General features: G+C 63.8%; 223 protein-coding genes, 1 tRNA gene and 1 pseudogene (2 of these 225 cut by a window edge). 97 read left to right on the plus strand and 128 right to left on the minus strand.

Annotated elements, in window-relative coordinates:
- The 4 genes from CK230_RS11045 to CK230_RS33070 form a co-directional block, all read right to left on the minus strand.
- Window positions 1-624 carry the 5' portion of an oxidoreductase gene (locus CK230_RS11045; RefSeq protein ID WP_095817202.1) on the minus strand. Its footprint begins 192 nt before the window's first position, so the window shows 624 of its 816 coding nt (coding positions 1-624); the start codon lies at window positions 622-624; its stop codon lies off the left edge, out of view.
- Between the two features lie 68 nt (window positions 625-692).
- Entirely contained in the window at window positions 693-1,973 is a 1,281-nt protein-coding gene (gene fabF, locus CK230_RS11050; RefSeq protein WP_095817203.1) for a beta-ketoacyl-ACP synthase II, read from the minus strand.
- 349 nt (window positions 1,974-2,322) lie between these two features.
- Window positions 2,323-2,925 carry a TetR/AcrR family transcriptional regulator gene (locus tag CK230_RS11055; protein ID WP_095817488.1) on the minus strand — a complete coding sequence of 201 codons (603 nt, stop codon included), beginning with the start codon at window positions 2,923-2,925 and terminating at the stop codon, window positions 2,323-2,325.
- Between the two features lie 348 nt (window positions 2,926-3,273).
- Complete coding sequence (locus CK230_RS33070; protein WP_176480072.1) at window positions 3,274-3,450, minus strand: hypothetical protein; 177 nt, start codon at window positions 3,448-3,450, stop codon at window positions 3,274-3,276.
- A gap of 79 nt (window positions 3,451-3,529) precedes the next feature.
- On the opposite strand from CK230_RS33070, the gene CK230_RS11065 reads away from it, so the two are divergent.
- On the plus strand, window positions 3,530-4,834 hold the full coding sequence (locus CK230_RS11065) for an RsmB/NOP family class I SAM-dependent RNA methyltransferase (protein WP_210201475.1): 1,305 nt from the start codon (window positions 3,530-3,532) through the stop codon (window positions 4,832-4,834).
- Window positions 4,835-4,926: 92 nt separating this feature from the next.
- On the opposite strand, the gene CK230_RS11070 is transcribed toward CK230_RS11065, so the two are convergent.
- From CK230_RS11070 to CK230_RS11085, 4 genes are all read right to left on the minus strand, one after another.
- Entirely contained in the window at window positions 4,927-5,427 is a 501-nt protein-coding gene (locus CK230_RS11070) for a GFA family protein (protein WP_095817204.1), read from the minus strand.
- 389 nt (window positions 5,428-5,816) lie between these two features.
- The gene (locus CK230_RS11075) at window positions 5,817-7,850 is read right to left on the minus strand and encodes a YgiQ family radical SAM protein (protein WP_095817490.1); all 2,034 of its coding nucleotides are present in this window, start codon (window positions 7,848-7,850) and stop codon (window positions 5,817-5,819) included.
- Between the two features lie 297 nt (window positions 7,851-8,147).
- A complete protein-coding gene (locus CK230_RS11080; protein ID WP_176480073.1) occupies window positions 8,148-9,977 on the minus strand; it encodes a patatin-like phospholipase family protein in 1,830 nt (609 codons plus the stop codon).
- A gap of 423 nt (window positions 9,978-10,400) precedes the next feature.
- Window positions 10,401-10,477, minus strand: a tRNA-Met gene (locus tag CK230_RS11085).
- A gap of 252 nt (window positions 10,478-10,729) precedes the next feature.
- On the opposite strand from CK230_RS11085, the gene CK230_RS11090 reads away from it, so the two are divergent.
- On the plus strand, window positions 10,730-11,695 hold the full coding sequence (locus tag CK230_RS11090; RefSeq protein WP_095817206.1) for a Gfo/Idh/MocA family oxidoreductase: 966 nt from the start codon (window positions 10,730-10,732) through the stop codon (window positions 11,693-11,695).
- A gap of 70 nt (window positions 11,696-11,765) precedes the next feature.
- On the opposite strand, the gene mnmA is transcribed toward CK230_RS11090, so the two are convergent.
- Window positions 11,766-12,956 carry a tRNA 2-thiouridine(34) synthase MnmA gene (gene mnmA / locus CK230_RS11095; protein WP_095817207.1) on the minus strand — a complete coding sequence of 397 codons (1,191 nt, stop codon included), beginning with the start codon at window positions 12,954-12,956 and terminating at the stop codon, window positions 11,766-11,768.
- 254 nt (window positions 12,957-13,210) lie between these two features.
- On the opposite strand from mnmA, the gene CK230_RS11100 reads away from it, so the two are divergent.
- Window positions 13,211-13,486 carry a DUF1153 domain-containing protein gene (locus CK230_RS11100; protein WP_006203587.1) on the plus strand — a complete coding sequence of 92 codons (276 nt, stop codon included), beginning with the start codon at window positions 13,211-13,213 and terminating at the stop codon, window positions 13,484-13,486.
- 65 nt (window positions 13,487-13,551) lie between these two features.
- Here CK230_RS11100 and CK230_RS11105 read toward each other — a convergent pair whose 3' ends face one another.
- Window positions 13,552-14,478, minus strand: coding sequence for an NADP-dependent oxidoreductase (locus tag CK230_RS11105; RefSeq protein ID WP_095817208.1), 927 nt, complete (start codon window positions 14,476-14,478; stop codon window positions 13,552-13,554).
- Window positions 14,479-14,568: 90 nt separating this feature from the next.
- Between CK230_RS11105 and CK230_RS11110 the strand changes: the two genes are divergently transcribed.
- On the plus strand, window positions 14,569-14,967 hold the full coding sequence (locus tag CK230_RS11110; RefSeq protein WP_095817209.1) for a helix-turn-helix domain-containing protein: 399 nt from the start codon (window positions 14,569-14,571) through the stop codon (window positions 14,965-14,967).
- Between the two features lie 104 nt (window positions 14,968-15,071).
- Here the strand turns inward: CK230_RS11110 and CK230_RS11115 are convergent, their stop codons facing one another.
- On the minus strand, window positions 15,072-15,449 hold the full coding sequence (locus CK230_RS11115) for a flagellar export protein FliJ (protein WP_095817210.1): 378 nt from the start codon (window positions 15,447-15,449) through the stop codon (window positions 15,072-15,074).
- A 449-nt stretch (window positions 15,450-15,898) separates the two neighbouring features.
- On the opposite strand from CK230_RS11115, the gene ctrA reads away from it, so the two are divergent.
- The gene (ctrA, locus tag CK230_RS11120) at window positions 15,899-16,594 is read left to right on the plus strand and encodes a cell cycle two-component system response regulator CtrA (RefSeq protein WP_006203583.1); all 696 of its coding nucleotides are present in this window, start codon (window positions 15,899-15,901) and stop codon (window positions 16,592-16,594) included.
- Between the two features lie 69 nt (window positions 16,595-16,663).
- Here the strand turns inward: ctrA and CK230_RS11125 are convergent, their stop codons facing one another.
- Both CK230_RS11125 and CK230_RS11130 read right to left on the minus strand, forming a co-directional pair.
- Window positions 16,664-17,032: a response regulator gene (locus CK230_RS11125; protein WP_095817491.1), complete on the minus strand. Its 369-nt coding sequence runs from the start codon at window positions 17,030-17,032 to the stop codon at window positions 16,664-16,666.
- Between the two features lie 230 nt (window positions 17,033-17,262).
- Window positions 17,263-17,892 carry a histidine phosphotransferase family protein gene (locus CK230_RS11130; protein WP_095817211.1) on the minus strand — a complete coding sequence of 210 codons (630 nt, stop codon included), beginning with the start codon at window positions 17,890-17,892 and terminating at the stop codon, window positions 17,263-17,265.
- Between the two features lie 384 nt (window positions 17,893-18,276).
- On the opposite strand from CK230_RS11130, the gene CK230_RS11135 reads away from it, so the two are divergent.
- Together CK230_RS11135 and CK230_RS11140 are read left to right on the plus strand one after the other, a co-directional pair.
- Window positions 18,277-18,813, plus strand: a complete 537-nt coding sequence (locus CK230_RS11135; protein ID WP_245429896.1) for an EipA family protein — start codon at window positions 18,277-18,279, stop codon at window positions 18,811-18,813.
- Between the two features lie 134 nt (window positions 18,814-18,947).
- On the plus strand, window positions 18,948-20,090 hold the full coding sequence (locus tag CK230_RS11140) for a hypothetical protein (protein ID WP_095817213.1): 1,143 nt from the start codon (window positions 18,948-18,950) through the stop codon (window positions 20,088-20,090).
- Window positions 20,091-20,359: 269 nt separating this feature from the next.
- On the opposite strand, the gene CK230_RS11145 is transcribed toward CK230_RS11140, so the two are convergent.
- From CK230_RS11145 to CK230_RS11170, 6 genes are all read right to left on the minus strand, one after another.
- Complete coding sequence (locus CK230_RS11145; RefSeq protein ID WP_095817214.1) at window positions 20,360-21,157, minus strand: RNA methyltransferase; 798 nt, start codon at window positions 21,155-21,157, stop codon at window positions 20,360-20,362.
- A gap of 53 nt (window positions 21,158-21,210) precedes the next feature.
- Complete coding sequence (locus tag CK230_RS11150; RefSeq protein WP_095817215.1) at window positions 21,211-21,549, minus strand: metalloregulator ArsR/SmtB family transcription factor; 339 nt, start codon at window positions 21,547-21,549, stop codon at window positions 21,211-21,213.
- A 158-nt stretch (window positions 21,550-21,707) separates the two neighbouring features.
- On the minus strand, window positions 21,708-22,478 hold the full coding sequence (locus CK230_RS11155; RefSeq protein ID WP_095817216.1) for a HugZ family protein: 771 nt from the start codon (window positions 22,476-22,478) through the stop codon (window positions 21,708-21,710).
- A gap of 36 nt (window positions 22,479-22,514) precedes the next feature.
- Complete coding sequence (locus CK230_RS11160; RefSeq protein ID WP_095817217.1) at window positions 22,515-23,702, minus strand: CaiB/BaiF CoA-transferase family protein; 1,188 nt, start codon at window positions 23,700-23,702, stop codon at window positions 22,515-22,517.
- A 6-nt stretch (window positions 23,703-23,708) separates the two neighbouring features.
- Window positions 23,709-24,470, minus strand: a complete 762-nt coding sequence (locus CK230_RS11165) for a 3-hydroxyacyl-CoA dehydrogenase (protein WP_095817218.1) — start codon at window positions 24,468-24,470, stop codon at window positions 23,709-23,711.
- A gap of 27 nt (window positions 24,471-24,497) precedes the next feature.
- Window positions 24,498-25,103, minus strand: a complete 606-nt coding sequence (locus CK230_RS11170; RefSeq protein ID WP_095817219.1) for an N-acetyltransferase — start codon at window positions 25,101-25,103, stop codon at window positions 24,498-24,500.
- Window positions 25,104-25,393: 290 nt separating this feature from the next.
- On the opposite strand from CK230_RS11170, the gene CK230_RS11175 reads away from it, so the two are divergent.
- The gene (locus CK230_RS11175; protein WP_095817220.1) at window positions 25,394-26,380 is read left to right on the plus strand and encodes a glutathione S-transferase family protein; all 987 of its coding nucleotides are present in this window, start codon (window positions 25,394-25,396) and stop codon (window positions 26,378-26,380) included.
- Here CK230_RS11175 and CK230_RS11180 read toward each other — a convergent pair whose 3' ends face one another.
- Window positions 26,381-26,884, minus strand: coding sequence for an NUDIX domain-containing protein (locus CK230_RS11180; RefSeq protein ID WP_095817221.1), 504 nt, complete (start codon window positions 26,882-26,884; stop codon window positions 26,381-26,383).
- A 116-nt stretch (window positions 26,885-27,000) separates the two neighbouring features.
- On the opposite strand from CK230_RS11180, the gene CK230_RS11185 reads away from it, so the two are divergent.
- Window positions 27,001-27,933, plus strand: coding sequence for a metallophosphoesterase (locus CK230_RS11185; RefSeq protein WP_095817222.1), 933 nt, complete (start codon window positions 27,001-27,003; stop codon window positions 27,931-27,933).
- On the opposite strand, the gene CK230_RS11190 is transcribed toward CK230_RS11185, so the two are convergent.
- The 4 genes from CK230_RS11190 to leuA form a co-directional block, all read right to left on the minus strand.
- A complete protein-coding gene (locus CK230_RS11190; RefSeq protein ID WP_095817223.1) occupies window positions 27,923-28,540 on the minus strand; it encodes a hypothetical protein in 618 nt (205 codons plus the stop codon). The two genes, CK230_RS11185 and CK230_RS11190, sit on opposite strands and share 11 nt — an antisense overlap.
- 151 nt (window positions 28,541-28,691) lie before the next feature.
- Entirely contained in the window at window positions 28,692-29,495 is an 804-nt protein-coding gene (locus tag CK230_RS11195; RefSeq protein ID WP_095817224.1) for an alpha/beta fold hydrolase, read from the minus strand.
- Between the two features lie 292 nt (window positions 29,496-29,787).
- Entirely contained in the window at window positions 29,788-31,578 is a 1,791-nt protein-coding gene (locus tag CK230_RS11200; RefSeq protein ID WP_095817225.1) for a hypothetical protein, read from the minus strand.
- A 196-nt stretch (window positions 31,579-31,774) separates the two neighbouring features.
- Window positions 31,775-33,514, minus strand: coding sequence for a 2-isopropylmalate synthase (leuA, locus tag CK230_RS11205; protein WP_095817226.1), 1,740 nt, complete (start codon window positions 33,512-33,514; stop codon window positions 31,775-31,777).
- 430 nt (window positions 33,515-33,944) lie between these two features.
- On the opposite strand from leuA, the gene CK230_RS11215 reads away from it, so the two are divergent.
- The 3 genes from CK230_RS11215 to CK230_RS11225 are packed head-to-tail and all read left to right on the plus strand — an operon-like array spanning window position 33,945 to window position 36,237.
- Window positions 33,945-35,111 carry an ATP-grasp domain-containing protein gene (locus CK230_RS11215; RefSeq protein ID WP_095817228.1) on the plus strand — a complete coding sequence of 389 codons (1,167 nt, stop codon included), beginning with the start codon at window positions 33,945-33,947 and terminating at the stop codon, window positions 35,109-35,111.
- Between the two features lie 4 nt (window positions 35,112-35,115).
- Window positions 35,116-35,892, plus strand: a complete 777-nt coding sequence (locus CK230_RS11220; RefSeq protein WP_095817229.1) for an alpha/beta hydrolase-fold protein — start codon at window positions 35,116-35,118, stop codon at window positions 35,890-35,892.
- 18 nt (window positions 35,893-35,910) lie between these two features.
- Window positions 35,911-36,237 carry a nuclear transport factor 2 family protein gene (locus tag CK230_RS11225; protein ID WP_245429882.1) on the plus strand — a complete coding sequence of 109 codons (327 nt, stop codon included), beginning with the start codon at window positions 35,911-35,913 and terminating at the stop codon, window positions 36,235-36,237.
- Window positions 36,238-36,403: 166 nt separating this feature from the next.
- Here the strand turns inward: CK230_RS11225 and CK230_RS11230 are convergent, their stop codons facing one another.
- Window positions 36,404-37,939: an MFS transporter gene (locus CK230_RS11230; protein ID WP_095817230.1), complete on the minus strand. Its 1,536-nt coding sequence runs from the start codon at window positions 37,937-37,939 to the stop codon at window positions 36,404-36,406.
- A 147-nt stretch (window positions 37,940-38,086) separates the two neighbouring features.
- Here CK230_RS11230 and CK230_RS11235 point away from each other — a divergent pair, with 147 nt between their 5' ends.
- The gene (locus CK230_RS11235) at window positions 38,087-38,974 is read left to right on the plus strand and encodes a LysR family transcriptional regulator (protein WP_095817231.1); all 888 of its coding nucleotides are present in this window, start codon (window positions 38,087-38,089) and stop codon (window positions 38,972-38,974) included.
- 14 nt (window positions 38,975-38,988) lie between these two features.
- Here the strand turns inward: CK230_RS11235 and CK230_RS11240 are convergent, their stop codons facing one another.
- The 5 genes from CK230_RS11240 to CK230_RS11260 all read right to left on the minus strand — a co-directional run bounded on the left by CK230_RS11240 (window position 38,989) and on the right by CK230_RS11260 (window position 42,608).
- Window positions 38,989-39,741 carry an SDR family NAD(P)-dependent oxidoreductase gene (locus tag CK230_RS11240; RefSeq protein ID WP_095817493.1) on the minus strand — a complete coding sequence of 251 codons (753 nt, stop codon included), beginning with the start codon at window positions 39,739-39,741 and terminating at the stop codon, window positions 38,989-38,991.
- Between the two features lie 43 nt (window positions 39,742-39,784).
- On the minus strand, window positions 39,785-40,888 hold the full coding sequence (locus CK230_RS11245; RefSeq protein WP_095817232.1) for an AbrB family transcriptional regulator: 1,104 nt from the start codon (window positions 40,886-40,888) through the stop codon (window positions 39,785-39,787).
- A gap of 67 nt (window positions 40,889-40,955) precedes the next feature.
- Window positions 40,956-41,267: a putative quinol monooxygenase gene (locus tag CK230_RS11250; protein ID WP_095817233.1), complete on the minus strand. Its 312-nt coding sequence runs from the start codon at window positions 41,265-41,267 to the stop codon at window positions 40,956-40,958.
- A gap of 50 nt (window positions 41,268-41,317) precedes the next feature.
- On the minus strand, window positions 41,318-42,091 hold the full coding sequence (locus CK230_RS11255; RefSeq protein WP_095817234.1) for an SDR family oxidoreductase: 774 nt from the start codon (window positions 42,089-42,091) through the stop codon (window positions 41,318-41,320).
- A gap of 82 nt (window positions 42,092-42,173) precedes the next feature.
- Entirely contained in the window at window positions 42,174-42,608 is a 435-nt protein-coding gene (locus CK230_RS11260) for a DsrE family protein (protein WP_095817235.1), read from the minus strand.
- Window positions 42,609-42,699: 91 nt separating this feature from the next.
- Between CK230_RS11260 and CK230_RS11265 the strand changes: the two genes are divergently transcribed.
- A complete protein-coding gene (locus CK230_RS11265) occupies window positions 42,700-43,782 on the plus strand; it encodes a hypothetical protein (RefSeq protein WP_095817236.1) in 1,083 nt (360 codons plus the stop codon).
- Window positions 43,783-43,985: 203 nt separating this feature from the next.
- Here CK230_RS11265 and CK230_RS11275 read toward each other — a convergent pair whose 3' ends face one another.
- The 5 genes from CK230_RS11275 to CK230_RS11295 form a co-directional block, all read right to left on the minus strand.
- Window positions 43,986-44,915, minus strand: coding sequence for a cation diffusion facilitator family transporter (locus CK230_RS11275; protein ID WP_280952527.1), 930 nt, complete (start codon window positions 44,913-44,915; stop codon window positions 43,986-43,988).
- A gap of 26 nt (window positions 44,916-44,941) precedes the next feature.
- Window positions 44,942-47,131, minus strand: a complete 2,190-nt coding sequence (locus tag CK230_RS11280) for an anthranilate synthase (protein WP_095817494.1) — start codon at window positions 47,129-47,131, stop codon at window positions 44,942-44,944.
- A 256-nt stretch (window positions 47,132-47,387) separates the two neighbouring features.
- On the minus strand, window positions 47,388-48,560 hold the full coding sequence (locus tag CK230_RS11285) for an MFS transporter (protein WP_095817239.1): 1,173 nt from the start codon (window positions 48,558-48,560) through the stop codon (window positions 47,388-47,390).
- A 298-nt stretch (window positions 48,561-48,858) separates the two neighbouring features.
- Complete coding sequence (locus CK230_RS11290; protein WP_095817240.1) at window positions 48,859-50,235, minus strand: FAD-containing oxidoreductase; 1,377 nt, start codon at window positions 50,233-50,235, stop codon at window positions 48,859-48,861.
- Entirely contained in the window at window positions 50,232-50,693 is a 462-nt protein-coding gene (locus CK230_RS11295) for a DUF4126 domain-containing protein (RefSeq protein WP_095817241.1), read from the minus strand. The genes CK230_RS11290 and CK230_RS11295 overlap by 4 nt, the downstream gene beginning before the upstream one ends.
- Before the next feature lie 130 nt (window positions 50,694-50,823).
- On the opposite strand from CK230_RS11295, the gene CK230_RS11300 reads away from it, so the two are divergent.
- Complete coding sequence (locus tag CK230_RS11300; RefSeq protein ID WP_095817242.1) at window positions 50,824-51,381, plus strand: sugar O-acetyltransferase; 558 nt, start codon at window positions 50,824-50,826, stop codon at window positions 51,379-51,381.
- Here CK230_RS11300 and CK230_RS11305 read toward each other — a convergent pair.
- Complete coding sequence (locus CK230_RS11305; protein ID WP_095817243.1) at window positions 51,368-52,345, minus strand: helix-turn-helix domain-containing protein; 978 nt, start codon at window positions 52,343-52,345, stop codon at window positions 51,368-51,370. The two genes, CK230_RS11300 and CK230_RS11305, sit on opposite strands and share 14 nt — an antisense overlap.
- A gap of 128 nt (window positions 52,346-52,473) precedes the next feature.
- On the opposite strand from CK230_RS11305, the gene CK230_RS11310 reads away from it, so the two are divergent.
- Window positions 52,474-53,115: a cysteine hydrolase family protein gene (locus CK230_RS11310; protein WP_095817244.1), complete on the plus strand. Its 642-nt coding sequence runs from the start codon at window positions 52,474-52,476 to the stop codon at window positions 53,113-53,115.
- Between the two features lie 63 nt (window positions 53,116-53,178).
- Here CK230_RS11310 and CK230_RS11315 read toward each other — a convergent pair whose 3' ends face one another.
- From CK230_RS11315 to CK230_RS11355, 9 genes are all read right to left on the minus strand, one after another.
- Complete coding sequence (locus CK230_RS11315; RefSeq protein WP_095817245.1) at window positions 53,179-54,858, minus strand: formate--tetrahydrofolate ligase; 1,680 nt, start codon at window positions 54,856-54,858, stop codon at window positions 53,179-53,181.
- A 318-nt stretch (window positions 54,859-55,176) separates the two neighbouring features.
- Window positions 55,177-56,301 carry a DUF2333 family protein gene (locus CK230_RS11320; RefSeq protein WP_095817246.1) on the minus strand — a complete coding sequence of 375 codons (1,125 nt, stop codon included), beginning with the start codon at window positions 56,299-56,301 and terminating at the stop codon, window positions 55,177-55,179.
- A gap of 105 nt (window positions 56,302-56,406) precedes the next feature.
- The gene (locus CK230_RS11325; RefSeq protein ID WP_095817247.1) at window positions 56,407-57,705 is read right to left on the minus strand and encodes a DUF6638 family protein; all 1,299 of its coding nucleotides are present in this window, start codon (window positions 57,703-57,705) and stop codon (window positions 56,407-56,409) included.
- Window positions 57,706-57,912: 207 nt separating this feature from the next.
- Complete coding sequence (locus CK230_RS11330) at window positions 57,913-59,823, minus strand: ATP-binding protein (protein ID WP_095817248.1); 1,911 nt, start codon at window positions 59,821-59,823, stop codon at window positions 57,913-57,915.
- A 2-nt stretch (window positions 59,824-59,825) separates the two neighbouring features.
- Window positions 59,826-60,671 carry a Fic family protein gene (locus CK230_RS11335; protein WP_245429883.1) on the minus strand — a complete coding sequence of 282 codons (846 nt, stop codon included), beginning with the start codon at window positions 60,669-60,671 and terminating at the stop codon, window positions 59,826-59,828.
- Window positions 60,664-61,812, minus strand: a complete 1,149-nt coding sequence (locus CK230_RS11340; RefSeq protein WP_095817249.1) for a hypothetical protein — start codon at window positions 61,810-61,812, stop codon at window positions 60,664-60,666. The genes CK230_RS11335 and CK230_RS11340 overlap by 8 nt, the downstream gene beginning before the upstream one ends.
- 137 nt (window positions 61,813-61,949) lie before the next feature.
- A complete protein-coding gene (locus CK230_RS11345; protein ID WP_095817496.1) occupies window positions 61,950-63,038 on the minus strand; it encodes a hypothetical protein in 1,089 nt (362 codons plus the stop codon).
- 329 nt (window positions 63,039-63,367) lie between these two features.
- On the minus strand, window positions 63,368-63,757 hold the full coding sequence (locus CK230_RS11350) for a cytochrome c family protein (protein WP_095817250.1): 390 nt from the start codon (window positions 63,755-63,757) through the stop codon (window positions 63,368-63,370).
- 133 nt (window positions 63,758-63,890) lie between these two features.
- Complete coding sequence (locus CK230_RS11355; RefSeq protein WP_095817251.1) at window positions 63,891-64,502, minus strand: thymidine kinase; 612 nt, start codon at window positions 64,500-64,502, stop codon at window positions 63,891-63,893.
- Window positions 64,503-64,751: 249 nt separating this feature from the next.
- Between CK230_RS11355 and CK230_RS11365 the strand changes: the two genes are divergently transcribed.
- The 5 genes from CK230_RS11365 to CK230_RS11385 all read left to right on the plus strand — a co-directional run bounded on the left by CK230_RS11365 (window position 64,752) and on the right by CK230_RS11385 (window position 71,279).
- A complete protein-coding gene (locus CK230_RS11365) occupies window positions 64,752-65,687 on the plus strand; it encodes a choline ABC transporter substrate-binding protein (protein WP_095817253.1) in 936 nt (311 codons plus the stop codon).
- Between the two features lie 200 nt (window positions 65,688-65,887).
- On the plus strand, window positions 65,888-66,742 hold the full coding sequence (gene choW / locus CK230_RS11370) for a choline ABC transporter permease subunit (RefSeq protein WP_095817254.1): 855 nt from the start codon (window positions 65,888-65,890) through the stop codon (window positions 66,740-66,742).
- Window positions 66,739-67,920 carry a choline ABC transporter ATP-binding protein gene (gene choV / locus CK230_RS11375; RefSeq protein ID WP_095817255.1) on the plus strand — a complete coding sequence of 394 codons (1,182 nt, stop codon included), beginning with the start codon at window positions 66,739-66,741 and terminating at the stop codon, window positions 67,918-67,920. Before choW ends, choV begins: the two co-directional genes overlap by 4 nt.
- 111 nt (window positions 67,921-68,031) lie before the next feature.
- Window positions 68,032-70,059, plus strand: coding sequence for an autotransporter outer membrane beta-barrel domain-containing protein (locus tag CK230_RS11380; RefSeq protein ID WP_095817256.1), 2,028 nt, complete (start codon window positions 68,032-68,034; stop codon window positions 70,057-70,059).
- A 182-nt stretch (window positions 70,060-70,241) separates the two neighbouring features.
- The gene (locus CK230_RS11385; RefSeq protein ID WP_095817497.1) at window positions 70,242-71,279 is read left to right on the plus strand and encodes an MBL fold metallo-hydrolase; all 1,038 of its coding nucleotides are present in this window, start codon (window positions 70,242-70,244) and stop codon (window positions 71,277-71,279) included.
- 46 nt (window positions 71,280-71,325) lie between these two features.
- Here CK230_RS11385 and CK230_RS11390 read toward each other — a convergent pair whose 3' ends face one another.
- The gene (locus CK230_RS11390) at window positions 71,326-73,281 is read right to left on the minus strand and encodes a BTAD domain-containing putative transcriptional regulator (protein WP_245429898.1); all 1,956 of its coding nucleotides are present in this window, start codon (window positions 73,279-73,281) and stop codon (window positions 71,326-71,328) included.
- A gap of 288 nt (window positions 73,282-73,569) precedes the next feature.
- Between CK230_RS11390 and CK230_RS11395 the strand changes: the two genes are divergently transcribed.
- The gene (locus CK230_RS11395) at window positions 73,570-74,655 is read left to right on the plus strand and encodes a pyridoxal-phosphate dependent enzyme (RefSeq protein ID WP_095817258.1); all 1,086 of its coding nucleotides are present in this window, start codon (window positions 73,570-73,572) and stop codon (window positions 74,653-74,655) included.
- Between the two features lie 81 nt (window positions 74,656-74,736).
- On the plus strand, window positions 74,737-76,218 hold the full coding sequence (locus tag CK230_RS11400; RefSeq protein ID WP_095817259.1) for a pyridoxal-dependent decarboxylase: 1,482 nt from the start codon (window positions 74,737-74,739) through the stop codon (window positions 76,216-76,218).
- Window positions 76,219-76,239: 21 nt separating this feature from the next.
- Here CK230_RS11400 and CK230_RS11405 read toward each other — a convergent pair whose 3' ends face one another.
- Complete coding sequence (locus CK230_RS11405; protein ID WP_348629153.1) at window positions 76,240-77,958, minus strand: BTAD domain-containing putative transcriptional regulator; 1,719 nt, start codon at window positions 77,956-77,958, stop codon at window positions 76,240-76,242.
- A complete protein-coding gene (locus CK230_RS33575; RefSeq protein ID WP_245429884.1) occupies window positions 77,880-78,230 on the minus strand; it encodes a hypothetical protein in 351 nt (116 codons plus the stop codon). The genes CK230_RS11405 and CK230_RS33575 overlap by 79 nt, the downstream gene beginning before the upstream one ends.
- Before the next feature lie 161 nt (window positions 78,231-78,391).
- On the opposite strand from CK230_RS33575, the gene CK230_RS11410 reads away from it, so the two are divergent.
- Window positions 78,392-78,628, plus strand: a complete 237-nt coding sequence (locus CK230_RS11410) for a hypothetical protein (RefSeq protein WP_095817260.1) — start codon at window positions 78,392-78,394, stop codon at window positions 78,626-78,628.
- A 34-nt stretch (window positions 78,629-78,662) separates the two neighbouring features.
- On the opposite strand, the gene CK230_RS11415 is transcribed toward CK230_RS11410, so the two are convergent.
- The 3 genes from CK230_RS11415 to CK230_RS11425 form a co-directional block, all read right to left on the minus strand.
- Complete coding sequence (locus CK230_RS11415; protein ID WP_095817498.1) at window positions 78,663-79,037, minus strand: YciI family protein; 375 nt, start codon at window positions 79,035-79,037, stop codon at window positions 78,663-78,665.
- A 94-nt stretch (window positions 79,038-79,131) separates the two neighbouring features.
- Entirely contained in the window at window positions 79,132-80,541 is a 1,410-nt protein-coding gene (locus CK230_RS11420) for an ATP-binding protein (protein ID WP_095817261.1), read from the minus strand.
- On the minus strand, window positions 80,538-81,254 hold the full coding sequence (locus tag CK230_RS11425; RefSeq protein WP_095817262.1) for a response regulator transcription factor: 717 nt from the start codon (window positions 81,252-81,254) through the stop codon (window positions 80,538-80,540). The genes CK230_RS11420 and CK230_RS11425 overlap by 4 nt, the downstream gene beginning before the upstream one ends.
- 238 nt (window positions 81,255-81,492) lie before the next feature.
- On the opposite strand from CK230_RS11425, the gene CK230_RS11430 reads away from it, so the two are divergent.
- The 4 genes from CK230_RS11430 to clpS all read left to right on the plus strand — a co-directional run bounded on the left by CK230_RS11430 (window position 81,493) and on the right by clpS (window position 82,990).
- The gene (locus tag CK230_RS11430) at window positions 81,493-81,798 is read left to right on the plus strand and encodes a hypothetical protein (RefSeq protein ID WP_041004486.1); all 306 of its coding nucleotides are present in this window, start codon (window positions 81,493-81,495) and stop codon (window positions 81,796-81,798) included.
- Window positions 81,799-81,835: 37 nt separating this feature from the next.
- Window positions 81,836-82,072: a hypothetical protein gene (locus tag CK230_RS11435; RefSeq protein WP_095817263.1), complete on the plus strand. Its 237-nt coding sequence runs from the start codon at window positions 81,836-81,838 to the stop codon at window positions 82,070-82,072.
- A gap of 141 nt (window positions 82,073-82,213) precedes the next feature.
- Window positions 82,214-82,543 (plus strand): hypothetical protein, encoded by a 330-nt coding sequence (locus tag CK230_RS11440; RefSeq protein ID WP_095817264.1) that lies wholly within the window; start codon window positions 82,214-82,216, stop codon window positions 82,541-82,543.
- 141 nt (window positions 82,544-82,684) lie between these two features.
- Window positions 82,685-82,990: an ATP-dependent Clp protease adapter ClpS gene (clpS, locus tag CK230_RS11445; protein ID WP_095817265.1), complete on the plus strand. Its 306-nt coding sequence runs from the start codon at window positions 82,685-82,687 to the stop codon at window positions 82,988-82,990.
- 179 nt (window positions 82,991-83,169) lie between these two features.
- On the opposite strand, the gene CK230_RS11450 is transcribed toward clpS, so the two are convergent.
- From CK230_RS11450 to CK230_RS11465, 4 genes are read right to left on the minus strand one after another with little or no spacing between them, the layout of a single operon-like run.
- Entirely contained in the window at window positions 83,170-85,257 is a 2,088-nt protein-coding gene (locus tag CK230_RS11450; RefSeq protein ID WP_095817266.1) for a hypothetical protein, read from the minus strand.
- 3 nt (window positions 85,258-85,260) lie between these two features.
- Complete coding sequence (locus CK230_RS11455) at window positions 85,261-88,080, minus strand: DUF4159 domain-containing protein (protein WP_095817267.1); 2,820 nt, start codon at window positions 88,078-88,080, stop codon at window positions 85,261-85,263.
- Entirely contained in the window at window positions 88,077-89,012 is a 936-nt protein-coding gene (locus CK230_RS11460; protein ID WP_095817268.1) for a DUF58 domain-containing protein, read from the minus strand. Before CK230_RS11460 ends, CK230_RS11455 begins: the two co-directional genes overlap by 4 nt.
- Window positions 89,012-90,016 (minus strand): MoxR family ATPase, encoded by a 1,005-nt coding sequence (locus CK230_RS11465; RefSeq protein ID WP_095817269.1) that lies wholly within the window; start codon window positions 90,014-90,016, stop codon window positions 89,012-89,014. Before CK230_RS11465 ends, CK230_RS11460 begins: the two co-directional genes overlap by 1 nt.
- A 154-nt stretch (window positions 90,017-90,170) precedes the next feature.
- Here CK230_RS11465 and CK230_RS11470 point away from each other — a divergent pair, with 154 nt between their 5' ends.
- Genes CK230_RS11470 through CK230_RS11480 form a run of 3 tightly spaced genes read left to right on the plus strand, consistent with a single transcriptional unit; the run spans window position 90,171 to window position 92,727 of the window.
- Window positions 90,171-90,830 carry a DUF1285 domain-containing protein gene (locus tag CK230_RS11470; protein ID WP_095817499.1) on the plus strand — a complete coding sequence of 220 codons (660 nt, stop codon included), beginning with the start codon at window positions 90,171-90,173 and terminating at the stop codon, window positions 90,828-90,830.
- A complete protein-coding gene (locus tag CK230_RS11475) occupies window positions 90,830-91,462 on the plus strand; it encodes a CoA pyrophosphatase (RefSeq protein WP_095817270.1) in 633 nt (210 codons plus the stop codon). The genes CK230_RS11470 and CK230_RS11475 overlap by 1 nt, the downstream gene beginning before the upstream one ends.
- Window positions 91,459-92,727, plus strand: a complete 1,269-nt coding sequence (locus tag CK230_RS11480) for a CCA tRNA nucleotidyltransferase (RefSeq protein WP_095817271.1) — start codon at window positions 91,459-91,461, stop codon at window positions 92,725-92,727. Before CK230_RS11475 ends, CK230_RS11480 begins: the two co-directional genes overlap by 4 nt.
- 143 nt (window positions 92,728-92,870) lie before the next feature.
- Here the strand turns inward: CK230_RS11480 and CK230_RS11485 are convergent, their stop codons facing one another.
- From CK230_RS11485 to hemF, 5 genes are all read right to left on the minus strand, one after another.
- On the minus strand, window positions 92,871-93,851 hold the full coding sequence (locus tag CK230_RS11485) for a S8 family serine peptidase (RefSeq protein ID WP_095817272.1): 981 nt from the start codon (window positions 93,849-93,851) through the stop codon (window positions 92,871-92,873).
- A gap of 84 nt (window positions 93,852-93,935) precedes the next feature.
- Window positions 93,936-94,514 carry a hypothetical protein gene (locus CK230_RS11490; RefSeq protein WP_095817273.1) on the minus strand — a complete coding sequence of 193 codons (579 nt, stop codon included), beginning with the start codon at window positions 94,512-94,514 and terminating at the stop codon, window positions 93,936-93,938.
- Between the two features lie 276 nt (window positions 94,515-94,790).
- Window positions 94,791-94,976, minus strand: coding sequence for a DUF1059 domain-containing protein (locus tag CK230_RS11495; protein ID WP_040989704.1), 186 nt, complete (start codon window positions 94,974-94,976; stop codon window positions 94,791-94,793).
- Between the two features lie 277 nt (window positions 94,977-95,253).
- Window positions 95,254-95,514: a DUF1344 domain-containing protein gene (locus tag CK230_RS11500; protein ID WP_095817274.1), complete on the minus strand. Its 261-nt coding sequence runs from the start codon at window positions 95,512-95,514 to the stop codon at window positions 95,254-95,256.
- Window positions 95,515-95,769: 255 nt separating this feature from the next.
- The gene (gene hemF / locus CK230_RS11505) at window positions 95,770-96,684 is read right to left on the minus strand and encodes an oxygen-dependent coproporphyrinogen oxidase (RefSeq protein WP_095817275.1); all 915 of its coding nucleotides are present in this window, start codon (window positions 96,682-96,684) and stop codon (window positions 95,770-95,772) included.
- 120 nt (window positions 96,685-96,804) lie between these two features.
- Here hemF and CK230_RS11510 point away from each other — a divergent pair, with 120 nt between their 5' ends.
- Complete coding sequence (locus CK230_RS11510; protein WP_042639873.1) at window positions 96,805-97,062, plus strand: hypothetical protein; 258 nt, start codon at window positions 96,805-96,807, stop codon at window positions 97,060-97,062.
- A gap of 3 nt (window positions 97,063-97,065) precedes the next feature.
- On the opposite strand, the gene soxR is transcribed toward CK230_RS11510, so the two are convergent.
- Window positions 97,066-97,509, minus strand: a complete 444-nt coding sequence (gene soxR, locus CK230_RS11515) for a redox-sensitive transcriptional activator SoxR (protein ID WP_095817276.1) — start codon at window positions 97,507-97,509, stop codon at window positions 97,066-97,068.
- A 208-nt stretch (window positions 97,510-97,717) separates the two neighbouring features.
- Window positions 97,718-98,176, minus strand: a complete 459-nt coding sequence (locus CK230_RS11520) for a tRNA (cytidine(34)-2'-O)-methyltransferase (RefSeq protein WP_095817277.1) — start codon at window positions 98,174-98,176, stop codon at window positions 97,718-97,720.
- A 467-nt stretch (window positions 98,177-98,643) separates the two neighbouring features.
- Between CK230_RS11520 and CK230_RS11525 the strand changes: the two genes are divergently transcribed.
- The 5 genes from CK230_RS11525 to CK230_RS11545 all read left to right on the plus strand — a co-directional run bounded on the left by CK230_RS11525 (window position 98,644) and on the right by CK230_RS11545 (window position 105,209).
- A complete protein-coding gene (locus tag CK230_RS11525) occupies window positions 98,644-99,060 on the plus strand; it encodes a hypothetical protein (protein WP_245429885.1) in 417 nt (138 codons plus the stop codon).
- A 27-nt stretch (window positions 99,061-99,087) separates the two neighbouring features.
- The gene (locus CK230_RS11530; RefSeq protein ID WP_095817279.1) at window positions 99,088-100,962 is read left to right on the plus strand and encodes an ABC transporter ATP-binding protein; all 1,875 of its coding nucleotides are present in this window, start codon (window positions 99,088-99,090) and stop codon (window positions 100,960-100,962) included.
- Between the two features lie 153 nt (window positions 100,963-101,115).
- A complete protein-coding gene (locus CK230_RS11535; protein WP_095817280.1) occupies window positions 101,116-103,008 on the plus strand; it encodes an ABC transporter ATP-binding protein in 1,893 nt (630 codons plus the stop codon).
- Window positions 103,005-104,888 (plus strand): ABC transporter ATP-binding protein, encoded by a 1,884-nt coding sequence (locus tag CK230_RS11540; RefSeq protein WP_095817281.1) that lies wholly within the window; start codon window positions 103,005-103,007, stop codon window positions 104,886-104,888. The genes CK230_RS11535 and CK230_RS11540 overlap by 4 nt, the downstream gene beginning before the upstream one ends.
- Before the next feature lie 9 nt (window positions 104,889-104,897).
- Window positions 104,898-105,209 (plus strand): DUF6665 family protein, encoded by a 312-nt coding sequence (locus tag CK230_RS11545; protein ID WP_095817282.1) that lies wholly within the window; start codon window positions 104,898-104,900, stop codon window positions 105,207-105,209.
- A 63-nt stretch (window positions 105,210-105,272) separates the two neighbouring features.
- On the opposite strand, the gene CK230_RS11550 is transcribed toward CK230_RS11545, so the two are convergent.
- On the minus strand, window positions 105,273-105,617 hold the full coding sequence (locus CK230_RS11550) for a cupin domain-containing protein (protein ID WP_095817500.1): 345 nt from the start codon (window positions 105,615-105,617) through the stop codon (window positions 105,273-105,275).
- A gap of 312 nt (window positions 105,618-105,929) precedes the next feature.
- Between CK230_RS11550 and petA the strand changes: the two genes are divergently transcribed.
- The 5 genes from petA to CK230_RS11575 all read left to right on the plus strand — a co-directional run bounded on the left by petA (window position 105,930) and on the right by CK230_RS11575 (window position 110,296).
- Window positions 105,930-106,490, plus strand: a complete 561-nt coding sequence (gene petA, locus CK230_RS11555) for a ubiquinol-cytochrome c reductase iron-sulfur subunit (RefSeq protein WP_042647595.1) — start codon at window positions 105,930-105,932, stop codon at window positions 106,488-106,490.
- A 16-nt stretch (window positions 106,491-106,506) separates the two neighbouring features.
- A complete protein-coding gene (locus CK230_RS11560; RefSeq protein ID WP_095817283.1) occupies window positions 106,507-107,847 on the plus strand; it encodes a cytochrome b N-terminal domain-containing protein in 1,341 nt (446 codons plus the stop codon).
- A 21-nt stretch (window positions 107,848-107,868) separates the two neighbouring features.
- Window positions 107,869-108,726: a cytochrome c1 gene (locus tag CK230_RS11565; protein ID WP_095817284.1), complete on the plus strand. Its 858-nt coding sequence runs from the start codon at window positions 107,869-107,871 to the stop codon at window positions 108,724-108,726.
- Window positions 108,727-108,866: 140 nt separating this feature from the next.
- Complete coding sequence (locus tag CK230_RS11570) at window positions 108,867-109,562, plus strand: phosphatase PAP2 family protein (RefSeq protein ID WP_095817285.1); 696 nt, start codon at window positions 108,867-108,869, stop codon at window positions 109,560-109,562.
- A 188-nt stretch (window positions 109,563-109,750) separates the two neighbouring features.
- Entirely contained in the window at window positions 109,751-110,296 is a 546-nt protein-coding gene (locus tag CK230_RS11575) for an adenine phosphoribosyltransferase (protein WP_095817501.1), read from the plus strand.
- Window positions 110,297-110,425: 129 nt separating this feature from the next.
- On the opposite strand, the gene CK230_RS11580 is transcribed toward CK230_RS11575, so the two are convergent.
- From CK230_RS11580 to CK230_RS11605, 6 genes are all read right to left on the minus strand, one after another.
- Window positions 110,426-110,896 (minus strand): MaoC family dehydratase, encoded by a 471-nt coding sequence (locus CK230_RS11580; protein ID WP_095817286.1) that lies wholly within the window; start codon window positions 110,894-110,896, stop codon window positions 110,426-110,428.
- Window positions 110,893-111,363 (minus strand): MaoC family dehydratase, encoded by a 471-nt coding sequence (locus CK230_RS11585; protein WP_095817287.1) that lies wholly within the window; start codon window positions 111,361-111,363, stop codon window positions 110,893-110,895. Before CK230_RS11585 ends, CK230_RS11580 begins: the two co-directional genes overlap by 4 nt.
- A 114-nt stretch (window positions 111,364-111,477) precedes the next feature.
- A complete protein-coding gene (corA, locus tag CK230_RS11590; protein WP_095817288.1) occupies window positions 111,478-112,452 on the minus strand; it encodes a magnesium/cobalt transporter CorA in 975 nt (324 codons plus the stop codon).
- A 19-nt stretch (window positions 112,453-112,471) separates the two neighbouring features.
- On the minus strand, window positions 112,472-113,575 hold the full coding sequence (gene ychF / locus CK230_RS11595) for a redox-regulated ATPase YchF (protein WP_095817289.1): 1,104 nt from the start codon (window positions 113,573-113,575) through the stop codon (window positions 112,472-112,474).
- Window positions 113,576-113,667: 92 nt separating this feature from the next.
- The gene (pth, locus tag CK230_RS11600; RefSeq protein ID WP_095817290.1) at window positions 113,668-114,390 is read right to left on the minus strand and encodes an aminoacyl-tRNA hydrolase; all 723 of its coding nucleotides are present in this window, start codon (window positions 114,388-114,390) and stop codon (window positions 113,668-113,670) included.
- 24 nt (window positions 114,391-114,414) lie between these two features.
- Window positions 114,415-115,059 (minus strand): 50S ribosomal protein L25/general stress protein Ctc, encoded by a 645-nt coding sequence (locus CK230_RS11605; protein ID WP_095817291.1) that lies wholly within the window; start codon window positions 115,057-115,059, stop codon window positions 114,415-114,417.
- A 352-nt stretch (window positions 115,060-115,411) separates the two neighbouring features.
- On the opposite strand from CK230_RS11605, the gene CK230_RS11610 reads away from it, so the two are divergent.
- On the plus strand, window positions 115,412-116,056 hold the full coding sequence (locus CK230_RS11610) for a glutathione S-transferase family protein (RefSeq protein WP_095817292.1): 645 nt from the start codon (window positions 115,412-115,414) through the stop codon (window positions 116,054-116,056).
- 57 nt (window positions 116,057-116,113) lie between these two features.
- Here the strand turns inward: CK230_RS11610 and CK230_RS11615 are convergent, their stop codons facing one another.
- Entirely contained in the window at window positions 116,114-116,557 is a 444-nt protein-coding gene (locus CK230_RS11615) for a MarR family transcriptional regulator (RefSeq protein ID WP_095817502.1), read from the minus strand.
- Between the two features lie 148 nt (window positions 116,558-116,705).
- Here CK230_RS11615 and CK230_RS11620 point away from each other — a divergent pair, with 148 nt between their 5' ends.
- Window positions 116,706-117,563 carry an alpha/beta hydrolase gene (locus tag CK230_RS11620; protein ID WP_095817503.1) on the plus strand — a complete coding sequence of 286 codons (858 nt, stop codon included), beginning with the start codon at window positions 116,706-116,708 and terminating at the stop codon, window positions 117,561-117,563.
- Between the two features lie 340 nt (window positions 117,564-117,903).
- Window positions 117,904-119,205 carry a glycosyltransferase gene (locus CK230_RS11625; protein ID WP_176480074.1) on the plus strand — a complete coding sequence of 434 codons (1,302 nt, stop codon included), beginning with the start codon at window positions 117,904-117,906 and terminating at the stop codon, window positions 119,203-119,205.
- Window positions 119,206-119,290: 85 nt separating this feature from the next.
- On the opposite strand, the gene CK230_RS11630 is transcribed toward CK230_RS11625, so the two are convergent.
- Window positions 119,291-120,520 (minus strand): MFS transporter, encoded by a 1,230-nt coding sequence (locus CK230_RS11630; protein ID WP_176480075.1) that lies wholly within the window; start codon window positions 120,518-120,520, stop codon window positions 119,291-119,293.
- Between the two features lie 133 nt (window positions 120,521-120,653).
- On the opposite strand from CK230_RS11630, the gene CK230_RS11635 reads away from it, so the two are divergent.
- Both CK230_RS11635 and CK230_RS11640 read left to right on the plus strand, forming a co-directional pair.
- A complete protein-coding gene (locus tag CK230_RS11635) occupies window positions 120,654-121,523 on the plus strand; it encodes a helix-turn-helix transcriptional regulator (RefSeq protein WP_095817294.1) in 870 nt (289 codons plus the stop codon).
- Between the two features lie 117 nt (window positions 121,524-121,640).
- The gene (locus tag CK230_RS11640) at window positions 121,641-122,207 is read left to right on the plus strand and encodes a dihydrofolate reductase family protein (RefSeq protein ID WP_095817295.1); all 567 of its coding nucleotides are present in this window, start codon (window positions 121,641-121,643) and stop codon (window positions 122,205-122,207) included.
- Here the strand turns inward: CK230_RS11640 and CK230_RS11645 are convergent.
- From CK230_RS11645 to CK230_RS11675, 7 genes are all read right to left on the minus strand, one after another.
- Window positions 122,204-123,139 (minus strand): ribose-phosphate pyrophosphokinase, encoded by a 936-nt coding sequence (locus CK230_RS11645; RefSeq protein ID WP_095817296.1) that lies wholly within the window; start codon window positions 123,137-123,139, stop codon window positions 122,204-122,206. The genes CK230_RS11640 and CK230_RS11645 overlap by 4 nt on opposite strands.
- A 189-nt stretch (window positions 123,140-123,328) precedes the next feature.
- Window positions 123,329-123,946, minus strand: a complete 618-nt coding sequence (locus tag CK230_RS11650; RefSeq protein WP_095817297.1) for a hypothetical protein — start codon at window positions 123,944-123,946, stop codon at window positions 123,329-123,331.
- Between the two features lie 55 nt (window positions 123,947-124,001).
- Window positions 124,002-125,153: a Xaa-Pro peptidase family protein gene (locus CK230_RS11655; RefSeq protein ID WP_095817298.1), complete on the minus strand. Its 1,152-nt coding sequence runs from the start codon at window positions 125,151-125,153 to the stop codon at window positions 124,002-124,004.
- Entirely contained in the window at window positions 125,153-125,941 is a 789-nt protein-coding gene (pgeF, locus tag CK230_RS11660) for a peptidoglycan editing factor PgeF (protein ID WP_095817299.1), read from the minus strand. Before pgeF ends, CK230_RS11655 begins: the two co-directional genes overlap by 1 nt.
- An 89-nt stretch (window positions 125,942-126,030) precedes the next feature.
- Window positions 126,031-127,098: a class I SAM-dependent methyltransferase gene (locus CK230_RS11665; protein ID WP_095817505.1), complete on the minus strand. Its 1,068-nt coding sequence runs from the start codon at window positions 127,096-127,098 to the stop codon at window positions 126,031-126,033.
- Window positions 127,095-127,949, minus strand: coding sequence for a prolipoprotein diacylglyceryl transferase (gene lgt, locus CK230_RS11670; protein ID WP_095817300.1), 855 nt, complete (start codon window positions 127,947-127,949; stop codon window positions 127,095-127,097). The genes CK230_RS11665 and lgt overlap by 4 nt, the downstream gene beginning before the upstream one ends.
- A gap of 105 nt (window positions 127,950-128,054) precedes the next feature.
- Window positions 128,055-128,237 (minus strand): hypothetical protein, encoded by a 183-nt coding sequence (locus CK230_RS11675; protein ID WP_095817301.1) that lies wholly within the window; start codon window positions 128,235-128,237, stop codon window positions 128,055-128,057.
- 151 nt (window positions 128,238-128,388) lie between these two features.
- Between CK230_RS11675 and CK230_RS11680 the strand changes: the two genes are divergently transcribed.
- The 4 genes from CK230_RS11680 to CK230_RS11695 all read left to right on the plus strand — a co-directional run bounded on the left by CK230_RS11680 (window position 128,389) and on the right by CK230_RS11695 (window position 130,519).
- Window positions 128,389-128,691: an accessory factor UbiK family protein gene (locus CK230_RS11680; RefSeq protein WP_040990372.1), complete on the plus strand. Its 303-nt coding sequence runs from the start codon at window positions 128,389-128,391 to the stop codon at window positions 128,689-128,691.
- A gap of 317 nt (window positions 128,692-129,008) precedes the next feature.
- Window positions 129,009-129,509, plus strand: coding sequence for a YbjN domain-containing protein (locus tag CK230_RS11685; protein WP_040989643.1), 501 nt, complete (start codon window positions 129,009-129,011; stop codon window positions 129,507-129,509).
- 12 nt (window positions 129,510-129,521) lie between these two features.
- Window positions 129,522-129,881 (plus strand): tRNA-binding protein, encoded by a 360-nt coding sequence (locus CK230_RS11690; protein ID WP_095817302.1) that lies wholly within the window; start codon window positions 129,522-129,524, stop codon window positions 129,879-129,881.
- Window positions 129,882-130,006: 125 nt separating this feature from the next.
- Window positions 130,007-130,519, plus strand: coding sequence for a hypothetical protein (locus CK230_RS11695; protein WP_176480076.1), 513 nt, complete (start codon window positions 130,007-130,009; stop codon window positions 130,517-130,519).
- A 43-nt stretch (window positions 130,520-130,562) separates the two neighbouring features.
- Here the strand turns inward: CK230_RS11695 and CK230_RS11700 are convergent, their stop codons facing one another.
- From CK230_RS11700 to CK230_RS11715, 4 genes are all read right to left on the minus strand, one after another.
- Window positions 130,563-131,585 carry a glycosyltransferase family 1 protein gene (locus tag CK230_RS11700; RefSeq protein WP_095817506.1) on the minus strand — a complete coding sequence of 341 codons (1,023 nt, stop codon included), beginning with the start codon at window positions 131,583-131,585 and terminating at the stop codon, window positions 130,563-130,565.
- 243 nt (window positions 131,586-131,828) lie between these two features.
- On the minus strand, window positions 131,829-133,244 hold the full coding sequence (locus CK230_RS11705) for an ATP-binding protein (protein ID WP_095817304.1): 1,416 nt from the start codon (window positions 133,242-133,244) through the stop codon (window positions 131,829-131,831).
- Window positions 133,245-133,296: 52 nt separating this feature from the next.
- Window positions 133,297-134,016 carry a response regulator transcription factor gene (locus tag CK230_RS11710; protein ID WP_040989639.1) on the minus strand — a complete coding sequence of 240 codons (720 nt, stop codon included), beginning with the start codon at window positions 134,014-134,016 and terminating at the stop codon, window positions 133,297-133,299.
- Window positions 134,003-134,530 carry a MarR family transcriptional regulator gene (locus CK230_RS11715; protein WP_042647466.1) on the minus strand — a complete coding sequence of 176 codons (528 nt, stop codon included), beginning with the start codon at window positions 134,528-134,530 and terminating at the stop codon, window positions 134,003-134,005. The genes CK230_RS11710 and CK230_RS11715 overlap by 14 nt, the downstream gene beginning before the upstream one ends.
- A gap of 260 nt (window positions 134,531-134,790) precedes the next feature.
- On the opposite strand from CK230_RS11715, the gene CK230_RS11720 reads away from it, so the two are divergent.
- The 3 genes from CK230_RS11720 to CK230_RS11730 all read left to right on the plus strand — a co-directional run bounded on the left by CK230_RS11720 (window position 134,791) and on the right by CK230_RS11730 (window position 136,945).
- Window positions 134,791-135,684, plus strand: coding sequence for a branched-chain amino acid aminotransferase (locus CK230_RS11720; protein WP_095817306.1), 894 nt, complete (start codon window positions 134,791-134,793; stop codon window positions 135,682-135,684).
- A 146-nt stretch (window positions 135,685-135,830) separates the two neighbouring features.
- On the plus strand, window positions 135,831-136,139 hold the full coding sequence (locus CK230_RS11725) for a hypothetical protein (protein ID WP_095817307.1): 309 nt from the start codon (window positions 135,831-135,833) through the stop codon (window positions 136,137-136,139).
- A gap of 164 nt (window positions 136,140-136,303) precedes the next feature.
- Window positions 136,304-136,945, plus strand: a complete 642-nt coding sequence (locus CK230_RS11730) for an MBL fold metallo-hydrolase (RefSeq protein ID WP_095817308.1) — start codon at window positions 136,304-136,306, stop codon at window positions 136,943-136,945.
- Between the two features lie 288 nt (window positions 136,946-137,233).
- Here CK230_RS11730 and CK230_RS11735 read toward each other — a convergent pair whose 3' ends face one another.
- The 3 genes from CK230_RS11735 to CK230_RS11745 all read right to left on the minus strand — a co-directional run bounded on the left by CK230_RS11735 (window position 137,234) and on the right by CK230_RS11745 (window position 138,522).
- Window positions 137,234-137,644, minus strand: coding sequence for a BA14K family protein (locus CK230_RS11735; protein ID WP_095817309.1), 411 nt, complete (start codon window positions 137,642-137,644; stop codon window positions 137,234-137,236).
- A gap of 214 nt (window positions 137,645-137,858) precedes the next feature.
- Window positions 137,859-138,071 carry a cold-shock protein gene (locus CK230_RS11740; RefSeq protein WP_006202521.1) on the minus strand — a complete coding sequence of 71 codons (213 nt, stop codon included), beginning with the start codon at window positions 138,069-138,071 and terminating at the stop codon, window positions 137,859-137,861.
- A 238-nt stretch (window positions 138,072-138,309) separates the two neighbouring features.
- A complete protein-coding gene (locus tag CK230_RS11745; protein WP_006202520.1) occupies window positions 138,310-138,522 on the minus strand; it encodes a cold-shock protein in 213 nt (70 codons plus the stop codon).
- Between the two features lie 450 nt (window positions 138,523-138,972).
- Here CK230_RS11745 and CK230_RS11750 point away from each other — a divergent pair, with 450 nt between their 5' ends.
- Together CK230_RS11750 and CK230_RS11755 are read left to right on the plus strand one after the other, a co-directional pair.
- Window positions 138,973-139,359: a Kazal-type serine protease inhibitor domain-containing protein gene (locus CK230_RS11750; protein ID WP_095817310.1), complete on the plus strand. Its 387-nt coding sequence runs from the start codon at window positions 138,973-138,975 to the stop codon at window positions 139,357-139,359.
- Between the two features lie 198 nt (window positions 139,360-139,557).
- On the plus strand, window positions 139,558-141,192 hold the full coding sequence (locus tag CK230_RS11755; protein ID WP_095817311.1) for a tetratricopeptide repeat-containing sulfotransferase family protein: 1,635 nt from the start codon (window positions 139,558-139,560) through the stop codon (window positions 141,190-141,192).
- Window positions 141,193-141,458: 266 nt separating this feature from the next.
- Here the strand turns inward: CK230_RS11755 and CK230_RS11760 are convergent, their stop codons facing one another.
- From CK230_RS11760 to CK230_RS11790, 7 genes are all read right to left on the minus strand, one after another.
- Window positions 141,459-141,812 carry a DUF1428 family protein gene (locus tag CK230_RS11760; RefSeq protein WP_042640215.1) on the minus strand — a complete coding sequence of 118 codons (354 nt, stop codon included), beginning with the start codon at window positions 141,810-141,812 and terminating at the stop codon, window positions 141,459-141,461.
- 192 nt (window positions 141,813-142,004) lie between these two features.
- On the minus strand, window positions 142,005-142,421 hold the full coding sequence (locus tag CK230_RS11765; RefSeq protein WP_095817312.1) for a glyoxalase/bleomycin resistance/extradiol dioxygenase family protein: 417 nt from the start codon (window positions 142,419-142,421) through the stop codon (window positions 142,005-142,007).
- 148 nt (window positions 142,422-142,569) lie between these two features.
- Window positions 142,570-142,752 (minus strand): hypothetical protein, encoded by a 183-nt coding sequence (locus CK230_RS11770; RefSeq protein WP_095817313.1) that lies wholly within the window; start codon window positions 142,750-142,752, stop codon window positions 142,570-142,572.
- Window positions 142,753-142,844: 92 nt separating this feature from the next.
- Window positions 142,845-143,234, minus strand: a complete 390-nt coding sequence (locus tag CK230_RS11775; protein WP_095817314.1) for a nuclear transport factor 2 family protein — start codon at window positions 143,232-143,234, stop codon at window positions 142,845-142,847.
- Between the two features lie 102 nt (window positions 143,235-143,336).
- On the minus strand, window positions 143,337-144,863 hold the full coding sequence (locus CK230_RS11780; RefSeq protein WP_095817315.1) for an ABC-F family ATP-binding cassette domain-containing protein: 1,527 nt from the start codon (window positions 144,861-144,863) through the stop codon (window positions 143,337-143,339).
- A 461-nt stretch (window positions 144,864-145,324) separates the two neighbouring features.
- Window positions 145,325-148,420: an excinuclease ABC subunit UvrB gene (gene uvrB / locus CK230_RS11785; protein ID WP_095817316.1), complete on the minus strand. Its 3,096-nt coding sequence runs from the start codon at window positions 148,418-148,420 to the stop codon at window positions 145,325-145,327.
- Between the two features lie 325 nt (window positions 148,421-148,745).
- The gene (locus CK230_RS11790) at window positions 148,746-149,996 is read right to left on the minus strand and encodes a hypothetical protein (protein WP_245429886.1); all 1,251 of its coding nucleotides are present in this window, start codon (window positions 149,994-149,996) and stop codon (window positions 148,746-148,748) included.
- 156 nt (window positions 149,997-150,152) lie between these two features.
- On the opposite strand from CK230_RS11790, the gene CK230_RS11795 reads away from it, so the two are divergent.
- Window positions 150,153-151,196 carry a CapA family protein gene (locus CK230_RS11795; RefSeq protein ID WP_095817318.1) on the plus strand — a complete coding sequence of 348 codons (1,044 nt, stop codon included), beginning with the start codon at window positions 150,153-150,155 and terminating at the stop codon, window positions 151,194-151,196.
- Between the two features lie 81 nt (window positions 151,197-151,277).
- Window positions 151,278-152,249, plus strand: coding sequence for a DUF3137 domain-containing protein (locus tag CK230_RS11800; protein ID WP_095817319.1), 972 nt, complete (start codon window positions 151,278-151,280; stop codon window positions 152,247-152,249).
- An 8-nt stretch (window positions 152,250-152,257) separates the two neighbouring features.
- On the opposite strand, the gene CK230_RS11805 is transcribed toward CK230_RS11800, so the two are convergent.
- From CK230_RS11805 to CK230_RS33440, 3 genes are all read right to left on the minus strand, one after another.
- The gene (locus CK230_RS11805) at window positions 152,258-152,740 is read right to left on the minus strand and encodes a DUF2314 domain-containing protein (RefSeq protein WP_095817320.1); all 483 of its coding nucleotides are present in this window, start codon (window positions 152,738-152,740) and stop codon (window positions 152,258-152,260) included.
- Between the two features lie 139 nt (window positions 152,741-152,879).
- The gene (locus CK230_RS11810; protein ID WP_095817321.1) at window positions 152,880-153,395 is read right to left on the minus strand and encodes a hypothetical protein; all 516 of its coding nucleotides are present in this window, start codon (window positions 153,393-153,395) and stop codon (window positions 152,880-152,882) included.
- A gap of 205 nt (window positions 153,396-153,600) precedes the next feature.
- Window positions 153,601-153,753 carry a hypothetical protein gene (locus CK230_RS33440; protein ID WP_210201476.1) on the minus strand — a complete coding sequence of 51 codons (153 nt, stop codon included), beginning with the start codon at window positions 153,751-153,753 and terminating at the stop codon, window positions 153,601-153,603.
- Window positions 153,754-154,202: 449 nt separating this feature from the next.
- Here CK230_RS33440 and CK230_RS11815 point away from each other — a divergent pair, with 449 nt between their 5' ends.
- Entirely contained in the window at window positions 154,203-155,141 is a 939-nt protein-coding gene (locus CK230_RS11815; protein WP_095817322.1) for a diacylglycerol kinase family protein, read from the plus strand.
- A 72-nt stretch (window positions 155,142-155,213) separates the two neighbouring features.
- On the opposite strand, the gene CK230_RS11820 is transcribed toward CK230_RS11815, so the two are convergent.
- The 3 genes from CK230_RS11820 to CK230_RS11830 are packed head-to-tail and all read right to left on the minus strand — an operon-like array spanning window position 155,214 to window position 158,952.
- Window positions 155,214-156,131, minus strand: coding sequence for an NAD(P)-dependent oxidoreductase (locus CK230_RS11820; RefSeq protein WP_095817323.1), 918 nt, complete (start codon window positions 156,129-156,131; stop codon window positions 155,214-155,216).
- Window positions 156,128-157,339 carry a mandelate racemase/muconate lactonizing enzyme family protein gene (locus CK230_RS11825; protein WP_095817324.1) on the minus strand — a complete coding sequence of 404 codons (1,212 nt, stop codon included), beginning with the start codon at window positions 157,337-157,339 and terminating at the stop codon, window positions 156,128-156,130. Before CK230_RS11825 ends, CK230_RS11820 begins: the two co-directional genes overlap by 4 nt.
- Window positions 157,336-158,952 (minus strand): GMC family oxidoreductase N-terminal domain-containing protein, encoded by a 1,617-nt coding sequence (locus CK230_RS11830; RefSeq protein WP_095817325.1) that lies wholly within the window; start codon window positions 158,950-158,952, stop codon window positions 157,336-157,338. The genes CK230_RS11825 and CK230_RS11830 overlap by 4 nt, the downstream gene beginning before the upstream one ends.
- Before the next feature lie 191 nt (window positions 158,953-159,143).
- Here CK230_RS11830 and CK230_RS11835 point away from each other — a divergent pair, with 191 nt between their 5' ends.
- The gene (locus tag CK230_RS11835) at window positions 159,144-159,539 is read left to right on the plus strand and encodes an acyl-CoA thioesterase (RefSeq protein WP_042646168.1); all 396 of its coding nucleotides are present in this window, start codon (window positions 159,144-159,146) and stop codon (window positions 159,537-159,539) included.
- A gap of 114 nt (window positions 159,540-159,653) precedes the next feature.
- Window positions 159,654-159,857, plus strand: a complete 204-nt coding sequence (locus CK230_RS32430) for a hypothetical protein (protein ID WP_141246019.1) — start codon at window positions 159,654-159,656, stop codon at window positions 159,855-159,857.
- Between the two features lie 170 nt (window positions 159,858-160,027).
- Here the strand turns inward: CK230_RS32430 and CK230_RS11845 are convergent, their stop codons facing one another.
- On the minus strand, window positions 160,028-160,396 hold the full coding sequence (locus CK230_RS11845) for a helix-turn-helix domain-containing protein (RefSeq protein ID WP_095817326.1): 369 nt from the start codon (window positions 160,394-160,396) through the stop codon (window positions 160,028-160,030).
- Window positions 160,397-160,486: 90 nt separating this feature from the next.
- Here CK230_RS11845 and CK230_RS11850 point away from each other — a divergent pair, with 90 nt between their 5' ends.
- From CK230_RS11850 to CK230_RS11870, 5 genes are all read left to right on the plus strand, one after another.
- Window positions 160,487-161,092 (plus strand): NADPH-dependent FMN reductase, encoded by a 606-nt coding sequence (locus CK230_RS11850; RefSeq protein ID WP_040989612.1) that lies wholly within the window; start codon window positions 160,487-160,489, stop codon window positions 161,090-161,092.
- A gap of 198 nt (window positions 161,093-161,290) precedes the next feature.
- Window positions 161,291-161,656 carry an avidin/streptavidin family protein gene (locus tag CK230_RS11855; protein WP_095817327.1) on the plus strand — a complete coding sequence of 122 codons (366 nt, stop codon included), beginning with the start codon at window positions 161,291-161,293 and terminating at the stop codon, window positions 161,654-161,656.
- Between the two features lie 131 nt (window positions 161,657-161,787).
- Window positions 161,788-162,336: a helix-turn-helix domain-containing protein gene (locus CK230_RS11860; RefSeq protein WP_095817328.1), complete on the plus strand. Its 549-nt coding sequence runs from the start codon at window positions 161,788-161,790 to the stop codon at window positions 162,334-162,336.
- Entirely contained in the window at window positions 162,333-163,427 is a 1,095-nt protein-coding gene (locus tag CK230_RS11865) for an HlyD family secretion protein (RefSeq protein WP_095817329.1), read from the plus strand. Before CK230_RS11860 ends, CK230_RS11865 begins: the two co-directional genes overlap by 4 nt.
- 7 nt (window positions 163,428-163,434) lie before the next feature.
- Window positions 163,435-164,997 carry a DHA2 family efflux MFS transporter permease subunit gene (locus CK230_RS11870; protein ID WP_095817330.1) on the plus strand — a complete coding sequence of 521 codons (1,563 nt, stop codon included), beginning with the start codon at window positions 163,435-163,437 and terminating at the stop codon, window positions 164,995-164,997.
- 37 nt (window positions 164,998-165,034) lie between these two features.
- On the opposite strand, the gene CK230_RS11875 is transcribed toward CK230_RS11870, so the two are convergent.
- From CK230_RS11875 to CK230_RS11885, 4 genes are all read right to left on the minus strand, one after another.
- Complete coding sequence (locus tag CK230_RS11875; protein WP_095817331.1) at window positions 165,035-168,904, minus strand: autotransporter outer membrane beta-barrel domain-containing protein; 3,870 nt, start codon at window positions 168,902-168,904, stop codon at window positions 165,035-165,037.
- Window positions 168,905-169,426: 522 nt separating this feature from the next.
- Complete coding sequence (locus CK230_RS11880; RefSeq protein WP_095817332.1) at window positions 169,427-169,621, minus strand: hypothetical protein; 195 nt, start codon at window positions 169,619-169,621, stop codon at window positions 169,427-169,429.
- 129 nt (window positions 169,622-169,750) lie between these two features.
- A complete protein-coding gene (locus tag CK230_RS33075; protein ID WP_176480068.1) occupies window positions 169,751-169,927 on the minus strand; it encodes a hypothetical protein in 177 nt (58 codons plus the stop codon).
- A gap of 48 nt (window positions 169,928-169,975) precedes the next feature.
- On the minus strand, window positions 169,976-171,286 hold the full coding sequence (locus CK230_RS11885; RefSeq protein ID WP_095817333.1) for a hemolysin family protein: 1,311 nt from the start codon (window positions 171,284-171,286) through the stop codon (window positions 169,976-169,978).
- Between the two features lie 221 nt (window positions 171,287-171,507).
- On the opposite strand from CK230_RS11885, the gene CK230_RS33080 reads away from it, so the two are divergent.
- The gene (locus CK230_RS33080) at window positions 171,508-171,684 is read left to right on the plus strand and encodes a hypothetical protein (RefSeq protein ID WP_176480077.1); all 177 of its coding nucleotides are present in this window, start codon (window positions 171,508-171,510) and stop codon (window positions 171,682-171,684) included.
- Between the two features lie 33 nt (window positions 171,685-171,717).
- On the opposite strand, the gene CK230_RS11890 is transcribed toward CK230_RS33080, so the two are convergent.
- The 4 genes from CK230_RS11890 to CK230_RS11905 all read right to left on the minus strand — a co-directional run bounded on the left by CK230_RS11890 (window position 171,718) and on the right by CK230_RS11905 (window position 175,067).
- The gene (locus CK230_RS11890; RefSeq protein ID WP_095817334.1) at window positions 171,718-172,425 is read right to left on the minus strand and encodes an LssY C-terminal domain-containing protein; all 708 of its coding nucleotides are present in this window, start codon (window positions 172,423-172,425) and stop codon (window positions 171,718-171,720) included.
- A 126-nt stretch (window positions 172,426-172,551) separates the two neighbouring features.
- Window positions 172,552-173,379 (minus strand): extensin family protein, encoded by an 828-nt coding sequence (locus CK230_RS11895; RefSeq protein WP_095817335.1) that lies wholly within the window; start codon window positions 173,377-173,379, stop codon window positions 172,552-172,554.
- A gap of 136 nt (window positions 173,380-173,515) precedes the next feature.
- Entirely contained in the window at window positions 173,516-174,604 is a 1,089-nt protein-coding gene (locus tag CK230_RS11900) for an extensin family protein (protein ID WP_245429887.1), read from the minus strand.
- A 37-nt stretch (window positions 174,605-174,641) separates the two neighbouring features.
- Window positions 174,642-175,067 (minus strand): DUF3775 domain-containing protein, encoded by a 426-nt coding sequence (locus CK230_RS11905; protein WP_095817336.1) that lies wholly within the window; start codon window positions 175,065-175,067, stop codon window positions 174,642-174,644.
- 178 nt (window positions 175,068-175,245) lie between these two features.
- Between CK230_RS11905 and CK230_RS11910 the strand changes: the two genes are divergently transcribed.
- Both CK230_RS11910 and greA read left to right on the plus strand, forming a co-directional pair.
- Window positions 175,246-175,782: a tetratricopeptide repeat protein gene (locus CK230_RS11910; protein WP_095817337.1), complete on the plus strand. Its 537-nt coding sequence runs from the start codon at window positions 175,246-175,248 to the stop codon at window positions 175,780-175,782.
- 263 nt (window positions 175,783-176,045) lie between these two features.
- Window positions 176,046-176,519, plus strand: a complete 474-nt coding sequence (gene greA, locus CK230_RS11915; RefSeq protein WP_027168132.1) for a transcription elongation factor GreA — start codon at window positions 176,046-176,048, stop codon at window positions 176,517-176,519.
- A gap of 140 nt (window positions 176,520-176,659) precedes the next feature.
- Here greA and waaC read toward each other — a convergent pair whose 3' ends face one another.
- Genes waaC through rfaD form a run of 3 tightly spaced genes read right to left on the minus strand, consistent with a single transcriptional unit; the run spans window position 176,660 to window position 179,579 of the window.
- Entirely contained in the window at window positions 176,660-177,634 is a 975-nt protein-coding gene (waaC, locus tag CK230_RS11920; protein ID WP_095817338.1) for a lipopolysaccharide heptosyltransferase I, read from the minus strand.
- Window positions 177,631-178,638: a lipopolysaccharide heptosyltransferase II gene (waaF, locus tag CK230_RS11925; protein ID WP_095817339.1), complete on the minus strand. Its 1,008-nt coding sequence runs from the start codon at window positions 178,636-178,638 to the stop codon at window positions 177,631-177,633. The genes waaC and waaF overlap by 4 nt, the downstream gene beginning before the upstream one ends.
- On the minus strand, window positions 178,611-179,579 hold the full coding sequence (rfaD, locus tag CK230_RS11930) for an ADP-glyceromanno-heptose 6-epimerase (RefSeq protein ID WP_095817340.1): 969 nt from the start codon (window positions 179,577-179,579) through the stop codon (window positions 178,611-178,613). Before rfaD ends, waaF begins: the two co-directional genes overlap by 28 nt.
- Window positions 179,580-179,702: 123 nt before the next feature.
- On the opposite strand from rfaD, the gene CK230_RS11935 reads away from it, so the two are divergent.
- From CK230_RS11935 to CK230_RS11955, 5 genes are all read left to right on the plus strand, one after another.
- A complete protein-coding gene (locus CK230_RS11935) occupies window positions 179,703-180,248 on the plus strand; it encodes a thioesterase family protein (protein ID WP_210201477.1) in 546 nt (181 codons plus the stop codon).
- Between the two features lie 59 nt (window positions 180,249-180,307).
- Complete coding sequence (locus tag CK230_RS11940; protein ID WP_095817342.1) at window positions 180,308-180,940, plus strand: LysE family translocator; 633 nt, start codon at window positions 180,308-180,310, stop codon at window positions 180,938-180,940.
- Between the two features lie 150 nt (window positions 180,941-181,090).
- Window positions 181,091-182,575, plus strand: a complete 1,485-nt coding sequence (gene rfaE1, locus CK230_RS11945; protein ID WP_095817343.1) for a D-glycero-beta-D-manno-heptose-7-phosphate kinase — start codon at window positions 181,091-181,093, stop codon at window positions 182,573-182,575.
- A 7-nt stretch (window positions 182,576-182,582) separates the two neighbouring features.
- Complete coding sequence (locus CK230_RS11950) at window positions 182,583-183,155, plus strand: SIS domain-containing protein (protein WP_095817344.1); 573 nt, start codon at window positions 182,583-182,585, stop codon at window positions 183,153-183,155.
- Window positions 183,148-183,777 (plus strand): HAD family hydrolase, encoded by a 630-nt coding sequence (locus tag CK230_RS11955; protein ID WP_095817345.1) that lies wholly within the window; start codon window positions 183,148-183,150, stop codon window positions 183,775-183,777. The genes CK230_RS11950 and CK230_RS11955 overlap by 8 nt, the downstream gene beginning before the upstream one ends.
- 69 nt (window positions 183,778-183,846) lie before the next feature.
- On the opposite strand, the gene CK230_RS11960 is transcribed toward CK230_RS11955, so the two are convergent.
- A complete protein-coding gene (locus CK230_RS11960) occupies window positions 183,847-184,323 on the minus strand; it encodes an Lrp/AsnC family transcriptional regulator (protein ID WP_095817346.1) in 477 nt (158 codons plus the stop codon).
- Window positions 184,324-184,560: 237 nt separating this feature from the next.
- Between CK230_RS11960 and trxB the strand changes: the two genes are divergently transcribed.
- Window positions 184,561-185,535, plus strand: coding sequence for a thioredoxin-disulfide reductase (trxB, locus tag CK230_RS11965; protein WP_095817347.1), 975 nt, complete (start codon window positions 184,561-184,563; stop codon window positions 185,533-185,535).
- 72 nt (window positions 185,536-185,607) lie between these two features.
- The gene (locus CK230_RS11970) at window positions 185,608-186,504 is read left to right on the plus strand and encodes a LysR family transcriptional regulator (RefSeq protein WP_042646207.1); all 897 of its coding nucleotides are present in this window, start codon (window positions 185,608-185,610) and stop codon (window positions 186,502-186,504) included.
- Between the two features lie 14 nt (window positions 186,505-186,518).
- Here CK230_RS11970 and CK230_RS11975 read toward each other — a convergent pair whose 3' ends face one another.
- The 3 genes from CK230_RS11975 to CK230_RS11985 form a co-directional block, all read right to left on the minus strand.
- Entirely contained in the window at window positions 186,519-187,019 is a 501-nt protein-coding gene (locus CK230_RS11975) for an isoprenylcysteine carboxylmethyltransferase family protein (protein ID WP_095817348.1), read from the minus strand.
- 681 nt (window positions 187,020-187,700) lie between these two features.
- The gene (locus CK230_RS11980) at window positions 187,701-189,749 is read right to left on the minus strand and encodes an elongation factor G (protein ID WP_095817349.1); all 2,049 of its coding nucleotides are present in this window, start codon (window positions 189,747-189,749) and stop codon (window positions 187,701-187,703) included.
- Window positions 189,750-190,098: 349 nt separating this feature from the next.
- Window positions 190,099-190,956 carry an alpha/beta hydrolase gene (locus CK230_RS11985; RefSeq protein ID WP_095817350.1) on the minus strand — a complete coding sequence of 286 codons (858 nt, stop codon included), beginning with the start codon at window positions 190,954-190,956 and terminating at the stop codon, window positions 190,099-190,101.
- Between the two features lie 152 nt (window positions 190,957-191,108).
- Here CK230_RS11985 and CK230_RS11990 point away from each other — a divergent pair, with 152 nt between their 5' ends.
- Both CK230_RS11990 and CK230_RS11995 read left to right on the plus strand, forming a co-directional pair.
- On the plus strand, window positions 191,109-191,660 hold the full coding sequence (locus CK230_RS11990; RefSeq protein WP_095817508.1) for an isoprenylcysteine carboxylmethyltransferase family protein: 552 nt from the start codon (window positions 191,109-191,111) through the stop codon (window positions 191,658-191,660).
- Window positions 191,661-191,700: 40 nt separating this feature from the next.
- Window positions 191,701-192,096, plus strand: coding sequence for a cupin domain-containing protein (locus CK230_RS11995; protein WP_095817351.1), 396 nt, complete (start codon window positions 191,701-191,703; stop codon window positions 192,094-192,096).
- 65 nt (window positions 192,097-192,161) lie between these two features.
- On the opposite strand, the gene CK230_RS12000 is transcribed toward CK230_RS11995, so the two are convergent.
- Window positions 192,162-193,364, minus strand: coding sequence for a pyridoxal phosphate-dependent aminotransferase (locus CK230_RS12000; RefSeq protein ID WP_095817352.1), 1,203 nt, complete (start codon window positions 193,362-193,364; stop codon window positions 192,162-192,164).
- 217 nt (window positions 193,365-193,581) lie between these two features.
- Between CK230_RS12000 and CK230_RS12005 the strand changes: the two genes are divergently transcribed.
- From CK230_RS12005 to CK230_RS12015, 3 genes and pseudogenes are all read left to right on the plus strand, one after another.
- Window positions 193,582-194,472, plus strand: coding sequence for an EAL domain-containing protein (locus tag CK230_RS12005; RefSeq protein ID WP_095817353.1), 891 nt, complete (start codon window positions 193,582-193,584; stop codon window positions 194,470-194,472).
- Window positions 194,469-195,329: an EAL domain-containing protein gene (locus tag CK230_RS12010; RefSeq protein WP_095817354.1), complete on the plus strand. Its 861-nt coding sequence runs from the start codon at window positions 194,469-194,471 to the stop codon at window positions 195,327-195,329. Before CK230_RS12005 ends, CK230_RS12010 begins: the two co-directional genes overlap by 4 nt.
- Before the next feature lie 220 nt (window positions 195,330-195,549).
- Window positions 195,550-196,160, plus strand: a pseudogene (locus CK230_RS12015) (glutathione S-transferase family protein).
- 535 nt (window positions 196,161-196,695) lie between these two features.
- Here the strand turns inward: CK230_RS12015 and CK230_RS12020 are convergent.
- Window positions 196,696-196,908: a cold-shock protein gene (locus CK230_RS12020; protein ID WP_027168154.1), complete on the minus strand. Its 213-nt coding sequence runs from the start codon at window positions 196,906-196,908 to the stop codon at window positions 196,696-196,698.
- A 345-nt stretch (window positions 196,909-197,253) separates the two neighbouring features.
- On the opposite strand from CK230_RS12020, the gene CK230_RS12025 reads away from it, so the two are divergent.
- A complete protein-coding gene (locus CK230_RS12025; RefSeq protein ID WP_095817355.1) occupies window positions 197,254-197,583 on the plus strand; it encodes a hypothetical protein in 330 nt (109 codons plus the stop codon).
- Window positions 197,584-197,598: 15 nt separating this feature from the next.
- Here the strand turns inward: CK230_RS12025 and CK230_RS12030 are convergent, their stop codons facing one another.
- Window positions 197,599-198,168 (minus strand): methylated-DNA--[protein]-cysteine S-methyltransferase, encoded by a 570-nt coding sequence (locus tag CK230_RS12030; protein WP_095817509.1) that lies wholly within the window; start codon window positions 198,166-198,168, stop codon window positions 197,599-197,601.
- A gap of 165 nt (window positions 198,169-198,333) precedes the next feature.
- Here CK230_RS12030 and CK230_RS12035 point away from each other — a divergent pair, with 165 nt between their 5' ends.
- The 5 genes from CK230_RS12035 to CK230_RS12055 all read left to right on the plus strand — a co-directional run bounded on the left by CK230_RS12035 (window position 198,334) and on the right by CK230_RS12055 (window position 203,300).
- Window positions 198,334-199,314: a transglycosylase SLT domain-containing protein gene (locus tag CK230_RS12035; RefSeq protein ID WP_095817356.1), complete on the plus strand. Its 981-nt coding sequence runs from the start codon at window positions 198,334-198,336 to the stop codon at window positions 199,312-199,314.
- Between the two features lie 34 nt (window positions 199,315-199,348).
- Window positions 199,349-199,846 carry an N-acetyltransferase gene (locus tag CK230_RS12040; RefSeq protein WP_095817357.1) on the plus strand — a complete coding sequence of 166 codons (498 nt, stop codon included), beginning with the start codon at window positions 199,349-199,351 and terminating at the stop codon, window positions 199,844-199,846.
- A 427-nt stretch (window positions 199,847-200,273) separates the two neighbouring features.
- A complete protein-coding gene (locus tag CK230_RS12045) occupies window positions 200,274-201,536 on the plus strand; it encodes an ABC transporter substrate-binding protein (protein WP_095817358.1) in 1,263 nt (420 codons plus the stop codon).
- Window positions 201,537-201,601: 65 nt separating this feature from the next.
- Window positions 201,602-202,474 carry a sugar ABC transporter permease gene (locus CK230_RS12050; RefSeq protein WP_095817510.1) on the plus strand — a complete coding sequence of 291 codons (873 nt, stop codon included), beginning with the start codon at window positions 201,602-201,604 and terminating at the stop codon, window positions 202,472-202,474.
- Window position 202,475: 1 nt separating this feature from the next.
- Window positions 202,476-203,300: a carbohydrate ABC transporter permease gene (locus CK230_RS12055; RefSeq protein WP_095817359.1), complete on the plus strand. Its 825-nt coding sequence runs from the start codon at window positions 202,476-202,478 to the stop codon at window positions 203,298-203,300.
- Here the strand turns inward: CK230_RS12055 and CK230_RS12060 are convergent.
- On the minus strand, window positions 203,297-203,635 hold the full coding sequence (locus CK230_RS12060; protein WP_095817360.1) for a hypothetical protein: 339 nt from the start codon (window positions 203,633-203,635) through the stop codon (window positions 203,297-203,299). The genes CK230_RS12055 and CK230_RS12060 overlap by 4 nt on opposite strands.
- Before the next feature lie 161 nt (window positions 203,636-203,796).
- Between CK230_RS12060 and CK230_RS12065 the strand changes: the two genes are divergently transcribed.
- The 4 genes from CK230_RS12065 (at window position 203,797) to CK230_RS12080 (ending at window position 207,090) form a co-directional block, all read left to right on the plus strand.
- Window positions 203,797-204,552, plus strand: a complete 756-nt coding sequence (locus CK230_RS12065; protein WP_095817361.1) for a DUF899 family protein — start codon at window positions 203,797-203,799, stop codon at window positions 204,550-204,552.
- A 100-nt stretch (window positions 204,553-204,652) separates the two neighbouring features.
- Entirely contained in the window at window positions 204,653-205,213 is a 561-nt protein-coding gene (locus CK230_RS12070; protein WP_095817362.1) for a DUF4142 domain-containing protein, read from the plus strand.
- A 223-nt stretch (window positions 205,214-205,436) separates the two neighbouring features.
- Window positions 205,437-205,829, plus strand: coding sequence for a RidA family protein (locus CK230_RS12075; protein ID WP_095817363.1), 393 nt, complete (start codon window positions 205,437-205,439; stop codon window positions 205,827-205,829).
- Between the two features lie 100 nt (window positions 205,830-205,929).
- Window positions 205,930-207,090, plus strand: a complete 1,161-nt coding sequence (locus CK230_RS12080; RefSeq protein WP_095817364.1) for a branched-chain amino acid ABC transporter substrate-binding protein — start codon at window positions 205,930-205,932, stop codon at window positions 207,088-207,090.
- Window position 207,091: 1 nt separating this feature from the next.
- Here the strand turns inward: CK230_RS12080 and carB are convergent, their stop codons facing one another.
- The 4 genes from carB to CK230_RS12100 all read right to left on the minus strand — a co-directional run bounded on the left by carB (window position 207,092) and on the right by CK230_RS12100 (window position 212,752).
- The gene (gene carB / locus CK230_RS12085) at window positions 207,092-210,595 is read right to left on the minus strand and encodes a carbamoyl-phosphate synthase large subunit (RefSeq protein WP_095817365.1); all 3,504 of its coding nucleotides are present in this window, start codon (window positions 210,593-210,595) and stop codon (window positions 207,092-207,094) included.
- Between the two features lie 158 nt (window positions 210,596-210,753).
- The gene (locus CK230_RS12090) at window positions 210,754-211,557 is read right to left on the minus strand and encodes an SH3 domain-containing protein (RefSeq protein WP_095817366.1); all 804 of its coding nucleotides are present in this window, start codon (window positions 211,555-211,557) and stop codon (window positions 210,754-210,756) included.
- Between the two features lie 74 nt (window positions 211,558-211,631).
- Window positions 211,632-212,390 carry a metallophosphoesterase family protein gene (locus tag CK230_RS12095; RefSeq protein WP_095817367.1) on the minus strand — a complete coding sequence of 253 codons (759 nt, stop codon included), beginning with the start codon at window positions 212,388-212,390 and terminating at the stop codon, window positions 211,632-211,634.
- 5 nt (window positions 212,391-212,395) lie between these two features.
- Window positions 212,396-212,752 carry a helix-turn-helix transcriptional regulator gene (locus CK230_RS12100; RefSeq protein ID WP_095817368.1) on the minus strand — a complete coding sequence of 119 codons (357 nt, stop codon included), beginning with the start codon at window positions 212,750-212,752 and terminating at the stop codon, window positions 212,396-212,398.
- A gap of 191 nt (window positions 212,753-212,943) precedes the next feature.
- On the opposite strand from CK230_RS12100, the gene CK230_RS12105 reads away from it, so the two are divergent.
- The gene (locus CK230_RS12105; RefSeq protein ID WP_095817369.1) at window positions 212,944-214,122 is read left to right on the plus strand and encodes an MFS transporter; all 1,179 of its coding nucleotides are present in this window, start codon (window positions 212,944-212,946) and stop codon (window positions 214,120-214,122) included.
- An 84-nt stretch (window positions 214,123-214,206) separates the two neighbouring features.
- Here the strand turns inward: CK230_RS12105 and CK230_RS12110 are convergent, their stop codons facing one another.
- Window positions 214,207-214,671 (minus strand): MarR family winged helix-turn-helix transcriptional regulator, encoded by a 465-nt coding sequence (locus CK230_RS12110; protein WP_095817511.1) that lies wholly within the window; start codon window positions 214,669-214,671, stop codon window positions 214,207-214,209.
- A 189-nt stretch (window positions 214,672-214,860) separates the two neighbouring features.
- Between CK230_RS12110 and CK230_RS12115 the strand changes: the two genes are divergently transcribed.
- Window positions 214,861-215,655 carry an SDR family oxidoreductase gene (locus CK230_RS12115; protein ID WP_095817370.1) on the plus strand — a complete coding sequence of 265 codons (795 nt, stop codon included), beginning with the start codon at window positions 214,861-214,863 and terminating at the stop codon, window positions 215,653-215,655.
- A gap of 472 nt (window positions 215,656-216,127) precedes the next feature.
- Here CK230_RS12115 and CK230_RS12120 read toward each other — a convergent pair whose 3' ends face one another.
- On the minus strand, window positions 216,128-216,727 hold the full coding sequence (locus CK230_RS12120; RefSeq protein WP_095817371.1) for a LysE family translocator: 600 nt from the start codon (window positions 216,725-216,727) through the stop codon (window positions 216,128-216,130).
- Window positions 216,728-216,825: 98 nt separating this feature from the next.
- Between CK230_RS12120 and CK230_RS12125 the strand changes: the two genes are divergently transcribed.
- Complete coding sequence (locus CK230_RS12125; protein ID WP_095817372.1) at window positions 216,826-217,692, plus strand: LysR substrate-binding domain-containing protein; 867 nt, start codon at window positions 216,826-216,828, stop codon at window positions 217,690-217,692.
- 12 nt (window positions 217,693-217,704) lie between these two features.
- Here the strand turns inward: CK230_RS12125 and CK230_RS12130 are convergent, their stop codons facing one another.
- The 4 genes from CK230_RS12130 to CK230_RS12145 form a co-directional block, all read right to left on the minus strand.
- The gene (locus tag CK230_RS12130; RefSeq protein ID WP_095817512.1) at window positions 217,705-218,355 is read right to left on the minus strand and encodes a glutathione S-transferase family protein; all 651 of its coding nucleotides are present in this window, start codon (window positions 218,353-218,355) and stop codon (window positions 217,705-217,707) included.
- Between the two features lie 103 nt (window positions 218,356-218,458).
- Window positions 218,459-219,109: a dihydrofolate reductase family protein gene (locus CK230_RS12135; protein WP_095817373.1), complete on the minus strand. Its 651-nt coding sequence runs from the start codon at window positions 219,107-219,109 to the stop codon at window positions 218,459-218,461.
- Window positions 219,110-219,194: 85 nt separating this feature from the next.
- Complete coding sequence (locus CK230_RS12140; RefSeq protein ID WP_095817374.1) at window positions 219,195-220,043, minus strand: methyltransferase domain-containing protein; 849 nt, start codon at window positions 220,041-220,043, stop codon at window positions 219,195-219,197.
- A 36-nt stretch (window positions 220,044-220,079) separates the two neighbouring features.
- The gene (locus CK230_RS12145) at window positions 220,080-221,438 is read right to left on the minus strand and encodes an Nramp family divalent metal transporter (RefSeq protein WP_095817375.1); all 1,359 of its coding nucleotides are present in this window, start codon (window positions 221,436-221,438) and stop codon (window positions 220,080-220,082) included.
- 294 nt (window positions 221,439-221,732) lie between these two features.
- On the opposite strand from CK230_RS12145, the gene mntR reads away from it, so the two are divergent.
- The 3 genes from mntR to CK230_RS12160 form a co-directional block, all read left to right on the plus strand.
- Window positions 221,733-222,191 (plus strand): manganese-binding transcriptional regulator MntR, encoded by a 459-nt coding sequence (gene mntR, locus CK230_RS12150; protein ID WP_041002353.1) that lies wholly within the window; start codon window positions 221,733-221,735, stop codon window positions 222,189-222,191.
- Window positions 222,192-222,286: 95 nt separating this feature from the next.
- Window positions 222,287-222,475, plus strand: a complete 189-nt coding sequence (locus CK230_RS12155; protein WP_095817376.1) for a hypothetical protein — start codon at window positions 222,287-222,289, stop codon at window positions 222,473-222,475.
- A 167-nt stretch (window positions 222,476-222,642) separates the two neighbouring features.
- On the plus strand, window positions 222,643-223,081 hold the 5' portion of the coding sequence (locus tag CK230_RS12160) for a neutral zinc metallopeptidase (protein ID WP_095817377.1). Its footprint extends 476 nt past the window's final position; only the first 439 of its 915 coding nucleotides appear in the window; its start codon is at window positions 222,643-222,645; its stop codon lies beyond the right edge, outside the window.

Genomic DNA, 223,081 nt, shown 5'->3' on the forward strand with positions numbered 1-223,081 from the left:
CACGACTATAGTCATGCCGGCGCGCGCGGCGTCATAGATATCGAGCAACTGGTCGGGCCTGGCGAGATTGTCTTCGAACGAGGTCCGGGTATAGGCCGGCTCGACCAAAGCGACGCGAATTCCGAACGGCCGCAGTTCGTGGTCCAGCGATTCGGAATAACCTTCAATGGCATGTTTGGTCGACGAGTAAAGCGCGAAATAGGGAGCCGGGATGAACCCCTGCACCGAGCTCAAGTTGACGATTCTGCCCTTTCCTTGCCGCCGCATTGTCGGCAGCACAGCGTTGATCATCCGGATGATGCCGAAGACGTTCACGTCGAACAGAGCCTGGGCCTGCGCGGTCGAGGATTCCTCCGCGCCGCCAAGCAGGCCCATGCCGGCATTGTTGACAAGCAGGTCGATGCGCCCCGCCTGGGCCAGCACTTCGTCGACCAGCTTCGCCACCGACGCGTCGTCGGTCACGTCGCAGGTCAGCATGGTAATGCCATCGGATTTTTTGGAGACCGCGCGACGGCTGGTTCCGAACACGCGAAAGCCCGCGTTCTGCAGGGCCTTGGCCGTCACGCGCCCGATGCCGGAAGATGCCCCTGTGACGACGGCGACACCAGGATTGGTCTTGTTCATGGAGATCACTTTCTCTGGGTGAGCATGGGGTTGGGAGAAACCCGAAAAGGTTGGGAACAAAGCGTTGGTCACGAGCTGCTCGGCCGTTCCAAGCGCCGAAACAGCGCGCTGGCGTTGACCCCTCCGAAGCCAAAACCGTTGGAGATTGCGTACTCCATCTCCATTGGCCGGGCCCGGTTCGCGACGAAGTCGATTCCTTCACCCGCTGGATCGGGGGTATTTAAATTGAGGGTGGGCGGTGCGACCTGATCCCTGAGCGCCAGGATCGTGAAGATCGCGCCAAGCCCGCCGGCTGCGCCGAGCAAATGTCCGGTCGCCGACTTCGTTCCGCTGACGGCTATCCCGAAATCGTGCCCGAACACGCTCTTGATCGCTTCGATTTCTCCCAGGTCGCCCACCGGCGTGGAGGTTGCATGGGCATTGAGATGACGCACCTCGCGCGGCGAAATCCCGGCCTGGGCGATCGCGATCTCCATGGCTCGGCGCGCGCCATCGCCGTCCTCGGGGCCGGAAGTGACGTGGTGCGCATCCGCCGTCGTGCCGTAGCCGACGACCTCGGCGAGCGGTGTGGCGCCGCGCGCAAGCGCATGGCTCAATTCCTCGATGACCAGGACGCCGGCGCCTTCGCCCATGACGAAGCCGTCGCGCGACATGTCAAACGGACGGGAGGCCTGATCGGGGCGGTGGTTGAAGGAGGTCGAAAGCGAGCGTGCCGCCGCGAAGCCGCCTAGGCTAACGGTGTTCATGCATGCTTCGGTGCCGCCGCACACGGCAATGTCGGCTTCATCGGCGCGGATGATACGCGCCGCATCGCCGATCGCCTGGATGCCGGCGGCGCATGCCGTCACCGGTGCGCCGATGTGGCCTTTGAAACCGTAGCGGATGGAGATGTGGCCTGCCGCGAGGTTCACCAGGAAAGACGGCACAGTGAAGGGCGAAAGACGCCGAACGCCGCGCTGGTCGACTGTCCGCACCGCCTCGGTTATGGCGGGGAACCCTCCGACACCCGAAGCGATGATCGTCGCGGTGCGGACCCGCTCGTTTTCCGAGGCCGGCTTCCATCTCGACTGGGCAAGCGCTTCTTCCGCCGCAGCCAGCGCGAAGAGAATGAAGCGGTCAATTCTGCGCTGGTCCTTCGGAGCCACGAAGGCATTGGCATCGAGGCCGGCCTCGGGATCTTCTTCCAGAGAGGGAACCACGCCGCCGATCTTCGAAGGCAAATCTCCAACAACCTCGTCGGCGAGCCTCCGGATGCCCGAGCGGCCGGCCAGGAGGCGGGACCAGGACGTTTCGACATTGGCGGCAAGGGGGGTGACGGCGCCCATGCCCGTAACGACAATCCGCCGCATCTATGCTCCTTTCGATTCCAGCACTCTTCCGATGCCAACCGGCGCGGCTCGGGGCTGGCGCGGCGCCGGCAGCAGGCCGAGCTGTATGACCGTTTCGCCGCCCGGAGTGCAAAGGACCGAAAAGTTCGCAATCGAAGATGTGAGCATCACGGCTGCCTCGCCCTTGCACGCAACTCCGAGACTTGCGCTTCGAGACCTCTGACTCGCCTTTCGAGGAGATCCAACTCGGTAGTGTCGATCGCCTCCTCAAACCGGCGCAATTCTTCCAGCCAGTGGCGCCAAGACGCCCGAGTAAATAGCCGCCGAAAATTCGGTCGGATCCGTCGTCCCTTGGTTGGAGAAGCCATTGTCATTGGGCCGATCTCCGTTGGCGACCAGCGGCCAGCCCCGCCTGTATGCTCTCGGCTGCTGCGTGCAGAAACTGCTTCGACAATTGCTTGTCGTTGACGGCCCGCGAAAGGACGACCGCACCGACCATCGTTGAGAGAACGGCCATCGCCTTGTCGCGGGAGTCCTCGCCATGCGCATCGCCAACCCAACCACCGAGCAGCCCAAGGTATTTCCTGATCCCGGCTTCGAAAGACGCTTTGACGTCGCTGCCCTGTCTGGCGGCATCCGAGCCCAGCGCCACGACCGGGCACCCGTCCATCCTTTCTTCGCGATGTCCGGCACTAAGGTAGAACTCGATTACTGAACCAAGCGGGTCCTTGCGATTTTTCGCGGCCGCGTCCGACCATCGACGAGATGCGTGCTCCAGCGCCCGCCTGGACGCCAGTGCCTCCAATTCCTCCTTTGACGCGAATTGCTTGTAAAAGGCGCCTTGGGTCAGGCCAGCGCCCTTCATCAGATCCTTAAGGCCGATGCCGTCAAAGCCGTGCTCCCGGAAAAGGCGGCTTGCTACGTCGATCACCGTCTCGCGGTTTTGGGCAGCCTGAGTGCGACTCACCCGCATCATCGATCTCCCTTTTTAGATTTCATTCGTAATCTATAATAGACATAGAGTTCGAACGCAATCTATTTTGACGTAGGCGATGGGCATGAAAAAGAGACCCGCAATTGTGCTGGGCAGCATCCTGATCGCAGGGCCAGGGGCGCTGGGATTCGCGGCACTTTCCAATCGGACGCAGGCAGCCGCCGTTACCGATCCGAGGCAGGAACCTCCGATCGTCAGTCTGCTGATGGGAGAGCAAGTCCCGGGCTCGGCGTTCAGCTTTACCGGTATCGTAGGGGCGAGAGGGCAGAGCAGCCTCGGTTTTCGCGTGCCCGGCAAGATAGTCGAGCGCCTCGTGGATGCCGGTGATCAGGTCAAGCGGGCCAGCCGCTCATACAAATCGACGAGACCGATCTGCAACTTGCGTTCACGGCAAAGCGCAATGCTATCGTCAACGGCGCCGTGCTTGTCGTGGATGGCGGCAACATCCTGCAGGAACGCAAGGGACAAGCACTTGGATGCGCGAACGATGGTCAGCGGCAGCATTATCGCCTATATCGCCGTTTTCGAGCCTGATCATCGTTCCGTGACCCCTGCCGCCCGCCTGCAAGCCACAATCGAACTTATGCATGAAGTCGATAGCGTCGCGCGTCCCGCGGATGCTGTCGTCTCGGCCTGGTTTCGGGCCCGGCGCTATGTCGGCGACAGGGACCGGGGTCGGATTTTAGAGCTGCTCCACGCGCTTCTGCGACATCATGCACGGCTTGGCTGGTGGCTGGGCAGGCATGGGCGCGAGGATCGGCCCCGCAACCGGCTGCTCGCATGGCTGACGCTGAAGGAAGGCAGCACGCCCGATCAGGTCAAACGCTTGTTCAATGGCGCGAAATTCGCGCCTGCCATGCTGACCGACCACGAGCACGCGCTGCTGGTCAAATTGCGGGGGTGCGCGATCGACCATCCCGGCATGCCGGAAGAGGTGCGCGTTGAATGCCCGTCCTGGGCGGCCGATCCGCTGCGGCGCCGTTTCAAGGAAGCGTTCGGCCAGGAGATGGCCGCGCTTCTGACGCCGGCGCCGCTCGATTTGCGGGTCAATCCGATCAGGTCGACACGCGAGGCCATGGTTGGCGCGCTGAAGGATCTCGGCTTGCGGGCGCAGCCGTCGGCCATCGCTCCTTACGGCATTCGCGTGCATGAGCGCCCCTCACTGGCGAGCCTGCCGATGCTGAAGAACGGTGAGGTCGAGATCCAGGATGAGGGCTCGCAGCTCGTCGCCATGCTGGTCGATGCCCGGCCGGGCGAGCGCGTGGTCGATTTCTGCGCCGGAGCCGGCGGCAAGACGCTGGCCATCGCCGCGCAGATGAACAACAAGGGCCATGTCGTCGCCTGCGACGTCCTGGAAGGCCGTTTGAAGCGCGGCGCCGAGCGTTTTCGGCAGGCAGGATTGCACAATATCGAGACGCGGCTCCTGGCCGGCGAGACGGATCGGTGGATCAAGCGCCACAAGGGTGGTTTCGATCGCGTGCTGGTGGACGCGCCCTGCAGCGGCACCGGCACATGGCGACGCAATCCCGATGCACGTTGGCGGGCACCGGAGGAACAGGGCCTGGACAAGCTCGTGTCGTTGCAGGCCCGGATCCTGGCGAGCGCGGCGCGCCTGGTGAAGCCCGGCGGCCGGCTGGTCTACGCGACATGCTCCATGGTGTCAGAGGAAAACGAGGAGCAGGTGGCGGCATTCCTGGCGGCGCATCCCGCTTTTCGCGCCGTGCCATTGCACGAGGCCGCGCCGCAGCTGACGAATTCAGCCCATCCCGACTATCTGTCGCTGACGCCCGCGCGCAACGACACCGACGGCTTCTTTGCCGCCGTCATGCAGCGAGAAGGCGCGCTCCCAGGCGGGCCCTCCCATAGCCATTTGCGATCCATTTCTTGAATGCCCCGAATGGGTCGGAAGCTGACGGGGCTGCTTCGAGGCACGAATTAGCGGCAATGGACAGCGCGCACTGGCAACCGCCGCAATAGGACTCAGCCATCACGCCTCCTCACCGCCCATGAGGTGGTATCGTGATCAGGGTGCTGGTTGTTGCTCTTCTTGATCGCCGCGGCCCAGTCGGCTCCGTTGCTTTCGGTCGCACCGGTATTTTCTATGCCCGTGATCGTATCGAACCATGCCACCATGTTTTCGGTGCAGGTGTTGGCAAGCGGCGGGAAGGCGTGCGGATCGTCAAGCGAACCAATCATCAGGTTGGTGCGACCGTTTTCGAGGTGGTGGAAGAACAATGGCGTGCCGCAATTGGCGCAGAAGCCGCGCTCGACAAGCTCCGAGCTCTTCCAGACGCTCGGCTTGCCGCGTGTCCAGGTGAGCGCCTCATCGGGCGCGGCGACGAGCGCGGCAAAGATGTTGCCCGAGGCTTTCTGGCACATGCGGCAATGGCAGAGATGCGAGTTGTCGAGTATAGCGCTTGCATGGTAGCGCACGGCACCGCACTGGCAGCCGCCGCTCATTTCCATATCGATGCGTTTCAATTTTTCTCCTCCTTCGAGAGGCGGGTTTGGGCTTAATCTCTTTTAGGTATTCGTCTTTGATAGTCCAGCCTCCCAAGAGCGGGCCTAATTCTGGTGTTAATGGGTGTGGTTTGTCAGCCCAAAAGAATGGACCCGATCCCGCCTTCCCGACCGTCTGCCAATAACTTCCGCTTCAACCGCCGGTTAAGCGGTGGCCGAAGCTCGCAGAGACTGTTCAGTGGGTCCGCAGCCGCGAAGTTCCGGTGCGGGCGCTGGCGAAGTCCGCTTTTGGAAGTTGCTCAACGTGGCTTTGACGTCCGACTCGAGCGGCCAAGCTGCCGGCGAAAGTGGATCTGCTTGTGGCTCGGATCGCCACCCGGCAGGTCAGCTATGCTGACGGCGCTATAGGCTTACTTCTTTGGGAAGGGCACGCCCTTGGTGGTGAATCGCTGACCTCTGCCGATGGGTCGCATGGGGCGCTTCGTGGCGGCGGCCTTGCCGGTGCCGGGCGGCTGGTGGGCGGGCACGAGCTGGTCGGGGCGAGGGCCGATAAGGTCGGCGCGGCCCATCTCCTTCAAGGCATCGCGCAGCAGCGGCCAATTGTCGGGGTCGTGGTAGCGCAGGAATGCCTTGTGCAGCCGGCGCTTGCGCCCGCCGCGCACGGTCTCGACCTTGTCGGTCGCGCCACGCCGCACGCCCCTCAGCGTGTTGACGCCGGTATGGTACATCGCCGTCGCGGTGGCCATGGGCGAAGGCAGGAAGGTCTGTACCTGGTCGGCGCGGTAGCGGTTCTTCTTCAGCCAGAGCGCCAAATGCAGCATGTCCTCGTCGGTCGTGCCGGGATGGGCGGCGATGAAATACGGAATGAGATAGTATTTCTTGCCGGCTTCCCTGGCGGCTGCGTCGAACATCTCCTTGAAGCGGTCATAGGTGCCGATGCCTGGCTTCATCATCTTGTCGAGCGGCCCGCGCTCGGTGTGCTCGGGCGCGATCTTGAGGTAGCCGCCGACGTGGTGGGTCACCAGTTCCTTGACATATTCGGGGCTCTTGACGGCGAGGTCGTAACGCACGCCGGAGGCGACCATCACCTTCTTGACGCCCTTGACCTCGCGGACCTTGCGGTAGAGCCGGATCAGGTCGTCATGCGAGGTGTTGAGGTTGGGGCAGATGTCGGGAAACACGCAGGACGGCAGCCGGCAGGCCGCCTCGATCTTGGGGTCCTTGCAGGCCATCCGGTACATATTGGCGGTCGGCCCGCCGATATCGGAGATCACGCCGGTGAAGCCCGGGGTCTTGTCGCGGATCTTCTCGATCTCGCGCAGGATCGAGCCCTCGGAGCGGTTCTGGATGATGCGGCCTTCGTGCTCGGTGATCGAGCAGAAAGTGCAGCCGCCGAAGCAGCCGCGCATCACCGTCACCGAGAATTTGATCATGTCCCAGGCGGGGATTTTGGCGTCGCCATAGAACGGGTGCGGCGCGCGCGCATAGGGCAGGTCGTAGACGGCGTCCATCTCCTCGGAGGTCAGCGGGATGGGCGGCGGATTGAGCCACAGGTCGCGGTCGCCATGGCGCTGGACGAGCGGGCGTGCGTTGCCGGGATTGGCCTCGCGATGCAGGACGCGCGAGGCGCGGGCATAGGCATCGCGATCGCCCTCGACCTGCTCGAACGACGGCAGCCGGATCACGATGTCGCCGGGCTTGCGGCTGGCGCCCTCGTCGGCGGAATCGAGATCGTCGGCATGGAGTTCGGTGAAATGCTCGGGCACGCGGCGGAACAGGGCGACGCCCCTGATGGTATCGAGTTGGCGCGGCGTGTCGCCGGCGGCGAGGCGGTTGGCCACCTCGACGACGGCGCGCTCGGCATTGCCGTAGATCAAAAGATCGGCCTTGGCGTCCGCCAGGATCGAACGGCGCACCTTGTCGGACCAATAGTCATAGTGGGCGATGCGGCGCAGCGAGGCCTCGATGCCGCCCAGCACCACCGGCACATCCTTGTAGGCCTCGCGGCAGCGCTGCGTGTAGACGATCGTGCAGCGGTCCGGCCGCTTGCCGCCCTCGCCGCCCGCCGTATAGGCGTCGTCATGGCGCAGCTTGCGATCCGACGTATAGCGGTTGACCATGGAATCGAGGTTGCCGCCGGTGACGCCGAAGAACAGTCTCGGCCTGCCCAGCGCCTTGAACGGCTCCGCCGACTGCCAGTCGGGCTGCGAGATGATGCCGACCCGAAAACCCTGGGATTCGAGCAGGCGGCCGATGATCGCCATGCCAAAGCTCGGATGATCGACATAGGCGTCGCCCGTGACCAGCACGATGTCGCATTCATCCCAGCCGAGCGCTGTCATCTCGGCGCGGCTCATCGGCAGGAACGGCGCTGCCCGCCCGGAACGAGGCGCGCGGACGGACAGCGGAATGATGTTTTTCTGGGCGCTGGCTATGGTTTCCATGGCCTCGACGTATAGGCCGCCGCCCAAGCGAATTCAATTGAGCTCGATCCTGGGCTGCGGAAGGGATGCGGTGCGACGTGTCAGGACACAGCGCTTAGCTGCCCATCGGTTTCATTAAATTCTTTGGATGCCCTGGAGAGGGTTGGTAGCGGGAGAGCGCTACTTCGCGAGACCCACTATCGAAGGGCATTCTTTTGCTATCGGAGGACGCGGCTTAGTCGAAATTTTCCAATTTTGGGTACAGAGGTCAGCCGATACCCTCCGTGAACCGCTTGAGCATAGTGGGACCGTGATGCGCTAAGGATGTGCCTTACCGAGCATCGCACGGAGTCCAGAGTCGTTGTGGCGGAGACGTTCCTCGATCCATTGCGCCGTGCGGTCGTAGGCGTCCGAAAACAACTCGGAATGCCGACTCCAATCCATGAAGGTGCCCGAAACCTGCGGACAGACCAAGACATCCTCGTCGCCGACAGCAAGGTCCTGAGGCCCGTGTGCCAACATACTCGCGGCAATAACCTGAAGCATGCTCGGAACCTGCGGCAAGCGCGCACGGCCGAAAGGGTTCAGCAGGGCGGCCGCCAGTTCCGATCTGCCGGGGATGCGGTCATAGTCGATGTGGTATTTTTGCGGTCCGCTGGTCCCAAAGCTCACGATGACATTGGGGCCGGTCTTGAGTTCCCTCATCTGTTCCAGCGGCAAATTGTTCATGATGGCGCCGTCCACCAGCATATCGCCGTCAGCCGTAAAGAAAGGCGGCAGGACACCCGGGAGCGAACCGGATGCCCGAACGGCTTGCCAGAGTTTTCCACGACGGTGGACATGGGGCTGACGGCTGCTCAGATTGGTCGAAAGCGCGAAGAACGGAAGCCAGAGATCTTCGATCAGAACGTCGCCGTATTCCTCCCGAAGGGCCCGATCGAAGGCTTTGTGATCTAGAAGCGCGAAACGCGGCAAGGTGGGGCGCCGAAACGCCCGACTCTTGACAAACACGTTATGCGTGCCGCGGTCGATCTGCTCCGCGTCCAACCCTCTTGCGAAGCCGGCCATCATCGCCGCCCCGGAACTCGTCCCGCCGAGATAGTCGAAGCGCCCGCCCGCCTCGACGAAGGCCTTGTAGACGCCCACATGGGCGCTGCCCAGGGACCCACCCCCCGCCGCCACGAAGCCACGTGCCTTGCGGGAAATAAATCGGACCAGGCGCTGGATATCAGACATGTCCTCCAGCGCAACATGATGATGCTGGCCGATATGAGGACGCTCATCGAGCCACGCCGAGGTTCCGGTGACCGCAGCTGAGCGACTGTCGTGAATTAGGACAAGCCGACCGGTCGATGGTGGATGGACCGATAGCGCCAATTCCTCGGAGGTGTTCAAGTGAGGCGAGGAGGACGCGTTCGCGAGCAACAGGACGGTATCGGCTTGGCGAATGCAGACTCGTGTCCATTCATTAGGTTCTTCATCGGCCACGTAGACAACGAATTCGGCTTGCGCCTCCAGTTCGTTCAACCAGTTAAGGACCGGCTGGTCGTCGATCGGACGACCTGCGAACTTCGCGTGGACGTCAAGCCGGGAAACGAACTGAGCGCGCGTGACCGCGCTGAACTCTTGCTGTAGGTGCGCGATGAAAACCGGTGAGATGCGACTTCCGCCGGCTGCAATGATGGCAAGCGTTCGGATCTTGGCGGGTTTCTGGAGACGTGACAAAATCGGAGATTGCGAGGCGAACCGGCGCGCCAGCGATATTGTGACCGCTTCTCTCAGGTTCGGCAGAGCCTTGGCCGCCTTCTCGAAATTATTACGGCTGATTTCAAGGACGATCGAATCGCGCGCTGCAAGGACAGTGGCCGTACGGGGCAGCCCTGCAAAGAAACCAATTTCGCCGACTAGTTCGCCCTGTGCGATCTCGGCGACCGAGCCAATCGAATCTCCTTTGTGCACCGTAAAGCGACCGGACAGCACAACGAAGAACCTGTCCGATGGATCGCCTTCGCGAACCAGGACCTCACCGCGCCTCAGGACCCGACGATCGGATTCGGCAGCCAAAGCCTCGAGCGCCAGCAACGACGCCCGATCGAACATCAATGTCGCCGACAACAATCTTGCGGCGAGAGAATCGATGGAGGACATTTGAGCCATCCCGGGGACGCATTCGCTCCGGCAATTGTATCCCTTACCGGTCGTGTTTGCAGCGTCGCACGGCGCGATCCGAGCCGAACCGCAACGTTGCCGGCTGGAGCCTGTCTATGGATCAAAATTCTGATGTGCCGACCTTATGCGAAGCATTGGTTCCCTGTGGCGTCTGCGAGGCGCTCGATCCGCGGCAATCGATGGGATTCGCCAGGCCATCTCGAAGGCGCACCGTCGCTGCGTGGACAGCGTGATCGTCTACCCGGATCGGTAGGGGGCGTAAGTGTCAACATTTCGGGGAAAACTAGATGCTTTGGTAGGAGCGAGAGGCCTCGGAAGCCTCGGTGTTGTTAACGGTGGTAGTTGAGGACCGTTCTCTCCGCTTTCAACATTCGGCACCGGCCCATCTTTCAGTGGGAACGATGGTAGCGGGAGAGGGACTTGAACCCCCGACCCCAGGATTATGATTCCCGTGCTCTAACCAACTGAGCTACCCCGCCAGGGTGGCAAATGGCCCGGAAAACCGTCCTGGATGGACGGGTATCGCGAGGCGTTCGCCAAGGTCGCGCGGATATAAGGTTGGGAGGGTGAGCCTGTCAAGCTTGGATGAGGCCGACATGCCGGCATAATCCAGCCCGTATATTCTCGTCCCAGAAAAGCTTTGCCGGACAGACACTCAGGACATGTCCCGGGGTTGAGTTCGGCGGGGCACGTCGCTATGTCTCGGCCATGAAATTCTAGAGTTTGAACGAATGAAGCCGCGCATCGCCGTCCTCGGTTGCGGATACTGGGGCAGCAACCATATCCGCACCCTCAAGGCGCTTGGCGCGCTGCATGCCGTTTCCGACGTCAACCGCGCGCGCGCCGAAGGTTTCGCCAGCGAGCAGGATTGCCTAGCGATCGAGCCGGACAGACTGTTCGAGAGAAACGATATCGACGCCATCGTCATGGCGCTGCCGCCGCAATTCCATGCCGACACCGCGGTTCGGGCCGTCGAAAGCGGCAAGGACGTGCTGGTGGAAAAGCCGATCGCGCTGACGGTCGCCGATGCCGAGCGCGCGGTGAAGGCGGCCAAGGACAATGGCCGCGTCTTCATGGTCGGCCATGTGCTGCGCTTCCATCCGGCTTTCGAGACGCTGAAGGCGCTGATCGACAATGGCGAGCTTGGCGAGGTGCGCTACATCCATTCGCACCGGCTCGGCCTCGGCAAGTTCCACACCGAGAACGACGCGCTCTGGGACCTTGCGCCGCATGACCTGTCGATGATCCTGGCCATCACCGGCACCGAGCCGATCGAGGTGAGGGGCGAGGGAGCGGCGCTGCTCGACAATCTCAGCGACTTCGCGCATCTGCATATGCGCTTTCCGAACGGCCTGCGCAGCCATCTCTTCGCCTCGCGCCTCAATCCCTATCGCGAGCGGCGGCTGACGGTCGTCGGCACCAAGGCGATGGCGGTGTTCGACGACGTCGAGCCCTGGGAGCGCAAGCTTGCCGTGTACCGCCACGCGGTCTGGCAGGACAGCGGCCAGTGGGCGTTCACGGCCAACGAGCCTTCCTACGTGCCGGTCGGCGAGGGCATGCCGCTGACGCGCGAGCTTGCCCATTTCATGCAATGCATCGAGACGCGCGCCGAGCCGCGCACCGATGGTGAGGAGGCGATCAGGGTGCTGCGCATCCTAACCGCCGGCACGGTGATCCATACCGGCTCGTCCGCCTGAGCCGCCCTGAAGCGGCAATAAGGCCGAAAGTTGGGTCGCCCTGAAAGTCGGCTGACCGAAAGCCGGGATTTTATTCGGCGGGGATCTGCGCCGGTCTCGCGGCCAGCCTGGACAGCATGGCCTCGGCCTCGGCTCCACGCTCGGAACGTTCGATGAAACCGCCGCCGAAGACGCGCGCCTCGTTGCCGTCGTCGGAATAGAGCACGCAGGCCTGCCCCGGCGCGATACCCGATTCGCCGTCGGCCAGCTCGACCGACGTCACGCCGTTGCGATGATGCAGCACGGCCGGACGCGGCGGCCTGGTCGAGCGGACTTTGGCGAAAAGCTCGATCCCGCCGGCCGGAACGTCCGACAGCGGCCCGTCGCCCAGCCAGTTCATGGCGCGCAGGTAGATCTTGTGGGTCTCCAGCGCCTCGCGCGGGCCGACGATGACGCGTGCCCGGTCGGCATCCAGATGGACGACATAGAGCGGCTCGCCGGAGGCGATGCCGATGCCGCGGCGCTGGCCGATCGTGTAGCGCAGGATGCCTTCGTGGCGGCCGAGCACGCGGCCATCGATATGGACGATGTCGCCGGGGTTGGCGGCCGCGGGCTTCAGCTTGGCGATGATGTCGGAATATTTGCCCTGCGGCACGAAGCAGATGTCCTGGCTGTCCTGCTTGGCGGCGACGGTCAGCCCCATCTCCTCGGCAATGGCGCGGACCTGCGGCTTGGAAAGACCGCCGAGCGGGAAGCGCAGATAATCGATCTGCGCCTGCGTGGTGGCGAACAGGAAATAGCTCTGGTCGCGGTCGGCGTCGACCGGCCGGTAGAGCGCGCGATGCGCGCCATTGGCGCGCGAGCGGATATAGTGGCCGGTGGCCAAGGCGTCGGCGCCGAGGTCCTGCGCGGTCGCGAGCAGATCGGCGAACTTGACCGTCTGATTGCAGGAAACGCAGGGGATCGGCGTCTCGCCGGCGACGTAGCTCTCGGCAAAAGGATCGATGACCGCCTTGCGGAAACGCTCTTCATAGTCGAGCACATAGTGCGGAATGCCAAGGGTCTCGGAAACGCGGCGGGCATCGTCTATGTCCTGGCCGGCGCAGCACGAGCCGGCGCGATGGGTGGCCGCGCCGTGATCGTAGAGCTGCAGCGTCACGCCGACGACGTCATAGCCCTCGCGCTTCAGGATGCCCGCGACCACAGACGAATCAACACCGCCCGACATCGCGACGACGACGCGGGTTTCTTCGGGGCGGCGAGGGAGATCGAGGCTGTTCATGATGCTTTCACTGTGCGGCGCTCAATGCCAATGGGCGGAATATAGGTCAAGCGCCGCGTGTGCGCCAGCTTGCGGTCCAAGGCGGGTTTATGGGCAAAGTCAGGGCCTGGAGGCCAGTGTTTCAAATCCTAAACGATATCCTAACCGGGCGTTCACGATCCTTACCTAGTGATTAGGGTTCGCTTAGGCAATTTTTAAAGCTGTGGCGGTACTGTGGCGGGGATTGGGTCTTTGAGTTTTTAGTAGAGAGTACGATGACCGATCTGGTTAGACCTAGAGTCAAGTATGTTATTGGGCCCGACGGCAGCCCTCTTACGATCGCCGATCTGCCCCCGACGAACACGCGGCGCTGGGTTATCCGGCGCAAGGCGGAAGTGGTCGCAGCCGTGCGCGGCGGCCTGCTCAGCCTTGAAGAAGCCTGCCAGCGCTACAAGCTCACCACCGAAGAATTTCTCTCCTGGCAGGCATCGATCGACGAATATGGCCTTGCCGGGCTGCGCACCACCCGCATCCAGCAATACCGGCACTAGGCTGGACAGACATAAATCCAAAAGGGCGCGGTGTTCCGCGCCCTTTTCGCTTCCGTTGTAAAGCCTCAGACCGTCAGCACAACCTTGCCGATCGGCCGCGTGGCCAGAAAAGCATGGGCGGCCCCCGCCTGGTCGAGCGGGAAAGCCTTGGCCACGTGCGGCATGAGCTTGTCCGCATCAACCAGCCTGGCAAGCTCGACAAGGCCATCGCGGTCGGGCACCACGGACATGCGCTCGACGCGGATATTCCGCTCCTTTGCCTTCGCCCTGGTGGCATCGTGAACGTTGAGCAGCGAGACCAGAACGCCGCCGTCACGCAGGACTTCCAGCGATTGGTCGGCATGGTCGCCGCCGATCGGGTCCAGCACCAGATCGACATTGCCGGCCTTCCTCGTGAAATCGTCCCTGGTGTAGTCGATCACCTCGTCGGCGCCGAGCGCGCGGACGAAATCCGTCTTGTCCGGGCTCGCGGTGGCGACGACATAGGCGCCGCGCGCCTTGGCGATCTGCACCGCCAGATGGCCGACGCCACCGGCGCCGGCATGGATCAGCGCGCGTTGCCCCGCCTGCAGGCCGCCATGGCGGACGAGGCCTTGCCAGGCCGTCAGCCCAGCCAGAGGCAGCGCCGCGGCGTGCGCATGGTCGATGGCGGCAGGTTTGGCGGCAATCTCGTCCACCGGTGCCGCGGCAAGCTCGGCATAGGCGCCAGCCTGTTTGGGGAAGTGGGGCATGCCGAATACCTCGTCACCGACCTTGAAGGCGGTCCCGCCGGCGCCGAGCGCCGCGACTGTGCCTGAAATGTCCCAGCCCAGTGTGAATGGCGGCTCGCCGAGCAGCGGGTAGAAACCGCCGCGCACGGCGCCATCGACCGGATTGACATCCGCCGCCTTGACGCGGACGAGCACTTCACCGGGTTTGGGCGAGGGGTCGGGCTGCTCGGCTACGAAAAGGACGTCGGGTCCGCCGACAGCATTCTGGATAACGGCACGCATGGAAGCCTCCTGCTCGATTGGTGCGCCGCTATCATTTGGATAGTGATATTCTGTTGTCTAGTATGTACCTTTTCTATACATAGGCACCTCATGGATAGTGACGACGCCTCCCCACTCGGCTACGACGCGTTACGGCGCACCTGCCCATCGCACACCGTGCTCGAGATGCTGGCCAGCAAGTGGGTGTATCTAACCGTCTGCGCATTGCGGCGCGGCCGGCTGCGCAACGGCGAGCTGGCGCGCAAGATGGAAGGCATCACGCCCAAAATGCTGACGCAGACGCTGCGCGTGCTGGAACGCGACGGTCTTGTGCGGCGTGAGGTGTTTCCCGTCATTCCGCCGCGCGTGGAGTATGAGCTTACGGAGCTTGGCCAGAACCTGGCCGGGCTGCTCAGCCAAATCCGATCCTGGGCCGAAGAGCATGCGCCGGAAATCAAGGAAGCCCGCGGCCGGGCATCGGCTGATCATGATGAGATGGCCGCGTCCTGAAGCAGGTGGCGAGGCCGATTCGACCGGTTGGCGGTGCTGAGGCTGCGGGCCGGCATGCCTGCGGCTCGACATGTCTCCCGCAAGGACTGCAAATATGCCGGCGATCAGCCGATCATGGCGCTGCGGCTGCCTATTTCAGCGTCGCGGATCTTGGTGTCGCGCGATTCCAGCATCTCCGCCTTGGAAAGCTCCGCTTCAGCTTCGCCGAGTAATGATTCGGCGGTGCTTCGCTGCTGGGCGAGGTCGCTTTGTGAATTTCTAAGGTTGTCGCGGCGAAGGCGGGCCGCTTTGGCGAAGGTCGGATAGGCGAAATGGTTGATGTCGGTGATGCCGGCTTTTTTCTCTTCGGCGATGATCTGCGCCTCCAGCTCGACGGCCATGCGTTCGAACTCGGCGATCATCATGTCCAGCTGCAAGAGCTGCCGCCGCTTCTCATTCACCTGAAATTGCTTCAGCCGAACGAGGTTTTCACGTGACTTCATGACTCGATACTCCGCAAACGCACACCTGCAATACCGTCCAGTCCGCCCGGAACGATCCAAGCGCTGCCCGTTTCCCCCGGCTTTCCCTGGGCTATAGGAAACAAAGCCCTAAAGATTTTCGCCGGCGGTAACCATTCGTTTACGGGCATTGTTAATCATACGGGCCAGGACTTAAGGCCGGGTAAAAATTCCGGCTCTCGGCGAAAGCCCGGGCCAGCGAGTCTCTGGAGTCACTTAGGCTGACTTTTTGATGTGGTGCATTAGCGGTTTGCGTCTGTGATTCAGTATTAGATTCAAGTGGGTGTAGAAAGGGGTTAAAAAATCTGGTATCGTGGACGACACGAAATTAGGATTTGTTAACCAGTCGGTGGCACCTTCTGTTCAGGCAATCACTGCTCCGGGTCCCGGACGGGTCGTGAGACGGCCCGGCAGCAGAAAAGGGGAATGAAATGCGTGTTCTGCTGATTGAAGATGACAGTGCAACCGCACAAAGCATCGAATTGATGCTGAAATCGGAGAGCTTCAACGTCTACACGACCGATCTCGGCGAAGAAGGTGTCGACCTCGGCAAGCTCTACGATTACGACATCATCCTTCTGGATCTCAATCTACCCGACATGTCGGGTTATGAAGTCCTGCGCACGCTGCGCCTCTCTAAGGTCAAGACGCCGATCCTGATCCTGTCCGGCATGGCCGGCATTGAGGACAAGGTGCGCGGCCTCGGCTTCGGCGCAGACGATTATATGACCAAGCCCTTCCACAAGGACGAACTGGTGGCGCGCATCCACGCTATCGTGCGCCGCTCCAAGGGCCACGCCCAGTCGGTCATCACCACGGGCGACCTGGTGGTCAACCTCGACGCCAAGACGGTCGAGGTCGGCGGTCAGCGCGTGCACCTGACCGGCAAGGAATATCAGATGCTGGAGCTGCTCTCGCTGCGCAAAGGCACCACGCTCACCAAGGAAATGTTCCTCAACCATCTTTACGGCGGCATGGACGAGCCGGAGCTGAAGATCATCGACGTCTTCATCTGCAAGCTGCGCAAGAAGCTCGACGCGGCGTCCGGCGGACAGAACTACATCGAGACGGTGTGGGGCCGCGGCTATGTGCTGCGCGAACCGGAAGATATCCGCGTCAGCGCCTGAGCGATCACAGCGCCTTAAGACAAAACCCGGCTCAGGCCGGGTTTTTTGTCTGGAATCGGTCCCTGCGAATCAGGCGGCTATCTTCAGGAAACGGAAGCTCTCGAGCAGTTGCGCACGGTTGAAGGGCTTCAGCAGATAGCCCTGGGCGCCGGCTCGCTTGGCGCGCATGATCGCCGCGGCATCGACCTCGATCAGCGAGACCAGGATCTGCGGCTTGGTGGGAGCTTCGATAGCGCGGATGCGGCGAATAAGGTCCACGGCCTGGACGTCGGCCAGACCACCGTCGATGACGATGACATCCGGCATGTCGTCGGCGCAGATTTCGGTAGCCTCGATCCCGGTCGACGCCTCGACGACAATCATGTCAGAGCCGCCAAGAATACGTTTTGCGACCTTCCTGATGACGCTCGAATCGTCGACGAACAGGCAGCGCTTCATGTCCGGATCCTCTTTGCCATCTGCCGAACCGGCAGCCTCCGGGTAACAGGGCAGCACCATAGGCCAATCTGGTAAAGAAGCCGAAAAGCCGTTAGGTAAAGTTTTTCCAAAGAGGCGTTTCATGCTCTCCCGAACCGTGGCGCGGCTGTCGCAATGGATGCAGAACATTGCTGCGCCTGCACTGCGGGCGCAAGTATCATGGATGAGCGATACCGTAGCGTTTCTCGATATTATTCAGCCCTGAGCACGATCTCGTCGGCGGTCGCGTGGATCGAGATCGTCATGTTGGCCTCGCGCGCCAGGAGCAGCGTATAGTAAGGTTGGACCGAATGGGCGTCGATCGGCTCCTCGGGCTTATGGCCGGAATGCAGTTCGAGGAATTTCGGCGGCACGCGCAGCATCGGACCACTGGCCGACAGCGAAAAGCGCGGTTCGGTTTCGAGATTCTCCAGCGTGATCACCAGCTTGCCGCCGCGCGGGATCGCCGCATGGGCGACAAGAATGAGGTTGAGCAGCAGCTTGACCTTGTTCTTGGGCAGCAGCGCGCGCGAGCCGTTCCATACCAGTTCCGGTTTTTCGTTCTTCAAGAAGGCGATGGCCACGGCCTCGGCATCACCGGTGTCGATCATCATGCCGGCGGAACCCGCGGCGCCGAAGGCGATGCGGGCAAACTGCAGCCGCGCCGAGGCGTTTTTGGCGCTCTGGCGAATGAGCTTCATGGCGTCTTCGTCGGCGCCGCCTTCGTCGAGCAGTTCCAGGCCGTTGTTGATTGCGCCGACCGGCGAAATGATGTCGTGGCAGACGCGGCTGCAAAGCAGCGCCGCCAGATCTGGCGCGGAAAGGGTGAAGAGCTCGGCCATCGGTGAAATCCCTGCTTAAGTCACTGGTTCATGGCCGGGCGACCGTTTTCGCGCCCGCCCACACGAATCACGTGCCTCCCCAAGGCCTTCTGAATACACAGCGCCTGAGCGCGCAGCAACAAATCCACAATGGCCGAGCGCGAAAATGGTGCGTTCACAAGGGGAAAACCGGTGGTCGCCGCTAAAGCTCAGCCTTCGAACCGCCATCTTCGTGTGGGAGCTTAATGGTTGAAAAAGGATTACGGCATAGTTTGCCTGTGATAGCCACCCTGAACGGCCGCCAAGAGCCGCAGGGGTGCGAGGCGTCGGCGAAAGTGCTCCCTGACGGAGATTGGAAGCATGTTTTCCCGATACTACGACCGGACATTCGTCCGTGTCCTCACCATGACCATCACACTCCTGGGGGCTTTGGTCCTTTCGACCGCGGCATCGCGGGCCCAACAGTACACAGCTCAGGAGATCGTCGATTCCGGTCATAAATTCTTCGGCGAGACATCCGGTGGCCTGGCCACAGTCGTCGAGAAGGTATTCGCGTCCTACGGCCTGCCGAACGGCTACCTGCTGGGCGAGGAGGGATCCGGGGCCCTCATCGGCGGCCTGACCTATGGCGAGGGGACGCTCTACACCAAGAACGCTGGCGACCATAAGGTGTTCTGGCAAGGGCCGTCGCTCGGCTGGGATTTCGGCGGCGAGGGCTCTCGGGTGATGATGCTGGTCTACAACCTCGACGACATCAGCAGCCTCTACAACCGCTTCGGCGGCGTGGCCGGGTCCGCTTACGTGATAGCCGGCGTGGGCTTCAACGTGCTGCAGAGCAACCGCGTGCTGATCGTGCCGATCCGCACCGGCGTCGGCGCCCGCCTCGGCGTCAATCTCGGCTATCTGAAGCTCACCGAAAGGCCGACCTGGAACCCGTTCTGATCGGGTTCTGCCCGTTACAATCGCTCGGACCGTGCTGATCACGCCGCGGCAAGCTCTTGCCGCGGCGTTGAATTTCCGCCATGCCAAGGTGGCACAATCCAGCGATTGCCGCTCCGTAAAGTGGATAGCTCGCCTTGGTCCAGTCGGTCCTGTTCTTCGCACTCGGTTTCCTTTGCGCCGTTTTTCTGGTGTCGCTGATCGCGCCGGCGGTCTGGCGGCGGGCCGTCGTGCTGACGCGCAGGCGCCTTGAGGCTTCGTTGCCGCTGACGCCTGCCGAGATCCAGGCGGACAAGGACCGGGTCCGGGCGGAATATGCAATGACGACGCGCCGGCTGGAGATAACCGTCAAGAACCTGCAGGAGAAGGTGGCTGAGCAGGTGGTGGAGATCGCTCGCGGGCACGAGGCCTTGAAGGGGCTCGCGGTCGAAAAGAAGGACAAGAACCAGGCGCTCTCCGATCTGCAGGCCAAAAATGCGGAGCTCAGGCAGCGCGAGGAGGATTTGCACCGCCTCTCGGAAAAGCACGCGCAGGCCGAGCGGGCGTTGGAGAAGCGTGCGCTGGAGCTGCAAAAGCTCGAGCAGATGTATGATGACGCCAGTTTCTCGTCCTCGAACCGCCAGATCGAACTGGTTGCCCGCGAATCGGAACTGGACAAACTCGCCAGCGACATCGCGGTGCTGCGCAGCCAGCGCAAGGAGGCGGACAAGCGCAACCAGGAGATCGTCTCGGAAAGCAAGGCTGCGCGCGAAGCATTGAAGGCGGAGAAGAGAAAGACGGCCGAGCTCGAGAAGAAGGTGGAGCGGCTGCTCGCCACGCTTGCCGACCGTGAGGAGAAGCTCGACCGGCGCGAGAAGGACCTTGCTCGCATGCGAGAACGTTCGAAGGAAACCGCCGCCGTAAACGGCGTGGCGCGGCTTTCTGCGGGCGCCGATACGAAAGGCGACGATGTCGACAAGGCAATCGCCAGGTTGGAGGGCGACCGCGAACGACTGGAGGCGAGGCTGACGGCACTGGCGCGCGAGAACAAGCGGCTGAAAACCGACCTTGCCGACTCTGGAGCGGCGAAACCCGAATCGGCAGGAGATCCACGCTCCGGCGCCGGCCTTCGCGAGCAGATGAACGAACTGGCGGCCGAGGTCGTCAACCTGACGATGAAGCTCGACGGGCCAGATTCCCCTATCGCCAAGGCGCTGGCGAGTGACGGGCAGCAAAATGGGCGCGGCGTCAGCCTTGCCGATCGCGTGAGGGCTTTGCAGAAGGCCGGCTCGTCCAACTGAGGTGTGTTGACATTCAGGTGAGGCCGGCCTGCAAATGCCGGCTTCCTGCGCTTCCGGTGCTCACGTACGTTAAGTACGCTCCGCTCCGGCCTTCGCCGCCGAAGCCCTCATAGGTTTCTCCGCTATCTGAAGGCTACGGTCGGCGTAGGCCGGTTCTCGGAAATCGCCCAGTTTGGTCGCTTCGCGCCCGTCTTCGACTCCGACTCGACCAGACCTGAATCTCAACACACCTCCAAGCGCCGCGGCTGTTCGGGCTCCAGGTTGGGCCACTACCGGTTTGAAAAGTGATACAGGGCGATCGCCGAAGCCGCCGCGACGTTCAGGCTGTCGAAGCCTTCTGCCATGGCAATCCTTACCGTGTGCAGGCGGGTAAGCAAATCCGGCGGCAGGCCTTCGCCTTCAGTGCCGAGATAGAGTGCCAGTCTGGCAGAATGCTGCGCGGTCCGGATGTCGGTGGTGCCGCGCGGCGAGAGCGCGAACTGGCTGAAGCCAAGCCGGTCGAGCGTGGCGGTGAAGGCTGCGGCATCGTCGAAGGACGCGAAGGGAACCTTCAGAGCCGCGCCGACGGAAACGCGGATTGCCTTGCGGTAAAGCGGATCGCAGCAGGTTCGGTCGAGCAGCACCGCGTCCGCGCCGAAGGCCGCGGCATTGCGGAAGATCGCCCCCATATTGTCGTGATTGGATATGCCGACCAGGACGACGGCCAAGGCGTGCCGGGGCAGGCCTTCCAGCAGAAGCTCGGCGGGCGCCGGATCGCCGCGCATGCCGATCGCCAGGATGCCGCGATGCATGTGGAAGCCGGCGATCCGGTCCATGACCTCGCCGCCGGCGACATAGACCGGGAAATCCGGGGGCGCCTTGCGCAGGATTTCCCGCACGCCGGCCAGCCTGTTTTCGAGGATGAGGGCAGACTCGGCGGCGAAGCGCCCGGTCGACAGCAAAAGGTTCATCACTACCTTGCCTTCGGCGATGAAACGGCCGTGGCGGCCGACGAGGTCGCGCTCGCGGATGTCGAGATAGGCGGCGACGCGCGGGTCCCGGGGGTCGTCGATGGGGATGAGGTTCATGTATACCCTCGCCGAAGATTGATCAGCGAGGTAATGAGCGACTGGAGCGCGGGTCAAGCCCCGGCGCGGCGCAACCGATAGGCCATCTGGGAGAGATCGCCGTCGCCGAAAATGCCTTCCAGCATACGCAGCAATTCGCGCACCGCTTCGGATTTGCAGGAATAGTAGATCATCTGGCGGTCGCGCCGCGTCTCGACGAGATCGAGCGCCCTCAGCTTGGCGAGGTGCTGCGACAGCGCGGACTGGCTGAGTTGCACTTTTTCGGCGATGGCGCCGACCGACATTTCGCCGTCGATCAGATAGGCCACGATCAGCAGGCGCTTTTCGTTGCCCATGAGAGTGAGAAACGCGGCGGCCGATTCCGCATTTGCGATTAGTTTGTTTGAGATCATAGATCCCCCAAGGGTCCTGGCTCATCCTGGCGCCAGGGGGCAATGGCGCCTGATTCCACAATGTTCAGATGTCGACAGGCGCTGCTGAATCAGCGCCATAACAAAGGTAGATCATTTCGTTTAACTATCAAGCGTTGCTTTCGCCGGCGCGCGATCAACTATCGCTCTTGCTCTGCCGCGCGTCCCGCCTTCGCCATCTCGACGAGCACCGAACGCAATTCGCGCGCCGCTTGCAAAGGCTGGGGAAAGAAGATCCTGCAGGTCGCGTCCAGGGCGGCGAGATCCATGCCGTCGGCATCGAAGCCGGTGACGATCCAGCCGTCGCCGGCGGCGCCGCCGAAGTGACGGGCATAGAGGGCAATTGCGTCGCGATGATCGGCATTCATGTGATCGAGTGCTGCCTGCTCGCTGCCGGCCAGTTCCTCGACAAGGGCGCGGCCGGTGACGAAATCATCGCGGTCGAGAAGATAGGCCTTGCCGAAGCCGCCATTCAGGCTGGCGCGCCCAGGCTCGAGCCGGAAGAACGAGAAATCGCCGAGTCCGGCATAAAGCTTGGCCTTCGGATTGCGATTGAGGTAGCGGCGTTCGGCTCGGACCTGGTCGGCCGATCCCCGCTCCAGCAGCACGGCCCGGCATGCCAGGCTGATGCGCGGATGCGCCAGCGGATCGCCCTTGCCGGGCTCGCCAAGCAGCAGCGAGCAGCGCGGATCGGCGACAAGCGCACCGGTGTGCGCGGACAGCATCGAGATCAGGATCAGCGGCGCGCCGTCGATGTCGGTGGCGACGCCGACCCTGCTCGCCAGCGGCGCGCCGGTGCCGGGCTCGACCACCGCGAGCGCGCCGAAACGCGCTGCGCGGATCAAGGTTTTCGCCAGCCTGATCGCTTCGGCGTCGGTCTGGCGAATGACATCTTTTTTCGGTTCGATCACAAGCTCACCCGAGATAAGTTGATTTCTCTTCTCCGGTTATCGGCCGAGTACACCCGCTTTTGCAAGGGCTGCGATTTCCTCCTGGCTGAAGCCAAAACGGGCCAATATGCTTGCGCTTTCGCGATCGGCGGCGGCCGGCGCTGCCGCAGCCGCTGCCGGGGCATGCGAGAAACGCGGCGCCGGCGCCGGGCGCTCGAGCCTGCCAGACGTCACAAAGCTTTGCCTGGCGCGATTGTGCGGGTGGTTCCTGGCTTCGACCAGCGACAGCACGGGCGCGACACAGGCGTCGGACGCGGCGAAAAGCTCGGCCCATTCGTCGCGCGTTTTCTCCCTGACCCGGCCGGCAATTGCGGCGCGCATCGCCGGCCACGACGAATTGTCATATTGGTTGCCGACAAAATGCCCGGCGAGCGGCAGCAGCTTGGCGAATTCGGCGAAGAAGCGCGGTTCAAGGCAGCCGACGGCAATGTGCTTGCCATCCTTCGTCTCATAGGTGTCATAGAACGGCGCCCCTGAATCCACCAGGTTCTCGCCGCGCCTGTCGCTCCACAGACCCGCCGCCATGTAAGCGTGGATCGGCGCCGCAAGCATTGAGGCCCCCTCGATCATAGAGGCGTCGATCACCTGGCCCTTTCCGGTCAACGAACGCTGGAAAAGGGCGGCGAGCACGCCAGCAATCAGCATCATGGCGCCGCCGCCTTGATCCGCGACGAGATTGAGCGGCGGCACGGGCGGCGCGTCCTTCCTGCCGATCGCGTGCAGCAGGCCCGCATAAGCGAGATAGGTGATGTCGTGCCCGGCTCGCCCGGACAGCGGTCCGTCCTGGCCGAACCCGGTCAGTCGGCCATAGATCAGCGCCGGATTGCGTTGAAGCAGCACATCGGGCCCGAGGCCGAGGCGCTCCATCACACCGGGGCGGAAGCCTTCGACAAGCAAGTCGGCCCATGCCGCGAGCCGCAGCAACAGCTCCGTGCCCGCCGGATGTTTGAGGTCGAGCTTGAGGATGGAACGGCCGTGCCGGTCGAGGTCGTATTTTTCCGGCAGGTCCAGAAGCGGCTGGCCGGCATCGGCGCGTTCGATGCGCAACACATCGGCACCCATCTCGGCCAGCATCAGGGCGGCAAGCGGCACCGGGCCGAGCCCGGCCATCTCGATGACTTTCAGGCCGGCGAGCGGGCCTGTCTTTTCGGTGGAAGCACCGGCGCCTGTCGGCGAGCCAGTCATCTCGGCTTACTTCGGCGCCATGCGGATGGCGCCGTCGAGCCGGATGGTTTCGCCGTTGAGCATCTGGTTCTCGACGATGTGCAGCGCAAGGGCCGCATATTCCGACGGCTCGCCGAGCCGCGGCGGGAAGGGCACGGCGGCACCGAGCGAATCCTGCACTTCCTGCGGCATGCCGGCCATCATCGGCGTCTTGAAGATGCCGGGCGCGATGGTGCAGACGCGAATGCCGGAGCGCGCCAGATCGCGCGCCACCGGCAGCGTCATGCCAACGACGCCGCCCTTGGAAGCGGAATAGGCGGCCTGCCCGATCTGACCGTCATAGGCGGCAACGGAGGCGGTGTTGACGATGACGCCGCGCTCGCCCCCGGCAAGCGGATCGAGCTTCGCCGCCCGATCGGCAACGAGGCGGATCATGTTGAACGTGCCGATCAGGTTGATCTCGATAACCTTGCGGTACTGGTCGAGCGGATGCGGTCCGTCCTTGCCGATCGTCTTCACGCCGATGGCGATGCCGGCGCAATTGACCAGGATGCGCGGTTCACCGAGCTTTCCAGCCACTTCGGTGATCGCGGCCGTGGCGCTGTCGCCGCTAGAGACATCGCATTGGACGGCAATGCCGCCGATGTCGGTTGCGACCTTCGCCGCGCGCTCGATGCCGACATCGAGGATGGCGACGCGGGCGTCCTTGGCGGCAAGCGCGCGCGCCGTCGCCTCTCCCAGGCCGGATCCCCCGCCGGTGACGATCGCGATCTGGCCGTTCGGGTTCATGCAAGCCTCCCAGGGTTTCGAATTATGCTACGAGGCGCGCAGGGGAGGCGCAACCGCAATGGCCGGCTCGATCGACAGCTGCGCATTGCCGGCCGGCCGCACCAGGGCCGGGGCAAATTCCGCAACCCTTGCCGTATTGGCGTGGCCGACTTCACCGGCAAAGCGCGCGACGGCGCCCGGCTTGATGTCGTGATACAGCAGCCGGTCGAGATCGACCGGGCGCGGCATGGTGATCTGCCCGCGCGGGAAGCGTTTGAAGCCGAGCGGCCCATAATATGGCTCGTCGCCGACCAGGATGACGGCAGGCGCGCCGGCCTTCCTGGCCGCCTCCAGCGCGATCGCGACCAGCTTGCGGCCGATGCCCAAATTCTTGAAGGCGGGGCGAACCGCAAGCGGGCCGAGCATCATGGCGCGTCCCGCGCCCGCGGCCACGCGCGTCATGCGCACCGAGGCGATCACCGCGTCGTCCTTGACGGCGACATAGGACATCGAGCGGTCATGACCGCCCGACTCGCGGATCTTGTAGGCGGCAAGCACGAAGCGGCCCGGGCCGAAGGCCTCGTCGTTGATGGCTTCGATTTCAGCATCATGCGCCGGGGTTTCCGGCAGGTATTTCACGTCGGCAAGGCTCATGGTCTTTGCGTTCCGGTATGCGAGGAAGGTTTGCTGCAAGCGGCAGCGTTCGCCAGTCAGCGCTTGTTAAGCGCGGGCGCCCTTTCGTCGTCGGTCGAACCGGATCGAGGCAAAGTCGAACATGGGCGCCTCCGCTAGCACCAATTTTGTGCCGCTGCAATCGGCGCTTTTTGTCTTTCTTTGTGTCATTTGACGAACTGGTTCCTCATTTGACGAACTGTTCAGTGCCGAGGGGCTTCGCCAACCCGGCTATCGGCCTAGATTATTGCGAACCGCAGGGAGATTTCCGCATGGGATTGCTGATCGAAGGCAAATGGCAGGACCGCCCGTTCGAGACCGACAGCGGCGGACGGTTCATACGAAGAGAATCGCAATGGCGCGACTGGGTCACGCGTGACGGCAGTCCGGCGCAAGGCAGCAGGCGCGGCTTCAAGGCGGAACCCGGCCGTTATCACCTCTATGTCTCGCTTGCCTGCCCTTGGGCACACCGCACCCTGATCTTCCGTGCCCTGAAGAAGCTCGACGGCATCATCTCCGTATCGGTGGTGCACCACTTCATGGGTGAAAACGGCTGGACGTTCAAAACCGAGGAAGGCGCCACCGGGGACACGCTCTACGGCCTCGATTTCTTGCACCAGATCTACGCCAAGGCCGATCCGGCCTATTCAGGCCGCGTGACGGTGCCTGTACTGTGGGACAAGAGGCAAGAGACCATCGTCAACAACGAGTCCTCCGAGATCATCCGCATGCTCAATTCGGCCTTCGACGAATGGGGCGATGCGGGTCTCGACTTCTATCCGGCGGCACTGCGGGCGGAGATCGACAGGATCAATGCGCAGGTCTACCCGGCAATCAGCAACGGCGTTTATCGCGCCGGTTTCGCCACCACGCAGAAAGCCTATGAGGAAGCTTTCGGTGAATTGTTCCAGGTTCTCGACATGATCGAAGAGAGGCTGTCGCGACAGCGCTACCTGGCCGGCGAACACATCACCGAGGCCGATTGGCGGCTGTTCACGACGCTGGTGCGCTTCGATCCGGTCTATGTCGGCCACTTCAAATGCAATCTGCGCCGCATCGCCGACTATCCGAACCTGTCGAACTATCTGCGCGATCTCTATCAGGTGCCCGGTGTGTCGGGCACCGTCAACCTGCACCACATCAAGTCGCATTATTACGGCAGCCACAGATCGATCAATCCGACGGGGATCGTTCCGGTGGGGCCGGAGCTCGACTATGCGGCTGCGCATGACCGGGGCAGGTTCAGGAAGGCGGCGTGACTACCAGTAGGGTGAGATGCGCTCACCGCCAAAAATCTCTGCTATCCGTCGCAGTGTCGCCGGGGTCGTTTCCTGCGGCAAATGATCGAGCGGGAAGAAGCCCGCTTCGGCGATCTCATGATCGGGCAGTTTCGGAGCCGTCTGGCTGAAAGCTTCGATCAGATAAAGGCCGACATGGTCGCGCTTGCTGGAGCGGCGGTTGAAATGCATCGACTTCAGCACCGGCGGCGTGGTCAGCGCGATGTTGCCTTCCTCGGCCAACTCGCGCACCAAGGCTTGCTCGAGCGTCTCGCTGACCTCGACGCCGCCGCCCGGTAGATGCCAGCCTGGAACATAGGTGTGGCGGATCAGGAAGACGGAATTGGAGGCGCGGTTATAAACCAGCCCGCGCACGCCAAGCGTCATGGGGCGGCGCAGCAGGAAGTATAAATGGAACAGCCTCGCCCGGAAGCCCGGCCAGCCGGCTTGGCGAAATGCCTCCTCGGGATCGGCTTGGCGGTTCATGCAATGATCCCCAGACAGATCTTCAAGGGTTGCCCCACGACCATTTTGCGGCACCTGCTTGGGTGAACAGCAAAGGGTGAGTGGAAAGCCTCGCCGGCGTCGCTTAAGAAGGGGCCATGTTCAGGCTCGCGCATATTTCCGATGCTCATCTGGGACCGCTGCCCGATGTAACCTATCGCGACCTCGCGTCCAAGCGCGTGCTGGGCTATGTCAACTGGCAGCGCAACCGACGCCGCCATATGCATGACGCGGTCATCGACACGATCGTCGCCGACATCAAGACGAACGCGCCGGACCATCTCGCCGTCACCGGAGACCTCGTCAATCTGGCGCTCGACGGCGAGATCGAGATGGCCAAGCACTGGCTGGAGACGCTCGGGTCGCCGCAGGACGTTTCCGTGGTTCCCGGCAATCACGATGCCTATGTGCCGGGCGCCTTCGACAAGGTCTGCCGGGCGTGGGCTCCCTGGATGACGGGCGACGGCGTCAACGGTCCGGTCGACCGCAATTCCTTTCCGTATCTGCGCGTGCGCGGCAACGTCGCGCTGATCGGCGTCACCACGGCGCGCGCCACCGCACCCTTCATGGCCAACGGCTTCTTTATGGAAGGGCAGGCCGAACGGCTCGGCAAGGTCCTCGATGATACCGCGAAACAAGAACTCTTCCGGATCATCATGATCCACCACCCGCCGGTGCGCGGCGCGATCCCGCAGCACAAGCGGCTGTTCGGCATTGCCCGTTTTCACAAGGTCGTTCGCCGGCATGGCGCGGAACTCGTCCTGCACGGCCACTCGCACCTGCCGTCCTTGTTCACCATCGGCACACGCGGCGCCAAGGTGCCGGTGGTCGGTGTTGCCGCCGCCGGCCAGGCGCCGGGTGGCAACCATCCGGCGGCGCAGTACAACATGTTCGAAATCGATGGTGAAAGCGGCAGCTGGCGCCTGCGTCTGACCAGGCGCGGCCTGACCGGACCGGCCATGCCGCCTTCGGACCTCCAGACCATGGACCTCGACGTGCCGGCAGACGGGCGCCAACTCGTCAGAAGCTGATCTTCATCTGCATGATGCGGTCCCAGAACAGGGCCAGCGAAACCGCCAGGCCGACAAGGGCGCCCGCGGCGATCAGGCCAAGGCCGGCGAAGAAGGTTGTCCAGCCGTTGCGGCCCGTTTGAGATCGGATAGGCGGCTCCGCTTCTTGGACCATGTGTCGATGCAGGCCGGGAACGGCGCTTTCCATGCCGCCCTCCATCATGCGCTGCCGCTCGACGACACGTTCGGCCACGTAGCGCGTGACAGCGTCGGCGACGGCTTTCATCTCGGTCGATTCAGCCAGCACCACGCGGCCGACGCGGGTGTCCTTGAGGAAGCGGTAGGTTCGGCGGTCGCGTCCCATGGCGACGTGGCTCACCGCGTCGATCCATAGCCGCGGCTGCAGGCCTGACGAGACGGCGAAGTCGAAGCTGTCAATGTCGGCCGGGACATCGGCAAAGACGGGAGCAAGCTCGGCTGCCAGCAGATCGAGCCGCATGCGGTGCGCCTCGCGCATGTCGACAACCACGTCATCGCGGTCGGCGAAGGCGTTCTTGACGTCGCGTATGGCGTCCGAAAGCTTTCGCGATGGCTCGATCGGGGTGATTATGTCGCCTGCATCCTTCATGGGCGGCTGCCTCGCTGGTGGTTAACAGCGAGTTAACACAGTCGCCGGCAAAATGCACGCCGATGACATACCGGGCCGGGTCCAGGCGGAAACCCGTTTCGGATCTTTACGGCTGGTGCGGAGCCAACCCGGCAAGGACATCGCCCCGCGTTCAATTGGCCGCGGCGCCCAGCGCCGGACGCAACAGCCTGGCGCGCCGTCGCGTGTTGCGGCGCACGATCTCGGCGATCAGATCTGGAGCCTCCTCGACCAGCATGTGACCCGCGTCAAGGACATGGTGCAGATGGAAATGCGACGGCAGAGCCTCGGCCTGCCCGACAGGCAGGAGCGGATCCTCCGCTCCCCAAACAACCATCACCGGCATGTCGAGCGCATCGAGCTGCGCTCGAGGGATGACCCCTTGCCGGTCGTCCCTGGTCATCGCGGCCGCCATATCGATCAGGGTCTGCAACTGGCCGGGCTGTTTGCGCATGAGGCAGAGGGCGTCCACCACGTGGTCGGGCGGCACGCTGCGCGGGGCCGACATGGCCGCAAGGCTGGCGCGGATCTGCTTCCTGCCGGAAGCCGCCGCATAGCGGCGCAGCAGGGCTGCGTTGATCTCCGGGCCGAAGCCGCCGGGCGCCAACAGCGTGAGCGAAGCCACCCTGCCGGGATCGGCTAGCGCCATCAACGTCGCGACCGCGCCGCCCATGGAATGACCGACGAGATGGACCTTGGTCAGCTGGCGGGCGGCAAGATCGGCGAGGATGGCTCGCGCGGCCGGCTTGGCGCCGCCCATGCCTTCGCATTGCAGCGAACGACCATGGCCCGGAAGGTCGTAGGCCAACACTCTCGCCTCCGCCGCCAGCGGGGCCATGACGTCGCGCCAGATCTCACGGCACGCTCCGAAGCCATGCAGAAGCACGATCGTCTTCGGACCGGCGCCGCCCTCGACGGCATAGGGGAAGGGAAGCATGAAAAATGGAGCGGTGAACAAGACAGGCTGCAATTGGAAATTGTGGCTGAATTGCTCCCGATCCAGAGGGATGGCCAGTAAAATTTTCGCGACCGAAGCGGCCTGTCAGGCGCTCGACGCCCAAGCTCGTCCTAATGGGTGTCGGATCACAGCGTGATACTTCCGCGCTTCGGGCATTGGGTGGTCCAAACACCGGCGGAAGGTGTGCCTATGTCCTTGTCTTGCTGCAATTCCGGCACGAAGGCTGCGGCGTGGCCGCCGAACCAACTGACCACGCTTTTCCGTAAAGTCTTTAGCTCGGATTGCCGATCCCGGCGGCACGCAAGGATTGCACCAGCCGATCGGTGAGATCCGCGGGATATTTGCGGTCGACGAATGTCGCGCGCGGGTCGGCGGCGAATTTCGGGAATTCGGTGGTGAGCTCGTTGGCAAGCTCGCCCGCCAGCTTGTCGCGACCCGAAATCTTGGCGCCGATCAGGCGCGCGGCCAGATAATGCGACTTGGATGCCGTCGTGCGCAGCGACTCGCTGGCGATGGCGGCCTTTTTCATGTCGCCCTGCATGAAGGCGCCGACGAACAGGCCATAGTCCCACCAGGTCGGATGGCCGCTGAAGGCCTCGACCGCGTGACCCAGGATCGGCGTTCCCTCATCATATTTGCCGGCGAAGATCAGCCCGTAGCCATAGGCGGCGGCCATGCCGAGATCATACGGGTTGAGTTCGTAGGCCTTGCGCGTCAAGCGGATCGCTTCGTCCGCGTTGCCGAGGCGCGAGTTGAGGTAGCCGAGGGCGCGATGCGCGTGCGGGTTCATGGGCCCCATCTGGACGGCGCGATGCGCGAGCGACATGGCCTTTTCGAGTGTCGCTTCCGGCGGATAGGGATAGTGGACGGTGACGGCCTCCCCATGAAGCGCAGCCAGCTCAGCGTAGACAAGCGACGATTTGGTGCCTTCGCTGGCCAGCTTCTCCAGGCAGCGATAGGCAGCTTCGTGCGTCTGGGCGTTCATGTCGAGATAGTAGTGGTCGTCGAGCACCAGGCATCCGATCTGGCTGGTGCGGATGTCGCTCTGGTCGATGTAGCTGTAGATCGCGCCGGAAGCGGGAACGGTCGATGTCAGAAGGCTGGCGATGTTGCTTTCAACCACGCCAGGCGCGGTTTCGGCCGATGTCAGGTTGCGCGACAGCAGGACCCGACCGGTCGCGACGCTCTGCAGTTCGACCGTGACGTCGCCGGCGGCGGGGCCGGGAACAATCTCGAAGACGAAACTGATCGGGTCGGCCGATTGATCGCGCGTTGAATCCGCGTCGCGCCCGATGAAGTCGATGGTGTCGAAACCGGCAAGGCCGGCGCGCAGAGACGACGCGACGCGAGCCGCCTCTGCTCCATCGGCTTTCGTGGCTATGTAGATGAGCGGCAAGGAGTCGAATATCGGCTGGGCGGCGGTGCCGGCAACGCCCGCCGTTGCAGCCGTTGCCGCCGTGTCGCTGCCGCCGAGGAAGGCATTGCCCTGGCGAAGGATGAGCAGGCCTAGCATGGCAATGACCAGAACCATGGCAGCCCAGAAGAACCGCAACTGCCGCGTCAGTGATTGTGCAGGTGCGGCTGGTGCAATGGGGGCCGCAGGCTCGCCCGGCGTCCGGCTGTCGAGATATTCGGCCGCGGACGATGCGGCTTCGGCCGATGCCTGGGGTTGGCGCGCGATGTTGCCGGTCGCGGATTTTGCGTCGCCGGGCAGACGGATCGCGTTCAGCTCATAGGATGGAACATAACCGCCGCGCGGGATCGCGATACGCACCGGCTCGGCGACGCCTTCATTGGCGAAGTATTGGTCCAGAAGCTCGCGCAGGCGGCCGGCCTGGACCCTGACCACGGCATCGGTGGAGGCGTCGAAATCGCCGTCCTTGCCGAAGACGTCCATGGCGATGGAAACACCCTTCAACCTGTCGCCTTCGCCTGCCTGCTCGCGCTCCACCAGATAGCGCAATAGCCTGCGCGCACGCTCGGAGCGTCCGAACGTTTCGCTGGCAAGCAGTCGCTCCAATGTCTCGCGCACTGCGGGGGCGGCAGGCGTGGCAGGCTCCAAGTGTCGAACCTTTCGAAGTCGGCACAGGTTAGGAACCGATCATATATAGCGCTTGCGGCGGCGCACAAGAATGCTTCTGTTATGCGATCACGTAAGCCACCGCAAATTTCCCTGCCGGTTAATGAATGGCGAGAAAATCACGCATGTTTTACCGCGGCGCGCCCGGCGGACGCGTCGCGTTCAAGGGCTCAAATGTTCAGCCGGCCTTGCGGCATAGGATGCGGTTGGCGGCCGAAACAACGGCCTCCAGCGAAGCGGCGACGATGTTGGTGTTGATGCCGGCGCCGAACAGCTTGCCACCCGGATGCTCCATCTCGACATAGGAGATCGCCGAGGCGTTGGAGCCACGCTGCAAGGAATGCTCGGAATAGTCGAGCACCGACATGTCGACGCCGACATGGCGCGAGAGCGCATCGACAAAGCCGTCGATCGGGCCGGTACCCGAGCCGGTGATCGTCACTTCCTTGCCGTTGTCGATTATATCCGCCTCCACGATGCGCCGCCCCTTCACCGCGGTGTCGGGGAAGGTGCGATGGTCGAGGAACTTCAGCCGCGCGCGAGGCTGATCGACATAAGTTTCGAGGAAGCGTTCATGGATGCGCTTGGCCGGCACCTCCTTGCCTTCCGCGTCGGTGATCGCCTGGATCGCCTGGCTGAATTCGATCTGCAGATTGCGCGGAAGATTGAGGCCGTAATCCGCATGCAGCACATAGGCGATGCCGCCTTTGCCCGACTGCGAGTTGATCCGAATGATCGCCTCGTAGGTGCGGCCGACATCGGCCGGGTCGATCGGCAGGTAAGGCACCTCCCAGATCGGCGTGTTGGCCTTCTTCAGCGCCTTCATGCCCTTGTTGATGGCATCCTGATGCGAGCCGGAGAAAGCCGTGTAGACCAGTTCGCCGACATAAGGATGGCGTTCCGGGATCTTCAACTGGTTCGAATATTCATAGACATCCTTCATCCGGTTGATGTCGGAGCAGTCGAGCTCCGGATCGACGCCCTGGGTGAACATGTTGAGCGCCAGCGTCACGATATCGACATTGCCGGTGCGCTCGCCATTGCCGAACAGCGTGCCTTCGACGCGGTCGGCCCCGGCCATCAGGCCGAGCTCGGTGGTGGCGATGCCGGTGCCGCGGTCGTTATGCGGATGCAGCGAGATGATCAGGTTCTCGCGGTTGTCGAGATTGCGGCACATCCACTCGATGCGGTCGGCATAGACGTTGGGCGTCGACATCTCGACCGTCGAGGGCAGGTTGATGATCAGCTTGTTGTCGGCCGTCGGCTTCACGATCTCGGTGACGGCGTTGCAGATCTCCAGCGCAACTTCGAGCTCGGTGCCGGTGAAGCTTTCCGGCGAGTATTCGAAGCGGTAGCCGCCGCCGGCCTTGGCCGCCATGTCGGTGATCATCTTGGCGGCGTCGGTGGCGATGCGCTTGATGCCCGCGACATCCTTCTCGAAGACGACGCGGCGCTGCAATTCGCTGGTCGAATTGTAGAAATGCACGATCGGGCGGTGCGCGCCGTTCAGCGCCTCGAAAGTCCGCGTGATCAGCTCGGGCCGGCATTGCACCAGCACCTGGAGCGACACGTCGCGAGGCACGCCGCTTTCATCGATGCACCAGCGGGCAAAGTCGAAGTCCGTCTGTGAGGCCGAGGGGAAGCCGATCTCGATCTCCTTGAAGCCCATGTCGAGCAACAGCGCGAACATGCGCGCCTTGCGCTCGTGGCCCATGGGGTCGATCAGCGCCTGGTTGCCGTCGCGCAGGTCGACCGAGCACCAGATCGGCGCCTTGTCGATCACCTTGTTCGGCCAGGTGCGGTCGGTCAGGCCCACGGTGGGGTAAGACTGGTATTTGCGGGCTGCATCCGGCATGTGGCCGGCCGCGCGCTTCCCGGCTTCAGCCTCGCCGGCGCGGATTTCTTCTCGTGCGTTCATCGTCTCTTCTCCGGGCGGCTCGCATGTTCGCCTTGGGCGGATTGATGGCGAGCGTCGCCTCTACCAGAATTTCATTCGCTTGATTATGACTTTGCCAAGGAGCATGCGCCTGAGGCGGCGGGTATCGACCGCCGGGCGCTCCTTCAGCGAACCCGGCGATCGCCGATAAGACCGAGAAGAAGCAGGGTCGAAGCGAGCGCGCGCGCGGTCTCGCCGGCGAAGCCGGGGCGAGAAGAAGCGACGGAGCGGACGCGCGTGGTCATGGCGGCTCTCTTACAGGAGCGGCCCGTCGGAGGCAAGCGGGACGGAGGAACGAATGCGCCTCGCCCGGCCTCTTCGCGGCGCCGACGTCTTCCCCGCGCCTCGTAAATGCGCCAGACTTGGTTTCGAATGCTTGGCTACCGAGCGAAGCTCCGGGGAGGGGTCGCCCATGAATTTCGTGTTCTTCTCGCCGCATTTTCCGGCCAACGGCGCCGATTTCTGCGACCGGCTGAAGAAGGCCGGCGCCACCGTGCTCGGGATCGGCGATGCGCCTTATGAGAGTTTGAACAGCAGGCTGAAGCCGGCGCTTTCGGAATATTACCGCATCGCCGACATGGAAGATTACGACGCCGTGTTCCGGGCGATGGGCCATTTCATCCACAAATGGGGCCGCATCGATCGCTTTGAATCGCTCAACGAGCATTGGCTGGAGCTCGAGGCGAATATCCGCACCGATTTCAACATCTATGGCACCAAGCTTGATTTCGTGAAGAATTTGAAGCGGAAAAGCCGCATGCGCGCCTTCTTCCGCAAGAGCGGCGTCGAGACCATCCCGCAGCGCAAATGCTCCGACCGCGCCGGCGCCATGACCTTCATCCGCCGTGTCGGCTACCCGGTCGTGGTCAAGCCGGATTCCGGTTCCGGCGCCTCCAATACCTTCAAGATCTCCAATGCCAGGGAACTCGACCAGTTCTTCCGGGACAAGCCGGAGGACGTCACCTTCGTGATGGAGCAGTTCATCGAGGGACTGGTGGTGACCTTCGACGGGCTGGTCAACCGCGACGGCGAGGTGGTGCTGGCGGCCAGCCACCGCTACGACCAGAGCATCATGGATGCGGTCAACAAGGACCGCCACATGAGCTACACCTGCTTTCCCGAAATCACGCCGGCGGTGGAGGAGGCGGGCCGCAAGATCCTGAAGGCGTTCGACGTTCGCGAGCGCTTCTTCCACATCGAGCTGTTCGAGACCAAGGACAAGCGCATCATCGCGCTCGAGGTCAACATGCGCCCGCCCGGCGCCTGGATGACCGACGCCATCAACTACACATTCGACATCGACGTCTATGCCGCATGGGCCGACATGGTCGTCAAGGATGCCGCAGGTGGTCCCTACAAGGGCAAGTATTTCACTGCTTATGCCAGCCGCAAACGCCACATCGACTATTTGCACAGCCATGCGGACGTGCTAGCCGCCCATGGCGACAAGATCGTCCATCACCAAGCCATCGAAGAGGTCTTCAGCCGCGCCATGGGCAATTACGCCTATCAGATGCGTTCGAAGGATCAGAAGGCGCTGCGCCAGGCGGTCGACTATATCCACGCTGAAAAGGCCTGAGCCGATGGACGTCTCCTATCACAAGGGCCATGCCCGCAATCTCGGCCGCGACATGGAATACAAGCGCTACGGCCATGCCGGGCGCCCGGTGGTGGTGTTCCCGACCTCGCAAGGGCGCTTCTACCAATTCGAGGATTCGGGCGGGGTTGGCGCGCTTGCCGAGTTCATCGACACAGGTCGCATCCAGCTCTTCACGCTCGACGGCATCGATTCGGAATCCTTCTTCAACAAGCATGCCGATGCGGCGCATCGCATCGCGCGGCACGAGGCCTATTTCCGTTATGTGCGGGAAGAGGCGCTGCCGGAGCTGCAGGCGGTCGCCGCCAAGTCCAATGGCGGGCGCAATCTCAAGCCGCTGTTCAGCGGCTGCTCGATGGGCGGCTACCATTCGTCGAACTTCGTGTTCCGCTTCCCGGAGTTGGCAAGCGGCGTCATCTCCCTGTCCGGCGTCTATTCGGCCCGCGACTTTTTCGGCCGGGCGCTGGAAGGCAACATCTATTTCAACTCGCCGCTGGACTACCTGCCGGGCATCGTCGACCAGAAGCTGCTCGGACGGCTCAGGGCGCTCAGGCTGATCTTCTGCTGCGGCCAGGGCGCCTGGGAAGAGCGTATGCTGGTCGAGACGCGCGAGCTGGAACAGGTGCTGCGCGACAAGTCCATCCCTGCCTGGGTGGACTATTGGGGCGGCGACGTCAGCCATGACTGGCCGTGGTGGCACAAGCAACTGGTCTATTTCTTCGGCCGCTGGCTGGATGACGACCTGATGCACAGGCTGGATTGATGACGCAGGGATCAGCCGATGCGCAGCGAGATGGATATACCTGATCCGATCCGTCGTTTTGTCGAAGCCACGAATTCGGGCGACAACGAGGCGTTTCTCGACACGTTCACCGCCGACGCTTTCCTCGGTGACTGGGGTGCGTCCTTCTTCGGGCGAGATGAGATTTCGAATTGGAATCAGTCGGACAATATCGGCGTCCAAGCCAATCTTCGCATAATCAGCGTCGCAGAGCTTGGCGAAATCTACCGCGTCCGCATGGCGGTCACGGGAAACGGCTTCAACGGCGAAGGCGAAATGGTCTTCACCCTCAAGGGCGGCCGGATCGTGAGGCTGATCATCACCTAGCATTGCCCTCGCCGGCTATCCGCCGACATGCCTCTCCAAAAATATGACTGCTTCTTGAGGACGTCACGTGGCGTCAGCCAGTACGGTCGCGACTGCGTCTGCGCCGTGGCGATAAAGGCCGGCGCCCGCCGGAGAAGACCGAAGGGCGCCGGGCTTTGGCCGGCGGCTAGCCTTCCTGGCATGCCGGAAGAGGAGCGACGTGCCGTTTCGGCGCCGATCCGCGACGCAGGCCGAGGAAGACGACGATGGCCGTCAGCACCGTGATGGTCGCCAGCACGATGAGCAGCCGGTCGAAAGCCGTCTCGTAGGCCTGAATGAGGACTGCGGTGCCAGCCATCGGCAGATGTTGTGCCGTTCCGCCGAGGTTGCCGGTCACCAGCAGTTGCGCGGCCGATGCCGCATCGACGGGCGAAGCCAATCCTTGAGCGCCGAGCTGCGTGGCGGTGAAGCCCGACAGGACCGCCATGACGATCGCCAGGGCCACGCCCTCGCTGGCGACGCGGGTGGTGTTGAAGATGCCGACCGCCATGCCGGCGCGCTCCTTCGGCACGACGCTGACCGCAAGTCCGTCCATCAGCCCCCAGGGCAAGGCGATGCCGATGCCGATCAGGACCAGCGGGGCCACCAGCGCGCTGTCCGCCGCGGGCGCGCGGCTCAGCCAGACAAGGCCGGCCGCGGCGACGATCAGGCCAACGCCGCAGATCGTGGCCGGGGCGATCCAGCGAGCCGCCTGGCCGGCGAGCAACGGCAACATCAGCAGCGGCCCGGAGAGGCAGATCATCAATTGCCCCGCCTTGATCTCGCTCATCCCCTCGACGCCGATGAAGCGGATCGGCAGGAGCACGAGCAGGACGACGAAGGCATAGGCGGGCGCCGCGGCCAGAAACTGGACGCCGACGAAACGCGGGAAGCGGAACAATGTCAGATCCAGCATCGGCCGGCCCACGCGCCGCTCGACAATGACGAAGGCCGCAAAGCCGACGGCAGCCACGCCAAGGAGCGCGAGAACGAAGGGATTGGCCCAGCCGCTCTGCGGCGCCTGCAGCACGCCATAAGTCAGCGCGGCAAGTGCGATGGTGAAGGTGCCCGCTCCCGCCCAGTCGAGCCCGGTTGCTTCCGGGTCGCGCGATTCGGTGACGGTGCGTAGGCCGAGCGCGGCTGCGGCAACGCCAAGCGCTGCCACGAGGAGGAAGATCGCGCGCCAGCCGAATGTATCGATGAGCAGGCCGGAGGCGACAGGGCCGAAGGCGAGCCCGATGCCGAAGCTGGTGCCGAGGAAACTGAAGGCGCGCAGCCGCGATTGCCCGTCGAATTCCTGGGCAAGTGCGGAGGCGCCACCGGCGAAGGCAGCGGCGCCGCCTATGCCTTGCAAGGCACGGAACATGTCGAACCAGACGATGTCCGGCGCCAGCATGCAGCCCAGCGCGGCAAGGAGATAGGCGGCGAGGCCGGCGAGGAAGACCCGCTTGCGGCCATGGTTGTCGGCCAATGCCCCGGCCGCCATCAGGCCGGCGCCGAATGTCAGCATGAAGGCGTTCGTCACCCAGTTGAGCGCGAGCGGACTGCCGCCGAGATCGGCGGCAATGCGGGACAGCGCCACGGCCGGGCCGGTGAAGCTCAATGGCATCGTCATGGCGGCGAGGCAAACCGACAGCAGCACAAGCCATCTGCCGGCCGGGCCGGTTCTGGTCATCAAAGTCATGGATTTTCCTATCCGAGGCGGGGGTTGCCGGCGTGCCGCGGACTGGCGGCGCCGATCGCAACCACAAGATAGGGCAGGGACATTTCCCGCAAAATAGTATTAAATCTCCATTCATACCGGAATGAAGCGCTCGAATGGTTTCAAGCGATGGATCGACTCAACGGCCTTCTTGCCTTTGCCCGCACCGCCGAGTTCGGCAGTTTCGTCAGCGCGGGGCGAGCGCTCGGCATCTCCGCTTCCGCCGTCGGCAAGAGTGTCGCCCGGCTCGAGCAGGAGCTCGGCGTGCGGCTCCTGCAGCGCAGCACCCGGCGCATCGGCCTGACCGAGGAGGGCAAGCTGTTCAACGAGCGGGTGCGCCGCATCCTCGACGACATCGACGACGCCGAGGCGATGCTGTCGCGGACACGCGAGACGCCGCACGGGCGGCTGCGCATCTCGACGCCGATCGTCACCTACCATCTGCTCTTGCCGGTGCTGTCGGAATTCATGGCGCGATACCCGGAAATCGAGCTGGATATCGATTTCAACGATCGCATCGTCGACGTCATCGAAGAGGGTATCGACGTCGCGATCCGCAGCGGCGAGCTGCCCGATTCACGATTGGTGTCGAGGCCGGTCGCGCCCTTTCGCATGATCTTGTGCGCGGCCGCTTCCTATCTCGACCGCCATGGCGCGCCCGGAACGCCGGCGGATCTTTCGGCGCATTTCGGCATCCATTTCCGTTTCCTCAACAGCGGCAGGCTGCTCCATTGGCCGTTCATCACCGGGAGCTCGGCGCCGCAGATCCGTTCGATGCTGACCTGCAACAATATGGAGGCTTTGAAGGGCGCGACGATTGCCAGTCTCGGCATCGCCTGCATGCCCGATTTTCTGGTGCGGGAGGCGCTGCATGACGGAAGGCTGCGGACCGTGCTCGACGACCATGTCGACGGCCGCGGCCAGTTCCGCATGCTGTGGCCATCCAATCGCCACCTCTCGCCGAAGGTGCGCGTCTTCGTCGATTTCCTGCCCGAGCGGCTTGCTGTCGGGCGATAGGTCCGCGGGCATTGTCAGTAGGTGGTACGACCGCCGGAGAGGTCGAAGGTGGCACCCGTGGTGAAGGAGTTCTCGTCCGACAGCATGAAGGCGATCATGGCGGCAGCCTCCTCGACCTCGACGAAACGGCCGCGCGGCACCTTGCCGAGCATGTAGGCGACTTGGGCCTCGGTGAGCTGCTCCAGAATGCGGGTGCGGGCAGGCGAGGGCGTCAGCGCGTTGACGGCTATGTCGTATCCGGCGAGCTCCTTGCCGAGCGATTTGGTCAGCGCCAGCACGCCGGCCTTGGCGGCCGAATAGGCGGCGGCGTTGGGATTGCCCTCCTTGCCGGCCACCGAGGAGATGTTGACGATGCGGCCATAGTTGCGCGCGACCATGCCGGGCACAAGGCGCTTGCAGCAATAGAAGACGCCGTTGAGGTCGATATCGACGATCTGGCGCCAGGCGGCGGGATCGTAGTCGACCACGGTCGCCGCCGGCCCGGCAATGCCGGCATTGTTGACGAGGAGATCGACGGGGCCTAGCGTCCGCTCGGTCTCGGCAGCGGCGCGATCGACGGCCTCGATCTGCGACTGGTCGCAAAGGAGGGCCTCGACCCGCCCGAGCGAAGCGAGTTCGGCCACGGCCTTGGCCATTGCGGCCTGATCGATGTCCCAGATGGCTACGCTGGCGCCCGACGACACCAAGCGTCGCGCGACCGCAAGACCGATGCCTTGCGCGCCGCCGGTCACCACGGCGACGCGGCCGGAAAGATCGACGGCATTCACACGACGGTTCATTTTCCTCGCTCCCACCTTGCAATAGCGCGGATCAGGCCCTGACGTTTCGCGCCACCAGCTTGGCTACGCTTGGCCCAATGAGCAGCACGACCAGGAAGCGTGCCGACTGCAAGGCCATGACGAAGGAGATGTCGACGTTGCGCGCCGCCGCGGCGATGATGGCGACACTGTCCATGCCGCCGGGGCTGGTCGCCAGATAGGCGGTCAGCGGATCGATGCCGAGCAGGCGGCTGATGACGAAGGCCATGCCGCCGCAAAAGGCGATCAGCGCGACGATCGAGCCGATGATCTGCGGCAGGGCGCGCGCCGCGTGACGCAGGATCGGACGGGTGAAGTTCAGTCCGATCGACCAGCCGACCATGGCGTAGCTGATCGCCAGCAGCCAGGGCGGCAACTGCATCGGCACGCCGAGGCCGAGATGGATCACCGCGCCGAAAATGAAGGTGCCGAGAAAGAACGGCGAGGGCAGCCTGACCAGCTTTCCGGCCACGCCGCCCACGACCGCAATGCCGATGGTGGCGGCAAAGCCGAAGGCATCGATCGGCGGAAACCAGACGATCTGCGGCACCTCGACGCCGGATGTGTCGACCCACATCTTGGCGACCAGCGCTGCCGTCATCGAGACAAAGATGACGCGCAGATATTGCATGAAGGCGACGAGACGCTGGTCGGCGCCGAAGGCGCCGGCCATCAGCACCATGGCCGTGGCGGCGCCGGGCGAGGAGCCCCAGACCGCCGTGGTGCCGGGCAGGATGCGCCACCGACTGATCAGCCAGCCGAGCAGGCTGGAGGCGGCGACGGTCGCCACCACCACGCCGATGAAGAGCGGCCATTCCCTGTAGAAGGCCGCAAAGATGTCGGCGGAGATCGAATTCGCCACCAGGCAGCCGACGATCGCTTGGGCCGAGCCGAACAGGAGGCGCGGCACGCGCACCGTGGCGCCGTTGGTGCCGGCGAGGATCGCGGCAAGCATAGGGCCGATCAGCAGCGCCGCCGGCAAGGCGGCGAGTTCCAGCGCGCCGGCGAAGAGCAGGGAAAACACAAGCAGCACCAGCCATTGCCGCGGCTGGCGCAATCGCGCCATGCGTTCAATGGGCGCTTGGTTAGGGGCTGGTTGCTCCGGCGAAGAGTCCATATCCGGCTCTTAGACCTGACGCAGACAAATGCGAACCGCTTTTTGCGGACAATCCGTGTCGAGGCGGTCAGCCGGCCTTTTCAGGCGCAGGGAGGCCGAAGCCGCCGACCGGATGGGTCTCGATCTGGAATTCGAAGCCGGCGATGAAGGGACGCGCCCTGGCGATCGCGGCCTGCACTTCCGGCAATTGCAGCGAGGCCTTGTGGCTCGCCTGGTCGGTCCATACTTCGGTGACCCAGATGGCATCGGCGTCGGCCGGATCGGTGGCAATGATGTAGCTCAGGCAGCCCGGGAGCGCGGCAGTGCTTTCGCGCAGCACGTCCATGACCGCATCGCGCTGGCCGCGCGCCGCCCGCATCTTGCCGATCAGTCCGTACATGCGTTGATCTCCCTCCAGGTTGCACGCCGCATCAGTATGCAATCGCAGGCTCACGGCATCAACTGGCCGCCGTTCACCTCGATCACCTGGCCGATGATGTAGCCGCTCAACTGATCGGACGACAGGAACAGGTAGGCGCCGACGCAATCCTCGGCCGTTCCGGCGCGTCCCTGCGGAATGGTCGCGACCATCGCCTTGATCTGCTCAGCGCTCGAATAGCGTTCGTGGAACGGCGTCAGGATCGTGCCCGGCGCGACCGCGTTGACGCGGATGCCGAAGCCGATGAGTTCCTTCGCCATGCCGCGCGTCACGTTGGAAACGAAGGCTTTCGACGAACCATAGAGGCCGGCGCCGCCGCCGGCGCCATTGCGCGCGGCGATCGAGGTGGTGTTGATGATGAAGCCGCCCTGGCGCTTCAGCCACGGGATCGCCTTGCGCGAGGCGGTCAGCACGGAGCGGGCGTTGAGGTCCATCACGGCGTCGTAATGCGCTTCGTCCTGATCGGCATAGGCGACACGGCCGAGCATGCCGCCGGCATTGTTGACCAGGCCGTCGAGCCGGCCGAAATGGTTTGCGCTCTCTTCGACCACACGCTCGACGTCGGCAGGTATCGAAAAATCGCCCTGAACCAGAAACACCTCGCCGCCATCATCGCGGATGGATTCGGCTACGGCTTCGGCGGGTGCGCGGCTCGCATTGTAATGCAGCGCGACGCGGCTTTTCTGCGTCGCGTAGGCACGGGCAAGGGCGGCACCTATGCCGGTCGAGGCGCCGGTGACCAGCACCGCCTTGCCGGCAAGATCGGGGATGGCAAGTGTCGTCATGTCGGCTGGCCTCCTGGTTGCCGTCTTTCGTAGGCCATTGCCGGCCTTCCGTTCAAGTGTTGGCGTTCAAGTGCGGGCGCGTTCAGGGCCTCAGATAGACATAGCCCTGCCGCTGCAGTTCGGCGAGTTTCACGACGCCTCCCTTCTCGGCAAGCTGGAAGCCCGGCAGCAGGTCGGTCAGCGTTATCTCCATGCCGTGCAGGGTGTTGCCGCAGGCCTGCGGGACGAGCCCCTGCAGGACGAGGCCGGCAAACCGGCTGGAAATAGCGCCGGAAGCGCCCTTGGATTTGAAGGCGGCCAGAGCCGGACCGTGCACCACAAGCACAATGTCGACATTGCCACCGGTGCCCTCATAGTGGTTCTTGATGTTGCCGAGGACGAAGTTGACCTTGTCCGCGTCGCTGAGGTGATAGGCGACTTTCAGCTTCTCTTCGGTTGTTGCCGCGTTTGCCCGGCTCAGGCCGAATAGGCTTGCGGCGCCGGCAAGACCGGCGCGAAAGATGTCACGGCGCAGCATCAAGTCCTCCTTTTGCCTGCACGATTTTGCCTCGCCTGGGCCTCGTGCCTGGACTAGCATATCGAAATCCTGTCGGTGCGAGGAGGGTGGCATGGCGTCAAGGATGGTCGGGGTCGCGGCGTTCGGCGCTGCCATTGTGTTCGCTGGCGCGGCGCTTACCGATGACGCTCCCAAGCTGACCGAACTCAGTCCCGGCGGCGCCGATGCCTGCTTCGGCCGCGTCTATGACGCCGCCCATCTCAAGGCGCATGCGCACCAGAAGGTGGCGCGCATCTTCTTCTACTATGGCCACGATCCGGTCAGCCGGCCGAACGAGGAGCCGGCTACGATGTCCGACGCTGCTTACAACGGCTTTCTCACCACGACTGTGCGCGGCGCCAAGAAGCCGGAATGGGCGGCAGGATGGTGCAACAAAGAGGATCCAAGCGACAAGGCGAGTGGCATTCGCTGCGGCATGGAATGCGACCGCACGCTGGCTTCGCTCAAAGTCGACAACAAGGGCCGGCTGATCCTCTCCAACCTACAGCCTGACGTATATCTCGACGCGGGCGCGGAAGAGGATCTCGGCAAGGCGGAATACAACAAGCAGGCGCTGGGCAGCGAGGACGACAATTTCAAGCTGGATCCGATGCCGGCGGAGACCTGCAAGGCGGAGTTCGCGCGCATCGACCCCATCGATCCGGCGCTTGGCGACCCGCTGCGCGTGCGGCTGAAGCCCGATCAGCCCTTCTGCTTCGGGCGCGACTATGACGACGCCCATCTGAAGTCGCATCCCGACCAGCTGACCCGATCGATCCGCGTCTTCCGTGGCCCGGTCGAGCTCGCCTCCTTCGCGGCAAGCGGCGATACCGCGAACTGGCCCGACGGGGCGGATATTGCCGTGTCGGTGACGACAAGACAAAAGGGTGCCAAGGTGACGCAGACCTATTCCTGCCAGGGCGAGGCCGACCAGTGGCGCTGCGCGGCAAGCTCGAAGATGAGCGACTTTTCCTGCGACATCTCGCAGAGGGAGATTTTCCTCAAGCGCGGCGCCAACGGCACGATGATGCTGGCCAACCCTAACAATGCGGTGGCGGTTGTCGATCTCTGCTCAAAGGCGGCCGAGGGTAAGACCAAGTCCGACGACAAGGTCTATCGGCTGCAGCCGATGCCGCAGTCGGCCTGTGCTCCGTAGCCAGCGCTTCGTCATTCTATGGCGGAGCAAGGAGCGAAGCGACGCGGCCCAGACCATAGAATCCATGCCCTTACATCTGAGTGATGCTAACGGTGCAGAATTCTGCTCCGCTGCGCTCCTTGGCGAAGGTAACGGCATGGATTCCAGGGTCTTCGCGACGGAGCTTCGCTCCTGCTCCGCCCTGGAATGACGAACATTTTGCGTCAGGCGAAAGGCACCGCCGTGGTGCCCTTCGGCAGCTTCGCCTCGTCGTCCGGCTCGACATGGATGGTGACGCGCACCGAGGGGATCTCGGCCTTCAGCGCGTCCTCGATGCGGTCGCAGATGACATGGCTGGCGCCGACCGTCATGTCGGCGTCGACGACGAGATGGAACTCGATGAAGGTAGCGCGTCCGGCAATGCGCGTCTTCAGGTCATGCACCTCGAGCGCGCCTTTCGAATTGGCCGAGATGATGTCGCGGATCTGCATGTTCTCCTGGCTGTCGACGGCGCGATCCATCAGGCCGCTCATCGACGAGCCGATGACATGCCAGCCTTGCCACAGGATGTTGAGCGCGACGATCACGGCCAATGCCGGATCAAGGATCTGCCAGCCGGTAAGCACGACGCCGACAAGGCCGCCGAGCACGCCGACGGACGTCACGACGTCGGTCATGATGTGCTGGCCATCGGCCGTCAGGGCGGGCGATTTCGCGTTCTGCCCGGCGCGGATCAACATCCAGGCCCAGATGGCGTTGATGACTGTCGCGACGCCGTTGACCGCAAGGCCCCGCCAAGGCTGCTCGAGCGGCGTCGGCTGCTGCCAGGATCGCCACACCTCGCTGATGATCAGGAGCGCTGCGACGACGATCAGCACCCCTTCGAGCACGGCCGAGAAGTACTCGGCCTTGTGATGGCCGAAGGGATGGTCCTGGTCGGCGGGCTTGTAACTGATCTGGATCGCCCAGAAAGCGGCGATTGAGGCAATCACGTTGACGATTGATTCCGCCGCGTCCGAATAGAGTGCGACCGAGCCGGTGATGTACCAGGCAACGACCTTGAGGACGAACACGACCCCGGCGACGACGATCGACCAGAACGCAAGGCTGGCGACCTTTTGCCTGGTCGCCGCCTTTGCTTGCGTCATCGTCATTGCCGCATTCATCCCGACGCGCCGCTTCAGGCGGCCTTTTCCTTGGCCTTGCGCGGCAGATGCGCGACGATGTTCTCGATGATGCGCATGCCGGCATTGTGGCCGAGCGTCATGATCGATTCCGGATGGAACTGCACCGCGGCGATCGGCTCCTTGCGGTGCTCAAAGGCCATGATGATGCCGTCCTCGGTCTCGGCCGTAACGACGAAACCATCGGGCAGGCGCACCGGATCGGCGAAGATCGAATGATAGCGGCCGACGGTCACATCCTTGGGCAGCCCCGAGAAGATGATGCCGGGTTTCGAGACGCGGATGCGCGAGGGCTTGCCATGCATGGGGATGTGCAACTGCCTCAATTCGCCACCATAGGCTTCAGCCAGCGCCTGCAGGCCGAGGCAGACGCCGAAGATCGGCAGGTCGCGGGCGCGCGCCCTTTTGATGGTGGCCGCGCAATCGAAATCCTTCGGCGTGCCCGGTCCGGGCGACAGCACGACGAGATCGGGCTTCAGCCGCTCGAAAACCTCTTCCGGCACCGGAGTGCGCACGGTGGAGACGTTGGCTCCGGTCTGGCGGAAGTAGTTGGCCAGCGTGTGGACGAAAGAGTCCTCGTGGTCGACGAGCAGGATGTTGACGCCGTCGCCGACGCGCGCGGTGGCGCGCTCGGCGCCTGCGGCGTTGCCGGTCTTGGCGTCGCGGATGGCGGAGAGCATGGCGGATGCCTTCAGTTCGGTTTCGGCTTCTTCTTCCTCGGGCACACTGTCGAAAAGCAGCGTGGCGCCAGCACGCACCTCGGCGATGCCGTCCTTGATGCGGATGGTGCGCAGCGTCAGCCCGGTGTTCATGTCGCCGTTGAAATTGACCATGCCGATCGCGCCACCATACCAGGCGCGCGGGCTCTTCTCGTTCTGCTCGATGAAGCGCATGGCCCAGAGCTTCGGCGCGCCGGTAACGGTGACCGCCCAGGCATGCGACAGGAAAGCATCGAAGGCGTCCATGCCTTCGCGCAGCCGCCCCTCGATGTGGTCGACGGTGTGGATCAGGCGCGAATACATCTCGATCTGGCGCCGGCCGATGACGCGCACCGAGCCCGGCTCGCAGACGCGCGACTTGTCGTTGCGGTCGACATCCGAGCACATGGTGAGCTCGGACTCGTCCTTCTTGGAGTTGAGCAGCTTCAGGATCTGCTCGCTGTCGGAAATGGCGTCGTCGCCACGCTTGATGGTGCCCGAGATCGGGCAGGTCTCGACGCGGCGGCCGTTGACGCGCACGAACATCTCCGGCGAGGCGCCGATCAGATATTCGTTCTCGCCGAGGTTGATGAAGAAGGAATAGGGCGAGGGGTTGATCGATTTCAGTTTGCGCGAGATGTCGGAGGGCTGGGTCTCGCAGCGCTCGTAGAACATCTGTCCAGGCACGACCTCGAACAGGTCGCCGCGCTTGAAGCTCTCCATGGCGCGCCGCACCAGGTTGGCGTATTCGCCCGGTTCGTGGTCGCCGCGCGGCGGGATGCGGTCGGCGGTCCTGAACGGCTCGATAAGGGCGTCGCGGGTGAGACCTTCGGTCGAAAAGCCGGCGCCGGAATAATCGTAGCGATCGGTCCAGGCCTTGGTCGAATAATGGTCGACCACGAGAATCTCGTCGGGTAGGAACAGCACCAGGTCGCGCTGGCTTTCCTTGCGCTCAAGCTTGTAGTCGACCGGATCGAACTGGAAGGCGAGGTCGTAGCCGAAGGCGCCGTAAAGGCCGAGATTGGCGTCCTCGGCGGTCTTGAACAAGGCGGTGATGGCGCGCAGCACGGTGAAGACGGACGGAACGCGGCTGCGCTCCTCTTCGGTGAAGACACGGCCCGGTTTTGCCACATCGACGCGGATGAGCGTCTTCGAGGTCTCCGCGATCGTCACGTCGCTCAGCGCGCCAAGCGCCTTGCCGATCACCGGCAGCAACACCTCGCCGCGCTTGTTGAGCGCTTCGATGCGCATGGCACGGCCGCGCGCGGAGATCACCAGCGGCGGATCGATGATGGCCGTGTCCCAGCGCGTGTAGCGGCCCGGATATTCGTAGTTGGAGGAGAAGACCGCGCCGCGGCGCGAATTCAGGCCGTCGACATAGGCGTCGATCGCGCCTTCATAGGGCCTATCGTGCCGTTCACGAGTGATCGTCACGCCGCCGGCGGTGACGAAGCGCTCGGCCCCGTTGTCCAGAACTTTAGTCGTCATTGCCGTCTCCATCAGCGTTTTGGGCAACGGACCCGGGAATGGCTCTAAAAAACAAATGGCCGCCCGGACATTCCGCTGCGGCCACCCTCTCTTTACGCACGCGCGTTCGAACCGGCCGCTGTCAGCGAGCCCACCACCAAATGGTCTTGTTCGAACGCATGTTCATGCCGACTCCCATAGCGGCGAATGCTTAGATCGGCAAGCGGAATCAAGGAAATCGTCGGACGAGGTGAATCGGGTGTCGCGCTCGGGAGCTTTATTCAGCCGGCTGTGCCTGCAGGACCGCGCGGCGGTCGAGTGACTGCGACAGCACCGCCACCGCGACGGCCAGCAGCGCGAGCGCCGCGCCCACCAGCGGGAGGTTCGCGTAGGACACCCCCCAGGAGATGGAGAGGCCGCCGATCCATGCGCCGCCGGCATTGCCGACATTGAAGGCGCCTTGGTTCAGCGTGGCCGCAAGGTTCGGGCCCTCGGCGGCCGCCTCGACGACGCGGATCTGCAAAGGCGGCACGACGATGAAGATCAGCATGCCCCACAGGAAGACTATGGCGACGGCAACCGTGGCAATCGCGCCGAGCTTGGCAAAGACCACGAACAGCACGGCCATGCCAAGCAGCGTGCCGATCACCGTCGGCATCAGCTTCCAGTCGGCCAGCCTGCCGCCGATGATGTTGCCAATGGTCATGCCGGCGCCGAAGATCAGCAGGACCCAGGTGACGGTAGCGGTCGACAAGCCGGAGACGTCGGTGAGGTAGGGCTTGATGTAGGTGAAGACGGCGAACAGGCTGGCGGAGGCGAGCGAGGCGATCAGCATCGCCAGCCAGACCTGCAGCTTGCCGAGCACGCGCAATTCGCCGAGCAGGCCGCCGCTGCTGGGCTCGGCGACATCCGACGGCACCAGCCAGGCGATGGCCGCGACCGAGATGAGGCCGATGCCAACGACGGCGACGAAGGTGGCGCGCCAGCCAAAGGCTTCGCCGAGCGCTGTGCCGGCGGGAACGCCGAGGATGTTGGAAAGTGTGAGCCCGGCGAACATCAGCGCGATGGCGCTTGCGCGCTTGTTGCGCGGCACAAGGCTGGCGGCAACCACCGAGCCGATGCCGAAGAAAGCGCCATGGCCGAAAGCGGTGAAGACCCGCGCCGCCATCAACAGCCAGTAATTAGGCGCGATGGCGCAGAAGAGGTTGCCGATGACGAAGAGCGTGGCGAGCCCGACCAGCACCGGCTTGCGCGGCAGGCGGGCGGTCGCCATGGCCACGATCGGCGCGCCGAAGACGACGCCCAGCGCATAACCGGTGACCAGAAGGCCAGCCGAAGGGATCGAGACGCCGAGGTCGGCCGCGACCTCCGGCAGCAGGCCCATGATGACAAGTTCGGTGGTGCCGATGCAGAAGGAGGCAATAGCAAGCGCTAGGATCGGCAGCGGCATGGGATGTCCGGACTGAATCGGTTCAAAATCGAGACTGGCTTTGGATACGCTCAGCGCACAAGCGTCATTGTTGCAACGCAGCAATGCAGAAAGACGAGATCGGGCTTGCGGGGAGTTTTTGCTCTAAAGCGCGTCGCGATCCTCCGGATTCGCTCCATGCGCTTCAGGTCTTGATTTTACGCATGTCTTTGTCCCGAAACCGGTTCCCACTTTCGGGAGACATGCTTTAAGCAATTCCGGAAGGAAGGCTGCGGCGAAGGCGCCGAGCCTAACCGGTCACACCTTTCCCGGAATTGCTCTAAGCCAGCGGCTTCAGCTCCTGGGCGATGGTCGGCAGCAATTCCGAGACATTGGGATGGATGTGCATGGCGCGCGCCAGCGTCGAGATCGGCGCCTTGGCATACATGAGGTCGAGCACGCAGTGGATCGCCTCGTCGCCGCCCGGCCCGAGCACGGCGCAGCCGAGAATCTCGCCTGTGTCGGCATCGGCCAGGATCTTCATGAAGCCCTGCGTCTCGCCCTTCTCGACCGCGCGGCCGACACGGGTCATCGGCCGCTGTCCGACCAGCGCGCGGCGGCCGGATTTCCTCACGGCGGATTCCGTCATGCCGCAGCGCCCAAGTGGCGGATCGATATAGAGCGCGTAGGCTTCGATGCGGTCGCTGACCTTGCGCGGATCGTTGTCGAGCAGGTTGGCGGCGACGATCTCGAAGTCGTTGTAGGAGGTATGGGTGAAGGCGCCCTTGCCGTTGCAGTCGCCCATCGCCCAGATGCCGGGCACGCTGGTGCGCAACTGGTCGTCGACGACGATGAAGCCACGTTGGTCGACCGAGACGCCGACCTTGTCGAGGCCGAGGTCGTCGGTGTTGGGGACGCGGCCGAGCGCCAGCAGCACATGCGAGCCGACCGCCGGCGGTTTGCCGGCGGAGAAGGTGACGGCGATCCCGTTGCCCTTCCTGGCGAACGCGATGTCGTCGGCGCCGACATGGACGGTGATGCCTTCATTTTCGAGAATGGACTGGATGGCGGCGGAGGTTTCCTCGTCCTCGCGGCCGGTCAGCCGCGGCGCCTTCTCGATCACAGTGACCTCGGAGCCGAAGCGGCGGAACATCTGCGCGAATTCGAGCGAGATATAGCTGCCGCCGACAACGATCAGATGGCTGGGCAGCACATCGAGATCCATCATCGAGGAATTGGTGAGATAGGGGATGTCGTGGACGCCGGGCAGGTCGGGCACGGAGGCGCGGCCGCCGGTGTTGAGGAAGATCTTCGGCGCGGTGAGCAGATCGTCGCCGACACGCACCGTGTTGGCGGATTCAAAACGCGCGTGACCGCGATAGAGCGTGCATTTCTCCATGCCCGCGATCCAGGTTTCCAGTCCCGTGCGGGAAGCTCCCGATACCTTGTCCTTGCGCGCCTTGATCGCCTTGTAGTCGACGCCGACGGCACCGGACACCGTCACGCCATAGTCGGCGGCGCGGCGGGCGAGGTGGGCGGCATAGGCGCTCGCCACCATCGTCTTGGTCGGGATGCAGCCAGTGTTGACGCAGGTGCCACCAATGAGCTTGCGCTCGATCAGCGCCACGCTCATGCCGGCGGCATTCAGCCGGCCGGCGAGCGGGGTGCCGGCCTGGCCGGCGCCGATGACGATGGCGTCGAAGGCTCTCGCGCTCATGCGACGGCAGCCACGATCAGCAGACCGCCGACGATCGCCACCGCGTCCTCGATGAAGGCGGCGGGCGGATCCTTGCCGAAGGCCGCGGCTAGCCGGCCACGCACCTCGGCGCCGCCCAGCGTGCCGATCACCGCGCCGATGGCGCCGGCGATAAGGCCGCCGATGGTGGCGCCGCCGGTCGCGCCGATCACCGCGCCGGTGAAGGCGCCCATGACGATACGGGCGCCGAATTGCTGCGGCACCTTGCGGCTCGGCGTCGACGGCAACTGGTCGGTGACCAGCTCGACGATCGCCAGGATGGTGAAGATGCCGACCGCGATCCAATGGCCCATGAAGCTCGCCCAGGTGCCCGTAACCGGCAGCCATCCGAGATACGAACCCCAGGCGACGGCGGCGGGCGCGGTCATAGCGCGCAGGCCGGCAACGACACCTATCAGCAGTGCAAGCAGGTAAAGCATGATCGACCCCCTCAAAATCGGAACCTCGCGCGGTTCCATGAAGGCAGGCTAGCATAGGCCGAGCCTTTGGCCACGGGCTTTTCTGACAATGGATTGTGCTTTGGCAGCACAATGATCTGGAGGTGTCGCCATGACGGAAAGCGAGCGCGCGAAGATGGCGGCGGGAGAATGGTACACCTGCATCGACGATGAGCTCGAGGCGCTGCGCTTCGCAGCGCGCGATGCGGTGTTCGAGCACAACAGCCTGCCGCCTCGGCAGCGCGGCAATATCGCTCCGGTCTTACGGACGCTGCTCGGCAGCGCGGGCGAGGGCGCGCGTATCGAGGCGCCGTTTCACTGCGCCTATGGCTTCAACCTGTTCCTCGGTGAGGGCGTCTTCCTCAATGCCGGTTGCACCATCCTCGATACCGCGCCGGTGCGCATCGGCAAGGGCACGCTGCTTGGCCCCAATGTGCAGATCTACTGCGCCGAGCATCATCGCGAAGCCACTGGACGGCTGGCCGGGCTGGAGATCGCAAAACCGGTGACGATCGGCGACAATGCCTGGATCGGCGGCGCCGCCATCATCCTCGGCGGCGTCAGCATAGGCGAGGGCGTCATCGTCGGCGCGGGCGCGGTGGTGACGCGCGACGTGGCAGCCAACACGACCGTCGTCGGTAACCCGGCGCGGGTTGTCACGCCGCGCTGAGCGCGCCCGCGATCTTGGAAAACTCCCGCCGATATTGCATCGGTGAGGTTTTCAGCCGCGCGGCAAAATGCTGGCGCAGCGAGGTGGCGCTGCCGAAGCCGGCTTCGAAGGCCACCATGTCCATCGACTTGTCCGTCTGCTCCAGCAGTCTTTGCGCCAGCGCCACGCGCTGGTCGGCCAGCCAGTCGCCGAAACTGGTGCCGGTGGTTTTCTGGAAGCGGCGCGTGAAGGTGCGGCGGGTAAGGCCGGCCGCGTCGGCGACGCTGTCGAGACTGTGCGCCTCGCCGAGCGTCGCGCGCACGTCATCGAGGGCCTTGGCGAACCGGTCGGCGTTCGGTGTCGGCGCAAGCGGCCGCTCGATGAACTGCGCCTGCCCGCCCTGCCGGTGCGGCGAGAGCACGACATGGCGGGCAAGCCGAAGCGCAGCCTCCGCGCCATAGCGGGCGCGCACGATGTGCAGGCAGCAGTCGAGCCCGGCGGCGACGCCGGCCGAGGTGATGATGTCGCCCTCGTCGACATAGAGCACGTCGGCGTCGATCGCGATGTCTGGATGAAGCGCCTGGAGCTGATCGGTATAGGCCCAGTGGGTCGTTGCCTTGCGCCCGGCCAGCAATCCGGCGCCAGCAATGGCGAAGGTGCCGAGGCACAAGCCCACGATCAGCGCGCCGCGCCGATGCGCGCCTTGCAGTGCCTCCTTGAACGGCGCGGCCAGAGGGGCATCGAGGTCCTTCCAGCTCGGGATGATGACGATATCGGCCTCGTCGAGCGCCGAAAGATCATGAGGCACGACGATGCTCAGCCCTACATCGGTATGAATGGGTCCCTCCTCCATCGCGCAGACGCGGAAGTCGAAGCGTGGCAGTCCAAGCTTGGTTCGATCGGCGCCGAACACAAGGCACGGCACGGAGAGATGAAACGGGCTGATGCTGTCGAAAGCGACAGCGGCGATGATCGGGTTCTTCATGGCTGACATCGTTTGCGTTGGTTGGTGATTGTCCCAATTCTTTCGAATGATGTCAATCGGGCCACTTTCTGCGTGCGGATGTTCGGCCTAGCTTTGCGCCATCAACCCGGTCGAAAAGGAAAACCGCCATGTCAGCACCAGCCACCCAGCCGCGCCGCGCGCTTATCGTCGTTGACGTCCAGAACGACTACAATGGCGGCAATTTGGCCATCCAGCATCCGCCCTTCGCCGAGACCGTCGCCAATGTGGCGCGCGCAATGGATGCCGCGGCGGCGGCTGGCATCAAGGTTGTCGTCATCAAGCAGATGGCGCCCGAGACCTCGCCCATCTTCGCCAAGGGCAGCCATGGCGGCGAGTTGCATCCCGAGATCGCCGGACGTGCCCGCGACCATTATGTCGAAAAGACGCTGCCATCGGCCTTCACCGGCACGGATCTGGAGGCCTGGCTGCGCGCCAACGCCATCGATACAATCGCGGTCGCCGGCTACATGACCCACAATTGCGATCTGTCGACCATCATCCACGCGGTGCATATGGGCTTCGCCGTCGAGTTCCTTTCCGATGCCAGCGGCTCGGTGCCCTATGCAAACAGCGCCGGCTATGCCTCGGCCGAGGATATCCATAGGGTGGTGACGATCATTCTGCAGTCGCGCTTCGCCGCGGTGCTGAAGACCGCCGAGTGGGTCGATTGCCTGAAGACCGGGAAGCTGCCCGAACGCGACACGATCTACGCCTCGAACCAGCGGGCGCTGAAGCGGAACGCGGCATAGTCCGGCAAGCAAAAAGGGCGCCGCAATAGCGACGCCCCTGATCATTCCCGGTCTGAAGGGTGCTTAGAACAGGCCCTCGATCTGACCCTGCTCGTTGAGGAAGATCTTTTCCGAGGACGGCGCCTTGGGCAGGCCGGGCATGGTCATGACCTCGCCGCAGATGATGACGACGAAGCCGGCGCCGGCCGAGAGCCTGACCTCGCGCACAGGCACGGTGTGGCCGGTCGGCGCGCCGCGCAGGTTCGGGTCCGTCGAGAAGGAGTACTGGGTCTTGGCCATGCAGACCGGCAGGTTGCCGTAGCCGGCCTGTTCCCAGGCATGCAGCTGGTCGCGGATCGACTTGTCGGCGATCGCCTCGTCGCCGCGATAGATGCGCTTGACGATGGTGTTGACCTTCTCGAACAGCGGCATCTCGTCGGGATAGAGCGGCGAGAACTGCGAGGCGCCGGATTCGGCGATCTCGACGACCTTACGAGCCAGGTCCTCGATGCCGGCCGAGCCCTGCGCCCAGTGCTTGCACAGGATCGCCTCGGCGCCCTGCGCCTTGACGAAATCCTTCATCGCCTGGATCTCGGTTTCAGTGTCGGTGGTGAAGTGGTTGATCGCCACCACTGCCGGCACGCCAAACTGCTTCACGTTCTCGATGTGGCGGCCGAGATTGAGGCAGCCCTTCTTGACCGCTTCGATGTTTTCCTTGCCGAGGTCTTCCTTCTTGACGCCGCCATTCATCTTCATGGCGCGCACGGTCGCGACGATGACCGCCGCCGAAGGCTTCAGCCCCGCCTTGCGGCACTTGATGTCGAAGAATTTTTCCGCGCCGAGGTCGGCGCCGAAGCCGGCTTCGGTGACGACATAGTCGGCGAGCTTCAGCGCCGTCGTGGTGGCGACGACCGAGTTGCAGCCATGCGCGATGTTGGCGAACGGGCCGCCATGCACGAAGGCCGGGTTGTTCTCCAGCGTCTGCACCAGGTTGGGCTGCATGGCGTCCTTGAGCAGAACCGCCATGGCGCCGTCGGCCTTGAGGTCGCGGGCATAGACCGGTGACTTGTCGCGGCGATAGGCGACGATGATGTCGCCGAGGCGCTTTTCCAGGTCCTTGAGGTCGGTGGCGAGGCACAGGATCGCCATCACTTCCGAAGCGACGGTGATGTCGAAGCCGGCTTCACGCGGGTAGCCGTTGGCGACGCCGCCCAGCGAACAGATGATCTCGCGCAGCGCCCGGTCGTTCATGTCCATGACGCGGCGCCAGGCGACGCGGCGGGTGTCGATGCCGAGCTCGTTGCCCCAGTAGATGTGGTTGTCGATCAGCGCCGACAGCAAATTATGCGCGGTGGTGATGGCGTGGAAGTCGCCGGTGAAGTGGAGGTTCATGTCTTCCATCGGCACCACCTGGGCAAGGCCGCCGCCGGCGGCACCGCCCTTGACGCCGAAATTCGGACCGAGCGAGGCCTCGCGGATGCAGATGATCGCCTTCTTGCCGATGCGGTTGAGGCCGTCGCCGAGGCCGACCGTGGTGGTCGTCTTGCCTTCGCCGGCGGGCGTCGGGTTGATGGCGGTGACCAGGATCAGCTTGCCGTCCTTGTTGCCCGTCACCGACCTGATGAACTCGGCCGAGACCTTGGCCTTGTCGTGACCATAGGGCAGCAGATGCTCGGTCGGGATGCCGATTTTGGCGCCGATCTCCTGGATCTGTTTCTTCTTGGCGGCGCGGGCGATCTCGATGTCGGACTTCACTTCGGCCATGACGGCTTTCCTTTGGATTGGGCGTTGGAAGGGACGGTTTTGATCAGTGGTGCATGTTCGAACGCCGTATGGGCGCAGGGGCATTTTCTAACCCTGTCGCTGCCCGGGCGTCAACTTTCATGCAACTATGTTTCCTGTAAAGAAAGAGGATTGCTGTTCCCGGTTCGACCCCTTCGGGTCTTCGGCGCCCGGTCGCTTGCGGCATATAGAAGCCAGAGCGGGGGCCGTTTCGCCGTCTCAAAACAGCCGCCTAATGCGCGAAAAGCGACAGGGGCGAGGGCGCAAATCCGCCATCGCCCCTGACCACTGACAGCCGGGCTATTGGGTCAGGACGTTGCTGATCTCGACCATGTTGGAGCGCACGCGCAGGATGTAGAAGCCCATCGTCGTCAGATGCGTCGGCAACAGCCAGCCATCCTCGCGGCCGTTGGCGATGATGAAAGGCTGGATGCGCAGCGCCGAGACGAACTGCGAATCCATCGTATCCCACAGGCTCTGCAGGTGCTTTTCCTTGAGGACGTCCTCGAAGTCGGCCTGGGCGCCTTTCATCAGGCCGTAATAGGCATAGAGCTGGCCATAGGCGAACCAGAAGCGGTCGTCGGCGCGGGTATCGAACCAGCCATTGTTGTGGTTTTCGGCGCGCTCCTTGAGAATCGCCGAGGTCGAGCCGATATCCGAGGCGATGCGGTCGATATATTGCTTGAGATTGTCGGCGCGCGCGTCGAACGTCGCCTGGCAGGTGGCGAGACGCGCATTGAAGGAACGCAGCTTGCGCACCGCGTCGCGATAATAGCTCGGCGTTGGCGTCTTGGGGCCGAAGGGGTTCAGGCCGAAATACCAGGTGTACTCGTCGAACTGCAGATTGCCGCGTGCGTCCTGCAGGTCGGCATCGATCTGAGAGGTCGTGCGCACGCGGCCGAGATTGTCGGCAAGCTCGGTCGCCGTGCGCCGAACCGCCTGATTGATGCCACGCTGGAAGGACGCCTTGTTGTCCATCCAGGGCGTGTTGTCCCAGTCGATGCCGAACAGGCCGAGCTTGTAGAGGATCATCGACGAGATCCAGGCATTCTGGTTGACGTTGAAGTCGGTCAGATCGGCGGCGACCTGGGCGATCGCGGAGTTACCGCAGGTCTTGGCCGTGTCGGTGCCGGCGCCGGCGGACACCTGCTCGCCGGCGGACACGTTGCGCTTCTCGAACGTGTAGGTGTCGGGATAGTTCGGGTTGAAATCGTTCCACCACTGCGTGGCGTAGAAGAAATTGGCGTAGAGGCCGATCAGCACCAGGAGAGCAAGACCGACCACCGCCTTCAGGATCCAGCCGCGCTGTCCGTACCAGCGGCCGACCCACATGAACGGCCACAGAATGATGCCGATGATGAAGCCGATGCCGCGGCCGATCCACTGGAAGATCCGGGTGAAGAAGTTCACGATTGGGTCGAGCATGGCTGTGGCACCCCCTTAGAGCATTTCACCGTTTCAAGGGAAACGGCGATCTGCCCTAACCCTTTGTTTTGGCGCAATTCCGGGCGGAAAGCCGCCCAGACTTTTCTAGTCAGTCAAGCCGTAAAAGCGCGCGCGGAACGCCGCCTTGTCCTTCAAATATGTGGTGTTCAGAACGTCCACAACATGACTTCGCCAGGCGTCGCTGAAGCCGTCATAGTCCTTGTAGAAACCCGGCTTGTTGAAGACGTAACGGGAGACGAAGTCCTGCGGCACGAAATCCGAGATCAACTGGTTGGTCAGCCAGGCATCGGGATGGTCGGGCTTGGCGCGCACGACCAGGAAGCGCTGGCGCGGCGGCACGTCTTCGATCTTGAGATGGCCGAGCTGGGCGATCTCGCGCTTGGCGGCGTTGAGGAAAGGAAAGTTTCCGTCGCTCGCGATCAGGTCGGCATGGCCGTGGATCCAGGTCTGCAGCCAGACCTTGTCGACGTCGGTGAGATTTCGGTTTGGCTCGGCGTCGCGGATCAGCGCACGCACGATCATCTCGGCGCGATGCTCGAGATAGCCGGAGGCCTCGATCCACGAGGCGCGCGGCAGGTCGAGGCGGCCGCTGGCGGCAAGGAAGCGGAACACCTTGTCGGCGTCGTTGATCGACAGGTAGCTGACCTGCCAGGGGCGTGAGCGGCGGAAGCCGGGAGCGGCTGGATCGCAGATCACCGTCGTCATATCGGGGTCGACGAAGACATAGAGGCCGCCGAAATGGCTGGTCCAGTAGGCATTGTGGCGGAAGATCACCTGGTCGGGGACCAGCGCGTTCTCGCGGATGTCGCCGCAGACCTTGGCCAGATCGACCATGCGCTGCAGCATGGCATTGTCGCGCCAGGCGTCGGGCTCCTGCTTCAGCCGGTCGACCAGCTTGCCAAGCTCGGCCGCCTTGCCCAGCACATCCTCGGCTGACAGCACCTTGAACTCGACCTGGTTGATCGAAAGCAGGTCCTCGATGTCGTTGACCTTGGGGACCGAGTCCTCGATCTCGCCGTAGATCACGTCCTTGATGGTCAGCGCGTCGATGGCGCGCTGGTTCTTCGACATGAACTCGAACATCAACTGCGAGGTGTTGGAGAAGGCGGTGTGGACCACCGGCAGGTCGATCTGCGACGGCGTCAGGATGATGAAACGCCGATTGACCTCGTTGGGATCGAGATAGTCGAAGTCGCCGCACTCCTCGGCGACCTCGGGCGAGAAGCCGGTGCGGTCGATCTGGAAGCTCTTAAGCTTGGTGGGTTCGAGACCAAACGCGGCCATCGCCTTGTTGTAGCGCTGGATGAGATGCGGCTCGTCGACGGTCAGCAGGCGACCGTAGATCAGCTCATTGTCGCGCAGAAGGTCTGTTTTTTTCTTCACCTGTCCTTCTCCCCGTTCAAGGGGAGAAGGTGATGAAGGGCGCGACCTTTCCTTCTCCCCTTGTGGGAGAAGGTGGATCGGCGCGATAGCGCCGAGACGGTTGAGGGGTGTTCTAGCGGAGTGAGACGCTCGCTTTCCCTGGAGCACCCCTCATCCGGCCGCTTCGCGGCCACCTTCTCCCACAAGGGGAGAAGGGTAAGGCGCGCTTCACGCATTCCACGCCCCCTTCTTCTTCAACTCCTCCATCTCGCGGGCCGCGCGCTCACGCAGCCGCGCGTCGCGCAACAGCTTCTCTACCGCGGCGTCGTCGGACTTGTCGGAGTAGCGGAATTCGGAATCGGCGTAGCGGTTGATCTCCTGCATGACCATGTCCATCGAAAACGGCCCGCGCAGTTCCTCGATCATCGCCTTCTTGTCGTCGTAGCTCTTGTGCATGAAGGCTTCGGGCTTCTCGAACCAGTCGTCGGGCAGCTCGATGTCCATGGCGCGCATTTTTATCGCGTCGGTGACGTTCTTGATGGCGCGGCCGGTGAAGCGCGGTTCGGCGTCCTTGATCATGTGCAGATAGGTGCCGACGTCCGCCATGGTCTTAGGCGCGCCGTTTTCCTTCATGTAGCGCTCATAGACCTTCAACAGCCCGTCTTCCTGCGGCTTCTCGTGCTCTTCATACGCCTCGGCCACGGCACGCTGGATCTCCTGCGCGGCATAGAGCTTATGCTCGCCCAGCGGGATCTTGTGGTTCTTGCCGGCAAGCAGCACGAAGATGTCGATATAGTCGTCACGGGTCTGTGGGCCGTCGACCAGCCAGCGCGCGCCGGCGCGCTGGCGCAGTGCGTCGTCGACGTTTTCGGGGTAGTTGGAGAACATGCCGAAGGAGCAGTTGCCGCGCACCACCGTCGAGGCTCCGGCGAAGGCGTCCATCAGCACGCCGGTGATCTCCTGCTGGCCGGCCGACGCGCGGTCGTCGGAGCGGCGCGCGGCCACCTGGTCGATATCGTCGATGGTGCCGAAGCCAATGACGCGCGGATTGAGCACATTGTTGATGAACTGGCGGCAGTTCTGGCCGGACTTGCCCTGATAGGACGAGATCTGGTCGACGCCGAAATTCTCATAGGCGAACGGATAGCCGGCGACCTGGCAGTAGCCGTTGACGAGCCCGGCGATCATCTGGATCAGCGTCGTCTTGCCGGTGCCCGGCGCGCCGTCGCCGATAAAAGTGAAGAGGAAGCCGCCGAGTTCGACGAACGGGTTCAGCTCGCGCTCGAAGTCGTAAGCCATCAGCATCTTAGCCAGCCTGACCGACTGGAATTTGGCGATGTGGTTGCCGACGACCTCTTCCGGCTTCTTGAAGGTCATCACCAGCGGCTTGGAGCGCTTGCCCGGCGCAACGTCGAATCCGTCGAGGGTGAAGTCGTCGACGTCGATACGGATATGCGCGTTCTCGAACAGGGCGATGCCGTCGAAGCGGCGCTTTCGCGCCAAGAGCCCGTCGATGGCGACACGGGCGAAGGCGCGAGCACGCGTCGTCAGATCGGCGTCATCCTTCGAGCCGGCAATCGCCTTGTCGAGGCCGGCGACGATCGACTTCACCGCGTCCTGCGGCGTGTCGAACAGGAAGTCGGGCTCGGCGATGTCGTTCGGCGCCTCGCCGTCGCTGTCGATCAGCTGGAACAGGTAGGAGGCAAAGCTGAAGGCGGAGACGTAAGCCGAAGCCGACAGAAGCTTCTTGAAGGTCGACGCCTCGTCTCCTTCGAGCGGCGCCCGCGCGTTTTTAGCCTGCAGGCTTTCGAGGTCGGAGCCTTCGGCGAAGACATCGGAAATGGCGAGCGCGATCGCCAGGCCACGGCGGGCGCGGTAGAGCAGCGTGTGCTGCGGGATGCTCATCAACTGGTCGTCGGGATGGATGGCCGCGACCGTCTTTGTGAGCTCGACTTCGCGCGTGCGGCGCACCGAGCCGACCGAAACGGTCGAGACGAAGCGGCGGTTGGTGCCGGCAAGCGCGGTGCCGGACTCGCGCGCCGGATCCTCCAGCACGACGATGCGGGTGATGAAGCTCTGCGCCATGGCGCGGTGCTTCTCGATTGCGGCTTCCGAGATCGTGGTCAGGCCGGTGTCCATCGTCAGCTCCTCATCGGAATTATCGTGCCGTCGCCGGCAGACGAATCCCGAGCTTGATGGGCGGCATCGAGATACAGGTCCAGCGTCTGATCCAGTCTTTCGAAAAGCAGTCTGTCGAAGGCGGCATGACCGCCGCCGCGCTGGTCGGCCTCAAGCGCCGCGATGTAGGCAGGGCGATCTTCGGGTCGGATGGCCACGGGCGGATAGCCGGAGCGCGCCAGCACAAGGTTCATCAACAGCCGCGCCGTGCGGCCATTGCCGTCATTGAAGGGGTGGATGCCGACGAGCCGCCGATGGGCCTCGAAGGCAGTCTGCGGCGTGCTGCGTGCCGGACCCAGCCAGCGACAGAACGTTTCCATAAGCGCCGGGACCTCCGCCGGGGACGGGAAATTATGAACGCCGGCATCGGTGTTCACATAGCGGGCGCTATCGGCGTAGCGACCGGCGATCTGCGGTTTGGAATTCGCGACGACCAGATGATGCAGGTTGCGAAGGTCCGCCTCGATTATAGGAGCATCGCGTTGTGACGCGATTTCCAACACCCAGTTCAGAGCCCGCGCATGATCGACCGCTTCGAGATGGTCCTTGAGGGGCTTGCCGCTGATCGTGATGCCCTTCTCTAGCACCAGGGCGGTCTCACCCGCGGTCAGCGTGTTGCCCTCGATCGCGTTCGACGTATAGGTGATGTCGATCCGCTGCGTGTGCTCCAGGCTATCCAGAGCACCTAGGCGAATTTTCCTTCTTAAAGCGTCCAGCTCTCTTTTCTTGGCGAAAACTCTGCCTGCTGGGGTCATTTTTCGCACCTCGCTCGCGCGCCGCGCCTCTGGCTGCGCAAGCATCTCATACATCGCTGATGACCTGTCCGTTGGACAGGATGTGGACCTTGTAACCGGAAAAGATCTTCTGCGCCTCGCCCGCGGCGTAGAGCGCCTGGTAGGCCTCGTGCGGGATCAGCGCGTGGTTATCGTAGCTCGAGACGCCCTGCCGCGCCGCTTCGAGATCGTCGGTGTTGATGAAGAATTCCTGCGTCGTCTTCTCGCTGGAGAAAAGACCCCTGCGGCCGGGCTTCTCGCTCTTTGAAAAGACCTCCTGGATTGTCCAGGTGAGCAGCCAGGCATTCTCCGGCTTGCGCACCTTGGAGAGCACCTCGGCCACGGTCGAATTGTTGTCGGTGATGCCGGCCGAGTAGAAGGGCCCAAGCACGACGCGCCGCAACTGCTTCGGGTGCAGCGGCTCGAAATCCTTGTCGAGATTGACCGCGATCGTTGCCGGCGAGAGCGTGTAGGCAGAGTTCTTCTCGGTGAAGTCGTCGAAGCGGTGTGCAAGCTCCGGATTGAGCAGGCCGTCGACAGGAAGGGGAATGTCGACGCGCTCGTTCAGCTTGCCGGTGCTGTCGTCGACAAGCTGGCGAACCATGCTTTCGGAGGAGTCCTCGACCGTCACCATATAGATCAGCGGCAGGTTGGCGCCGCCGTCGAACGTGGCCCAGTGGACGAGATAATAGGGCCGCATGGTCTTCGGGTTGACCGAGACTTTGGCCGTCTGCGCAAGTGTGAACGGGCCGAAGGTCGCCTCGCTCTTGACGTCCTCCAGATAGAGCCGCTCGGCCATCGACTTCTGCAGCGCCTCGGGAAACTCCTTGTGGCGCAGGATGAAGTCGGCCATCTCCTCGCGCAGCTCGCCGGCCTGCGGGATGTTGGCCAGGCGGGCATCGGCGTGCTGGCGGTCGTTTTCCAGCTCGAGCAGGTTCTGGAAGACGGGATAGCCGCTGTCGGCACGCGAAATGCGGAAGGTGTCCATGAAGCCCAGCCGGTTGCGCCAGCAGGCAAAGGATTTGTCCAGGCGCGCGATATATTCCGCGACGATCTTGGCGACGATGCCGTGTCGGTAAAGCGGCGAGCGGTCGTCGCGCATGAACACTTCCAGTCCGCCCAGCGCCGCCGTGATGGCGGAGAAATAGCGTGCCGCCGCGTCGCTTTCAGGTGTCATGGGGCTGCCGTGGAGATGAAATCAGCGGCGCCGCCCAAGCAGCTATTTGTGGGATGCCCCACGAATAGCTGCTTGGGGTTCCTTTGTTTTTCGCAGGTTCTGACCGCAAAACCGTGGGACACTTTTGCGGAACCCGCTTAGGACTGCACGTAGTTGGCGGAATTGTGCTTCTTCATCACCTCGTCGAAGCGGCGCGCGAAAGCGTCGTCGGCAAGCTTCTTGCGTCGCTGGATGTCGGCTGAAGCCACCATGTTCTTCTCATGCATCTCGAGCAGGTCGCCGATATGCTTCTGCGAGGCGGCGCCGATGCCGGCCATCGTCTCTTCCGCCGTGTTGTCGACCTGGCTGCCCAGCGTGTTGATCTTGTGGGCGACGTCCTGCTGGGCGGCTGTCTTCAGCGAATCTTCCAGGGCCTTGTAGAGGACGATGCGCTGCTCGGTGTCGATGGTCAGCTTGTTGATCAGCGTCGACTGCGCGGCGATCTGGTTGTTGAGCGAATCGACGAAGGTCTGGAACATCGAGGTGTAGCGCTCCAGCGTCTGGCTTTCGGCGAGCAGTTCCTGCTCCTTGGCCTGTTTTTCATTGTACTCGGTCGCCATTTTGGAGCGCTCGCCCTCGAGCTCGGTCCGCTCTTTCTGCGTCGTCGACGCGGCGATCTTGTTCTCGATGTCGAGCAGCAGCGGGTTCAATTCCTCGATGCGCTTCTGCACCGCTTCCAGACTGGTCATGGTCGTCTTGCGGCGCTCGATCACCTGCGACAGGCTGGTTTCGGAGGTCTTGTAGCGCTGGTCGAGGATCTGCTTCTGCGCCTTCAGGATGCCGACGATGGTGTCCGACTTCGCCAAAAGCTCCTGCAGGTTGCCGGCTAAAGACATATTGCGGACGCGATCGGTGCGCATGCGCTGCTTGCGCTGCGCCGAAAAGACGCCGACGAAGTTTTCCCAGCCTGTGTAGTTCTTCATGCTTTCGAATTCGGCGCCGAAGACGTTGGTGGCGTCTTCTAGCCCGATGATCAGGTCGGCGATGTTGCCTTCCATAACCTTCTGCTGCTTGAGCACGTCCTCGATGCGGGCGTTCTCGATGTCGAAATTGGCGTCGCCGATCTTCTTATCGGCCTGAGCGAGCGTGTCGAGCACCGTGCCGGACTGCTCGATCTTGGTGCGCATGTCCTGCACGACCTGCTTGGTCTTGGCAATTTCGGCATCGAAATTCTGCAATGTCGCCATTGGGGCCTCCCGCTTCGGCATCCGTTTCCATGTCGTGGCGGCGAATATATGTGGGGCTTCAAGGGATTGAAAGAAGGAACACAAGGAGAGACGTTAAAACAAAAGAACTGGTCAGGTCCTTGAAAGACAAGGCAAGCATGCGTAAGGCGCCCAGTAACGTTCGCCGCGTTCAAACAGCTTTGATATGCCTTAAGCTCTTGTTTTTGCAAACAGCCAAGGTGGTGAAACAGCGCCGGAAAATCTGTTGCGGCGAGCGATGATGAAATCAATGATTCAGCGACCAGCCTTTCGCGCGAGGGTCGGGCGAATGCCGGTTTCTCCCGCATCGGTCAGGGCTTCGGATCGGCCTTGAGATAGGCAATCACATTGGCGATGTCTTCGTCGCTGGTCAGGCCGGTGAAGGCCATCCTGTTGCCGGGAACCTTCTGCTTGGGCGCCTTGAGATATTCGGTGAGATTGGCTTCGTCCCAGACGAGGCCCGCGGCGCCGGCGTCCTTCATGGCTTGCGAATAATGGCCGGCAAAGCTCTCCGCCGAGCCGGCCTTGCGGCCGACGACACCCAGCAGATGCGGGCCGACCTTGTCGCGCTCCGTCTCCGCCTCGTGGCAGGCGATGCAACGGTTGAAGACCTTCTTGCCAAGTGCTGCATCGCCGCCGGCATGCGCGGCAAGGCCGCTGGCAAGCAGGAAAAGCGCGGCGGACGAAACGGCTCGAAACATTGAGGATCCCCCGACGGCTTCTGGCTGGAGCGAAAAATAGAGCGAGGGCCTTAACAAAGACATCACAAAACGGTGCCGTTGCATGCGGGTGGCCGCCGGCTACCCGACGATCGGCAGCCAACAGGCTTCCGGCTCAGCGGCTGACAAAACCAATGAAATCGTCGGGTGCAGCCCTGCCCATCTCCTCCTCCCAATGGCGGCGGCAGAGCGAGACATAGACGTCCTTGCCGATAGCGACCTGCTCGCCCTGCTTGGCCACCTTGCCGTCGGAGCCGAGCCTGACCACCATCGTGGCCTTGCGGCCGCAGCGGCAGATGGTACGCACCTCGCGCAAATCGTCGGCGATCGCGAGCAGCGCGCGCGAGCCGGAAAACAGCTTGCCCTGGAAATCGGTGCGCAGGCCGTAGCACATGACCGGGATGTTCAGCCGATCGGCGGCGCGCGCGAGCTGCCAGACCTGCTCCTCCTCGAGGAACTGAGCCTCGTCGACGAACACGCAATGCACGGTCGTATGTTCGTGATGCTCGACGACCCTGGCGAAGAGGTCGTCGCCGTCGCGGAACATCTCCGCTTCGGATTCGAGGCCGATGCGCGAGGAGATCAGCCCGCTATTTCCCTTGCGGTAGTGGCCGGCGACGAACAGCATCGTCGACATGCCGCGTTCGCGATAATTGTAGGACGCCTGCAAGAGCATAGTCGTCTTGCCGGCGTTCATCGTCGCGTAGTGGAAGTAGAGCTTGGCCATAGGTGCTTTTAAGCCGACTTGCCGCGACACGGGGAGGGGGCGCCGGCTCCGTCCACCAAAAACTCCGTGCCGTGGCAAAATTCGATGTCGTTCAAAAACCCGTCATGTCGTTTACTGGCCAGTGCGCGCCGTTCATCGTGACGTTGAACCGCTTGAAACAACTTCAAAATGGTGTTTGGCTGACGAAACAAGGCGGGCGCAAGAACCGTGACTTCGCTTTGCCTCAAGAATTGCAATGGGAGAAAGTTCATGTCGCGTATGAAATCTATCGTCGCAGGCATCGGCCTTGCGGCGCTTCTGACCACGACCGCAGCCTATGCCGGCGATCCGGAGAGCTGCAAGGCGGTTCGCCTGTCCGATGTCGGCTGGACCGACATCCAGGCCACGACGGGGCTGGCCTCGGTGCTGCTCACCGCGCTCGGCTACGAGCCGCAGACGATCCAGCTTTCGGTGCCGGTCACCATGGCTTCGCTGAAGAACAAGGACCTCGACGTCTTCCTTGGCAACTGGATGCCGTCGATGACCAACGACATCAAGGACTATACCGCCGACGGTTCGGTCGAGACGATCAGCACCAACCTGACCGGCGCCGGCTACGGCATCGTCGTGCCGACCTATGTCGCGGACGCCGGGGTCAAGACGCTGACCGATCTCGGCAAGTTCAAGGACAAGTTCAACGGCAAGATCTACGGCATCGAGGCCGGCAATGACGGCAACCGCATCATCCTCGACATGATCAAGAACCCGAAGGACAATCTCGAGGGCTTCGAACTGGTCGAGTCGTCGGAAGCCGGCATGCTGACGCAGGCCGAGCAGTCGATGAAGAACAATGAGTGGATCGCCTTCCTCGGCTGGACGCCGCATCCGGTGATGGGCGCCATGAAGATCACCTATCTCGACGGCATGGGCGACAGCGGCTTCGGCGCCGCCACCGTCTACACCAACGTGCGCAAGGGCTACACGACCGAATGCCCGAACGCCGGCAAGTTCATCGCCAATTTGAAGTTCAATCTCGACATGGAAGGCGAGATGATGGACGCGATCCTGAAGGGCGGCGATGCCCAGACGGTGGCGAAAGACTGGCTGAAGAAGCATCCCGACGCCGTTGCGCCGTGGATTGCGGGCGTCACCACTTTCGATGGCGGCGACGCGGCTGCCGCCGTCAAGACCGCGCTCGGGAGCTGAGCCGGCTTTGAGTCCGGAATGATCATCCGGAAGAGGGCAGCCAGTAGAAAAGGCTGCCCTTTTTCTTAAGACGCGTTGCGCTTTAAGTCTCTGTTTTTATGCATGTCATTTCCCAAATCCGCTGCACACTTTTGGGTGACATGCGTTAAGCTGTGAGAAGGTGACCGTACGGCAAGTGCGGCGCAGCCGAGAGGGGAAAGATGGATCCGATTTCGAAATTCCTGACCGACTACAAAATCCCCATCGGGCCATGGGGCAAAGCGTTCTTCGGCTTCCTGACCGACAATTTCGACACGATTTTCCGGGCGTTTTCGAACGGACTGAATTTCATCCTCGACGGGGCGGTGAATCTTCTGCTGATGGTGCCGCCGGTGCTTCTGGCGCTGGTCGTTGCGATCGTCGCCTGGCTGCTGCAGCGTTCGCGGCCGCTCGCCATCGGCGTCTTCCTCGGCCTGATCTTCATCATCAACCAGAACCTGTGGAAGCAGACGGTGCAGACGCTGGTGCTGGTGGTTGCCGCAGCGGCCATGGCGATGGCGATCGGCGTGCCGCTCGGCATCTGGGCCGCGCACAAGCCGAAGGTCTACCGCTTCATGCTGCCGGTGCTCGACCTGATGCAGACGCTACCGACCTTCGTCTACCTGATCCCGGTGCTCACCCTGTTCGGGCTCGGCAACGCGCCCGGTCTCATCGTCACCATCATCTTCGTCATCCCGACGGCCGTGCGGCTCACGCATCTCGGCGTGGTTTCGGTGCCCAAGGCGATCATCGAAGCGGGCGAGGCCTTCGGCGCCACCAAGCGCCAGCTTCTGTGGAAGGTGGAGCTGCCATCAGCGCTGCCGACCATCATGGCGGGTCTCACGCAATCGATCATGCTGTCGCTGTCGATGGTGGTGTTCGCCGCCCTGATCGGCGCCGGCGGCCTCGGCACGGAAATCAACCGCGCGCTCGGCTCGCGCCGCATCGATCTCGGGCTTGAGGCGGGCCTCGCCATCGTGGTGCTCGCCATCGTGCTCGACCGCATGACCCGCATCGGCGTTGGAGGCAAGAAATGACCGTCGCGGTTGATTTCAAGAACGTAGACATCGTCTTCGGCGCCGATCAGGCCGGTTCGCTGGCGCTGATCGACCAGGGTGCCACGCGCGCCGAGATTCTCGAAAAGACCGGCAATGTACTGGGTTGCGCCGGCGCCAGCCTCACCGTGCATGAAGGCGAGATCTCGGTGCTGATGGGCCTGTCCGGCTCCGGCAAGTCGACGCTGCTTCGGGCCGTCAACCGGCTGAACGTCGTGTCGCGCGGCCAGGTGCTGGTCAAGGACGGCGACCGCACCGTCGATGTCGTCACCTGCGACGAGGCGACCTTGCGGCGGCTGCGGCAGAAGCAGGTGGCCATGGTGTTCCAGCAGTTCGGGTTGCTGCCCTGGCGCACCGTCGAGGAAAATGTCGGCTTCGGCCTCGAGCTTGCCGGCGTGCCGGAAGCCGAGCGCAAGGCGAGGGTGCAGAGGCAACTGCAGCTCGTCCATCTCGATCAGTGGTCGAAGAAATACGCGCATGAGCTTTCGGGCGGCATGCAGCAGCGCGTCGGCCTGGCGCGGGCCTTCGCCACCGAGGCTCCGATCCTGTTGATGGACGAGCCGTTCTCAGCGCTCGATCCGTTGATCCGCACCAAGCTGCAGGACGAATTGCTGCAGCTTCAGGCGGAACTCAAGAAGACCATCATCTTCGTCAGCCACGACCTCGAGGAGGCGCTGAAGATCGGCAGCCACATCACGATCATGGAAGGCGGCCGCATCGTCCAGACCGGCGCGCCGGAAGACATCGTTCTCAGACCCGCCAACGACTATGTCCGCGACTTCATCGCCAATGTGAACCCGCTGTCGGTGCTGACGGCGTGGAACGTGATGCGCGACCGCCGCGACCTGGAACAGGGCGACAATGGCTGGGTGTGGCTCGACCGGCGCAAGACGACGCGCTTCAAGATCGACGAGCATGGCCTGGTGGCCGCGGCCGAACGCGACGGCAAGCCGGCGGTGTGGGTTTCCTGCGCCGATGTCGAGCGCCAGCCGGAGGAGGGGTCCCAGGTGTTCTGGGCCAATCCCGGCACGCCGCTGAAAACGGTGATGCTCGCCATGCACCGCTCGCAGACGGCGCCGGTGGCGCTGTTCGACGAAGGCTCGCGCTTCGTCGGCGCGATCGGCATCCGCGACGTCCTGAGCGCCGTGCTTCGGCGATAGGCTTCTTTCGCTGGCACGCCGGATCTCCGGTCCGCGCGCTGCCCGCGGCTTGTCTTTCGCTTCCTTCGGGCGCAGAATCCACCTGTTGCGTGGCCATGTGCCAGAGGGGTGATGCCGACGTCGCGCACAGGGGTTCCAGGCGCGATAGCGCTGTCGATTGTCGTCTCGCTTGGAAGCGGCGCGGCGTTCGCCCAGGATTTTGTCATCGGCAATGGCGTGATCGCCGGTCAGCAGACGATGAGTGATGCCGGCGACACCGGTATCGTGCAGTCGAATGGAGCGATCGAAACATTCGGCGCCGGCGTCGATGCCGTGCGGATGTTCAATTCGGGTCAGCGGCTGACCAATTACGGGCTGATCGGAACATTGGGCGGCGGCGCGGCCAATGTGCATTCGCAAGGGCCCGACGCGACCATCCTCAACAACGGAGCGATCCTGGCGATAGGCGATGGCTCGATCGGCGTCCTGTCGGAGGGCGGCAATGCGCGTATCGTGAACAGCGGCTCGATAGAAACGCTTGGCATCGCCACATACGGCATCATCAGCGATGCCCCGGGCGGGCATGTGGACAACGGTGGCTTCATCGGCGTTTCCGGCACGGCGGCCGCAGGCATAATAGGCGATGGGCCGGACCTGACGGTGGACAACAGCGGGTCCATCGAGGCCTATGGGACCGCGGCCGGCGGGATTCTCTGGCAGAGCAACGGGCTGCGACTCGATAATTCAGGGTCGATCCTTGTGTCGGGCCTGGCTTCGGTCGGCATCGGCGCCAGCGGCAATGACATCGCGATCGCCAACAGCGGCATGGTCGATGTCTTCGGGACAGCTTCGGCGGGTATCACTACTCTGTTCGGCAACGCCACGATCACCAATTCCGGTTCGGTGGTCGTAGCGGGTCTGGGCGGTGTCGGCATTGCGGCCCAGGGCGGCAACTCCGTTATAACCAATTCCGGTCGCGTCTTCAGCGACCAGAGCGTGGCGATCTATTTCGGCGCGTCCGGCGCGGTGCTGAATCTTTTGGGCGGGACGGCCATCCAGGGGCCAATCGTCTTTTCCGGTGGCGGCAACACCGTCACCTTCGGCCCTGCCCTCAACGCCGTCATGAGTTTTTCGGGGAGCGGCCTGCCGCAAACCATCCTCACAGGCGGCAGGCCGTTCGTGACGAGCGGCGACAGCGTGGCGGTGGTCGACATCGCCGGATTTGCGAGCAGCGCGCCGCTGCTCAAGGACCTTGTCGACGGCATAGCCGGCGTCGTCGAGGCGCGTTTGCCCGCCCGAGGCGATGACTTGCTTGCGCCGCGGAAAGGTCCGGACGCCTGGATCTCCACTTTCGGCGGGATACGCTCCCAGGGTGGCTCCGGCGCATTCGCCGGGTTCAGCGAGGCGTTGGGCGGCGTGGTCGCCGGCGCTGAAAGGCGCTCGGGCGACGGCTTCCTTGGTGGCCTGTTCCTCGGCGGCGCCGCCGCATCGACCGAGGTCGACGATGACGCGCAGGAGATCGTCCATCGCGGCGCGTTTGCCGGTGGCTATCTCGGCTATGACGCAGGTGGCCATTTCGCCGAAGCGGCATTCGTGGCCGGCGTGCTGCAGGAGCGCAGCCGCCGCCGTGTCGCGAACAATCTGGTGCTCGGCGGCATCGAGACGGCGCGGGCCGATTTCAACGGCGTCTTCCTCAGCCCGTCGGTCACGCTCGGCATGCGGCTTCCGGTGACGGCCGGTACGCTGATACCCAGCGTGCGGCTGCGATATGCGGGGCTCTTCATCGACGACTACGCCGAGAGCGGCTCGGACGGCGATCTCGCGATCTCGCGGCGTGACGTCAACGTCTTCGAGACGCGTGGCCAGCTCGCGCTGGCTTTGACGCCTGTCAGCACGCCAACGCAGGCCTGGCAAACCACGCTTCGCGCCGGGGTCGATGTGATCGCGCAAAGCAATGGCGACGTTTCGGCGACGCTGCTCGGCCAGGACATCTCTTTTCCCGTGGGCGGCAGAAAATTCGTGTTGCGCGGCTTCGCCGGCGCGGATGTCGCGGCGGAGGTGGGCGCCGGCCTTACGCTCAATGCCGGCTTCGAGGCCGGTTACGGGACCGACAACGCCTTCACCGTCCGAGGCCAGGCTCGCCTCAGCAAGGCTTTTTGAGGGTTCTGATCGACCAGCCCGCACCGCATTTGAGGGTTGGCATCCCGTGGCTGCTGGGAAGGCCGTCTACCGGCTCATATATTTTTCGAAATCCATTCTGATTCCAGAAGTCTATGCAGTAGAATATTGCTGCGGCCGTGAGGGCGATGCCCGGCGGTGAAAATGCAGCGGGGTACGCGACGATGATTTTCCGCCAGCTCTTCGATTCCGTCTCGGGCACCTACTCCTATCTGCTCGCCAGCCGGCGCGGCGGCGAGGCGCTGATCATCGATCCGGTGCTGGAGAAGGTCGAGCGTTACCTGCAATTGGTCAATGAGCTGGATTTGAGGCTGGTCAAGGCAGTGGACACGCATCTTCACGCCGACCATATCACCGGCCTCGGCGCCCTGCGCGACAGGACGCATTGTGTGACCGTGATGGGCGAGCAGACCAAGGCCGACGTCGTGTCGATGCGGCTTGCCGATGGCGACAAGCTCGGCATTGAAGGGCTGGCGCTCGACGTCATCTACACGCCCGGCCATACCGACGATTCCTACAGCTTCGTCCTGCCCGACCGGGTCTTCACCGGCGATACGCTGCTCATCCGCGGCACCGGCCGCACCGATTTCCAGAACGGCGATCCGCGGCAGCAGTATGAATCGATCTTCGGCCGCCTGCTCAAGCTGCCGGACGAAACGCTGATTTTCCCCGCGCATGACTACAAGGGCGAGACCGTGTCGACGATCGGCGAGGAGAAGGCCTTCAACCCGCGCCTCCAGGTGAAGTCGGTCGACGAGTACGTGAACATCATGAACAATCTGAACCTGGCCAACCCGAAGATGATGGATGTGGCCGTGCCCGCCAACATGCGGGTCGGGTTGCATCAGGACGACATCGCCAGCCGCGGCTGGGCGGTGACGGCAGAACAGGCGCTGGCGCTGGTCGGACGTGCCGACGTGGCGCTGATCGACCTGCGCGAGCAGTCGGAGCGCGAGCGCCACGGCGTCATCCCCGGCGCGATCCATCTGCCCTATGCGCGGCTGCAGGAAAACATCGCCGCCGGCGGCATGCTGCATGAGCTGGCGAAGTCGACGAGCAAGCAGCTCCTGTTCTACTGCGCCTTCGGTGAGCGTTCGGCGATGGCCGTGCAAGCAGCGCAGGATGTCGGCATTTCCAGTGCCCGCCACATCCAGGGCGGCATAGACGCTTGGCGGAAGGCCAGCGGCCCGCTGATGCACTGAGGTGTGTTGATATTCAGGTGATGCCGGCCGGCAAACGGCCGGCGGCTCAATTCAGCCCGATCAGCTTGGCGCCGTTCCGGAACAGCGCCTCGCCATCGCGGTCGAAGCGGAACGTGGCGATGAAATCGTCGGCGCGATAATCGGGCCAGGTGTTGCGGATCTTGGCGGCGTAGTTGCGCGCCTCGTCCTGCCGGCCGGCCAGCGCCAGGCAATGGGCGGCGATCGCCAGGATGATGACATGGGCGTTTGGCCTCGCGGCCGCCTTCAGCGCCCATTCGGCGGCCGCTTCGAATTCGCCCAGCCTTGCATGCGCCATGGCGCGCGCGCCCATCATGCCGAACAGCAGCGGGTCGAAGGGGCTGAGATGGCGCGAATGGTCGGACGAGCCGATAGCCGATTGCGGATCGCCCGATTGCGAATGAACGAAAGACAGCGCGTAGTGGCCGAGCGCGAAGTTCGGGCTGAGGTCGACGGCATTCGCCAGTTCGAGCAGCGAGCCGTCCTGTTCGCCGCGCAGCCACAGCGCGCGGCCCATTGCCCAGTGGGCGGCGGGATTGCGGTCATCGACCAGCAGGCTCTGGCCGGCGCTTTCGAAGGCAAGCGCGGTCTCGCGATCGCGGTCGCCCCAGCGCTGGAAGGCATTCTGCCAGTGGGTGAAGGACATGCCGGCATAGGCGCGCGCGAAAGTGGGGTCGAGCTTCAGCGCCTCGCCGAAGAAATGCTGCGCCAGTTCGTTTTCCTGGCGGGTGAAGCGATACATGTGCCAGAGGCCGCGATGATAAGCCTCCCAGGCGTTGAGCGAATTGGGCGCCTTCAGCAAAGCGCGGTTGCGCTCCACCGTCGCGATCTCGGCGGCGATGGAGGAAACGATGCTGTTGCCGATATCCTCGATGACGATGAAGATGTCGTCGGGCTTGTGCTCGAAGGTCTCGGCCCAGACGATCCGCGCCGTGCGCACCTCGACAAGCTCAACCGACACGATGAAGCGGCCCGGCAGGCTGCGCACCGAGCCTGTCGCGACATAATCGACATTCAGCCTGCGCCCGGCGTCGTCCGGCGCAATGTTTTTCTCGGCGAGCGCGAAGACCGAGCCGCGGGCAATGACGAAGAAATCGCGAAGCTTGGCAAGCCGCGTGATGATGTCGTGCGTCAGGCCGTCGGCAAGCCCGCCACGGAAGCCGCCGGTGCCGGCGCTTTCCGCAAAAGGCATCACCGCGAGCGAAGCCCGGCGTATCGCCGCGGATTCGGGCTCGGTCGCGGCGACTGGCGATTCCGGGAACGGGAAAGCAGGCTCGGATCTGGTGCCTGGCGTTGCGCCGGCGTTACGGGCCCTTATTTCCTGCCAGGCCTCGCGCAATGGCGTGAAATCCAGATCTTCCGAATGAAACAGCTCCGCCGCGGTGGCAAGGTGCTCCTCGCCGGCGCCGATCTGGCCGCGCCGCGCCAGATTTTCCAGCAGCGCCACATGCGCGCGACCATCGAAGGGCGCGAGCTCCAGCCATTTGTCGATATAGGCGCCGGCCTCATCGGCTCCCTGCGGAGCGAGGCCGATGATGTGCTCCAGGACGGCGACATGGCATGCGCTAAAACGCCGGCGCTGCGCCGTCAGCCAGCTGCCGAAATGCGGGCTACGATCGACCTCCAGCCCATCGAGGAAGTCGCCGGCGAACAGTTGCGCAAGCGTCCGCAGACGGTCGAGGCCGAGCGTCTCGATCCCTTCCGCCACCGCGTCAGCGGCCTCGACCGCATCGACGCTCGTATCGCCGAGGCGAAGCGCCACGGTGTCGCTTTCGGTCTCGATCCGGTGCAGGCCCGGTTCGTCGAGGGCGGCACGCAGCTTGCTCAGACACCAGCGCAGCTCGCCGCGCGGATCGTTGGGGACATCCCATAGAAGCTCGCAGAGCCGGCTGCGGCTGACGGGGCGAGGCGCCAGCGCGAGATAGGCAAGCAGCGCGCGCAGCTTGCGTGACGATGGCAGCGCGACGGGAACATCGTCGCGCATGATCGCGAGCGGGCCGAGCAGCCTGATCGAAAGGCGCGCGGCCTTGCTTTTCAGAGCCGAATGAACGGATTCCACGTCCGTTTCCACGCTCGCTCCCACGCTGACGAGTTGGTCCATGTTCTATCACCAAACACGACAGGGCGCATCCGGCGACGAATTCTCGGGCCGGATGCGGCCTTTGCCGATTTGCCGGCAAGTCACATGCAAATAACGCGGCAAGGTGTCGAAACCGCGCCGCCCAATTCGCCGGTTTGTAACCGGCATGTGAGATTTCGAGGAGAAAGCCCCATGCTGCATCAATTGAAAATCAGGACCACGGCCGGCCGCGGCCGGCTGTTCGACAGCATTCTCGACACCGTCGGCGACACGCCGGTCATCCGCATCAACAATCTCGGGCCGGGTCACGCGACGATCTATGTGAAGGCCGAGTTCTTCAATCCGGCCGCCTCGGTGAAGGACCGGCTGGCGCTCAACATCATCGAGGAGGGCGAGCGCAGCGGTAAGCTCAAGCCCGGCCAGACGGTCGTGGAGGCGACGAGCGGCAACACCGGCATTGGTCTTGCCATGGTCTGCGCGCAGAAAGGCTATCCGCTGGTGGTGACGATGGCAGACAGCTTCTCCATCGAGCGCCGCAAGCTGATGCGCATGCTGGGCGCCAAGGTGGTGCTCACGCCACGCGCCCAGAAGGGCTTTGGGATGTACAAGAAGGCGGTCGAGCTTGCCGAGGCCAATGGCTGGTTCCTGGCGCGCCAATTCGAGACCGAGGCCAATGCCGCCATCCACGAGGCGACCACGGGCCGCGAGATCATCAACGATTTCGCTGGTTCGAGGCTCGACGTCCTTGTCACCGGCTATGGTACCGGCGGCACGGTGGCCGGCGTCGGACGGGTGCTGCGCCGCGAGCGGCCGGAGGTGAGAATAGTGCTTGCCGAGCCGGCGAACGCGCAGCTGATCGGCAGCGGCAAGGCCCAGGAGCGCGGCGCCGGTGGGGCTCCATCCGCCAGCCATCCGGCTTTCGAGCCACACCCGATCCAGGGCTGGACGCCGGACTTCATCCCCAATGTGCTGCAGGAGGCGATCGACCGGCACTATTACGATGAAGTGGTGCCGATCCCCGGTCCCGAAGGCATCAAATGGGCGAAGGCGCTGGCGCAGCAGGAAGGGATCTTCACCGGCATTTCCGGCGGCGCCACCTTCGCCGTGGCACGCCAGATCGCCGGCAAGGCTCCGGCCGGCTCTGTGATCCTGTGCATGCTGCCCGATACCGGCGAACGCTACATGTCGACGCCGCTCTTCGACGGCATCGAAGCCGATATGGACGCCGAGGAAACCGCGCTCTCTCGATCGACGCCGAGCTGCCAGTTCGAGGCCTGAAGATGGATATGGCGACGCCGCCGTTCGAATGGCGGCGTCGCCATCTTGCATATATCACCCACATGCCGGCGAGAGATAAGAATGGACAGCTTTCAGGAGACGGCGGCCGCGGACGAGACGCTCGATCCGCCGGACTGGGCCGATATGGGGACACTGTCGCATCGGATTGTCGACGAGGCCATCACCTATCTCAAGGATGTGCGTGAGCGACCGGTCTGGCGCGAGATGCCGGCCGAGGTGCGCTCATTCTTCTCGGCGCCGATACCCCGCGAGTCGGCGCCGGTGGCCGACGTCTATGACGATGTCGCGCGCAACGTCATGCCTTACCCGATGGGCAACATCCATCCGCGCTTCTGGTCCTGGTATATGGGATCCAGCAACTTCACCGGCGCGCTCGGTGACTTCCTGGCCGCGATCCAGGGCTCCAATCTCGGCGGCGGCAACCACGCCGCAGGGCTGATGGACAGCCAGGTGGTCAACTGGATGAAGGAGATGGTCGGCTTCCCGGCCTCGGCCAGCGGCACGCTGGTCAGCGGCGGCTCGATGGCCAACATCATCGGCCTGACCGTGGCGCGCAACGTCAAAGCGGGCGTCGACGTGCGCGAGCGTGGCGTCGGCGCCATGCCCAAGCCGCTGCGCTATTACGCCTCGGACCAGGTCCATTCCTGCCACCGCAAAGGCATGGAGGCGCTTGGTCTCGGCAACCGGGCGCTGCGGCGGATACCGACCGATGCGGGCCTTCGCATCGATGTCGTGGCGCTGAAGGCGGCAATCGCGGAGGACCGCGAGGCGGGGTTCAAGCCGGCCTGCGTGATCGGCACCGCCGGCACGGTCAACACCGGCGCGGTCGACGACCTGCAGGCGCTGGCGCAAGTGGCAGCCGAAGAAGACCTCTGGTTCCATGTCGACGGCTGTATCGGCGCGCTGATCGCGATCGCGCCCGAGAACCGGTCGCTCGTCGCCGGCATTGAACAGGCGGATTCGATCGCGCTCGATCCGCACAAACTGCTGCATGCGCCGTTCGAGGCCGGCTGCGCGCTGGTGCGGGACGCATCCCAGCACCGCAACACGTTTGCCGTCACGCCGGAATATCTGGAATCGGCGCCGCGCGGCCTCGCGTCGGGAGAATGGTTGTTCGACTACGGCCTCCAGACCTCACGCGGCTTCCGCGCGCTAAAAATCTGGATGGCGTTGAAGGAGCACGGCGTTGAAAAGTTCGGTCGGCTGATCGACCAGAGCATCGCCCAGGCCCGTTACCTCACCCGGCTAATCGAGGCGGAGCCGGCGCTCGAGCTGATGGCGCCGACCACCATCAACATCGTCAGCTTCCGACACCGGCTTGATGGTGGGTCCGAAGAGCGGCTCAAGGCGTTCAACACCGAGATCATGCTGAGACTGCAGGAAGAGGGCATCGCGGCTCTGTCCGACACCACCGTGCACGGCCGGCACTGCCTGAGGGTGGCGATCGCCAATCACCGCACCCGTCGCGAGGATCTCGACCTGCTGGTGCGCGAGATGCTTCGTGTTGGAAGAGAAATCGAAGCGACCATGTCCCAGGCCTAGAAAGCACACGGCCAAAGCTTGTCATTCGGGCAGGCCGGCCAGCCGCAGCGCCTCGACATATTTGGCGAAATAGTCCGGCCTGATCTGCCCCACCCTATGCTTGAGGTTGGAAAGCGTCAGCTCGGGGTCGAGCGCCAGCGAACGTGAGATGTATCTTCTCGCGGCATCCAGCCTGCCGGCCATGGCATTGCTGGCGGCAGCCACGCGCAGGCCGGTCAGATAATATGGCTGCTCGCGTGAGGCTGCCTCGGCAACTGGCCATGCGGCGTCATGGCGGCCGGCAACGAAATGAGCGAACGCAGTAAAGGACTGCATGAAGAAGGTCAGCGGATCGAGCGGGCTCAGCCGTCTTGCCCGCGACAGGTGCTCGATGGCGATGTCCGGATCGTCGTGGCAGGCCTTGAGGCAGCCGCTGGCGCTCCAGGCCGCGGCACAGTTCGGGTTGAGCGCCAGCGCGCGGTCGGCAAGTGCCGAGCCGGCCTCGTAATCGCCGATGACATAGCCCAGCGCCAGGCCGCCAAAGGCCAGCGCAACCGCGTCGTCCTGGCCGGCAATGGCGACGTTGCCGACCAGTCGGGAAACCTCGTCGGTTTCCTTCTGCCGGTCGGTCATCCAGCCGTTCGCCATCCGCCAGAAATAGCACCAGGCGGTTGCGCCCTGTGCGGCGGCAAAATCGGGATCGAGCTCGATGGCCTTGTAGAATTGCGGCAGCGCTTCTTCCAACAGGCTGGCCATGCCGCGCAGATAGTGGTCGTAAGCGTCGAGGCTTTCGGTGGGCTTGCGCTTGGCGCGCGCTATCTCGGCCTGCTCGAGCCGGGGCGAAATCGCGCCGATGACGCGGGAGGCGACGAGGTCCTGCAACTCGAACACCTCCGAAACGTCACCTTCGAAGCGGTCGGCCCACAGGCTCACCCCCGCCGTCGCCTCGACGAGTTGGCCTGCCACGCGCAGCCGGCTACCGGCCCTGCGCACGCTACCCTCCAGCACGTAGCGCACCCCGAGTTCGCGCGCGACGCGCGTGACGTCGACCGCTTGGCCTTTATAGGCGAAGGCGGAATTTCGCGCGATCACGAACAGCCAATTCACATGCGACAGCGCCGTCGTGATCTCCTCGACAACGCCGTCAGTGAAGTATTCCTGCTCGGCGTCGCCGCTCATGTTCTGGAACGGCAGGACAGCGATCGACGGTTTTTCTGGCACAGAGACGGCAGGACGTGCCGCCTTGGCTTCGAGGAGAGACAGTTCGGCCTGAGGCGGCCCGCGATCGGCTGCGGGCTCCCCCAACTCCGCGGTCGCCTCTATCCGTTCGACCAGCGCCCGCGTCGCCTCTTCGGGTTCGACGTCGAGCTCGCGCTTTAGCGCTTCCTTGCAGGCCAGGAACTGCCGAAAGGCATCGTTGGTCTTGCCGCGGCGGCGGAAGATGCGAATGAGGGCGCGATGAGCCTGCTCGGCACATGGATCGAGCGCCACTAATCTTTCGGCCAATGCTTCGCAGGCCTGTTCCTCGCGCGGACCCAGCGCCGGCAAGAGGCTCAGCCGCTCGACCAGATCCAGCGCCTTACGAGTATAGTTCGCGCGAAGCGGCGCGAACCAGTCGTCAATCTCGCCGGGGGATGACTGCCCGTCGAGGAGTTCGCTCCGGTAGAGGTCAGCCGCTGCCGCTAGGCTCGCGCCGTCATCGGCCTGGCACCCCCGGTCGAAAATCCAGATGTCGGCCTCGTCGGCAGGTGCGCCAGCCAGATTGTGTCGGCATTGCCTTCGATGCGGATGGCCTCGTCACCCGTGGAGGGAAACAGCCGCCTGATGTCGACGAGAGCCTGACGCAAGCTGTTTCGCGCCTGCTGCTCGCCACTGCCGGCCCACAGCATCGCGGCAACCCTGTCGCGGCGAAGGCCCTTGGGGCCGGCCAGAACGAGCGCGGCAAAAAGCAGCGACGTCTTGCGCGTCGCGAAGTGCAGAGGTTGCCCGCCTGCAGAGACAACCTCGATGCTGCCAAGCAATCGGATGTGCACCCCGGCCCCCGTGAAACAGCCTTGGGCCAGAGTAACACGTCCTGCAGCCGACTTAACGCCGATTTAGCGCGGTTTTTGCCGCGCTTTCACGCCTGGATGAACATTGGCCAAGCGCGTCGATGGGACATTGCCTTCGCAAATTCGAACGAAGGAGAATGGCAATGGCGTATATCAGCATCAGAGCCTTCCAGCCCACCACCCGCTTTGCCGGCACGCTTGCCACCAACATCGCGATCGTCTTCGCCGGGCTCCAGCGCCGATATCAGGATGCAAGGCAGCGCCGGGCTTTGGCCGGCCTGTCGATTTCAGAACTGAAGGATTTCGGCTACCCGGTCGATGAGGCTCCTGCCGATGTCGCGGCTCGCAACCGCATCATCAGGCACCGCGCGCGCCAGTGAACCGCTCGCGAGTGGGCGGCCGCGGGAAAAGATCTCAACCAGCCGCCAGTGTGGCGCCGGGCAGATAGAGCATGATCGGCCGGATCTCGTAGACGGCGCTTGGGTTGACGCGCTTGAGATCGCGCGCGGCGGCGATCGCTTCGTCCTGGTCGGCGCAGTCGAGGACGTAGAGGCCAAGCAATTGCTCCTTGGTTTCGGCGAAGGGACCGTCGATCACCATGCCGTCGCCCGGGCCGCGCAGCGTCACCGCCTTAGCCGTCGCGTCAAGCCTGGCAGCCGGGCCGAGCTTGCCCGCTCGGGTCAGCCTGTCGTTGACCTCGAGCAGGTCCTTCATCAGCGCCGCGTCCTCGTCAGGCGTCCAGGACTGGACGGTGTCTTCGACGTGATAGGCAAGGATAGCGTAGAACATGATGCGGTTCCTCGTGGCCAGGACGGGCGGCACTATCACAAGGAAGAGCCGGCCGATCCAGTGGCGGATTGAGACCAGCAAGCCGCCTGCTGACTCAAGCTGCCACGGGCAGCCGTAGTTCGGTCAGCAAGCCACCGCCCGGATAGTTGGAAAGATCGACCTCGCCGCCGGCGCCGCGAGCGATGTTGCGGGCGATGGTGAGGCCGAGGCCGAGGCCGCCGGTCGTGCGGTTGCGCGATTCCTCCAGCCGCACGAAGGAGCCGAACACCGCGTCCAGCTTCGCTTGCGGGATGCCGGGGCCCTCGTCGCGGATCGAGAGCGTGATCGTGTCGCCTGTTCGCCGCACGCCGAGATGCGCTTTCTTGCCGTAAGTCACCGCGTTCTGGATGAGATTGGTGATGCAGCGGCGCAGCGCCACCGGCCGCGCGATGCAGATCAGGCCGCGCGAAGGCATCGCGTCCTCGTCGAAGGACGCGTCCTCGAAAGAGTCCGCGACCGATTCCACCAGCGACCAGAAATCGATCCGCTCGGCCTTTTCCTCCGTCACCTCGAATTTGGCGAAATCGATGACAGAGCTCGCGATGCTTTCGATGTCGGCGAGGTCGTGCGCAAGCGCATCTCGGGCGGGCGACCTGCGCAATAGCTCGAGGCGCAGGCGCATGCGGGTCAGCGGCGTGCGCAGGTCATGCGCCAGCGCCGCCGCGAGGTGCTCGCGGTCCTCGACATAGTCGCGCAGGCGCATCTGCATGGCGTTGATCGCCTTTGCCGCGGCGCGGATCTCGCGGCTGCCACTCTCTGAGATCGGCGGGCTTTTCAGGTCGTTGCCGATCCGCGTCACCGCCGTTTCCATTATCCGGTAAGGCGCGGTCAGCCGGCGCAACGACCAGATCGACATGATCACGATCAAACCGGCGATCAGCGAGTAGAGCGGCAGGCTGTCGAGGCTCAGAATCGGCCCCGCCGGCGTGATCGGTTCCGTGAAATTCAACCACTGCCCGTCGGAAAAACGCAACGACGCCGTCAGCTTGTCGCTCTGCGCGAAATCCGCGGCGAGGACCAGAAGGTCGCGCTCGACCTGGCCGACATCCTTGTTCACCGCCTGACCGTCCGGGACGTCGGCCTCCTGGGTGGCCGGATCGCGCCGCACGCGCGCGTCGGTGATGCCGAATTTCGACAGGCGCCCGACCAGGATGTCCTCCAACTCGGCCAGTTGATCATCGCCGGCGATCGAGGAGGTGACGGCGGGCGTGTCCGAAACCGTCAGCGCATAGGTCGAGTTGAACAGGCCGGACGCGGTCGCCTTGCGCTCTTCGGGCGTGGCGTCATGCATCAGCTGCACGAGCGAATAGGCGCGGTCGTTCAACCGGTAGAGATCGACGACACTGTTGGCCGCGGCGCGGTCACGCGCCACGATGTAAAGCGTCGCCACCTGGCTGAGCATGAGGCCGGCGATGACGATGAGCAGCACCCAGGCAGGCAGGGTCTGCGGCAGGAAGCGTCTCATTCGGACGTTGTCTCGGGCAGGAACTGATAGCCGCCGCTGCGCACCGTCAGGATCAGTTTCGGCGTCTTCGGATCGTCTTCCATCTTGCGGCGCAGGCGGCTCACCAGAATGTCGACGCTGCGGTCGAAGCTGTAGCCCGTGTCGCCGCCGGAAAGCTCGATCAGCTGCTCGCGGGTCAGCACGCGTCCTGCGCTCTTCACGAGGGTCTGCAACAGGTTGAACTCGGCCATAGTCAGCTCTACCCGCACATCGTCGGGGGCCGTCAGGCGGCGGCGGGCGCAGTCCATCGTCCAGCCGGCGAAGCGGTATATCTGCTTGGCGACGGGGCGGCGCGGCTCGGCGCTGCCGTTACGCCTTAGCACGGCGCGGATGCGGGCCAGAAGCTCGCGCGGATCGAAGGGCTTGGGCACATAGTCGTCGGCGCCCATCTCGAGACCCACAACGCGGTCGGTCGTCTCGGTGACCGCGGTCAGCATGATGATCGGCGTGGTGTAGTTGGCACGGATCTCGCGGCAAAGCTCAAGTCCGCTCTTTCCGGGCAGCATCACGTCGAGAACGATCAGGTCCACCGGTGTCCGGCGCAGGACCGCCTCCATCTCGGTGCCGTCGCCGGCCACCGTCGTGTGCAGTCCGCGCTTCTGGAAGAACTCCTGCAGCAGGTCGCGTATGCCCTTGTCGTCGTCGACGATCAGTATGTGTGCGTCCGATTTCACTCGAAACCTATGATTCTGTAAGCCGGGCGTCCCTTCGGCGATCTCTCACACGATAGAATTCGGGCCATATCTTGGCCAGAGGTCGCGATCTCCGCCCCAGCCGGATTCCCCAGAAACAATCCAGAAACAAAATTCTACAGTCGGGAAAAACTGGTGAAAAATTTCAAGGTCATAACCGGTGCCGTGGCGGTCAGGTCATCGGCTGCGACGCAAGTTTCCGGAGTAACGGACGAGACCAATGCAGAGGTTCTGGATCAGCGTGATGGGTGCTTTGCTCAGCATATCGCTCATCACCGCCGCGGCCGGCGCCTCAACCGCAAAGGTCGCGCCACCGCTCACCCGGACCGAGCGCTGCACCAATCTGAGCCGTCAGGTTGACGAAGCCCTCGAAACCCATGCCGCGGCAACGCAGGTCACCGCGGCGAAAGCACTGCAAAGAAAGGGAAACCGGTTCTGCGCCAACAAGAAACAGGCACAGGGAATCCGGATGCTCGCAAACGCTTTGAAGCTGCTTGGAGTGACGCCGATCGATCCCGTTCAGTGACGCTCATCCAGATCTGCAAGAAAAAGGAAATGAAGCCATGAAGAAGTCCATCCTCTCCGCCCTCGGCCTCGGTGTTGCTCTCGCTTTCGCGATGCCGGCTCTCGGCAACGCCGCCGCCACCACGACCGCCGCCCCGGCTGCCTCGACGACCACGACCGCCCCGGCCGATGCCACGGCCAAGCCGGTGAAGAAAGTCGCGGCCAAGAAGCACAAGAAGGCCCCCACGAAGAAGGTCGTCAAGAAGACCGAGAAGAAGGACGCTCCGAAGACCTGATCCAGGCTTCGGCATTCCATCTTACAAAGCCGCTCCGGCTCAAGCCGGGGCGGCTTACGCGCGACGGAAGCCTTCTCAATCGGCAGTTTCCGCCACACACGCTTAACTTGATTGCAATGCCGGTGCTGTAGGACAATCCGCATGAAGAAGCGGTTTTCGTCCCGGATGCGTTCGCTGACACTCGGCGGCCTGATCGTCACCGCGGCCGTGCGATCGTTGATCATCTTTACCGCAAGCCCTGTGCCGGATCCCGCCAGCGGCAGGACCGAGCCCGAGCTCTTTGCTCCGCTGATCTCTTCAAGCTTCGACTACATCACGCCGACGCAGTCGTGGATTCTGCTCGTGCTGACCGGCATAACCCTGGTCGGCTTCGCCGCCTGGATGATCACGGCATTCATGGAGCGTGGTTCCCGCATGGATGATGGCGGCTCCGGCAGGTCCGGCACAACAATGCGTCGGCAGGGCCGTTGAACCGTAAACAACGCTCTCCCACATAAGGCCGAGCGCTCGCCCGCCACCACGGCGGCAAATGGGTTAAGCTCCGCGCAATTGCGGACGGAAAACCGCGAGCACTCTTCCTGGAATTGCCTGGTTCCCAACTGGCGGACGCCGATGCCTGAAACAGTCCTCAAACCGCGCACCAAGACGCAGCCGAAAACAGAGCGGCCAAAGCTCTACAAGGTCATCCTGATCAATGACGATTTCACGCCGCGCGAATTCGTCGTCACTGTGCTCAAAGGCGAGTTCAAGCTCAGCGAGGACCAGGCGCATCGTGTGATGATCACGGCGCATACGCGCGGCGTCTGCGTGGTCGCGGTGTTCACCAAGGATGTCGCCGAAACCAAGGCGACGCGGGCGACTGACGCCGGCAAGGCCAAGGGCTATCCGCTGCTGTTCACCGTCGAACCGGAAGAGTAGGGGCAGGCGCCTTTCCTTCTCCCCTTGCTGGAGAAGGTGGATCGGCGCGCAGCGCCGAGACGGATGAGATGTGTTCCAGCTTGGCGCCAAGCTTACCCCTCACCGGATTGCCAGCCGATTTGTGAAAGACAAATCGGGGCAATCCGACCTCTCCCACAACAAGGGGAGAGGTAAGAAACTCACCGCCCCTCGCGATACCACATCGAGCCGATGGCGAGCAGCAGGAGGCCGAGGCCGAGGAAGCCGCCGAACAGCGGCACGCGCGACACGGCCTTCAGGGTGCTGTCGTCGGTGGTGCGCAGGCCGATCCAGTCGTCACCCGAAGCCGCCGCCGAGGAGCGGACCGGCACGATCGAGGGCAGCGTCACGCCGCCGGCGAGATTTGCGAGGGTGGATGACGGGGCCAGCCGCCGAACGCTGCCGCCGGTCGCTTCGGCCGGTGCCTTCAGCCGATCCTCGGTCGAGATCACGTCGGAGAACTCCGGCGCGTTGATCGGGCCAACATGGGCAAGCGCGGTGAGATCGCCATTGCCGATCTGGTATAGGCCGATCTCGCTGGTCCGCAGGCTGCCGGTGAAGGTGCCGGGCTCGGCTTTCTCGAGCTTCACCGTCACCGTCTTGCCTGACGGCGTGATCACCTGAGCGGGACCCGGATCGTCGCTCATCGTCTGGCGTCGGATTTCAAGCATCATGCCACGGCCGTCGGCGGTCAGCCGTTCCTCTTCCAGCTCCGGCTCCTTCATCAGCCAATGGGCGATGCGCCGGTAGAGCTGGACATGCGGGCCGCCGCCTTCGAAACCGCGCGCCCACAGCCACCCCTGGTCGGAGAGCAGCATGCCGACACGGCCTTCACCCTTGCGGTCGAGCAGGAGCAGCGGCCGGTCGTCGGCGCCCTTCATCACCACTTCGCCTTCCGGATTCTTGACGCCTATGGTGCGGAACCAGCGGCTCCAATGCGGCGGCTCGCTCGCCGAGCCGTCGAGCCCACGCGTCACCGGATGGCGCTGGCCGAGATCGGTCAGGCGCGGATAGAAGGCCTTGTCCACCACTTCGCCGGTCGGCATGGCCGGCAGCGCGGCGTTGAGCGGCGTGCGGGCGATGGAGTTCTCGCCGGCATATTCGGGACCCGCGGCAATCAGCAGCGCGCCGCCCTTTTCGACATATTCGGAGATGTAGTCGTAATAGAGGATCGGCAGTACGTCGCGGTGCTGGTAGCGGTCGAAGATGATCAGGTCGAAATCCTTGATCTTCTCAACGAACAGCTCGCGCGTCGGGAAAGCGATCAGCGACAGCTCGTTGATCGGCGTGCCGTCCTGCTTTTCCGGCGGGCGCAGAATGGTGAAGTGGACGAGATCGACCGACGCGTCCGACTTCAAAAGGTTGCGCCAGGTGCGCTCGCCGGCATGCGGCTCGCCGGAGACCAAGAGCACGCGCAGGTTCTCACGGATGCCGTCGACCAGGGCGATCGCCCAGTTGTTGGCGTCCGTCAACTCGCCGGGCTCGCGGTCGATGCCGAGCTGGACGATGTTGCGGCCGGCATTGGGAATGGTGATCGAGAGCTTCATCGGCTGGCCGACGGTCGCGTGCTCGACCGAGACCTGCTCGCCATTGACCGAGACCCGCACATCCACCGGAGCGCCATTGCCTTCCGTCGAAATGACGCGGTAGGTCATGTCGAGCGGCTTGCCGACGAGGCCGAAGCGCGGCGCGTTCTCGAAGCGGATGCGGCGGTCCTTCTCATGCTCGCTGCCGGTAATCAGCGCATGCAGCGGCGCGTTGAATTCCGGCGTTCCGCCGGGTGCGTCATGCACCTCGCCGTCGGTGATCATGATCGCGCCGCCGATGCGCGATGGCGGCACGTCGCGGAAGGTGCCCTCCAACGCGCTGAACAGCCTGGTTTCGGTGCGTTCGTCGGCGGCTTCGGACTTGCCGGCCTCGACGACGCGGACATCGAATTGCTTGAAGCGGCCGAGACGCTCCTGCATCCCGGCCAGCGCCTCGTCGGTCTGCTTGCTGCGGTCGCCGATACCCTGGCTCTGGCTGCGGTCGACGATAAGCGCAACGACGCTTTTCAGCGCCTCGCGCTCCTCGGCCAGGAACACCGGGTTGAGCAAAGCCGCGGCAAGGGCGAGCAGCGCGATGAAGCGCAATGTCGAGCCGCGCTGGCGGAACCACAGGCCGACCAGCGCCAACAGCAGCAACGGCACGAAGAGCAGGCCGAAGAGCGGCCACGAGACGAGCGGTTCGAAGGAGATCGACCAGTTCATGACCTACTGCCCCAGCCGTTCGAGCAGCACGGGTACGTGCACCTGGTCGGATTTGTAATTGCCGGTCAGCATGTACATCATGATGTTGACGCCAGCGCGTAGCGCGTAGACGCGCTGCATCGGGTCCGGCGGCACGGTCGGCAGCATCGGATCGCCGTTCTCGTCGACCGCCCAGGCGCCGGCGAAATCATTGGCGGTGATCATGATCGGCGAGACGCCGTCGCCGGTGCGCACGGGACGGTTCTCGGTGTTGCTGGCGTCGAGCGAGGCCTCGACCCAGAGCGGGCTGCCGCTGAAGCGGCCGGGGAACTCCGGAAGGATGAAGAAGGATTTGGTCAGCACGTGGTCCGACGGCACCGGTTCCAGCGGTGGCACGTTGAGATTGGCGAGGATGTCGCGCAGCCGCTCGGTCGCCGGGCTCGCCGAGCCGGCGCCGATGCCGTTGGAGAACTGGTCGCGCGTGTCGAACAGGACCGTGCCGCCCTGCTGCATATAGGCATCGATGCGGGCGATCGCCGCCTGGCTGGGCATCGGCGCCGAGGCGTCGATCGGCCAATAGATCAGAGGAAAGAAGGACAGCTCGTCCTTGGCGATGTCGACGCCGGCGGGCGGGCCGGGCTCGAGCGCGGTCTTCTCGATCAGGAAACGGGTCAGGCCTTCAAGGCCGGCACGGCTGATCGAATCGACGCCGGGCTCGCCGGTGATGACATAGGCGATGCGGGTTTTCGAAATGTCGTCGATCGCCTGGGCGTCGCCTGGCTTCGAATCGTCGGCGCGGGCGAGATCGGCGTGGCCGATGAGGCCGCCCAGCACGACCAGAACGGCGGCTGTGGTCGCCACGGCCGTGCGGCGCGGCCGGCGCGCCAGCAGGCCGCCCATCCAGAACACGGCCAAGGTGTCGAGCGCCATCAACAGGAGCGCGACGGCGACCAGCGGGCCCTTGAGGTTCTCCGACTCGTCGAAGGCATAGGGGATGGCGCTCACCGGCAGCGAAACCTGTGGGCGCACCAGCGGCGCGAAGGTGCTCGACGCATCGAGAAGATTATGCGCGAAGACGCCCGTCTCGGAGCCGTAAAGGCCGGGCGGGTTCTCCAGCGTCACCGGCAGCGGGCCGGCGCCGGGCACCAGCGGCCGGGAATCGGGCGAGGGCGGTGTGAGCATGCCGTCGGCGCCGATCATGCGGTAAGGTGCCAGCGACGCAGCGGTGGCTTCGGCATTGGCGATCGCCGCGCCCTGGTTGCGCGACAGCTGCACGACGCGCCGCAGCATCTCGACAAAGGTGCCGGAGATCGGCAGGTTCGACCAGGTCGCCTCCGGCGTGACATGGAAGAGCACCAGCGTGCCCTTGTCCTTCTTCATGCCCGTCACCAACGGCGTGCCGTCGGCAAGCGTGGCCCAGGTGCGCTCGACGATGTCGGGCGTCGGCTCGGCCAGAACCTGCCGGCTGACCGTCACCTCGGAGGGCGGGGAAAGGTCGGCGAAGGGACCGTTCTTCGGGAATTCGGTGACCGCCTGCGGCGTCGTCCAGGACAGCGCGCCGCCTAGCGCCCGCTCGCCGCTGCGCAACCGTACAGGCAAAAGGTCGTCGTCATTGCCGGCCGCGGCAAGACGCGGGCCGGCAAACCGCACCAGGGTGCCGCCCTTGTCGACCCAGTCGACCAGCCGCTGCTTGACCTGCTCCGGGATGGTGCCGACATCGGCCATGATGATCATCGCCGGCTTCTGGTCGAGAAGCTGCGGAATGGCGTCGGCAAGGTCGGCGCTCGACGGCTCGACCAGATCGGCAAAAGGCTGGAGGGCGCGGCGGATATAGTAGAGCGGCGACAGAAGCGGCTGCGCCTGGTCGGCCTCGGTCTGCGACAGAAGGCCGACGCGGCGGCGTTTGGAGCTCTCGTCTAGGACGCGCACGGCGCCGGCCTGGTGCTCGCCGTCGAGCGCGATCGAGGCGAAGTCGTTGCGCAGCTCGAAGGGGACCGCCATCGTGGCCGTGGCGGTGGCTTCGCCGGGCGCAAAGGTCAGGGTCGCATCGGCGATACGGCGGCCCTTGTCGTCGAAGGCGCCGGCCGTGACCTGCGCAGGCGCCGGATCGCCCGGCGCGCGGATGGCGGTCAAGGCGAAGCCGTCGACCTGGTTGTCGGTGCCAATCAGGCCGGTCAGGGAGAGCCGGTCGGACGTGGCCCAGACCAGCCGCTTCGCGTTCTTTTCGAGCAGTGTCTTGAACGCGGCGTCGTCGCCTTTGGCGGCAAGGCCATCGGAGAGCACGGCAATGCTGGCACCGGGCAGGCGCTCCAGCGCGGCGGCGACGCGGGCGTAGACGGCCGGACGGTCAGTCGGAACCGGCCGCGGCTTGGCGGCGCGCAGATGGTCGAGCGCGGCCGAGGCATCGAAGGGGCCGATCTCGGCATTGGGCTTCTCGGCGGTGAAGGCGATGACGATCGGCACGCCGTTCGATCCGGCGTCGGCGATCAGCCGCTCGGCGGTGGCGACGCGCTTGCCCCAGTCGGCGGCGCTTGCCCAGCTGTTGTCGATGACAAGCGCCAGGGCGGAACCTTCCGCCGGCAGCCTTTCGCGCGGATTGAAGACCGGCTCGGCCAGCGCCATCACGACAAGCGCCGCCATGAGCAGCCGAAGCAGCGTCAGCCACCACGGGCTTTGCTGCGGGGTTTCCTCGCGTCTGAGGACCCGGGCCAGGATTTTCAACGGCGGAAAAACTTCCGTCTGCGGCTTGGGCGGGGTGAGCCTGAGCAGCCACCAGATCACAGGCAGCGCCAAGAGGCCCCACAGAACCATCGGCGCCCCGAAGGAAAGCGGCAGCCAGCTCATGCGACCGCCTTTCCGGCTCGATTGGCAATCGACGCCGCATGACCGCCTTCCACGGTCAGCGCCATGTGGATGCGCACCAGCGCTTCGGAGGCGAGGCGGTCTGTGTGGTTGACGGTGTAGCTCCAGCCGAGACGCTTGCACCAGGCAGCCAGCTCCTCGCGGCGAGCCCGGTAAAACAGCCGGTATTCATCGGCCAGCATCTCGGCGCGGCCGGCGGTCAGCTTGTCGCCGGTCTCCGGATCGGTGAACTCGGTGCGGCCGGCATAGGGGAAGGTTTCCTCGGCCGGATCGGCGACCTCGATCAGATGCGCGCGCACGCCGTGGCGCGCGAGCACGTCGAGCCAGGCCATGGTTTCCTCGACCGGATCGAGGAAATCGCTGACGAGCACGATGTCGCAGAAGCGGCGGATGGCCGACAGGTCGGGCTTGGCCGGCAGCGCGGCGGCGTGGCTCAGCTGGGCGGCAATACGCTCGGCGCCGTTGCGGGCGGTGAACGGGTCGGTCAGGCCCGGCCAGGCGATGCGCTCGCCACTGCGCGACAAAAGCTCGGCCAAGGCGAGCGCCAGCACCAGCGCACGCGATTCCTTGGAAACGCCGGCGCCGGCGGATTTGTAGAGCATGGAAGGCGAGGGGTCGGCCCAGAGCCAGACCGTGTGCGCCGCTTCCCATTCGCGGTCACGCACATAGGTATGATCGTCCCTGGCCGAGCGGCGCCAGTCGATGCGTGAGGAATCGCCTTCGACATAGGGCCGGAACTGCCAGAAATTCTCGCCGATGCCGCGCTTGCGACGGCCGTGCCAGCCAGCGATCACCGTGTTGACGATACGGCGCGCCTCGACCAGCAGGTCTGGCACCAGTGAAGCCCGCAACCGGCCGCGCGCGAGCGCGTCGCGCGTCGCAACCGGTGCCTGGACCTCGCCTATTCGACCCATCAGATGCCTTTTGCCAGCTTCGCCACCACGTCGCGCACCGAAGTGCCTTCGGCGCGGGCGGCGAAAGTCAGCGCCATGCGGTGCTGCAGCACCGGTTCGGCCAGGGCACGCACGTCGTCCACCGACGGCGCCAATCTTCCATCATATAGTGCGCGGGCGCGGGCGCACAGGGTCAGCGCCTGGCTGGCGCGGGGCCCCGGGCCCCAGGCGACATGCTTGTCCGTCTCGGCATTGCCCTGGCCGGGCCGCGCCGAACGCACCAGCTTGAGGATCGCCTCGACGACGCTTTCCGGCACCGGCATGCGGCGGATCAGCGTCTGGATCTCCTTCAGTCTCGCCGGCTGCAGCACCTTGTCGGCCTTGGCTTCGTCGATGCCGGTCGTTTCGAGCAGGATGCGGCGCTCTGCATCGATCTCCGGATAAAGGATGTCGACCTGCATCAGGAAGCGGTCGAGCTGGGCCTCGGGCAACGGGTAGGTGCCCTCCTGTTCAAGCGGGTTCTGCGTCGCCAGCACGTGGAAAGGCGAGGGCAGGTCGTGGCGGACGCCGGCTATGGTGACGTGGTATTCCTGCATTGCCTGCAGCAGCGCCGACTGTGTGCGCGGCGAGGCGCGGTTGATCTCGTCGGCCATCAGCAATTGGGTGAAGATCGGCCCGGAGATGAAGCGGAAGGAGCGCTTGCCGAATTCGTCCTGCTCCATAACCTCGGAGCCGAGGATATCCGACGGCATCAGGTCGGGCGTGAACTGGACGCGGCGCGAATCGAGGCCGAGCACGATGCCCAGCGTCTCGACCAGCTTGGTCTTGGCAAGGCCCGGCACGCCGACCAGCAGCGCATGGCCGCCCGCCAGCAGCGCCACCAGCGTGCGCTCGACGACTGCTTCCTGGCCGAAGATCACCCGGCCGACCGCGTCGCGGACCCTGGAGATGTCGGCCAGCGCCTTTTCAGCTTCCTCGATCATCGCTTTCTCGCTGATCGGGCTTTCCTTGATCATCACGCTCATGCCGTTCGATCCTTGTGGTTGGAAATACCGGCCTGCATTCTCGATACTGCAGAATGCCGCGATTCGGCCCCGCCTGGCGCCTGCATTCGAACTTAAATCACAGACTTGGGCGGACAAGGCTGACAATCGGGAGAACAGTGACTATTTCGTGACCATGGTCGAACGCAGCGAACATCGTGAACAAAGCCCGGGCGAGCAGAACCTGGGCCAACAGAGCCTGGTTGGCGCCACCGAGGCGCGCGGCCTGGAGGCGCTGATCTCGCGCGCCGCGCGGGCTGGCAAGGGGCCGGCGCCGGTCGAGCGCTGGAATCCGGACTTCTGCGGCGACCTCGACATGGAGATCAAGGCTGACGGCACCTGGTTCTATCTCGGCACACCGATCGGCCGCATGCCGCTGGTGCAGCTCTTTTCCAGCGTGCTGCGCAAGGATGCCGACGGAAAGACCTATCTCGTGACGCCGGTCGAGCGGGTCGGAATCCGCGTCGTCGACGCGCCTTTCATCGCCGTCGAAATGGATGTGTCCGGGAGCGGCGACGAGCAAGTCATCACCTTCCGCACCAATGTCGGCGACGTCGTCGCCGCCGGGCCCGGCCACCCGCTGCGTTTCGTCGACGAGGACGAAACCGGCGGGCTGAAACCCTACGTACTGGTGCGCGGACGGCTGGAGGCGCTGGTGGCGCGGCCGGTGATGTATGAGCTGGTCGGCCATGGCGAGGAGATCGATATCGACGGCAAGGCGATGTTCGCCGTCCGCTCGGGCGGCGAGGTCTATCCGATCATGCCGGCCGAGAAACTGAAACGGCTGAGCGCGTGATGGACCAGGTGACGCGGGCGCCATTTTCGATCGCGGATTTCCGGGCGCGGGCCGCCGCGCAGGCCGCGATCACCCCTGGCGAGGATTTCGGCGATCATCGCTTCAATCCCGGCCACCCAAGGCTCGAACAGGTCAAGCCGCTGCGCGACGCCGCGGTGCTGATCCCGGTGATCGACCGTGCCGAGGGCGCCATGGTGCTCTTCACCAAGCGCGCCGAGAGGCTGCGCAGCCATTCCGGCCAGGTGGCTTTTCCGGGCGGCACCATAGACCCGACTGACGAGAGCCCTGAGGCCACGGCGCTGCGCGAGACCTTTGAGGAGATCGGTCTCGATCGCGGCCATATCGAGATCATAGGGCGCATGCCGGACTACGTGTCGGGCAGCGGCTACCGCATCGTGCCGGTGCTCGCCGTCGTGCGTCCGGGCTTTTCACTGACGCTGAATACCGACGAGGTCGATGCGGCCTTCGAGGTGCCGCTCAGCTTCCTGATGGACCCGGCCAACCACACGCGCGACAGCCGTTTCTGGAACGACCTCGAATGGTTCTTCTACGATATGCCCTATGGCGACCAGCGCATCTGGGGCGTTACCGCCGGCATCGTCCGCACGCTATATGAAAGGCTTTATGCGTGAGCGTCGAGGTGTCCCTCTCGGGCCAGGCCGGTTGGCTTGACGACAAGGCCCTGCAGCAATTGCTGGCCGTGCTGAAGCAAGGCGGCGAGGAGGCGCGCGTCGCCGGCGGCGCGGTGCGAAACACATTGCTTGACCAACCCGTGGCCGACATCGACATCGCCGCGACGACCTTGCCCGAAGAGACCATCCGGCGCGCGGAGGCGGCCGGCTTCAAGACGGCGCCGACCGGAATCGAGCACGGCACCATCACCGTGATTGCGGGCGGCAAGCCTTATGAAGTCACCACGCTGCGCGCTGATATCGAGACCGACGGCCGCCGCGCAAAGGTGATTTTCGGCCGCGACTGGAAAGCCGACGCCGAGCGGCGCGACTTCACGATCAACGCGCTCTACGCGGACGCCGACGGCACAGTCGTCGATCTTGTCGGCGGCATTGCCGATATCGAGGCGCGGCGGCTGCGTTTCATCGGCGACGCGGAGGCGCGCATCCGCGAGGATTATCTGCGCATCCTGCGCTTTTTCCGCTTCTTTGCCTGGTATGGCGACGGCCGGCCCGACGCCGAAGGCTTGAAGGCCTGCGCCAGGCTGAAGGAGGGGCTTGCCCAGCTTTCGGCCGAACGCGTCTGGTCCGAACTGAAGAAGCTGCTGTCGGCTCCGGACCCTTCGCGCGCCCTGCTCTGGATGCGCCAGGCCGGCGTGCTGACCGCCGTGCTTCCGGAAAGCGAGAAATGGGGCATCGATGCCATCCACGGCCTGGCCAGGACCGGAAAGGATCTCGGCTGGACCCCCGATCCGATGCTGCGGCTCGAGGCAATCGTCCCGCCCGATGCCGCGCGCATGAAGACGCTCGGCGAACGGCTGCGGCTTTCGAATGACGAGGCCGCCCGCCTGCGGCATTGGGCGCTGACCATCGCTCCGGACGCGAAGATGACCGAGACCGAACTGGCCAAGAAACTCTATTACGGCGACCGCGACGGCTATCTCGATCGTATTCGGCTGGCGCTTGCCGCCTCGCGGACGCGTGCCGTCGAGGACAATCAGGCGATGATGGAGGCGGGCGGCCTTTCACGCCTGCTCAACTTCACGCTGAAGTGGACAAAACCGGTGTTTCCGATCAAAGGCGCGGACCTGACGGGCCTTGGCGCGTCACCGGGGGCGAAGCTCGGCGCCACGCTGAAGAATCTTGAGAAGGAATGGGTCGGGTCGGGCTTCACGCTGGAACGCGGCGCACTAATGGAACGCGCCGCGCAGGCTCTGGAGCCCTAGAGCGTTTCACCGTTTCAAACGGCAAACCGCTCTATCTCTTTGTCTTTATGCAATTCCGGACGGAAGGCTACGGCGAAGACGCCGAGCCTGACCGCTCACACTTTTCCTGAAATTGCTCCAGTCGGCCGGGCGACCCGCCCCTTTCAGTGTATCGCCACTGGAGCCAGCGCCCGCGAGAGACTTGCCTCGCCCTTGCCGTAGATCGACGGATCGTAGTTCACCAGCGTATCGGTGCGGGCCGTGTTGAGCAGGTCATTGGTGATCTGAACCGGCGTCGCTTTCGTGAATTTGCTGCCGATGATCGCTGCGTAGCCTGAGATGATCGGCGCGGCGAACGAGGTGCCGTAGAGGCCGGTCTTGCTTCCATCGACGCCGACCACCAGGAAGTGGCTCTGCACAAGCGGGTCGGAGCCGGCGTAATTGGAATACCAGGCGAGCGCAGCCTTGTTGGCCGTTGTGCCGTTTGTCGACAGCGCGCCGACGAAGATCGCCGTCGGTTTGCCGATCAGGGCAAGGTCGAGATAATCCTGCTGGCCGCCTGTGACGCCACCCACGGCGACCGCGTCGTTGCCGGCCGCCTTGGAGACGACGGCCGTTCCCCTGGTCGCATAGTTGATGATCGAGGCCTCTTCCGGAGCCCACCAGATCTGATTCACGCTGTAGCCCGCGGTGGTGTACATGCCGTAGCTGAGATTGAGCACGTTGCGGCCGCCGGCCAGCGAGACGGCCGAGCCCGTCGAGAAATCCTTGGAGCGGATGGTCGCCGCGGGAGCGATCATGCTCGCCTCCTCGCGCGTCCATTCTCCGTGCCGCTGCGTCTGCACGCCAATGCCGAAATTGCCAGAAAAGCGATCTGAACTGCTGAAGTCGTCGACCATGGTGATGGTGACGCCCCTGCCCTTGTAGCCGGCTGCCCATGCGGCGCCGACGTCGGGGCTCATCCAGTTCTGCACGGCCTGCGTCGTGCCCGCGACCGGGATCTTGGCGCTTACGCATATCGACTGAACGCCGTGGCACAGCACAGCCGTCTCGTCCGCGTCGGGCACTTCCTGCGCCGATGCCATGGACGCCGGCAGCAGGACCAAAGCCGCGGCAATGCCGAACTTCCAGAAATTACCAGACATGATCTTACTCCCGGTCAAACAAGAAGGCGGATGAATCACGAAATTCGGGCGCCGGAACACTTTCCATCGAAGGCTTTCCGGCGATCAGAACGTAAGTCGGTAGTTGAGCCACAGATGCAGCCTCTCGGGTGTAGCGTTGACCAGATGCGTCAGCGTCTCCTCGGGCGACGCCTCGCCCGCTGCCAGCCGGCAATTGACGCTGTAGCTGCCCAGGTCGCCGTAGTCGGCCACGCAGGGCTTTTCGGTCAGGGCGCCGCCGATGGTCGAGGTAACCGACAGGGACAGGGTGCTGTTCGGACTCGGATGGGTCTGGGTGAGAAAACCGAATTTGAGGCTGGGCCCGATGCTGTATTTCTCGGCTTGCTCGCCGGTGCCGAACCCCCAGAGAAAGCCCGTATCGGGCGTGATCTGGGTGAGGAAGTCGACATGCATGTCGACCCAGCTCGCGTGGTACCATCGGTTGAACGACACCCAGCTTCCGCCCTGCAATTCATAGCCGCCGTTGCCGAGGCCCCTGGCCTTGTCGCTGAGCGGAGAGCCCTGATGGATATCGACGAGCGAGGTCGTCCATTCCTGGGCCATTGCCGTGGGCGCAAAGGAAAGAGCGCACGACAGGAGCGCCGCCGCGCAGAGACCTGCTCCGATGTTGGACCGCTCGCGCATGCGCGAAGCACCTCGCCCCACCACTCCGGCCAGCGCCTTGATGGCGAAGGGCTCCTCGGGCAGCCGCCTCTGGCCGGATCATATGCGGCAGAGTCGCATGCGGACCGTTACCGGGAAGTTATCCAAGCTGCTACGAATATAAGAATTTGCTTGAATTATGCGGAAAAATGCCTCCGCCGGCGATCCAAAAGGACCGCCCGCGGAGAGGGCATGCCGGAACCAAAGTTTGGCACTTGCCTGTCGGCTTGCGTGGTCCGAATTCGGCGATGTAGCCGCTTAGGCGGCGTCGCGGACCTTCTGGATGCGCGAGCGGATCGCCTCGATCATCGTCTCGCGGATGATGGTCTCGCCATGCGTTTCACGCATGTGCTCGACGGCGCGGCGCATGACCTCCGCTTCTTCCTCGGCGCGCGTGTGCCAGTCACAGCCGGGAACCAGCGATCCGCATTGAAATTCCTTCATGGGGATTTTCCTTTCCTCGCGACGGGGCCGCTCAGCCAGAGCGCTCCAGCCATTTGTCTTTATGCAATCCCGCCCAAAGCCGATGCGCGTTTTCGCAGGATTGCCCGGATGGATATCAATAACACATGCCGCCGCTTTCGGTTGCACGAAGAAGTGGTCGAGGGCGGTCGGCGCGGTAAAAGCATGAAACGAAGGGCGAAGCACTGGTGCTCCGCCCTTCGCGCCGCCTGAGCCTGCTATGCCTCGCCGCGCGGTTTTCCTGGAATTGCTCCAGCCGTTACTTCATGATCTTGATGGCTTCGGCGATTTTTTTCTTGCCGCTCATGTCCCAGGACACGCGAACCTTCTCACCGGCCTGAATGCCGGGATCCTTGAAGGCCTTGGACAGGGTGAAGGTCGACCCATCGTCGAGAACTAGGCTCATGGCCGTTCCATCAAAGCTCTTCACGGTTCCGGTGGTGTGCTTGACCGCCGCGAACGCGGCGCCACCGGAGGCGAGAAAGGCGGCCGCTGCCGCCGTCACGATAAGCTTGCGCATGGCATGCTCTCCTGGAATGTGGGCGCCCGCTTGGCAGGCACCTCATTGATCAGGGCCGTCAAGTCGCGTCGAGTCACGGCTGCGGGGGAGCGATGATCGCCACCTTTGCCGCCGGCGCTTCCCGGCCCGGCAACCTTAAATAAATCAATTTTTTCAAAAGGATATTAGACGAAAAAGATATCGTGCCGGCCACATTGCCTGCCAAGATTCGACGAATGGGACAGCAATGCGGCCACGGCCGCGTTCACCGGATCGTTACGGCCATTTTACCTCAGGCGGCAGGCTGGACAGGATCGAGGCGACATTGCCGCCGGTCTTCAGGCCGAAGATGGTGCCGCGATCGTGAAGCAAGTTGAATTCGACGTAGCGGCCGCGCCGGATCAGCTGTTCGTCGCGCTCGGCATCGGACCAGCCTTGGTTGAAGTTGCCCCGCACCAGATGGGCATAGACGACCAGGAAGGAGCGGCCGACGTCCTGGACGAAATTGAGATCGGCGTTCCAGCCGCCCTTGTCCTCGTCCGAATGCAGCCAGTCGAAGAAGATACCGCCGATGCCGCGCGGCTCGTTGCGGTGGGGCAAGAAGAAATACTCGTCGCACCAAGCCTTGAATTTCGGGTAATCGGCGACGGCGGCGTTCTTCTCGCAGGCGAACTGCATGGCGCGGTGGAAGGCGATCGTGTCGGGATCGTCCTGGGTGCGGCGGCGGTCGAGCACCGGCGTCAGATCGGCGCCGCCGCCGAACCACTGGCGCGTGGTGACGACCATGCGCGTGTTCATGTGCACGGCCGGGACATTGGGGTTCCAAGGGTGCGCGATCAGCGAGATGCCGCTCGCCCAGAAGCGCGGGTCTTCCTCGGCGCCGGGAATCTGCTTCCTGAATTCGGGTGAGAATTCGCCATGGACGGTCGAGGTGTGCACGCCGACCTTTTCGAAGACGCGGCCGCGCATCATCGACATGGTGCCGCCGCCACCGCGGCCTTCGTCGCGCTCCCAGGGAGTCTTTTCGAAATAGCCGGGCGACCATGAGGCTTGCGGGCCGGTGAGTTCCTGCTCGACCTGCTCGAAGGTGGCGCAGATACGCTCGCGCAGCGCTTCGAACCAGAGGCGGGCCTTCATCTTCTTCTGTTCGATGTCGGCCGGCAGCCCCACCGGAAGGTCAGGTCGTTCCAAATCCGTCTCCAGTCGCAGGCCGCTTGCCTGACAAATGACTCGTTTTTTCTGCGCGCGATCCCTAATCTCTTAAGGACAAGGGTCAAGTCCTGTCTGACCAAGGTGCAAAGGAGTACCTTCGTGCGCACCCCGGCAAGACCGCCGCTGGATGGCTTGAAGAAGAGGCTGGAGCGTTCGCGGGCCGAGCGCGCAAACCTGCCGCGCGATGGGTTCCTGCGCGAGACCTTCGTGCTGCCGCGGCCGGCGGCGCGCCTCAAGGCGAAAGAGTGGTTCGAGCGCTTCCCCAAGCAGGCCTACTGGACCGAGATCGAAAGCTGGTTCGAACGCCCAGGCGATGTGATCGAATTCACCATGCGGCGACTGCCGGCGGCCGATTGAGCATCAACTCACCACCAACCGCCTCGCGCCCGTTCCTTCCCGCGCCAGCCGATCTTCCTTGTTCCTCAACGGGCACTTGTCGATCGACATGCAACCGCAGCCGATGCAGTCGGTCAGGCCGTCGCGCAATTTCTTCATCTGGGCGATCTTGTGGTCGAGCTCGTCGCGCCAAGCTGCCGACAGCAGGTTCCAGTCCTCGCGCGTCGGCGTGCGTTCTTCGGGCAGGGACTGGAACGCTCGGGCGATCCCGGCCAGCGAGATGCCCACCTCTTGCGCGACGCGGATGATCGCCACGCGGCGCAGCACATCGCGGCTGTAGCGCCGCTGGTTGCCGGACGTGCGGTGGCTGCGGATCAGCCCGCGCGCCTCATAGAAATGCAGCGCCGATACCGCGACGCCGCTGCGCATGGCGACCTGGCCGACCGTTAATTCCCGTACTGGAGCCATTCCCAAATTCCTGCTTGACCTCAAGTTAAGTTGAGCTTGTAGCCAGGAAATATCGATAGGGCAATTGCAGGAGAAGGCGATGTGCGCCTGGGTGAGAACGACGACGGAAGGGATGGCGGTTCGGGATAGCGTGGAAGCGCGAAAGCTGGCTCGTTGTTCCGACGCAATTCCGGACGGAAAACCGTTTCACGCTTTTCCTGGAATTGCTTTAGCCGATCTGGCGGAGCGCTTCGCCCGCGACCATGGCGACCGACAGCGCGACATTGATGCTGCGCGCACCGGCCCGCATTGGAATGGTCAGTCGGGCATCCACCGCCTCGTGGACTTGTTCCGTCACGCCGGCGGATTCGCGGCCGAACAGAAGAATGTCGCCGGCGGCGAAAGCGAAGCCGGTATAGGCGGTCGTGGCCTTGGTGGTGAGCAGCACCAGGCGGCGCGCATGCGCTTTTCGCCATCCCTCGAAGGCGTGCCAGTCGGCATGGCGGGAAAGCGCCGCCATTTCGAGGTAGTCCATGCCGGCTCGTTTCAGCGCGCGGTCGGAGAGCGGGAATCCGGCCGGCTCGATGATATCGACGCCGATGTCGAGGCAGGCGGCGAAGCGCAGGATTGTCCCGGTATTGCCGGCGATATCCGGTTGGTAGAGCGCGATGCGGAGACGATCGTTCATTTTCGCATCCTGCTAATAAGTGGCAGATCGGCCACAGGCATCTCCGGCTTTCGGCGATTTCTGGCCTGGCGGGTGGCCATTTTCTGCGAAGTCGAGTATATGCAAACCATCATCAACCCGAACCGAACGGAGGGGACCACATGATGACCATGCACATCCAGCGCCTCTCCTGGGCTCTCCTATGCCCAATGGCGGTTTCGGTACGACGATTCTTCTGACACTTTAAGTCTTCATCGCACCGATTCCCGCCGAACCCAGTTTTCGGCCTTCGAAGGAATCTTGCGATGTTTTTCAAACTGTCAAAGGGGCGCCGCGCCCCAGCCGAATGTGTCGAGAGCGACGCTTGCCGCGTCCCGATCGACGCTTGCCGTCCGGTCCCGAACGAATCGATTCGCGCCCTCGGTCGAATGCCGGTGATCGAGGCCGCGTCACCCTTTTTAACGCATTTGCATATGGAGGACGGACCAATGTTCGATCCCTACAAGATACCGGGGTCAAGAAGCCTGCATGAGCGCAAGGCGGCGACCTGGGCGCTGCTGATCGGCGAGACCTATTCGTCGGCGGTACATGCCGAGGAACGGCGCAGGCCGCATCGCGGCATGCTGCCGGATGTCGATTTCTCGCGCGCCGTGCCCGACCACAGCCGGCCGACGCTGGTGCGTCGGATCATCCGCCTGATCCGGGCAGGCGACAGGAATCGGGCGGGTTCCAGCTTTTCGTCGGGAAGTGCGGCGGCGCCAGGATCGTCGAACGAGCCTGTCGGCGAAAAGCCCGCGAAACCCTATATTGCGCGAAGCAGGGCCGGCGATGCGGATGATTCCGTATCGCCGGCCCGTCGCGGCGCGCGGCCAAGAAGCCTTGCCCATCAATCCCGCGCCGCGTGAGCGCGCATAGCATCGTGAGTGCCTGGAATGTTCCGCTGGTTTGAAAACAGGCTCGATCCGTTTCCCGCCGCGGAGCCGGTCGAGCCGCCGAAGACGCTGGTCGGGTTCTGCGTGCACTACACGCGTGGCGCCTGGCCCTACATCATCGTCGATGCGGTGCTGGTAACGGCGATCGCCTTCACCGAGGTCTGGATGTTCGGCTTCCTCGGCCGCATCGTCGACTGGCTGTCGGCGCAGAACCGTGAAAGCTTCCTGCAGACGGAAAGCTGGAAGCTCGCCGGCATGGCTTTCGTCGTGCTGTTCGCGCTGCCGGGCACGGTCTGGCTGCATTCGCTGCTCAACCAGCAGACGCTGATGGGAAATTATCCCATGCGCATCCGCTGGCAGGTGCATCGCTATCTGCTCAAGCAGTCGATGGCCTTCTACCAGGACGAGTTCGCCGGCCGCATCGCCACCAAGCTGATGCAGACGGCGCTAGCGGTGCGCGAATGCGTGATCAAGCTGATCGACGTCTTGAACTACGTCATCGTCTATTTCATCGGCATGCTGTTCATCGTCGGCTCGGCCGACTGGCGGCTGGCTGCGCCGCTTGCCGTCTGGCTGGTCGGCTATATCGGGCTCCTGCGCTTTTTCATCCCGCGGCTGGGCAAGGTCGGCGAGGAGCAGGCCAATGCGCGCTCGACCATGACGGGACGCGTCGTCGACAGCTACACCAACATCCAGACGGTGAAGCTGTTCAGCCACGCGCGCCGCGAGGCGACCTTTGCCAGGGAAGGCATGGCGAGCTTCCTCGACACCGTCTACCGCTCGATGCGGCTGGTGACGGTGCTCTATGGCCTGCTCTACATCCTGAACTCGCTGCTTTTGTTCTCCGTGACGGCGATCTCACTGTGGCTGTGGCTCGGCCAGACGGTGACGATCGGCGCCGTGGCCGTGGTCATCGGCCTGGTGCTCCGGATGTGGGGCATGTCGCAGTGGATAATGTGGGAAATGTCGGGCCTGTTCGAGAATATCGGCACGGTGCAGGACGGCATCGCCTCGATCTCACTGCCGCGCCTGGTCGAAGACAGGCCGGGCGCCCGGGACATCACCGTCAGCCAGGGCGAAATCCGCTTCGAGGATATCCGCTTCCATTACGGCAAGCAGAAAGGTGTCATCGAGAACCTGTCGCTCACCGTGAAGCCCGGCGAGAAGGTCGGCATCGTCGGCCGTTCCGGTGCCGGCAAGTCGACGCTGGTCAACCTTTTGCTGCGCTTCTACGACCTCGAAAGCGGCAGGATCCTCGTCGACGGCCAGGAGATCGCGGCGGTGACGCAGGATTCGCTACGCGCGCAGATCGGCATGGTGACGCAGGACACCTCACTGCTGCACCGCTCGGTGAAGGAGAACATCCTCTACGGCCGGCCCGACGCGACTGAAGAGATGCTGGTCGAGGCGGCGCGGCGGGCGGAGGCGCTCGATTTCATCGGCGGGCTTTCGGACCACAACGGCCGCAAGGGCTTCGACGCCCATGTCGGCGACCGCGGCGTCAAACTGTCCGGCGGCCAGCGGCAGCGCGTCGCGATTGCCCGCGTCATGCTGAAGGACGCGCCGATCCTGATCCTCGACGAGGCAACCTCGGCGCTCGATTCGGAAGCCGAGGCGGCGATCCAGGAGAACCTCTACAAGCTGATGCAGGGCAAGACCGTCATTGCCATCGCGCACCGTCTGTCGACCATCGCGGCGATGGACAGGCTCGTCGTCATGGACAAGGGCCGCATCATCGAGGAAGGCTCGCATGAGGAACTCGTCGCGAGGGGCGGGCTCTATGCCCAGCTCTGGCAGCGTCAGTCCGGCGGCTTCCTGCTCGACGACGGGCCGGCCGAGTCCGACGCCAAGGCGACCGAAATGGCGGCGGAGTAACGCGATCGCGATTGGCATCAAGGTTACTGCGATTGCCGGGAATCGATCCCGGGCGTAACCACGGCATGGCCAGAGGCCCTGCCTCGACCTGCTCAGAGGCCTGCCGGCGACCAGATCGGGCGCCGGCGGGTTTGTGGCCTCCACGAGAGAAAAATGTTGGACCGCATCTTCACCTGGTTCGAAAGCTGTTATTCGCCGGTGGCGCTGGCCGACGATCGGCAGCCGCCAATGGGGCTTTGGCGGTTCTACTGGTATTTCATAAGGCAGTTTCGCGCCGCCTATCGGCTGCGCATGATCATCGTTGCCCTGGCGGCGATCGTCGACGCGATGCTGCCGATTTTCGTCGGTCTGATCGTAGGCCTGCTCTCCAGCACGAAGCCCGGCGATTTCTTCGCCGCGCATGGGCCGCTGCTCGTCGTGATGGCCCTCGTCGTGCTGCTGCGTCCGCTGTCGATGGTCGTCGATGCGCTGATCCGCAACCACGCCATCGCACCCAATCTCATCGACCTCATCCGCTGGCAGAGCCATTGGCATGTCGTGCGCCAGGACTGGTCCTTCTTCCAGAACGACTTTGCCGGCCGCATCGGAACCAAGGTCATGCAAAGCGGCGATTCGGTGGAGATGAGCGTCAACCTCACCGTCGACGCCGTCTGGTATGCGCTGGTCTTCGTCGCCGTCGCCATCGTGGTGCTGGCGCGGCTCGACCCGCTCCTCCTGGCTGTCGTGGCGGTGTGGCTGGTGTTTTATTGCCTGATCTTCTGGTCCGCGATGCCCAGGATCACGCAACGCTCGTCCCAATTGTCGGAGCGGTGGTCGCACGTGAGCGGCCGCATGGTCGACAGCTATACCAACATCCTGACGCTCAAGACATTCTCGACCGGCGAGCACGAAGACAAATATGTCTCGCAGGCGGTGGTCGAGCACGCCGATACGTTCTACCAGCTGATGCGCGTTTTCACGCTGATGTGGTCGGCCTTGTTCTTGCTCAACGCGGCGCTGCTTATTGCCGTGAGCTGGCTGGCGCTCGCCGGCTGGAACGCGGGCGCCATGACCACCGCGGCCGTGGCGACGGCGATACCGTTCGCGCTGCAGATCGCCAACATCTCCGGCAGGATCCTCGATGTCGGCGCCAACGTGTTCCGGCAGATCGGCGTCGCCAGCAACTCGATGACGACGATCGCGCGGCCGATCGTCATGCAGGACCAGCCGGACGCGCCGGCCCTCGTCGTGACTGCCGGCGGCATCGAGTTCGACCGGGTGAACTTCAACTATTGGCGCAAGGACGGCAAAGGCGGCGTCATCGACAATCTGTCGCTGAAGATCGCGCCCGGCGAGCGGGTCGGCCTGATCGGCCGTTCGGGGGCCGGCAAGTCGACGCTGGTCAATCTCGTGCTGCGGCTGTTCGACGTGCAGGACGGCAGGGTGCTGATCGATGGGCAGGACATCCGCAACGTCTCGCAGGAGAGCGTTCGCGCGGCGATCGGTTTCGTCAACCAGGACACCTCGCTCTTGCACCGGTCGGTTCGCGAGAACCTCAAATATGGGCGCCAGTCGGCCAGCGACGAGGCGATGGTCAGCGCCGCCAAAGCCGCCCAGATCGACGATGTGATTGCCGGGCTCACCGATCCGCATGGACAGAGAGGCTATGAGGCGCTTGTCGGCGAGCGCGGGGTGAAGCTGTCCGGCGGCCAGCGGCAACGCATCGCAATTGCCCGCGTTATGCTGAAGGACGCGCCGATCCTCATCCTCGACGAGGCGACGTCCGCGCTCGATTCGGAAGTGGAGGCCGCGATCCAGGAGAACCTCTACAAGCTCATGCAGGGCAAGACCGTCATCGCCATCGCCCACCGGCTGTCGACCATCGCGGCGATGGACCGGCTCGTCGTCATGGACACGGGCCGCATCGTCGAGGACGGCTCGCATGAGGCGCTGATCGCCAAGGGCGGGCTCTACGCCCAGCTCTGGCGGCGCCAGTCGGGTGGATTCCTGATGGAGGAAAAGCCGGTTGCCGACGATCTGCCGACGAAAGGTGAAGCTGCCGAATGATGCAGGCCATCTATCGTTGGTTCGAGCACTGGGTCTACCCGTTCCGCGAGCCCGCCAATCTGCGGCCGCCCGCCGGCGTCGGCGGGTTCCTCTGGCACTATGTCGGGCAGGCCAAGCTCGCCTTCTTCGCCATGCTGATCATCGGCGGCATCGCGCCGCTGGTCGAGGCCGGCCTGTTCTATTTCGTCGGAAGGCTGGTCGATATCCTCGACCAGTTGCCAGGCGAACGCAGCTGGCATGCGCTGTGGACCGCAGCCGGACCCGAGCTCTTGTTCATGGGCGCGGTCGTGCTCGTCATCCGCACGGCCGTCGTCGGACTGGCCGCGCTGGTCGACGAGCAGACGATCACGCCAGGCTTCTACAATCTGGTGCGTTGGCAGGCGCACCGGCATGTCTCGCGCCAGTCCTATGCCTTCTTCCAGAACGATTTCGCCGGCCGCATCGCGACAAAAGTCTGGCAGGCGGGGCAGGCGACGGGCGACCTGATGGAAAGTTTCATCGAGGTCATCTGGTTCATGATCATCTATACCGTGACGACGCTGGCACTGGTCGCCGGCCTGGACCTCAGGCTGGCGGTTCTGGTGGTGGTCTGGATCGCCGTGTTCGGCTGGCTGGCCAAACTCTATCTGCCGCAGATCCGCAAGAATGCCGAGGCGACAGCCGAGGCCGGGTCGATGATCACCGGCCGGATCGTCGATTCCTACTCCAACGTGCAGACGCTGAAGCTGTTCTCGGCGGATGGCGACGACCGCTACATCAGGAACGGTTTCGACATCTATCTCGACGCGCTTCGTCCGTTCACGCGCCGGCTGACCGGCGTGCGCATGGCGCTGACGACGCTGTCGGGCGTCATGATCACCGTGATCGCCGGCTTCGCCATCTATCTGTGGGTCGAGGGTTCGATCACGGTCGGCGCTGTCGCCTTCACGCTTTCTCTCGTCCTCAGGCTCAACATGCTGCTTGGAAGAGTGATGATGCAGCTCAACGGCATTCTCAGAAACCTCGGTGTGCTGGAGAATTCCAAGGCGATGATCTCGCAGCCGCTCGGCCTCACCGACGCCCCGGATGCGAAGGAACTGGTCGTCACCGGCGGCCGCATCGACGTCAGCGACGTCACCTTCCATTACGGCAAGGGGGCAGGGGTGCTCGACGGTATCGACCTTGTCGTGCATCCGGGCGAGAAGGTCGGCCTTGTCGGCCCGTCCGGCGCCGGCAAGACGACGTTGGCCAATCTGATCCTGCGCCTCTACGACCTCGAAGGCGGCCGGATCCTGATCGACGGCCAGGATATCGCCCATGCGACGCAGAACTCGCTGCGCGGCAATATCGGCGTCGTCAGCCAGGACACGGCGCTGTTCCACCGCTCGCTGCGCGACAACATCAAGCTCGGCATGCCGGACGCCACCGACGCGCAGGTGATCGCCGCGGCGAAAAAGGCCGAGGCGCATGACTTCATCCTGGGGCTGCGCGACAACCGAAATCGCGCCGGCTACGAGGCCTATGTCGGCGAGCGCGGCGTGAAACTCTCCGGCGGCCAGCGGCAGCGCGTGGCGATCGCGCGCGTCTTCCTGAAGGACGCGCCGATCCTCATCCTCGACGAGGCGACCTCGGCGCTCGATTCGGACATCGAGGCGGCGATCCAGGAGAATCTGACCCGGCTGATGGAGGACAAGACCGTGATCGCCATCGCGCACCGGCTCTCCACCATCGCAGCACTTGACCGGCTGGTGGTGCTCGACGGCGGGCGCATCGTCGAACAGGGCACGCACGACGAGCTGGTGGCGCTCGACGGGCTCTATGCGCGGCTCTGGAAACGGCAGTCCGGCGGCTTCCTATTCAACGAGGAAAGCGCGCTGGCAGAGACGCGGCCGGCGGAGTAGAACGGCGTCATGTCGGTACGGATGCCTGCCAATTTCGGACGCTCAGGCGCGCAGGAAAGCGCGCTCGACCTGCTCGGCCACGAAATCCTCGCCGAGAAGGCCGCCGCGCTTGGCCGCGCCGGACAGCGCGTGGAGGAAACCCTTGCCAGATTGCGCCAGGGTGGCGAAGGCGAACATCGCAACCGGCTGCTCAAGGAGGCGGCCGCGGCCGTCCACGCCTATTTCATCCAGCGCGAGCTTTGCGGTCTGCGCAAGCACGACGCGGTGATCCGCGAATACGACATTCCCAGGGCCGTGCTGGTCAGGCTGGGCGCCAGCTAAAGCGCTCTTTATTTTGACCATAATCTTTCCTGAAAACCGGTTCCCACTTTTCGGGATTATGGTCTATTCCAGCCATTCCGTGATGAAGTGGCCGTTCTCGTGGATGTCGGTGCTTTCGAGCGGACCGGGGCCGAGATTGCTGAATTTGTGCGGCGTGCCGGGCGGCACGATCAGGATCTGGCCGGCGGTGGCCTTGATCTCCCGGTCGCCGACCGTGAACAGGCCGGTGCCGGAGCGGATGACGAAGATCTCCGCATAGGGGTGCTTGTGCAGGCGCGGGCCGCCGCCGATCGTCTCCTGATAGTTGAAGATCAGACAGGAATTGGAGCCGAACCGGCCGCACTCCAACTCGCCTTTCCAGTAATCGGCGGCCTCGGCCCAGCTATCGCGTTCAATGAGATGCGCCATGGCGGCAGAATAGACCGGGCCAAGAGCCGATGTCGAGGCAAACGCGGGCCCGATTTCCCCGCTGATTCCGCGGTGTTTCTCCCTGCCAAGCAGCCCAGCGAGGACACGCCGGCGACCGCCGCGGCGCATCCCCGCGACAATCTGCCCTTGTGCCTTCACCCCGCTGGACAAAAACGGGCCGCACGCATAAACCGAAAATCCAAATGCCGGAGGAATTCGCTAGCCTGTTCGCCATGCGCTGTCGGGCAGGTGCGATTGAGCGGGGACAAGGCTCGGCCTCCGGTTAGGAAGAGGCGAAAGGATCAGGCACCCGTGAGCGCAACCGACATCCACGATCCCAACCGTCGCGATTTTCTCTACGTAGCCACCGGCATGGCCGCCGTTGTCGGCGCCGGAGCCGTCGCGTGGCCGTTCATCGACCAGATGCGCCCGGACGCCTCGACGCTGGCTCTCGCTTCGGTCGAGGTCGATGTCTCCTCCCTGCAGCCCGGTTCTTCGCTGATCGTCAAGTGGCGCGGCAAGCCGGTGGTGGTGCGCAACCGCACCGAAAAGGAAATGAAGGACGGCGAAGCCGTCAATCTCGCCGATCTCAAGGACCCGATCGCGCGCAACGCCAACCTGCCTTCCGACGCGCCGGCGACCGACGCCAACCGGACCACGCCCGGCAAGGAAGCCTGGATGGTGATGGTGCAGGTCTGCACCCATCTCGGCTGCATCCCGCTCGGCCAGGAAGGCGATTTCGGCGGCTGGTTCTGCCCGTGCCATGGTTCGCAATACGACACCGCCGGCCGCATCCGCAAAGGTCCGGCGCCGGAGAACATGGCGATCCCGGTATTCAAGTTCATTTCCGATACCAAGATCCTTATCGGTTGAGGCAGGGGACATTTCGATGAGCGAGGGACACTCGACCTATACGCCCAAGACCGGTATCGAGCGCTGGTTCGACGCGCGCATGCCGCTGCCGCGGCTGATCTATGACAGCTTCGTCGCCTATCCGGTGCCGCGCAACCTCAACTACATGTGGACGTTCGGCGGCATCCTGTCGATCATGCTGGCCTCGCAGATCCTGACCGGAATCGTGCTGGCCATGCACTACACGTCCGACACCAATCTCGCCTTCGATTCGGTCGAGAAGATCATGCGCGACGTGAATTCGGGATGGCTGTTGCGCTATCTCCATTCCAATGGCGCCTCGTTCTTCTTCGTCGCCGTCTACATCCACATCTTCCGCGGCCTGTTCTACGGCTCCTACAAGGCGCCGCGCGAGCTCTTGTGGATCCTCGGCTGCATCATCTACCTCCTGATGATGGCCACCGGCTTCATGGGCTATGTGCTGCCCTGGGGGCAGATGAGCTTCTGGGGCGCCACGGTCATCACCGGCTTCTTCAGCGCCATCCCGCTGGTCGGCAACTGGATCCAGCAGCTGCTGCTCGGCGGCTTCGCAGTCGACGATCCGACGCTGAACCGCTTCTTCGCGCTGCATTACCTTTTGCCGTTCATGATCGCCGGCGTCGTGGTGCTGCACATCTGGGCGCTGCATGTCGTGGGCCAATCGAACCCGACAGGCATCGAGGTCAAGTCGAAGACCGACACCGTCGCCTTCACGCCCTATGCGACCATCAAGGACGCGTTCGGCATGATCGTGTTCCTGTTCTTCTTCGCCTATTTCGTCTTCTATCTGCCGAACTATCTCGGCCACCCCGACAACTACACGGTCGCCAACCCGCTGAAGACGCCGGCCCATATCGTTCCGGAATGGTACTTCCTGCCGTTCTACGCGATCCTGCGTGCCATCACCTTCAACATCGGCCCGATCAACTCCAAGCTCGGCGGCGTGCTGTGCATGTTCGGCGCCATCGCCATGCTGTTCCTGGTGCCGTGGCTCGACACCTCCAAGGTGCGCTCGGCGGTCTACCGTCCGTGGTACAAGCTGTTCTTCTGGCTGTTCGTGGCCGACGCCGTCCTGCTCGGATGGCTGGGCTCGCAGCCGGCCGAAGGCGGCGGTCTGTTGACCCTCCTGATCGGTGAGTTCACGGGCAACTACGTTGGCTACGCTCAAGCGGCGACGCTGTTCTACTTCGCCTTCTTCCTGGTCATCATGCCGGTGCTCGGCCTGATCGAGACGCCTCGCAGGCTGCCGAACTCGATCACCGAGGCGGTGCTGGAAAAGAACAAGGGCGGCAGCGGACATCCGGCAGGCGCCACCGCCGCGCCGGAAACCAAGGGCTGAGAATCTGAGGGGATTTTGGGTATGAAAAAGATTCTCACCTCGCTGGCGCTGCTCGGCCTGGTGGTCGCGGGTACCGCTGCCATCGCCGCCGAAGAGGAACACAACCCGGCCGCGCCGACGCATTTCCCGATCAATGAACCGAAGGAAATGAGCTGGAGCTTCGCCGGTCCGTTCGGCACCTATGACAAGGCGCAGCTGCAGCGCGGCCTCAAGGTCTACAAGGAAGTCTGCTCGGCCTGCCACTCGATGAACCTGGTGGCCTTCCGCACGCTGGAAGGGCTCGGCTATTCGGAAGCGCAGATCAAGACGCTGGCCGCCGGCTACACCATCCATGACGGACCTAACGACGCCGGCGACATGTTCGACCGTCCCGGCAAGCCGTCGGATCATTTCCCGGCGCCGTTCCCGAACGAGCAGGCAGCGGCTTCCGCCAATGGCGGCGCAGCCCCGCCGGACATGTCGCTGCTCGCCAAGGCGCGCGGCGTCGAGCGCGGCTTCCCGCGCTTCATCTTCGATATCTTCACCCAGTACGCCCAGGGCGGCCCGGATTACATCCACTCGCTGCTCACCGGCTACGACCAGACGCCGCCGGCCGGCATGGTGATCCCGGAAGGCACGCACTACAACCCGTACTTCCTGTCCGGCGTGTCCTTGAAGATGCCGAAGCCGCTTTCGGACGGCCAGGTGACCTATGATGACGGCGCGCCGCAGACCGTCGACCAGTATGCCCGTGACGTATCGGCTTTCCTGATGTTTGCCGCCGAGCCGCATCTCGAGGACCGCAAGAAGACGGGCTTCCGCGTCATGGTTTTCCTGCTGCTCTTCGGCGCGCTGGTCTACATGACCAAGCGCAGGGTGTGGGCCGACGTCGCGCACTGAACCGCGGCCAAATCGCGAAGCTTCAAAGGGCGCCGCGCAGGCGCCCTTTTTGCATTTCGGGATCGCGTTGATCCGGCCATGTCACATGGCCGTCATCGCGCGCGGCGATCCTGCCTTGCCCTCATCAAAGGATCGCACCCATGAAAAGATACGCATCGCTCGCGGCCGGTTTCCTGCTGCTCATCACTGGATACACCGCCCATGCCGACGAGGCTCAGCCTTTCGTCACCAACAAGGACATCGACCTGACGATGATCCTGCCGCCGCCGCCCGCCAACGATTCGGCAGAGACCAAGGCCGAGCTCGGCGAGGTGCTGACCCTGCAGGTGACGCGCACGCCGGAAATGGAAAAGCGCGCGATTGCCGATGCTGAGGAGAATGTCTGGCGCTTCGCCGACGTCATGGGACCGAAATTCAACAAGGAGACGCTGCCGAAGTTCAGCGCCTTCTTCGATCGCGTGGTGGCAACCGAAGGCGCGGTCGTCGACCCGGCCAAGGATGTCTGGAAGCGTCCGCGGCCGCATCAGCTCAGCGAGCTGGTCAAGCCGGTCGTCAAGCTGTCGAAATCCGGTTCCTGGCCGTCGGGCCATGCGACGGTCGGCACGATGATGGGCATCATCCTGTCCGACATGGTTCCGGAAAAGCGCGCCGAGATCATGGCCCGCGCCGCCGAATATGCCCATAACCGCGTGGTCGGCGGCATCCACTATCCGTCCGACATCGAGATGGGCAAAATTTCGGGCAGCGTGATTGCCGCGGTCCTGCTCAGCCGCCCCGATTTCAAGGCCGAGTTCGAAGTGGCGCGCTCCGAGCTGCGTTCGGACCTCGGCATGTAGTTGCAACGTAAGCGCCTGCTTTTCAAAGGGCGCCTTCGCGGGCGCCCTTTTCGTTATGGCCGAGGTCAGTCGGCATCGATGCTTTGCCGGATGTGCTTGTCTCTGGCGCCACATCGCGGTAGCCCTTGTCGGTCGCGTCGGGCAGCAATGGCCGACGCGACCGACAGCCGGACACGCGGAAAGCCTCGATGAAATCCTCCCTCGAAGACACGCTGCTTGCGGCCATCCGCACCATTCCGGATTACCCCAAGCCCGGCATATTGTTTCGCGACATCACCACGCTGCTTGGCGATGCCCGCGCCTTCCGCCGCGCCATCGATGAGTTGGTGCATCCCTATGCCGGGCTGAAGATCGACAAGATCGCCGGCATCGAGGCGCGCGGCTTCATCCTCGGCGGTGCCGTGGCGCACCAGCTTTCGGCCGGCTTCGTGCCGATCCGCAAGAAGGGCAAGCTGCCCTACGAAACGGTGCGGGTGGCATACAGCCTCGAATACGGCTTGGACGAGATGGAGATGCATAAGGACGGCGTCTCCCCCGGCGAGAAGGTGATCGTGGTCGACGACCTGATCGCCACCGGCGGCACCGCGGAAGCAGCGGTCAGGCTGCTCAGGCAGATCGGCGCCGACATCGTCGCCGCCTGCTTCGTCATCGACCTGCCGGACCTCGGCGGCCGCAAGAAGCTGGAAGCGCTCGGCGTGCCGGTCAGGACGCTGGTCGGGTTCGAGGGGCAATAGTGAATAGTGAATAGTGAATAGTGAATAGTGAATAGTGAATAGTGAATAGTGAAGGTAGGTGTTCGAGTGCGAATCTATGCGGTTTCGCTACCCACCACCCACCACCCACTACCCACTATTCACCATTCACTATTCAATCTTCACCAGCACGGCGCTGTCGAATTCTATGACCTTGTCGCCAGTCGAATCGAACCCTTCGGAGCGCAGCGTGAGCAGGTTCCAGCCGGGACGTCCGGTAAGCGGCCGGTGCGCCTGCGCGGTGCGCGTGAAGGTCACCGTCTCGCCGGCATAGACCGGCTTCAGCCATTTGAGGTTACGGAAGCCGGGCGAGGGGCCGAATTCGGGTTGCGGGCCGGGGCCGGTCCAGCGCACGCCCTCGGTCTCCATGCGCTTTTCGAGGTTGTATTTCATCCAGGTGGCGGCGGTGTGCCAGCCGGAAGCGCAAAGCCCGCCGAGCACGCTCTTCTTCGCCCCCTCTTCGTCGACATGGAAGACCTGCGGATCGTATTTTCTGGCAAACGCCTTGATCTCGTCGGCTTCGAATTTGTGCGAGCCCAGCGTGACGGTTTCGCCGATCAGGAAGTATTCGTCGAGCGTCATGATCGGCCTTGTGCGGCATCACGCGCGAGGAACATACCTGTGTTCTCCAGCTCGAAGACGCTCTCGCCGCGCTGGTTGAAGAGCTCGCTGCGCATGGTGATCAAGCCGAGCTGAGGCCTCGATTTGGACTGGCGCTTGGAAAGTATGGTCACCTTGCCGGTCAGCCGGTCGCCGGCCAGAACCGGCTTTTTCCATTTCACATGCTCGATACCGGGCGACCCTTGAGAGGTGGAATCGAGCAGGAATGCGTCGCACAGCATGCGCATGAACATCGCGCAGGTGTGCCAGCCCGAAGCCGAAAGCCCGCCGAGGATGCTCGCCTTGCCGGCTTCCTCGTCGAGATGCATCGGCTGCGGGTCGAACTCCGAGGCGAATTCGATTATCTCGGCCGCACTCACGTCCTTGCTGCCGAGATCGAGCGAGGCGCCCTCCGCGAAATCCTCATAGGCCCAAGTCTTTCCGGTCATGCTGGCAATCCGGTTGACGAATGCGTGATCCCCAAATCGGGCATTCCCGGATGAAGGTCCAAGGCAATTTGGTCAAGTGATTTCTGGTAAGCCAATGGTCGCCGGCCGACGCTGTCAAAGCCAGCCGCGGCGGCGGAAATACCAGAAGGGCAGGATGGCCGAGACCACCATCAGGCCGATGGCGAAGGGGTAGCCGAACTCCCATTTGAGCTCGGGGATGATGTCGAAATTCATGCCGTAGATCGAGGCGACCAGCGTCGGCGGCAGGAAGATGACGGCGGCGACCGAGAAGATCTTGATGATGGCGTTCTGTTCGATCGAGATCATGCCGAGCGTGGCGTCGAGCAGGAAGGAGATCTTCTGCGACAGGAAGGTGGCATGGTCGGCGAGGGAGAGCACGTCGCGCGACAGGGTCTTGATACGGGCGCGCACATCCTTGCTCATCTTGGTCTGGCCCGCGACGTGGGCGAGGAAGCCGGCGAGGCGCTGCAACGAGATCAGGCTGTCGCGAACGGAAGAAGCGAGGTCCTCCTTGCGGCCGATGCCTTTCAGCAATTCCTGGAAATCGCGGTTGCGTTTGGAGGCCTTGGTCGAGCGCGCCTCGAAGATATCGCGCGAGATCGCTTCGACGTCGCGGCCAGCCCGCTCGAGGATGTCGGCCAGGCGGTCGACGATCGCTTCCAGCAAGCCGATCAGGATGGTGTCGCCGCTGGTGCAGCCGGTCGCCACCTTCTCGGCGCGCAGCGGGAAGGTCTTGAAGGCCTTCGGTTCGTGGTAGCGGATGGTGATCAGCCGGTTGCCGGCAAGCGCGAAGGTCACCGGCGACATGAGGGGATCGTCGGCCTCGGTCTGCGCCGGCAGCACGGCGGTCATGAAGTAGCCGCCGTCCTCGATGTAGAGGCGGCTCGAAATCTCGATCTCCTCCATCTCCTCGCGGGTCGGGATTGCTATGCCCAACCAGCTCTCGATGCGCGCCTCTTCCTCCTTGGTCGGGTTGAAGAGGTCGGCCCAGACGACCCTGTCGCCATCGGCCGCAAGATCCTCGGTGAGGCGCAGGCGGTCATTGTCCACGACGAAGGTTTTTATCATCGCCGGGTCTCCCTGGAGATCAGGTGTTGAACTTGAACAGCATGATGTCGCCGTCCTGGACGACATATTCCTTGCCTTCGTCGCGCGCCTTGCCGGCTTCCTTGGCGGCCACTTCACCGCCCAGCGTGACGAAGTCGTTGTAGGAGATGGTCTGGGCGCGGATGAAGCCGCGCTCGAAGTCGGTGTGGATGACGCCGGCGGCTTGCGGGGCCTTATCGCCCTTGTGGATGGTCCAGGCGCGCGTTTCCTTCGGCCCGACGGTGAAATAGGTGATGAGGTGCAACAGCTCGTAGCCGGCGCGGATCACCTTGTTGAGGCCCGGCTCGTCGAGGCCGATCGAGGCAAGGAACTCCATTTCCTCCTCGTCGGAAAGCTGGGCGACTTCCGCCTCGATCGCCGCCGAAATCACCACCGTGCCGGCGCCCTGCGCGGCCGCCATCTTCTCCACCGCCCTGGTGTGTTCGTTGCCGGTGGCGGCGTCCGCCTCGGCGACGTTGCAGACATAGAGAACGGGATGCGAGGTGAGCAGGTTCAGCCCCTGCAGGATGCGCAGATCCTCCGGCGCGATGCCGTTGAGCAGGAAGCGCGTCGGCTTGCCGGCCTGCAGCAATTCGAGCGACGCCTCCATCATCGGCAGGACAGCCATGGCTTCCTTGTCCTTGCCTGCGGCGCGCTTGCGGATCTGGGCGATGCGGCGCTCGAGGCTTTCGAGGTCGGCAAGCATCAGCTCGGTCTCGACCGTCTCGGCGTCGGCGACCGGATCGATGCGGCCTTCGACATGGGTGATGTCGTCATCCTCGAAGCAGCGCAGCACGTGCACGATGGCGTCGACCTCGCGGATGTTGGCGAGGAACTGGTTGCCCAGCCCTTCGCCCTTGGAGGCGCCGCGCACCAGGCCGGCGATATCGACAAAGGAGATGCGGGTCGGGATGATCTCCTTCGACTTGCCGATCGCCGCGATCTTCTGCAGGCGCGGATCCGGCACCGCCACCTCGCCGGTGTTTGGCTCGATGGTGCAGAAGGGATAGTTGGCGGCCTGCGCGGCCGCCGTCCTGGTCAACGCGTTGAACAGCGTCGACTTGCCGACGTTGGGCAAGCCAACGATGCCACATTTGAAACCCATGTTCGTCCAGTCCTGTCGGAATTCGATTTTGGTGAGGGCTATGGGCGAAACGGCGGACGATCGTCAAGCCCCGAGCATCGTTCCTTCGACGCTCACTCCTTGCCGAACAGCTTCTTCAGCATGGCGGCCATCGGGCCGCTCTCGGGAATTTTTGCCGCCGGCTGCTGCGGGCGCGCCTGGCGGACGTGGCTTTGCTGCTTCGGCGGTTTGGGCGGCGGGCGGTCGTCATCGCCGGTCGGCACGAGTTTTTCACGCAAGGCGAGCGTGACGCGGTTCATGAACGAGTTGTCGTCGCCTTTGGCGAGCAGCGCGGCGTCGTCGGCGATCGCGTCCAGCAGGACATCCAGCCATTCGCGGTCCGCCTTGGCGAAATCGCCAAGCACATGGCCGTGCACCATCTCCTTGACGCCGGGATGGCCGACGCCGATGCGCACCCGGCGATAGGCGTTGCCGACATGCTGGTCGAGCGAGCGGATGCCGTTATGACCGCCGGAACCGCCGCCTACCTTGACCCGGAGCTTGCCGGCGGCGAGATCGATCTCGTCGTAGAAGACAGTGAGCGCGGACGGCTCGAGCTTGTAGAAGCGCAGCGCTTCGCCGACCGACTGTCCGGACAGGTTCATGAAGGTCTGCGGCTTGATCAGCAGGATCTTCTCGCCGCCGAGCGTGCCTTCTGAAATCAGGCCCTGGAATTTCCGCGACCAGGGCGAAAAGGAATGGCGGCGGGCAATCGCGTCCGCCGCCATGAAGCCGACATTGTGCCGGTTGTTTTCGTATTTCGCGCCCGGATTGCCGAGGCCTGCAAAGACAAGCATCGCCGCCTCCGGGTGCAGAAGTGATTATTTCTCTTCGGCCGCGGGGGCCGCAGGTTCGGCCGCAGCCACCTCGGTGGTGGCTTCTGCCTCCGGCTTCATCGCCGACGAGCCGGCAACGGTCGCGATGGTGAAGTCGCGATCGGAGATGACCGGCTTGACGCCGGTCGGCAGCTTGACCGCCGAGATGTGGATCGAGTCGCCGATGTCGGTGCCGGTGAGATCGACGGTGATGAATTCCGGGATCGCGTTGGCCGGGCAGTGGAACTCGACTTCGTGACGAACGATGTTGAGCACGCCGCCGCGCTTGATGCCGGGCGACTTGTCCTCATTGATGAAGTGGACAGGCACGTCGACGTTGACCTCGGTGTCCTTGCCGATGCGCAGGAAGTCGACATGGACAGGGAAATCCTTGACCGGGTCGAGCTGGAAATCCTTCGGCAGGACCTGGATCTTCTTGCCGTCGACATCGATCGTGGCGATCGTGGTCAGGAACCCGCCGCCGTGGATCTTGTAGAAGAGTTCCTTGTAGTTCAGCGCAATTGCCAGGGGAGGCTGCTTGTCGCCGTAAATAACTGCAGGCACTTTGCCGTTGCGACGAACTGCACGGGCGGACCCCTTACCGACCTGTTCGCGCGCTTCGGCCTTGAGCTCATAAGAATCGTGGCTCATGGCATTTCCTTTCGCGTGTTATGGAGCGCTTGCGGCAAGCACGAGGCCAACCGTAAACGTCGAAAGCCGTCGCGGCCTTGCACGATCTGTCCGATGCGTTTGGCGATCCAAATGCGTCTGGGAATCATGCGAGGCCTGGCCGGCCTTCCTCCGCGTTGCCTCCAAGGGTGTCTACGCGGGTGGCGGCTCTATAGCGGAAGGCGGACGACGGCGCAAGCGGTTGGACTGGAAGGCTTGCAGGGGTGTTTTCCAGCGCTGACAAGCATAAACCGGAAATCCCATTTGCGACAAATGTAGGATCGGGTGGTCCTCAGTCGTCCTGCGGGGTGTAACCAGACCCGATGGGACCACTATGAAACTTCTGTTCAGCCGCAATCCAAATCCTCGCCTCGCTGTCGCCACGGCGCGCTATCTCAAGGCAGAGATCGCGTTCGAATACGCATCGCCCACGGCGCCGGGGCAGGCCGAACACTACCGGGCGCTCAACCCCAATCTGACCTTGCCGATCCTGGTCGGTCCGGGCTGGAGCCTTTGGGAGGCCGACGCCATCGCCTGCCGGCTGTCCCGCGACGTTCGCTCCGATTTCTGGCGTAGCGGGAACGACGAGCCGGACATGATCCGCTGGCTAAGCTGGGGCAAGGAACGGTTCGCCTTCGCCTGCGACATGGTGCATTTCGAGCGCGGGACCAAGCAGCGCTATGGGATCGGTCCCATCGATCAGGCGCTGGTGGAGGAGGGGTTGAGGCAATTCCATAGCGCCGCGGCGGTCCTCGAGCCTGAGCTTTCCGGACGGGAGTGGCTGGTCGGCGCTTCCATCTCCTATGCCGATTTCCGCATGGCGACGTTCCTGCCCTTCAACGACGCCGCCAGATTGCCGCTCGACGACTATCCGGCGATACGCCGCTGGTACGGCCGGCTGGAGGCGATCGACGCCTGGCGCAACCCGTTCCACGGGCTCGAGGCGCCGCCGCTGCCGCCGGTTAAGGCAGAGGCGTAACCCGCATGGCTTTGTGCAATTCCGGACGGAGAAGGCTACGTTTTTACCGGAATTGCCCTAGGCGGCGTCGACCGCCTGGCCGCCGTTCAGCGCATCGCGCAATTTCTGGATTTGCCGGTTTAGGGCATCGAGCTCGGCCAACGTCATGCCCGAGCGCTCGACCAGGGTCTCGTTCAGGCAATTGCACCGGACCAACAGCGCGCGCCCGGCCGCGGTCAGGTCGACCTGCACCTGACGCTCGTCGGTTCGGCTGCGCTGGCGGGTGACCAGCCCGGCCTGTTCCATCCGCTTCACGAGCGGCGTGACGGTGCTCGATTCCAGGGTGAGCCGATGCGCGATGCTGCCCACCGACATGCCGTCCGCCTCGCCCAGCGCGTTGAGCACGAGATATTGCGGATAGGTGATGCCCATTTCGTCCAGCATCGGTTTGTAGGTACGATTGATTGTCATGCTGGTCGCGTAAAGCGTGAAACAGAGCTGATTGTCCAACGGAAGAGGCACGGCACGATCCTTTTGCCGACTGAGCACCGATTATGTACCACGGAAAATGTTATCGTGGAACATATTTCTATAGACAAGCCAGCTCGATGGCGGTACGCATATCGTTATCGTGATATTATTTATTGCGAAAATTACAAAGGAGATGGAGATGACTGAAGCTTCGCAGACCAAGATCGGCAGCGGCACGATCACCACGAAGGACGGAACGCAGATCTTCTACAAGGACTGGGGGACCGGTCAGCCGATCGTCTTCCACCATGGCTGGCCGCTGAGCAGCGACGACTGGGATGCCCAGATGCTGTTCTTCCTGTCGAAGGGCTACCGCGTGATCGCGCATGACCGCCGCGGTCACGGCCGTTCGACCCAGACTGACACCGGCAATGAGATGGACACCTATGCCGCCGATGTAGCGGCGCTCGTGGCGCATCTCGATCTTAAGAACGCGATCCATGTCGGCCATTCGACCGGCGGCGGCGAGGTGGCGCGCTACGTCGCCCAATATGGCGGCGGTGGTCGTGTCGCCAAGGCCGTGCTGATTGGCGCGGTGCCGCCGATCATGCTGAAGAGCGACGCCAATCCAGGCGGCCTGCCGATCGAGGTGTTCGATGGCTTCCGTTCCGCCCAGGCAGCCAACCGCGCCCAGTTCTTCCGCGATGTGCCGGCCGGGCCGTTCTACGGCTTCAACCGTCCGGGCGCGGTGGTCTCGCAAGGCGTTGTCGACAATTGGTGGCGCCAGGGCATGATGGGCGGCACCAAGGCGCATTACGATTGCATCAAGGCCTTCTCGGAAACCGACTTCACCGAGGACCTGAAGAAGATCGACGTGCCGGTGCTGGTCATGCATGGCGACGACGATCAGATCGTCCCGATCGCGGACTCCGCTCTGCTTTCGATCAAGCTGCTAAAGAAGGGCGAGCTCAAGGTCTACAAGGGCTTCCCGCACGGCATGGCGACGACCCATGCGGATGTCATCAACGCGGATTTGCTGGCCTTCTTCAAGGCCTGAGCTTGCCTGCCGAAACTGTGAAAGCACCCGCCCTCGGGCGGGTGCTGCAAGAGGATGGGCACGCAAGCGTGCCCGGTCCAGGGTCTGCCTCCCCGGCCGACTCCATCCAGGAGACGCGTGAATTTTGCACCCACTCTCGGCCGCTTATCCGCGGGGTGTTGGCGCCCAATGTTGCCACCTTTGAAATCGCAAGGATCCGTCTTAGGGGTACCTGGCATCCATCCACCAACATCATGTCCAGACTCGGCGTCGAATGGTAGCCTCCCACTTGAATGGGGACCGAGAAAATGAATGCGATGTCGACACTTCATGCCAGCAGTTGCGGCATCGCGCCGATCCGATGAGGTATGTTTCGCTTGGAACGTTTCCGATCTGGCGCCCCGTCCATGGCGGCCAGCTCAGGGCCAATGCCATCCACAGAGTGCTACGCGAGCTAGGTTGGGAAACATGTCACATCGTCGTCACGCCCAATGGCGGCGCCAGGCAGGAAATGGAGGCCGGCGATCTTTTCATCGAGATGCCGCGCCGGTTTCGCAGGAAGATGGCCAGGCGCGGATGGCGTTCCGATGTCGCCACTGCCGAATTCATAAAGGGCAGCAGATCGCATCGCCGCGAAATCGCAGGATTTCTCGATGAGTTCAGGCCGGATGTCATCGCCTTGGAGCAGTGTTGGCTTTGGCCGGCCTTGCGTGAGTATGTCGAGACGTGCTCGTCCAAGACACGCTTTTCCGTCGTTTACAGCTCGCAAAACGTCGAACAGGAATTGCTGGCGCAAGAAGCCACGATACCGGGCGCGCAAACGGACCTCTGGAGCGCTCAACGCGCCTCGGAAATCGAGTCAGATCTCGCGGCGAAGGCGGATCTGGTCGTGGCTGTCAGCGAGGAGGATGCTGCCTATTTTCGCAAACTCAATCCAAGCGTAGCGGTGGCGGCCAATGGCATCTGGCCGATGGCGGCTCCGGTCGGCCTCGACCGTTGGGCGCAGCGATTTGCCGGCTTGCGCACGGCCCTTTTCGTGGCGTCGGGCCACCCTCCCAATGCCAACGGATTTCTCGAGATGACGGCGCCGGATCTCGGCTTCCTGTCACCTGCCGAACGTATCGTGGTGGTCGGCGGCGTTGCCGGCCAGATCGAGCGCGATCCAAGGTTCCAGCGGGACGCCGGCGTCAACAATGCCCGCATAGAGTTGCTCGGCGTGCAGGACGCCGGAACGCTCAGCGCGCTAATCGCGCTTGCCGATGTCGTGATCCTGCCGATCCTCGAAGGCGGCGGCACCAACATCAAGACCGCCGAAGCGCTGTACAATCGCAAGCAGATCGTGGCGACGCCCTTCGCGTTTCGCGGCTACGAGCATTTCAGGCGTTGGCCGAGTGTCCGGCTGGCCGACAACGCGGCAGATTTCCGACGATTGCTTGTGGAGGCGCTGCGGAGTGAACGTCGCGATCCGGGATCAGCGGATGCCGCGCAATTGCACGGGCTGGTTTGGACGGCGACGCTGCAAGACCTTCCGCGGCAGCTCGCGGCCTTGCCGAGGCGGGGGCGCGACGCGTCGGCGAATTTGCCCGCGCTGCGCTCGGCCGATGGAGGCGAAGGCTTTCTCCGTGCGCTTTCACGGCGTCTTGGCTTGCGGAGGAAGGGCTGATCCACGCCCACAACGGCAAGCAAAACACCCGCCATGAGGCGGGTGTTTGCTTACGGTTCTTCCACTTTCTTGCCGTAGCCGGCAGTCAGGCTTTCCTTGCTTCCTTCATATTGGGCAGGAACACCGTCAGCAGGCCGAGGAAGGGCAAGTACGAGCAGACCTGGAAGACAAAATCGATGCCCTTGATGTCGGCGATGACGCCGAGCACGGCGGCGGCGATACCGCCCATGCCGAAGGCGAAGCCGAAGAAGATGCCGGCGATCGTGCCGACGCGGCCCGGCACCAGCTCCTGCGCGAACACCACGATGTTGGAGAAGGCCGACGACAGGATCAGGCCGATCATCACGGTGAGCACCATCGTCCATTCCAGATTAGCGTAGGGCAGCGCCAGCGTGAAAGGCAGCACGCCGACGATCGAGAACCAGATCATCGCCTTCTGTCCGTAACGGTCGCCGAACGGGCCGCCAAGCAAGATGCCCAGCGCCGATGCGCCGAGGAACAGGAAAAGCATGACCTGGCTCGTCTGCACCGAGACGCCGAACTTATGGATGGAGTAGAAGGTGTAGTAGCTGGAGAGCGAGGCGATATAGGCGTTCTTGGTCAGCACCAGCAGCGTCAGCACGGCGAGCGCGCCCATCACCTTTTTGCGCGGAAAGGGCGACACATGGGCGACCTGCTTGCGGGTGGCCTGCGCGGCGCGCATTCGGCTGTACCAGCCACCGACCTGCCACAGCACGAAAATGCCGGTCAGCGAGCCGATGGCGAACCAGGATATGCTGTCCTGGCCGAAGGGCACGACGATGAAGGCGGCAAGCAGCGGGCCCATGGCCTGGCCGAAATTGCCGCCGACTTGGAACAGCGACTGCGCCAGGCCGAAGCGGCCGCCCGAGGCGAAGCGGGCGATGCGCGATGATTCCGGATGGAAGATCGCCGAGCCGACGCCGATCAGCGAGGCGCCGACCAGAAGCAGCACGTACTGACCGGCGTAAGCCAGCACGATCAGGCCGACCAGCGACGAAGCCATGCCCCAAGGCAAGGAATAGGGCATAGGCCGCTTGTCGGTGATCATGCCGATCACCGGCTGCAGCAGCGAGGCCGTGACCTGGAAGGTGAAGGTCAGAAGGCCGATCTGCCAGAAATCGAGACCGTAGTTGGTTTTGAGGAGTGGGTAGATCGCCGGCAGCAGTGACTGCATGATGTCGTTGATGCCGTGGCAGAAGCTCACCGAAAGGATGACGGCAAAGACCGTCGCTTGCGCCGAGGTGCTGCTGGCCGTCGCCGGCGCGGCGACGGAGTTGGCGGTCGTATCAGTCAAGGCAAATGCTCCGTAGTCTTTTTGGCGGAGAACCGCAGGCAGTCTCATGGGATAGGACGCTGCCTTATAATCGGCTTGAATGGCGACTTCTTTCGTGGTTTGGTCCAATAGTTTCGCAAGTGGGCCACATCCAATGCCGCATGGCCGGGAAATCTTCAGGGGCGACGCCGCCGAACTGGGCCGGCTGCATGAAAGCCGCTGGCAGTGGCTGGAGGAGGCGGTTGGACCGGCGGTGGCGCTGCCGACCGAATATCCGGACGGCTATCACGTGCCGCAACACCGCCACAGCCGCAGCCAGCTACTGCACGCGCTGGTCGGTGTGGTTCTGGTGACGACGAAGCACGGCCGCTGGATGGTACCGCCCGATCACGCGATGTGGATACCGGCCGGCACCGAGCATTCGGTCGAGATGCTGGGCGATGTCTCGATGCGCTCGGTCTATGTGATGCCGAACGCCATTGCCGGGCTGCCGGAGGGATTGCGCGTCGTCGGCATCACCGAGCTGATGCACAGCCTGATCGTTGAATCGGAGAAATTGCCGCAGGGCGGCGAGCTTGAAGGGCGCGCCGCGCTCGTCATGGGACTGCTGCTGCACGAGATCCCGAACCTGCCGGAACGGCCGCTCGGCCTGCCTTTCCCATCCGATCCGAAGCTTGCGGCGCTCTGCCGGCGGTTCGTGGCAGCCCCGTCGCCGCATGCGACGATCGACGAATGGGCGGATGCCGCGGGGATGAGCCGACGCTCCTTCACCCGCGCCTTCCATCGCCAGACCGGGCTGTCGCTGTCGACCTGGCGCCAGCAGGCCTGCCTGTTCGCCGCTCTGCCCAGGCTTGCCGATGGCGAGCCGATCACCAGGGTGGCGCTCGATCTCGGCTATGACAGCGTGCCGGCATTCACCACCATGTTCAAGCGCATGCTCGGCGCTTCGCCGCGCGGCTATATGCGCGGCGCGCGCGATGCCGGTGAAAACCCGCGCCGCGCAGGCGGTCCGCTCGCCGCTTGAAACCGCGCCGCGGCATCGGGCCGATGCGTTGCCTCTTTGGACACCATCCGGACTTCTGATTGCAAAATGCAATCAGCTATGATCCCCTTGCGGGAGCGCGAAATCGGAGGAACCCCTATGGCGATGATCGTCTATGCCATGCTGACATCGCTGGATGGCTATATTGCCGGGCCGAGCGGAAACATCGATCTGCCGGTTCCCGAAGAAGAATTGCACCGGCATTTCAACGAGGAGATGCGGCGGACTTCGATCGTGCTCTGTGGGCGCAGGATGTATGAGACCATGCGCTTCTGGGACAGCCCCGAATGCGAGATTGGCGCTGAAGACGTCGAGCGGGATTTTGCGCGCGCCTGGCGTGAAACGCCGAAGATCGTGTTTTCGACCACGCTCCGAGAAGTCGGGCCGAATGCCCGCTTGGTGAAAGGTGATGTCGAAGCTGTGGCCAAGTCGCTCAAGGCGGAAACGGATGGCGAAATTTCCGTCTCCGGCGCCGAGCTTGCCGGACATCTGGCGCGGGCGGGGCTGATCGACGAATACCGGCTCTATGTGCATCCGGTCGTGCTGGGCGGCGGCAAGCCTTACTTCCAGTCCGGCCTGTCGCTGGCGCTGACGCCACTCGGCACGGAGCGCTTTACGCAAGGCGTTACGCTGCTGCGCTATACACCCGCGCGGACCGACAATTAGTCGAACAGGCTCGAGACGGATTCTTCCGTCGCCGTGCGCGAGATCGCTTCGCCCATCAGGTCGGCGATCGAGATGACGCGGATATTCGGCGCGTCGAGCACGGCCTGACTCGGCTGGATGGAATCGGTGATCACCAATTCCTGCAGCTTCGAGCCGGCGATGCGGGCGACAGCGCCGCCCGACAGCACGCCATGGGTGATGTAGGCGGTGACGCTGGTGGCGCCGTTGGCCAGCAGCGCGTCGGCCGCGTTGCACAGCGTGCCGCCGGAATCGACGATGTCGTCGATCAGCAGGCAGTCCTTGCCGGCGACCGCGCCGATGATGTTCATGACTTCCGATTCACCGGGGCGCTCGCGGCGCTTGTCGACGATGGCCAACTGCGCGTCGAAACGCTTGGCCAGCGCGCGCGCCCGCACCACGCCGCCGATGTCGGGCGACACGACGACCACATTGCCGAGCTGCTTGTACTTAGCCTTCACGTCGCGGGCCATCACCGGCACCGAGAACAGATTGTCGGTCGGGATGTCAAAAAAGCCCTGGATCTGGCCGGCATGGAGGTCGAGCGTCAGCACGCGGTCGGCGCCGGCGCGGGTGATCATGTTGGCGACCAGCTTGGCCGAGATCGGCGTGCGGCCGGAGGCGCGGCGATCCTGCCTTGCATAGCCGAAATAGGGGATGACCGCCGTGATGCGCCGCGCCGAGGAGCGCATGAAAGCGTCCATCATGATGAGCAATTCCATCAGATGGTCGTTGGTCGGATAAGAGGTCGACTGCAGGATGAAGACATCCTCACCGCGCACGTTTTCCTGGATCTCGACGAAGATTTCCTGGTCGGCGAAGCGCCTGACGCTGGCCTTCCCCAGCGGGACGTTGAGATAGCGAGCGACCGCTTCGGCCAGCACCCGGTTGGAATTGCCCGCGAAAAGCTTCATGCACCGTTCCTGGTGAAGGATGGAGAGGCCCAAGAGACTCTCAATGAGCCTTTTATGCGGGCTTTTAGCGGCCCGCGCCGGTATTGCAAGCCTCGTTGTGGGGAATCCTTCCGGCGACCGCAACAAACACGGAAAACATCGCAAGCCGGCAACAGTTTGGCCGGCAACAGTTCGGCCGGCATGGTCCGTTCAACCGGCGCCGCCGCTGCCGAGCCACGCGGCGAACTGGTCGATCGTCTGGTCGGCGATGGCCTGCATGGTCGCGGGCGCCACTGTGGGCCAGCCCTCGCCGCTGCCGACCGCGGGCGCTTTCTGCTGGCCATTGATGCGATGCAGGCGGTTCCCCGAGGGATCGTAAATGTCCCAGACATAGATAACGGTGGTGTCCTTGCCCTCGGACATCGTCGAGAAATAGCCTTTCAGCACATGCGTCGCCGTCTGGTCGGTGCTGCCGACAAGCGTCAGGCCACGCTGTTTGGCGCGGGTCTGCAGTTCCGCCGTCAACGGTGCCGCCGCGTCCACCGATGCGCCAACGATCGGCGCCACTTGCAGGCGCGTCTTCGCGAGAGCCGCGGTCTGGGCCGGGGTCCTGGGCGAGGCTGCGGTGGAAGGCGCGGGAGAAGGGGCAGGCGCGGTCGTGGTCGGGGTAGTCGCCGTCGTCGATGTGCCCTGCGGGGCGGTCGAGGACTGGGCCGAGCTCGCCGGCGGAGTGATGGCCGAAGGTTCCAGCACGTCCTTGGCGTTGGTGCAGGCGCCGAGCGCCAGCGCCGCAAGCAATGACACGGTCGTCACCCGCGATCGTCTCATTTGCTTGAAAACTCCCTGCTGGCGAATGCCCCCGCGTGAACCAACCATTATGGATTCACTGCACGATCAAGTCGAGATCATGGCGCGACAGCGGCTTCGGCGCTGATTCCGTGGTGAGGTAGGTGCGGCCGAGCGTCATCGCTGTCTCGGTCTCGGAGTCCATGATGATCATATGCGCGAACAGCGTCATATTGGGCGCGATCGGTTCCGGGTTGCCTTGGTAGAACATCGGCATGTCCATCCAGGACGGCGTGAAGCGGGCGCCGACCGAGTAGCCACAGGCGTTCAGCCGGTGTTTGGTCAAATTGTGCGCCTCGAGCGTACGGGCATGCGCGTCGAAGACGTCGCCGAAGGTGTTGCCCGGCGTCATCGCCTTTTCGACAGCGAGCAGCGCGGCTCGGGAAGCGTCGAACAGTTCCTGATGGCGCTTCGACACCTTGCCCGTCAAAATGGTGCGCATCATGGGGGCATGATAGTGGTGGAACACACCGGCCCATTCGAGCGTCAGCTGGTCGTTCTTGGTGAGCTTGCGGCGGCCGGCCTTGTAGCGGCAGAGCAGGGCATCGGCACCTGAGCCGATGATGTATTCGTTGGCGGGATAGTCGCCGCCGCCGGCAAAGACCTCGCCCTGCATGGCGGCGAGGATGAGCCCTTCGTCGCCGCCTTGCTTGATCAGCGGCAGCGCGGCGTCCAGCGCATCGTCGGAAAGATTGGCGGCCTTTTCCGCCTTGGCGATCTCGGCCGGGCTCTTGAACAGGCGCAGTCGGCCGACAATGCCGGAGGCATCGGCGATCTGGCCGAAGGTCTGCAACTGCTCGTCGAGGCGGCGGCCGTTATAGGCGGTCAGGCCATGGGTGTCGTATTCGACGCCGATGCGGGCCCCAAGAAGATCGAGGTCGTTGAGCAGGTTGCGCAGGTCGATCGCCGGGTTGGCGCCCTGACGATCGGTCCAAAGAACGATGTTTTCGATGGTCGAGGTTTGGCGCGCCTGCCTGAGATCAGCCGAACGGGTGAGGAGCACCATCGAGCCGTCGGCCTTTACGACCAGGCATTGGAAAAAGCAGAACCCGAACGTGTCGTAGCCGGTCAGCCAGTACATGCTCTCCTGCGCGAACAAGAGCACCGCGTCGAGCTTCTTTTCGGCCATTTCGATCAGCAGCCGGTCGCGCCGCGCGTCGAATTCCGAGCGTTCGAAATGCAGCGCCATTACTCATTCTCCAGTACGATTGCCGAAACCTGACGCCCGTAATCCGCTTCCTTGCGGTGGGTGGTGCGCCGGTAGGAATAAAAAAGATCTTCTTCCGCGTAGGTGCAGCGGCCAAGGCCTTCGGCGGTCACGCCGGCCTTGCGCAGCCGGTCGACCGTATATTGGTTGAGGTCGAACATCGAGTGCCCGGCTATCTTCGACGGCCTGAAATAGCGGGCATTGCCGGCGTCGGCCTCGACGAAGCGTGCGACGAATTCAGGCCCGACCTCGTAATTGTCGGGGCCGATCGAGGGGCCAAGCACGGCGACGATGCGGTCGCGGCGGGCGCCGAGGCCTTCCATCGCTAAGACGGTGTTTTCGAGCACGCCGGTGAGGGCGCCCTTCCAGCCGGCATGGGCGGCGCCGATGACGCGCGCCTCGGCATCGGCGAACAACACCGGCCCGCAATCGGCGGTCGATGCGCCGATGGCGATGCCCGGACGGTCGGTGACGATGGCGTCGGCTTTCGGGCGAGGACCGGCGAAGGGTTTCCTGGCGACAACGACATCCGGCGAGTGGATCTGGTGCGCGGTCAGCAGATGGTCCGCCGGCACGCCCATCCAGTCGGCGACGCGCCGCCGGTTCTCGGCGACCAATGTCTGGTCGTCGCTGGAGCCAGTGCCGATGTTGAGGCCGCGGTAGATGCCGTCCGAGACGCCGCCGATGCGGGTGAAATAGCCGTGGCGTATGCCTTGCGCCATTTCGAGCTGCGGCGAACGAACTGGATCGGGTCTGGTCTGATTCAGCATGGTTTGGGTTTGTCGTCCGCGCAAGGCGGGTTCGTCAAGGCGAAGTTCGGAGAACGAAGCGGACCAGCCGGCTAGGTCATTCGCCGATCTCACGCGACCTTGGCTGCCGGCAGGACCTTCATCACCTTGAACAGCTCGCCCATGGCGTCGGGGCCGGCCAGACGTTCGACGGCATCCGAGATGGCCTGCCGTGTTTCGGCATCGGCATCGGCGCCAAGTGTGCCGGCACGTTCGAGCAGGCCCATGCCGAGCAGGAATTCGCCCTGGGTCGACAATTGCACGTCGAGACCGTGGGCGCGCGCGATGTCGGCAAGAGCGGTGAAATCGACATGGGCGGTGAGGTCGGCTTCACCCGGATTGGCCAAAACGTCCTCGCGCTGGTGACGGCGTAGCGCCTGGAAAGTGTCGCCGATCCCCGGCTGCAGATGGCCGTAGTCGATGAACAGGCCGGCGCCGCCCTGGCCGGCGATGCGTTCAGCGATCTGCGCCATCAGCGCCGAACGGGCAGGCGCCACTTCGACGACGGCGCCTTGCGACGCATCGGCGGCGCCAGGGGGCAGCAGCGCCGGATCGACGGACCCCGCGCCGGCGAAGAAGTGCAGTTCGTCGGCGCCATCGAGGCCGACAACGCGCTCGCGCCAGCCCGCGCCGACATAGACGAACTGCCGGATGGGCACCGCGTCGAACAATTCGTTGCCGACGATGAAGAGCGGCCGTGGCGGCAGCGTGTCGATGGTTTGGTGCCAGGCAAGCGCCTCGCTCTGACCGGCGAGCGTCTGTTTCTGGATCTCAGCCAGGCGCGGGCTGGTCTCGATCATGGCAAAGGAGGCGCCGGCCAGCAGAGCCGGGTCTAGCTGGGACCAGGTGCGCAGCATGTCCTTCATCAGCGTGCCGCGCCCTGGTCCGATCTCGGCAAAGGTGGCAGGTCGGGGCCGGCCGGCGCCCTGCCAGGCCTGGTAGAGCCAGACGGCGACGAGCTCGCCGAACATCTGGCTGATCTCAGGGGCGGTGATGAAGTCGCCGGCGCTGCCGAAGGGCTCGCGCGTCGTGTAATAACCCTCCTCGGGATCGAACAGGCAGAGCGCCATATATTCGCTGACCGGGATCGGCCCCGCCGCGCCGATCAGGCCTATGATGCGTTCTTTCAGCCGGGTCATGCCGCTTGCGGCTGTGTCACCGGCTTTGCCGTGGCCATGGCCCAAATGCCGGCCAGCACCATCGGCGTGGACAGGATCATGCCCATGGTCAACCAGTTGGTATAGAGCAAATAACCGAGCTGCTGGTCCGGCTCGCGGAAGAATTCGACGAAGATGCGCGACAGGCCATAGCCGCAGATGAAGGCCCCGCCGACGAAACGCGGTGTCTTCAGCTTGAGCCGCGAATGGGTGAGGAAGCGCAGCACCAGGAACAGCACCAGGCCCTCGAGCAAGGCCTCGTAGAGCTGGCTTGGGTGGCGGGCAAACGGCCCGCCATTGGGGAATTCGATCGCCCATGGCACGTCCGAGGGCCGGCCCCAAAGCTCAGAATTGATGAAGTTGGCGACACGCACAAGGCCGAGCCCGACAGGCACGCCCGCAGACACCACGTCGAACAGTGTCCAGGTGGGAATGCGGCGCTTGAGCGAGAACAGCGTCATCGCGAGGATGACGCCAAGCAGGCCGCCATGGAACGACATGCCGCCCTGCCAGACGGCGAAAATATCGAGCGGATGCGCGATATAGCGCGGCAGGTCGTAGAAGAGCACATAGCCGGTGCGCCCACCGAGCACCACGCCGATCGCCGCCCAGACGATGAAGTCGTCGAGGTCCTCGGGCTTCATCGGAAGGTGGCCGTCCGGCCAGAGGCGGGTGTTGGTGACGAGCCGCTTGGCGTACCACCAGGCAAAGAGGATGCCGACAATGTAGCCGACGCCGTACCAATGCACCGCCAGCGGCCCGATGTTTACGATGACCGGATCGATGTTGGGGAAGGGCAGGGAGGCCAGCGGCAAAAGGAAATATTCGCTCAAAACGGGGATCCCCGGTGACGGTCACGAGTGCGCGCGGACCATGCGGCAGGGTTTTGGCGGGGTCAAGGCAGTGCGCCGGCGCGGCAAATCTGATTTCGGGAATAGCTAGTCGTGGCTATGTGCCCGTGCAAGCGCCTGGCTTTCGGCCAATTTTCTGTATTTGGCTTCTAAGCGGTCAAACACCTCTTCGGCAGGCATTATCCGCTTTGCTTCGACGTCGCTGATGCCCTTGGCGAGCGCTGAGTCTAGCGCGGCAATGCGCTTGTCCGAATCCGCATTGATGGACATCTCACGCTCCCGTTCGAAATATCCTCCCAGGCACAATAGCGCCAATGGCGGGCGCGGTCAGATCAAATCGTAACTAAGGTGAGCAGGCCGCAATACGCTTGCATTCCGCGCCGCGCGCCACTACGTCAAAACGATAAAGCGAGGATCTGCCATGGCGACCGGACCGAACCGCATTCTCGACGAATTCGCAAAGATCATGACCGACGCCGCGGGTGCCGCGCAGGGCGTTCGGCGCGAGGTGGAGACGGCGTTCCGGGCGCAGGCCGAGCGCATGCTGAATTCCATGGATGTGGTGCAGCGCGAAGAATTCGAGGCGGTGCGCGAGATGGCGGTCAAGGCGCGGGAAGACAATATCCAGCTGGCGACGCGCGTCGAGGCGCTCGAGGCCCGGCTCGCCGAACTGACCGGACAGGCCGCACCTGCGGGTGCGGCAAAGCCTCGCGCAAAAAAATAATTGTTAAACTTTTCCACATAGCGCGATCCGAAAAATCGCTTTGCCGTGAATCGCTTACCGGCATTGCATGAATCTTTGTGACAGCCACCTTTCCACATGCGGATGACGCAGTGCGAAAAATTGGGCTGTTCACGCGACTCCCGATCAATAGACTGAATTTGTTGCATGATTCGAAGCAGGGTCATGCGCCGGGCGGTGGGGTCCGGTCTGGGGTCTTTGCGTTTGAGAAGTTCCTGGCCGTCCGAGTTCTAGACAAGATTGTTCGTCGTGTGTGCCCCGCGGAGCGTGTGGCGCTCCCCTGAACACAGGAAGCATCCATGGAACTTCTCGAACTCGAATTCTCCCGCGAAATCCACCCGGTGGATGTCATCGAGCAGGTGGCCCACAACAACGACTGGTCCTTCGAGCGCGCCGGCGACGACGAGATTTCGATTTCGGTGGCCGGCAGTTGGACCGACTACCATGTCTCCTTTTCCTGGATGGAGGATTTCGAGGCGCTTCACCTGGCCTGCGCTTTCGACATCAAGGTGCCGGAGACGCGCGCGCTGGAAGTGATGCGGCTGTTGTCGCTGATCAACGAACAGATGTTGTTCGGGCATTTCGATCTGTGGGAGCAGGAAGGCGCGATCATGTTCAGGCAGTCGCTGCTGCTTGCCGGCGGGGTCGAGCCGTCGAGCCAGCAGGTCGAGGTGCTTCTGTCCTCGGCACTAGAGGCCTGCGAATGCTACTTCCAGGCCTTCCAGTTCGTCGTCTGGTCGGGTACATCGGCCAAGGACGCGCTATCCAGCGTGCTCTTCGAGACCCACGGAAACGCCTGAGCACAACTACCGATGAGTTCGAGCAGCGAGCGCAAGCCCGAAATCAGCTTTGCCGATTTCGACCGTGTCGACATCCGTGCCGGCACGATTGTCGAGGCCGAGCCGTTTCCGGAGGCGCGCAAGCCGGCAATCAAGCTGAAGATCGATTTTGGCCCGGCGATCGGAGTGAAGAAGTCGTCGGCGCAGATCACCAAATACTATGCGCCGGAAACCCTTGTCGGCCGCCAGGTCTTCGCGGTGGTCAATTTCGCGCCGCGCCAGATCGGCCGGTTCATGTCGGAAGTGCTGACGCTCGGCTTTCCGGATGAAGAGGGCGCGGTGGTGCTCGGCGCCATCGAGCGCAAGGTGCCGGATGGCGGGCGCCTGTTTTAGACGGCAGTATTGCCGCTATGCCTGACCCGACACACGCTCACTGCTTCCTTCCTGGCACCGACTCAATCAGAGCGCCGCTCGTTCTGCTGCATGGGTCTAGCGGCAACGAATTCGATCTCATGCCCTTGGCTAGTGAACTGGCACCGGAGGCGGCGAAGCTCGGCATCCGCGGCACGGTTGCCACGGACAGGGGATATGCCTTCTTCCATCGTTTTCCAGATCGCCGGGTGAATGAGGCGGATATTGCCGACAGGGCGCCTGGTTTGGCGGAATTTATCGACGTGGCCTGCGGCCGCTACAGCTTTGACAGACGACCCATAGCCATCGGCTTTTCCAACGGTGCGATCATGGCAGCAGCCCTGCTGTTGACCCGTCCTGACCTGTTTGCGGCGACGGTGCTGTTTCGCCCCCTCTCTCCGTTCACTCACGATCTCCCGCATCGCTTGAACAGGACGCCGGTACTGATCATTGACGGAGACAGGGACAGCCGCAGATCTCCTGGCGATGGCTTGCGACTCGCTGAGCGGTTGGTTGGTGCCGGGGCGCTCGTCACCCATCACGTACTGCCGGTCGGCCACTCGATCACCGCCGAGGACAGGCGCATTGCCGGCGAGTGGCTTCAGCCGATAATAGGTTGAACAATTGGGTGACAGCAGCCCAACGCTCTGCGGGTGTCAGGGATCAGGCGGCCAGCTTGCGCGTCCTTCCCAGCGCTTCGTCGACCACGTCGAGGAACATCTCGGCGCAGGCCTTCCAGCTGTAGCGCATCGCGCGTTGGCGCGCTTCGGCGCGATCGACGTGAAGCGCCTTCATCGCCGCCTCGCCCAGATCGTTCGACACAGCCCCGCCGACACCGTCGCCGACAATGTCGATCGGTCCGGTCACCGGATAGGCGGCGACCGGCGTTCCGCTGGCCAGCGCCTCGATGATGACGTTGCCGAACGTGTCGGTGCGGCTCGGGAAGACGAAGGCGTCGGCCGACGCGTAGATCTCGGCCAGCTCGTCGTTCGGGCGGTGGCCGAGAAAATGCGCATTGGGATAGCGCGCCTTGAGCTTTGCCAGTTCTGGACCTTCACCGACGATCACCTTGCTGCCGGGCAGGTCGAGATCGAGGAAGGCGGTCAGGTTCTTCTCGATCGCGACGCGGCCGACGCATAGGAAGACCGGGCGCGGGAATCCGGTTTCCTTGCGCTTGTCGGGCCGGAAATGGTCGGTGTCGACGCCGCGCGTCCAAGGCCTCAGCTTGTTGAAGCCGCGCGCCGCGAGATCGTCCGCCAGCGATTGCGTGGCGACAAGCGTGCCCTGTCCGGCGTTGTGGAAGTCGCGCAGCCAGTTGTAGGCCCAGCTTTCCGGCACCGGCAGGCGGGCGCTGAGATATTCGGGAAAGCGCGTATGGTAGCTGGTGGTGAAGGGGCGGCTGGCCTTGCGACAGTAGCGGCGCGCCATGATGCCCAGCGGACCTTCGGTGACGATGTGGATATGGTCGGCCTTGGCGGCCTCGATCCGGCGAGCGACACGACCCGGCGTCGTCAGTGCCAGCCGGATGTCGGGATAGGTCGGCATCGGCAAGGTGCGAAAGAGGTTCGGCGTCAGGAAGTCGAGCTCGACGTCGAAGGGCTTCAGCGCCTCGGTGAGGCGTTCGAGCGTGTGCACCACGCCGTTGACCTGCGGCCGCCAAGCGTCGGTGACCATCAGGATGCGCATGGCGATCCCGATACGCGTGGCGATCCCGATACGCATGACGGCCCTTTGCCGCAATAGTTCCTGGGCGCGCCGGCGCGGTGCCGGAACGGCAGCCAGGCGGCAGCTCGTGCCTCGCTCCAGCGCACCCGGGCAGGGGCGGGATCGAAGCGGGGCGGCAGGGCCGAATCAACAAGGGTCGCGCGCTTCATGCGCGCTCTTCACCATGATTTCATGACGGGCGGATGAAGCCTGCCTTGGCTCTGCTTACGCAGGCACCTTGATCACGGCTCGCAGGCCGCCGAGCGGGCTGTCCTCGAGGCTGATGTCGCCGCCATGGCTGCGGGCGATGTCGCGGGCGATCGACAGGCCAAGTCCGGTGCCGCTGGCGTCCAGGTTGCGCGCCTCGTCCAGTCGCAGGAATGGCTTGAACACCTCTTCACGCTTGTCGGGCGCGATGCCCGGCCCATTGTCGTCGATGGTGACGGTGAGCGAGCCATGGCCGTGGTTGGCGTGGACCTCGACGGCCTTGGCATAGCGGAACGCATTGCCGATGACGTTCGAAAGCAAACGCGCAAAGGCGTTCGGCCGCACATGCACGGTCGGGTCGCCGGTCAGCGTCGTCGTGAGCTTGCAGCCACGCAATTGCGCCTCCTCGCCGAGCTTCTGGAAATAGGTTTCGAGGTCGAAGCGTCCGGCGTCCTCCGCGGACTCGCCGCGGGCAAAAGCGAGATAGCCTTCCAGCATCGACTGCATGTCGTCGATGTCCTGGTTGAGCGCGGCCTTGGTGTCGGCCTTGCCGCCGGCCAGCGCGAGCTGCAGCTTGAAGCGGGTAAGGATGGTCCTGAGATCGTGGCTGACGCCGGTCAGCATCGCGGTGCGCTGCTCGATCTGGCGTTCGATACGCTCACGCATCTGGATGAAGGCGAAGCCGGCGCGACGGACTTCCTCGGCGCCGCGCGGGCGGAAATCGCGCGGCATCGGCCGGCCCTTGCCAAAGCTCTCGGCGGCTTCAGCGAGCGTCAGGATGGGCCTTATCTGGTTGCGCAGGAAAGGAACGGCGATCATCAGCAGCACCAGCGAGGTGCCGACCATCCAGATCAGGAAGATGTGCGTGTTGGAGGCATAGGCCTGGCTGCGCCGCACGAAGACGCGCAGCACCTTGCCTTCCAGCTGGACGCGGACCTCGACGACATTGGAGTTGCCGACCGTATCGATCCAGAAGGGGCGATTGATCTGCCTGGTGATCTCCGACGATAGCGCGGTGTCGAGGATCGAGAAGAATGGCTTCGGCCCGGGGGCGGGCAGCGGGTCGGGCGGCAGAAGGTCGACCTTCAGCTGCATGCGGTCCTGGGCGATGCGGATGATGTTGGCGTAGTCGGCGTCGTGCGGGTAGGTCTCCATCATGTCGATGATGGCGGCGATGTCCGCGATCGTCGCCTGCGACAGACGCTGGGTGACCGTCTGCCAGTGGCGCTCCATGAAGACGAAGGCGACCACCGACTGCAGCAGGATCATCGGCGCGATCACGATGATCAGCGAGCGGGCGTAGAGCCGCTTCGGCATATAGAGCGCGACCAGGCGCCAGAACCGGTTCCAGGCGCGCGGCATCGCCCTCAGCGTCCGCAGCGCGAGATCGCCGGGGCCGCCTCCTTCAGGCTGTTCCAGTTGCGTGGTCGCCATTCGCCCTTCCGCTCGTCGATGGCCTGTTCAGCAAAGGGCCTTCGACGGTAATTTATTCGACGCTGAGCCGATACCCAATACCGCGCACCGTCTGCAGCCACACCGGATTGGACGGATCGCGCTCGATCTTGCGGCGCAGCCGGTTGATCTGCACGTCGATGGTGCGCTCGCCGACATCCGATTCATCGCCCACCAGCTCATGGCGCGGTATGGTCTCGCCCGCTCGCGCGGCGAAGATCGCGAGGATCTCCTGCTCGCGGTCCGTCAGCTTAAGCGCCTCGCCGCCCCGCTTCAATTCGCGCTTGGCGATCTGGAACGTATAGGGCCCGAAAACCAGTTGTTCCACCTTCGGCGTCGCAGCCGGGCCGCCTCGGCGCAGGATGTTGTTGATGCGCAGGATCAGCTCGCGCGGATCGAACGGCTTCGGCAGGTAATCATCGGCGCCGGCTTCCAGCCCGGTGATACGGCTGTCGGTCTCGGACAGCGCCGTCAGCATCAGGATCGGCACATTCTTCTCGGCCCGCAGCGCCTTGGTGAGGTCGACGCCGGTTTCCCCAGGCATCATGACATCGAGCACCAGTAGGTCGAAGTCGAGGCCGGCGAGCTTGCGCCTGGCCTCGCCGGAATTGCCGGCGACGGTGACGCGAAATCCATTCTCGGACAGATACTGCTTGAGCAGGTTGCGGATACGCGTGTCGTCATCGACAACAAGAAGATGCGGCGCGTCATCGTCGGGCGCGGCCGGATGATCGACCTTCTCAATGGTCTCCATGGTTCTTCCCCGATGTTTGCGCAGGCACAATGTCGATCTGCGCTCTTAGTTCCGGATTGACCATCGCTTCCAGGAAACGCTCGATCGTGGCGCGCTCGGTGGCTCCGGAATCCTCCAATGCCGCACGGATGCGGCGCGACTGTGGCCGCGCCAGCGCCAAGGCCAGCGCGCGGCCCTTGGCGGTCGGGTAGAGCTCGCGCTGCCGGCGGTCGCGCGGCCCCTGCACCTGGACGATATGATCGGTATCGATCAGCTGCTTCAAAACCCGCGCAAGGCTCTGCTTGGTGATCTTCAGCACATCGAGCAGCTCGGCGACGGTCAGGCCCGGCCTGCGGTTGACGAAGTGCAGCACACGGTGATGGGCGCGGCCGAAGCCGTAGTCGGCAAGGATCTGGTCCGGGTCGGAGGTGAAATCGCGATAGGCGAAGAAGAACAGTTCGATGATGGCGAAGTCGATGCCGTCCTCATCGGCGATCGCCGTCCTGATCGGTTTTCCGGCTGCGGGGCTCGTCATCATTTCTCCATGCGAGGCGGGAATTATGTCAGTACTATTGACGTAATTTCCGGGCAATGATAATTTTTGACAAGCTTTTCGGCGGATTGCGAACGAAAAGGCAAGAGGAAGCCGTTTTTCCGGAACTTCCTGAGTTTGCCACGAATTGAATATCCGCCTACGCTTTCAAGCACTGGCCAGCGTTTCGGATCCTGTGACAGGGCCGGCATGAAGGCTATAAAACACAACGATTTGCGGGCGCCCGCCCGCGGGAGGTTTCCATGGCATCCGTTCCCTTCGATCAACTGGACGGCTTCATCTGGATGAACGGCGAGTTCGTCAAATGGGCCGACGCCAAGATCCATGTGCTGACCCATGGCCTGCACTATGCCAGTGCCGTCTTTGAGGGCGAGCGCGCCTATGGCGGCCAGATCTTCAAGCTGACCGAGCATAATGAGCGTCTGCATGAATCGGCACGCCTCTTGGGCTTCAAGATCCCCTATCCGGTCGCGGAGATCGACGAGGCCTGCCGGACGCTTTTGAAGAAGCAGGGCTTCCAGGATGCCTATGTGCGCCCGATCGCCTGGCGCGGCAGTGAGCAGATGGGCGTCTCGGCGCAGAACAATCGCATCAATTGCGCCATCGCCATCTGGCAGTGGCCGAGCTATTTCGACCCCGCGCAGAAACTCAAGGGCATCCGTCTCGATGTCGCCGAATGGCGCCGGCCCGATCCGCGCACCGCGCCGTCCAAGTCCAAGGCCGCCGGCCTCTACATGATCTGCACGCTGTCCAAGCATGCCGCCGAGGCCAAGGGCTATGCCGACGCCATGATGCTCGACTGGCGTGGCCAGGTGGCGGAAGCCACCGGCGCCAACATCTTCTTCGTCAAGGACGGCAAGATCCATACGCCGACACCCGACTGTTTTCTCGACGGCATCACCCGCCGCACGGTGATCGGCCTGGCCAAGGACCGCGGCTTCGAAGTGATCGAGCGCGCCATCATGCCGGAAGAGCTCGAAGGTTTCGAGCAATGCTTCCTGACCGGTACCGCGGCCGAGGTGACGCCGGTTTCGGAGATCGGCCCATACCGATTCGAGGTTGGCGAGATCGCCAAGACGTTGATGAACGACTATTCTGCTGCAGTGCAACCAAAGCATGCGATCGCCGCAGAATAGCGATAGTCACAGCTTTTTTGTGCAATAGGGGCGGTTTTCGGGCCGCCCTTTTTATTTAAGCTTTCATGCATTTGACTTTCGAACGGTTCGGCGTCTCATGATGGCGTCGGCCCTTGGAGGCAGGCGGCTATGGAGGGACTAGTTACATGGACAGCAACACGATTATTCAGATCGTTGTACAGGTAATTGCCGGCGTTATCGGCGGCCAGGCGGTTGGCGCGGCGCTGAAGCAGGCGGCGATGGGCCAGCTTACCAAAATCCTCAGTGGCGCGATCGGCGGCGTCGGCGGTGCGGCCATCCTTGGCAGTCTGCTGGGCGGCGGTGGTGTCGACGCGGCGGCCGCGGCGGGCGGAATCGGCAGCGCGCTCGATCTGAAGAACCTTCTCGGCGGCGTCGGCGGCGGCGCCATCCTGACCGGCATCATCGGCGCGGTCATGAACGCGATGAAGAAATAAGGCCTCTCGCTTCAGTTTTCCGATGGGCGGCTTCGGCCGCCCATTTTCGTTTCCAGGATATTTGCGCTGGCCGGCAGTGGACGGCGTTTGCCCGCCTGTCTACATCAGGGCGATAACAGGAGCGGTTCAGCCTTTTCCTGGAATTGCTTCGAGAAAGGAAAGCCATGGGTCAGCTCAATGCCGGCATCGTGCCGGTCACGCCGTTCCAGCAGAACTGCACCATTTTGTTCGACATGGACGACAAGAACGGCGTTGTCGTCGATCCCGGCGGCGATATTGACCAGGTGCTCAAGGCGCTGAAGGACAATGCCATCAAGGCCGGCGCGATCTGGATCACGCATGGCCATATCGACCATGCCGGCGGCGCCATGGAACTGAAAGAGGCGCTCGGCATCGACATCATCGGCCCGCACGAGGCCGACAGGCCGCTGCTTGCCAATCTCGAGAACCAGGCCAAGCGCTTCGGCCTGACCGATCCGGTGCGCAATTGCGTGCCGGACCGCTTCCTCACCGAAGGCGAGACGGTGTCCTTCGGCAATCACGTGTTCGAAGTGCTGCATTGCCCAGGGCACGCGCCGGGCCATGTCGTCTACTACAACCGCGCGGCCAAATTCGCGCATGTCGGCGACGTGCTGTTCCGCGGCTCAATCGGCCGCACCGATCTGCCCGGCGGCGACCACGCCGCGCTGATCGCCTCGATCAAGGACAAGCTGCTGCCGCTTGGCGACGATATCGGCTTCATCTGCGGCCATGGCCCGGGCAGCCGCTTTGGCGACGAGCGGCGGAGCAATCCGTTCCTGACCTAGGTTATGCTGATATTCAGGTGATGCCGGCCTGCGAGCGGCAGTTTCCTGCGCTTCCGGTGCTCACGTACCCAAAAGTACGCTCCGCTCCGGCCTTCGCCGGCCGAAGCCCTCATAGGTGTCTCCGCTATATGAAGGCTACGGTCGGCGTAGGCCGGTTCTCGGAACCTACCGCTCTCGACTCGGCCTGACCCGAATCTCAGCACAACCTGCCCAGTGGCGAGTGGCCAGGCCAGAAACAAAAAGCGCCGCTTGAGGCGGCGCTTTGCTTAGCGCAGGGAACCCTAAATATTAATTGGCGACGCAGAAATGCTGGTCGCCGTCGCTGCCGGTGAAGGTGCCGGTCCGCGAATTGAAGGTGCGATAGCGGTCCGAGCAATATTCGTACCAGGCCCTGGTCCACGGCTCGGCATAGCGGTCGGCATAGACGACGCGCGGCTGCACGTAGTAGCGGCGCACCGGCCGGGCGACATAGTAGTCGTCACCATAGGCCGGTTCGTAATAGCGCGGCCCGGGGTTGCTGAGCGCGCTGCCGATTAGGGCGCCGGCCGCGAGGCCGACAACGCCGGCAGCAAGAGCGTCGTCGCCATGATGGCGATGATGGTGCCAGCGCCAGTCATCGGCATTGGCCGCCGAGAAGGTGGCCAGGGTGGTCGCGGCGATGCCTGCGGTCAGGATGGCGGTCTTGAGAAAACGGTTCATCTTCGGTCTCCTTCGCGCCGGCCCGCGCATTTTCGGGATGCGAACCGGCTTTAGCAAAGGTTAATAGAAGACCGTGGCTGAACGGAGGCTGAACGGAAATCGGCGTAATCGATTTTTTCGAGGCCAGTTATTTTTCGAAAGTCAGGGCACAACCCGTTTCCGGGCGGGAGCGGTCCCGCCTGAAAATCCTCCGTCGGATCCGTCGTGAGCCGGCTTAGCCGATCGACAGATTGACGGCCTTCGGACCCTTGCCGCGCTTGTCCGGCTCGGTGTCGAATGTCACTTTCTGCCCATCCTCAAGACCGGGAAGGCCCGACGCCTGCACAGCCGAAATGTGGACGAAGACATCCTTCGCGCCATCGTCGGGCGTGATGAAGCCGAAGCCCTTGGCATGGTTGAAGAATTTGACGGTGCCGGTCTGCGGCATGGGAAACTCCTTTGATCCCATCAAGTCAAGTCTCGGGCCGGCAAATTGCCCGAGAGGAAATTTGTCCTTTATTTTAGCGCTATCGGCAAGAGAAAGTTTTCGCCTGCCGATCCAAGGATTTGCGCGCAAAAAAGGCGCGACGGTTCGGTCGCGCCTTCGCAATTTCGAGCCTGTCCAAAAGCCCGTTTATGATCCTGCCGCATCATTGCATCCGCAAGGACAGGCGGTTGCGCGCCGATCAGGCGGCGCGCAGGTTGACCGCCTTCGGGCCTTTGCCCATGCGGTCCGGCTCGACGTCGAAGGTGACCTTCTGGCCGTCGACCAGCGTGCGCAGGCCGGATGCCTCGATGGCGGAAATGTGGACGAACACGTCCTTGGCGCCGCCGTCCGGCGTGATGAAGCCGAAGCCTTTGGTGGCGTTGAAGAACTTTACGGTACCGGTCTGGGCCATTGGGGAAACTCCTTCACCCGTGTCAGTCTTTGTGGTTTGCCCGCTGCCTCGCGCCTTGGGCAAATCCCGGTGGTTGCTTCGGCGGTCATGCATTCGCGCATGGTCAAACCCCCCGCCGAAAAACGGGGCTGTCAGAGATTCACACTTATCGGGGAAAGGTCGTCCAAAACGTTCCGCTCTCCGGGTCGCAAATGCCCGAACGGGGAAATTTATTACACGGAAACGTGATGGTTGCAAGACGACGGTCGCGGGCGGCCTGCGGCGCGTCCAACGCTGGGCCTCGATAGACCCCGTGCCGGCATGGGTCATCGGCCAGAGAGGAGCCAAGCATGGGCCAGAGCGAGGCTGCCGGCCAAGGGCCTGGCGGGCACTACAAACGGTGGTTGCGTTCGCCGCGGGGAATGCGAGGATATCGCGCGTTGGCGTGGGGCGCCGGACGGAGGAGGACACATGCGCTTGGTGGCGATCTCTCGGCAGGGCCCGGTCATTTTCATTCTCGCGGCGTTGCTCGCGGCCTGTACCGTGGTGGTCGACGATGGGCCCAGGCCGCGCCCGCCCAGGCCGCATCCGCAACTCTGCACCATGCAGTACCAGCCGGTCTGCGCTCGGCGCGGCGGCGACCGCCAGACCTTCGCCAATGCCTGCCTGGCTGAAAGGGAAGGGTACCGCATCATGCGTGACGGTCCTTGCCGCGACGGGGGTGGCGGCGAGCAGACATTCTGCACACGCGAATACGCCCCGGTCTGCGCCAGGCGCCAAGGGCAAGTGCGCACCTTCCCGAATGCATGCGAGGCCCGCGCGGCGGACTACCGCGTGGTAGGCGACGGGCCGTGCTGAGAAGCAACGCCGTGTCCGTCTCAACAGGCGGGTGTAGACACAGCAACGCGCGTGGTGTTGCTTGGCCTTGAATCTCTTGCCCGCATGGCTTAGGTCCGGCGGACCAACGAACACGGCAGGTTTCCCATTAACAGAGATCAAAGAAGAGCGGCAAATGCGGGCGGCAAGCCGGGAACGGCCAGCCCGCTCGATCCCTATGTGCAGCGCGCGCTGCAACTGCACCAGGCCGGGCGCCGTCAGGAAGCCGAGGCGCTCTATCGGCAGGTCCTGGGGCAGCAGCCGAAGCATGCCGCCGCTTTGCACTTCCTAGGACTGCTGCTGCACCAGACCGGCCGCAGCGAGGAGGGGCTCGAGCTCATCGAACAGTCGGTGACGCTGCAGCCCGGGAATGCCGACTTCCTCAACAATATGGGCACGGTCATGCGCGACCTCGGTCGGGTCGCCGCCGCGGTCGATTTCTTTCGCGGCGCGGTGGATATCAAGCCAGACCAACTGGCGGCGCGCGACAATCTCGGCTCGTCGCTGAAGCAGCTCGGCCAGTTCGACGCCGCCGAGGAGATCTATCGCGGCACGATCGGCCGCAACCCGTTCCATGTCCGCGCCCGCATCGGGCTTGCGGAAACGCTGCAGGAGGCCGGGCGACTGGATGAGGCGATCGCCCTGTTCCGCGAATCCTTGTCGATCCGGCCGAAGGACGCCGAGCTGCTTTACGGGCTGGGCGTGGCCATGATGGAGAAGGGCAAGCTTGGCGAAGCCGCCGATCTTGCCCGACAGGCGGTGGCGGTTGTTCCCGGCATGGCCAAGGCCTGGCTGCTTTTGACCCAGGTCAAGCGCCAGACCGAACGCGACAAGGAGCTTTCCGGCATGGAGGCCGAGCATGCCAAGGCGCCGCAGGGCAGCCTGGCGCGCATGCAGCTTTCCTTCGGTCTCGGCAAGGTCCATGACGACCTCAAGGACTATGGCCGCGCCTTCGACTATTTCGCCGAGGGCAATGCCATCCGCCGCCAGGGCATCGACTACGATCCGGTCCGCACGCGCGGTGAATTCGAGGCGATGAAGGCGGCCTTCGACAAGGCCTTCTTCGAAAAGCACCGGACAGGCGATATTTCGGACGATACGCCGATCTTCGTCGTCGGCATGCCGCGTTCCGGCACCACGCTGGTCGAGCAGATCATCGCCAGCCATCCGCAAGTCTATGGCGCCGGCGAGTTGAGCATCCTGAAGACGGCCGTCGGCAAGCAGTTTCCGATGGGCATGCCGGGCGGCTTTCCCGCCGGGATCGCCGATATGCCCGACAAGGCTTTCGCCGAGGCGGGCCAGGCGTATCTCGACATGCTGCATAGCCGCTATCCGGGCTACCGCCATGTCACCGACAAGATGCCGGGCAACTTCATGCTGGTCGGCTTCCTGCACATGATGCTGCCGAAGGCCAAGATCGTGCATTGCGCCCGCGACGCGGCCGCCACCTGCCTGTCGATCTTCAAGGTGCATTTCCGCGGCGACAGCCACCGCTATGGCTACGATCTCGGCGAGCTCGCGGATTTCCATAACCTTTACACCGACATCATGGCGCATTGGCACAAGGTGCTGCCGGGCGTCGTGCACGATGTGCGCTATGAGGATTTCGTGTCCGACCAGGAAGGGCAGACGCGGGCGCTGATGGCGTGTCTCGGCCTGCCGTGGGACGACAAGGTCCTGTCCTTCCACGAGACGGACCGGCCGGTCCGCACGGCATCGGCGGCGCAGGTGCGCCAGCCGATGTATCAGGGCTCGGTGGATCTGTGGAAGCGGTATGGGGACAGGCTGAAGCCGCTGCTGGACAAGCTGGGCTGATATCGAGGTGAGGCCGGCCTGCGAACGGCGGTTCCCTGCGCTTCACCGTTTGATGCCGCTTCTCGCCTTCGTCATCCACGGGCGAAGCGGACGCGTAGACCCGAGGATCCATTCCGTGACTCGGACGAAGGGTAAGGCGGCGCAGAACAGAGATCGTTCTGCACCGCGGTGACACACTCATAGGTAACGGAATGGATCCTATGGTCTGCGCCGCGTCGCTTCGCTCCTTGCTTCGCCATAGGATGACGAAGCGAAGGGCCGTGCCCCTACAGCTCGATAAATGGCTGGAAGCCGCCGAAGATCATGCGCTTGCCGTCGAACGGCATGGCGGACCAGTCCATCTTGAGACGCTCATCGGCCATCACCTTGGCCATGACGGCGTCGCGGCTCTGTCTGGATTCGTAGACGACCCAGGCGAAGATGACGATCTCGTCGTCCTTCGCCTGCACGGCACGCGGGAACGAGGTCAGCTCGCCATAGGGCACGTCGTCGCCGATGCATTCGACATAGGAGAGCGCGCCGTGCTCCATCCATATCGGGCCCGCGGTGTTGGCCAGCTTCTTGTAGTCATCGAGATTTGCCTTCGGCACGGCAATCACGAAACCGTCGACATAGGACATGATGAAACTCCTTGGTTGGGCGCGGCTTTCCCTTCTCCCATGCGGGAGAAGGTGGATCGGCGCGCGGCGCCGAGACGCATGAGGAGTGCTCCAGCCTGGCGCCAAGCTACCCCTCACCCGGATTGCCAGCCGATTTGCGAAGAGCAAATCGGGGCAATCCGACCTCTCCCACAGGGGGGAGAGGTGGACGGCTCACTTCACCGGCGCGTTCATCGCCCAGCCGATGCCGAAGGGGTCCTTCACCTGGCCCCAGCGGTCGCCCCAGAACATCACCTGCAGCGGAGTGACGACCTCGCAGCCGGCATCGACCGCGCGCTTCCACCAGGCATCGATGTCGTCGCTGCCGAGATGGAGCTGCAGTGTATAGCCTTGCGCCGCCTGGTGCGGGTGGCCGTGTTCCGGATAGGCATCGCCCAGCATCAGCGTCGAGCCGTTGACGTAGAGATGGATGTGCATGGTGCGGCCCTGATCGTCCGGCGGATAGGCGAACACTTCCTCCGCGCCAAAGGCCTTCTTGTAGAATTCGGCGGCCTTGATGGCGCCGTCGACCTGCAAGTAGGGGGTCAATCCGCCAAGAACCTTGGCGCGGGGCGGGGTCTGATCGTTCATATTCGTGTTCCTCTTCACGGGGTTCGACCTGGCTTGCGGCCCAAGGACGGACGAAGCGGCGGCGATCCTACATACCTCCAGAAATTCTTTTTAAGCGCCTCGCCTTGCAGCCCCGCGGCCGCAAGGCAATCGCATCGAAAGCATCATTTTATATCACCTTCGCCGAGAAGGTGGTGTCGCGGCGGCTTTCCCGCGTTTCGAAAATCTCCGGAAAGCCGATGTCCTTGCGCAGCTCCGCAGGCAGCGACAGCAGGATGCGCTCGCTGCGGTGACGAGCGCGCGCCTCGGCATACCGGTTGGCGAGGCGGCCGATGGACGACAGTACCGACATGATAATTCTCCCTGGTTGATGCCGGCATCATCGTGTCGGCATCCCAAGGACGAGGCGGCAATCGGCGATCCGACAGATCGCTCCAATCTTTTTCAGAACACCGATGCCGCCAGCGCGGTGTCGTAATATTCCACCATCTCGATGATCTCGCCGTCGCGCACCGTCCAGAAATTGGCGGTGCGCATGATGAACTCCTCGCCCGTGGTGCGGCGCGTCATGTGTATCTCGACCTGCGCGGCAACCTTGTCGCCACCATCGATGATCTCGACCGGGACAAAGTGGCGGTATTCGAAGTCATGGTCGAGCGCCAGCAGCCTGGAGAGGAATTCCTGCTTGCCGTGCGCGGTGCCGGCATGACGCGATTGCCGGGGATCGGCAATCCAGCGGAACACGACATCCTCGGCGCACCGCGCCAGGGCGCCCTCGATGTCGCGGTCCGCATAGGCTTTGTAGAGATTGCTGACGATTTCCACCGCACGCATGGCCCGTTCCCTCCATGGCTGAGCAATTCAAGATGCTCCTTTTTTAGCAAATGGAAAAGTATCGCCGGGCCGGCGGTGACGGCCCGGCGGGTGTATAGCCTCTCAGTTCAGCGTTTCGGCGACGGAGCGGAAGAACGCTTCCGGGTCGTCGACTTCGGTCAGCCGTCGCTTCTCGATCAGCCAGAAGCGGTTGCCGACGGCGCGGATGAAGGAGCGGTCGTGCGAGGCAAGCAGACAGCTTGCCTGATGCTTCAGCAACTCGTCCTCCAATGCTTCCTGGCCATCGATGTCGAGATGGTTGGTCGGCTCGTCGAGCAGATAGAAATTGGGATGGATCAGCCGGAGCACCAGCATCATCAGCCTCGCCTTCTGTCCGCCGGACAGAACGCCGATCTTCCGCTCCTGCATTTCGACGGCAACGCCGGCGCCGGCGAGCAGCGAACGGGCGCGGTGATCGCCGATCTCGAACTGGCGCGAGAGCATCGCCAGCGGCGTGTCGTCGCCATCGATGCCCGACAGCGCCTGGTCGCTGTAGCCGAGCACAGTCGACGGCGTCACCTTGATGTTCGCGATCGAGCCCGGTTCGGCAATGGCGTTGCGGATCATGGCGATAAAGCGCGTCTTGCCGACGCCGTTGCGGCCGAGCAGCACGATGCGATCGTCCTGGCAGATATGGCGCTTGCCGGTCCTGAACAGCAGCGTGCCGTCAGGCGTTTCGACCGCCGCGTCCTCCAGCGTGATCAGCACCTTGGCGTGGGTGCCGCGGTTGGCGAGCCTGATCGCGCCGGCCGAGCGCTCACGATGAGCTTGTACTGCGGCATCCTCGAGCTTCTCGGCCCGTTCCTTCAATTGCTTGGTCTTCACCGTCAACAGGTCGCTGCCTGAATTGATGCCGATGTTGTTCAGCTTGGCGGCCTGCTTGCGCAACTGCTGAGCAATCTTCATGTCGCGCTCGAACTTGCGCGCCGTCGAGGCGTCGAGCTCGTCGAGCGCCTGCCTGGCACGCGAATAGGGCAGAGCGAACACCGGTGAGTCCTCCGGACGCAGGAACAGCGTGCGGTTGGTGGTGGCGTCGAGGAACGCGCGGTCATGGCTGGCGATGATCACGGGCACGTCGCGCGGCAGCGCGTTGAGCCAGTCCTCCAACTGGCTGATCCTGGCGAGGTCGAGATGATTGGTCGGCTCGTCGAGCAGGAGCACGTCCGGATCGGCGACCCAGACGCGGGCGATCAGCGCCAGCCGCTGCCAGCCGCCGCTCAAGCCGCGCATCGGCCGGCCGCGCATGTCTTCCGGCACGTCGAGCGAATCCAGCACCACGTCGACCCGCCACAGCTCGCTGTCGCGCTGTTCCGCCGGCAAGGCATCGGCGACGACGTCATGGAAGCTGCGATCGAGCAGCGCCTCGGGAACAGATTGCTCGACATGGCCGACGCGCAGGCCGCGCGAGCGGGTGATGTCGCCGGAGGTGGGTTCGAACTCGCCGGCCAAGCATTTGAGCAAGGTGGACTTGCCTCGGCCATTGGCCGCGACGATGCCGAGCCGGTCGCCCTCGCCGATGGTGAGATCGAGATTGGAAAATAGTGGCGCACTCATGGTGACGCCGAGGGATTTGAGGCTGATCAAGGCCATGTCGATTTCTCTGGTCTTGCCGGAAAGTCCAGCTGATGCACTTTGACGGCGCGCCGGCTGATCAACGGATCAGCTTAGCGGCACCACGAAGGGCAGACCAAAAAATCGAAACGGGAAGAACCCGGACCGTCTGGTCAGCCCTGCAAGCAAGCTCGCAGGGCACAAATCGGGCCACGCTGACGATGGTGATCGATAAACACGCAGCCCTCCTTTCCAGAGTTCAAGTTGGGAGATTGGGTACACTGGGGGAAGGGCGGATGGCAAGGGGGCGGTGGAGTACTTCCCTTCTCCCCTTGCGGGAGAAGGTGTCGCCGAAGGCGACGGATGAGGGGTGCTCCAGCTTGGCGTCGCCGGAGGAGACGGCAAGTTTGCTAGCCTCTCACTCCGCTGGAATACCCCTCATCCGTCTCGGCGCTGCGCGCCGATCCACCTTCTCCCACAAGGGGAGAAGGAAGAAGGCGCTACTGCCCAGGCCGGCCGGTCTTGCCCGGGCGCCGCTTTTGCCGGCGCTCGTCGGCCGGGTCCTCGTACGAACCGATGCCCGAACGTTGGCGAACGATCGGTTTGTCGTCGCGCTCTTCCGGCGTGGGACAAATCGGCTTTGGCTTCGCCGGCACTTTTCCCTCGACCGGCTTTTCCGTCCGCCGCACTGTCATCTCGTCGAGCGAGTTTTTCCTGAACAACGGCTTGGTGCGGTCGCCGGGAATGCCGAAGTCGGAGCCGTGCGCTTCCTGCGCAGACTGCTTCTTGAACAGCGAGCGCGATACCGCACCAGCCGGCGTCGCCATGTCCGTGCCGGGGCCCATGTCGTCGAGCGACGGCTTGGCGAAGAGCGGCTTCTTCACCGGCACGGCGCCGTCGGCGCCCATCTCGTCGAGATGCGGCTTGCGGAACAGGTTGGGCCGGGCAGCCTTGGCCGCTTCCTCGGCGGCGCGGGCTTCGTCGAGCCCGCGGAACCGCTCCTGTTCCTCGGCCGTGCGATGCCTGGCGACGCCCTTGTTGTGCTTGCCCTTCTCGCGGCCTGAAGCCGGACTTTGGCTTTCCACCTCGCGCGCCAGCGGGTCGTCGGAGATGGCAAGCTCCATCTCGCGCAGTCGCTTGATTTCGTCGCGGAAGTGCGCGGCCTTCTCGAAGTCGAGATTGGCAGCGGCATCGCGCATCTGTTTGTCCAGCGCCTCGAGATGGGTCTTCAAATTGTTGCCGATCATGGCGCCGGCGTCGTTGGTGAACTGCGAGATGTCGGCGCGGACGTGGTCCTTCTCGTAGACCGAGTCGAGAATGTCGGCGATGCGCGACTTGACCGATTCCGGCGTGATGCCGTTGGCGGCGTTCCATTCCATCTGCTTCTCGCGGCGGCGGTTGGTCTCCGCCATCGCGCGTTCCATCGAGCCGGTGATCTGGTCGGCGTACAGGATGACCTTTCCGTCGACATTGCGGGCGGCGCGGCCGATGGTCTGGATCAGCGAGGTTTCCGAGCGCAAAAAACCTTCCTTGTCGGCATCAAGGATGGCGACGAAGCCGCATTCAGGGATGTCGAGACCTTCGCGCAGAAGGTTGATGCCGACCAGCACGTCGAAGGCGCCGAGGCGCAGGTCGCGCAGGATCTCGATGCGTTCCAGCGTGTCGATGTCGGAATGCATGTAGCGGACGCGGATGCCATTCTCGTGCAGGTACTCCGTCAGGTCCTCGGCCATGCGCTTGGTCAGCACGGTCACCAGCGTGCGGTAGCCCAGCCTCGTCGTCTCGCGGATCTCGCCGACGACGTCGTCGACCTGGCTCTTGGCCGGACGCACCTCGACCGGCGGATCGATCAGCCCGGTCGGACGGATGACCTGCTCGGCGAAGACGCCGCCGGACTGCTCCATCTCCCAGCCGCCCGGCGTCGCCGAAACCGCGACCGAAAGCGGGCGCATGGCGTCCCATTCCTCGAAGCGCAGCGGCCGGTTGTCCATGCAGGAGGGAAGGCGGAAGCCGTATTCGGCCAACGTCGCTTTGCGGCGAAAGTCGCCGCGATACATGCCGCCGATCTGCGGCACGGTGACGTGGCTTTCGTCGATGAAGATCAGGGCGTTGTCGGGCACATATTCGAACAAAGTCGGCGGCGGCTCGCCCGGGGCCCGGCCGGTGAGATAGCGCGAATAGTTCTCGATGCCGGCGCAGGAGCCGGTCGCCTCCAGCATCTCCAGGTCGAAGCGCGTGCGCTGCTCAAGCCGCTGCGCCTCCAGCAATCGTCCAGCCTTTTCAAGCTCTTGCAGGCGATGCTTGAGTTCTTCCTTGATCGACTTGATGGCTTGATTCAAGGTCGGGCGCGGCGTCACATAGTGCGAGTTGGCGTAAATCTTGACGCTCTTCAGTTCGCCGGTCTTCTGCCCGGTCAGCGGATCGAATTCGGTGATGGACTCGATCTCGTCGCCGAACATCGAGATGCGCCAGGCGCGATCCTCGAGGTGGGCCGGAAAGATTTCGATCGTGTCGCCGCGCACGCGGAACGAGCCGCGCACGAAATTGATGTCCTGGCGTTTGTATTGCTGGGCGACGAGGTCGGCGAGGAGCGAGCGCTGGTCGAGCCGGTCGCCGACCTGCATCTGGAAGGTCATCGCCGTATAGGTCTCGACCGAGCCGATACCGTAGATGCAGGACACGGAAGCGACGATGATGACGTCGTCGCGCTCCAGCAGCGAACGCGTCGCCGAGTGGCGCATGCGGTCGATCTGCTCGTTGATCGAGGATTCCTTCTCGATATAGGTGTCGGTCCGGGGCACATACGCCTCCGGCTGGTAATAGTCGTAATAGGAGACGAAATACTCGACCGCGTTCTCGGGGAAGAATTTCTTGAACTCGGCGTAGAGCTGCGCGGCCAGCGTCTTGTTGGGCGCTAGGATCAGGGCAGGGCGCTGCGTCTCCTCGATCACCTTGGCCATGGTGAAGGTCTTGCCCGAGCCGGTGACGCCGAGCAGCACCTGAGTGCGGTCGTTCCGGTCGACGCCTTCGACGAGGTCCTTGATGGCGGTCGGCTGGTCGCCGGCCGGCTCGAAATCCGACACCATCTTGATGGCGATGCCGCCTTCCGACTTCTCCGGACGGGCCGGACGGTGCGGCGTCCAGAGCTGGCCGTCCTTGTGCAGCGGGTTGCCGGATTCGATCAGCGCCGACAGCGCCGCGACGGTCGCGGTAACGCCGCCGGACGAAACCGACTCCGCATCCTCCAGGCTGATGTCGAGGCCGGCGACCGGGTTGAGACCGGCGGCGGCGCGCTCCTTGGCCGAGGCCGCGCCGCCCATCGAGGTGCCGCGCGCGGTCCGCCCGGGCGCCGACGAGCGCTCGGGAATCTTCTTCGGGGCTTTCGCCTTCGGCTGCTTTTCCGCCTCGCGCTCGATCTGCCCGGCCCAATCGGAGATCGAGCCGGTCAGCGTCGCGCCGGTGAAGTCGGCCTGCGGCGCCTCGGCAAAGCCGCCGGGGTTCAACGGCTCGGCGGCGTCGAGGAAGTCGGTCAGCGGGCTGCGCCGCTTCGGCGCGCCGTCTTGCGAAGGCGTCTTCTTGTCAGGATGTCTGGCCATGGCCCGAATATGGGTGGACTCGGCCAAAATGGAAAGGGCCGAGTGAAAGGGCGCCGGCCGGGCGCGGATGCTGCTGACAGAAGGCTGTCAGGAGAGGCGTCATGATCCGCTGGGCGAGGCTAACACCGACCAGGTTGCTCGCCCCCCGCCAGAGGCGGGGGAGAGGTGTCCGCGGAGCGGACGGAGAGGGGGCTTCGTAAGGCGGAAGCCCTTCTCGTCGAGGCGCTTTCGACATCCGAACCGGCGCTCCCCTGCTCCGTCTCGGCTTCGCCGAGCCACCTCTCCCGACGTTCCGTGGGCGAGGAACCGAAGTCCTGCTAGGTCTTCAATTGAACCAGAGCGCGAACGTCAAAAACCCGGCGCCGCCGAACTCGCGCTGGATCTGGTCGAAATCGTCGCTGGTGAGGATCCTGCCGCTTTCGAGGTAAGGCGCGATGCCGGGGCCGGTGATCGACAGGACGAGGTCGAAAGGTTTCGGCTCGTCGAAGAAGCGCTTCATGTTGATGCCTTTGCCGGTGATGCGGAAATGCGGCAGCAGCGCGCGGCCTTCGAGAAGATCCTCGGCCACCGTCAGCGTGGCGAGCCAGGCAGTGACCTGCTCCTGGCCGACTGCGAGGCCGGTCAGGGGATTGGCACCCTTCTGCTGCGGCCCCGGCAGCCATTCGCGGTCATTGTCGGTCTCGGCCAGGATTGCTTTCCAGTCCTCACGCGACAGCCGGATCATCTCCAGGAGATGGCGTCGCGCGGCCTGCCGGCGTTCCGGCTCGATCACCGGCCAGTTGACGAGATGCACCAGCGAGATGAAGTCGGCGAAACGCCATTCCGAGGCGAACATGTTGCCGCTCATGCCACCGTCGAGCGGCACCAGCGCGTCCTGCAGTGGCAGTTTCGCGCGCGGGAACAGCATGTGGAACGAGCCGTCGAACATGGCCTTGAAATCATGCGCCAGCCAGAAATCGGCCTGCGCCATCAGGAACTCGGCATAGCCTTGCAGCCAGAAACCGTCGGCGCGATCGAAGCGGAAGGTGAGTGCAGGCGCGGCGTTGCCGGTGTCGATACTGCCGTGCGCGAGCGAGGCCATGATCGCGGCGAAGCTTTCGTCGGGCGCGATCGTGCCGTCTTCGTTGAGGTCGATACCGGCGCGGGTGAGGTCGACCTCGATGCCGATGTCGGCGTTGGCCGGGACTGAGCCCAGCGTGGCGGCGGATTTTTCGAGCCGGTCGCGGAAGGAGACCAGGATGGCACGGAATTCCTCATAGGTCAGCGGTTGCGGGTTGGGGTTGTCCGGCACAGGCAGCTGCATCAGCGGCAGCATGAAGGATTTCGGGCTCTCGAAGCCGTGGCGATGCAGACCGCCGGCGAGGACCTCCAGCGCGGTGAAGAATTCGCCGGCGCCGGCGGCGTAGGCCGAGGCCGGGTCCTTGGCCGCCGCCGCCTCCAGCGTCGATAGCGCTGTGTTCCGCTCGGCCACGCTCTTCGCCTCGAACAAAGACTTGGCTGCGTCCGGCATCTCCGCCCAGGCGAAGGACGCCGGCAGAAATGCAAACAAGGCTGCTGCAAGGATCACTCTACGCATCGTCATCGCCCTCCACATGCGTCTTGTCGCAAGCATACACGCATTGGGCTCGTGGCGTCCTCCGGTCCGTGCCGACTGGCAGGCGCGCTTTCACAATAGCGCCCGGCTTCAACCGGACGGGCAGACAGTCTAGAGAAAGCAAAACTGGACCTGCCCGTGTCGAATTATCCGCTTTCCTACAAGCTGTCCTGGCTGCCGCGCCTACTGAGACCGTCGCTTGGCGGCGACAGCAATGGTTTCGGTGCGTCCAAGGCGACGTTGATCGATCCGCCGCCGATGCGGACCGTGCGGCTGGCGTTCGTCGGCGACATTTCGGCGGTCGCCAATCGCGAAGCGCCGGAATGCGATCCGGCGATCTCCACGCTGCTTTCATCGGCCGACCTCGTGGTCGGCAATTGCGAAAGTCCGATCGTCGAGCGCCCACGCGCGGCGATGGGCACAAGGCTCGGCACGCATCACGCGATGAGCGAGCGTTTCCTGGCCGGTGCGCTTGCAGCCGCCGGCGTCGCGCGCGACAGGCTCATTCTGTCGCTGGCCAACAATCATGTGCTCGACCAGGGGATTGGCGGTTTCGAGGAAACGCTCGCGGCGCTCAGCCGGCTCGGGATCCGGACCATCGGCACGGCTGCCGACGGACCTGTCCAGCGTCATGCCGCCGGATCGCTGACGATCGGCTTTGCGGCCTTCACGCTCTGGCGTAACACCGGCGCCGCGCCATTTGAGGAACGTATCTCCGTGCGTGCCGCCGAATGGTCGCGCGAGGCTGCTTCCGACATCGACCTGCTTTGCGCGGTGCCGCATTGGGATTGGGAGTTCCGGCATTTTCCGAGGCCGGCGACGCGGGCGTTGGCGAAGCGGCTGGCGCATTCTGGCGCTCGGCTGATCGTCGGGCATCATGCCCATGTCGTGCAACCGGTCGAGCGCATCGGCGGCAGCGTCACCGCCTATGGGCTCGGCGATTTCCTCGGCACTGCCTTGGCTAGGCCACCATGGCCGGCACGCATCGGCTCGATATTCGTGGTCGATGTCAGCGCCGATCCCGCCACGCGCGGCATGATCGCCGCCTACCGGCAGCATTTCTTCATGCGGCTCCGAGCAGGCAATCACGAGCGGCTGGTGCCGGTGGAGGCGCTGGATGGCCCGCTCAAGCAAAGGGTTACGGCGCGGCTGGAGGCGATTTTTCCTGCTCTCGCGAACTAGTTGCCGATCGCCGCGGGCGCAGGCGACTTTCGCGCAAAAGCCGCTATCATAAGCCGATCTCAGCGGCGGCCGGGGGTGGCCATGGAAGCAGCGGATTTCATGCCGAGCGAGGCGGTGATCGCGGGCATCAGGCGCGGCATCGAGGAGTATGAGGCGAAACGGGCGTCGGTTCAGGGACAGGTCCGCTGGCGAGTGCCGGTGTTCGTCGGCCTGGTCGTCGTCTTCGTCGCGCTGATAGCCTGGCTGTTCAACGCCGCCGCCGATCCGCACGAGCAGTGGCTCTCGACGCCGCATGTCTTTCTCTATCTCGGCGGCATGATCGTCGCGGTGGTGCTCTATTTCCAGGCGCTGAGGCCGGCGACCCGGTTGCAGCAATCCTTCCGCGATACGCTGCTGCCGATGATCTTCGGCTTCGTGCGCGATGTCCGCTACCAGCATGGCGCGCGGCCGAACTCCTTCGACAGGATGCCGCGCGAAACGGTCGGCGCCTTCAACCGGCAGGGCTTCGACGACGTCATTTCGGGGCGCTACGAGGATTTTCCCTTCGAGCTCTATGAGGCGAAGCTCTGGGAGGGCTCCGGCAAGAGCGAGACGGTTGCCTTCAAGGGCGTCATCGTCGCCTTCGAGACCATCGAGCCGTTCCCGGGAACGCTGGTTGCGGCGCGCAAGGCCGGTAAGGTAGCGCACTTCTTTCGCGGCATGTTCGCCTCGAAGATGCAGGAACTGTCAACCGGCGTCGAAGACCTCGATGACACCTATGAATTCCGCACCGACAATGTCGAGGCGGCGCGGCCGCTGGTGACCGGCCGGATGGCGCAGGCTCTGACCTGGCTGCGCGAGACATGGCCCTACGACCAGGCGCGGGTAGCGCTCAGCGGCAGCGACGGCTTTCTGTTGATGCCGCGCTCGAAGAACTTTTTCGAGCTGCCGGATATTTCGCAACCGATCGACTACAACAGGCATGTTGCGCCGATGATCACCGATCTCGGCGCCATGCTGGCGACCGCGGCGCTGGTACGAAAGATTGGCGCGAGAGACGAAGCTGCCGACTAGACTAGGGTTCAGCAGTCGAAGCCGTATTGGGTACGCATGTAATCGGCCTCTTCCTTAGACATCTTCTTGAGCATCACGCAGACGGTGAAGCTGCCGACCTGATGACCGTTTTTGGTGTAGCCCCAGTCGGAGATATCGTCCCTGGTGAATTCGATGTTCTGGCCGAGCACGACGTTGCGGACGATTTCCGGCTCGTTCGCCAATATGCCGACGAAGCCCGTCTCGGTCCGCTTGAAAGGGATGACCCAGAAATGCTCCGTCGCATTTCCATCGGCGATCATCACTTTCAGCTTGAACTTGTCGGTACCCGGCGGCGGAGTGTCGGACAAAGCCAGGAATTCATCGAGGCTCGATCGCGCCTTGTCGATCGCCGCGGCCATTTCGGCGTCGTCGGAGGCGATCATCATCGCCTTGTCGTCGTTTTGCGCGCGAGCGTGCAAGGGAGCGAGCGCTAGCAGCAGGCATAGCGCGATACGAATGGCAATTGTCATGACACCCCCCGGCCAAGGCCAATATCCTTGCGCATTATCTTCGGGCAATGTGTCGGCTTTATCAATCGGGGCTGCGGCTTGCGAACCGGCCCACGCTAATTGTCATCGGCGTTTGAAGATCAAACTGTGCAGGCTTGGATCAAAGACCTGTCAGACCGGCCAGCCAGCTTGCCGAGCGCTTCGCAGCGTCCACCGTTGCGCCGGCGGCGCGGCTGAGGTCGGTCTTGACCACGGCATAGCCGGCCTTGGTGCGGTAAAGCACGGCGCGGCCGCCGTCGACCGATCCATCGAAGGCAACCGGCTTCGCGGCTTCGGTTTCGCTGGCGGTCACCATTCCGCCGACTGGAGCGCTCGGGCGATGGTCCAACTCGGGCGGCAGCGGGGCGAGGGTTTCGACGACGCGGTTCCTGGGCTTCAGATCCGGCCTGGAGGCTTTCGCGGCAAGCTCGGAGGAAGAGGCCGAGCCCTTGACGCGGCAGATGCCTGAAACCAGCGGATAATTGAAATTGCGCTGATGCAGCATCTGGCTCTTCATCGCCGCCTCGCAGTCGGCGATCGTCGCCCATTTGGCCGGCGTCTCGCCGATATATTCGCACAGCTTCGCGTCGCAGTCGCAGCCGACAATGGTCATGGCGACAAGGGCGGTCTTGATCACGGTCTTGTCCCTTCGAAATTGCTACCCATTCCCCACATGCATCAATCCATGCCGAACAAGGCGGGATTTGGCCGCGATTGTGAAATGTGGATGACGGGGCGTTTCCGAAGGTTGCTCAGGCGGCGACTGTGACCGAAATGCCTCAGGCAGGCCTGGCCGTCCCAAAAAGGCAGTCGGCGCTGGGATTTCTCCCAGCGCCTCCCTGTCAGATCAGGAACCGGTCGAGGCAGCAACTTCCGTAAAGTCGTCGCGCCATGCCAGCCTTGATTTTGACGGTCCTGCCAGTCGCCACCCGAAGGCAGCGCCCGTTCCAGACCACGCCGATCTCCACCCTTGCGGGCTTCGCCCAGCGTGCCATCGAAGGTTTTTCCCGGCCTTCATGGCAGCATCGGTCCGCCGTCGGCGTTGGCACGCTTTCCGCGGTACCCGTAGGTCTCGGCATCCGTCCCTCCAACAGGCGAGCCTGCTCTCGTTCTGGGCCGTACGGGCCTCAGGAAATCCGCCTTGCGCTTTTGCCTTTCGGCTGGGGCGTTCAGTGGCCGCCTGAGATGGGTTGAATGTACGCCGGGTAAGCGGTTTGCGGAATGCCCACCCGCCTGTGGATAGCGGGATTATCGGGGACCAACGGCAAAAGCCTCGGAATTCGGCGGCCGAACCCCTTAGACAGCCTGCCCCGCTTTTTTAGCGACCTTGGATGTTGGAGCCTTGCTCCGCCGACCGGTCCGCGTTTGAATGTCGGCAAAAGAGTTTGGGCGCCAGCATGAACTCTGCCGCGCATTTGCGCGATGTGCCTCGGGGGAGGTCGGATTGAAGGTCGGGGTGGTTCTCAATCCGATTGCCGGAGGCGGCAGCCTCAAGCGGCACTGGGCGGAGGCGGCGGCATCGCTCAAGGCGAATTTCGGCGATTTCGAACTGCGCGAGACGCAAGCCAGCGGCGACGCCGAGCGGCTGGCGATCGACCTCGCGGCCGGCGGATGCGAGCTGGTGATCGCGGCCGGCGGCGATGGCACCGCCAGCGAGGTGGCCGACGGGCTGCTGCAGGCACAATCCGAGATCGGTCATGAAAGCGCGCTTGGACTTCTGCCCTGCGGCACCGGCATCGACTTCGCGCGGGGGCTTGGCCTGCCGCGCGGCATAGGCGCCTCGGTCAAGCAAATGGCGGATGCCAAGGGCCGGAAAATCGACGCCGGCCGCGTCTGCTATATCGACGATCATGGCGCGCTGGCCAGCCGCCACTTCATCAACATCGCCAGCCTTGGCCTGTCCGGCGCCACCGATCGCGCCGTCAATGCCGACAAGCGCAAGGGCAGGGTCTCGGCCAAGGCGCTGTTCTTCTGGCGCACGGTGCTGGAGTTCGTCCGCTATCGCTTCCAGGACGTTCGGATCACCATCGACGACGGCGAGCCGGTCGAGGCGCGCATGGCGCTGGTGGCGGTGGCCAACGGCAAATTCTTCGGCGGCGGCATGATGATCGCCCCGGACGCCGAACTTGCCGACGGCCAGTTCGACATCGTCATCCTGCGCGCCGCCGGCAAGCTCGGCCTGATCAGGGACATTCGCCTGCTCTATGGCGGACGGCATCGCAACCATCCGGCCATCACCATCCTGCGTGGCCGCAAGGTGCTGGTTGAGCCTCTGGGCGATGCCGAGAAGAACGGCGCGCTGGTCGACATAGACGGGGAGTCACCAGGCCGGATTCCGGCGACATTCGAAATCCTGCCTGGCGCGCTGACGCTGAGAGGTTGAATCAACTGCTTGAGAGGCCGATTCAACCGGCGCAGTCAGGCGATTGAAACAGCTGGCTAAATTTTAGCCGGATTACAGTTCGAGCCTGGCCGGAAAGCCCGGCGCGCGAAGCTCCACGCCGACCGCATCCTCGAGCAGCTTGACGATCTGCGTCGACCAGGCGTCGCCGCCATAAGCACGCTTGCCTTCCTCGAAGATCGCGTTGACGCGTGTCGCCAGATCGAGCGGCGCGCCGAAATCCCGGCCCATGGCAAGCGCGAAGCCGAGATCCTTCAGCGCCAGGTCCATGGTGAAACCAATGTCGTAGGAGCCGTTCAGGATGAGCTGGCTTTCGGTCTCGTGGACGAAGCTGTTGCCGGAAGAGGCGACGATGGCATGGTAGGCCTGGGCGAGGTCGAGCCCGCCTTGCTTGGCCAGCATCAACGCCTCGCCGGCGGCGACCAGATGGATGAAGGCCAGCATGTTGGTGATGACCTTGATCACCGCTGCCGCACCGACTGGTCCCATCAGGAAGGATTTTGCGCACATCGCTTCGATCGCCGGGCGATGGCGTTCGTAGAGCGCGGCGTCGCCGCCGACGAGGGCGGTAATCCTGCCCGCAGCCGCAAGATGCACGCCGCCGGTGACCGGGCATTCCAGCGTCTCGACGCCCTTGGCCGAAGCAAGCGCGGCAAGCCGTACAATCTCGTCGCGACCATTGGTCGACATTTCGATCCAGGTGCCGCCCTTGGGCAGTCCCTGGAGCAATCCGTCCGAGCCGGCCAGCACCGCTTCGCTGACCTTTGGCGACGGCAGGCAGGTGATCGCATTGCCGGCGCGGGCGGCGGCTTCGGCCGGGCTCGCCGCCGCCGTGGCGCCGAGCGCGACGAGGCGTTCGACCGCCGCCGGGTCACGGTCGACAACGGTGACGGCGAAGCCGTGGCGCAGCAGGCTGGCGGCAAGATTGCCGCCGAGATGGCCGAGCCCGATGAAGGCGTAAGCGGTGGTCACGGCATCAGCGGCGTCTGCATCATCTGCAGATGCAGGTCCTTGCCGCTATAGGGATGCGCATCGCAGACCGCCTCGTCGAGCTCGACGCCGAGGCCCGGCTCCTTCGACGGGATGACGTTGCCGTCCTGCCATTCGATCTTCTTCTTGAGCAGGGTGGCGTGAAAACCATCCCACTGCTTGAGCGATTCCAGGATGAGGAAGTTGGGCAGGGTGACGGCAAGCTGGATGTTGGCGGCGCCGACGATCGGGCCGCAATAGCAGTGCGGCGCGACCTGGATGTGGTAGGCCTCCGCCATGGCGGCGATCTTCTTGGTTTCCAAGATGCCGCCCGAGCGGCCGAGATCCGGCTGCAGGATGGTCGCGGCGCGGTTTTCGATGACGCGGGCGAACTCGAATTTCGTGGTCAGCCGCTCGCCGGTGGCGATCGGGATCGAGGTGCCGCGGGCGACCTGCGCCATCACCTCGGGCATATCAGGCGGCACCGGCTCCTCGAACCACAGTGGATCGTAAGGCTCGATGGCGCGCGCCAGGCGCAGCGCGCCGGATGCGGTGAACTGGCCATGCGTGCCAAAAAGGATGTCGGCCCTGGTGCCGACAGCCTCACGGATCGCCTTGATCATTCGCGCCGAAAGGTCGATGTCGATCAGGCGCGGCTGGTGGCCGTCATAGGCGGTGTAGGGGCCGGCCGGGTCAAGCTTCACGGCGTTGAAGCCCTGCTCGACATATTCGAGCGCGCAGGCGGCAGCCATGTCGGGGTCGTTGTAGACATTCCGGCCGCGCGCATCTTCCGAATGGACGCTGCCGGTGTGCGGATAGAGATAGGTATAGGAGCGCAGCGTCTCGTGCACCTGGCCGCCAAGCAGCTTATAGACTGGCTTGTTCGCCTCCTTGCCGATGATGTCCCAGCAGGCCATTTCCAGCGCGGAAAAGCAGCCCATGCCGGAGACGTCGGGGCGTTGCGTGAAGCCGGAGGAATAGATGCGGCGGAACAGATTTTCGATGTCGTGCGGGTCGCGTCCGACGAGATAGCGCTCGGCCATGTCCTCGATCATCCTGGCGGTGACATGCGCCGAGAAGGTGGCGTTGTAGGCTTCGCCATAGCCGACCACGCCGCCATCGGTGGTGAGCTTGACGAAGATGAAATACTTGCCGCCGATGCCGGGCGGCGGGTTGCCGACAACCCAGGTCTTCATGTCGGTGATTTTCATTTCTGATCCTCCAGAACCAGGTCGGCGCCTTTCCATCCGGTCAGGATCGAGGCGGCGTTGGTGTTGCCCGTGATGTTGTCGGGGAAAATCGAAGCGTCGATGACGCGCAGGCCGTCCAGCCCGTGCACCTTGAGCCGCGGATCGACAACGGCGCGCGCGGCGTCGGGTCCCATGCGGCAGGTCGAGACCGGATGATAGACGGTGCCCGAGCGTTTCCTGAAATCCTGGATCAGGTCGGCGTCCGATTGTATCGAGGGTCCAGGCAGCACCTCTTCCTCGATGATCTCGGCCATGGCCGGCATTGCGGCGATCCTGCGCACGAACTTCACGGCCGCCAGCATCTCGTCGACATCGGCATTGGTCGAATAGGCGTTGGGCGTGATCCTCGGATAGTCGCGCGGGTTGCTCGAGCGGATCATGATCTCGCCGCGGCTGGACGGCCGGCAGTTCGACAGGCCGATCGAGAAGCCCGGCCAGGGGTCAGGCGTCAGGATCGGACGTTCGCCGCTCTTCGGGATGACGGTCGAGAAGGCCTGGAAATAAAGCTGCATGTTCGGCCGCCTCATCGAGGCGTCGGTGCGGAAGAAGCCGCCGGCATTGTTCATCGACAGCGAGAGCGGTCCGGAGCGCAAGAGGATGTATTGCATGCCGACGAGCAGCTTGCCCCACCATGGCCGCAGGATCTGGTTCAGCGTCGGCAGCTTGCCTTTAAAAGTGTAGTTGATGCCGACATGGTCCTGCAGATTGGCGCCGACATTGTCGTTGGCATGGACGACCGGGATGCCGAGGTTGCCAAGCAGCGCCGAGGGCCCGACGCCGGACAGCTGCAGCAATTGCGGCGAGTTGATCGAGCCTCCGGAAAGGATCACCTCGCGGCCGGCGCGTGCCGTCTTCTTCTCGCCGTTCTGTTCATATTCTATGCCGACGGCGCGTTTGCCCTCGAACAGGATTCTTGTCGCCAACGCGTTGGTCTCCACGCGAACGTTGCCGCGTTTCATCGCCGGCCGCAGGAAGGCGCGGGCGGCGGACATGCGGCGGCCGTTCTTGGTGGTGATCTGATAGACGCCGACGCCTTCCTGGGAGGCGCCGTTGAAATCCGGATTGAAGGGCAGGCCGGCCTGCTCGGCGGCCGCCAGATAGCGCTTGGTCAGCGGGTGCACAGCGCGCGAACAATCGGTGATACGCAGCGGGCCGCCGACACCGCGCCATCGATCGGCGCCGGCGTCATTGTCCTCCATCGCCTTGAACGAGGGCAGCAGATCTTCATAACTCCAGCCCGGATTGCCGGCGGCGGCCCAGGCGTCAAAATCCTCGCGCGCGCCGCGGATGAAGACCATGGCATTGATCGAGCTCGAGCCGCCGAGCAGCTTGCCGCGCGGCCAGTGGTCGGCATTGCCCGCTAAGCCGGGGTCCGGCTCGGCCTTGTAGTTCCAGTTGACGGTCGGGTCGAAGAAGGTCTTGCCGTAGCCGAGCGGCATCTGGACGTAGAACCTTTGATCGGTTCCGCCGGCCTCCAGCACCAGCACCGAGAAGCGGCCCGAAGCCGACAATTTGTCGGCCACGACCGAACCAGCCGAGCCGGAGCCGACGATGATGAAGTCATAAGTCTGCATGATAAGCGGGCGCGCTCCGAAATTCGCGGCCTAGCCTAGACATTGCCGGTTCACGTCGTCGCCGGACCTTCCGGCATGGCTTGTGAAAAAAGCGACCGCTCCGGCGGCGTGGTTTTCGCTTTCAGCAAAGCTTGCGACATCGCAACCGCATTGGTACGGGTTCAGGAAAGCAGCGGCTGAAGGATTTCCTCATGGTGCATTACGCGGACGGAAAACCGCTTGGCGACCTCACGCTGCGCACGCTCGCCATGCCATCCGACGCCAATGCGGCCGGCGACATCTTCGGCGGCTGGGTGATGGCGCAGATGGACCTTGCCTGCGGCATCCGAGCGGCCGAGCGCGCCAAGGGTCGCGTGGTCACCGCCGCGGTCAAAGAGATGTCCTTCGCCAAGCCAATGAAGATCGGCGACACGCTCTGCATCTACACCCATGTCGAGCGCGTCGGCCGCACCTCGATGGTGCTCAAGGTCGAGGCCTGGGCGCAACGCTATCTGTCCGACCTGATGGAAAAGGTCACCCATGCCGATTTCGTCATGGTGGCGCTGGACGGCGAAGGCAAGCCGAAGCCGGTTCCGGCCGAGAGCTGACAGGCTCCGATTCTCCCAAGCCTGCGCTTTGTAACAATGCTCGCGCCGTAGACGCGCTTCGCGACATCCAATGGTTGCCTTCGCGGCCCATCTTGAGGTCGCGAGGGGAAAACAATGCGTCAACACATGCTGAACGGCTGGCTCGTGGCAGCCCTTATTGCTTTGGTCTGCCTGCTTGGCATTACGGCCTACATGGAGGTCAGCAAAGACCTTCCACGCGTCGCCTGCGTGAAGAATCCGAAGGCGATCGACAAGAAGGCCGCGCAGCAGGTGAACTGCTCGACGGCGTGCTGCAACACTCCCGCTGTAAGCGCCTGATCGATGGCCGGCTAAAGACATTCATCTTTGTCGAGATGGATGCACCCAGACACCTGCGAGGCCGGCTGCCGAGCCGCGGGAGGTCCGATCAAAGCCGGAAGATACGATAGATCCGGCGCCGAGCCGCACGGGTCATCCAATGGTTCAGAAACCTTTGAACTACAAGGGCTTCAAGCCTGCTGGCTGTCGAATCTCGCCCGCGCTTCGCGGACCCGATTGGTGTTCTTGCGTGCCCATTCGCCAAGCGCGCCGACCGGCACGAGCAGCTCGTGGCCGAGCTCGGTCAGCTCGTAGTCGACACGCGGGGGAATGGTCGGAAACACTTTGCGCGTGACGAAGCCGTCGCGTTCCAGACCGCGCAAAGTGGTGGTCAGCATCTTTTGCGAAATACCGCCAACGGCGGCGCGCAATTCATTGAAGCGCAGCGCGCCGTCGCCCAGCTTGCCGACCACGAGAACGGTCCATTTGTCGCCGACCCGTTGCAGGATTTCCGACACGGCACGGCAGTCCTCAGTGATATGCGGGTGCCTCAGTAACAAAAACGTGCCTCCTTGCGCGCCAATTTGTCAGTATCACATATAGCGCCGGTATCCAAACGATACCAGAAATTCCCGCAAGGAGAGTCCCTTATGTCCAAGCCCAAAATCGCCATTGTCGTCGGTTCGACGCGCGCCGCCCGCTTCGCCGATGTGCCGACGCAGTGGATCGCCAAGATCGCCAAGGCCCATGCCGATATCGACGTCGAGATCGTCGATCTGCGCGACTGGCCGCTGCCCTTCTTCGACGAAGTCGCTTCCTCCGCCTGGGCGCCGTCGCAGAATGAAGTGGCGCAGCGCTGGCAGAAGAAGGTCGCCGAGTTCGACGGCTTCATCTTCACCGCCGCCGAATACAATCACGCGCCGACCGGTGTCTTGAAGAACGCCATCGATTACGCCGCCAATGAATGGAACAAGAAGCCGGCCGGCTTTGTCGGCTATGGCTCGGTCGGCGGCGCGCGAGCTGTCGAACAGCTCCGTCTGATCGCCGTCGAGCTGCAGATGGCGCCGGTCAAGTCGGCCGTGCATATCGCCTGGGGCGATTTCCTTGCGGTGCGCCAGGGCGAGAAGAAGCTCGAGGACATCGAGCATCTGAACCAGGCTGCCGCCGCGCTGGTCAACGACGTCGCCTGGTGGGCGAAGGTGCTGAAGGCCGCACGCGCCGCCGACGCGATCGCCGGCGAAGCCCAGGCCGCTTGAACGGTCGATAGAGTTTATCCTCCCAGTGGGAAAAGGGGCGGCGCCAGAGCCGCCCCTTTTCAATTTGCGGGAACCCAAGCTGCCTGCTTTGCTTGGTCCCGACCACGTCTTGGCGGTCACTTGACCGCCCGGAACGGTGCGCTAGGTGCAGGTCCGAATCCGCCGAAGACGAAGACGGTGCAGTCGTGGAGGAGCGGAATGCCTTGGCTTGGCAGATGGCGTAATCAGTATGGGTCAATCCTCGACATAACCGGCGAGGAGGGCGGCCGGATCGAAGGCAAGTTTCGCACGGCGCTCGAAGACAGCAGCTTCTATGGACAGACCGTGCCGGTATCCGGCATCGCGCATGGGGATGTGATTGGAGTGACGGCCGCCGGCGAGGGTACGGCCGGCCCGGCCGCGGTGAGCTACACCGGCATATTGCGGGACGGCAAGCTGGAGACGATGTGGTTGACGGTGGCGGGCAGCACCATCACCGGCAAGGAGGGCGAAACCGCTTCCCGCAAGCAGGTCGGAACCTGGCGTGCCTTTGGGACCAGCCTCGACACCTTCGTCCGAGAATAGCGACAGCCAGCGGACACCAGGGCCGCTCACGAGTTCGTGTCGGGCGATTCCAAATCTCCGCCGCAGCGTGACTTGCATTATGCAACTAACTTAGTTATCTGTGACTTGCATATTGAAAGTGAGTCACGAGAATGGTTGCCAGGACGAGCTTCGAAACGCGCCCATGCCCCATCGCGCGCAGCCTCGACGAGGTCGGCGAGTGGTGGAGCATCCTTTTGCTGCGCGACGCCTTCCAGGGCCTCACGCGCTTCGACCAGTTCCAGAAGAGCCTGGATATCGCGCCCAACATCCTGACGCGGCGGCTGAACAGCCTGGTCGAGCGAGGGCTGTTCGAGAAGCACGCCTACTGCGAGCGGCCGCTTCGACATGAATATGTGCTGACCGCCAAGGCTCGCGATTTCCGGCCGGTGCTTCTTTCGCTGCTTGCCTGGGGCAACAAACATCTGGCGCCCGAGGGGCCGAGCCTGGTCGTGGTGGACAAGGCGGACGGGCGCTGGGCCGAGCCGGTCCTGGTCGACCGGGAGACCGGCAGGGAGCTGGACGGTGGCGGCTTTGCCATGGCGACAGCCCCGATGGCCACCGACCGAATGCGGCAGCGCTATCGTTTCAGCACCGAAGGTTCGGGCCTTCCGCTGGTCGAGAATAGCCATTGCTGCCAGGAAGAGGCGCGAAGGAGATGAACAAGGTTCTTTCCCCGGCCGAATTGCAGACCACGGTCGTTGATCTTCCGAAACCAGCCAGGAAGCGGCGCAAGCCGCTGCTGCTCGGCGCCGCGCTGATCGCGATCGCTGGCGCCGGTTGGTATGGCTTCGAGTGGTGGCAGGCCAATCGCTTCCTGGTGACGACGGATGACGCCTATGTCGGCGGTAATGTCACGCCGCTTGCGCCGCGCGTCGCCGGCCATATCGACCAGGTGCTCGTCGAGGACAATCAGCATGTCACCGCCGGCCAGCCGATCATCCGCATCGACGACAGGCCGTTCAAGGCGGCGCTGGAGCGCGCGCAGGCGTCGGTGCAGCAGAAGCAGTCGGCGCTCGACAATCTGCGTGCCCAGATCTCGCTGCAGAACTCGCTGATCGAGCAGGCCGGCGCCGATCTCGAGGCCAAGAGCGCCGCCGCGGCGTTCACCGCACAGGACGCCAAGCGCTACGCGGTTCTTGCCAGCGCCAGGACCGGGTCGCAGCAGGATGCCCAGAAGAGCGCCGCAGCCGACGGCCAGGCGCAGGCCTCCGTCGCCGCCGCGCGGGCGGCGCTCGCGGCGTCGCGACAACAGCTCGACGTCCTCAACACCCAGATTTCGGAAGCGACGGCGGAAGTAGCTGCCGCCAAGGCGGATCTCGATACCGCCCAATTGGATCTCGGCTTCACGGAAATCCGCTCGCCGGTCGACGGCATCGTCGGCAACAGGCTGGCGCAGGTCGGCACCTATGTCTCGCCGGGCAGCTACCTTTTGACAATCGTTCCTGCCTCGGGCCTGTGGGTCGACGCCAATTTCAAGGAAGACCAGTTGCGCGCAATGGCCGATGGCCAGGCGGCGACCGTCTATGCCGATATCGCCCCCGACCGGCCGCTCAAGGGCCATGTGACCAGCCTGGGGCCGGCCACGGGGGCGATCTTCAGCGTCATCCCGCCGCAGAACGCGACCGGCAATTTCACCAAGATCGTGCAGCGGGTGCCGGTGAGGATCGCGATCGACGCCGATCAGGCGGGCAAGGTGGCGCTGCGGCCCGGCCTGTCGACGGTGGTCACGGTCGACACCGGGTCGCATTGAGGGCGCCATGTCAGCGCCGGCCGCCCCGCAATCGTTCATCGCCAGCATCCTGCCGTTCATGGTGATGTGCGTGGGGATGTTCATTGCGCTGCTCGACATCCAGATCGTCGCCTCCTCGCTGCAGGATATCGGCGGCGGCCTGTCGGCCGCGCAGGACCAGATCGGCTGGGTCCAGACCTCCTATCTGGTGGCGGAGATCATCGTCATCCCACTGTCGGGCTGGCTGACGCGCGTCTTCTCGACGAGGTGGCTCTTCACCATCTCGGCCGCCGGCTTCACGCTGGCGAGCATGCTGTGCGGGTTTGCCTGGAACATCGAAAGCATGATCGTTTTCAGGGCGCTGCAAGGGCTGCTCGGCGCCTCGATGATCCCGACGGTGTTCACCTCGTCCTTCCATTATTTCCAGGGCCCGAGGCGCGTCTATGCCGCCGCCGTCGTCGGCAGCATCGCTTCGATCGCGCCGACGCTGGGGCCGGTCATCGGCGGCTGGATCACCGACACGTTGAACTGGCACTGGCTGTTCTACGTCAACGTCGTCCCCGGGGTGGTCATCACGATCCTCGTTGCGCTGCTGGTCAAGATCGACAAGGGCGATCTGTCGCTGCTGAAGGGCGCGGATTATATCGGCATGGCGCTGATGGCGGTCAGCCTCGGCACGGCGGAATATGTGCTGGAGGAAGGCTCGCGCTGGAACTGGTTCGATGACGCCACGATCCGCAACGGCGCCGTCGTCGCCGTGGTCACGCTCATCCTGTTCGTCGTGCGCAGCCTGACCTATGCGCAGCCGGTGGTGGATTTCCGCGCCTTCGGCAACCGCAATTTCGCCATCGGCTGCTTTCTCTCCTTCATCACCGGCATCGGCATCTTCGCCACGATCTATCTGACGCCGCTGTTTCTCGGCTATGTGCGCGGCTACAACGCGCTTGAAACGGGGCTGGCGGTGTTTTCGACCGGCGTCGCCTCGTTGGTCGGCGTTCCGGTCTACATCTTCCTTGCCAAGCGCTTCGACACGCGCTGGCTGATGATGTTCGGCCTGGCCTCCTTCGGCGCCTCGATGTGGAGTTTTTCCGCCATCACCAGCCAGTGGGGCTCTGCCGAGCTTCTCCTGCCGCAGATCTTTCGCGGCTTCCCGCAGGTCTTCGCCGTGGCGCCCAGCGTCAATCTCGGGCTCGGCAGCCTGCCGCCCGAACGGCTGAAATATGCCAGCGGCCTGTTCAACACCATGCGCAATCTCGGCGGCGCGGTCGGCATCGCCATCTGCGGCGCGATTCTCAACAACCGCACCAATTTCAATTTCCTGACGATCGCTTCGCATCTGACGCCGCAGAACGAGGCGGCCATGCACCTCGTCGACAACGTTGCGCAGCGTTACGGCCAGTTGCCCGGCGCCATCGATGATGGCCACGCCGCGGCGCTGAAGCAGCTCTGGCAGCTCGCCTATCGCGAAGCTTCCACCATGGCCTATGCGGACGCGTTCCTGGTGATCATGGTGGCATTCGTCATCGCCACCGCGCTGGTGCCATTCCTGCGCAACGTGACGCCGAAGGCGCCGCCGCCGGACGCGCATTGATAAGGCCGGAAGCGGCAGCGAGTGGCCGCGACGGCATCTACCACTTCATGCTGAAGCCGACGGAGCCGCCGAAGGCATGACTGTCGCCGAAATCCTCCAGGCTGGTGCGCGCCAGCAACTCGCCATGGACGGAATAGCGATCGTCGGCCCAGCTCAGCGAGCCGCCGACGCCGAGGCCGCCCCAAAGCTGCTGCGGCTTGCTGGTCAGCCTGGTGCCGGAGACGTCGACATCGGTGCCGTCGAGGAAGTCGTAATAGAGATTGGCGATGCCATAGACATGCGAGCGGCTCGACTCGCCCGCGCTGCCCTTCCACTCGCTTTCATAGTCGGTGGAGAGGCCGAGGCGGCCGATCAGGCTGTCGCTGCTGCCGTTGGAGACCAGCGCGCCATAGGGATCGGTGAAAGTGTCGAAGTCGACCGAGGCGTAGGAGAGCTGCGCCTGCGGCGTCAGCGACCAGTTGCCCGCGAGCGCGATCTTCCGCCCGGCCTCGATGCCGAGGCCGTAGCCGAAGCCGTTGTTGCCGTCGGCAAGTTTCTTGCCGAGCGTGGCGGAAGAGAGATCGCTGTCGAACCAGGTGAGCTCGGCCTGGGTGTCGACATAAAAGCCGTTCTTGCCATACCAGGTCAGCGTGCCGCCGAAGCCATAGCCGGTTGCGTCGATCGAGCCGGTGCCGAAGGACGAGGAGACGTCCGATTTCACCGTCCCGTAGTGGACGGTGAGACCGCCGACCAGCATGCCGGAGGCGGTCTCGGAGAGCAGCATGTCGAGGCCGGCCTGCAGGCGCCACAGATCGGCGTCATAATCGGTGCCGGTGGTGCTCGTGCCCGGCTCGAATTCGCTGTGCGAGGCCTCGAGGCGCCCCCAGACGGGGTTGCCGCCTTGGATGCCGTCACCTGCCGCCGATTGCGCCTCGCCGCCCCACGAACGGTTGCCGATGCGCTGCTGCAGCGTGCCAAGCTGGGTGAAGCTCTGCAGCACGCCAGCATAGGCCTCGTAGACCGGCACGGCGGGCGAATAAAGCGGTGAGGTCGGGCCGCCCGGATCGACGGGATTGATCAGCGCCGAGCGCAGATACCAGTCGCCGTCGGCCGGGGTGCTGACGCCGTTCTGGTAGAGCCGGTAGGCATAGGCGCCGGCCACCACCGCCTGGTCGCCCTGGAAGACATAGTCGCCCTGCAGGTTGAAGGTGCCGGTGGAGACGCCGCCGACATCGACGATCTTGATGCCGTCGACGGTCTGCGCGCCGCCGCCACCGAGGCCGATCACCTTGATGTTGGCGGTTCCGGATGTGTTGCCAGTGATGATGAGCTTGTCGGTGGAAGAAGCATCGCCGTCGAGCATTGCTTCGATCTCGACCGTGCCGCCGGCGCCGGTGAAATTGCCCTGGATAGTCAACTGGCCGATCGAGTTGCCGGGCGCGATGACGCCGCCGGTCTGCAGCGTCGTCGACCCCACCGTGCCGTTGCCGCCGAGCGCGCCGCCATTGAGGATGGTCACCGCGGAGTTGGCGAGCGAGCCATTGACCGAGAGCTTGCCGGCCCCGATCGTCGTGGCGCCGCTGAGCGTGTTGGTGCCGGTGAGATTGAGATTGCCGCTCCCTATCTTGGTCAGCGTGCCGGTGCCGGAGATAACGCCGGAGAAGGTGGCATCGGCCGGCTGGTCAAAGACCAAAGCCGCGTTATCAAGAATGTCGCCGGTGCCGAAGCTCGTCGCCTGGCCGATCAGCGTGCCGGTCGAGATCGTCGTGCCGCCGCTGTAGGTGTTCGCGCCGGAAAGCACGAGCGTGCCGGTATCGGTCTTCACCAGACCGCCGCTTCCGGCGATCTGCGAGGCGATTGTTGCCGTCACGCCGGCGTCGGTCCTGATCGTCGTGGCGGCAGTGTTGGTGGTGAGCGTGTCGCCGTCGATCACATAGCCGTCGGTCATGAACTGCATGCCGGTGAAGCCGACCGTGCCGGCGGAATCGTCGACCGTGACGGTGCCGGCCTGACCGGCGAACACCGCGAAATCCTGACCCCACTTGCCGTTGATCGCGCCGTCGGCTTCCGTCCAGTTGCGGTTCGTCGCATCCCACACGCCGTCACCGCCGTTGATCACGCCGTTGTCGTGCAGCCCTGTATTGCCGCCGTCCCAGAAGCCCAGGGTTACCCCGGCCGTAGAGATCAGGTTGACCTGTCCGTTGATTGTGGTCTGGATGAAGAGATCGCTCGCGGCGACGGGCGTGGTCCCGAACTCAAGCCCGTTGTCCGTCAACGCACCGCCGTAGTTCATGAGCCGGTAGACGCCGGGGCCGAAGCCGCCGACGTCGGTGATGTTCAGCGTGCCGTCGAGGGTGAGATCACCGTTGACCACGATCAAGTCGTTGACGCCGTTGCCGACCGTCCCGGCAACGCCGAGCTCGTAGTCGAGATTCGCGCCTGCGTTGAGCGTCAGCGAACCGACTGTGAGCGTGCCGGGGCTGTCGCCCGGCGCGATTGTGCCATCCACCGTCACCAGCCCCGCGATCGTTCCCACGCCCGACAGGGTGCCGGAACTGTTGACGCTGACGGCTGTATTGCCGAGCGAGCCATCGACCCGCAACACGCCTGCATCGACCGTCGTCGCCCCGGTATAGGTGCTCGTGCCTGACAAGGTCAGCGTGCCGGTGCCGGTCTTGGTGAAAAGGCCGCTGCCGCTGATGGTGCCCGTCAGGCCAAGGTTCGCATCCGTCTGGAACGTGCCGTTGCCGGTCAGGGCGACATTGCGGCTGCTGGTGAAGGCGGAGGTCGTCTGCAGCGTGCCGCCGTTGAAGGTCAGGCTGCCGGGAGCAGCGCCGAGATTGGTGTCGGCGGAGACCGAAAGCACGCCGTTGGAGATCGTGGTCCCGCCGGTATAGGTGTTGGCTCCGGTGAGTATGGTCGTGCCGGCGCCGATCTGGTTCACCGCGCCGCTGCCGGAGATGAGGCCTGCATAGGTGTAGGTGTCGGAGCGGTCGAAGGCGAGCGTGCCGTTGTTGATGACGTCGCCGAGGATTGAGCCGGTCGTGCCGCCATTGCCGATCTGCAGCGTGCCTTGCGAGATCGTCCAGGCTTGCGTGGCGGTGTTGTCGGCGGTCAGCGCCCAGGTGCCGGTTCCAGTTTTTTCGAGGATGTCGAAATTCTGGTATTGCCCGGCGGCACCGATCGAACCATCCAGGATCGAAAAGCCCGTCCCGCTGAGCCGAAGGAGATCCGTGGTCGCCGTCGCGTTCGCCACCACGTTGCCGAAGATCTGCGAGCCATCCTGCAGTTCCAGGCGGATGACGCCCGTCGTCGGCGTGACGCTCGAGATCCATCCGATCGCGTTGGCCCCGGCGCCGGCGCGGATCGTGCCGCTGTTGACGACATCGATCGAGACGGTTGCGCCATTGGCCGCAATCGCGCCTCCACCGGCGCCGCCTCCTTCGATCGTGCCGGTGTTAATGATCTGACCGGCGCCAGCTCGGACCGAGATGCCGTGACCTCCGATTGAACCGGACCCACCGCGGATGGTTCCGTGATTGGTTAAGGTCGTGGCAGCGCCAGGGCCGCCGAAATCGACGCCAGGACCTCCGTTTCCTGTGGAGCTCGTTCCGCCTTGGACGAGGCCCATATTCGTAACCGACGCCCCGTTCCGGATTTGCAGCCCCGCTGCTGAACTGCCGCCGTCGGTACCCCTGAACGTGCCCACCAGTGTCCTGACGGCGCCGGTGCCCGTGATCAGGACGCCGCCGTTTGCTGGGCCCGAAAGCGTGAAACCTTGCGTGTCGATCGTGATGGATTTGGTCGGCACCGGCAGTGAAGTGCTGGCTGTGGCAAAGCTGGCGGTCATCACGATCGTCGAGGTGGGATCGCCGTCTCCATTCGCCGCGGTGATGGCAGCGCGCAACTCGCTGTCATTGCTGACCATATAAGTCGCGGCCGACGCCACCCCCTGGAAGCAGGCAGGCGATCGCCGCGCCGCTCACACCGGCAAGGAGCATTCCGTCCCGAATGCGCCGAAGCGCGCCGCCGCTCGTCTTCATTGGTCTGCCCGCACGTAAATCCGTTGCCAGCCACGCCGGATCGCCCGCACGGCGCACCGACCAAATCGCCGAGAGGTTAACTTGGCGTTTGATTCCTGTCGCGAAGTTGAATTGTCGATTATTGATTTATCGAGCACCGTTACTTAAAGGCAACATTAGCTATCTGGAATATGAGAAGTATAAATATAAGCTTTGACTTGAGTAATGACTAGAGCGGAGGGCGGACGACGCTTGCGAGGCGCTCGATCGGAACCCGGGCGGCCCGGCCCGCTTATCATGGTGACACAGGATTTGCGGGCCGGACCTTGCCCCGCGGCTTGGCCGCCAGGGCAACACGTGGTTAGCTTCGCCCTCGGTGGCTAACATTGACGATCGATAGTCCGCTCACGCGCCCGAGCCGAGGCCAATCAGGCGGAACCGCGTTCAAGCTCCGCCGACAACTCGACGGGGTCGGAAACGCCCCGTCCGAAAAGCGCCATCACCCTGAGCGCGATCCGTTCGCGCTCATCCTTGCCGGCAACGTGGTGCCTTGCGCAGTACTCGTTCAAGGCCTTTGTGAGAATGTCGAGCTCGGCGGAATCCGCCACGCCGCTTGCTGACATGCTTGCCTCCCTTGACAGGGGCGAAAGCATGATAGCCGCTTTCAAGCGTCCGCTTGCCTCTGTTCGGTACGGACGACGAATGAACGTTACGCTCGAAATGTGACCCTTACGGGTCAATTCGCCGTCCCGCTATTTCTTCTTCAGAAGCCGCGCCTCCCGAAGAAGCGAACTGGCGTCGATACCGATCATGTCGACAAGGTCGCGGGCCTGGGCCTCGGTGATGCCGGTTTCCTTCATGAGGAACCGGACCCGGAATTCCTTCTCCGCCTTCAGTCGCTCGTCATGTTCTCGCTTGTCTTCGGCCATGGATTGTTCCCCATGACCTGAAACCGCAAGTTGACGCGAAGGTTCCGCTCAGCGCGCCACGGGGCGATGCCCGTCGGGCAGGCGGGTGGCGATCAGCTTGTCGATGCGGCGGCCGTCGAGGTCGACCACCTCGAAACGCCAGCCTTGCGCGTCGACGCACTCGCCGGTCGTCGGCAGATGGTGGAGATGGGACAGCACATAGCCGGCGACGGTCTCGTAATCGCGGTTCTCCGGCAGGTCGATGCCCAGCACCTCGGCCATCTCGTCGGCCTGCATGTAGCCCGCGAGCAGCCACGAGCCGTCGTCGCGCTTGACGGCGTTCTCCTCCTCGCCGGCCTCCAGGTCGGAGCGGAACACGCCGGTGATGGCTTCGAGGATGTCGGCCGGCGTGACGATGCCTTCGAAATGGCCGTATTCGTCATGGACCAGCGCCATCGGCACGGCCGATTCCCTGAGCTTCTGGAGCACGTCGAGCGCGTCGGCCTGGTCATGCACGATGGGTGCGGCGCGAACATGCTGGCGCGGATCCAAGACCCTGCCGGCAAGAAGGGCGGCGAGCACGTCGCGCGTCTGGATGACGCCGACCATAGCGTCGACATTGCCGTCGCCGACTGGCAATCGCGAATGCTGCGTTTCCACCAAGAGCTTTCGGATCACCGTCTCATCGGATTGCAGGTTGAGCCAGTCGACCTCCGTGCGCGGCGTCATGACGGCGCGCACGGCGCGGTCGCCGAGCCGCATGACGCCGGCGATCATGCGGCGCTCGTCGGATTCGATGGTGCCGTGATGCTCGGCCTCGGCGACCAGCATCTTGATCTCCTCGTCGGTGACCTTCTCTTCCGCTTCGCCGGCCTGGCCGAGCAGCCACAGAACGGCGCGGCCGGAGAGGTCGAGCAGGAAAACGAGCGGCGCCGAGACGGTGGCGAGGATCGTCATTGCCGGCGCGGCCCTGACCGCGACGCGTTCCGGGTCCTTGAGCGCGATCTGCTTCGGCACCAGCTCGCCGACGATCAGCGAGGCATAGGTGATGATGGCGACGACGATGCCGACGCCGACAGGGTCGGCGATGTTTTCGCGGATGCCGGTCGACGCCAGATATTGCGCCAGCCTTTCGCCGAGCGTCGCGCCCGAGAATGCGCCTGAGAGAACGCCGACCAGGGTGATGCCGATCTGCACCGAGGACAGGAACTTGCCGGGATTCGAACCCAGCGCCAGCGCGCGGCCGGCGCCCCTGACGTTGCGGTCGATCATTGCCTTCAGCCGAGCCGGCCGCGACGAGACGATGGCGAGCTCCGACATTGCCAGAAGGCCGTTCACGAGGATGAGGACGGCAACGACAGCGATTTCAACGTAAAGCATGGGCGGTCAATAGCATTGCTGCAGTGCATTCGAAAATAGCCCGCCGGTATTTTTGGCAGATGACAGCCCGGAGCAAGGCAGGTGGCATCGACCCGGTGGCGGTAAGCCACACATGGCCGAGACGGACCAAAATCAGCGACAGGGTTCTGTTAAAAATCAAAGCGATAGAGCGGAACCAATATCAAATGATATGGTTAGGATAGCTTGTTGGGGGTTGCCGATTGGCGCTCGAACCCAAACGTGGCCTTATCCAGAAGCTTCTGGAAGAGACCGGCATTACCGAGACGCAGGCGCTGGAGTTGATCTCGCTGCTTGGATCGAATTGGTCGTCGCTGGTCCGGGAAGCGAAAGCCATAAGGGGCAGCCTGAAGCCGCCGATCGGGCCGCCGTCCGCGTGACAGTCCGCACTACCGCTCGGCTTCGCCGTGCCGTCACTCCCGCGTCTTCAACACGCCGATCACGGCCATGCCGTCGGTGAAGTAGGGATCGCCGCCGCCATTGCGCCCAGACTTCGTTGCGCCGATCCCCGGTATCTCGCTGGTGGATGTGAGCAGGCCGGCGGCCTTCAGGTCGCCGATCAGGAAGTCGCGCTCGGCGTCGATGTCGGGGCCGATATGGTGGGTGATGGCGCCCGTGTCGTGGCTGAGGCCGACGCCGCGGTCGAAGCTCGCGGCGCCCAGCCAAAGCGGGCGGCCGTCATCGCCGACCGCGTCCGTCAGCCAGAAGCGGACATGGTGACGCCGGTCGGCGCTGTCGCCGACCGGTTTTTCAAAGGCCAGGTCCTGGGCGCGACCGTCGAACAAAAGGCGGCTTACCGGCGCATCGGGGTAGGGATGGGAAAACAGGACGCTTTCACCGATGTCGATCGCGGTCCTGAGCGTTACGGCATCGGCCGTATCCCAGCCCGCGACCGCGAAGGCGTGGACCACCTCCTTCTCGGTTCCGACAAGGCCGACATTGATCGGATCGCCGGGAATGCCCTGCGGCGTATGCGTCACCATCTCGAAGGGGCGGGTGCGGAAGCCGCGCTCCCGCCAGGTCCAGAATTCCGGCGCGGCGACATAGGCGAGCGCCAGATAGGAGGCGCAAACTGCCGCAAGCCAGATCGCCGCCCGCCGCCTCAGGCTTCGCTTACCCACGACAACCCGCTCCCAAATTCTTGCGCGACTACTTTACGCTGTGTCGGCCGTTTTTGGGCAGAGGCCTGTGGACCCGATACTTTGTCGATATGGATGACGAAGCGGGTTGTTTTGCGATAGCCCAAATCAGCGGCAGGCGCGGTAGCCGCTCTTGCGGTTCTTGATGTCGAAATGGAAATGGTTGCGGTGGTCGTAATTGTAGCCGGGGCCCAGCACCGTGGTGAAGTATTCGCAGCCGTCGGCGCGCACATTGTTGAGGAAGCCGCGGGTGCGGAAGGCGAACAGGCCGGGCTTGCGCACGTCGATGTCGTCGCCATTGTTGAGCTCGATGCTCATGACGTCGAGCGCGTTGCCCTTGCCGTGTTCGGACAACACACCTTCGCCGGCGATGTTGCGGCAGGAATAGCTGGAGCCCTGGTGGATCGCCTTGACGCCGGAGAAATAGCGCCAGCGGGCGGCCGGCTGCAGCTCGTTCTTGGTCCAGGCGGCAAAGGTAGCGGCCATGTTGCAGGTCAGCGTCGCCGCCGGCTTCATCGCGACGCTGCCGATCGCCGAGACTTTTACGGGGAAATCGATGCCGCACTGGCCTTCATGGATCGGCTGGACGTCCTGATAGACGACGCCCATCCGCTTCAGCTCGTTGCGGCAGTCGATCTCGCTGGCAGGCATCTGCTCGAGAGGCGACATCGGCTCATCCATGCGCGGATAGGCGGCCTGGGTCATGTAGGGGTCAGACGGAACAAGGCGCTGCATGCCGGAATATTGCGGCGCGTCGGGCTGCGGCACGGCCGCCGTCTGGCTGCCGACATCGACGGCCGGCTGCAGCGCAAAGACGTCGCCCGTCGTGCAGGCCGATATCACCGCGATGGCGCCCGCGGCCAGCCCGGCGATCGCGATCCGCGCGCACTTGTTCCGTTGCGCCGCCAACAGCATAGCGCCAAGTCTTCGAGCCATCGAAAGCCATCCTGTCCCCGGATGGCACAAGGTTAACCCTCAACAGTAAAGGAAAGATCAGCGCCGGCATTCATGCCTGGGGCGGAAATGCGGCGCTGTTCTTGTCGGGGCGCGACCCGAAACTTTCGAGGTCGTCCTATTGGCAGAAAGTGCCGCCGTGGCGGCGTGGTTCCAGGTCGAGATGGAAATGCAGCGCATGGTCGGGGTCGGCGCCCGGCCCAAGCACTGTCTTGAAGGGCCCGCAGGCAGCCTTGCGTATGGCGTCGAGGAATTTCGCATCCTTCTCCGGAGGCGCCGGGCCGACCTCGATCCTGCTCCCGTCCGACAAGGTGAAACTGGCGATGTCGAGCGCATTGCCGAAGGCGTGTTCGGACAGTTTGCGGGTGCCGTTGCGCGGGCGGCAGACAAAGGCCGAGGCCTGGTTGACCGACTTCAAATCGGCGCCGAGTTCGGCCTTTGCCGTGGGCTGGACGACATCGGCCATGAAGCGCGCCGCTGCCTCGGCCATAGGACAATTGAGCTCGGTGCCGGGGCTGACGCTAATGGATTTGCCGAGCGTCTTCAGGATTATCGGATAGGGGATAGAGCAGCCGATTTCGGGATCGTGCTCGGCCTTGTGCTCCGCGAACTCGACGCCAAGCGCCCTTAGCCGCTCGCGACACGCGGTTTCCTCCGCCGGCATCTTGTCGGCCGGCATATCGGCCGAGCGGGGATCGGGAAGCATCTTTTCCTCGCCGGCATCGGCCGGCTTTTCCGGCGGTTGCGGCGCGGTTTCCGGCGGCTCCGGCTCCAGTTCGGCGGGCTTCTCCGGGGGTGTCGGCACGACATCCGGCGTCTCGGGCTCGGATTCCGTCCGCGGCGCGGACTGAGCGTCCTTCGAGCGCGGCGGTCGGGCGTCCCATTTCGGATGCGACTTCTCCTGGTTGAGGAAATCGTCATTGCTGTCGAGGCGGCTTTTGCCTTGCCCGGACCTATCGGCGCCGTTCTCCATGTCTTGAGGACGCGACCGTGGCGCCGGTGTCGCTTGCGGTGTTTCCGGCACCGGGGCGGCGCTTAGGCTGGCCGGCGGCAAATGTCTTTTGTGCCGATGGTGATGCTTGGCGGCTGCGGCTGGCGTTATCAGCAGGGCTGCCGCCGCCAAAGGCAACGCCAATCTGCACAATCCGGAAATGCTCAGCGTTGCCATCGCCCCGAAACGGCGGGCGCGTTGCGAAGTTGCCTGCATCGGGGTGCCTTGCCGATCACAATCGGTTACCGGCGCGTTACGCGCCGATGGCTTCAAGGCCTTCCTCCAGCCAGTCTGCAAGCATAGGCAGACCAAGCAGATATTTGGCCGTCCGCTTCCGGGGACGTTCCCTGGCGGCTGCCACCGCGTCCGCCCATTCGGACGCGTCATAGTCGCCGCGCCCGATCCAGGCGAGCGCGATCAGTTCGGCCGCTTCGTCGATGTTGAGATCGTTGATCAGTTCGCGGAATTCCTCCTCGGTGAGGTCTTCAGAGGCTTCCTCGATAAGGCCGTCATGGTGATGGCTGGCATGCGCGTCGCCGTCGAATTCGACCTCGTGCTCGGCGCCGTCGTCATAGTCCTCGTTGACGGCGGCGCTCAGCGCCTTGGCCTTGAGGATGAACAGGCGCACCGTGTCCGGGTCGATGGAAAGCTCCCATTCTTTCTCGAGGCGCTGCTGCACGGTCCTTCTCCACGTGATGCGCTTGGCCCCGATGATATCGGATTTGCAGCGCGCGTCACACCTGCAGGTAAATGCTTCTTTCCGGCCGCTGAAAATAGTTCGGCATCCGCCCGCATTTCGGGATGAAACCGCAATGAGGCGGCGTTAGTCTGCCATTGTCACGCTCACGGAGGCTTCGATGCGCAGACGATTGCTTGTTCAGGTCATGGCCATTGCGGCGCTGCCGCTGTTCGTGGCACCAGCCTATACCGCCGGCGAAGGTGGCGGCGGCAGTGGCGGCCAGACGACCACCTGCAAGAAGGGTGAGGTCTGGGACAAGAAGAAGAAGAAATGCGTCGTGCCGCAATATGGCATGCTGGATGACGACAGCATCTACGAGGCCGGCCATGATCTGGCGATGGCCGGGCGCTACGACGAGGCGATCTCGGTGCTGACGCTCGCCGCCAACAAGCAGGATCCGCGCATCCTCAACTATCTCGGCTATTCGCATCGCCATTCTGGCCGGGTCACGGTCGGCCTCGGCTATTACGAGGAAGCGTTGCGCATCGACCCCAACTATACGCTGGTGCGCGAATATCTCGGCGAAGCGCATCTGCAGATCGGCGATCTCGCCGGCGCTCAGGAACAGCTCAAGGAAATCGAAAAGCGGACCGGCACGGGCTCGCGCGAATACGGCATGCTGTCCGAACAGATCGATCATTTCCTGCGGAGCTGAACAGGGCTTCATGCTCTTCGGGCCGGCTGCGAGCAATCGTAGCCGGCTTTTTGTTGTTCGCCGCCAGCCGGCGTCCGCGAAAGCGGTGATCATTTCGCCGAACTTCATTTTTGCACGTGAAAATCGCGCCAATATCGCTATATTCAGGGAAATTGTGGTGAAACGGTTCCGTTAGCCCGAGGCTGCCGGACCGTTTTCTTTTTGTACCCATTTGACAAGGCTGCTCCCGAAAAACGGGGGTGGCGGCAGGAAAGGTCAGGCATATGATCAAGGTCCCGATGACAGGCGAGGGGTTCGCGTCATTGAAGGAAGAACTGCGTTGGCGCCAGCAAGAGGAGCGTCCGCGTATCATCGAGGCGATCTCCGAAGCGCGCTCGCATGGCGACCTGTCCGAAAATGCCGAATATCACGCGGCCAAGGAGTCACAGAGCCACAATGAAGGCCGCATCAACGAGCTCGAGGATCTGATCGCGCGCGCCGAGGTCATCGACGTCTCCAAGCTCTCCGGCGACAAGGTGAAGTTCGGCGCGACCGTCGTGCTCGTCGACGAGGACACCGAGGAAAAGAAGACCTACCAGATCGTCGGCGATCAGGAAGCGGACGTGAAGTCCGGCCGCATCTCGATCTCCTCGCCGATCGCGCGGGCGCTGATCGGCAAGGAAGTCGGCGACGCCATCGAGGTCAACGCTCCGGGCGGCGCTCGCGGGTATGAGATCGTCCAGGTGCAGTTTATTTGAGGACCTTTTGATAATTCTACTCTGGCGGCCGACTAGCACGGTTCTCTGCGCTTCCGGTGCTCACGTACTTTAAGTACGCTCCGCTCCGGTTCTCGAAAACCACGCTATTCGACTCGCCAGAGCGAATTCTGAAAAGGTCCTCACGCCGGCGCGTTTGATCTGAGCGCCAGCAGTCGTTCAGCTTCCGCCATCACATCAGCCGGTGTCACCTTGCCGCCAGCGGGCGCGAGCAAGGTCGATGCGAACCTCCCGCACGGGCCGGTGAGACCGGGTTCCGTCGCCAGGAAGATGGCGACCGTCGGCAGGGCGAAGGCGCTGGCGAGGTGGGTGAGGCCGGTGTCGGCGCCGATGACGAGCGCCGCGTGGCCGAGGATCGCTGCGACATCCGCGAGCGGCGATTTCGCAACCAGCACCGTCTCCGGCACGGCTCCGGCAATGGCTTCCGCGACGGATTTTTCAGCCTCGTTCGACCAGGTAACCACCGGCGTGAAGTGCCGGTCGGCAAGCTCGCGCGCGGTTTCGATCCAATCCTCGACAGGCCATTTCTTGTCCTCGCGGCTGGTGCCGTGCAGCAGGAAAGCGGTTTTGCCTTCAACGCCGGGCAGCGCGCCCACCGGCGGCACGATGCCTGACTCGAGCGCCGACAGGTCAGGCTGGTAGCCAAGCGCCAACCCGAACAACCGCCTGGTGCGCTCGATGGCGTGCAGGTCGCGCGGCACGGCGTATTTGTGCCGATAAAACAGCGTTGCCGAAGGCTCGCGGGCGCTGGTCCGGTCGAAGCCGGCGATCGGCGCGCCGGCCTGGATGGCGACCAGGGCCGATTTCAGCAGGCCTTGCGCGTCGATGACAAGATCGTAGCGGGAGGCGCGGAGCGCTCGGCGCAGCCCGGCCATCTCGCGCCATGTGCCGCCCTCGAAAAGCTTTTTGCGCCAGCGCCGAACGGCCACCTTGTGGATCACTCCAATCGCTGGATGCAGCGCCACGATGCCGGCAAACGGCTCCTCCACGCACCAGTCGAAGCTGATATCGGGCCGATTGCGGATCGCGTCCTCGACGGCTGGAAACGTGTGAATGACATCGCCCATCGACGATGTCTTGACGATCAGCACTTTCATGCCGCCGCCGGGACCTTGAGCAGGCGGTCGGCCGCGGCGGTGACACGCGCGACATCGAGCGTCTTGAGGCAGTTGAGATGCCCGAGTGGGCAGACCTTCTTGTGGCAGGGCGAGCAGGACAGATGCAGCCAGATCAGCTCGGAGCGCTCGCTGAGCGGCGGCGTGTTTTCCGGCGAGGTCGAACCGTAGACGGCGACGATCGGCGTGCCGACGGCGGCCGCGACATGCATCAGGCCGCTGTCGTTCGAGACCGCAAGCTTCGCCGCGGCGATCAGGTCGATCGCGTCCTCGAGCCGCGTCTTGCCGGCAAGGTCGATGGCGCCCGGAGCAAGTGCTGCGATCTCGCCGGTCACGCCGGCATCGTTCTTCGAGCCGAGCAGCACGACGCCCAGACCCTTTGCCATCATGTCCCGGGCAAGCCCGGCATAGTGATCGCTCGGCCAGCGTTTTGCCGGACCGAATTCGGCGCCGGGCATAAGCGCCACGAATTTCTTTCCCGTCAGCCCGAACCGCGCCAGCAGGTCGGCCTGGTTGGCCTTGTCGACGGTGAGCCTCGGCGCGCGAAAAGTGCCGCCGCGCGCGAGGCCGAAATAAGCGCGCGCCGTGCGTCGCTTCAGCGCTTCGGGCAGCGGCACGATGTCGGTCAGCAGGCCATAGCGCATTTCGCGCAAATTGCCGACACGCTGTGGGATGCGGGCAAAGAACGGGATCAGCGCCGATTTCCAGCTCCCCGGCAGCACATAGGCCATGTCGTAGCGACCGCGCAGCAGGCGGCCGAAGCGCCTGCGGCTGCGGAATTCGAGCGCTCCCGGCATCAGCGGGAAGTCGATCTGGCTGCGTATCTCGGGCATGCGCTTGACCAAGGGCGCCGCCCAGGCCGGCGCCAGCACGTCGATCGCGGCATGCGGATGTTTTTCCTTCAGCGCCGCAAACAGGCACTGTGCCATGACCATGTCGCCCACCCAGCGTGGGCCGATCACGAGGATCGTTGGGCCTTCAGCCATTCGACATAGTCCCTGACGCCGGTTTCGACTGTGCGGAATTGGCCATTGTAGCCGGCCGCGCGCAAGCGGGACATATCAGCCTGCGTAAAACTCTGGTAGCTCCCCTTGAGGTGGTCGGGGAAGGGGATGAATTCAATCTCGCCCTTGCCAAGCGTGTCGATCACCGTCTCGGCGATGGCGCGGAACGGCTGGGCGCGGCCGGTGCCGCAGTTGAAGATGCCACTCAGACCACGCTTCCACAGCCACAGGTTGACCTCCGCGACGTCGCCGACATGGATGAAGTCGCGGCTCTGTTCGCCGGGGCCGAAATCGCCATAGGCACCGAAGAGCTTCGGGTTTTCGCCGCGCTCGACCTGGTTGAAGAGATGGAACGCGACCGACGCCATAGCGCCCTTATGCGCCTCGCGAGGCCCGTAGACGTTGAAATAGCGCAGGCCCACCACCTGCGAATGATCATTGTTGTATGAACCATTTGGGTCGAAGACGTTGCGGCGCACGTAATCGTCGAACAGCTTCTTCGAATAGGCATAGACGTTGAGCGGACGCTCGAAGTCGGGCTCCTCGCGAAACTCGCTGCCGCCGCCATAGACCGAAGCCGACGAGGCATAGAGGAAGGGTACGCGCAAGGCCAGGCAGGCATGCAACAGGCGCTTCGAATAGGCGTAGTTCACCTCCATCATGAACTTGCCGTTCCATTCGGTGGTGGTCGAGCAGGCGCCCTGATGGAACACGGCCTCGATGCGGCCGAGCGCGCCATCCTCGAGCCGGGCGAGAAAATCGTCCTTGTCGAGATAGTCGGCGATCTTGAGATCGGCGAGGTTGGCGATCTTGTGGCCGTCGGTGAGGTCGTCGACGACGATGATGTCGTCATGGCCCTCGGCGTTGAGCGCGGCGACGATGTTGGAGCCGATCATGCCGGCGCCGCCCGTGACGATGATCATGAAGGCCTCTGTCTGCTTGCGATTCCGGCTCTTATAGGGGAGGCGGAGGGGAGTGTCGATAAAGCTCGCCAGCCGCGAACCCGCGGGGCTACGACGAATGTAGGGCTGGATTGGCGCAACCGCTTGCAGGATAAGCTCTGCCGCGCGCCAACGATCGTCCTCAGTCGAAGCACCGCGGCGCTTGCAAGCAATCGCGGCATAAGCCGCCCGTGGGTTACTGTTGTTGGTGTAGCCATGACGCCCGATTTAAAGCCTGGCCTTCGCCATCTTCAAACCCTGCGTGTGGACGACACCCTGACGGTGCCCGCCATGACTCCGGCTTTCGCGGGTTTTGGCGACATGCCGCCGGTTTTCGCCACCGCATTCATGGTTGGCTTCATCGAGTGGGCGTGCATCGAGGCATTGCGTCCGTTCCTGTCCAGTCACGAAAGAACCGTCGGCACCCATGTCGACGTTAGCCACATAGCCGCCACGCCCGTGGGCATGACCGTCACCGCCGATGTCGAGCTCGTCGCCGTGGAGGGGCGAAAGCTGCGCTTCAAGGTGTCGTGTAGGGACGAGGGCGGACTGATCGGAGAAGGTTTCCACGAGCGCGCGGTGATAGACCATGACAAGTTCATGGCGCGCGTCCTGGCCAAATCGCGGCAGACCGGTTCCTCGCCACAGTGAGGCCGCAAAGCTTCCGCTTCAGTCAGCCTCCGCCATCTGGCGTAGCGTGAGGGACCAAGATGCCGTCGACCGAACTGCTCATTGCGTTTTTCGCCACCACCGCGATCTTCGCCTATATTCCCGGCCCTGCCATGCTTTACGCCGCCGCGCAGACCATGGCGCGGGGCCGCTGGTCGGGGCTGACGGCGGCTGTCGGCATCCATCTCGGCGGCTACGTGCATGTCTTTGCGGCCGCCGCAGGCCTGTCCGTCCTGTTCCATGCGGTGCCGCCGCTCTATTTAGCGGTCAAGCTCGGCGGCGTGCTCTATCTGATCTGGCTCGGCGTCTCCATGTTCCGCAAAAGGACGGATGGCGATACCACGCTGCCAGCCATCGAGCGGAAATCGGCCCGGCGCGCCTTTTTCGAAAGCATCACCGTCGAGGTGCTCAATCCGAAGACGGCGATCTTCTTCATGGCGTTCCTGCCGCAATTCATCGATGCTTCGGCTGCGTTCCCGGTCTGGCTGCAGTTCGTCATCTTGGGAACCATCGTCAACCTGATGTTTTCCTCCGCCGATATTGTTTGCGTATTCCTCGCCGGCGCGATGATTGCGCGGCTGCGGCGCTCGGGCCGGGCGCAGCGCCTGATGCAGCGCGCGGGCGGTGCCGTGCTGGTCGGCCTCGGTGTCCATGTCGCCCTGCAGAGGAGCTGATTGCCAAGCAGGTTCCGGCTGGGGCCGCCGGGCCTGCCGTTGCGCTCGCCCGATTTGCGGTATATCGGCATCGCTTTAAACAGCCCACGCCACAATTCCGGCGCTGAAACCTAATCAAGTCCGGGATTCTTCAGGCACACCGCGAGTGAGATGATCAAGCACAATCCGCCTTCTCCGGAACCTTTGCATCGCACCATCGCCCGGTTCGGCGACGTCACCGTGCTGGTCGTGGGCGATTTCATCCTCGACCGTTTCGTCAGCGGCGTGATCGAGCGCATCTCGCCGGAAGCCCCGATCCCCGTGCTGCATGGACGGGGCGAAACGTTGAACATGGGCGGCGCCGGCAATGTCGTTTCCAACATCGTTTCGCTGGGCGCGGCTGCGATCCCCGTGTCGGTGATCGGCGCCGACCATGCCGGCAACAATCTGATGCGGATGCTGAGCGAGATCGGCGTCGACACCGACGGGCTTGTGCAGCGCCAGGACCGCATGACCTCGTCTAAAAGCCGCTTCAGCGCCCTCAACCAGCAGGTGCTGCGTTTCGACGAGGAAGAGATCAAGCCGCTTACCTCTGCCGAACGGGCGAAGCTCATCGATCATTTCCAGGCGACGCTTGGCCGCGCCGACATCGTCATCCTTTCCGATTACGGCAAGGGTGTCCTGCTCGACGGCGTCGCCGGCGAGCTGATCGCGATCTGCCGCGACGCCGGCAAGCCGGTGCTGGTCGATCCGAAGGGGCGCGACTACGCGCGCTATGCCGGTGCGACGGCAGTGACGCCGAACCGCAAGGAGCTTGGCGAGGCGGTCGGGCGCAAGGTGTTCGGCGACGACGAGATCATGGCCGCGGCGCGCGACCTGATCGCCGCGCATGATTTCGAGTTCATCGTCGCGACGCGCAGCGAGAAGGGCATGAGCGTGGTCTCCGCCGAGGACGCTCGCCACATCTCCACCCAGGCGCGCGAAGTGTTCGACGTTTCCGGCGCCGGCGACACGGTTATTGCGAGCTTCGCGCTGTCGCTCGCCGCTGGCGCCGACCGCGTGCATGCCGCCGTCATCGCCAATGCGGCCGGCGGCGTCGTCGTGGGAAAGCGCGGCACCGCGCGCCTCAACGTCGAAGAATTGTCCGGCGCGCTGTTCCGCTCGCATGGGCCGACGGCCCATATCGATGCCATTCTTGACGCCAATGCCGCGGCCAGGATGGTGGCGGCATGGAAGGAAGAGGGGCTTACCGTCGGCTTCACCAATGGCTGTTTCGATATCCTCCATGCCGGCCATGTCAGCCTGCTGCATGCCGCCCGCAGCCAGTGCGACCGGCTGGTGCTCGGTCTCAACAGCGACGACTCGGTGCACCGGCTGAAAGGACCCGGACGTCCGGTCAACAACCAGCATGACCGCGCCTGCGTGCTGGCAGCACTCGCCTCGGTCGACGCCGTCGTCGTCTTCGAGGAGGATACGCCGCTCAAGCTGATCGAGACGCTGCTGCCCGACATCCTGGTCAAGGGCGCGGACTACACGATCGAGACCGTGGTCGGCGCCGATGTGGTGCAGAAGGCGGGCGGGCGCGTGGTGCTTGTCGATCTCGTCGCCGGCAAGAGCACGACGAACACGATCGGCAAGCTGCGTGCCGCAAACTGAGGGTCTCATGTCCGATTTGAACGATTATCTGGTCCGCTCCGCGGCGGCGATCTCGGCGATGGTCGAGCGTGACCTCACCGGCGAAATGGAACGGGCGGTGAGCACGGTCGTGGCGGCGCTCTCGCAGGGCAAGGCGCTGCTGATCTGCGGCAATGGCGGCTCGGCCAGCGATGCCATCCATATCGCGGGCGAGCTGGTTGGCCGCTTCCTGAAGGAGCGCAAGGCCTACAACGTTATCGCGCTGCCGGCCAACGCAGCGGTGCTGACCGCCTGGGGCAATGATTACGGCTTCGACACCGTGTTCTCGCGCCAGGTCGAGGCGCATGGCGCGGAGGGCGCGGTGCTGCTGGCGATCTCGACAAGCGGCAATTCGCAGAGCATCCTTGCCGCCGCCGAGCAGGCGCGGGCGATGGGCATGACGGTGATCAGCCTGACCGGCGAGACGGGCGGCAAGCTCAAGCCGCTGACCGACATCCTGCTCAACGTGCCGTCGACCTCGACGCCGATCATCCAGCAGGGGCATCTGTGCCTCTATCACCATCTCTGCGAGGCGGTCGAAGCGCGTCTCAGCAATGGCTGAGAGCGAAGGCTTTCCGCTGGCCGAGCCAGGCCTTTGGGTCGAGCGGATTGGTGACCGGAGCTTTCCAGCCGGCCGGCCGGCGCTGTTCCTCGATCGCGACGGCACGATCAATGTCGATACCGGCTATCCCGATGATCCGGCGGCCATGGCGCTGCGCGACGGCATCGCGCCGGTCATCGAGGCCGCGAACCAGCACGGCATTCCGGTGGTTGTCGTCACCAACCAGTCCGGCATCGCGCGCGGCTATTTCGGCTGGGATGCGTTCGCCAGGGTCAACAGGCGGGTGCTCGACCTATTGGCCGAGCAAAACGCGTTTGTCGACATGGTGCTTGCATGCGCTTATCACGAGGCCGGCACCGGCCCGCTGGCGATTGCCGACCATCCGATGCGCAAGCCCAATCCGGGCATGCTGCTGGAGGCGAGCCGGCGGCTCGGCCTGGATTTGAAGCGATCGCTGATCGTCGGCGATAAGCCTGCCGACATGGAAGCAGGCCGTCGGGCCGGCCTCGAGCGTGGCTGGCTCGTCGACGGCGAGGGCTCGACGATGGACGGGCTTTCGGTTTCGCCATTGCACGGCCCGGCGGACCTTGAGGAGTTGCTTGCCGCGATACGGTCACTCTGATCGCGGATTGATTCAAAACCCGGTGCTAAGCCCTTTGTTTGCGCGGGTAAATTTCCGCTAGCCGGCACATTAAGTTGGAAAGGCCACCAGCCCCTCGTCCTTGACGCGGCGGATAGTCAAAGCGGTGCGCACAGTGTCGACATTCGGGGCCGAAGCCAGTTCCTCGATGACGAAGGTCTGGAAGGTGCCGAGGTCGCTTGCCACGCAATGCAGCAGGAAGTCGGATTCGCCGGAGACCATCCAGGCGTCGCGCACGATCGGCCAGCCGCGCGTGCGCTCGGCGAAGGTCTTCAGTTCGGCATCGGCTTGATGGTGCAGGCCTATCAGGCAGAAGGCGACGACATCCATGCCGAGCGCCGGCGCGTTGAGGAGTGCTCGGTAACCGCGGATGATGCCGGCCTCTTCCAGCCGCCTGACTCGGCGCAGGCAAGGCGGCGCCGAGATGCCGACCCGGCTCGACAATTCGACATTGGTCATGCGCCCGTCGCTTTGCAATTCGCGCAGGATCTTCCAGTCGATGGCGTCGAGATCAGCTTTGAGCGGCATGGCGGTCTCAGTTTTGCGCAAGAATCTTTCGCAAATTTGTAATTAAACGACTTTTGTGTCCGCGCCAGCCCCTCTGCGAAGCGATTTTTCAGGCGTAACAAAAGCCGCGATTTTCGCGAATACCCTGTGGATCGCAGCTTTCCGGGGACGACGGCCCGTTCGTCTTGCTGCCGTGATGGGCAACCCTTACATTAACCGCGACAAACCACGGCCTTTGAGCCGCAGGGGACTTTTTTCATGAACATCAAGCACGCACCCGTTCTCATCATCGGTTCCGGCCCGGCCGGCTACACGGCGGCGGTCTATGCCGCCCGCGCCATGCTGAAGCCGATGCTGGTCGCCGGCCTGCAGCAGGGCGGCCAATTGATGATCACCACCGATGTCGAGAACTATCCGGGCTTCGCCGATCCGATCCAGGGCCCCTGGCTGATGGAGCAGATGCTGAAGCAGGCTGAGCATGTCGGCACCGATATCATCAACGACATCATCACCGAGGTCGACCTCAATGTCCGGCCGTTCCGCGCCACCGGCGATTCCGGCACGGTCTACACGGCCGATGCGCTGATCATCGCCACCGGCGCGCAGGCCAAGTGGCTAGGCATCCCGTCGGAGCAGACCTTCATGGGCTTCGGCGTTTCGGCCTGCGCCACCTGCGACGGCTTCTTCTATCGTGGCAAGGACGTCGCGGTGATCGGCGGCGGTAATTCCGCGGTCGAGGAAGCGCTCTATCTGTCGAACCTCGCCAAAAGCGTCACCGTCATCCATCGGCGCAGCGATTTCCGCGCCGAGCGCATCCTGCGCGAGCGGCTGCTTGCGAAGGACAATGTCCGTGTCATCTGGGACACGGTGGTGGACGAGATCACCGGACGCCCGGGCAAGGCGCCGCTTCCGCCCTCCGTCGAGGGCCTGACGCTGCGCAATGTCGTGACCGGCCAGGAATCGAAACTGCCGGTCGACGGTGTGTTCGTCGCGATCGGCCATGCGCCGGCGGTCGAGCTCTTCGTCGGCAAGCTGAAGCAGAAGCCGAACGGCTATCTGTGGACGGCGCCGGATTCGACCCGCACCGACGTGCCCGGCGTGTTCGCCGCAGGCGATGTCACCGACGATGTCTACCGCCAGGCAGTGACGGCGGCGGGGCTTGGCTGCATGGCGGCGCTGGAGGCGGAAAAATATCTGGCGGGCATCGAGGTTCACCGCGAAGCCGCGGAATGATAAATCGGCGGAGAAAAGCCGTTTAAAAGCCTGATTTTTCATTCAGACGCCAAAGGCAACGCGAGGGGAATCATGGCGCTGGACTGGGATAAGCTACGCGTATTTCACGCAGCGGCGGAGGCTGGGTCGTTCACCCATGCCGCCGAGACGCTGCATCTGTCGCAATCGGCCATCTCGCGGCAGGTCAGCGCACTGGAGCATGATGTCGGCGTAGCACTGTTCCACCGCCATGCGCGCGGCCTGGTGCTGACCGAGCAGGGCGAGATGCTGTTCCGCACAGCGCATGACGTGCTGATGAAGCTGGAAACCATCAAGACGCGGTTGACCGAGACCAAGGACCGGCCGTCGGGCGTGCTCAGGGTAACGACCACGGTGGGCCTGGGCGCCGGCTGGCTGACCGAGCGCGTGCAGGAATTCATCGAGCTCTATCCTGAGATCAGCCTGCAACTGATCCTGGCCAACGAGGAGCTCGACCTGACCATGCGCCAGGCCGATTGCGCGATCCGGCTGCGCCAGCCTCAGCAGCCCGACCTGATCCAGCGCCGGCTGTTCACGGTGCATTTCCATCTTTACGCGGCGCCGTCCTACATCGCCAAGTTCGGCAGGCCGGCCTCGATAGCCGAGCTCAGGAACCATCGCATCGTCACTTTCGGCGTGCCGGTGCCTTCGCATCTGTCGGAGCTGAACTGGCTTGAGACGGTCGGCGATTTCGAGGGCGCGCAGCGGGTACCGACGCTGCAGATCAACGACATCCTGTCGATCAAGCGGGCGGTGCAGGGCGGCGCGGGCATCGCCATGCTGCCGGACTATGTGATCAACAAGGACTCGAACCTGGTGCAGCTGCTGCCGGAGACCGAGGTGCCGTCCTTCGACACCTATTTCGCCTATCCCGACGCGATGAAGAACCAGGCGAAGCTGCACGTTTTTCGCGATTTTGTCATCGCGAAGGCACGCAGTTGGTCTTACTGAATGGCCGGTCGAGACTACTGCCCGCGCCAGGGTGTGAAGCGGGGCAGCCAGCCGGGCACGGCGCGGCGGTAGGCCTCGTATTCTCCGCCATAGCGCTGGGCGAGCGTCGGCTCTTCATAGAGCTTGACGAAGGAGATCATCGCCGCAGCGGCGATCAGACCGTAGACCAGGAGCGCCCAACTCGAAAAGATCAGTGCCTGGCCAAGGATGATCGCCAGCACAGCCACGTACATTGGGTTGCGGACATGGCGGTAGATGCCGCCGACCACCAGCTTCTCGGTAGGCGCCACCGGCGCCGGCGTGCCTAGACCTTCAAGCGCGAAGCGGGCGAAGGCATGAAGCAGGATCGCGGTCGCCACGACCACCAGGATCGAGCCGGCAGCCACGAAGCCCCGTACCACCGACAGTGGCGCGTGGTAGCCGTCGGTCAGCAGCCACGGCACCAGCCCGGCAACGACGCCCGGCGCGACGACCAGAAACAGCGCGCTGCCGGCGATTGCTGAAAAACTACGCATTCGGGGACTCCTGCCGCAAAAATAAACTTGGCGTGCCAAAGTCGGCATCATTTTGCCGATTTACGCGGTTCAGAGCAAAATTGGCTGCATTTTGCATTACAGCAGTCACTTTTGATCCAAAAATACGGCGGAATCGCCCTATTTTTCTGGTCCTATGGCTTCCTCGAATAGGTTGGACCACAGCCTGCGTCTTTTTGCATGCGTGTGTTGCAAAATAGATGCTTGTTTCTTGGGCATGATGAGCACATATATAGTCACATCTCCGGGGCGCGTTCTCCTCCCATTAGCGCCCTTGAGTGTTCCCCTCTGGAGGTTAGCCCTAATCGGCACTTCCAATCAAACTCAGCCGGATCTTTATTGATCCGGCTTTTTTGTTGCCCGCGCGCTTTCGAGCCGGCAAAACACGACCAGATCCGCCACGTAACAGTGACATGTAACATCGGGTAACATGTCGCAGACGCAGTCTATGGTTTAAGTAGATTATAGGACGCGGTTGGTCGGTTCGAGAGATGGGGGCATCACTCGAAATGGCCGGGCTCAGGCAGCTACCGCGTCCGAACCATTTTTTCCGGATGCGGCGGACCAGCTGTTGCCTCCCAGGAAAACGGTCCGCAATAGAACGGCGTCCGGGCGAACCGGACGCCGTTTTCATATCTCCAACAGTCAGGCAGACCGATTTGTTCAGGCAGCCTTGCCGTTGGCGTTCATCGCTTCGTCGGCGAGCCGACCGGTGAGCTCGGCCATATGGTCGAAAGCGGCCTTGTAGCTGGCGACACCGGCGGTGGCCGAGCGCAGCTCGATGATCAAGTCACCGATTTCGGCCTGCGGCATGGTCGCTTCGACAACGTCCCAGCCCGGCCAGTCCGGCCGCGCGTCATAGCCGAGGATCTGGCCGCGCCGCTGCGGGATCAGCGCGATGATCTTCGAGGTCGCGTCGGAAGGCGTGACGATCTCGACCTTCATGATCGGCTCCAGCAGGACCGGCGAGCAGGCAGCCATGCCTTCCTTCATCGCCAGCTTGGCCGCCATCTGGAAGGCCATGTCGGAGGAGTCCACGGCGTGGTAGGAGCCGTCCGACAGGTTGACGGCAACGTCGACGACCGGGAAGCCGAGCGGGCCCGTCTTCAGATAGTCGCGAATGCCCGTCTCGACCGACTGGATATAGGTCTTCGGCACCACGCCGCCGGTGATGGTGTCGGAGAACTGGAAGCCGGAACCGCGCGGCAGCGGCTTGATCTCGATCACCACATCGCCGAACTGGCCGTGGCCGCCGGACTGCTTCTTGTGGCGGCCGCGCTGCTGCGTTCCTTTGCGGATCGTCTCCCTGTAAGGCACCGCCGGTGCATGGCCCTCGATCGGAATCTGGTTCTTGCCCTCGAGGCGTTCGCGCACCACGCGCAGATGCATCTCGCCGTGGCCCGACAGGACGGTTTCGGCGGAGTCCTGGTTGTGGCGCAGGCTGAGCGATGGGTCTTCCTCGGCCAGCCGCTGGATCGCGGCCGACATCTTGACCTCATCCTTGCGCTCCTTGGGGCGAAGCGCGAAGGCGAAGACGGGCTGCGGCGGCTCGAGCGTGGCCAATGGCCGGATGCCACCCTTGGCCGAACTCAGCGTCTGGCCGGTCTTGACGTTGTCGAGCTTGCCGAGCGCGACAGTGTCGCCCGCCTTGGCGGATGTCTGCTTGATCTGGTCCTTGCCGAGCATCCGGTAGATGCCGGATACCTTCGTCGTGTCGCCGTTGGAAAGGAAAAGCTCGGCCGCGTCGGCCAACTGGCCTGAAAGCACGCGCGACACCGAAAGCTTGCCGCCATGCGCGGTGTGAATGGTCTTCATCACCTGCACCACCGTCTGGCCTTCCGGCGCGCCGAGGCGCTTCCTCGTCGCCTCGATGTCCGGCGCGTCGTGGCGAATGGCTTTCAACAGGCGCAGCACGCCATTGCCCTTCTCGGCCGTGCCGATCAGCACCGGCGTCACCGCGCCGGCGCGCAGATCGGCCGAAAGATCGTCGAAGATCGCGTCCTTTGGCGGTTCGATCTCCTCCAGCAATTGCTCCATCAGGTGATCGTCGTGATCGGCAAGCGTCTCCAGCATGGAGAAACGCGCTTCCAGCTCGCGCGCCTTGTCGTCATTCGGGATCTCGGCGACCTGGCTTTCGGCGTATTCGCGATAGATGTAGGCGCGCTCCAGCGCCAGATCGATCGAGCCGATGACGATGCCGTCCTTGCGCACCGGGATCTGGCGCAACAGCAACGGTACCGAACTTGCCGGCTGCAGCATCTTCAGCGTCTCGCGCACGCCTGCAATCGCCTTATCGACCTTGTTGAGGAACAGGATGCGCGGAATGGCGAGATCGTCGAGCTTGCGCATGATGAGCTGCAGCGCCGGGATCTTCTTCTCGTCGGCCTCGGCGACGACGACCGCGAGGTCGCAAGCGGCAAGCACTGGCTCGGCCTCGAAGGCGAATTCGATGGAGCCGGGGCAATCAACGAAGGTGATCTGCTCGCCCATGAAATCGGTGGTGGCGAAGGTCGCCTCGACGCTCATGGCGTGGGCGCGGGCTTCGGGCGAATGATCGGAGACGGTGTTGCCCGATGAAACGGGTGACTGGCGGGGAATGGCGCCCGTGCGGGCGAGAATTGCTTCGAGAAGTGTCGTCTTACCGCTTGCAAAGGGACCGACTATGGCGATGCATTTCGGTCCCGTGCGTCGTCCTCCGGCGCGAGTACCCATGGCTGACCTCCACTCAGGCGTTTCCCAAGAGAGCGATCAGCAAAAGTGGAAAACGGTTTTTGCGTCCGATCGCACCCTGTGCAGAGCGGCGGCCGGCCTGTTCGGCCGTCGCGAGCGGGGTTTATCCACCCCTTCCCAAGGCCATCGTCACACGGGTTTGCCGGGAGGGCAAGAGAAATAGGATGTTCGCCGGCTTGGGTTCGTCAGGCCGCGATTTCCTCGTTGTCAGCCCGTGAGAGCAAGACCACGACCGCTAAAAAGCCAAGCTGGCACCTGCCAATTGGGCCCGTTCGCGCCACCCATTGATGATGTGGTTGAGAAGCCAGAACCGGAAGATGTCGATAAAGGCTCAGCTGGCCTCGGTTCGGCGCACCGGCCTGGCTGCGCTCTGCTTGACCACCCTCTCGGCAAAGCATAACAGCAGCGGATTGAACAGGTCCGGCTTTTCCCAGAACGGCGCATGGCCGGTGCCGGATATGACATGGCACCGTTCCCACAGCGAGGCGTAGGCCAGTGTCTCGAAGTAGCTCAGGCGCACGAGCGGGTCATGCTCTCCATTGATCACCGCGACCGGGAACGGGGCATTCTCAACCACCTGCTTCTGGTCGGCGCCCTTGCCGGCAAACATGCCGAACGCCACGCCCGAGCGCAGCCTGCCGTCGGTGCGCCTTATGGCCTCGCGGAAAGACGGACTTGCGCTGTCGCCGAAGCAAAACGCCTCAAAGCGCTCGATGTCGCGTTCGGAGTAAACCTTCTTGGAGGTGAGCAGCATGTCCCAGTTGGCATGAAAGGCACGCAACATGCCGAGCGGTCCCCTCGACACCGGCGGCGCCCCGGTCAACACAAGACCGTTCACCGCGTGATGGAAGCTGGCAAGTTCAATCGCTACATGGCCGCCGAGCGACCAGCCGAAGATGATGGCGTGGCCGATGTCCAGGGTATCCAGAAGGTGGGCTGTGGTCTGGGCGAGGCCGGTGATCGTATAGGTTGCGGCTGGGTCGCGAGCATCGGAGGAGTCGCCATGGCCGGGAAGGTCGAAAGCGATCAGCCGGTGGGCATCGGCGAGTGGACTGTCGAACTGACGCGCAAACACGGCGCGCGAACTTCCCGAGCCGTGGATCATGACGATGGGCATGCCGGATCCAGACGACTGGCTGAGGCGCAAATCGGCCTGCGGCGTGCGGATCGTGCGGTCAGTGACGCTCATACTGTATTAAATCCTCGGATTTGGCTGGTGGCCAACATCGCATCCGGGGCTCTATATCTTCTTTAAGCATGTGGTTAAGAGAGGGTTCCTGGAAATAAACGGCCGGCGCGTGGCTACCGGCTGGATGGCAAGCACCGCGGAAACCCCCTATGATGGAACCACTCCTCGATCTTCTCGTCTCGATATGCAGCATCGCGACCATTGGCCAATATGTCTGGTCGATGCGGGCGCATTTCCAATTGCAGGCCATGTTTCCAGGCGCCATGGTGATTTCAGCAGTGGTGATTGCTACGGCGCTTTTCTTTCTCGCAATCCTGTGGATCCAATCGCAGCCGGTTCCGGCAAAGCTCGCCGGGCTCGCCGTCGAACTGGCAAGCTCTGTCCTCTTCTGGTGGGCGATCGTCACCTCGCGGAGGGCGCGGCTGCATTTCGCCTTCGCGCCCGATAATCCGCACAGCCTGCTGACCGATGGTCCCTACCGCTATATCCGCCACCCTTTCTACTCATCATACATCATTTTCTGGATCGGATGGGGGATCGCGACCTGGTCGATCTGGGCCGTGGTGCCGGTCGCAGGGATCACCGTCCTCTATGTGGTTGCCGCGCTCGGCGAAGAAAAGAAGTTTTCGCGTACGCTGTTGGCGAGCGATTACCAGGCGTATCGGGGTCGAGCCGGCCTGTTCTGGCCGCGGCTGGGGTGGTAGCCGACACCAAGGCAGGGTTGCCCAACGGAAGGATTGCCAGATGAAGATCATTGCGTGCGGCAGTGTGCCGACGATCATCGCGCCGGGGACCTATTTCACCGGACGGGTGCTGCAGACGCCGATCATCGAGAAAGAGGCGCCGGCGCGGCTCAGAGCGACGCTGGTCAGTTTCGAGCCCGGCGCGCGCACTTACTGGCACACGCATCCGCTCGGGCAGACACTCTATGTCACGGCCGGCGCCGGACTTGCCCAGACCTGGGGCGAGCCGATCCAGACGATCAGGGCAGGGGACGTCATCTCCTTCGCGCCGGGCGAGAAACACTGGCACGGCGCCGGATGGAAAACCGCCATGACCCATATCGCCATGCAGGAGGCACTGGACGGCGTCCATGCCGATTGGCTCGAGCAGGTTTCCGACGAGCAATATGGCGGTTAGGATGAACCCGACAAAAAAACCCGGCGTGACGCCGGGTTCTTCGCGTTCGGCGCTTCTTGCGCCGTTCAGGTCAGCGATGCGGTGAAGCGCTGGATGCGCGTGCAGGCTTCCTCCAGCAAGGTTTCCGACGTCGCGTAGGAGATGCGGAAATTCGGACCGAGGCCGAAGGCCGAGCCGAACACCACCGCCACGCCTTCGGCGTCGAGCAGTTCCGAGCAGAAGGCTTCGTCGGTGTCGATCGCCTTGCCGGCCTTGGTCTTCTTGCCGATCAGCTCGGCGCAGGACGGGTAGACATAGAAGGCGCCTTCGGGCGAGGGGCAGGAGATGCCGCGCGCCTGGTTGAGCATCGAGACGACGAGGTCGCGCCGGCCCTGGAAGATCGCCTTGTTCTTCGCAATGAAGTCCTGCGGCCCGTTGAGCGCTTCGACGGATGCCCATTGCGCGATGGTGCAGGCGCCCGAGGTCTGCTGGCCCTGGATCATGTCCATCGCCTTGATCAGCGGCACCGGGCCGGCGGCGTAGCCGATGCGCCAGCCGGTCATGGCATAGGCTTTCGACACGCCGTTCATCGTCAGCGTGCGCTCGTAGAGGTTCGGCTCGACCTCGGCGATGGTCTTGAAGACGAAGTCGCCATAGGTCAGATGCTCATACATGTCGTCGGTCAGCGTCCAGACATGCGGATGCTTGAGCAGCACATCGGCCAGCGCCCTGAGCTCGGCCTCCGTGTAGGCGGCGCCCGACGGGTTGGACGGCGAATTCATCAACAGCCATTTGGTCTTCGGCGTGATCGCCTTTTCCAGCACATCCGCCGTCAATTTGAAGCCGTTGTCGATCGAGGTGTCGGCGAAGACCGACGTGCCGCCGCAGATCGCCACCATTTCCGGATAGCTCACCCAGTAGGGGCGGGGGATGATGACCTCGTCGCCGGGGTTCAGCGTCGCCATGAACGCGTTGAACAGGATCTGCTTGCCGCCGGTGCCGACGATGGTCTGCTCGGGCCGGTATTCGAGATTGTTCTCGCGCTTGAATTTCTTTGCGATCGCCTCGCGCAGCGGCACGATGCCCGACACCGGCGGGTACTTGGTCTCGCCACGGCGGATCGCCTCGATCGCCGCGTTCTTGATGTTGTCGGGCGTGTCGAAGTCCGGCTCGCCGGCGCCGAGGCCGATCACGTCACGGCCGGCATTTTTCAGCTCGCGCGCTTTCTGCGTCACCGCGATGGTCGCGGAAGGCTTAACGCGGGAAAGGGCGTCGGCAAGAAAGGCCATGACAAAATGTCTCCTAGGAAGCGGCCAGGAGCGGCCGCGGCGCCTCTCATGTCGCATCATCGCGCCAAGCGCAAGCATTGTGCGATGAGCCAGAGGTCAAGGAGACGTGACCAAAGTCAGCCTGCGTGAGCGGCAACGCTAAATTCATCAACGGCCGGTAAACCCTTGGCTGGCAGGATCGCAGATCGGATTGCGCCAATTCGCGGAGCGAGAAACCTTGTCGCGCAGCATCGGACTTGCCCACATCATCCGTCATGATGACGGCACCTCAACCGGTGTCTGGGGCATCTACACGCTGCAAAGCGCGTTCCAGCCGATCTTCGCCTTCAAGGAGGGCAAGCTTTCGGTCGCCGCGTTCGAGGGGCTGATCCGGCCGTTCCGCGACGGCGAGCCGCAGTCGCCGACGGCGTTCTTCGGCACCTGCCCGGCGGCCGACCGGCTGCACATCGAGGCGCTGACACGCACGCTGCATCTTTTGAACGCCGGTGCCTGCCTGCCGCAGGAGGCGTCCATCTTCATCAATTTCGACCCGTCGGTGTTCACCGATCGCAGCATTGCCGACAAGGCATTGCGCGATATGCGGCTGGTGCTGCACGAAGCCGGTATCGATCCGCGCCGCATCGTTTGCGAGGTGACCGAGCAGAAGTCGGCCTCGCAGGAAGCGCTTTACGGTTTCGTCGAGGCGCTGAGGGCCAATGGCTTCCGCATCGCGGTGGACGACTATGGCGCCGATGAATCCGACATCCACCGGATCAAGGAACTGAAGCCGGACATCGTCAAGTTCGATGCGCAGTGGATCACGCATCTGATGGAGTCCGGCGCCGGCTTCGCGTTGCTGACGGCCATGGTGAAGGGCTTCGAAACCCAGGGCATCCACACCGTCTTCGAAGGTCTCGAGGAAGGCTGGCAACTGGAGCTTGCCGAGAAAGCCGGCGCTTCCATGGTACAAGGCTATGTGCTTGCCCGGCCCGAACTTGCGCCCACCAGCTTTCGCGGCTTCGTGCAGCCTCCGGCCGAAGAGAGCACGGTATCGGCTGCCTCAAGCCCTACGGCTCCGGCGACGCGGTCGCGGCCGGCAAGGGTATTCGGGCGCAAGGTCGCGCCATGAACGAAAAGCATGAGAGACGGCGCAACGTCGCCAAGGCGATCTTCGCCGACGAGATCGGCCTTCAGTTCGGCATCTATGGCGATTTCCGGCTGTGGAGCGCCTATCAGCCGATTTTCGCCCCGGAGGACAGGGTGCTCAGGGCGGTCGCCGTCGAGGGGCTGATCGAGCCGCGCCGCATCGCCGAGCCGGTGGCCCCATCGATCTTCTTCGGCGGCGTTCCCGCATCCGACCGGCTGTATGTCGAAACGATGTGCCGGATGCTGCATCTCGGCAATTACCGCAACGTCGGCCTCGAGGGGCTCACGCTGTTCTTCAACTACAATCCGATGATCAACGACCATCTCGGGCGGGCGCTGGCCGAAATCCGGCTCATGACAAGGCATCTCGGCGACTTCGCGCTGGAGCCGGGCCTGCTGGTCTGCGAGATCACCGAACAAGCGGCCGACGATCACGTTCTTGCCAGCCTAGTGCGCGAAATGCGGCGCGACGGCATCCGTATCGCCATCGACGATTTCGGCACCGGCCATTCCACCGAGGCGCGCATCAATCTGCTCGCGCCCGACATCGTCAAGATCGACGGCGCCTGGTTCGGCGCGCTCTGCCGCCACGCCGCCGCCGAGCGCTTCTTCCGGCCATTGGTGGGCATGCTGCAGGAGCGCGGCGCCAAAGTGCTGGTCGAGGGCATCGAGAATGCCCAGCACTTGCGCGTCGCGCTCGAGGGCGGCGCCGACCTGCTGCAGGGTTTCCATCTCGCCCGCCCGGCGCTCGCAGGCACGATCTTCAAGGAAGAGCCGCTTTCCGTCGATGACCTGCTCGACGCCGGCGACAAGGTTGTGCCCCTGCACCAGCAACGCTGATGCTGGATCCGAAAGACACATCAGCGTTGCTGATGGTTTTTCGCAAAAACAAATCACTGGATGGGGCCTGGCCGCGCGCGTTAAAGCATGTCTCCCGAAGTGGGAACCGGTTTCGGGATAAAGACATGCGTAAAATCAAGACCTAAAGCGCATGGAGCGAATCCGAAGGATCGCGACGCGCTTTAGAGCGTTCCCAGGAGACTCGGAGAGGGCAAGAGGCATGATCCTTTACGACATGGCCGACAGCGGCAATTGCTACAAGCCGCGGCTGTTGATGGCCAAGCTCGGCATTCCCTTCACCCGGGTCGAGGTGAGCTCGCATACCGGCGCGACGCGCAAGCCCGACTACGAGCCAAGAATCCGAACGCGATGGTGCCGATGCTGGAGCTCGACGACGGCAGGCGCATCGCCGAGAGCAACGCCATCCTGCTCTATCTTGCCGAAGGCACGCGCTTCCTGCCGGCCGACAAATACGAGCGCGCGCTGGCTTACCAATGGCTGTTCTTCGAACAATACAGCCACGAGCCCTATATCGCGGTGCGCAAGGCGCTTATGACTTTTCCGGAACGTGCGAAGGACGCCACGCCGGAACGACTGGCGCAGACGCTGGAGCGCGGCAACAAGGCGCTGAGCGTCATGAACCAGCATCTGGAGTGGAACGCATTCTTTGCCGGCAGCGCCTATAGCGTCGCAGATATCGCGCTATACGCCTACACCCACACCGCCGAGAAGGGCGGCTTCCAGCTCGACGCCTATCCGGCCGTGGTGGAGTGGTTGAAGCGCGTCGAGGCGGATAAGGGGCATGTGCCGATCGAGTGGGCGCCGGACTGACGCTGGCGGTCGGCGAAGGCCTAGGCGACTGCGTCCTTCTCCCCGTGAACGGCAGGGTAATCGCATATGGTTTATTGGCGAAGGCAATCCCAACGCCGTCATCCTCGGGCTTGTCCCGAGGATCTGCTGTTGCACGTGGATTTGGCGCGACCATTTCAGGGAGGCTGGTAGATCCTCGGGACAAGCCCGAGGATGACGCCAGTCAAGACGTGCCGGTTATCCGAACTCGCAAAGCCATCCGATTGCCCTGCCCTGAATGCGGAGAAGGAAGCCAATCACCAAAATCCAGACAACAAAAAAGGCGGGCAATGCCCGCCTTCCTATGCCGGTAGCCTGATTGGAGCGTCCGGCCCGGGCTGGCAGCTATCTGCTGTTCCAGCTTGTCGGTCTTTCCGCTCCGGCGCGCTTATCGCGCGACCGTCAGTACATCCGTGACTTGCCGCGCGCCCCGAACCTTCGTCCGGCGCGCGCCTTTACTTATCCGCATTCCGCGATGCCGGGCGGTAAAGCCTGGCCGCAAAATGCTCAAGCCAAATCAGGCTGCCTTGCTCAGAGACCCAGCAGCGGACTTGCCAGTGCGGCGGTCCTGCTCGATCTCGAAGTTGATTTTCTGGCCTTCAGCCAGGCTCGTCATGCCAGCGCGCTCAACAGCGGAGATGTGGACGAAAACGTCCGCGCCGCCATTGTCAGGCTGGATGAAGCCGTAGCCCTTGGTGGCGTTGAACCACTTGACCGTACCAGTTGCCATTTAGAATGCCCTTCACATTTGCTTTAGTTTGACCTGACCAACGTCCGGCCGGCGGTATCGAAATTTTGGAGATAGACGTCAGCAAACGCGAAGATCGCGGCCCGATCGATCGGCCAAATTCAATGGAGCGGATATAGGATAGTTTGAGCGAGAAAACAAGACGGGTAGCCCGGGGGCTAGCCGGCATGTCATCCGCATCAGGAGGCAATGGAAGTTTTGACAGCGGCCGCGCGTTGTGAAGGGATGAGGACGCTTGCCGTACGGGGGAGAGCGGTTGCCGTTTCACGGAACATCGAACCGCTCCAAGCGTCTGTTTTGACGCCGGGTTGCTTTGGGAGAGGAACCATGAAGACCATTCTGCTTGCCGCCTGCCTGCTGCTGCTGGCCGCCGAGGCGCAGGCGGTGTCGCGCTACGATCCGACGCGTATGAGCTGCGACCGGGTGCAGGCGACGATCGCCAGACAGGGCGCCGTCATTCTGCGCTATCAGTCGACGCGCGTGCCGGGACTGCCGCTCTATAATCGCTACGTGCGCGACGAGCGCTTCTGCAACGCGGGCGAGGTGAGGGCGCGCGCCTATGTGCCGAGCGCCGACACAAGGTCCTGCGCCGTCTATGTCTGCAAGCGGCCGGACTTCGACCATTTCCGGCGGCGATTTTTCCCCCATCGCCACTGATAATCCGGCGGGATCTCAGAACCCGAACGAGGCCTGCGCGGCCGGCGGCGGGCCGACGCGAACGCCTTCCATGGCCAGCATCTTTTCCTTGGTGGCCGATCCGCCCGGCGCGGAGAAGCCGCCGATCTTGCCGCCGGCCGCCAGGATGCGGTGGCAGGGGATGACCAGTGGCACCGGGTTGGCGCCGAGCGCAGCACCCGTCTCGCGCGCGAGCCCGGCATGGCCGGCGCGCTTGGCCAGTTCGCCATAGGTGGTTGTCTCGCCGAAGCCGAGCTTGCGCGCGGCAGCGTAGATGGCGAGGCGAAAATCGTCGACGCCGTCGAGGTCGACCGGCACGTCGGAGAAATCGACGTCCTCGCCGGCCGCATAGGCCTTGATCGAGGCGATCAGTTCGACCACCCATCGCGGCTGGTCGGTCGAGGTTGAAACACCGGCGTGGCGGAACAGCCGGCGCTCGACCGCCTCGCGGCTGCGTTCGGGCAGGCAGAGCCTGATCAGGCCCTTCTCGTTCCAGGCGATGCCCATGAAGCCGATCACTGTTTTTAACACTGCGTGGCCGGCCGTGATCTCAGATGGGGGTTTCATGGCGTTTTCCTTCCGAAAAACAACGAAAAACGAGTACATATCCAGAACAATATGGCATTTCCGCCCTCCTCCCGCCACCCGAAAACCGCCTAGTGGCCCCGATTGCCGGGTGTGAATCGCTGGTGTAAGGACTCCTTAACAACCGACAAACCGGACCCTCACGGCTTGCCAACCAAAATCATATTCACTGCGCTCGGCGTGCTCGTTGCCGCTGCTGGTCTGAGCGGTTGCACCTCGACCTCGCAAATGAAGGCCGCGCCCACGCTTGCGGAAGCCTCAACGCCTGTCGTGGCCGACGACACGCCGACGGTCGCGCTGCCCGAAACGGTGGCCGTGCTGCCGGAGCCTTCCGGCCTCGCGCAGGTGCAGACCGCCGCGCTTACTGGCGATGTCGTTGCCATGGCGACCGCGCCAGGCGCGCTTGCGACGCAAGGCGCGCTGTTGCCGCCGCCTGTTCAGCCCGGCGCGGCGCTGGCCCAGCCCGCGGCCTTCGCCGGAGCGACGCCGATGGCCGGCCAGTTTCCGCCGCCGCCCGTGCTGACGGCCGGCGGCTCGCCGACCGGCCCAGGATCCATCAAACAGGCGGGATCGATCAAGCAGGCGGCGGTCTATACGACCGCGGGCGTCGCCATGCCGGTCACCGGCCAGTCGGCGAAAATCGCCCCGATGCCCGGTGTCCAGCAGGTTGCTTACGTGGCGCCGGACAACCCCGCTCTGCTGGCGGCGCCTGGCCAGCCCGAGCAGCACGCCAGCGGCCCGCGCGGCGAGATCGAGCGTCTGATCGACAAATATTCGGCGCTCTATGAAGTGCCGGTCGAGCTGGTGCGCCATGTCGTCAACCGCGAGAGCACCTTCAACCCGAAAGCCTATAATCACGGCCATTGGGGACTGATGCAGATCAAGCACGCGACGGCGCGCGGCATGGGTTACGACGGCCCGGCGACCGGCCTGTTCGACGCCGAGACCAATCTCAAATATGCCGTGAAATATCTGCGTGGCGCCTGGCTGGTCTCGGGCGGCAACGCCAAGCGGGCCGATACGCTCTACCAGACCGGCTATTACTACGACGCCAAGCGCAAAGGCCTGCTCGAGGCGACGGGACTTGGCGTCGACCGCAGGCGCCACCGCCTGCAACCCGACGCCTGAGCGGACGGTCCGCGCGGCGTTTCGAGACAGCGCCATGCCTGAAAACACGACGCCTCGTCCGCCGGCTCCCAACGACATCCGCCTGCGCAAGCTGCTCGACGATACGCTCACCGCGCCGCATTGGCCGGAAGGTTTCGTCATGCGCGCTTTCGAACATCGTGATGCGCAGGCTTTGCACGCGCTGCTGGAAGAGGTGTTCGACGACGGCGCCGACGGGCCGTTCGACGACTGGTGGCCGCGCATTGCCGGCGACGCCGAGTTCGATCCCGCTCTCTGCTTCCTCGTGATCGACGGCAAGGGCCTGCTGGCGGGCGCGGCGCTGTGCTGGACATCCGGTTTCGTCAAGGATCTCGCTGTCCATCCGGAATCCAGACGGCAAGGCATCGGCGAGGCGCTGATGCGGCACGTGTTCCTGACGTTTCGCGAGCGGGGCGCGGCCCATGTCGATCTCAAGACCAACACGGTGGAGAACACCGCGGCCTTCAGGCTCTATGAGCGGCTCGGCATGGTCCCGGTCGACTGGGAAGGCTGACGCGCAAAGCGCGGCGGCCGGGATCGGGCTTCCGGCGCGATGTTGCAACCACCTGCGCGCACGCATTGTGAACTCCTTCACATAGGCTGACGTTAGGGCATGCTAATGCGTCGTCGTGCCGGGCGGCCGATCGGCGGATCGACGCGGGCAAGGCGTCGGAGGCGGCTGTGCCGGCATGCGTCAGCCACTCCCAGACGGGCTCCGGGGCGGGGGTTTCGGAGCCCGTCCGCTTTCGTAAAAGCGGGTGAAGGAAAGCAGGACGCCGGCGCAGTCGAGCCGACCGAGGCGGCTTCACCGACCTGTCGGCCTGAACCGGCGCGCATGAGCGCATGGAACCCTACGCGCCATCGTGCATTCATCGCAGGGGCCTTGATGAGCCGCGACGCCGAGATGGCGCCGCCGGCCGCTGAGGGAGGCCCGCAATCCCGTGAAATTTGTTCCCGCGTTCCTGGCGTTGGCTGCCACCATCTTGCTGGCCGCTGCTCAAGCCCGGGCTGTCGAGCTCTCGATCGTGTCGGGCGACACCGGCAACGGCATCAAGGTGCTGCGCGAAATCCTCGACCTCTATGAGAAAAAGAGCGGCAACAAGGTCGGCATCGTCGTCATCCCGCCCTCGACCACCGACCAGTTCGGCCAATACAGGCTTTGGCTTGCCGCCGGCAGCAGCGATATCGACGTCTACCAGACCGACGTCATCTGGGCGCCGCAGCTGGCCAGCCAGCTGGTCGACCTGACCGAGGCGACCAGGGACGTGGTGGGGGAGCATTTCCCGTCGATCATCCAGTCGCAGACCGTCGACGGCAGGCTGGTCGCGCTGCCGATCTTCACCGACGCGCCGGCGCTCTATTACCGCAAGGATCTGCTCGGCAAATATGGCTTCAAGGTGCCGACCACCTGGCAGGAATTGCAGGACACCGCGAAGCTCGTCATGGACAAGGAGCGGACGGCCGGCAACAAGGACATCTGGGGGTATGTCTTCCAGGGCAATGCCTATGAGGGGCTGACCTGCAACGCGCTCGAATGGGTGAGGTCGAATGGCGGCGGCGGGATCATCGAGCCGGACGGCCGCATCTCAATCAACAATCCAAAGGCGGCCGCGGCGCTCGACAAGGTCAAGGGCTGGATCGGGGGAATCGCGCCGCCGGGCGCGCTCGCCTATCAGGAAGAGGAGGCGCGCGGCGTCTGGCAGACCGGCAATGCCGTCTTCATGCGCAACTGGCCCTATGCCTATGCGCTCGGCAACAGCGAGAATTCGCCGATCAAGGGCAAGTTCGACGTGGCGCCGCTGCCGGCCGGCGAAGGCGGGCATCCGGTCGCGACGCTGGGCGGCTGGAACCTTGCCGTGTCCAGATATTCGAAACATCCGAATGCCGCGATCGATCTGGTGAAGTTCATCGCGTCGCCCGAGATGCAGAAATACCGGACGCTGAAGACGGCCAACCTGCCGACCATCGCGGCGCTCTATGACGACCCCGACATCGCCAGGCAACAGCCGATCGTGCCGCGCTGGAAAGAAATCTTCCTCAACGCGCAGCCGCGCCCCTCGGCAACGGCCAGGATCAAATACAACGAGGCATCGAGCCAGTTCTGGACGGCCGTGCACAACACGATCTCGGGGAACGGCACCGCCGCCGACAATCTCGCCGATCTCGAGGCGCGGCTGACCAGGCTGAAAGGCAAGGGCTGGTGACGCCGGCAAGGCCATCGCCGCTGGCGCGCCGGCGCGTTCGCACGGCCTGGCTGTTCCTCGCGCCGATGCTTTTTGTGCTTGGCGTCGTCGCCGGCTGGCCGTTCCTGCGTACGGTCTATTACAGCTTCACCGATGCCTCGCTGGCCGATCTCGACGCGCGGCAATGGGTGGGCTTCGACAATTACTTCTCGGTGCTGCGCCTGCCGAGCGGGCGGCTGCTTTACGACGGGCTGCTCGTCGATCCGGTCTGGTGGCGGGCGGTGTGGAACACGGTGCGCTTCGCCGTTATCTCGGTGGCCTGCGAGACGGTGCTCGGCATGATCGTCGCGCTTGCGCTCAACGCCGAATTCAAGGGACGCGGCGTCGTGCGGGCGGCGATCCTGATCCCCTGGGCGATCCCGACGATCGTCTCGGCCAAGATGTGGCAGTGGATGCTCAACGACCAGTTCGGCATCATCAATGTCGTGCTGCTCAATCTCGGCCTGATCGATAGCAAGATCGCCTGGACCGCGAGCACCGACACCGCGATGGTCGCCGTGCTGATCGTCGATATCTGGAAGACGACGCCGTTCATGGCGCTGCTCATCCTCGCGGCGCTGCAGATGCTGCCGCGCGAGATCCTCGAGGTGGCGAAGCTCGACGGCGCGAATCCCTGGCAGATCTTCTGGCGCGTGACCCTGCCGCTGATCCGCCCGGCGGTGATGGTGGCGGTGATCTTCCGCGCGCTCGACGCGTTGCGCATCTTCGACCTGATCTATGTGCTGACGCCCAACAATGTGCAAACCAAGTCGATGTCGATCTTCGCGCGCGAGAACCTGTTCGAGTTCGACAAGTTTGCCTATGGCTCGGCCGCCTCGACGTTGCTTTTCCTCATCATCGGCCTGCTCACCATCGCCTATATCCGGCTTGGACGGCTGAGTTTCGAGGGAGGACGCTGACATGCGAATGCTGAAGCGCGCCGCCTTCTATCTGCTGCTTCTCGCGATCGTCTTCGTCGCGGTGTTTCCGTTCTACTACGCCATCGTCACCAGCCTGAAATCGGGAACTGAGCTGTTCCAGGCAAACCTTTGGCCAAGAACGTTCAGCCTCGCCAATTATCGCAACGTGCTGACCGAAGGACCCTTCCTGCGCAATCTCGTCAATTCGCTGGTCGTCTCCGGCGCGGTGGTGGCGATCTCGCTGCTGCTCGGCGTCACCGCGGCTTACGCGCTGGCGCGTATTCGCTTCCGCGGCCGCGCGGCGCTGATGCTCGCCATCCTGTCCGTCTCGATGTTTCCGCAAGTCGCCGCGCTTGCCGGACTGTTCGAGATCATCCGGACGCTGCATCTCTATAATTCGCTCTTGGCGCTCATCCTGTCCTACATGATCTTCACGCTGCCGTTCACGGTCTGGGTGCTCACCACTTTCGTGCGCGACCTGCCCGTCGAGATCGAGGAGGCGGCGATCCTCGACGGCGCCGGGCCGTGGACCATCCTCACGCGCATCTTCCTGCCGCTGATGTGGCCGGCGCTCGCCACCACCGGGCTGCTCGCCTTCATCAGCGCCTGGAATGAGTTCCTCTTCGCGCTCACTTTCACCTCCACCAACACGCAGCGCACCGTGCCGGTGGCGATCGCGCTCTTGTCCGGCAACTCGCAGTTCGAGATCCCCTGGGGCAACATCATGGCCGCCTCGGTGATCGTCACCGTGCCGCTGGTTGTGCTGGTGCTGATCTTCCAGCGCCGCATCGTCTCCGGCCTCACTGCCGGCGGGGTAAAAGGTTAGATATCCGGCGCATTGCCGACCTTCTTCTTCATCTCGAGCGTCCAGGCGCGCCCTTCATCGCCGCCCCACAGCAGCCAGGCGATATAGCCTGCGGAAGGATTGTCCTCGTTGCCGTAGTTCTTGCCGCGCTTGTCGACCTCGTGGCGGGCGAAATAGCTGACCATGCGCCGGATGGTCGAGGGCGACAGGTTCCTGCGGTTCTTGAGCTCGGTGGCGCGGGCGACGCCGATCTCGGTGCCGCCACGGCCGAACTGCTGGCGCAGCCGCAAGCCCTTGGCGGCGTTGTCGGCAACGACCTGCGGGCAGCGCAGGTCGATTTCTTCTGTGTCGCTCATTTTCTCCCCCGTTTCCCGGAAGGTTTAGCCAACGGAAGGAATAGCGCAAAGCGGGGCTGGTTCCGGTGAGGAAAAAATGTCGGAACACATCAGAGCCGCACGTCCTTGGGCTGTAGAGCAACCCGTGCCGGGACGCCGGCGCGCCGGTCAAGGAGACGATCATGATCACCTTTCCCAATGAATCTGCCAAATACCGCACGGCCCGCGAAAGGCTGCTGCGCAAGGAGATCGAACTGCGCCGCGCCATGGAGGCTGTGGCCGAGGCAAGACGCGCCCTGCCGCCGGGCGGGCTGGTGCCGCAGCACTATGTGTTCGGCGCCCTGGACGGCCAGGGCCGGCCGGCAAAAGTGAAGCTTCCGGACCTCTTCGCGCCGGGCAAGGATTCGTTGATCCTCTACCAGATGATGTTCCCGCGCCATCCGCAGGAAACGCGCGATGTGGCAGCAAGCGGCGAGACGGCGAAACTTGCCCGGCAGGACCAGCCATGCCCGTCCTGCACCGCGCTGCTCGACCAGTTCGACGGCGCGGTCAGCCATCTCGAGGCGGCGGGCTTCAACTTCGCGGTTGTGGCGAAGACCGGGCTCGACAATCTGACGGCGCTCGGCCGCGACCGCGGCTGGAAAAACATGCGGCTGGTCTCGTCGGCCGACAACAATTTCAAGCGCGACTACAATGCGGAAGACGCTGAGGGCGCGCAGCTTCCGCTGCTCTCGGTGTTTCACCGCGATGCCGACGGCGTCCGCCATTTCTGGTCGTCGGAGCTTGGCTTCGCGCCGTCCGAGCCCGGACAAGACCCCCGCGCCATCGGCACCTGCGAGATCCTGTGGAACCTGATGGATTTCACGCCGGAGGGCCGGCCGGACTGGGACGAGCAGCTGCAATATGCCGGGCAGGCGGCTGCTACGCACTGCCACTGATGGCGAGGGCGGGCGTTCAGCCAGTCGGCCTTTTCAGGCAACCCCAACGCGGATGCCGCGTTGGGGATGGCGGAGGGGCTGTTCGGATCGGAGTTTTGAGATGAAAACGCTGCTGCCCCTGGTCGCCGTCGCGCTTCTTGCCGGCGCGCCCGCCGCGTTCGCCCAATCAGGCGACACCAACACGGATGCCGTGGGACCGATGGTGACCGAGAACAAGGTCGATACCCAGACCTTCGTCACGACGGTGCCCAACGCCAATGCGTTCGAGATCCAATCAAGCAAGCTGGCGCAAGAGAAGTCGGCGTCGGCCGACGTCAAGGCTTTTGCCGCCGATATGATCAAGGATCACACCAAGGCCGGCGAGGATTTCAAGGCCGCGCTCAGCCAGGGCCAGACCACCGCGTCGATCAAGCCGGCCGGCCCCGCGCTGCAGCCTAAGGAGCAGCAGATGCTCGACGAGTTGAAGGGCGCCAGCGGCAAGGATTTCGACGCCAAATACATCAAGATGCAGACCGATGCGCACAAGGATGCTGTCGCGCTGTTTTCCACCTACGCCAATTCCGGCGACGACCCGGCGATGAAGGAATTCGCCAAGAAGACCCTGCCGGTGCTGAAGATGCATGAGAAGCACGTGAAGGACCTGGCGGTCGCGCATCAGTGAGGGGCACCTTCCCCTTCTCCCCCTGTGGGAGAAGGTGGCCGAGCGAAGCTCGGTCGGATGAGGGGTGCTCCAGGGAATGCCGACGCCTCACTCCGCTGGAACACCCCTCTTCCGTCTCGGCGCTGCGCGCCGATCCACCTTCCCCCACAAGGGGGGAAGGAGAAGAGGCGCTGGCGTTCCCTCGCTGCCGCGATAAGCTCCTCCGCAAATCAGGAGGACCACCATGGACAAGGAAGTCATCGAAGTGCCGGTTATGTCGGCGAAGGTGCGGGCGCTCGGCCTGCCGTGCTCGACGGCGGTGCGGGCCAACGGCTTCGTGTTCATCTCGGCGACGCCGCCGGTCGACATGGTGACCGGCGAGATGGTGCGCGGCGACATCGAGACCCAGACCGAGGCGTCGCTGAAGGCGCTCAAGCACTGCCTGGAAGCGGCCGGGACCTCGCTGGACAAGGTGGTGATGGTGCGCATCTACGCCGTCAATTCCGGCTTCTACAACGCCATCAACCGGGTCTATGCGAAGTATTTTGCGACCAACGCGCCGGCGCGGAGTTTTGTGCCGGTGGCGTCTTGGCCGATGGAGTTCGATATCGAGATCGAGTGTGTGGCGGTGGCTTGAGCCGAAGTCCATTCATTCTTTCGGGGGCTTCCAATCCACTGAAGGGCTGTGTTACTGTCCTCCTCCAGTTCATTACTTATAAATACTGTGAGGGGTGGGAATGTGTGAGCTGTGGACTGCGTTGTCGCGGGTTTTCACAATATTGGCTGCCGGCCTATTGACTGCTGCGGTGCTGACGGCCTCGGGGTCGGCCGCAGCAAAATGCGCCGATATTCCCATAGCGGTGGTCGGCCCCATGACCGGCGATTGGGCGTATGATGGAGAGGAGATGCGGCGGGGTGCTCAACTTGCCGTAGACGACATCAACGGCAAAGGCGGCGTACGAGGATGCAAGATAGCACTGACCGTCCTTGATGACCAATACACGCCGGCCACCGCGATAGCCTTGGCCAAAAAATTGGCAAAAGACGGGGTTCGCTTTGTCATTGGCCACTTCAACTCAGGCAGTTCTATCCCCGCCGCGACGATCTACGCCAAGAACAACACTTTGATGGTTAGCCCAGCATCAACAAATCCCGCCCTAACCGAATTCAAACTTTGGAATGTTGTTCGGACAGCGGGTCGTGACGATGTTCAGGGCACGTTTGCCGGCGAGTACATGGCCGATCATTTCCCAACGCAAAATTTTGCGATCGTTAGTGACGGTACGCCCTATGGTGATGGCTTGGCTAACCATGCAAGAAAAGCGCTACGAATAAAGGGGCATCCCGAAAAGCTGGCCACAAAGATCAAGCCCGGCCAAGGCGATTTTCTGGACCTCATAGGCAAGCTTAAATCGATGAGGATCGAAGTTCTCTTCTTCGCTGGGCTTGCCGACGATTTTGGTCCACTTGTTCGGCAAACCAACGAAGCTGGGCTGAAGGTTCAATTTATCTCAGGAGACGGAGCTCTAGTCCACGATCTATCGGGAAAGGCGGGACCCGCGTTGGAGGGGGTGCTAGTCGCTTTTTCGCTTGAGGACCGCGGCAACCCCGCTGCAGCCGACGTTGTTGCGCGCTTTCGTTCTCAAGGGTTCGAGCCGGCAGACTACACGCTCAAATCCTATGCGGCAGTCCAAGTGGTAGCCAAGGGTATCGAAATGGCAGGCACTGAGGCGCCGAGAACTGTTGCGGCTTCCATAAAATCCGGTCAGCCAATTCCGACCGTGTTGGGCAACCTCACCTTCGACGCGAAGGGGGACCGGAATCAGCGTGACGTAACAATGTACGTCTGGAAGAAGCGAGGAGACGGCACGCTCATGCTGGATTTCCAATCTCCATAGATTATCCAAAATACTCCTGCAGCGGCCGCACCTCCAAGTTCCCCGCCCTTAACGCCGCAATCGCCTCCGCCACTGCCGCTGCGCCCGACAGCGTCGTGTAATACGGCACCTTCTGCATCAGCGTCGCGCGGCGGAGCGACTTCGAGTCCGACACCGCCTTCTGGCCGTCGGTCGTATTGAAGACGATCTGGACCTGGCGGTTGCGGATGGCGTCCTCGATGTGGGGGCGGCCTTCCAGCACCTTGTTGATCTTTTCGGCCACCACGCCGTTTTCGGCGAGGAAGCGGGCGGTGCCGGAGGTGGCCAGCACCTTGAAACCCTGGCCGGCGAGGCGTTTTACCGCCGGCAGGATGCCCTTCTTGTCCTCGTCGCGGACCGAGACGAACAGCGTGCCCGCGCGGGGGAGATCAACACCCGCGCCGAGCTGGCTCTTGGCGAAGGCCAGCGCAAAATCGCGGTCGAGGCCCATGACCTCGCCGGTCGAGCGCATTTCCGGCCCGAGCAGGATGTCGACGCCGGGGAAGCGGGCGAAGGGGAAGACGGCTTCCTTGACCGCGATGTGGCCGGGATTGCGCGGGTCGGGCATGGCGCCGTAATGGGCGAACGCATTTTCCAGCGTCTCGCCGGCCATGATGCGGGCCGCGATCTTGGCGATCGGCCGCCCGATGGTCTTGGCGACGAAGGGCACGGTGCGCGAGGCGCGCGGGTTGACCTCCAGCACATAGACCGTGCCGTCCTGGATCGCGTATTGCACGTTCATCAGGCCGCCGACATTGAGCGCGCGGGCCAGCGCCGCCGTCTGCCGCTCCAACTCGTCGACGAGGTCGGACGGCAGCGAGTGCGTCGGCAGCGAGCAGGCGCTATCGCCAGAATGGATGCCGGCCTCCTCGATGTGTTCCAGGATGCCGGAGACGAAGGTCTCCTTGCCGTCGCACAGGCAGTCGACATCGACCTCGATGGCGCCGGACAAATAGGTGTCGAACAGCAGCGGGTTCTTGCCGAGCAGCGTGTTGATCTGGCCGGTCTTGTCGTTGGGGTATTTCTGCTTGATGTCCTCCGGCACCAGGCCGGGCACGGTGTCGAGCAGGTAGGTCTGCAGCATGCTTTCGTCATGGATGATCTGCATGGCGCGGCCGCCAAGCACGTAGGACGGGCGCACCACCAGCGGGAAGCCGAGCTCGCCGGCGACCAAGCGCGCCTGCTCGACCGAGTAGGCGATGCCGTTCTTCGGCTGGCTGAGGTTGAGCTTGTGAAGGAGCTTCTGGAAGCGGTCGCGGTCCTCGGCCAGGTCGATCATGTCGGGTGAGGTGCCGAGGATCGGGATGCCGGCCTTTTCCAGCGCGTCCGCCAGCTTCAGCGGCGTCTGGCCGCCGAACTGGACGATGACGCCGACCAGTTCGCCCGACGCCTGCTCGGCGCGCAGGATTTCCAGCACGTCCTCCGCCGTCAGCGGATCGAAATAGAGGCGGTCGGAGGTGTCGTAGTCGGTCGAGACCGTCTCCGGATTGCAGTTGACCATGATCGCTTCATAGCCGGCATCGCGCAGCGCAAAGGCGGCGTGGCAGCAGCAATAGTCGAACTCGATGCCCTGGCCGATGCGGTTCGGGCCGCCGCCGAGGATGACGACCTTCTTGCGCGACGACACGCGGGCCTCGTTGGCCGGCTCGCCGACGAAGGGCACTTCATAGGTCGAGTACATGTAGGCGGTCGGCGAGGCGAACTCGGCGGCGCAGGTGTCGATGCGCTTGTAGACCGGATGAACGTCGAGCTTTTCGCGGGCCTTTTGGACGACTTCGGCGTCGGTCTTGGTCAGCGAGGCGAGGCGGGCGTCGGAAAAGCCCATCGCCTTCAGCATGCGCAGATTGACGGCATCCTGCGGCAGGCCATGCTCGCGGATGCGTTCCTCCATGGCGATGATGCCGGCGATCTGCTCGAGGAACCACGGGTCGATCTTGCACATGGCGTGCACGTCTTCCAGCGAGGTGCCCATGCGGATCGCTTGCGCCACCATGCGCAGCCGGTCCGGCGTCGGCGTGCCGAGTGCTGCACGGATCGCGTTGCGGTCGTCAGTGTGGCTGGCGGGCGCGCTGCCATGGCCGAGGCCGGGGATCTCGATCTCGTCCAATCCGGTCAGGCCGGTCTCCAGTCCGCGCAAAGCCTTCTGCAGCGATTCCTGGAAGGTCCGGCCGATGGCCATCACTTCGCCCACCGACTTCATGGCGGTGGTCAGCACCGGCTCGGCGCCGGGGAATTTCTCGAAGGCAAAGCGCGGGATCTTGGTCACCACATAATCGATCGTCGGCTCGAACGAAGCCGGCGTCGCACCGCCGGTGATGTCGTTCTCCAACTCATCCAGCGTGTAGCCGACGGCAAGCTTGGCCGCGACCTTGGCGATCGGGAAGCCGGTTGCCTTCGAGGCCAGCGCCGAGGAGCGCGAGACGCGCGGGTTCATCTCGATGACCACCAGACGGCCGTCGGCCGGGTTGACTGCGAACTGCACGTTGGAGCCGCCGGTCTCGACGCCGATCTCGCGCAGCACCGCGATCGAAGCGTTGCGCATCATCTGGTATTCCTTGTCGGTCAAGGTCAGCGCCGGCGCGACGGTGATCGAGTCGCCCGTGTGCACGCCCATCGGGTCGAGGTTCTCGATCGAGCAGATGATGATGCAATTGTCCGCCTTGTCGCGGACGACCTCCATCTCATACTCCTTCCAACCGAGCACGCTTTCCTCGATCAGCACCTCGGTGGTGGGCGAGGCGTCGAGGCCGGACTGGACGATGTCGTAGAATTCGGCGCGGTTGTAAGCGATGCCGCCGCCGGTGCCGCCCATGGTGAAGGAGGGGCGGATGATCGCCGGCAGGCCGACATGGTCGAGCGCCTGGGCGGCGATCGCCATGGCATGGCTGATATAGCGCTGCTTGCGGTCGCCTTCGCCGAGATTCCAGCGGGTTTCCAGCGCGTCGAGCGCGGCGTCGAGGTTTTGCGGGTTCTCCGCCTTCAACGAGGCGCGCTCGGCCTCATGGGTCTTGCGGTCGGCGTTCTTGACGTCGGTGGCGTTGGCCAGCATCGAGCGCGGCGTCTCCAGGCCGATCTTGCTCATCGCCTGGCGGAACAGCGCGCGGTCCTCGGCCTTGTCGATGGCATGCGCATCGGCGCCGATCATCTCGACATTGTAGCGGTCGAGCACACCCATGCGGCGCAGCGACAGCGCCGTGTTGAGCGCCGTCTGGCCGCCCATGGTGGGCAGCAGCGCGTCGGGCCGCTCCTTGGCGATGATCTTGGCCACCACTTCGGGTGTGATCGGCTCGATATAGGTGGCGTCGGCCAGCTCCGGATCGGTCATGATGGTGGCCGGATTGGAGTTGACCAGGATGACGCGGAAACCTTCTTCCTTCAGCGCCTTGCAGGCCTGGGTGCCGGAATAGTCGAACTCGCAGGCCTGGCCGATGACGATGGGGCCGGCCCCGATGATCAGGATCGACTTGATGTCGGTGCGTCTTGGCATAGTCGAAAAATCCGTTCGGCGAGCGGCTTGCACGAAAAACCGGGCGGGGGAGGACCCGGCCGGTTGTGCTTGCGATTCTGGTATCAGGCTAGGAGGGCCTTATAGGGAAGAGTTTTGCGGGATGTAACCCCGAAAATGCGGGTTTTTGGGTTGGCCCGCTATTCCCCCAGCGCCAGCTGATCCGTGATCTCGAAGCGCTCTGAAACGCCGATCCGGATCATGTTGAGCGTGCCTTCGCGGGTGAAGCGGAATTCTTCGGCCGAGTCCGAGCTGCTCGGCTGGCCGCCATGGAAGGTGATGATGCGCGCACCGCCATCCGGCCAAGTCACCGTGACATCACTGTCGCCATCCTTGCGCGCGACGGTCACCGCGCAGCGGGTCATCGGCTGGCCGATGTGGCGCGCGCAGGGGATGCCGCCGGCCGCGTCCGGGGCAGGGGCGTCGGATTCGGTGCTCGCCGAAGTCACGAAAGCGAGACCGTAGGCGTCCTGCATGGCGATCCTGACGATCTCGGTCGCGGAAGGCGGATCGGCCGGCTCGCCGCCGCCCAGGCGCGCCGCTATGTCGGCCTGCGGCTCTTCGGGAGGTGGCTGAGGCGCGGCAGCCGCGGCCGCCGGCGCGGCGGTGTCCTTAGAAGGCGACGCTGGGTTATTGGGGCTGAGATAGCGAGCGGGCGCCCAGCCGGTTAGGCGTGCGTCCTGCGTGTCCTCGACCTTGCACCATGGATTGTTGTTGACGGTCTTGCAGCCGTAGTTCTTCACCGCCGCGCCGTTGGGCAGCCGCGCCGTCACCTTTCCGCCCGGCGAAGCGGTGGCGCGGATGTTGAGCAAATCATCCGGCGCGAGGCCACCGATGATCGAGACGATTGTGCCTGGCGCATCCTGAGCCAGGGCCGGGAGGGCGGCCAGACACAAAGGAGCGGCGATCAGCAGTGTCGATCGGAGCGTAACTTTGCGCTTCATCCCTCGGCCATGCACTTCAATCGTGGCGCTCAATCTGGATATGAGGTTCCCTCAATCCTGGAAATGAGCTGCGCTCAATCCTTTATAAAACCGGTTCGCAGCGCTTGCGCCCATTCCGGTCTTCCCGCTTGTTCGGCCTGCTTTGCGGCGGCTTCATGGTCGTAGTCGACGGCAATGCTCTCGAAGCGGCGGGGACGGCCGTCCGCTCCAAGCTCGACGATGCCGTAACGGGCGTGCGGCGAGCCTTGTTCGGAGACATGCGCCGGCGGCGTGTCGTCGTCATAGGCCGGACAGCCGACGCTGCCTGGGTTGAAGATGACCGGACCGTCGGGGATGCAGATCAGCTCGCTGCGGTGGCTGTGGCCGCACAGCACCAGGCGGCAGGCCGGATCGAGCGGCTTCAGCCGGCGCCTGATCGCGTCAAGCGGCGCCCGCACCAGCTGGCCGTCGACAATGGCGTCGGCAAGGTATTTCTCGTCATGGTCCGGCCGTGCATGGAAGGCGACGACGCCGGGCGCGATCTCCAGTCGAAGCGGCAAGTCGAGCAGCGCTTGGCGCTGCGCCGATGTCAGCCGCTCCTTTGCGTAGCGATCGGACGGCCACATGGTTTCGTCGGCCGGGTCCTGCGCGACGCGGCGGTCATGGTTGCCCCGCACCGTCGGCAGCTTGAGCGCCTGCAGCCGTTCCATCGTCTCGCGCGGCCAGAGCGGGCCGGAGACACAGTCGCCGAGATTGACGGTGAGATCGGCGCCGCCACGGCGCTCGAGATCGTCGAGCACGGCGTTCAATGCGAGCACGTTGCCATGGATGTCGGCGAGGACTGCGATGCGCATGCGTTTCAGGCCGAAACCTCGACTTCGGACACACCGACCGCCGGCAGATCCTTATCGCCGTCAGCCGCGGCAATCACGCTGTCGAGCAGGCCAGGGAAACGCCTGTCGAGGTCGTCGCGGCGCAATGTGATCAGCCGGCTGGTGCCGACCGCTTCGCTGCGGGTGACGCCCGCCTCGCGCAGCTTGGCGAGGTGGTAGCTGAGATTGGTCTTGGAGGCGAGGTCGAGGAACTTGCTGCAGTTCATCGGCACGCCTTCCTTGCGAGCCAGATAGCGCACGATGGCAAGCCGGGTCGGATCGCCGAGCACGGCAAGCACGATCGGCAGGCTGATCTGGTCGGTGGCTGGATGGGGCAAGGTCATGACCCAGAATTAAGCACAAACGGCACGAACTTCAACGCGGCTCCTTTCCCTGCCGGTAGACACAGCCTCTTCCTTCCAGCCCCGTCCTGACACAGGGCTGTCAGCAGGGTTCAGTTATTTGTCCCGGCTCGGTTGACATCATGCCCTTCTATGTCCAATTGTTCAATAACTTTTGAACTAAGGACATTCCCATGGACAAGCGGATCTTCTGGCTGGCGCTCGGATCGTTTGCGATCTCCACCGAAGGCTTCGTCATTTCAAGCCTTCTTCCCGACATAGCATCCGACGCCGGCATTTCGGTGCCGCTCGCCGGCTCGCTGATCACCGCCTTCGCGCTCGCCTATGCGATCGGCGCGCCGGTGCTGGCGACGCTGACCGGCGAGTGGGACCGGCGGCGCGTCATCCTATGGACGCTGGTGTTCTTCGTCATCGGCAACATCGTCGCCGCGCTGAGCTCGTCCTTCGAATTGCTTTTGATCGCGCGCATCGTCATGGCGCTGTCATCCGGCCTGTTCGCGGCGACCGCGCAAGGCACGGCCGTGGCGCTGGTCGACGACCACCACCGGGCCCGCGCCATCGCTGTCGTCGTCGGCGGCACCACGGTGGCGGTGGCGGTCGGTGCGCCGCTCGGCGCGTTGGTCGCCGCGATCGCCGGATGGCGCGGCACGTTCTTCGCCATCGCCGCGCTCGGCGCGCTATCCGGCGCGATCCTCTGGTGGCGCCTGCCGCGCGGCCTCATTGGCACCAGGCTGCCGCTGAAGCGCAGGCTGGCGGCGGCTGTGCGCCCCGGCGTGATGCCGATCCTGCTGACGACGGCGCTTGCGTTGATCGGCGCTTTCACCGTATTCGCCTTCATCGCGCCTTTGGCCATCCAAGGCGGCGGGCTCTCGCCGATCGCGCTGCCGGGAATGCTGCTCGCCTTCGGCGTCGGCGCCGTCATCGGCAACATCGCCGGCGGCCAGGCAGCCGACCGCTTCGGCGCGACCCGCACCGTCGCCTGGTCGCTGACGCTGTCGGCCGCGATGCTCATCACCTTCTCGCTTATCCCGACCTTCCTGCCGCATTCGATCGGCGGGCCCGCGCTGATGGCCATGATGGTGCCGTGGGGCATCGTCGGCTGGGCCTTCCCGCCGGCGCAGGCGAGCCGCATCCTCAAGATCGCGCCCGACGCCGCGCCGATCGTGCTGTCGCTCAATGCTTCGGCGCTTTACTTCGGCGTCGCGCTGGGCGCGGTGGTCGGCGCCGCCGTGCTGCGCTTCGGCGGGCCGGCTGATCTCGGCCTGACCGCCGCGGTGTTCCCGATCATCGGGCTCGGTATCGTCTTGGCGGGAAGAATGTTTGCCCGGCCGGTGGCAATGCCCGCCGAGTAAGACGTGCCGATATTCAGGTGAGCCCGGCCTGATCTGAATCTCAGCACGTCTTCACAGCTGAAGAATTGATCGGCCGCCGCTTCTTCAGTTCGAGGAGGCGGCCGCCGGCATTTCCAGGTCGAGATCGGCCACCACATCCAGCGCCGCGCGCAGCTTGGCCGCCTGCTCCGCGCCGACCTTCTCCTCGAACTGCCGCTGGGCGACGCTCCAAAGCTTGAGCGCCTCGTCGAGCTTGACGTCACCCTGCGGCGTCAGCCGCACGCGCTTGACGCGGCGGTCATCCTTGTCGGGAAAGGTCTCGACATAACCGTCGCGGATCAGCGGCTTCAGCGTGTGGCCGAGGGCCGAGAGATCCATGATCAGCGCTTCGGCGATGGTGCCCATCGCCGGCTCATCGCTGACATGGATCTGAAAGATCAAGCCGAACTGCGTGCTCTTCAGCCCCGAAGGCGCCAGCGCGTCATCATAGAAGCGGCCGAGGCTGCGGGCCGCGCGGCGCAGCGTGGCGTTGTTGCAGTCGCTGAATCCTGGCTTCCGAGCTTTGGTCATGATCACTCCTTGCCGGCGCAAAGACACGCCAGCCTGCCGCAGAAATAGTTTTCGCCGCAGCCGTTGACAAGATAGTGGCATATACCTACTTCGGCAAAAGTGGCATATGCCACTAATTGAAATCAGAAGCGCGGCGGACGATGCGATCATCGGCGTCGAACCAAGCGAAGCGAACAAAGGAACAGGACAATGAGCACGAAGGACAATAAGGGCACGGCGGTCATCACGGGCGCATCGTCGGGCATCGGCGCGGTCTATGCGGACCGGCTGGCGGGGCAGGGCTACGATCTGGTGCTGGTGGCGCGGCGCGCCGACCGGTTGCAGGAGGTGGCGGACAGGCTCGCCTATGCCTATGGCCGCAAGGTTAAGACGATCGTCGCCGATCTCTCCGTCGATGCCGATCTGCGCCGCGTCGAGCAGGCGGTCGCGACGGACGACAGCGTGGCCTTGCTGATCAACAATGCCGGCGTGGCCGGCCTGGAAACGATTGCCGACGCCGACGCCGACACGGCGGAGCGCATGATCAAGGTCAATGTCATTGCGCTGACCAGGCTGACCCGCGCGGTCCTGCCGGGCCTCATCAAGCGCAATCGCGGCGGGATCATCAACATCGCCTCGGTCGTTGCCTATGGCATTGCCGTCGGCGGCATCTACAGTGGCACCAAGGCCTATGTCGCCAACTTCACCGAAGCGCTGCAGAAGGAAGTTGCCGGCACCAATGTGAAGGTCCAGTCCGTCGTGCCTGGGCCGATCCGCACCGAGTTGTGGGACGTCTCCGGAATCAGCCTCGACAGGATCAATCCGGACTGGATCATGAGCGCCGAGGATCTGGTCGACGCGGCGCTTGCCGGGTTCGCCCAGGGCGAGACCGTCACCGCGCCCGGCCTTGCCGACGCGGCCGGGCTGACGACCTATCTCGGCGCCAGGGACCAGTTCTTCGGCAGCCTGTTCTCCGGCAAGCCGGCGGCGCGCTACGCCGTCTGAGTGTCAGGTTCCTCGCCCCCGCAAAGCGGGGGAGAGGTGGCCGCGAAGCGGCCGGAGAGGGGGCCTTCGTAGGGGCCTTCGTAGGGCGAGTCCGTGGCCGGATATTGCTTGCCGTGGCGCCCCCTCTCCGTCTCGGCTTCGCACATCTTCTGTGACTGGCGTGACTGGTCAGGCCGAGGCTTGATTGGTACGTGGTTCCCCCAATCCGTCGCTGCTTCGCAGCGCCACCTTTCCCCCCTCCGGAGGGAAAGGAAGGGAGCGTTTCCGGACGAGCGCTGACGCCAAAAAGCTTGGCGCCTTCCTCTACCCCGTCGATCGGGGGAGAGGTGGGTCGGCGAAGCCGAGACGGAGTGGGGGTCGACCAGCGCTACATTAGACAATGCATGCGCTGCCGAGCGCGCTATCGCCAAAGACCAGCCGCTTGGCAATGTGCGCATGCCGTAGCCCACCTTCGTGGGGGCGAGGAACGGCGCTACACCGGCCGCCACATCTGCAGGATCGACGCGGCCAGCAGCAGGCCGAGCACGATGTTGAGCGCGCGCCACTGGCGCTCCGTCTTGAGGAGCCGAGCAAGCAGGGTCCCCGCCACGCACCACAGCGACAGCGAGAAGGCAGCCGCCAGGCCGAACACCGCGCCCAGCAGCAGCGCAAGCTGCAAGGGACCGTCAGCGAGCGCCGCAAAGGATGCCGCAGCGCCCAGTCCCATCGCCCAGCCCTTCGGGTTCATCCACTGGATGCCGGCGCCGCCGAAAAAGCTGTTCGGCCTAGCCATGCTGATGTCGAGATTGGGGGGACCGCTGCGGCCGATCTTGATCGCCAGCCAGATCAGATAGAGCGAGCCGGCGATCTTCATGGCGAGCTGCAGGGATGGAATGGCGGCTAAAAGTCCAGCAAGACCGGCCGCACCCGCGGCCGCCACGGTCGCCAGCCCCGCCGCGCTGCCGGCCATCAGCGGCACCGAGCGGCGGAAGCCGAATTGCGCGCCGGAGGCGGTCGACAATGTCGTGGCAATGCCGGGCGTCGCGGTCGAGATCAGCGCGAACAGGACCAGCGGGATGATGGTTTCGGACATGCGGTCTTCCTATTCGAGAAGCCGGCATGCTTAGGCGCTTGGCGGCATCAGTAAATGCAATGTTTGATATGGCTTGCATTAGCAATTATAATGCAACAATGATCCGCGATCTCGACACGACTCTCATCCGCACCTTCGTCACGACGGCCGACAAAGCCAGCATGACGGCGGCGGCCAATGCGCTTCACCTGACACAAGGCGCCGTCAGCCAGCAGGTCAAGCGGCTTGAGGAGGTGCTGGGGCAAAGCCTGTTCGAGCGCGACCGCCGCGGCCTGAAGCTGACGCGCTCCGGCGAGCGGCTGCTCGACAAGGCCAGGCGCCTGCTGCAACTCAATGACGAGATCCTCACCGAGATCAAGGGCAGGGTGGTCGCCGGACAGGTGCGGATCGGCGTGCCTTACGATCTCGTCGGCACGCTGCTCGCGCCCGTGCTGAAAGCCTATGCCGAAGCCTATCCGCAGGTGGAGATTTCGCTGGTCTGCGCCTCTTCGCCTGGACTCGCGGCGGCCCTGGCTGCGGGCACCATCGACCTTGCCGTCATCGAGGAGCGTGCCGGTCCCAGCGCCGGCGAATGCCTGCTCGTCGACCGGCTGGTCTGGGTCGGAGCCAAAGGCGGCGCGGCCCGCCTGAAGCGGCCGTTGCCGGTCTCCATCGTCGCCGACACCTGCGCCTTCCGGCCGGCGGTGCTGGCGGCACTCGCCGAGCATGGGCTCGACTGGCGCACCGTGTTCGAAAACGGCAACATCGATGCCACGACCGCGACGGTACGGTCGGATCTCGCGGTGACCACCTGGCTTGCCTCGACTGTGCCGGCCGATCTCGACATCCTGTCCGATGCCGGCCTTCCGGCGCTGCCGAATTTCTCGGTCAACCTGCATCTGCCAAAGCATGCCACCCAGCCGCCCGCGCAGGCTTTTGCCAGCCATATCCGCGAGGGTCTTTCGCGCTATCGCCAGGCGGCGTGACGCGACCGTCGGTCAGCCATTCGCTGCCGCCATGGCGACCGCCAATTGCGCTTCGAAAGCGCGCTTGAAGGCCGGCCGCGCCTCGCCGCGGGCGACATAGGCGGCAAGGTTCGGGAATTCGTTCAGCAGTTCCGATCGCTGCAGCCGGCGCAGCACGCCCACCATGACAAGGTCGCCGGCGCTGAAGTCGCCATCGAGCCAGTCGGAATCGCCGAGATGACGGGAGAGTTCGCCCAGCCGCTTGCGGATCCGGTCGTCGACCAAGGGCAAGCGCTCATCGTGCCACGGCGCGTCGCGCTCCAGGATCACGGCGGTTGCGCGCTCGAGGATCGGCGGCTCCACCGTGCTGTACGCGGCGAACATCCAGGCGACCGCGCGCGCCCGGGCGTTCGCATCGTCGGGCAACAGGCCCGCATGACGCACCGCGATGTGGAGGACGATCGCGCCTGACTCGAACAGAGCGAGATCGCCTTCTTCGTAGGTCGGGATGCTGCCGAAAGGGTTGAGCGCGAGATGCGCAGGCTGCTTCATCGCAGCGAACGAGACGAGACGAACGTCGTAAGGTTGTCCGACTTCTTCGAGAGCCCAGCGCACTTGCATGTCGCGCGCCAGCCCCCTGCCGCCATCGGGCGATCGTTCGAAGGCGGTAATGGTGGGTATCATCGGCAGGGTCCTTGTGATGGCGTCGAATGTCTCGTGGTTCCGGGAAAGGCATTGGTAGCGGGTGAGGCGCGCCAGCAAGGCCACCCCCACCCGCCATCAATTGCTACTTCCAGGTCCTGCGCCGTTCGAGTTCGGCTTCGGAAGGCTCCTGCTGGGCAAACGAGCCTGTACGGATTTCGCCCGCGCGCTCATAGGTCGCCATGATAACGCCGGTGGTGGTGGCCTGCGACTTGACGAGCTTGAACGCCGCCGGGACAGCGTTGTCGCCGAACAGCCGCTTGCCCTTGCCCAGCAGCAGCGGAAAGATCATCAGCCGGATCTCGTCGATCAGCCCGTTGGCGAGCAAGGTGTGGATCAGATCGCCTGAGCCCTGGATGAGCAGGTCAGGCCCGTCTTCCTGCTTGAGTTCCTTAAGCCTGGCGACGATGTCGGGCCCGAGCGACTGGGTGTTTTGCCAGGTCAGCGAATCCGGCCGATGCGTCGCCACATATTTGGTCGCAGGGTTGAACACATCCGCGATCGAATCTTTCTGATACGGCCAGTACGCGGCGAAGATGTCGTAGGTTCTGCGGCCGAGCAGCAGGTCGAAGGGTTTGGAGAACAGTTCCTCCATTGCCGTGCCCGCCACCTCGTCGAAGTAATGGAACGTCCAGCCGCCGAACTTGAAGCCGCCGACCGGATCCTCTTCCGGGCCGCCCGGCGCCTGCATGACGCCGTCGAGGCTGACGAAGGTGGCGGCGATGATCTTGCGCATATGCTCTTCTCCTTTGCTGTTCCTCCGCCGTCACAGCGGGTTCAACGTAACGACGAACGACCGAGCGGCTTCACGACATGCGCCATCAAATTTTTCCGGGTTTAGGGCCCGTGATGCGGCGCGACGAGAACCAGACCTGCTCGAAGACGGCGGTCGCCGTGCGGTCCGGAGCCTTGTCTTCCCTAAGCCAGATCGAGCGGGTGCGCGCGGCGCGCTCGCGGTTCGGTATTTTCGCGCCCGGCTCGACAGTGGAGGCGCCGACGCAAGGGATGAACCAGGAGCCCATGAAGGGCCGGCACGCGAAGCCGTTTCCCAGGCGGGTTATGAGCACCGCGAGGCCGACGGTTTCGGACGGGCGCCACGGGAAGATCATGCGACCGCCGGGCTTCAACGCCTTCAGCCATGCGGCGGGCGGGGCGACGACGCCGGCATTGACATAGATGATGTCGGAGGGCGGCAATGGATTGGCGACGGCGTCGGCCTGGACGATTTCGACGTTGTCGTAAGCTGCAAGGTTTGCTTTGGCGCGCGCGGCAAGGTCGGGCTCGATCTCGACGGCGGTGATGCTGCCGCCCGGCTCGACCAGCCTCGCCAGCAGCGCCGTGTAATAGCCGGTCCCGGCGCCGATATGGGTGACGGTCTCGCCCGGTTTCGGCTCGACCTTGCCGAGCCACATGGCGTGCAGGAGCGGCTCGCCATTGTTGATGCCCTTGTCGGCATCGAGCACGACGAGCACGTTCTGATAGATGTAGCTCGGATTGGCGCTCGGCGTCTCGAACCGGCCTTCGCCGGCAAACACCGTCCACGGTCCCGGGCCGAGAAAGGCCTCGCGCGGCACTGAGGCAAAGACCTCCTCGATGCGCGGATCGGCCGACCGCGCCTGCGCTGCCATCAGCCTGGCGTAGAATCTGCGGGCTTCGTCGGGTTCGACCATAGCGCCAAGATAGCGCGTCCGGCCGGAATGTCGCGGTCAGCCGGCGAAGGTGTCGTAGAGCAGCTTGAAGTTGAGAACGAGGATGATCGCGGCCACTACCCATGCCAGCGCCGTAACGCCGCGCGGTATGGCGAAGCTGCCCATCTTCTTCTTGTCGGACACAAACTGCACCAGCGGGATGACCGCGAAGGGCAGTTGCATCGACAGCACCACCTGGCTGAAGACCAGCAATTGGGCCGTGCCCTTCTCGCCATAGAGCGCGGTGACGATCACGACGGGGACGATGGCGATGCCGCGCGTCAACAGGCGCCGCGCCCATTGCGGGATGCGCAGGCGCAGAAAACCTTCCATGACGATCTGGCCGGCGAGCGTCGCAGTGACCGTCGAGTTGAGGCCGGAGGCCAGCAGCGCGACCGCGAACAGGATCGAGGCGATGCTCAAGCCCAGCAGCGGCGACAGCAGCTCGAAGGCCTGGCCGATCTCGGCAACGCCGTGATGCCCGGTTTCATGGAAGGCGACCGCCGAGACGATCAGGATGGAGGCGTTGACGAACAGCGCCAGGATCAGCGCGATGGTCGAATCAGTCGTCGCCCATTTGATGGCGTCCCGCTTGCCGGTTTCCGTGCGCTCATAGGCGCGGGTCTGCACGATCGAGGAATGCAGATAGAGATTATGCGGCATGACCGTCGCGCCGATGATGCCGATGGCGATGTAGAGCATCGTCGGATTGGTGACGATCTCGGACGACGGCACGAACATAGAATGCAGGATGGTGCCGGCCGGCGGTGCGGCGACGAAGATCTGGATGGCAAAGCAGCCGAAGATGATGATCAGCAGCGCGACGACGAAAGCTTCCAGGTAACGGAAGCCCTTGTTCATCAGCAATAGCACCAGGAAGGCGTCGAGCGCGGTGAGCATGGCGCCGCCGATCAGCGGTATGCCGAACAGAAGCTGCAGCGCAATCGCCGTGCCGATCACCTCGGCGAGGTCGCAGGCGATGATCGCCAGCTCGCAGGCGATCCAGAGCATCAGATTGACGGGGCGCGGATAGTAGGCGCGGCAGGCCTGGGCGAGATCGCGGCCGGTGGCGATGCCGAGGCGCGCGGCCAGCGCCTGCAGCAGGATCGCCATCAGGTTCGACAGCATGATGACGAAAAGCAGCGTGTAGCCGAACTGGGCGCCTCCGGCGAGGTCGGTCGCCCAGTTGCCCGGGTCCATATAGCCGACCGAAACCATGTAGCCCGGTCCCATGAAGGCGAACAGGCGGCGGAACCAGACGCCGGTCCGGGGCACCGCGATCGAGGCATTCACCTCGCGCAGGCTGGGCTGCTCGTCGTCCGGCCTGTCGAATCGCCATGCGGGTCGGGCTACGGTTGCTGCATCGGCATCGGACATGGGATTTCCGCTGGAATTATCGAAACGCCTTTTACCTATGCCATGGCTCAACATTATGCAATAGGCTATATTTCATTGATCATGCTTTCGTGATCCGCGGGAGCAAGGTCCAGGGCGGGCGGCGGAAACGCCGGTTGCGCCCGCGCGGGAATGCGAATAAACGGCCGGATCATCAGGGGTTTCGTGCTATGGATGCGATCCCGATTCAGTCGAGGAGATAGAGCGCGACGTCGTCCGGAAACCGCTTCACACTTTTCGGCATCATGCTCTAGGACACGCCAGGAGGAGCGCGTATTGGCGCTGAGGAACAAACCGGTTCGACGCGAGGAGCCGCTTCCCGACGCCGAAATCCATTCGGAAGGATTCCGGCAGCAGCGCCAGGCGCGCCGCAGCGCGCTGGTCGAGGACTATGTCGAGCTGATCGCCGATCTGATCGAGGACGGCAACGAGGCGCGGCAGGTCGATATCGCGGCAAGGCTCGGTGTCGCGCAGCCGACGGTGGCGAAGATGCTGACCAGGCTGTGCGCGGACGGATTGGTCTCGCGAAAGCCCTATCGCGGCGTGTTCCTGACCGAGGCCGGCCGCAAGGTCGCCGAGGAAAGCCGCATCCGCCACCAAACGGTGGAGGCCTTCCTGCGTTCGCTGGGCGTCAGCGCCGAGACGGCGCGCATCGATGCCGAGGGGATCGAGCACCATGTCAGCGCCGAAACGCTGGACGCCTTCCGCCGGGCAATGACGCATCGCCAAGCGTAGGCGTTCGATCCATCCGAGCGCGTTGAAGCGGAACCGACTGATCTTCGCCGCATTACTTCCCACATCGCGCGATTGTCGCGCTTAGGGAGGAAGCAATGGGCATCGAACAGGCACCGACCGCCAAGGGAAAGCAGGCGGCCGGGGGATTGCGGAAGGCTGCCGCCAGGGACGAGCGCAAGACCGAGGCCGAGACCGGCCATCCGCTGAAGAAGGGCGCCGCGCGTTTCGAGGAACGTTCGAAAAGTTCGGACGGCAAAAGCGCCGGCGCGAAGCAGAAAAGCTGAGGTTTTCAGCCCGTTTATCGGGAGTGGAAATTAACCAGCCGATCGGAGTTTCCTCCGGCCCGCGCTTTTTTCGAGCGCGAAAAACTCTGTGACTTAGGCTGGCCGTTGCGATAATTGTCTGAAGGGGGGCCAGCCCCTCCAGGACATTCGCATTGCGAGGAGTTGCCATGCTTTGGAGAGGCCGTCGTCAGAGCGACAACATCGAGGATGACCGCAGCGACAGTGGCGGTGGCGGCGGATTGGGCGGCGGCGGTCAGTTCCGCGTCCCTATCGGCGGCCGCACCGGTGGCGGCGGCAGTATCCTGCTGGTTATCCTGGTCGTGCTCGCGGGATGGTATTTCGGCTTCGACCCGTCGCAGATCCTGGGCGGCGGCGACGGCGGCCTGCTGCCCGGTGGCGGCGGCCAGATCACCGAGACACAGGACGAGGGCAACGCGCCCGCCAATGACGAGATGAAGCAGTTCGTCGCGACCGTGCTTGCCGATACCGAGGACACCTGGACCGGCATTTTCAAATCCCAAGGGTTGACCTACGAGGATCCCAAGCTGGTGCTGTTCAGCGGCCAGGTTCGTTCGGCATGCGGCTTCGCCTCGGCGGCGGCCGGGC

Source organism: Mesorhizobium sp. WSM3859 (assembly GCF_002295065.1).
Classification (GTDB): Bacteria; Pseudomonadota; Alphaproteobacteria; order Rhizobiales; family Rhizobiaceae; genus Mesorhizobium.

Coding starts and splice junctions, on each gene's coding strand:
- fabF (WP_095817203.1), bottom strand. CDS start 1,973: ATGCGGCGGATTGTCGTTACGGGCATGGGCGCCGTCACCCCCCTTGCC.
- CK230_RS11055 (WP_095817488.1), bottom strand. CDS start 2,925: ATGCGGGTGAGTCGCACTCAGGCTGCCCAAAACCGCGAGACGGTGATC.
- CK230_RS33070 (WP_176480072.1), bottom strand. CDS start 3,450: ATGCTGCCGCTGACCATCGTTCGCGCATCCAAGTGCTTGTCCCTTGCG.
- CK230_RS11065 (WP_210201475.1), top strand. CDS start 3,530: ATGCATGAAGTCGATAGCGTCGCGCGTCCCGCGGATGCTGTCGTCTCG.
- CK230_RS11075 (WP_095817490.1), bottom strand. CDS start 7,850: ATGGAAACCATAGCCAGCGCCCAGAAAAACATCATTCCGCTGTCCGTC.
- CK230_RS11080 (WP_176480073.1), bottom strand. CDS start 9,977: ATGTCCTCCATCGATTCTCTCGCCGCAAGATTGTTGTCGGCGACATTG.
- CK230_RS11090 (WP_095817206.1), top strand. CDS start 10,730: ATGAAGCCGCGCATCGCCGTCCTCGGTTGCGGATACTGGGGCAGCAAC.
- mnmA (WP_095817207.1), bottom strand. CDS start 12,956: ATGAACAGCCTCGATCTCCCTCGCCGCCCCGAAGAAACCCGCGTCGTC.
- CK230_RS11100 (WP_006203587.1), top strand. CDS start 13,211: ATGACCGATCTGGTTAGACCTAGAGTCAAGTATGTTATTGGGCCCGAC.
- CK230_RS11105 (WP_095817208.1), bottom strand. CDS start 14,478: ATGCGTGCCGTTATCCAGAATGCTGTCGGCGGACCCGACGTCCTTTTC.
- CK230_RS11110 (WP_095817209.1), top strand. CDS start 14,569: ATGGATAGTGACGACGCCTCCCCACTCGGCTACGACGCGTTACGGCGC.
- CK230_RS11115 (WP_095817210.1), bottom strand. CDS start 15,449: ATGAAGTCACGTGAAAACCTCGTTCGGCTGAAGCAATTTCAGGTGAAT.
- ctrA (WP_006203583.1), top strand. CDS start 15,899: ATGCGTGTTCTGCTGATTGAAGATGACAGTGCAACCGCACAAAGCATC.
- CK230_RS11125 (WP_095817491.1), bottom strand. CDS start 17,032: ATGAAGCGCTGCCTGTTCGTCGACGATTCGAGCGTCATCAGGAAGGTC.
- CK230_RS11130 (WP_095817211.1), bottom strand. CDS start 17,892: ATGGCCGAGCTCTTCACCCTTTCCGCGCCAGATCTGGCGGCGCTGCTT.
- CK230_RS11135 (WP_245429896.1), top strand. CDS start 18,277: ATGACCATCACACTCCTGGGGGCTTTGGTCCTTTCGACCGCGGCATCG.
- CK230_RS11145 (WP_095817214.1), bottom strand. CDS start 21,157: ATGAACCTCATCCCCATCGACGACCCCCGGGACCCGCGCGTCGCCGCC.
- CK230_RS11150 (WP_095817215.1), bottom strand. CDS start 21,549: ATGATCTCAAACAAACTAATCGCAAATGCGGAATCGGCCGCCGCGTTT.
- CK230_RS11160 (WP_095817217.1), bottom strand. CDS start 23,702: ATGACTGGCTCGCCGACAGGCGCCGGTGCTTCCACCGAAAAGACAGGC.
- CK230_RS11165 (WP_095817218.1), bottom strand. CDS start 24,470: ATGAACCCGAACGGCCAGATCGCGATCGTCACCGGCGGGGGATCCGGC.
- CK230_RS11170 (WP_095817219.1), bottom strand. CDS start 25,103: ATGAGCCTTGCCGACGTGAAATACCTGCCGGAAACCCCGGCGCATGAT.
- CK230_RS11175 (WP_095817220.1), top strand. CDS start 25,394: ATGGGATTGCTGATCGAAGGCAAATGGCAGGACCGCCCGTTCGAGACC.
- CK230_RS11180 (WP_095817221.1), bottom strand. CDS start 26,884: ATGAACCGCCAAGCCGATCCCGAGGAGGCATTTCGCCAAGCCGGCTGG.
- CK230_RS11185 (WP_095817222.1), top strand. CDS start 27,001: ATGTTCAGGCTCGCGCATATTTCCGATGCTCATCTGGGACCGCTGCCC.
- CK230_RS11190 (WP_095817223.1), bottom strand. CDS start 28,540: ATGAAGGATGCAGGCGACATAATCACCCCGATCGAGCCATCGCGAAAG.
- CK230_RS11195 (WP_095817224.1), bottom strand. CDS start 29,495: ATGCTTCCCTTCCCCTATGCCGTCGAGGGCGGCGCCGGTCCGAAGACG.
- leuA (WP_095817226.1), bottom strand. CDS start 33,514: ATGAACGCACGAGAAGAAATCCGCGCCGGCGAGGCTGAAGCCGGGAAG.
- CK230_RS11215 (WP_095817228.1), top strand. CDS start 33,945: ATGAATTTCGTGTTCTTCTCGCCGCATTTTCCGGCCAACGGCGCCGAT.
- CK230_RS11220 (WP_095817229.1), top strand. CDS start 35,116: ATGGACGTCTCCTATCACAAGGGCCATGCCCGCAATCTCGGCCGCGAC.
- CK230_RS11225 (WP_245429882.1), top strand. CDS start 35,911: ATGCGCAGCGAGATGGATATACCTGATCCGATCCGTCGTTTTGTCGAA.
- CK230_RS11230 (WP_095817230.1), bottom strand. CDS start 37,939: ATGACTTTGATGACCAGAACCGGCCCGGCCGGCAGATGGCTTGTGCTG.
- CK230_RS11235 (WP_095817231.1), top strand. CDS start 38,087: ATGGATCGACTCAACGGCCTTCTTGCCTTTGCCCGCACCGCCGAGTTC.
- CK230_RS11245 (WP_095817232.1), bottom strand. CDS start 40,888: ATGGACTCTTCGCCGGAGCAACCAGCCCCTAACCAAGCGCCCATTGAA.
- CK230_RS11250 (WP_095817233.1), bottom strand. CDS start 41,267: ATGTACGGACTGATCGGCAAGATGCGGGCGGCGCGCGGCCAGCGCGAT.
- CK230_RS11255 (WP_095817234.1), bottom strand. CDS start 42,091: ATGACGACACTTGCCATCCCCGATCTTGCCGGCAAGGCGGTGCTGGTC.
- CK230_RS11260 (WP_095817235.1), bottom strand. CDS start 42,608: ATGCTGCGCCGTGACATCTTTCGCGCCGGTCTTGCCGGCGCCGCAAGC.
- CK230_RS11265 (WP_095817236.1), top strand. CDS start 42,700: ATGGCGTCAAGGATGGTCGGGGTCGCGGCGTTCGGCGCTGCCATTGTG.
- CK230_RS11275 (WP_280952527.1), bottom strand. CDS start 44,915: ATGACGATGACGCAAGCAAAGGCGGCGACCAGGCAAAAGGTCGCCAGC.
- CK230_RS11280 (WP_095817494.1), bottom strand. CDS start 47,131: ATGACGACTAAAGTTCTGGACAACGGGGCCGAGCGCTTCGTCACCGCC.
- CK230_RS11285 (WP_095817239.1), bottom strand. CDS start 48,560: ATGCCGCTGCCGATCCTAGCGCTTGCTATTGCCTCCTTCTGCATCGGC.
- CK230_RS11290 (WP_095817240.1), bottom strand. CDS start 50,235: ATGAGCGCGAGAGCCTTCGACGCCATCGTCATCGGCGCCGGCCAGGCC.
- CK230_RS11295 (WP_095817241.1), bottom strand. CDS start 50,693: ATGCTTTACCTGCTTGCACTGCTGATAGGTGTCGTTGCCGGCCTGCGC.
- CK230_RS11300 (WP_095817242.1), top strand. CDS start 50,824: ATGACGGAAAGCGAGCGCGCGAAGATGGCGGCGGGAGAATGGTACACC.
- CK230_RS11305 (WP_095817243.1), bottom strand. CDS start 52,345: ATGAAGAACCCGATCATCGCCGCTGTCGCTTTCGACAGCATCAGCCCG.
- CK230_RS11310 (WP_095817244.1), top strand. CDS start 52,474: ATGTCAGCACCAGCCACCCAGCCGCGCCGCGCGCTTATCGTCGTTGAC.
- CK230_RS11315 (WP_095817245.1), bottom strand. CDS start 54,858: ATGGCCGAAGTGAAGTCCGACATCGAGATCGCCCGCGCCGCCAAGAAG.
- CK230_RS11320 (WP_095817246.1), bottom strand. CDS start 56,301: ATGCTCGACCCAATCGTGAACTTCTTCACCCGGATCTTCCAGTGGATC.
- CK230_RS11330 (WP_095817248.1), bottom strand. CDS start 59,823: ATGGACACCGGCCTGACCACGATCTCGGAAGCCGCAATCGAGAAGCAC.
- CK230_RS11335 (WP_245429883.1), bottom strand. CDS start 60,671: ATGTATGAGATGCTTGCGCAGCCAGAGGCGCGGCGCGCGAGCGAGGTG.
- CK230_RS11340 (WP_095817249.1), bottom strand. CDS start 61,812: ATGACACCTGAAAGCGACGCGGCGGCACGCTATTTCTCCGCCATCACG.
- CK230_RS11345 (WP_095817496.1), bottom strand. CDS start 63,038: ATGGCGACATTGCAGAATTTCGATGCCGAAATTGCCAAGACCAAGCAG.
- CK230_RS11350 (WP_095817250.1), bottom strand. CDS start 63,757: ATGTTTCGAGCCGTTTCGTCCGCCGCGCTTTTCCTGCTTGCCAGCGGC.
- CK230_RS11355 (WP_095817251.1), bottom strand. CDS start 64,502: ATGGCCAAGCTCTACTTCCACTACGCGACGATGAACGCCGGCAAGACG.
- CK230_RS11365 (WP_095817253.1), top strand. CDS start 64,752: ATGTCGCGTATGAAATCTATCGTCGCAGGCATCGGCCTTGCGGCGCTT.
- choW (WP_095817254.1), top strand. CDS start 65,888: ATGGATCCGATTTCGAAATTCCTGACCGACTACAAAATCCCCATCGGG.
- choV (WP_095817255.1), top strand. CDS start 66,739: ATGACCGTCGCGGTTGATTTCAAGAACGTAGACATCGTCTTCGGCGCC.
- CK230_RS11380 (WP_095817256.1), top strand. CDS start 68,032: ATGCCGACGTCGCGCACAGGGGTTCCAGGCGCGATAGCGCTGTCGATT.
- CK230_RS11385 (WP_095817497.1), top strand. CDS start 70,242: ATGATTTTCCGCCAGCTCTTCGATTCCGTCTCGGGCACCTACTCCTAT.
- CK230_RS11390 (WP_245429898.1), bottom strand. CDS start 73,281: ATGCGCGACGATGTTCCCGTCGCGCTGCCATCGTCACGCAAGCTGCGC.
- CK230_RS11395 (WP_095817258.1), top strand. CDS start 73,570: ATGCTGCATCAATTGAAAATCAGGACCACGGCCGGCCGCGGCCGGCTG.
- CK230_RS11400 (WP_095817259.1), top strand. CDS start 74,737: ATGGACAGCTTTCAGGAGACGGCGGCCGCGGACGAGACGCTCGATCCG.
- CK230_RS11410 (WP_095817260.1), top strand. CDS start 78,392: ATGGCGTATATCAGCATCAGAGCCTTCCAGCCCACCACCCGCTTTGCC.
- CK230_RS11415 (WP_095817498.1), bottom strand. CDS start 79,037: ATGTTCTACGCTATCCTTGCCTATCACGTCGAAGACACCGTCCAGTCC.
- CK230_RS11420 (WP_095817261.1), bottom strand. CDS start 80,541: ATGAGACGCTTCCTGCCGCAGACCCTGCCTGCCTGGGTGCTGCTCATC.
- CK230_RS11430 (WP_041004486.1), top strand. CDS start 81,493: ATGCAGAGGTTCTGGATCAGCGTGATGGGTGCTTTGCTCAGCATATCG.
- CK230_RS11435 (WP_095817263.1), top strand. CDS start 81,836: ATGAAGAAGTCCATCCTCTCCGCCCTCGGCCTCGGTGTTGCTCTCGCT.
- CK230_RS11440 (WP_095817264.1), top strand. CDS start 82,214: ATGAAGAAGCGGTTTTCGTCCCGGATGCGTTCGCTGACACTCGGCGGC.
- clpS (WP_095817265.1), top strand. CDS start 82,685: ATGCCTGAAACAGTCCTCAAACCGCGCACCAAGACGCAGCCGAAAACA.
- CK230_RS11450 (WP_095817266.1), bottom strand. CDS start 85,257: ATGAACTGGTCGATCTCCTTCGAACCGCTCGTCTCGTGGCCGCTCTTC.
- CK230_RS11455 (WP_095817267.1), bottom strand. CDS start 88,080: ATGAGCTGGCTGCCGCTTTCCTTCGGGGCGCCGATGGTTCTGTGGGGC.
- CK230_RS11460 (WP_095817268.1), bottom strand. CDS start 89,012: ATGGGTCGAATAGGCGAGGTCCAGGCACCGGTTGCGACGCGCGACGCG.
- CK230_RS11465 (WP_095817269.1), bottom strand. CDS start 90,016: ATGAGCGTGATGATCAAGGAAAGCCCGATCAGCGAGAAAGCGATGATC.
- CK230_RS11470 (WP_095817499.1), top strand. CDS start 90,171: ATGGTCGAACGCAGCGAACATCGTGAACAAAGCCCGGGCGAGCAGAAC.
- CK230_RS11475 (WP_095817270.1), top strand. CDS start 90,830: ATGGACCAGGTGACGCGGGCGCCATTTTCGATCGCGGATTTCCGGGCG.
- CK230_RS11485 (WP_095817272.1), bottom strand. CDS start 93,851: ATGTCTGGTAATTTCTGGAAGTTCGGCATTGCCGCGGCTTTGGTCCTG.
- CK230_RS11490 (WP_095817273.1), bottom strand. CDS start 94,514: ATGCGCGAGCGGTCCAACATCGGAGCAGGTCTCTGCGCGGCGGCGCTC.
- CK230_RS11495 (WP_040989704.1), bottom strand. CDS start 94,976: ATGAAGGAATTTCAATGCGGATCGCTGGTTCCCGGCTGTGACTGGCAC.
- CK230_RS11500 (WP_095817274.1), bottom strand. CDS start 95,514: ATGCGCAAGCTTATCGTGACGGCGGCAGCGGCCGCCTTTCTCGCCTCC.
- soxR (WP_095817276.1), bottom strand. CDS start 97,509: ATGGCTCCAGTACGGGAATTAACGGTCGGCCAGGTCGCCATGCGCAGC.
- CK230_RS11520 (WP_095817277.1), bottom strand. CDS start 98,176: ATGAACGATCGTCTCCGCATCGCGCTCTACCAACCGGATATCGCCGGC.
- CK230_RS11525 (WP_245429885.1), top strand. CDS start 98,644: ATGTTCGATCCCTACAAGATACCGGGGTCAAGAAGCCTGCATGAGCGC.
- CK230_RS11530 (WP_095817279.1), top strand. CDS start 99,088: ATGTTCCGCTGGTTTGAAAACAGGCTCGATCCGTTTCCCGCCGCGGAG.
- CK230_RS11535 (WP_095817280.1), top strand. CDS start 101,116: ATGTTGGACCGCATCTTCACCTGGTTCGAAAGCTGTTATTCGCCGGTG.
- CK230_RS11540 (WP_095817281.1), top strand. CDS start 103,005: ATGATGCAGGCCATCTATCGTTGGTTCGAGCACTGGGTCTACCCGTTC.
- CK230_RS11545 (WP_095817282.1), top strand. CDS start 104,898: ATGTCGGTACGGATGCCTGCCAATTTCGGACGCTCAGGCGCGCAGGAA.
- CK230_RS11550 (WP_095817500.1), bottom strand. CDS start 105,617: ATGGCGCATCTCATTGAACGCGATAGCTGGGCCGAGGCCGCCGATTAC.
- CK230_RS11560 (WP_095817283.1), top strand. CDS start 106,507: ATGAGCGAGGGACACTCGACCTATACGCCCAAGACCGGTATCGAGCGC.
- CK230_RS11565 (WP_095817284.1), top strand. CDS start 107,869: ATGAAAAAGATTCTCACCTCGCTGGCGCTGCTCGGCCTGGTGGTCGCG.
- CK230_RS11570 (WP_095817285.1), top strand. CDS start 108,867: ATGAAAAGATACGCATCGCTCGCGGCCGGTTTCCTGCTGCTCATCACT.
- CK230_RS11575 (WP_095817501.1), top strand. CDS start 109,751: ATGAAATCCTCCCTCGAAGACACGCTGCTTGCGGCCATCCGCACCATT.
- CK230_RS11580 (WP_095817286.1), bottom strand. CDS start 110,896: ATGACGCTCGACGAATACTTCCTGATCGGCGAAACCGTCACGCTGGGC.
- CK230_RS11585 (WP_095817287.1), bottom strand. CDS start 111,363: ATGACCGGAAAGACTTGGGCCTATGAGGATTTCGCGGAGGGCGCCTCG.
- corA (WP_095817288.1), bottom strand. CDS start 112,452: ATGATAAAAACCTTCGTCGTGGACAATGACCGCCTGCGCCTCACCGAG.
- ychF (WP_095817289.1), bottom strand. CDS start 113,575: ATGGGTTTCAAATGTGGCATCGTTGGCTTGCCCAACGTCGGCAAGTCG.
- pth (WP_095817290.1), bottom strand. CDS start 114,390: ATGCTTGTCTTTGCAGGCCTCGGCAATCCGGGCGCGAAATACGAAAAC.
- CK230_RS11605 (WP_095817291.1), bottom strand. CDS start 115,059: ATGAGCCACGATTCTTATGAGCTCAAGGCCGAAGCGCGCGAACAGGTC.
- CK230_RS11610 (WP_095817292.1), top strand. CDS start 115,412: ATGAAACTTCTGTTCAGCCGCAATCCAAATCCTCGCCTCGCTGTCGCC.
- CK230_RS11620 (WP_095817503.1), top strand. CDS start 116,706: ATGACTGAAGCTTCGCAGACCAAGATCGGCAGCGGCACGATCACCACG.
- CK230_RS11625 (WP_176480074.1), top strand. CDS start 117,904: ATGAGGTATGTTTCGCTTGGAACGTTTCCGATCTGGCGCCCCGTCCAT.
- CK230_RS11635 (WP_095817294.1), top strand. CDS start 120,654: ATGCCGCATGGCCGGGAAATCTTCAGGGGCGACGCCGCCGAACTGGGC.
- CK230_RS11640 (WP_095817295.1), top strand. CDS start 121,641: ATGGCGATGATCGTCTATGCCATGCTGACATCGCTGGATGGCTATATT.
- CK230_RS11645 (WP_095817296.1), bottom strand. CDS start 123,139: ATGAAGCTTTTCGCGGGCAATTCCAACCGGGTGCTGGCCGAAGCGGTC.
- CK230_RS11650 (WP_095817297.1), bottom strand. CDS start 123,946: ATGAGACGATCGCGGGTGACGACCGTGTCATTGCTTGCGGCGCTGGCG.
- CK230_RS11655 (WP_095817298.1), bottom strand. CDS start 125,153: ATGGCGCTGCATTTCGAACGCTCGGAATTCGACGCGCGGCGCGACCGG.
- pgeF (WP_095817299.1), bottom strand. CDS start 125,941: ATGCTGAATCAGACCAGACCCGATCCAGTTCGTTCGCCGCAGCTCGAA.
- CK230_RS11665 (WP_095817505.1), bottom strand. CDS start 127,098: ATGACCCGGCTGAAAGAACGCATCATAGGCCTGATCGGCGCGGCGGGG.
- CK230_RS11675 (WP_095817301.1), bottom strand. CDS start 128,237: ATGTCCATCAATGCGGATTCGGACAAGCGCATTGCCGCGCTAGACTCA.
- CK230_RS11680 (WP_040990372.1), top strand. CDS start 128,389: ATGGCGACCGGACCGAACCGCATTCTCGACGAATTCGCAAAGATCATG.
- CK230_RS11685 (WP_040989643.1), top strand. CDS start 129,009: ATGGAACTTCTCGAACTCGAATTCTCCCGCGAAATCCACCCGGTGGAT.
- CK230_RS11690 (WP_095817302.1), top strand. CDS start 129,522: ATGAGTTCGAGCAGCGAGCGCAAGCCCGAAATCAGCTTTGCCGATTTC.
- CK230_RS11700 (WP_095817506.1), bottom strand. CDS start 131,585: ATGCGCATCCTGATGGTCACCGACGCTTGGCGGCCGCAGGTCAACGGC.
- CK230_RS11705 (WP_095817304.1), bottom strand. CDS start 133,244: ATGGCGACCACGCAACTGGAACAGCCTGAAGGAGGCGGCCCCGGCGAT.
- CK230_RS11710 (WP_040989639.1), bottom strand. CDS start 134,016: ATGGAGACCATTGAGAAGGTCGATCATCCGGCCGCGCCCGACGATGAC.
- CK230_RS11715 (WP_042647466.1), bottom strand. CDS start 134,530: ATGACGAGCCCCGCAGCCGGAAAACCGATCAGGACGGCGATCGCCGAT.
- CK230_RS11720 (WP_095817306.1), top strand. CDS start 134,791: ATGGCATCCGTTCCCTTCGATCAACTGGACGGCTTCATCTGGATGAAC.
- CK230_RS11725 (WP_095817307.1), top strand. CDS start 135,831: ATGGACAGCAACACGATTATTCAGATCGTTGTACAGGTAATTGCCGGC.
- CK230_RS11730 (WP_095817308.1), top strand. CDS start 136,304: ATGGGTCAGCTCAATGCCGGCATCGTGCCGGTCACGCCGTTCCAGCAG.
- CK230_RS11735 (WP_095817309.1), bottom strand. CDS start 137,644: ATGAACCGTTTTCTCAAGACCGCCATCCTGACCGCAGGCATCGCCGCG.
- CK230_RS11740 (WP_006202521.1), bottom strand. CDS start 138,071: ATGCCGCAGACCGGCACCGTCAAATTCTTCAACCATGCCAAGGGCTTC.
- CK230_RS11745 (WP_006202520.1), bottom strand. CDS start 138,522: ATGGCCCAGACCGGTACCGTAAAGTTCTTCAACGCCACCAAAGGCTTC.
- CK230_RS11750 (WP_095817310.1), top strand. CDS start 138,973: ATGCGCTTGGTGGCGATCTCTCGGCAGGGCCCGGTCATTTTCATTCTC.
- CK230_RS11760 (WP_042640215.1), bottom strand. CDS start 141,812: ATGTCCTATGTCGACGGTTTCGTGATTGCCGTGCCGAAGGCAAATCTC.
- CK230_RS11765 (WP_095817312.1), bottom strand. CDS start 142,421: ATGAACGATCAGACCCCGCCCCGCGCCAAGGTTCTTGGCGGATTGACC.
- CK230_RS11770 (WP_095817313.1), bottom strand. CDS start 142,752: ATGTCGGTACTGTCGTCCATCGGCCGCCTCGCCAACCGGTATGCCGAG.
- CK230_RS11775 (WP_095817314.1), bottom strand. CDS start 143,234: ATGCGTGCGGTGGAAATCGTCAGCAATCTCTACAAAGCCTATGCGGAC.
- CK230_RS11780 (WP_095817315.1), bottom strand. CDS start 144,863: ATGGCCTTGATCAGCCTCAAATCCCTCGGCGTCACCATGAGTGCGCCA.
- uvrB (WP_095817316.1), bottom strand. CDS start 148,420: ATGGCCAGACATCCTGACAAGAAGACGCCTTCGCAAGACGGCGCGCCG.
- CK230_RS11790 (WP_245429886.1), bottom strand. CDS start 149,996: ATGCGTAGAGTGATCCTTGCAGCAGCCTTGTTTGCATTTCTGCCGGCG.
- CK230_RS11800 (WP_095817319.1), top strand. CDS start 151,278: ATGGAAGCAGCGGATTTCATGCCGAGCGAGGCGGTGATCGCGGGCATC.
- CK230_RS11805 (WP_095817320.1), bottom strand. CDS start 152,740: ATGACAATTGCCATTCGTATCGCGCTATGCCTGCTGCTAGCGCTCGCT.
- CK230_RS33440 (WP_210201476.1), bottom strand. CDS start 153,753: ATGGCACGCTGGGCGAAGCCCGCAAGGGTGGAGATCGGCGTGGTCTGG.
- CK230_RS11825 (WP_095817324.1), bottom strand. CDS start 157,339: ATGAAAATCACCGACATGAAGACCTGGGTTGTCGGCAACCCGCCGCCC.
- CK230_RS11830 (WP_095817325.1), bottom strand. CDS start 158,952: ATGCAGACTTATGACTTCATCATCGTCGGCTCCGGCTCGGCTGGTTCG.
- CK230_RS11835 (WP_042646168.1), top strand. CDS start 159,144: ATGGTGCATTACGCGGACGGAAAACCGCTTGGCGACCTCACGCTGCGC.
- CK230_RS32430 (WP_141246019.1), top strand. CDS start 159,654: ATGCGTCAACACATGCTGAACGGCTGGCTCGTGGCAGCCCTTATTGCT.
- CK230_RS11850 (WP_040989612.1), top strand. CDS start 160,487: ATGTCCAAGCCCAAAATCGCCATTGTCGTCGGTTCGACGCGCGCCGCC.
- CK230_RS11855 (WP_095817327.1), top strand. CDS start 161,291: ATGCCTTGGCTTGGCAGATGGCGTAATCAGTATGGGTCAATCCTCGAC.
- CK230_RS11860 (WP_095817328.1), top strand. CDS start 161,788: ATGGTTGCCAGGACGAGCTTCGAAACGCGCCCATGCCCCATCGCGCGC.
- CK230_RS11865 (WP_095817329.1), top strand. CDS start 162,333: ATGAACAAGGTTCTTTCCCCGGCCGAATTGCAGACCACGGTCGTTGAT.
- CK230_RS11870 (WP_095817330.1), top strand. CDS start 163,435: ATGTCAGCGCCGGCCGCCCCGCAATCGTTCATCGCCAGCATCCTGCCG.
- CK230_RS11875 (WP_095817331.1), bottom strand. CDS start 168,904: ATGGTCAGCAATGACAGCGAGTTGCGCGCTGCCATCACCGCGGCGAAT.
- CK230_RS11880 (WP_095817332.1), bottom strand. CDS start 169,621: ATGTCAGCAAGCGGCGTGGCGGATTCCGCCGAGCTCGACATTCTCACA.
- CK230_RS33075 (WP_176480068.1), bottom strand. CDS start 169,927: ATGGCCGAAGACAAGCGAGAACATGACGAGCGACTGAAGGCGGAGAAG.
- CK230_RS11885 (WP_095817333.1), bottom strand. CDS start 171,286: ATGCTTTACGTTGAAATCGCTGTCGTTGCCGTCCTCATCCTCGTGAAC.
- CK230_RS11895 (WP_095817335.1), bottom strand. CDS start 173,379: ATGGCTCGAAGACTTGGCGCTATGCTGTTGGCGGCGCAACGGAACAAG.
- CK230_RS11900 (WP_245429887.1), bottom strand. CDS start 174,604: ATGCAGGCAACTTCGCAACGCGCCCGCCGTTTCGGGGCGATGGCAACG.
- CK230_RS11910 (WP_095817337.1), top strand. CDS start 175,246: ATGCGCAGACGATTGCTTGTTCAGGTCATGGCCATTGCGGCGCTGCCG.
- greA (WP_027168132.1), top strand. CDS start 176,046: ATGATCAAGGTCCCGATGACAGGCGAGGGGTTCGCGTCATTGAAGGAA.
- waaC (WP_095817338.1), bottom strand. CDS start 177,634: ATGAAAGTGCTGATCGTCAAGACATCGTCGATGGGCGATGTCATTCAC.
- waaF (WP_095817339.1), bottom strand. CDS start 178,638: ATGGCTGAAGGCCCAACGATCCTCGTGATCGGCCCACGCTGGGTGGGC.
- rfaD (WP_095817340.1), bottom strand. CDS start 179,579: ATGATCATCGTCACGGGCGGCGCCGGCATGATCGGCTCCAACATCGTC.
- CK230_RS11940 (WP_095817342.1), top strand. CDS start 180,308: ATGCCGTCGACCGAACTGCTCATTGCGTTTTTCGCCACCACCGCGATC.
- rfaE1 (WP_095817343.1), top strand. CDS start 181,091: ATGATCAAGCACAATCCGCCTTCTCCGGAACCTTTGCATCGCACCATC.
- CK230_RS11950 (WP_095817344.1), top strand. CDS start 182,583: ATGTCCGATTTGAACGATTATCTGGTCCGCTCCGCGGCGGCGATCTCG.
- CK230_RS11955 (WP_095817345.1), top strand. CDS start 183,148: ATGGCTGAGAGCGAAGGCTTTCCGCTGGCCGAGCCAGGCCTTTGGGTC.
- CK230_RS11960 (WP_095817346.1), bottom strand. CDS start 184,323: ATGCCGCTCAAAGCTGATCTCGACGCCATCGACTGGAAGATCCTGCGC.
- trxB (WP_095817347.1), top strand. CDS start 184,561: ATGAACATCAAGCACGCACCCGTTCTCATCATCGGTTCCGGCCCGGCC.
- CK230_RS11970 (WP_042646207.1), top strand. CDS start 185,608: ATGGCGCTGGACTGGGATAAGCTACGCGTATTTCACGCAGCGGCGGAG.
- CK230_RS11975 (WP_095817348.1), bottom strand. CDS start 187,019: ATGCGTAGTTTTTCAGCAATCGCCGGCAGCGCGCTGTTTCTGGTCGTC.
- CK230_RS11980 (WP_095817349.1), bottom strand. CDS start 189,749: ATGGGTACTCGCGCCGGAGGACGACGCACGGGACCGAAATGCATCGCC.
- CK230_RS11985 (WP_095817350.1), bottom strand. CDS start 190,956: ATGAGCGTCACTGACCGCACGATCCGCACGCCGCAGGCCGATTTGCGC.
- CK230_RS11990 (WP_095817508.1), top strand. CDS start 191,109: ATGGAACCACTCCTCGATCTTCTCGTCTCGATATGCAGCATCGCGACC.
- CK230_RS11995 (WP_095817351.1), top strand. CDS start 191,701: ATGAAGATCATTGCGTGCGGCAGTGTGCCGACGATCATCGCGCCGGGG.
- CK230_RS12000 (WP_095817352.1), bottom strand. CDS start 193,364: ATGGCCTTTCTTGCCGACGCCCTTTCCCGCGTTAAGCCTTCCGCGACC.
- CK230_RS12010 (WP_095817354.1), top strand. CDS start 194,469: ATGAACGAAAAGCATGAGAGACGGCGCAACGTCGCCAAGGCGATCTTC.
- CK230_RS12020 (WP_027168154.1), bottom strand. CDS start 196,908: ATGGCAACTGGTACGGTCAAGTGGTTCAACGCCACCAAGGGCTACGGC.
- CK230_RS12025 (WP_095817355.1), top strand. CDS start 197,254: ATGAAGACCATTCTGCTTGCCGCCTGCCTGCTGCTGCTGGCCGCCGAG.
- CK230_RS12030 (WP_095817509.1), bottom strand. CDS start 198,168: ATGAAACCCCCATCTGAGATCACGGCCGGCCACGCAGTGTTAAAAACA.
- CK230_RS12040 (WP_095817357.1), top strand. CDS start 199,349: ATGCCTGAAAACACGACGCCTCGTCCGCCGGCTCCCAACGACATCCGC.
- CK230_RS12050 (WP_095817510.1), top strand. CDS start 201,602: ATGCTTTTTGTGCTTGGCGTCGTCGCCGGCTGGCCGTTCCTGCGTACG.
- CK230_RS12055 (WP_095817359.1), top strand. CDS start 202,476: ATGCGAATGCTGAAGCGCGCCGCCTTCTATCTGCTGCTTCTCGCGATC.
- CK230_RS12060 (WP_095817360.1), bottom strand. CDS start 203,635: ATGAGCGACACAGAAGAAATCGACCTGCGCTGCCCGCAGGTCGTTGCC.
- CK230_RS12065 (WP_095817361.1), top strand. CDS start 203,797: ATGATCACCTTTCCCAATGAATCTGCCAAATACCGCACGGCCCGCGAA.
- CK230_RS12070 (WP_095817362.1), top strand. CDS start 204,653: ATGAAAACGCTGCTGCCCCTGGTCGCCGTCGCGCTTCTTGCCGGCGCG.
- CK230_RS12075 (WP_095817363.1), top strand. CDS start 205,437: ATGGACAAGGAAGTCATCGAAGTGCCGGTTATGTCGGCGAAGGTGCGG.
- CK230_RS12080 (WP_095817364.1), top strand. CDS start 205,930: ATGTGTGAGCTGTGGACTGCGTTGTCGCGGGTTTTCACAATATTGGCT.
- carB (WP_095817365.1), bottom strand. CDS start 210,595: ATGCCAAGACGCACCGACATCAAGTCGATCCTGATCATCGGGGCCGGC.
- CK230_RS12090 (WP_095817366.1), bottom strand. CDS start 211,557: ATGAAGCGCAAAGTTACGCTCCGATCGACACTGCTGATCGCCGCTCCT.
- CK230_RS12095 (WP_095817367.1), bottom strand. CDS start 212,390: ATGCGCATCGCAGTCCTCGCCGACATCCATGGCAACGTGCTCGCATTG.
- CK230_RS12100 (WP_095817368.1), bottom strand. CDS start 212,752: ATGACCTTGCCCCATCCAGCCACCGACCAGATCAGCCTGCCGATCGTG.
- CK230_RS12105 (WP_095817369.1), top strand. CDS start 212,944: ATGGACAAGCGGATCTTCTGGCTGGCGCTCGGATCGTTTGCGATCTCC.
- CK230_RS12110 (WP_095817511.1), bottom strand. CDS start 214,671: ATGACCAAAGCTCGGAAGCCAGGATTCAGCGACTGCAACAACGCCACG.
- CK230_RS12115 (WP_095817370.1), top strand. CDS start 214,861: ATGAGCACGAAGGACAATAAGGGCACGGCGGTCATCACGGGCGCATCG.
- CK230_RS12120 (WP_095817371.1), bottom strand. CDS start 216,727: ATGTCCGAAACCATCATCCCGCTGGTCCTGTTCGCGCTGATCTCGACC.
- CK230_RS12125 (WP_095817372.1), top strand. CDS start 216,826: ATGATCCGCGATCTCGACACGACTCTCATCCGCACCTTCGTCACGACG.
- CK230_RS12130 (WP_095817512.1), bottom strand. CDS start 218,355: ATGATACCCACCATTACCGCCTTCGAACGATCGCCCGATGGCGGCAGG.
- CK230_RS12135 (WP_095817373.1), bottom strand. CDS start 219,109: ATGCGCAAGATCATCGCCGCCACCTTCGTCAGCCTCGACGGCGTCATG.
- CK230_RS12140 (WP_095817374.1), bottom strand. CDS start 220,043: ATGGTCGAACCCGACGAAGCCCGCAGATTCTACGCCAGGCTGATGGCA.
- CK230_RS12145 (WP_095817375.1), bottom strand. CDS start 221,438: ATGTCCGATGCCGATGCAGCAACCGTAGCCCGACCCGCATGGCGATTC.
- CK230_RS12155 (WP_095817376.1), top strand. CDS start 222,287: ATGGGCATCGAACAGGCACCGACCGCCAAGGGAAAGCAGGCGGCCGGG.